The sequence below is a fragment of the Pantoea sp. App145 genome, assembly GCF_047947045.1.
Classification (GTDB): Bacteria; Pseudomonadota; Gammaproteobacteria; order Enterobacterales; family Enterobacteriaceae; genus Pantoea.
The window spans coordinates 461,191-691,876 of record NZ_CP133290.1 but is presented as its reverse complement, the minus strand read 5'-3'; the positions used below and the strand labels follow the sequence as shown (position 1 = coordinate 691,876).

The 230,686-nt window shown below is 53.8% G+C and carries 211 protein-coding genes, 2 tRNA genes, 1 other RNA gene, 1 pseudogene and 1 other annotated feature (1 of these 216 cut by a window edge); of the genes and pseudogenes, 108 read left to right on the top strand and 107 right to left on the bottom strand.

The window, feature by feature from the left end; genetic code table 11:
• A protein-coding gene (xdhA, locus tag RCF31_RS03115; RefSeq protein ID WP_416412463.1) for a xanthine dehydrogenase small subunit crosses the window boundary here: on the bottom strand, positions 1-341 show its start. The gene continues 1,102 nt to the left of window position 1, outside the view; only the first 341 of its 1,443 coding nucleotides appear in the window; it begins with the start codon at positions 339-341; its stop codon lies off the left edge, out of view.
• A complete protein-coding gene (guaD, locus tag RCF31_RS03110; RefSeq protein WP_416412462.1) occupies positions 338-1,666 on the bottom strand; it encodes a guanine deaminase in 1,329 nt (442 codons plus the stop codon). Before guaD ends, xdhA begins: the two co-directional genes overlap by 4 nt.
• A gap of 381 nt (positions 1,667-2,047) precedes the next feature.
• Here guaD and ydfG point away from each other — a divergent pair, with 381 nt between their 5' ends.
• Entirely contained in the window at positions 2,048-2,794 is a 747-nt protein-coding gene (ydfG, locus tag RCF31_RS03105) for a bifunctional NADP-dependent 3-hydroxy acid dehydrogenase/3-hydroxypropionate dehydrogenase YdfG (protein ID WP_416412461.1), read from the top strand.
• A 27-nt stretch (positions 2,795-2,821) separates the two neighbouring features.
• On the opposite strand, the gene RCF31_RS03100 is transcribed toward ydfG, so the two are convergent.
• Positions 2,822-3,151, bottom strand: a complete 330-nt coding sequence (locus tag RCF31_RS03100) for a YnfA family protein (RefSeq protein WP_313688229.1) — start codon at positions 3,149-3,151, stop codon at positions 2,822-2,824.
• Between the two features lie 133 nt (positions 3,152-3,284).
• Here RCF31_RS03100 and RCF31_RS03095 point away from each other — a divergent pair, with 133 nt between their 5' ends.
• Complete coding sequence (locus RCF31_RS03095) at positions 3,285-3,620, top strand: DUF1283 family protein (protein WP_299449254.1); 336 nt, start codon at positions 3,285-3,287, stop codon at positions 3,618-3,620.
• A 52-nt stretch (positions 3,621-3,672) separates the two neighbouring features.
• Positions 3,673-3,969, top strand: a complete 297-nt coding sequence (locus RCF31_RS03090) for a DUF1161 domain-containing protein (RefSeq protein ID WP_299449234.1) — start codon at positions 3,673-3,675, stop codon at positions 3,967-3,969.
• 33 nt (positions 3,970-4,002) lie between these two features.
• On the opposite strand, the gene RCF31_RS03085 is transcribed toward RCF31_RS03090, so the two are convergent.
• Entirely contained in the window at positions 4,003-5,463 is a 1,461-nt protein-coding gene (locus RCF31_RS03085; RefSeq protein WP_416412460.1) for an MDR family MFS transporter, read from the bottom strand.
• Between the two features lie 321 nt (positions 5,464-5,784).
• Here RCF31_RS03085 and RCF31_RS03080 point away from each other — a divergent pair, with 321 nt between their 5' ends.
• Genes RCF31_RS03080 through osmV form a run of 4 tightly spaced genes read left to right on the top strand, consistent with a single transcriptional unit; the run spans position 5,785 to position 9,237 of the window.
• Entirely contained in the window at positions 5,785-6,501 is a 717-nt protein-coding gene (locus RCF31_RS03080) for an ABC transporter permease (RefSeq protein ID WP_299453772.1), read from the top strand.
• A gap of 16 nt (positions 6,502-6,517) precedes the next feature.
• Positions 6,518-7,444, top strand: a complete 927-nt coding sequence (locus RCF31_RS03075) for a glycine betaine ABC transporter substrate-binding protein (protein ID WP_409521805.1) — start codon at positions 6,518-6,520, stop codon at positions 7,442-7,444.
• Positions 7,445-7,453: 9 nt separating this feature from the next.
• Positions 7,454-8,101 carry an osmoprotectant ABC transporter permease OsmW gene (osmW, locus tag RCF31_RS03070; RefSeq protein ID WP_416412459.1) on the top strand — a complete coding sequence of 216 codons (648 nt, stop codon included), beginning with the start codon at positions 7,454-7,456 and terminating at the stop codon, positions 8,099-8,101.
• Entirely contained in the window at positions 8,101-9,237 is a 1,137-nt protein-coding gene (osmV, locus tag RCF31_RS03065; RefSeq protein WP_084874894.1) for an osmoprotectant ABC transporter ATP-binding protein OsmV, read from the top strand. Before osmW ends, osmV begins: the two co-directional genes overlap by 1 nt.
• 92 nt (positions 9,238-9,329) lie before the next feature.
• Here osmV and RCF31_RS03060 read toward each other — a convergent pair whose 3' ends face one another.
• From RCF31_RS03060 to RCF31_RS03045, 4 genes are all read right to left on the bottom strand, one after another.
• The gene (locus RCF31_RS03060) at positions 9,330-10,703 is read right to left on the bottom strand and encodes a nucleobase:cation symporter-2 family protein (RefSeq protein WP_416412458.1); all 1,374 of its coding nucleotides are present in this window, start codon (positions 10,701-10,703) and stop codon (positions 9,330-9,332) included.
• Between the two features lie 178 nt (positions 10,704-10,881).
• A complete protein-coding gene (gene bioD / locus RCF31_RS03055; protein WP_299453762.1) occupies positions 10,882-11,598 on the bottom strand; it encodes a dethiobiotin synthase in 717 nt (238 codons plus the stop codon).
• 90 nt (positions 11,599-11,688) lie between these two features.
• Positions 11,689-12,906, bottom strand: coding sequence for an ROK family protein (locus tag RCF31_RS03050; RefSeq protein ID WP_416412457.1), 1,218 nt, complete (start codon positions 12,904-12,906; stop codon positions 11,689-11,691).
• Between the two features lie 135 nt (positions 12,907-13,041).
• Positions 13,042-13,938 carry a LysR family transcriptional regulator gene (locus RCF31_RS03045; RefSeq protein ID WP_084874902.1) on the bottom strand — a complete coding sequence of 299 codons (897 nt, stop codon included), beginning with the start codon at positions 13,936-13,938 and terminating at the stop codon, positions 13,042-13,044.
• 94 nt (positions 13,939-14,032) lie between these two features.
• Between RCF31_RS03045 and RCF31_RS03040 the strand changes: the two genes are divergently transcribed.
• The 4 genes from RCF31_RS03040 to RCF31_RS03025 all read left to right on the top strand — a co-directional run bounded on the left by RCF31_RS03040 (position 14,033) and on the right by RCF31_RS03025 (position 17,715).
• Complete coding sequence (locus RCF31_RS03040) at positions 14,033-15,289, top strand: MFS transporter (RefSeq protein WP_084874905.1); 1,257 nt, start codon at positions 14,033-14,035, stop codon at positions 15,287-15,289.
• Between the two features lie 165 nt (positions 15,290-15,454).
• Positions 15,455-15,706 (top strand): hypothetical protein, encoded by a 252-nt coding sequence (locus tag RCF31_RS03035; RefSeq protein ID WP_299453754.1) that lies wholly within the window; start codon positions 15,455-15,457, stop codon positions 15,704-15,706.
• Positions 15,707-15,818: 112 nt separating this feature from the next.
• Entirely contained in the window at positions 15,819-16,358 is a 540-nt protein-coding gene (cybB, locus tag RCF31_RS03030) for a cytochrome b561 (RefSeq protein ID WP_299453751.1), read from the top strand.
• 172 nt (positions 16,359-16,530) lie between these two features.
• A complete protein-coding gene (locus RCF31_RS03025) occupies positions 16,531-17,715 on the top strand; it encodes a sugar transporter (protein WP_416412456.1) in 1,185 nt (394 codons plus the stop codon).
• 46 nt (positions 17,716-17,761) lie between these two features.
• Here RCF31_RS03025 and bhsA read toward each other — a convergent pair whose 3' ends face one another.
• Positions 17,762-18,019, bottom strand: coding sequence for a multiple stress resistance protein BhsA (bhsA, locus tag RCF31_RS03020; RefSeq protein ID WP_021183187.1), 258 nt, complete (start codon positions 18,017-18,019; stop codon positions 17,762-17,764).
• Between the two features lie 294 nt (positions 18,020-18,313).
• Between bhsA and RCF31_RS03015 the strand changes: the two genes are divergently transcribed.
• Positions 18,314-18,964: a TetR/AcrR family transcriptional regulator gene (locus tag RCF31_RS03015; RefSeq protein WP_416412455.1), complete on the top strand. Its 651-nt coding sequence runs from the start codon at positions 18,314-18,316 to the stop codon at positions 18,962-18,964.
• 28 nt (positions 18,965-18,992) lie between these two features.
• Here RCF31_RS03015 and rhaM read toward each other — a convergent pair whose 3' ends face one another.
• From rhaM to rhaB, 4 genes are read right to left on the bottom strand one after another with little or no spacing between them, the layout of a single operon-like run.
• Positions 18,993-19,307, bottom strand: coding sequence for an L-rhamnose mutarotase (gene rhaM / locus RCF31_RS03010; protein WP_416412454.1), 315 nt, complete (start codon positions 19,305-19,307; stop codon positions 18,993-18,995).
• A complete protein-coding gene (rhaD, locus tag RCF31_RS03005; RefSeq protein WP_416412453.1) occupies positions 19,297-20,139 on the bottom strand; it encodes a rhamnulose-1-phosphate aldolase in 843 nt (280 codons plus the stop codon). The genes rhaM and rhaD overlap by 11 nt, the downstream gene beginning before the upstream one ends.
• A 10-nt stretch (positions 20,140-20,149) precedes the next feature.
• Entirely contained in the window at positions 20,150-21,406 is a 1,257-nt protein-coding gene (locus RCF31_RS03000) for an L-rhamnose isomerase (protein ID WP_416412452.1), read from the bottom strand.
• Complete coding sequence (rhaB, locus tag RCF31_RS02995) at positions 21,390-22,871, bottom strand: rhamnulokinase (protein ID WP_416412451.1); 1,482 nt, start codon at positions 22,869-22,871, stop codon at positions 21,390-21,392. Before rhaB ends, RCF31_RS03000 begins: the two co-directional genes overlap by 17 nt.
• Before the next feature lie 292 nt (positions 22,872-23,163).
• On the opposite strand from rhaB, the gene rhaS reads away from it, so the two are divergent.
• Positions 23,164-23,985, top strand: coding sequence for an HTH-type transcriptional activator RhaS (gene rhaS, locus RCF31_RS02990; RefSeq protein ID WP_299453732.1), 822 nt, complete (start codon positions 23,164-23,166; stop codon positions 23,983-23,985).
• A gap of 15 nt (positions 23,986-24,000) precedes the next feature.
• Positions 24,001-24,864 (top strand): HTH-type transcriptional activator RhaR, encoded by an 864-nt coding sequence (gene rhaR, locus RCF31_RS02985; protein WP_084874929.1) that lies wholly within the window; start codon positions 24,001-24,003, stop codon positions 24,862-24,864.
• A 37-nt stretch (positions 24,865-24,901) separates the two neighbouring features.
• Here rhaR and rhaT read toward each other — a convergent pair whose 3' ends face one another.
• Positions 24,902-25,936 (bottom strand): L-rhamnose/proton symporter RhaT, encoded by a 1,035-nt coding sequence (gene rhaT, locus RCF31_RS02980; protein ID WP_299453727.1) that lies wholly within the window; start codon positions 25,934-25,936, stop codon positions 24,902-24,904.
• A gap of 368 nt (positions 25,937-26,304) precedes the next feature.
• On the opposite strand from rhaT, the gene RCF31_RS02975 reads away from it, so the two are divergent.
• From RCF31_RS02975 to aldA, 3 genes are all read left to right on the top strand, one after another.
• Positions 26,305-26,628: a hypothetical protein gene (locus tag RCF31_RS02975; RefSeq protein ID WP_299453724.1), complete on the top strand. Its 324-nt coding sequence runs from the start codon at positions 26,305-26,307 to the stop codon at positions 26,626-26,628.
• Positions 26,629-26,652: 24 nt separating this feature from the next.
• The gene (locus tag RCF31_RS02970) at positions 26,653-26,751 is read left to right on the top strand and encodes a YoaK family small membrane protein (protein ID WP_139807978.1); all 99 of its coding nucleotides are present in this window, start codon (positions 26,653-26,655) and stop codon (positions 26,749-26,751) included.
• Positions 26,752-26,952: 201 nt separating this feature from the next.
• Complete coding sequence (gene aldA, locus RCF31_RS02965) at positions 26,953-28,389, top strand: aldehyde dehydrogenase (RefSeq protein WP_416412450.1); 1,437 nt, start codon at positions 26,953-26,955, stop codon at positions 28,387-28,389.
• A 95-nt stretch (positions 28,390-28,484) separates the two neighbouring features.
• Here the strand turns inward: aldA and RCF31_RS02960 are convergent, their stop codons facing one another.
• Together RCF31_RS02960 and RCF31_RS02955 are read right to left on the bottom strand one after the other, a co-directional pair.
• Positions 28,485-29,759, bottom strand: coding sequence for an MFS transporter (locus RCF31_RS02960; protein WP_313689578.1), 1,275 nt, complete (start codon positions 29,757-29,759; stop codon positions 28,485-28,487).
• Entirely contained in the window at positions 29,756-31,177 is a 1,422-nt protein-coding gene (locus RCF31_RS02955; RefSeq protein WP_416412449.1) for a M20 family metallopeptidase, read from the bottom strand. Before RCF31_RS02955 ends, RCF31_RS02960 begins: the two co-directional genes overlap by 4 nt.
• A gap of 150 nt (positions 31,178-31,327) precedes the next feature.
• Here RCF31_RS02955 and RCF31_RS02950 point away from each other — a divergent pair, with 150 nt between their 5' ends.
• Both RCF31_RS02950 and pepT read left to right on the top strand, forming a co-directional pair.
• Positions 31,328-32,239, top strand: a complete 912-nt coding sequence (locus RCF31_RS02950) for a LysR family transcriptional regulator (RefSeq protein ID WP_416412448.1) — start codon at positions 31,328-31,330, stop codon at positions 32,237-32,239.
• 121 nt (positions 32,240-32,360) lie between these two features.
• On the top strand, positions 32,361-33,587 hold the full coding sequence (gene pepT, locus RCF31_RS02945) for a peptidase T (protein ID WP_416412447.1): 1,227 nt from the start codon (positions 32,361-32,363) through the stop codon (positions 33,585-33,587).
• 47 nt (positions 33,588-33,634) lie between these two features.
• On the opposite strand, the gene RCF31_RS02940 is transcribed toward pepT, so the two are convergent.
• Together RCF31_RS02940 and RCF31_RS02935 are read right to left on the bottom strand one after the other, a co-directional pair.
• On the bottom strand, positions 33,635-34,414 hold the full coding sequence (locus tag RCF31_RS02940) for a transporter substrate-binding domain-containing protein (RefSeq protein WP_299453703.1): 780 nt from the start codon (positions 34,412-34,414) through the stop codon (positions 33,635-33,637).
• Positions 34,415-34,429: 15 nt separating this feature from the next.
• Entirely contained in the window at positions 34,430-35,596 is a 1,167-nt protein-coding gene (locus RCF31_RS02935) for a methionine aminotransferase (protein WP_416412446.1), read from the bottom strand.
• A 130-nt stretch (positions 35,597-35,726) separates the two neighbouring features.
• Between RCF31_RS02935 and RCF31_RS02930 the strand changes: the two genes are divergently transcribed.
• On the top strand, positions 35,727-36,608 hold the full coding sequence (locus RCF31_RS02930) for a LysR substrate-binding domain-containing protein (RefSeq protein ID WP_299453698.1): 882 nt from the start codon (positions 35,727-35,729) through the stop codon (positions 36,606-36,608).
• Here the strand turns inward: RCF31_RS02930 and RCF31_RS02925 are convergent.
• Positions 36,566-38,242, bottom strand: a complete 1,677-nt coding sequence (locus RCF31_RS02925; protein WP_416412444.1) for a methyl-accepting chemotaxis protein — start codon at positions 38,240-38,242, stop codon at positions 36,566-36,568. The genes RCF31_RS02930 and RCF31_RS02925 overlap by 43 nt on opposite strands.
• Positions 38,243-38,455: 213 nt before the next feature.
• On the bottom strand, positions 38,456-39,973 hold the full coding sequence (locus RCF31_RS02920; RefSeq protein WP_416412443.1) for a carboxylesterase/lipase family protein: 1,518 nt from the start codon (positions 39,971-39,973) through the stop codon (positions 38,456-38,458).
• Between the two features lie 192 nt (positions 39,974-40,165).
• On the opposite strand from RCF31_RS02920, the gene RCF31_RS02915 reads away from it, so the two are divergent.
• Positions 40,166-40,600 carry a DoxX family protein gene (locus RCF31_RS02915; RefSeq protein ID WP_084874956.1) on the top strand — a complete coding sequence of 145 codons (435 nt, stop codon included), beginning with the start codon at positions 40,166-40,168 and terminating at the stop codon, positions 40,598-40,600.
• A gap of 32 nt (positions 40,601-40,632) precedes the next feature.
• Here the strand turns inward: RCF31_RS02915 and RCF31_RS02910 are convergent, their stop codons facing one another.
• Both RCF31_RS02910 and RCF31_RS02905 read right to left on the bottom strand, forming a co-directional pair.
• Positions 40,633-41,970, bottom strand: a complete 1,338-nt coding sequence (locus tag RCF31_RS02910) for a VOC family protein (RefSeq protein ID WP_299453689.1) — start codon at positions 41,968-41,970, stop codon at positions 40,633-40,635.
• 90 nt (positions 41,971-42,060) lie between these two features.
• The gene (locus RCF31_RS02905) at positions 42,061-43,383 is read right to left on the bottom strand and encodes an MFS transporter (protein WP_416412440.1); all 1,323 of its coding nucleotides are present in this window, start codon (positions 43,381-43,383) and stop codon (positions 42,061-42,063) included.
• 324 nt (positions 43,384-43,707) lie between these two features.
• On the opposite strand from RCF31_RS02905, the gene RCF31_RS02900 reads away from it, so the two are divergent.
• Positions 43,708-44,628, top strand: a complete 921-nt coding sequence (locus RCF31_RS02900) for a LysR substrate-binding domain-containing protein (RefSeq protein ID WP_313686125.1) — start codon at positions 43,708-43,710, stop codon at positions 44,626-44,628.
• On the opposite strand, the gene smrA is transcribed toward RCF31_RS02900, so the two are convergent.
• Entirely contained in the window at positions 44,625-45,191 is a 567-nt protein-coding gene (gene smrA, locus RCF31_RS02895) for a DNA endonuclease SmrA (protein ID WP_299453682.1), read from the bottom strand. The two genes, RCF31_RS02900 and smrA, sit on opposite strands and share 4 nt — an antisense overlap.
• A 297-nt stretch (positions 45,192-45,488) precedes the next feature.
• On the opposite strand from smrA, the gene RCF31_RS02890 reads away from it, so the two are divergent.
• Together RCF31_RS02890 and uspE are read left to right on the top strand one after the other, a co-directional pair.
• Positions 45,489-46,241: an FNR family transcription factor gene (locus RCF31_RS02890; protein WP_084874964.1), complete on the top strand. Its 753-nt coding sequence runs from the start codon at positions 45,489-45,491 to the stop codon at positions 46,239-46,241.
• A 119-nt stretch (positions 46,242-46,360) separates the two neighbouring features.
• Positions 46,361-47,323: a universal stress protein UspE gene (gene uspE, locus RCF31_RS02885; protein ID WP_084874966.1), complete on the top strand. Its 963-nt coding sequence runs from the start codon at positions 46,361-46,363 to the stop codon at positions 47,321-47,323.
• 43 nt (positions 47,324-47,366) lie between these two features.
• Here the strand turns inward: uspE and pntB are convergent, their stop codons facing one another.
• Together pntB and pntA are read right to left on the bottom strand one after the other, a co-directional pair.
• Positions 47,367-48,755, bottom strand: coding sequence for a Re/Si-specific NAD(P)(+) transhydrogenase subunit beta (gene pntB, locus RCF31_RS02880; RefSeq protein WP_299453667.1), 1,389 nt, complete (start codon positions 48,753-48,755; stop codon positions 47,367-47,369).
• An 11-nt stretch (positions 48,756-48,766) separates the two neighbouring features.
• On the bottom strand, positions 48,767-50,299 hold the full coding sequence (pntA, locus tag RCF31_RS02875) for a Re/Si-specific NAD(P)(+) transhydrogenase subunit alpha (RefSeq protein ID WP_416412438.1): 1,533 nt from the start codon (positions 50,297-50,299) through the stop codon (positions 48,767-48,769).
• A gap of 540 nt (positions 50,300-50,839) precedes the next feature.
• Between pntA and ydgH the strand changes: the two genes are divergently transcribed.
• Both ydgH and RCF31_RS02865 read left to right on the top strand, forming a co-directional pair.
• Positions 50,840-51,793: a DUF1471 family protein YdgH gene (ydgH, locus tag RCF31_RS02870; RefSeq protein WP_208715146.1), complete on the top strand. Its 954-nt coding sequence runs from the start codon at positions 50,840-50,842 to the stop codon at positions 51,791-51,793.
• A gap of 207 nt (positions 51,794-52,000) precedes the next feature.
• Positions 52,001-53,392 carry a basic amino acid/polyamine antiporter gene (locus tag RCF31_RS02865; protein ID WP_416412435.1) on the top strand — a complete coding sequence of 464 codons (1,392 nt, stop codon included), beginning with the start codon at positions 52,001-52,003 and terminating at the stop codon, positions 53,390-53,392.
• Here RCF31_RS02865 and RCF31_RS02860 read toward each other — a convergent pair.
• Complete coding sequence (locus tag RCF31_RS02860) at positions 53,389-53,802, bottom strand: hypothetical protein (protein ID WP_084874976.1); 414 nt, start codon at positions 53,800-53,802, stop codon at positions 53,389-53,391. The two genes, RCF31_RS02865 and RCF31_RS02860, sit on opposite strands and share 4 nt — an antisense overlap.
• 177 nt (positions 53,803-53,979) lie before the next feature.
• On the opposite strand from RCF31_RS02860, the gene rstA reads away from it, so the two are divergent.
• The 5 genes from rstA to RCF31_RS02835 all read left to right on the top strand — a co-directional run bounded on the left by rstA (position 53,980) and on the right by RCF31_RS02835 (position 59,216).
• A complete protein-coding gene (rstA, locus tag RCF31_RS02855) occupies positions 53,980-54,705 on the top strand; it encodes a two-component system response regulator RstA (RefSeq protein WP_299453650.1) in 726 nt (241 codons plus the stop codon).
• Positions 54,702-56,009 carry a two-component system sensor histidine kinase RstB gene (gene rstB, locus RCF31_RS02850; RefSeq protein ID WP_313686350.1) on the top strand — a complete coding sequence of 436 codons (1,308 nt, stop codon included), beginning with the start codon at positions 54,702-54,704 and terminating at the stop codon, positions 56,007-56,009. Before rstA ends, rstB begins: the two co-directional genes overlap by 4 nt.
• Before the next feature lie 14 nt (positions 56,010-56,023).
• Positions 56,024-57,511 (top strand): carboxypeptidase M32, encoded by a 1,488-nt coding sequence (locus tag RCF31_RS02845; protein ID WP_416412433.1) that lies wholly within the window; start codon positions 56,024-56,026, stop codon positions 57,509-57,511.
• A 169-nt stretch (positions 57,512-57,680) separates the two neighbouring features.
• Complete coding sequence (gene asr / locus RCF31_RS02840) at positions 57,681-58,130, top strand: acid resistance repetitive basic protein Asr (RefSeq protein ID WP_299453641.1); 450 nt, start codon at positions 57,681-57,683, stop codon at positions 58,128-58,130.
• Between the two features lie 279 nt (positions 58,131-58,409).
• Positions 58,410-59,216, top strand: coding sequence for a trypsin-like serine peptidase (locus RCF31_RS02835; RefSeq protein WP_299453639.1), 807 nt, complete (start codon positions 58,410-58,412; stop codon positions 59,214-59,216).
• 101 nt (positions 59,217-59,317) lie between these two features.
• On the opposite strand, the gene hrpA is transcribed toward RCF31_RS02835, so the two are convergent.
• Positions 59,318-63,214, bottom strand: a complete 3,897-nt coding sequence (gene hrpA / locus RCF31_RS02830; protein ID WP_416412432.1) for an ATP-dependent RNA helicase HrpA — start codon at positions 63,212-63,214, stop codon at positions 59,318-59,320.
• 243 nt (positions 63,215-63,457) lie between these two features.
• On the opposite strand from hrpA, the gene azoR reads away from it, so the two are divergent.
• Entirely contained in the window at positions 63,458-64,057 is a 600-nt protein-coding gene (gene azoR / locus RCF31_RS02825; protein WP_299453637.1) for an FMN-dependent NADH-azoreductase, read from the top strand.
• 51 nt (positions 64,058-64,108) lie between these two features.
• Here the strand turns inward: azoR and RCF31_RS02820 are convergent, their stop codons facing one another.
• From RCF31_RS02820 to RCF31_RS02810, 3 genes are read right to left on the bottom strand one after another with little or no spacing between them, the layout of a single operon-like run.
• Complete coding sequence (locus RCF31_RS02820; RefSeq protein ID WP_416412431.1) at positions 64,109-64,429, bottom strand: YdbL family protein; 321 nt, start codon at positions 64,427-64,429, stop codon at positions 64,109-64,111.
• A gap of 11 nt (positions 64,430-64,440) precedes the next feature.
• Positions 64,441-64,629: a YnbE family lipoprotein gene (locus RCF31_RS02815; protein ID WP_013509194.1), complete on the bottom strand. Its 189-nt coding sequence runs from the start codon at positions 64,627-64,629 to the stop codon at positions 64,441-64,443.
• On the bottom strand, positions 64,626-67,247 hold the full coding sequence (locus RCF31_RS02810) for a YdbH family protein (protein WP_416412430.1): 2,622 nt from the start codon (positions 67,245-67,247) through the stop codon (positions 64,626-64,628). The genes RCF31_RS02815 and RCF31_RS02810 overlap by 4 nt, the downstream gene beginning before the upstream one ends.
• A 163-nt stretch (positions 67,248-67,410) precedes the next feature.
• Between RCF31_RS02810 and RCF31_RS02805 the strand changes: the two genes are divergently transcribed.
• Complete coding sequence (locus RCF31_RS02805) at positions 67,411-68,403, top strand: 2-hydroxyacid dehydrogenase (protein ID WP_416412429.1); 993 nt, start codon at positions 67,411-67,413, stop codon at positions 68,401-68,403.
• 15 nt (positions 68,404-68,418) lie between these two features.
• Here RCF31_RS02805 and RCF31_RS02800 read toward each other — a convergent pair whose 3' ends face one another.
• Positions 68,419-68,691, bottom strand: coding sequence for a DUF333 domain-containing protein (locus RCF31_RS02800; RefSeq protein ID WP_084874997.1), 273 nt, complete (start codon positions 68,689-68,691; stop codon positions 68,419-68,421).
• A 340-nt stretch (positions 68,692-69,031) separates the two neighbouring features.
• Between RCF31_RS02800 and nifJ the strand changes: the two genes are divergently transcribed.
• Entirely contained in the window at positions 69,032-72,562 is a 3,531-nt protein-coding gene (gene nifJ / locus RCF31_RS02795; RefSeq protein WP_416412428.1) for a pyruvate:ferredoxin (flavodoxin) oxidoreductase, read from the top strand.
• 36 nt (positions 72,563-72,598) lie between these two features.
• On the opposite strand, the gene RCF31_RS02790 is transcribed toward nifJ, so the two are convergent.
• A complete protein-coding gene (locus RCF31_RS02790) occupies positions 72,599-72,799 on the bottom strand; it encodes a DUF2767 family protein (protein ID WP_084875001.1) in 201 nt (66 codons plus the stop codon).
• A gap of 138 nt (positions 72,800-72,937) precedes the next feature.
• Positions 72,938-74,143 (bottom strand): FAD-dependent oxidoreductase, encoded by a 1,206-nt coding sequence (locus tag RCF31_RS02785; protein WP_416412426.1) that lies wholly within the window; start codon positions 74,141-74,143, stop codon positions 72,938-72,940.
• Between the two features lie 571 nt (positions 74,144-74,714).
• Here RCF31_RS02785 and RCF31_RS02780 point away from each other — a divergent pair.
• The gene (locus RCF31_RS02780) at positions 74,715-75,092 is read left to right on the top strand and encodes a hypothetical protein (protein WP_416412425.1); all 378 of its coding nucleotides are present in this window, start codon (positions 74,715-74,717) and stop codon (positions 75,090-75,092) included.
• Positions 75,093-75,282: 190 nt separating this feature from the next.
• The gene (gene ttcA / locus RCF31_RS02775) at positions 75,283-76,218 is read left to right on the top strand and encodes a tRNA 2-thiocytidine(32) synthetase TtcA (protein ID WP_299453610.1); all 936 of its coding nucleotides are present in this window, start codon (positions 75,283-75,285) and stop codon (positions 76,216-76,218) included.
• 49 nt (positions 76,219-76,267) lie between these two features.
• Here ttcA and RCF31_RS02770 read toward each other — a convergent pair whose 3' ends face one another.
• The 3 genes from RCF31_RS02770 to RCF31_RS02760 all read right to left on the bottom strand — a co-directional run bounded on the left by RCF31_RS02770 (position 76,268) and on the right by RCF31_RS02760 (position 79,438).
• Positions 76,268-76,402, bottom strand: a complete 135-nt coding sequence (locus tag RCF31_RS02770) for a hypothetical protein (protein ID WP_332664700.1) — start codon at positions 76,400-76,402, stop codon at positions 76,268-76,270.
• Positions 76,403-76,721: 319 nt separating this feature from the next.
• Positions 76,722-77,705, bottom strand: a complete 984-nt coding sequence (gene zntB / locus RCF31_RS02765; RefSeq protein ID WP_299453605.1) for a zinc transporter ZntB — start codon at positions 77,703-77,705, stop codon at positions 76,722-76,724.
• A 113-nt stretch (positions 77,706-77,818) separates the two neighbouring features.
• Positions 77,819-79,438: a peptide ABC transporter substrate-binding protein gene (locus RCF31_RS02760; protein WP_416412423.1), complete on the bottom strand. Its 1,620-nt coding sequence runs from the start codon at positions 79,436-79,438 to the stop codon at positions 77,819-77,821.
• Between the two features lie 164 nt (positions 79,439-79,602).
• On the opposite strand from RCF31_RS02760, the gene mpaA reads away from it, so the two are divergent.
• The gene (gene mpaA, locus RCF31_RS02755; RefSeq protein WP_416412422.1) at positions 79,603-80,316 is read left to right on the top strand and encodes a murein tripeptide amidase MpaA; all 714 of its coding nucleotides are present in this window, start codon (positions 79,603-79,605) and stop codon (positions 80,314-80,316) included.
• On the opposite strand, the gene ycjG is transcribed toward mpaA, so the two are convergent.
• Positions 80,285-81,271: an L-Ala-D/L-Glu epimerase gene (gene ycjG / locus RCF31_RS02750; RefSeq protein ID WP_416412420.1), complete on the bottom strand. Its 987-nt coding sequence runs from the start codon at positions 81,269-81,271 to the stop codon at positions 80,285-80,287. The genes mpaA and ycjG overlap by 32 nt on opposite strands.
• Before the next feature lie 153 nt (positions 81,272-81,424).
• Between ycjG and tpx the strand changes: the two genes are divergently transcribed.
• A complete protein-coding gene (gene tpx / locus RCF31_RS02745; protein WP_084875021.1) occupies positions 81,425-81,928 on the top strand; it encodes a thiol peroxidase in 504 nt (167 codons plus the stop codon).
• A 55-nt stretch (positions 81,929-81,983) separates the two neighbouring features.
• On the opposite strand, the gene tyrR is transcribed toward tpx, so the two are convergent.
• The 7 genes from tyrR to pspA all read right to left on the bottom strand — a co-directional run bounded on the left by tyrR (position 81,984) and on the right by pspA (position 87,753).
• The gene (tyrR, locus tag RCF31_RS02740) at positions 81,984-83,549 is read right to left on the bottom strand and encodes a transcriptional regulator TyrR (RefSeq protein ID WP_299453594.1); all 1,566 of its coding nucleotides are present in this window, start codon (positions 83,547-83,549) and stop codon (positions 81,984-81,986) included.
• Positions 83,550-83,761: 212 nt separating this feature from the next.
• A complete protein-coding gene (locus RCF31_RS02735; RefSeq protein WP_416412418.1) occupies positions 83,762-84,835 on the bottom strand; it encodes a TIGR01620 family protein in 1,074 nt (357 codons plus the stop codon).
• Positions 84,832-86,217 carry a YcjX family protein gene (locus RCF31_RS02730; protein WP_416412417.1) on the bottom strand — a complete coding sequence of 462 codons (1,386 nt, stop codon included), beginning with the start codon at positions 86,215-86,217 and terminating at the stop codon, positions 84,832-84,834. Before RCF31_RS02730 ends, RCF31_RS02735 begins: the two co-directional genes overlap by 4 nt.
• The gene (gene pspD, locus RCF31_RS02725; protein ID WP_084875032.1) at positions 86,198-86,446 is read right to left on the bottom strand and encodes a phage shock protein PspD; all 249 of its coding nucleotides are present in this window, start codon (positions 86,444-86,446) and stop codon (positions 86,198-86,200) included. The genes RCF31_RS02730 and pspD overlap by 20 nt, the downstream gene beginning before the upstream one ends.
• 15 nt (positions 86,447-86,461) lie before the next feature.
• Positions 86,462-86,821, bottom strand: a complete 360-nt coding sequence (pspC, locus tag RCF31_RS02720) for an envelope stress response membrane protein PspC (protein ID WP_416412415.1) — start codon at positions 86,819-86,821, stop codon at positions 86,462-86,464.
• Positions 86,818-87,045 (bottom strand): envelope stress response membrane protein PspB, encoded by a 228-nt coding sequence (gene pspB, locus RCF31_RS02715; RefSeq protein WP_299453582.1) that lies wholly within the window; start codon positions 87,043-87,045, stop codon positions 86,818-86,820. Before pspB ends, pspC begins: the two co-directional genes overlap by 4 nt.
• Positions 87,046-87,087: 42 nt before the next feature.
• Positions 87,088-87,753 (bottom strand): phage shock protein PspA, encoded by a 666-nt coding sequence (pspA, locus tag RCF31_RS02710; RefSeq protein WP_084875040.1) that lies wholly within the window; start codon positions 87,751-87,753, stop codon positions 87,088-87,090.
• A gap of 163 nt (positions 87,754-87,916) precedes the next feature.
• On the opposite strand from pspA, the gene pspF reads away from it, so the two are divergent.
• Entirely contained in the window at positions 87,917-88,912 is a 996-nt protein-coding gene (gene pspF / locus RCF31_RS02705; protein WP_416412413.1) for a phage shock protein operon transcriptional activator, read from the top strand.
• Between the two features lie 5 nt (positions 88,913-88,917).
• Here pspF and RCF31_RS02700 read toward each other — a convergent pair whose 3' ends face one another.
• Positions 88,918-91,833, bottom strand: a complete 2,916-nt coding sequence (locus RCF31_RS02700; RefSeq protein ID WP_416412411.1) for a hypothetical protein — start codon at positions 91,831-91,833, stop codon at positions 88,918-88,920.
• 447 nt (positions 91,834-92,280) lie between these two features.
• On the opposite strand from RCF31_RS02700, the gene sapA reads away from it, so the two are divergent.
• From sapA to RCF31_RS02665, 7 genes are all read left to right on the top strand, one after another.
• Positions 92,281-93,903 (top strand): ABC transporter substrate-binding protein SapA, encoded by a 1,623-nt coding sequence (sapA, locus tag RCF31_RS02695; RefSeq protein WP_416412409.1) that lies wholly within the window; start codon positions 92,281-92,283, stop codon positions 93,901-93,903.
• 2 nt (positions 93,904-93,905) lie between these two features.
• Positions 93,906-94,871, top strand: coding sequence for a putrescine export ABC transporter permease SapB (gene sapB, locus RCF31_RS02690; protein ID WP_416412408.1), 966 nt, complete (start codon positions 93,906-93,908; stop codon positions 94,869-94,871).
• Positions 94,858-95,748 (top strand): putrescine export ABC transporter permease SapC, encoded by an 891-nt coding sequence (gene sapC, locus RCF31_RS02685; protein WP_084875050.1) that lies wholly within the window; start codon positions 94,858-94,860, stop codon positions 95,746-95,748. The genes sapB and sapC overlap by 14 nt, the downstream gene beginning before the upstream one ends.
• Entirely contained in the window at positions 95,748-96,743 is a 996-nt protein-coding gene (sapD, locus tag RCF31_RS02680) for a putrescine export ABC transporter ATP-binding protein SapD (RefSeq protein ID WP_299453561.1), read from the top strand. Before sapC ends, sapD begins: the two co-directional genes overlap by 1 nt.
• A gap of 2 nt (positions 96,744-96,745) precedes the next feature.
• Entirely contained in the window at positions 96,746-97,549 is an 804-nt protein-coding gene (gene sapF / locus RCF31_RS02675; protein ID WP_299453558.1) for a putrescine export ABC transporter ATP-binding protein SapF, read from the top strand.
• 141 nt (positions 97,550-97,690) lie between these two features.
• Positions 97,691-98,479: an enoyl-ACP reductase FabI gene (gene fabI, locus RCF31_RS02670; protein ID WP_013509224.1), complete on the top strand. Its 789-nt coding sequence runs from the start codon at positions 97,691-97,693 to the stop codon at positions 98,477-98,479.
• A gap of 236 nt (positions 98,480-98,715) precedes the next feature.
• Positions 98,716-99,831: a CMD domain-containing protein gene (locus RCF31_RS02665; RefSeq protein WP_416412407.1), complete on the top strand. Its 1,116-nt coding sequence runs from the start codon at positions 98,716-98,718 to the stop codon at positions 99,829-99,831.
• Here RCF31_RS02665 and RCF31_RS02660 read toward each other — a convergent pair.
• From RCF31_RS02660 to RCF31_RS02650, 3 genes are all read right to left on the bottom strand, one after another.
• On the bottom strand, positions 99,828-100,724 hold the full coding sequence (locus RCF31_RS02660; RefSeq protein ID WP_299453547.1) for a LysR family transcriptional regulator: 897 nt from the start codon (positions 100,722-100,724) through the stop codon (positions 99,828-99,830). The two genes, RCF31_RS02665 and RCF31_RS02660, sit on opposite strands and share 4 nt — an antisense overlap.
• 14 nt (positions 100,725-100,738) lie before the next feature.
• A complete protein-coding gene (locus RCF31_RS02655) occupies positions 100,739-101,458 on the bottom strand; it encodes a YoaK family protein (protein WP_208715195.1) in 720 nt (239 codons plus the stop codon).
• 80 nt (positions 101,459-101,538) lie between these two features.
• Entirely contained in the window at positions 101,539-103,128 is a 1,590-nt protein-coding gene (locus RCF31_RS02650) for a PTS transporter subunit EIIC (protein WP_416412406.1), read from the bottom strand.
• Positions 103,129-103,375: 247 nt separating this feature from the next.
• Between RCF31_RS02650 and RCF31_RS02645 the strand changes: the two genes are divergently transcribed.
• The 5 genes from RCF31_RS02645 (at position 103,376) to pdeR (ending at position 112,420) form a co-directional block, all read left to right on the top strand.
• A complete protein-coding gene (locus tag RCF31_RS02645; protein WP_299453540.1) occupies positions 103,376-105,682 on the top strand; it encodes an FdhF/YdeP family oxidoreductase in 2,307 nt (768 codons plus the stop codon).
• 123 nt (positions 105,683-105,805) lie between these two features.
• A complete protein-coding gene (locus tag RCF31_RS02640) occupies positions 105,806-107,740 on the top strand; it encodes an exoribonuclease II (RefSeq protein ID WP_416412405.1) in 1,935 nt (644 codons plus the stop codon).
• A 185-nt stretch (positions 107,741-107,925) separates the two neighbouring features.
• Entirely contained in the window at positions 107,926-109,992 is a 2,067-nt protein-coding gene (locus RCF31_RS02635) for a carbon starvation CstA family protein (protein ID WP_416412404.1), read from the top strand.
• Entirely contained in the window at positions 109,985-110,281 is a 297-nt protein-coding gene (locus RCF31_RS02630; protein WP_299453534.1) for a YbdD/YjiX family protein, read from the top strand. Before RCF31_RS02635 ends, RCF31_RS02630 begins: the two co-directional genes overlap by 8 nt.
• A 156-nt stretch (positions 110,282-110,437) precedes the next feature.
• Entirely contained in the window at positions 110,438-112,420 is a 1,983-nt protein-coding gene (gene pdeR / locus RCF31_RS02625) for a cyclic di-GMP phosphodiesterase (protein ID WP_416412403.1), read from the top strand.
• A gap of 15 nt (positions 112,421-112,435) precedes the next feature.
• Here pdeR and RCF31_RS02620 read toward each other — a convergent pair whose 3' ends face one another.
• The 3 genes from RCF31_RS02620 to araD form a co-directional block, all read right to left on the bottom strand.
• Positions 112,436-113,302, bottom strand: coding sequence for a crotonase/enoyl-CoA hydratase family protein (locus RCF31_RS02620; RefSeq protein WP_208715207.1), 867 nt, complete (start codon positions 113,300-113,302; stop codon positions 112,436-112,438).
• A 140-nt stretch (positions 113,303-113,442) separates the two neighbouring features.
• A complete protein-coding gene (kdgT, locus tag RCF31_RS02615; protein ID WP_299453527.1) occupies positions 113,443-114,426 on the bottom strand; it encodes a 2-keto-3-deoxygluconate transporter in 984 nt (327 codons plus the stop codon).
• Between the two features lie 224 nt (positions 114,427-114,650).
• Positions 114,651-115,349, bottom strand: coding sequence for an L-ribulose-5-phosphate 4-epimerase (gene araD / locus RCF31_RS02610; protein ID WP_416412402.1), 699 nt, complete (start codon positions 115,347-115,349; stop codon positions 114,651-114,653).
• A 351-nt stretch (positions 115,350-115,700) separates the two neighbouring features.
• On the opposite strand from araD, the gene osmB reads away from it, so the two are divergent.
• Entirely contained in the window at positions 115,701-115,916 is a 216-nt protein-coding gene (osmB, locus tag RCF31_RS02605; RefSeq protein WP_084875083.1) for an osmotically-inducible lipoprotein OsmB, read from the top strand.
• Between the two features lie 73 nt (positions 115,917-115,989).
• Here the strand turns inward: osmB and yciH are convergent, their stop codons facing one another.
• The 5 genes from yciH to pgpB all read right to left on the bottom strand — a co-directional run bounded on the left by yciH (position 115,990) and on the right by pgpB (position 119,595).
• Positions 115,990-116,313 carry a stress response translation initiation inhibitor YciH gene (yciH, locus tag RCF31_RS02600; RefSeq protein ID WP_416412401.1) on the bottom strand — a complete coding sequence of 108 codons (324 nt, stop codon included), beginning with the start codon at positions 116,311-116,313 and terminating at the stop codon, positions 115,990-115,992.
• Entirely contained in the window at positions 116,313-117,020 is a 708-nt protein-coding gene (gene pyrF, locus RCF31_RS02595) for an orotidine-5'-phosphate decarboxylase (protein ID WP_416412400.1), read from the bottom strand. Before pyrF ends, yciH begins: the two co-directional genes overlap by 1 nt.
• 202 nt (positions 117,021-117,222) lie before the next feature.
• The gene (gene lapB, locus RCF31_RS02590) at positions 117,223-118,392 is read right to left on the bottom strand and encodes a lipopolysaccharide assembly protein LapB (protein WP_416412399.1); all 1,170 of its coding nucleotides are present in this window, start codon (positions 118,390-118,392) and stop codon (positions 117,223-117,225) included.
• A gap of 6 nt (positions 118,393-118,398) precedes the next feature.
• Complete coding sequence (locus tag RCF31_RS02585) at positions 118,399-118,704, bottom strand: LapA family protein (RefSeq protein ID WP_416412398.1); 306 nt, start codon at positions 118,702-118,704, stop codon at positions 118,399-118,401.
• A 126-nt stretch (positions 118,705-118,830) separates the two neighbouring features.
• The gene (gene pgpB, locus RCF31_RS02580; RefSeq protein ID WP_416412397.1) at positions 118,831-119,595 is read right to left on the bottom strand and encodes a phosphatidylglycerophosphatase B; all 765 of its coding nucleotides are present in this window, start codon (positions 119,593-119,595) and stop codon (positions 118,831-118,833) included.
• 227 nt (positions 119,596-119,822) lie between these two features.
• Between pgpB and ribA the strand changes: the two genes are divergently transcribed.
• Positions 119,823-120,416, top strand: a complete 594-nt coding sequence (ribA, locus tag RCF31_RS02575; protein ID WP_299453512.1) for a GTP cyclohydrolase II — start codon at positions 119,823-119,825, stop codon at positions 120,414-120,416.
• A 30-nt stretch (positions 120,417-120,446) separates the two neighbouring features.
• On the opposite strand, the gene acnA is transcribed toward ribA, so the two are convergent.
• The 5 genes from acnA to topA form a co-directional block, all read right to left on the bottom strand.
• Entirely contained in the window at positions 120,447-123,125 is a 2,679-nt protein-coding gene (gene acnA / locus RCF31_RS02570) for an aconitate hydratase AcnA (RefSeq protein ID WP_416412396.1), read from the bottom strand.
• Between the two features lie 448 nt (positions 123,126-123,573).
• Positions 123,574-123,753 (bottom strand): hypothetical protein, encoded by a 180-nt coding sequence (locus tag RCF31_RS02565; RefSeq protein WP_299453507.1) that lies wholly within the window; start codon positions 123,751-123,753, stop codon positions 123,574-123,576.
• 3 nt (positions 123,754-123,756) lie between these two features.
• Positions 123,757-123,915: a YmiA family putative membrane protein gene (locus RCF31_RS02560; RefSeq protein ID WP_013509244.1), complete on the bottom strand. Its 159-nt coding sequence runs from the start codon at positions 123,913-123,915 to the stop codon at positions 123,757-123,759.
• Positions 123,916-124,407: 492 nt separating this feature from the next.
• A complete protein-coding gene (gene cysB / locus RCF31_RS02555) occupies positions 124,408-125,382 on the bottom strand; it encodes an HTH-type transcriptional regulator CysB (protein WP_021183095.1) in 975 nt (324 codons plus the stop codon).
• Between the two features lie 191 nt (positions 125,383-125,573).
• On the bottom strand, positions 125,574-128,174 hold the full coding sequence (topA, locus tag RCF31_RS02550; RefSeq protein WP_084875105.1) for a type I DNA topoisomerase: 2,601 nt from the start codon (positions 128,172-128,174) through the stop codon (positions 125,574-125,576).
• Between the two features lie 370 nt (positions 128,175-128,544).
• Here topA and RCF31_RS02545 point away from each other — a divergent pair, with 370 nt between their 5' ends.
• Positions 128,545-128,793, top strand: a complete 249-nt coding sequence (locus tag RCF31_RS02545) for a DUF2498 family protein (RefSeq protein WP_416412395.1) — start codon at positions 128,545-128,547, stop codon at positions 128,791-128,793.
• A gap of 26 nt (positions 128,794-128,819) precedes the next feature.
• Here the strand turns inward: RCF31_RS02545 and sohB are convergent, their stop codons facing one another.
• Complete coding sequence (sohB, locus tag RCF31_RS02540) at positions 128,820-129,866, bottom strand: protease SohB (protein ID WP_299453499.1); 1,047 nt, start codon at positions 129,864-129,866, stop codon at positions 128,820-128,822.
• A 177-nt stretch (positions 129,867-130,043) separates the two neighbouring features.
• Between sohB and RCF31_RS02535 the strand changes: the two genes are divergently transcribed.
• Positions 130,044-130,808 (top strand): YciK family oxidoreductase, encoded by a 765-nt coding sequence (locus RCF31_RS02535; protein WP_416412394.1) that lies wholly within the window; start codon positions 130,044-130,046, stop codon positions 130,806-130,808.
• Positions 130,805-131,395: a cob(I)yrinic acid a,c-diamide adenosyltransferase gene (gene cobO / locus RCF31_RS02530; protein WP_299453493.1), complete on the top strand. Its 591-nt coding sequence runs from the start codon at positions 130,805-130,807 to the stop codon at positions 131,393-131,395. The genes RCF31_RS02535 and cobO overlap by 4 nt, the downstream gene beginning before the upstream one ends.
• 37 nt (positions 131,396-131,432) lie before the next feature.
• Here the strand turns inward: cobO and rluB are convergent, their stop codons facing one another.
• A complete protein-coding gene (gene rluB / locus RCF31_RS02525; protein WP_208715232.1) occupies positions 131,433-132,305 on the bottom strand; it encodes a 23S rRNA pseudouridine(2605) synthase RluB in 873 nt (290 codons plus the stop codon).
• Between the two features lie 823 nt (positions 132,306-133,128).
• On the opposite strand from rluB, the gene RCF31_RS02520 reads away from it, so the two are divergent.
• Positions 133,129-133,785 carry a serine protease gene (locus RCF31_RS02520; RefSeq protein WP_416412393.1) on the top strand — a complete coding sequence of 219 codons (657 nt, stop codon included), beginning with the start codon at positions 133,129-133,131 and terminating at the stop codon, positions 133,783-133,785.
• On the opposite strand, the gene RCF31_RS02515 is transcribed toward RCF31_RS02520, so the two are convergent.
• Positions 133,786-134,406: an L-threonylcarbamoyladenylate synthase gene (locus RCF31_RS02515; protein WP_299453484.1), complete on the bottom strand. Its 621-nt coding sequence runs from the start codon at positions 134,404-134,406 to the stop codon at positions 133,786-133,788.
• A gap of 12 nt (positions 134,407-134,418) precedes the next feature.
• Positions 134,419-135,303 (bottom strand): RNase RNM, encoded by an 885-nt coding sequence (gene rnm, locus RCF31_RS02510; protein WP_313687968.1) that lies wholly within the window; start codon positions 135,301-135,303, stop codon positions 134,419-134,421.
• Between the two features lie 154 nt (positions 135,304-135,457).
• Positions 135,458-135,562 (top strand) — a sequence feature (Trp leader region).
• Between the two features lie 23 nt (positions 135,563-135,585).
• Between rnm and RCF31_RS02505 the strand changes: the two genes are divergently transcribed.
• The 6 genes and pseudogenes from RCF31_RS02505 to RCF31_RS02480 all read left to right on the top strand — a co-directional run bounded on the left by RCF31_RS02505 (position 135,586) and on the right by RCF31_RS02480 (position 142,640).
• Positions 135,586-137,148: an anthranilate synthase component 1 gene (locus tag RCF31_RS02505; RefSeq protein ID WP_299453479.1), complete on the top strand. Its 1,563-nt coding sequence runs from the start codon at positions 135,586-135,588 to the stop codon at positions 137,146-137,148.
• Positions 137,148-138,741: pseudogene (gene trpD / locus RCF31_RS02500) on the top strand (bifunctional anthranilate synthase glutamate amidotransferase component TrpG/anthranilate phosphoribosyltransferase TrpD). Before RCF31_RS02505 ends, trpD begins: the two are co-directional and overlap by 1 nt.
• Position 138,742: 1 nt before the next feature.
• Positions 138,743-140,110, top strand: a complete 1,368-nt coding sequence (gene trpCF / locus RCF31_RS02495; protein WP_299451161.1) for a bifunctional indole-3-glycerol-phosphate synthase TrpC/phosphoribosylanthranilate isomerase TrpF — start codon at positions 138,743-138,745, stop codon at positions 140,108-140,110.
• Positions 140,111-140,155: 45 nt separating this feature from the next.
• Positions 140,156-141,346 (top strand): tryptophan synthase subunit beta, encoded by a 1,191-nt coding sequence (trpB, locus tag RCF31_RS02490; protein ID WP_084875136.1) that lies wholly within the window; start codon positions 140,156-140,158, stop codon positions 141,344-141,346.
• Positions 141,346-142,149, top strand: coding sequence for a tryptophan synthase subunit alpha (gene trpA / locus RCF31_RS02485; RefSeq protein ID WP_299451162.1), 804 nt, complete (start codon positions 141,346-141,348; stop codon positions 142,147-142,149). The genes trpB and trpA overlap by 1 nt, the downstream gene beginning before the upstream one ends.
• A 176-nt stretch (positions 142,150-142,325) precedes the next feature.
• Complete coding sequence (locus RCF31_RS02480) at positions 142,326-142,640, top strand: BON domain-containing protein (protein WP_299451163.1); 315 nt, start codon at positions 142,326-142,328, stop codon at positions 142,638-142,640.
• Positions 142,641-142,682: 42 nt separating this feature from the next.
• On the opposite strand, the gene ompW is transcribed toward RCF31_RS02480, so the two are convergent.
• Entirely contained in the window at positions 142,683-143,315 is a 633-nt protein-coding gene (ompW, locus tag RCF31_RS02475; RefSeq protein WP_299451164.1) for an outer membrane protein OmpW, read from the bottom strand.
• 248 nt (positions 143,316-143,563) lie between these two features.
• Here ompW and RCF31_RS02470 point away from each other — a divergent pair, with 248 nt between their 5' ends.
• From RCF31_RS02470 to yciA, 4 genes are all read left to right on the top strand, one after another.
• On the top strand, positions 143,564-143,980 hold the full coding sequence (locus RCF31_RS02470) for a YkgJ family cysteine cluster protein (RefSeq protein WP_299451165.1): 417 nt from the start codon (positions 143,564-143,566) through the stop codon (positions 143,978-143,980).
• A 27-nt stretch (positions 143,981-144,007) separates the two neighbouring features.
• Complete coding sequence (locus RCF31_RS02465; RefSeq protein WP_313688786.1) at positions 144,008-144,742, top strand: YciC family protein; 735 nt, start codon at positions 144,008-144,010, stop codon at positions 144,740-144,742.
• A 52-nt stretch (positions 144,743-144,794) separates the two neighbouring features.
• On the top strand, positions 144,795-145,334 hold the full coding sequence (locus RCF31_RS02460) for a septation protein A (RefSeq protein ID WP_299451169.1): 540 nt from the start codon (positions 144,795-144,797) through the stop codon (positions 145,332-145,334).
• A 68-nt stretch (positions 145,335-145,402) separates the two neighbouring features.
• Positions 145,403-145,819, top strand: coding sequence for an acyl-CoA thioester hydrolase YciA (yciA, locus tag RCF31_RS02455; protein ID WP_041525794.1), 417 nt, complete (start codon positions 145,403-145,405; stop codon positions 145,817-145,819).
• Positions 145,820-145,858: 39 nt separating this feature from the next.
• Here the strand turns inward: yciA and tonB are convergent, their stop codons facing one another.
• Positions 145,859-146,605 (bottom strand): TonB system transport protein TonB, encoded by a 747-nt coding sequence (gene tonB / locus RCF31_RS02450; protein WP_416412392.1) that lies wholly within the window; start codon positions 146,603-146,605, stop codon positions 145,859-145,861.
• 205 nt (positions 146,606-146,810) lie between these two features.
• Between tonB and RCF31_RS02445 the strand changes: the two genes are divergently transcribed.
• Positions 146,811-147,107: a YciI family protein gene (locus RCF31_RS02445; protein ID WP_208715290.1), complete on the top strand. Its 297-nt coding sequence runs from the start codon at positions 146,811-146,813 to the stop codon at positions 147,105-147,107.
• On the top strand, positions 147,108-147,278 hold the full coding sequence (locus RCF31_RS02440; RefSeq protein ID WP_310616525.1) for a hypothetical protein: 171 nt from the start codon (positions 147,108-147,110) through the stop codon (positions 147,276-147,278). It begins immediately after the preceding gene.
• Between the two features lie 15 nt (positions 147,279-147,293).
• On the opposite strand, the gene RCF31_RS02435 is transcribed toward RCF31_RS02440, so the two are convergent.
• Positions 147,294-147,467 carry a YciY family protein gene (locus tag RCF31_RS02435; protein ID WP_013509336.1) on the bottom strand — a complete coding sequence of 58 codons (174 nt, stop codon included), beginning with the start codon at positions 147,465-147,467 and terminating at the stop codon, positions 147,294-147,296.
• 162 nt (positions 147,468-147,629) lie between these two features.
• Here RCF31_RS02435 and cls point away from each other — a divergent pair, with 162 nt between their 5' ends.
• The gene (gene cls, locus RCF31_RS02430; protein ID WP_299451186.1) at positions 147,630-149,090 is read left to right on the top strand and encodes a cardiolipin synthase; all 1,461 of its coding nucleotides are present in this window, start codon (positions 147,630-147,632) and stop codon (positions 149,088-149,090) included.
• A gap of 36 nt (positions 149,091-149,126) precedes the next feature.
• Positions 149,127-149,456, top strand: a complete 330-nt coding sequence (locus RCF31_RS02425) for an HI1450 family dsDNA-mimic protein (RefSeq protein ID WP_013509338.1) — start codon at positions 149,127-149,129, stop codon at positions 149,454-149,456.
• 38 nt (positions 149,457-149,494) lie between these two features.
• On the opposite strand, the gene oppF is transcribed toward RCF31_RS02425, so the two are convergent.
• The 7 genes from oppF to RCF31_RS02390 all read right to left on the bottom strand — a co-directional run bounded on the left by oppF (position 149,495) and on the right by RCF31_RS02390 (position 158,102).
• Positions 149,495-150,496: a murein tripeptide/oligopeptide ABC transporter ATP binding protein OppF gene (oppF, locus tag RCF31_RS02420; protein WP_416412391.1), complete on the bottom strand. Its 1,002-nt coding sequence runs from the start codon at positions 150,494-150,496 to the stop codon at positions 149,495-149,497.
• A complete protein-coding gene (locus RCF31_RS02415; protein WP_416412390.1) occupies positions 150,493-151,506 on the bottom strand; it encodes an ABC transporter ATP-binding protein in 1,014 nt (337 codons plus the stop codon). The genes oppF and RCF31_RS02415 overlap by 4 nt, the downstream gene beginning before the upstream one ends.
• Before the next feature lie 11 nt (positions 151,507-151,517).
• Positions 151,518-152,426, bottom strand: coding sequence for an oligopeptide ABC transporter permease OppC (oppC, locus tag RCF31_RS02410; protein ID WP_084875167.1), 909 nt, complete (start codon positions 152,424-152,426; stop codon positions 151,518-151,520).
• A 15-nt stretch (positions 152,427-152,441) separates the two neighbouring features.
• A complete protein-coding gene (oppB, locus tag RCF31_RS02405) occupies positions 152,442-153,362 on the bottom strand; it encodes an oligopeptide ABC transporter permease OppB (RefSeq protein ID WP_084875169.1) in 921 nt (306 codons plus the stop codon).
• A gap of 79 nt (positions 153,363-153,441) precedes the next feature.
• On the bottom strand, positions 153,442-155,082 hold the full coding sequence (gene oppA, locus RCF31_RS02400) for an oligopeptide ABC transporter substrate-binding protein OppA (protein WP_299451198.1): 1,641 nt from the start codon (positions 155,080-155,082) through the stop codon (positions 153,442-153,444).
• 162 nt (positions 155,083-155,244) lie between these two features.
• On the bottom strand, positions 155,245-156,879 hold the full coding sequence (locus RCF31_RS02395) for an ABC transporter substrate-binding protein (protein WP_416412389.1): 1,635 nt from the start codon (positions 156,877-156,879) through the stop codon (positions 155,245-155,247).
• A 575-nt stretch (positions 156,880-157,454) separates the two neighbouring features.
• Positions 157,455-158,102, bottom strand: a complete 648-nt coding sequence (locus RCF31_RS02390; protein WP_084875175.1) for a YchE family NAAT transporter — start codon at positions 158,100-158,102, stop codon at positions 157,455-157,457.
• Between the two features lie 448 nt (positions 158,103-158,550).
• Here RCF31_RS02390 and adhE point away from each other — a divergent pair, with 448 nt between their 5' ends.
• A complete protein-coding gene (adhE, locus tag RCF31_RS02385; RefSeq protein ID WP_416412388.1) occupies positions 158,551-161,238 on the top strand; it encodes a bifunctional acetaldehyde-CoA/alcohol dehydrogenase in 2,688 nt (895 codons plus the stop codon).
• A gap of 580 nt (positions 161,239-161,818) precedes the next feature.
• Positions 161,819-164,671 carry an RHS repeat-associated core domain-containing protein gene (locus RCF31_RS02380; protein WP_416412387.1) on the top strand — a complete coding sequence of 951 codons (2,853 nt, stop codon included), beginning with the start codon at positions 161,819-161,821 and terminating at the stop codon, positions 164,669-164,671.
• Positions 164,672-165,002: 331 nt separating this feature from the next.
• Here the strand turns inward: RCF31_RS02380 and tdk are convergent, their stop codons facing one another.
• A complete protein-coding gene (tdk, locus tag RCF31_RS02375; RefSeq protein ID WP_416412386.1) occupies positions 165,003-165,623 on the bottom strand; it encodes a thymidine kinase in 621 nt (206 codons plus the stop codon).
• A gap of 416 nt (positions 165,624-166,039) precedes the next feature.
• On the opposite strand from tdk, the gene hns reads away from it, so the two are divergent.
• A complete protein-coding gene (hns, locus tag RCF31_RS02370; protein ID WP_084875182.1) occupies positions 166,040-166,447 on the top strand; it encodes a histone-like nucleoid-structuring protein H-NS in 408 nt (135 codons plus the stop codon).
• A 97-nt stretch (positions 166,448-166,544) separates the two neighbouring features.
• On the opposite strand, the gene RCF31_RS02365 is transcribed toward hns, so the two are convergent.
• From RCF31_RS02365 to rssA, 5 genes are all read right to left on the bottom strand, one after another.
• Positions 166,545-167,552, bottom strand: coding sequence for an NAD-dependent epimerase (locus tag RCF31_RS02365; protein ID WP_416412385.1), 1,008 nt, complete (start codon positions 167,550-167,552; stop codon positions 166,545-166,547).
• Positions 167,553-167,566: 14 nt separating this feature from the next.
• A complete protein-coding gene (locus RCF31_RS02360; protein ID WP_416412384.1) occupies positions 167,567-168,907 on the bottom strand; it encodes a UDP-glucose dehydrogenase family protein in 1,341 nt (446 codons plus the stop codon).
• A 23-nt stretch (positions 168,908-168,930) separates the two neighbouring features.
• On the bottom strand, positions 168,931-169,839 hold the full coding sequence (galU, locus tag RCF31_RS02355; RefSeq protein WP_299451211.1) for a UTP--glucose-1-phosphate uridylyltransferase GalU: 909 nt from the start codon (positions 169,837-169,839) through the stop codon (positions 168,931-168,933).
• A 193-nt stretch (positions 169,840-170,032) separates the two neighbouring features.
• Complete coding sequence (rssB, locus tag RCF31_RS02350; protein WP_084875190.1) at positions 170,033-171,049, bottom strand: two-component system response regulator RssB; 1,017 nt, start codon at positions 171,047-171,049, stop codon at positions 170,033-170,035.
• Between the two features lie 102 nt (positions 171,050-171,151).
• Positions 171,152-172,057: a patatin-like phospholipase RssA gene (rssA, locus tag RCF31_RS02345; RefSeq protein ID WP_084875193.1), complete on the bottom strand. Its 906-nt coding sequence runs from the start codon at positions 172,055-172,057 to the stop codon at positions 171,152-171,154.
• A gap of 96 nt (positions 172,058-172,153) precedes the next feature.
• On the opposite strand from rssA, the gene RCF31_RS02340 reads away from it, so the two are divergent.
• The 5 genes from RCF31_RS02340 to RCF31_RS02320 all read left to right on the top strand — a co-directional run bounded on the left by RCF31_RS02340 (position 172,154) and on the right by RCF31_RS02320 (position 174,037).
• Positions 172,154-172,609 (top strand): YchJ family protein, encoded by a 456-nt coding sequence (locus RCF31_RS02340; RefSeq protein WP_299451215.1) that lies wholly within the window; start codon positions 172,154-172,156, stop codon positions 172,607-172,609.
• Positions 172,610-172,666: 57 nt separating this feature from the next.
• Positions 172,667-173,515, top strand: a complete 849-nt coding sequence (gene purU / locus RCF31_RS02335; RefSeq protein WP_084875197.1) for a formyltetrahydrofolate deformylase — start codon at positions 172,667-172,669, stop codon at positions 173,513-173,515.
• Between the two features lie 144 nt (positions 173,516-173,659).
• Positions 173,660-173,744, top strand: a tRNA-Tyr gene (locus tag RCF31_RS02330).
• 42 nt (positions 173,745-173,786) lie between these two features.
• Positions 173,787-173,871: transfer RNA gene (locus RCF31_RS02325), tRNA-Tyr, on the top strand.
• Positions 173,872-173,908: 37 nt separating this feature from the next.
• Positions 173,909-174,037: non-coding RNA, RtT sRNA (locus tag RCF31_RS02320), on the top strand.
• Positions 174,038-174,052: 15 nt separating this feature from the next.
• Here the strand turns inward: RCF31_RS02320 and RCF31_RS02315 are convergent.
• Positions 174,053-174,946: a LysR family transcriptional regulator gene (locus RCF31_RS02315; protein WP_416412383.1), complete on the bottom strand. Its 894-nt coding sequence runs from the start codon at positions 174,944-174,946 to the stop codon at positions 174,053-174,055.
• A gap of 102 nt (positions 174,947-175,048) precedes the next feature.
• Between RCF31_RS02315 and RCF31_RS02310 the strand changes: the two genes are divergently transcribed.
• Positions 175,049-175,678, top strand: a complete 630-nt coding sequence (locus tag RCF31_RS02310) for an NADPH-dependent F420 reductase (protein WP_416412382.1) — start codon at positions 175,049-175,051, stop codon at positions 175,676-175,678.
• A gap of 138 nt (positions 175,679-175,816) precedes the next feature.
• Positions 175,817-176,623, top strand: a complete 807-nt coding sequence (gene xthA, locus RCF31_RS02305; RefSeq protein WP_416412381.1) for an exodeoxyribonuclease III — start codon at positions 175,817-175,819, stop codon at positions 176,621-176,623.
• A 33-nt stretch (positions 176,624-176,656) separates the two neighbouring features.
• On the opposite strand, the gene RCF31_RS02300 is transcribed toward xthA, so the two are convergent.
• The 4 genes from RCF31_RS02300 to RCF31_RS02285 all read right to left on the bottom strand — a co-directional run bounded on the left by RCF31_RS02300 (position 176,657) and on the right by RCF31_RS02285 (position 180,651).
• Positions 176,657-176,953, bottom strand: a complete 297-nt coding sequence (locus RCF31_RS02300) for a YnjH family protein (protein WP_332665967.1) — start codon at positions 176,951-176,953, stop codon at positions 176,657-176,659.
• The gene (locus RCF31_RS02295; protein WP_416412380.1) at positions 176,953-178,881 is read right to left on the bottom strand and encodes a DNA topoisomerase III; all 1,929 of its coding nucleotides are present in this window, start codon (positions 178,879-178,881) and stop codon (positions 176,953-176,955) included. The genes RCF31_RS02300 and RCF31_RS02295 overlap by 1 nt, the downstream gene beginning before the upstream one ends.
• Before the next feature lie 22 nt (positions 178,882-178,903).
• Complete coding sequence (gene selD / locus RCF31_RS02290) at positions 178,904-179,947, bottom strand: selenide, water dikinase SelD (RefSeq protein WP_416412379.1); 1,044 nt, start codon at positions 179,945-179,947, stop codon at positions 178,904-178,906.
• Positions 179,948-180,099: 152 nt separating this feature from the next.
• The gene (locus tag RCF31_RS02285; protein ID WP_299451227.1) at positions 180,100-180,651 is read right to left on the bottom strand and encodes an NAD(P)H nitroreductase; all 552 of its coding nucleotides are present in this window, start codon (positions 180,649-180,651) and stop codon (positions 180,100-180,102) included.
• 169 nt (positions 180,652-180,820) lie between these two features.
• On the opposite strand from RCF31_RS02285, the gene sppA reads away from it, so the two are divergent.
• From sppA to pncA, 3 genes are all read left to right on the top strand, one after another.
• The gene (sppA, locus tag RCF31_RS02280) at positions 180,821-182,686 is read left to right on the top strand and encodes a signal peptide peptidase SppA (protein ID WP_416412378.1); all 1,866 of its coding nucleotides are present in this window, start codon (positions 180,821-180,823) and stop codon (positions 182,684-182,686) included.
• A gap of 227 nt (positions 182,687-182,913) precedes the next feature.
• Positions 182,914-183,927 (top strand): asparaginase, encoded by a 1,014-nt coding sequence (gene ansA / locus RCF31_RS02275; RefSeq protein ID WP_416412377.1) that lies wholly within the window; start codon positions 182,914-182,916, stop codon positions 183,925-183,927.
• Positions 183,928-183,943: 16 nt separating this feature from the next.
• Positions 183,944-184,552: a bifunctional nicotinamidase/pyrazinamidase gene (pncA, locus tag RCF31_RS02270; protein WP_084875219.1), complete on the top strand. Its 609-nt coding sequence runs from the start codon at positions 183,944-183,946 to the stop codon at positions 184,550-184,552.
• Between the two features lie 34 nt (positions 184,553-184,586).
• Here the strand turns inward: pncA and RCF31_RS02265 are convergent, their stop codons facing one another.
• On the bottom strand, positions 184,587-184,868 hold the full coding sequence (locus RCF31_RS02265; protein WP_084875222.1) for a YeaC family protein: 282 nt from the start codon (positions 184,866-184,868) through the stop codon (positions 184,587-184,589).
• A gap of 2 nt (positions 184,869-184,870) precedes the next feature.
• Positions 184,871-185,281: a peptide-methionine (R)-S-oxide reductase MsrB gene (msrB, locus tag RCF31_RS02260; RefSeq protein ID WP_299451234.1), complete on the bottom strand. Its 411-nt coding sequence runs from the start codon at positions 185,279-185,281 to the stop codon at positions 184,871-184,873.
• 339 nt (positions 185,282-185,620) lie between these two features.
• On the opposite strand from msrB, the gene gapA reads away from it, so the two are divergent.
• Together gapA and RCF31_RS02250 are read left to right on the top strand one after the other, a co-directional pair.
• On the top strand, positions 185,621-186,619 hold the full coding sequence (gapA, locus tag RCF31_RS02255) for a glyceraldehyde-3-phosphate dehydrogenase (RefSeq protein WP_084875228.1): 999 nt from the start codon (positions 185,621-185,623) through the stop codon (positions 186,617-186,619).
• Between the two features lie 73 nt (positions 186,620-186,692).
• Entirely contained in the window at positions 186,693-187,568 is an 876-nt protein-coding gene (locus tag RCF31_RS02250; RefSeq protein WP_416412376.1) for a D-hexose-6-phosphate mutarotase, read from the top strand.
• A gap of 22 nt (positions 187,569-187,590) precedes the next feature.
• Here the strand turns inward: RCF31_RS02250 and RCF31_RS02245 are convergent, their stop codons facing one another.
• Positions 187,591-188,442: an aldo/keto reductase gene (locus RCF31_RS02245; RefSeq protein ID WP_416412375.1), complete on the bottom strand. Its 852-nt coding sequence runs from the start codon at positions 188,440-188,442 to the stop codon at positions 187,591-187,593.
• Positions 188,443-189,216: 774 nt separating this feature from the next.
• On the opposite strand from RCF31_RS02245, the gene yeaG reads away from it, so the two are divergent.
• The 6 genes from yeaG (at position 189,217) to RCF31_RS02215 (ending at position 197,951) form a co-directional block, all read left to right on the top strand.
• Positions 189,217-191,151 carry a protein kinase YeaG gene (gene yeaG / locus RCF31_RS02240; RefSeq protein ID WP_084875236.1) on the top strand — a complete coding sequence of 645 codons (1,935 nt, stop codon included), beginning with the start codon at positions 189,217-189,219 and terminating at the stop codon, positions 191,149-191,151.
• A 90-nt stretch (positions 191,152-191,241) separates the two neighbouring features.
• Positions 191,242-192,519: a YeaH/YhbH family protein gene (locus tag RCF31_RS02235; protein ID WP_299451245.1), complete on the top strand. Its 1,278-nt coding sequence runs from the start codon at positions 191,242-191,244 to the stop codon at positions 192,517-192,519.
• A 230-nt stretch (positions 192,520-192,749) separates the two neighbouring features.
• A complete protein-coding gene (locus RCF31_RS02230; protein WP_299451247.1) occupies positions 192,750-194,477 on the top strand; it encodes a potassium/proton antiporter in 1,728 nt (575 codons plus the stop codon).
• A 77-nt stretch (positions 194,478-194,554) separates the two neighbouring features.
• Positions 194,555-194,788, top strand: coding sequence for a DUF1480 family protein (locus RCF31_RS02225; RefSeq protein WP_299451249.1), 234 nt, complete (start codon positions 194,555-194,557; stop codon positions 194,786-194,788).
• Between the two features lie 381 nt (positions 194,789-195,169).
• Positions 195,170-196,636 carry an undecaprenyl-phosphate galactose phosphotransferase WbaP gene (wbaP, locus tag RCF31_RS02220; protein ID WP_416412374.1) on the top strand — a complete coding sequence of 489 codons (1,467 nt, stop codon included), beginning with the start codon at positions 195,170-195,172 and terminating at the stop codon, positions 196,634-196,636.
• Between the two features lie 121 nt (positions 196,637-196,757).
• The gene (locus RCF31_RS02215) at positions 196,758-197,951 is read left to right on the top strand and encodes a multidrug effflux MFS transporter (RefSeq protein WP_416412373.1); all 1,194 of its coding nucleotides are present in this window, start codon (positions 196,758-196,760) and stop codon (positions 197,949-197,951) included.
• On the opposite strand, the gene dadX is transcribed toward RCF31_RS02215, so the two are convergent.
• Together dadX and RCF31_RS02205 are read right to left on the bottom strand one after the other, a co-directional pair.
• On the bottom strand, positions 197,944-199,014 hold the full coding sequence (dadX, locus tag RCF31_RS02210; protein WP_416412372.1) for a catabolic alanine racemase DadX: 1,071 nt from the start codon (positions 199,012-199,014) through the stop codon (positions 197,944-197,946). The two genes, RCF31_RS02215 and dadX, sit on opposite strands and share 8 nt — an antisense overlap.
• A 21-nt stretch (positions 199,015-199,035) precedes the next feature.
• Complete coding sequence (locus tag RCF31_RS02205) at positions 199,036-200,337, bottom strand: D-amino acid dehydrogenase (RefSeq protein ID WP_084875250.1); 1,302 nt, start codon at positions 200,335-200,337, stop codon at positions 199,036-199,038.
• Between the two features lie 505 nt (positions 200,338-200,842).
• Between RCF31_RS02205 and RCF31_RS02200 the strand changes: the two genes are divergently transcribed.
• Positions 200,843-202,378, top strand: a complete 1,536-nt coding sequence (locus tag RCF31_RS02200; protein ID WP_084875252.1) for a SpoVR family protein — start codon at positions 200,843-200,845, stop codon at positions 202,376-202,378.
• 52 nt (positions 202,379-202,430) lie between these two features.
• On the opposite strand, the gene fadR is transcribed toward RCF31_RS02200, so the two are convergent.
• Positions 202,431-203,150 (bottom strand): fatty acid metabolism transcriptional regulator FadR, encoded by a 720-nt coding sequence (gene fadR, locus RCF31_RS02195; protein ID WP_084875254.1) that lies wholly within the window; start codon positions 203,148-203,150, stop codon positions 202,431-202,433.
• Between the two features lie 140 nt (positions 203,151-203,290).
• Between fadR and nhaB the strand changes: the two genes are divergently transcribed.
• A complete protein-coding gene (gene nhaB / locus RCF31_RS02190; protein WP_416412371.1) occupies positions 203,291-204,814 on the top strand; it encodes a Na(+)/H(+) antiporter NhaB in 1,524 nt (507 codons plus the stop codon).
• Between the two features lie 120 nt (positions 204,815-204,934).
• The gene (gene dsbB / locus RCF31_RS02185) at positions 204,935-205,465 is read left to right on the top strand and encodes a disulfide bond formation protein DsbB (RefSeq protein WP_208715330.1); all 531 of its coding nucleotides are present in this window, start codon (positions 204,935-204,937) and stop codon (positions 205,463-205,465) included.
• A 38-nt stretch (positions 205,466-205,503) separates the two neighbouring features.
• Here the strand turns inward: dsbB and RCF31_RS02180 are convergent, their stop codons facing one another.
• The 3 genes from RCF31_RS02180 to RCF31_RS02170 form a co-directional block, all read right to left on the bottom strand.
• On the bottom strand, positions 205,504-205,950 hold the full coding sequence (locus tag RCF31_RS02180) for a YcgN family cysteine cluster protein (RefSeq protein WP_313689217.1): 447 nt from the start codon (positions 205,948-205,950) through the stop codon (positions 205,504-205,506).
• Positions 205,951-206,015: 65 nt separating this feature from the next.
• Positions 206,016-206,675 (bottom strand): fumarylacetoacetate hydrolase family protein, encoded by a 660-nt coding sequence (locus RCF31_RS02175; RefSeq protein WP_084875262.1) that lies wholly within the window; start codon positions 206,673-206,675, stop codon positions 206,016-206,018.
• 260 nt (positions 206,676-206,935) lie between these two features.
• A complete protein-coding gene (locus RCF31_RS02170; RefSeq protein ID WP_299451282.1) occupies positions 206,936-207,211 on the bottom strand; it encodes a YcgL domain-containing protein in 276 nt (91 codons plus the stop codon).
• Between the two features lie 153 nt (positions 207,212-207,364).
• Between RCF31_RS02170 and minC the strand changes: the two genes are divergently transcribed.
• From minC to minE, 3 genes are read left to right on the top strand one after another with little or no spacing between them, the layout of a single operon-like run.
• Complete coding sequence (gene minC / locus RCF31_RS02165; RefSeq protein WP_416412370.1) at positions 207,365-208,075, top strand: septum site-determining protein MinC; 711 nt, start codon at positions 207,365-207,367, stop codon at positions 208,073-208,075.
• A 33-nt stretch (positions 208,076-208,108) separates the two neighbouring features.
• Complete coding sequence (gene minD / locus RCF31_RS02160; RefSeq protein WP_416412369.1) at positions 208,109-208,921, top strand: septum site-determining protein MinD; 813 nt, start codon at positions 208,109-208,111, stop codon at positions 208,919-208,921.
• A gap of 3 nt (positions 208,922-208,924) precedes the next feature.
• Positions 208,925-209,194 (top strand): cell division topological specificity factor MinE, encoded by a 270-nt coding sequence (gene minE, locus RCF31_RS02155; RefSeq protein ID WP_013509389.1) that lies wholly within the window; start codon positions 208,925-208,927, stop codon positions 209,192-209,194.
• A gap of 54 nt (positions 209,195-209,248) precedes the next feature.
• Here minE and rnd read toward each other — a convergent pair whose 3' ends face one another.
• From rnd to RCF31_RS02130, 5 genes are all read right to left on the bottom strand, one after another.
• Positions 209,249-210,370: a ribonuclease D gene (gene rnd / locus RCF31_RS02150; protein WP_299451288.1), complete on the bottom strand. Its 1,122-nt coding sequence runs from the start codon at positions 210,368-210,370 to the stop codon at positions 209,249-209,251.
• A 98-nt stretch (positions 210,371-210,468) separates the two neighbouring features.
• Complete coding sequence (gene fadD / locus RCF31_RS02145) at positions 210,469-212,145, bottom strand: long-chain-fatty-acid--CoA ligase FadD (protein WP_299451291.1); 1,677 nt, start codon at positions 212,143-212,145, stop codon at positions 210,469-210,471.
• A 209-nt stretch (positions 212,146-212,354) separates the two neighbouring features.
• The gene (locus RCF31_RS02140; RefSeq protein ID WP_299451293.1) at positions 212,355-212,948 is read right to left on the bottom strand and encodes a Slp family lipoprotein; all 594 of its coding nucleotides are present in this window, start codon (positions 212,946-212,948) and stop codon (positions 212,355-212,357) included.
• Positions 212,949-213,008: 60 nt separating this feature from the next.
• Positions 213,009-213,707 (bottom strand): tRNA (adenosine(37)-N6)-threonylcarbamoyltransferase complex dimerization subunit type 1 TsaB, encoded by a 699-nt coding sequence (tsaB, locus tag RCF31_RS02135; RefSeq protein WP_416412368.1) that lies wholly within the window; start codon positions 213,705-213,707, stop codon positions 213,009-213,011.
• 53 nt (positions 213,708-213,760) lie between these two features.
• Positions 213,761-215,671: an ATP-dependent DNA helicase gene (locus RCF31_RS02130; RefSeq protein WP_084875276.1), complete on the bottom strand. Its 1,911-nt coding sequence runs from the start codon at positions 215,669-215,671 to the stop codon at positions 213,761-213,763.
• 124 nt (positions 215,672-215,795) lie between these two features.
• Here RCF31_RS02130 and RCF31_RS02125 point away from each other — a divergent pair, with 124 nt between their 5' ends.
• Positions 215,796-216,140 (top strand): RidA family protein, encoded by a 345-nt coding sequence (locus RCF31_RS02125; RefSeq protein WP_021183012.1) that lies wholly within the window; start codon positions 215,796-215,798, stop codon positions 216,138-216,140.
• A 13-nt stretch (positions 216,141-216,153) separates the two neighbouring features.
• Here RCF31_RS02125 and RCF31_RS02120 read toward each other — a convergent pair whose 3' ends face one another.
• A complete protein-coding gene (locus tag RCF31_RS02120) occupies positions 216,154-216,339 on the bottom strand; it encodes a YoaH family protein (protein WP_299451302.1) in 186 nt (61 codons plus the stop codon).
• Positions 216,340-216,450: 111 nt separating this feature from the next.
• On the opposite strand from RCF31_RS02120, the gene pabB reads away from it, so the two are divergent.
• From pabB to RCF31_RS02100, 4 genes are all read left to right on the top strand, one after another.
• The gene (gene pabB / locus RCF31_RS02115; RefSeq protein ID WP_416412367.1) at positions 216,451-217,809 is read left to right on the top strand and encodes an aminodeoxychorismate synthase component 1; all 1,359 of its coding nucleotides are present in this window, start codon (positions 216,451-216,453) and stop codon (positions 217,807-217,809) included.
• A 1-nt stretch (position 217,810) separates the two neighbouring features.
• Positions 217,811-218,389, top strand: coding sequence for a CoA pyrophosphatase (locus RCF31_RS02110; protein ID WP_299451306.1), 579 nt, complete (start codon positions 217,811-217,813; stop codon positions 218,387-218,389).
• A gap of 194 nt (positions 218,390-218,583) precedes the next feature.
• On the top strand, positions 218,584-219,948 hold the full coding sequence (locus tag RCF31_RS02105) for an L-serine ammonia-lyase (protein ID WP_299451309.1): 1,365 nt from the start codon (positions 218,584-218,586) through the stop codon (positions 219,946-219,948).
• Positions 219,949-220,190: 242 nt separating this feature from the next.
• Positions 220,191-221,753 carry an EAL domain-containing protein gene (locus RCF31_RS02100; RefSeq protein ID WP_416412366.1) on the top strand — a complete coding sequence of 521 codons (1,563 nt, stop codon included), beginning with the start codon at positions 220,191-220,193 and terminating at the stop codon, positions 221,751-221,753.
• A 29-nt stretch (positions 221,754-221,782) separates the two neighbouring features.
• On the opposite strand, the gene RCF31_RS02095 is transcribed toward RCF31_RS02100, so the two are convergent.
• Entirely contained in the window at positions 221,783-223,348 is a 1,566-nt protein-coding gene (locus RCF31_RS02095; protein WP_416412365.1) for a TerC family protein, read from the bottom strand.
• Between the two features lie 510 nt (positions 223,349-223,858).
• On the opposite strand from RCF31_RS02095, the gene manX reads away from it, so the two are divergent.
• From manX to RCF31_RS02075, 4 genes are all read left to right on the top strand, one after another.
• Positions 223,859-224,821, top strand: a complete 963-nt coding sequence (gene manX, locus RCF31_RS02090) for a PTS mannose transporter subunit IIAB (RefSeq protein ID WP_299451315.1) — start codon at positions 223,859-223,861, stop codon at positions 224,819-224,821.
• 61 nt (positions 224,822-224,882) lie between these two features.
• A complete protein-coding gene (locus RCF31_RS02085) occupies positions 224,883-225,683 on the top strand; it encodes a PTS mannose/fructose/sorbose transporter subunit IIC (protein ID WP_084875295.1) in 801 nt (266 codons plus the stop codon).
• 15 nt (positions 225,684-225,698) lie between these two features.
• Positions 225,699-226,544 carry a PTS mannose transporter subunit IID gene (locus RCF31_RS02080; protein WP_013509404.1) on the top strand — a complete coding sequence of 282 codons (846 nt, stop codon included), beginning with the start codon at positions 225,699-225,701 and terminating at the stop codon, positions 226,542-226,544.
• Between the two features lie 86 nt (positions 226,545-226,630).
• The gene (locus RCF31_RS02075) at positions 226,631-227,089 is read left to right on the top strand and encodes a DUF986 family protein (protein WP_299451322.1); all 459 of its coding nucleotides are present in this window, start codon (positions 226,631-226,633) and stop codon (positions 227,087-227,089) included.
• Here RCF31_RS02075 and rlmA read toward each other — a convergent pair.
• The 5 genes from rlmA to RCF31_RS02050 form a co-directional block, all read right to left on the bottom strand.
• The gene (rlmA, locus tag RCF31_RS02070; protein WP_416412364.1) at positions 227,086-227,892 is read right to left on the bottom strand and encodes a 23S rRNA (guanine(745)-N(1))-methyltransferase; all 807 of its coding nucleotides are present in this window, start codon (positions 227,890-227,892) and stop codon (positions 227,086-227,088) included. The two genes, RCF31_RS02075 and rlmA, sit on opposite strands and share 4 nt — an antisense overlap.
• Positions 227,893-228,031: 139 nt before the next feature.
• Positions 228,032-228,241 (bottom strand): transcription antiterminator/RNA stability regulator CspE, encoded by a 210-nt coding sequence (gene cspE, locus RCF31_RS02065; RefSeq protein ID WP_001062678.1) that lies wholly within the window; start codon positions 228,239-228,241, stop codon positions 228,032-228,034.
• A gap of 78 nt (positions 228,242-228,319) precedes the next feature.
• The gene (locus RCF31_RS02060) at positions 228,320-228,400 is read right to left on the bottom strand and encodes a DUF2627 domain-containing protein (RefSeq protein ID WP_139810977.1); all 81 of its coding nucleotides are present in this window, start codon (positions 228,398-228,400) and stop codon (positions 228,320-228,322) included.
• 529 nt (positions 228,401-228,929) lie between these two features.
• The gene (locus RCF31_RS02055; RefSeq protein ID WP_416412331.1) at positions 228,930-229,940 is read right to left on the bottom strand and encodes an MBL fold metallo-hydrolase; all 1,011 of its coding nucleotides are present in this window, start codon (positions 229,938-229,940) and stop codon (positions 228,930-228,932) included.
• A gap of 18 nt (positions 229,941-229,958) precedes the next feature.
• Positions 229,959-230,228, bottom strand: coding sequence for a YebO family protein (locus RCF31_RS02050; protein ID WP_208715350.1), 270 nt, complete (start codon positions 230,226-230,228; stop codon positions 229,959-229,961).
• Positions 230,229-230,447: 219 nt separating this feature from the next.
• Between RCF31_RS02050 and RCF31_RS02045 the strand changes: the two genes are divergently transcribed.
• Positions 230,448-230,684, top strand: a complete 237-nt coding sequence (locus tag RCF31_RS02045) for a YobH family protein (protein ID WP_084875306.1) — start codon at positions 230,448-230,450, stop codon at positions 230,682-230,684.
• The last annotated feature ends 2 nt before the right edge of the window (positions 230,685-230,686 follow it).

Sequence of the window (230,686 nt, the reverse complement as noted above, 5' to 3'; positions counted from 1 at the left end):
ACAAATCCCGGCGTGCAGTAGCCGCATTGTGAGCCGTGACAATCAACCATCGCCTGCTGCACCGGGTGCAGATCGTTCCCCTGGCGCAGGTCTTCCACGGTGATCAACTGTTTTCCCTGCAAGCTGCTGACCAGCGTCAGGCAGCTGTTTACCGTTTCATAGTGCATACGACCATCCACTACCTTGCCCAGCGTCACGGTACAGGCACCACAGTCGCCTGAGGCGCAGCCTTCTTTGGTGCCACGTCGTTGCTGGTGATTACGCAGATAATTCAGCACGGTGAGATTGGGATCGAGGGCATGCTCGGTCACCAGACGGTTATTAAGCAGAAACTGAATCATGCAGCTTTCACCCCGCTGTCACGTTGCCAGACGGGCTGACCATTAACCCAGGTCTGGGCGATGTTGCGATCGTCACCCAGCGTCATCAGCACAAACAGTTTTTCCCAGATATCTTTGCTGTTGGCATAGCGCAGTTGCTGTAAAGCTGATACTGCCGGGTCAAGTACCACGAAATCCGCCTCTTTACCGGGATTGAAATTGCCGATGGCATGATCAAGATCGAGCGCATGCGCCCCACCCAGCGTTGCGTGGTAGAAGGCTTCACAGGCGCTGAGTTTGTAGCGTTGCAGCTGGCCAACTTTATAGGCTTCGCCCAGCGTCTGGAGCAGATTGAAGGTGGTACCAGCACCGACATCAGTGCCAATCCCCATACGCACCCCCTGTTGCCAGCAGCGTTTGATGTTAAATAATCCGCTGCCGAGAAACAGGTTGGAGGTTGGACAAAAGGCTATCGACGAATCGGTGTCGTGCAGGCACTGCCATTCATGGTCTTCCAGATGCAGGCAGTGGGCAAACACGCTGCGTTTCCCGGTGAGCTGGTGCTGGTGATAGACATCAAGATAGCCTTCGTGCTCCGGGAATAACTCTTTCACCCAGGCAATTTCCTGCGGATTTTCGCTCAGGTGGGTATGCAGCCAGGTATCGGGAAATTCCGCACGCAGCTGGCTCACTTTTTCCAGCAACTGAGGCGATGATGTAGGGGCAAAACGCGGTGTCAGCGCATAACTTAACCGCCCGCGATTGTGCCAGCGCTTAATCAGGTCACGGGTTTGCAGGTAGCTGGCTTGCGGCGTTTCCGTCAGATAAGCCGGCGCGTTGCGATCCATCATCACTTTTCCAGCGATCAGGCGCATATTGAGTTGCTCCGCAGCGCTAAATAAGGCATCGACCGATTGTGGATGCACCGTTCCGAACACCAGCGCGGTAGTGGTGCCATTCGCCAGCAGCTGGTGTAGAAAAAATGCCGACATCTGCGCGGCGTGGTCGGGGCAGTGATATTGGCTTTCTACCGGAAAGGTGTATTGATTCAGCCATTCCAGCAACTGCTCACCAAATGCGCCGATCATCTCGGTCTGTGGATAATGGATATGGGTGTCGATAAAACCCGGCACGATCAGTTTGCCACGCAGGTCGGTCAGGTTGGCGAGATTGATATGTGTCTGCGCAGTTTCCCAACTTTCCAGGCTGACGACTTTGCCGTCGCGCAGTGTCAGTACCCCATCTTCGAGGTAACGAGCCTGATCGGCTATGGTGTCAGGCTGACTAGCCAGGGCGGTAAAGTCAAAAAAGCTGGCCCGCAGTGTGGTTTCGGATGCAAAAGGCATAAAATGTTCCTTAATTGAGAAAGCACCCGGCTTTCTCTTTGTTATGGCAGGTGACGGCCTTTTATGCAGATTGCAAACAACATGCCAACGCAGATTTGTTATTTTTATTCTAATTTACAATGAGTTGCGTTTATTTTCGTGTTTTTGTGTTGCGAACCCCAGGCAACCGAATGCGCAACCGGTTGCCTGGGGTCGCAATCGGTTGCGATTTAACAACTGGCCTTTTTGGTGCGATTGGTGTGAGAGTGACGTGTGTCATCGTGGTGCAGGCCTGCGCCATCATTGTGCATGATAAATTCAGTCACCACTCTTCATGGGCAGAAAATCAGGGTTAATGCTAAGGTGTGGTCTGGAACCTGAAATTGTTTAAGGAACAGTGAGATGATTATTTTTGTTACCGGCGCGACCGCCGGTTTTGGTCAAAGTATCACCCGCCGCTTCATTGCTACCGGTCATAAAGTGATCGCCAGCGGACGCCGCGCTGAACGCCTGCAGGCACTGAAAGACGAGCAGGGCGACAATCTGTATACCGTTCAGCTGGACGTGCGTAACCGCGCGGCCATCGAGGAGGCTATCGCCGCCCTGCCTGCCGAATGGCGCAATATTGATGTGCTGGTTAACAATGCCGGTCTGGCGTTAGGCGTAGAGCCAGCACACAAGGCCAATATTGAAGACTGGGAAAATATGATCGACACCAATAACAAAGGTTTGGTGTATATGACGCGCGCGTTGCTGCCAGCCATGGTGGAACGCAACGTCGGTCATATTATCAATATCGGCTCAATTGCCGGTAGCTGGCCGTACTTAGGGGGCAACGTTTATGGTGCGACCAAAGCCTTCGTGCGTCAGTTCAGCCTGAATCTGCGTACCGATTTGCACGGCACCGCGCTGCGTGTGACGGATATCGAACCAGGTCTGGTAGGCGGTACCGAGTTTTCCAATGTCCGTTTTAAAGGCGACGATGGCAAAGCGGATAAAGTGTATGAAGGCACCACCGCACTGACAGCCGAAGATGTCACCGAAGCGGTGTATTGGGTCGCGACGCTGCCGAAGCACGTCAATATCAATACGCTGGAGATGATGCCGGTGACACAAACACTGGCCGGTCTGAAGGTTCATAAAGAATAAATCGTAGCGGCGCGATTTATCGCGCCGCTACGCTTCACTACCCCAGCCAGCCACAATAATCAGCATGCCACTTAAGGCTATCAGGCCCCCTGCCCAGTCCCACGGGCTGAGTTTTACCCCATCAACCACCCGCAGCCAAATCAGCGCCGTCATCACATACACACCACCGTAGGCGGCATAGACGCGCCCACTCGCCGCCGGGTGTAACGTCAGCAACCAGACAAATAGCATCAGGCTGGCCGCGGCCGGTAGCAGCAGCCATGCCGTCGCCCCCTTCTTCAGCCACAGCCACGGCAGAAAGCAGCCAACAATTTCCGCGATGGCAGTGAAAAAGAACAACAGTGCGGTTTTAACCAGCATAAAAAGTCTCTCAGAAGTCTCAACAAATGCCTCACCGCTGGTGAGTAAAGAAGCAGCGATGATATACTAGCGACCATTGTTGTTACAGCCACCATCGCGGCTGTGCTGGCGTTAACTGAAGGAAAAGATGATGAAAAAACTGTTTCCCGCACTACTGGCTGCGGTGCTGACCTCCAGCGTACTGCTGGCTGCCCCTATGGCTTCCGCGCAGACGGATAAGCTGATCATTGAAAACGGCAACAGCGCTGCCAGCAATGAGGCGGCACGTCAGAGTAAAGAACAATGGAATGACACCCGCAACCTGCGCAACAAGGTCAACACCCGCGTCGAAAAAGAGTTCGATAAAGCTGACAAAGCGTTTGATACCCGCGACTCCTGTGAAAAAAGCTATAACGTCAACGCCTACTGGGAACCTAATACCCTGCGCTGTCTGGATCGTCGCACCGGTCGCCCGGTCGCCCCATAAGCCGCTGATGCTGCTATAGTCATCAAGGGAATAAAAACCAAAGGAGTGTGTGATGAATAAACGTGTAGCCGTTGTATTGTTGTCCCTGCTGGCATTGCCGATGCTGGCACAGGCCTCCTGTGAAAGCGTAAAAGCAGATATCAGCAAAAAAATCATCAGTAACGGCGTAGCCGAGTCAGATTTCACCCTGGATATCGTCGCGAACGATCAGGCCGACCAGGCCGGTGGCCAGGTTGTGGGCCATTGCGAAAACGACAGTCAGAAAATTGTCTACAAAAAGCTGAACCACGACGCTGACAGCAACGAACCCAATGCTGCGGGCAGCTCACAGGATTCATCTTCACAGTAAACATACCCTGTAGCGGCGCGGCTTTTCACGCCGCTACTCATTCTCCGGTCGCTGATGCGGCATCAACCACGCAATCCACAGTGTCAGGCTGGCAATCAGCAGCGCCACCACAAACACCCATTGCAACGAACTGGCGATCTGGGCTATCCACTCCTGCAATGTTCCGTGTGGCAATGCCTGGCGGCTATCATGCGACATGATTTTTTGCATCGGATCGCTAGCCTGCGGCAGCCGTAGCATCAGGTTATAATTCAGCACCGCCCCCATCAGCGCCGTCCCAATCGCCGAACCCAGCATCCTGCTAAACATAATCGACGCGGTACAGATACCGCGAATCTCGTAATGCGCATGGTTTTGTACCGAAACCAGGAAGGTGGTGCTGGTCATCCCCATGCCCGTGCCGATGACAAAAGCGGTGAGTCCAGCCTGCAAAATGCTGCTGTCGGCGCGCAACAGCAGCAATAACGCACTACCGGCAATTAACAATAGCGCTCCCAACTGGGCGGTAAAGCGGTAAGAGGTCATCAGCATCAGACGCCCACTCAGGGTGCTGGCGAGTGGCCAGCCAATCGACATCATCGCCAGCGCACTGCCCGCCTGTAACGGTGTGCCACCGGTAATGCCCTGAATCCAGGTGGGCAGGAAAGCGCTGATCCCCATCATCGCTGCCCCGATAATCAGATTGCCCGCATTGCCCGCCACAATTAACCGGCTGCGCCAGATGGCCAGCGGGAACAGGGGTGCCGCCGCGCGTTGCTCATGACGTTTGAGGAAAAACGCGGCGATAAACGCCATCAGCACGAAAAACAGCAACCAGTAGCCAAGCACTTCTGCCTGCAACAGGGCGATCAGTAACGCGCTGACGCTTAGCATTAGCCAGGCGCAGCCGGTGATGTTCAATGCACAAGATTGTTGTTGTTCACGTGCGGGAAGGAATCGCGCCAGCAGCAGCATGGAAATCAACCCAATCGGCACGTTGACCCAGAAAATCACCGCCCAACTGAAGTGCTGCACCAGCCAGGCGCCGCTCAGCGGGCCGAGTATTGCCGCCACTCCCCAGACGCTGGAGAGCCAGCCCTGCACATTGGCGCGTTCGCGCGGCGAGTAGATGTCCGCGACGATGGTGGTGGTTAGCGGCATGATGGCTCCCGCCCCCAGCCCCTGAAAAGCACGGAACAGAATCAGCCATGTCATGCTGTGGGCAAAACCACACAGCACCGAACCGATCAGGAACAGCGAAACGCCAACAAAAAATAGCGTTTTTCGGCCCCACATATCTGCCAGCCGCCCGTAAAGCGGCACCGTCACCGCCTGGGTGAGCAGATAAATGGAGAAAACCCAGCCAAACTGCGAGAAGCCGCCCAGATCGGCAATGATGGTGGGCATCGCCGTCGCCACAATGGTGACCTCAATTGCCGCCATAAACATAGCCAGCATGCAGGCTACGAGGATCCAGTGGCGGTTTCCCGTTTGTATTTCTGCGCTCTCAGTCATTTTTTTACCTTCCTTTGTCTCAAGGCTAGACGAAATTTGCCGTCGTCAATTTCCTCTGCGTGCGCCCTGTTGTGACATTGTCACACAATTCGATGAATTTTTTTTATTGTCATAAATTGCCTGATTTCATGCGGGCTGAACCCATTTTTTCCCCTTTTTCTATCTGTCTGATTTTCCCCTGAAAACTGGCATGTTTCGTTTTAGGTTGCTATAGGTCTAAAACCCCTTTCCCGGTTTTCACTGGAAAAGTGACATTAAGAAGTCGTTTTATCTGCAATCTTAATTTTTTCAACGCTTTTATGATTCAGGGAGAAGCACGCTATGCAAAACGCATCGCTTGCCCGACGAGCCGGGTTGGCAGTGCTTGCCATTTTGGTGGTGGTTGGGCTGCTGGTCTGGGGACTCGGGCTGGATACGCTGCGTGCCCGTCGGGTGGATTTAATCTACCTTGGGCAACAGCATCTGTTTTTGGTGTTCTGGTCGATGTTCTTCGCGCTGCTGGTCGGCATTCCCAGCGGCATTTTGCTAAGCCGTCCGTTTGCCCGGCGCTGGGCCGAGTACGTGATGCAGATTTTCAACGTCGGCAACACGTTGCCGCCACTGGCCGTGCTGGCCCTGGCGATGGTGATTGTCGGCATCGGCGATCGCCCGGCGTTAATTGCGCTGTTCCTCGCCTCTCTGCTGCCTATCGTGCGGAATACCTTTGCTGGACTGAGCGCGGTGCCCCCTTCGCTGCTCGAAGCCGCCAACGGTATTGGCATGACCAAATTTCAGCGTTTACGCCAGGTGGAAATCCCCAATGCGCTGCCGGTGATCCTCGCCGGGGTACGGATTGCCACCGCCATCAATGTTGGCACGGCACCACTGGCGTTTTTGATTGGTGCCAGCAGCTACGGCGAGCTGATTTTTCCGGGCATCTATCTCAACGATTTCCCAACGCTGATCCTCGGTGCAGCGGCAACCGCCCTGTTCGCGCTGATTCTCGATATGCTGCTTGCCGCAGTGGGACGCATCCTCAGCCCGCACTCAGCGGCATAACCACAGGAGTCTTGTGATGGCCACTGCCAACCTGCTGGCGCGCTGGGCGAAACGCACTGCGCTGGCGCTGACCGCAACCCTGGCACTCAGCCAGGCCGCTGCGGCTGCCACTCCCATCGTGATGGCGACCAAAAGTTTTACCGAGCAGCACATCCTTTCCGCCATGACGGTGTTGTGGCTGCAAAAGAAAGGTTTTCAGGTGATCCCAAAAACCAATATCGCCACCACCATTGGTCGTAACGCGATGATCAACAAACAGATTGATATGACCTGGGAATATACCGGGACGTCGCTGATCATCTTTAACCACATCAATAAGCCGATGTCGTCGCAACAGGCCTATCAAACGGTGAAAGATCTCGACGGTAAGCTGGGGCTGATCTGGCTGGACCCGGCACCCATGAACAATACCTACGCCTTCGCCATGAAACGCGAACGTGCTGACAAGGAAGGTATCAGCACGATGTCGCAGCTGGTGGCAAAGCTGGAGCAGATTCGTAAGACCGACCCGGATCATAACTGGAAGCTGGGGCTGGACCTGGAGTTTGCCGGGCGTTCTGATGGTCTCAAGCCGTTACAGAAGGCCTATAACATGCCGCTTGACCGCCCACAGATTCGGCAGATGGACCCCGGTCTGGTGTACAACGCGGTGCTGGAAGGCTTTGTTGATGCCGGCCTGATCTATACCACTGACGGACGCGTCAAAGGCTTTGATCTCAAGGTGCTGGAAGATGATAAGCACTTCTTCCCAAGTTACAACGTCACGCCGGTGGTGCGGAAAGATGTGCTGGAGAGCCATCCCGGGCTGGCAGCGGCGCTGAATCAGTTGTCACCGTTGATCACGGACGAGGCGATCACTGAGATGAATAAACGCGTCGATATCGATCACCAGTCCCCTGAACAGGTGGCACGTGATTTCCTTCAATCCAAAAACATGCTGTAAGGAGGCGCTATGGATACCCTGCATTACATCATGGATAACTGGGACACCCTGCTGGCCCTGACCTGGCAGCATACCTGGCTGGTGCTGGTGGCGGTGGGTTTTGCCATTGTCGTTGGCGTGCCGCTCGGCATTTTGATTGTGCGCTTTAAATGGCTGGCGACGCCGGTATTGGGCGTTGCCACCATTGTGCTGACTATTCCGACCATCGCGCTGTTTGGCCTGATGATTCCGCTGTTTTCGCTGATCGGTCAGGGTATTGGTGCCCTGCCTGCCATCACCGCCGTGTTTCTTTATTCACTGCTGCCAATTGTGCGTAACACCCATACCGCGCTAGAGAATTTACCACCGGGCCTGCGGGAAGCAGGACGTGGCATTGGTATGACCTTCTGGCAGCGCCTGCGCTGGGTTGAGATCCCCATGGCATTGCCGGTGATTTTTGGTGGTATCCGCACCGCCGTGGTGATGAATGTCGGTGTGATGGCGATTGCTGCGGTGATCGGTGCGGGTGGTTTGGGCCTGCAACTGCTGGATGGCATCAGCGGCAGCGATGTGCGGATGTTGATTGCCGGTGCGTTGATGATTTGTGTGCTGGCTATTGTACTTGACTGGCTGCTGCATCGTTTGCAGTCGGCGCTGACTCCTAAGGGGATTCGATAATGATAAAACTGGAAAACCTGACGAAAACCTTTACCCAGAAAAACGGCACCCGCTTCAATGCTGTTGATAACGTCAGCCTGGAGGTTCCCGCCGGGGAAATGTGTGTGCTGCTCGGTCCTTCTGGCTGCGGCAAAACCACCACGCTGAAAATGATAAATCGACTGATTCCCGCAACCAGCGGCAGAATTTTGATCAATGGTGAAGACACCAGCATGCAGGATACCGTGACACTACGCCGCAATATCGGCTATGTGATCCAGCAGATTGGTTTGTTCCCCAATATGACGATTGAAGAGAACATTACCGTGGTGCCCCGCATGCTGGGCTGGGATAAAAAGCGTTGCCGCGAACGTGCGACCGAATTGATGAGCATGGTAGCGCTCGATCCGACAAAATTCCTGCATCGCTACCCGCGCGAGATGTCCGGTGGCCAGCAGCAGAGGATCGGCGTGATCCGCGCGCTGGCGGCGGATCCACCGGTACTGCTGATGGATGAACCTTTCGGTGCCGTTGACCCGATTAACCGCGAGGTGATCCAGAATGAGTTCCTCGACATGCAACGGCAATTAAAGAAGACGGTTATGCTGGTCAGCCACGATATCGACGAGGCATTGAAGCTCGGTGACCGCATTGCGGTGTTTGGACAGGGCAAAATTGTGCAGTGCGCCAGCCCGGATGAATTGCTGGCGAAACCGGCGAATGATTTTGTTGGATCGTTTGTCGGCCAGGACCGGACCCTGAAACGTTTGTTGCTGGTGCAGGCGGGTGACGTCACCGATCAGCAGCCGACCATTACGGTGCAGCGCAGCACCCCGCTACAGGAAGCCTTCGCCACCATGGATGATAACGATATGCGCTCGGTAACGGTGGTAGATAATGATGGTAAGCCGCTGGGCTTTGTGAAACGCCGCGAAGCACGCGGGGCCAATGGACGCTGTGAAGAAATGCTGCATACCTTTACCGTCACCGGCAAAGCCGAAGAGAACCTGCGTGTCGTCCTGTCCAAATTGTATGAGCACAATTTGGTATGGATGCCGATTGTCGATGAGGATGGCCGTTACAGCGGGGAGATTTCGCAGGATTATATTGCGGACTATCTGAGTTCGGGACGGACACGTCGGCGGTTAAATCCTTAACCGCACTGATCCGTAGCGGCGCGATTTATCGCGCAATCCCGTGCACGATGCGGGAAAAACCCGCGCGATAAATCGCGCCGCTACGTCAGTGTTTAATGGGAGTCCTCTGCCGCAGTCGTCAGTGCGGCGTTGTTCTGCTCTGATGGCAGCATCACGTTGAGCACAATCGCCAGGATGCCGCCGGTGGTCACCGCATGGCCAAACAAATTGGTGATGATCATCGGGAATTGTTTCAGCACATCCGGTACCGCTTCTACTCCCAGACCCAGACCAAATGACACCGCCACGATCAGCATTTCACGGCGTCCCAGCGGCGTCTGCGTCATCACGCGGATCCCCGCAGCGACTACGCTACCGAACATCACCAGCGTTGCTCCACCCAATACCGGCGGCGGAATTTGCTGCAACAGATTGCCAATCACCGGGAACACGCCCAGCAACACCAACATCAGACCAATCACCATGCCGACATAACGGCTGGCGACGCCGGTCATCTGAATGACACCGTTATTCTGCGCGAAGGTGGTGTTCGGGAAAGCAGAGAACATCGCGGCCAGCACGCAGCTGATGCCATCCGCCAGGATGCCGCCCTGCAAACGCCTCTGGAAGCCCTCTCCCTCAATTGGCTGGCGCGACAGCAGGCAGTTTGCGGTGAGATCCCCAACGGCTTCGATAACGCTAATCACAGAAACCAGCGCAATCGGCACAAAGATCGCCCAGTCAAAGTTGAAGCCAAAGCGGAAAAAACCCGGCATCACCAGCCAGCTGCTGGTTGCCATCGGTTTCAGTTGCAGATGGCCGGTCAGTGCGGCAGCAATACAACCTACGGCGATGCCCGCCACCACTGCAATCAGTCGTGCCCAGCGGTTACGTGAACGGTTGAGTGCCACAATCACCAACAACGTCAGTGCGCCCAGCGCCAGATTCCACGGAGCGCCGAAGTCAGCCGCGTTATGACCACCGGCCCAGTCAGTGATGCTGACTTTTATCAGGCTGATGCCAATCAGGGTGATCACTGTGCCAGTCACCACTGGCGTTAACACTTTACGTAACGGCGCGATACAGCGGCTGATCAGCATCGGGATCAGCGCAGCGATCAGGTTGCAACCAAAGATCATCGCCATGATGTCTTCCGGCGATCCGCCGCGTGCTTTCACCATCAGGCCGCCAGACAGGATCACGCCAAGGAAGGCAAAACTGGTGCCCTGTAAACAGATCATCCCAGCGCCGATGCCCATAAAACGCCGCGCCTGAATAAAGGTACCCAGACCAGAGACCAGTAACGACATACTAATCAGATAAGGAATATAAGCCTGTAATCCCAGTACCGAACCAATAATCAGCGGTGGCGTGATGATCCCCACTACGCTGGCCAACACATGTTGCAGTGCGGCAAAAAATGCGGGGGCTGGGCCTATGCGTGCTTCCAGCCCGTACAGCAAACCTTTTTCATCTGAGTGCGACATAACGGTGCTCCGGCAGTAAATTCATCAGGTCAGCTGATGCATGAATCACGCCAGAGCAATAAGTTTCAGTGATATTTTTGGCAGGATGTTGAATTTTAAGGGGATTAATTTGGCAAAAAAGGCGGCCGAATCTGCAACCTTAGATTCAGCCACTTCGCATTTGCCACTTTTCGTTTCATCAGGCTGCTGGTTTTGCACTGTCGTTGTGCGACAGACGGTTATCCAGCAGCGAAAGATCGAGGTAACCACTCAGATCTCGCTGTTCCGCACGCGGCAGATAGGGCAATTCACCCAATAACGGTGCGGCCAGCTTTTCACTCAGTACATCAATGATTTCAGCATAATGTGCCAGCCCAGGGTTGATGCGATTGGCAACCCAACCCACCAGCGGCAGACCATCCTGTGCTATGGCCTCGGCAGTCAGTAAAGCATGGCTGATGCATCCTTCTTTAATCCCGACCACCAGAATCACTGCTAACTGCTCCTGTTTTACCCAGCTTGAGAGCGGTTGCAGGTCATTCATCAGGCAGCGCCAGCCGCCCGTTCCCTCAACCACCACATGCGGGGCGCGCTCCTGCAAGGCAGCCAGCCCTCTACTGAGCAGCGGATAATCAATTTGATGGGTGGGACTGGTGCTGATTTCATCCTCTTCCAAAGTAATAGGATTGATCGCGGCATAAGGTAATGCCAGGCCAGAAGCCTGCTGCAATAACAGTGCATCCTTGTTACGCAAACCCTCAGGAGTCTGTTTTGCGCTTTTAGCAATGGGCTTATAACCCACAGCGCACTGACCTGCCTGTGCAAAGCACTGCAGCAGCGCGCGGGAAACCACGGTTTTGCCCACCGCGGTGTCGGTACCGGTGATAAAGAGTGTTTTCACCCTTCCTCCTAACATTTAGCGATGTGAACCAGAGGTGACGAAGGGGCAGTGTAAGTAAATGTCGTACCTGACAGATTGCGTTAGCGCAAACTTAGGGCGAGCTAATCAACCCTGGAGCAGTTTTACCAGTAAATGACCGGAATAAAGGGCATCTTTGATTAACGCCGCAGCCCCTAAGGTGCCGGGATCGTTAAACACGGTGGGGGCAAGCTGGATTTCATCGCTGTAAGCCGGTAATGCCTGCTGGCGAATGGTGCTGCTGACGGCAGGAAACAGGACGTCAGCGGCCTGATTGAGGGGAGAACCGATGAGAATTTGGCGTGGATTGAAGATATTAACCATCATTGCCAGCATGCGGCCAATATGATGCCCGACCCCGGCAATGACATCGGTCGCCAGACGGTCGCCCTGCTGTGCTGCCTGGCACAGGGTTTCAATCGTCAGCGGGGCCGCGTGCAGGCGGCTCTCCGGCTGGGTCGGCAGGCGCAATTTCGCCAGATTGAGCAAACTGCCAATGCTGGCGACGGTTTCCAGGCAGCCATGATTGCCGCAGTAACACTGCCGACCATAAGGATCAATTTGCGTGTGACCAATTTCCACCAATGCCCGCCCGCTCTTGTGCAGCAGCTGCCCACCGGTTATCACCCCGGCTCCCACCGTTTCATCAATCACAATCTGAATCACGTCCTGCGCCCCGCGTGATGCGCCAAATAGCGATTCAGCCAGAGTCCAGGCGGAAATATCATGCTGCACGAAAACCGGCACACCGCTGCGTTGCGACAGGGTCTCGCCCAGCGGCATATCCTCAATATCGTAACCGGGGATACGGTGCACAACACCGGATGCGGCGTTAATCAGGCCCGGCAGCGTGATGGCGATAGCCGTCAGGCGCTCCAGTTTTTTCTGATGACGGATAAAAAAGGCATCGATCAGTTCCAGCAGCTCCTGCAACAACGGCTTGTCCGGACCGACGATCAGTGGCAGACGCTCCTCCTGCAAGGCTCGGCTACTGAGGTCGCGCAATGTCAGGGTGATGTGACCAGGCTGAATACGCACCGCCAGATAGTGCCAGGCCAGGGTATCCAGCAGCAGGCCGATAGCCGGACGCCCACGGCTGCCCGCTTCCTGAAACTCGGTTTCCTGAACCAGATGCGCATCCAGCATTTCACGGACGATTTTGGTGATGCTGGCAGGCGCCAGCTGGGCGCGTTTGGAAAGTTCTATACGCGAAATCGGGCCGAAATGATCGATCAGTCGGTAAACCACGCCTGCATTGGTCTGCTTTATCTGGTCAATGTGGCCAGGTTGACTGTCCTGATTCACGCCCTGCTCCCGGTTATTTTCGCGCTTCTAAATAAATAGCAACTATGGTGCGGCAGAATGGCGGATAGCGCCAAATATTTGATTAGATATGTGATTTATCGCACATAAAGCCTGGTGTTTTTCTCACCTACTGGATTAAGTTTCAGCATTGCGCTGTAAAAGCATCATCATATTCGCCATCTGCGCACTGGGTTCGCGGGTGGCTGACCACACCAGCCATACCTCCGAAAGTGCATCGCTTTCATGCAGCGGTAGCCATACCACATCAGCCAGCCGTGCGCGGCGAAACGACGCGGGTAATATCGACACCCCCAGCCCGGTCGCTACCAGCCCGAGAATCGTCATCGCCTCACCGACTTCCTGGGTTACGAAAGGTTTGATCTGGTAACGATGCAGCAAGGCAAGAATCTCACCATATAAGGCAGTGCCGCCCTGGGGATCAAAGAAAACAAAGGGTTCATTGGCCAACGCCTGGATGGAGATGGACTCGGCATCGGCCAGCGGATGCGCCCAATGCACCACCGCACAGAGCGGCTCACGCAGCAACAATTGATGCTGCAAATCAGCAGGCAACGGTGTATTGCGCATCACACCCAGGTCGAGGCGTCCTTCATGCAACGGTGCCAGTTGCTGCCGGGTGTTGATCTCCTGCATCTGAATATGGACTTCCGGCCAGCGCTGACGGAAATGGTAGAGCGCATCAGAAACCAGCCCGGTAAAAGGCGCGGATGAGGTAAAACCGATGCGCAGCTCCCCTTCCTGACCATTATGCAACCGGACGGCACGGCTGGCGGCCTGTTCGACCTGCAGCATGATCCCGCGCGCATCCAGTAAAAACTGCTGCCCGGCGGCGGTCAGTTGCACGCTGCGATTGGTACGGGTAAACAGCTGCGCACCAATCTCCTGTTCCAGCTGCTGGATCTGCTGGCTGAGCGGCGGCTGTGAAATATTCAGGCGCTGAGCAGCACGACCAAAATGCAACTCTTCAGCCACGGCAATGAAATAGCGCAGATGACGCAGTTCGATATTCATATTTTAAACGTCTCATTCGAGATTATTAATATATTGTACAACCTATTCAACCTTTCCTACGATATCAATACCTTCATAATCTTAAGGATTTTCCGTGAGTCGCTCTTCTCAGGCTGTGACACTCGACGAGGACGAAGTGTCCGTTGTGCCTGCCTCAGTTCCCGCATCAGCAACATGGATTGAACGTGGTTCGCCGCAATTTATGCGTGTTACCCTTGCCCTGTTCTCTGCCGGTCTTGCCACCTTTGCCCTGCTCTATTGCGTCCAGCCTATTCTGCCCGTGCTTTCCCAGCAGTTTGGTGTATCGCCAGCGGCCAGTAGTATCTCGCTGTCACTTTCGACTGCCCTGATGGCACTGGGATTGCTGGTCACTGGCCCGCTGTCGGATGCTATTGGTCGCAAATCGGTGATGGTCACCGCACTGATGCTGGCGGCCATCTGTACCGTCATTTCTGCCATGATGACCAGCTGGCACGGCATCCTGCTGATGCGTGCGTTGATTGGTTTATCGCTCAGTGGTGTGGCTGCGGTCGGGATGACTTACCTGAGCGAAGAGATTCATCCACGCGTGATCGCCTTCTCGATGGGGCTGTATATCAGCGGTAACTCGATTGGCGGGATGAGCGGACGTCTGCTGACCGGGGTGCTGACCGATCTGTTTTCATGGCGCATTGCCATTGGGGTGATTGGCTGTTTTTCGCTGGCTTCCGCGTTGATGTTCTGGAAAATCCTGCCTGCTTCGCGTCATTTCCGCCCGGCTTCTCTGCGTCCACATAACCTGCTGATCAATTTCCGTCTGCACTGGCGAGATAAGGGCTTGCCGCTGTTGTTCGCCGAAGGTTTTCTGCTGATGGGCGCATTTGTCACCCTGTTCAACTACATTGGCTACCGCCTGTTAAGTGCCCCGTGGTTTCTCAGCCAGGCAGTGGTGGGATTGCTCTCTGTGGTCTATCTGACGGGCTCCTGGAGTTCGCCAAAAGCCGGTGCCATGACCAGTCGCTTTGGACGCGGTCCGGTGATGATCGCTGCCACCGCCATCATGCTGTGCGGATTATTACTGACAGCATTCAATACGTTGTGGATTATCCTGCCCGGCATGATGCTGTTTACCGCAGGTTTCTTTGCCGCTCACTCGGTTGCCAGCGGCTGGATTGGTCCGCGCGCCCGTCGTGCAAAAGGCCAGGCATCATCCCTCTATCTCTTCAGTTACTACGCGGGTTCCAGTGTCGCCGGTACATTAGGTGGCGTGTTCTGGCACAGCTTTGGCTGGAGCGGCGTTACGCTGTTTATCAGCATGCTGCTGGTGCTGGCTTTGCTGGTCGGCTGGCGTTTGCAGTGCCGTAAACTGTAGTAGCCTGCATCTTTATAACGGGGTCATTGCGCCCCGTTTTCCCACGCAAAAAACACTTCCTGATAAACCTTTAGTCCCAATCAAAACAAAATATCAATTGCTAGCTATAATTTGTTCTATTCCAACTATTGTTAGACTTTTTTTTCACAGCAACGAGGAAGTCAGATGGGACTCTATTATTATGTCGATAAGCACGCAGGTTATAATGACAATCACGTGGTTCATGCCACCGGCTGTCCCTTCCTTCCCCCCGACGCGGCACGGCGTTTTCTTGGCACTTTTTATACCGCGAACGCCGCAATTCAGCAGGCGCGAAAATTTTTCCCCAGCGCCATGGGCTGCGAACATTGCTGTCCGGTTTTGGTAAAAAAAAACCTGACGACTCAGAATAATGTGGCGCTAAAACACCTGGTGTGACTCTGATAATCCCGGCCTGGATTCCGTCGCAGCGGTGCGCCATTTTGTTAAGTTTTCCTGCGGCATTTCGCTATGTTAGAGACACTAAAACTGGCTTCAGGTTGGATCGTTGATGCGGGAAAAATTCGCGAAGTCACAAATCGCCCTGCACTGGTTAACAGTGCTGTTGATCGCCATTGCCTATACCACCATTGAACTGCGCGGTCTGGTTCCGCGTGGTTCATGGGCGCGGAATCTGATGATAATGACGCACTATAGCTGCGGTGTATCGGTATGGGTACTGATGCTGGCGCGTGGTGTGTTACGCCATCGTCACGCTTCACCCGATATCCTGCCGCCCCCGCCACGCTGGCAACAGGGTTTAGCCAACCTGATGCATCTTCTGCTGTACGCGTTGTTTCTGGTATTGCCGATTCTGGGAGTAACCTCGAAGTATCTGAATGGACGTCCCTGGCAATTATTTGGCGTGGTGATGCCCGTCAGCGCAACCCCGAATTTTGATCTCGCCGATAGCCTGATCAGCTGGCATGAGACCCTTGCTCCACTCGGTTACTGGTTAATCGGCCTGCATGCAGCCGCAGCATTACTGCACCATTACGTATTCAAAGACAACACGCTGTTGCGCATAATGCCGGCACGCAAACGCGGCTAATAACCTCAGGCTATTGACTTTAGCGTTGGCGATAAAAAATATTCAGCAATAAAACGCGCTTAGAAGGTTTCCCTCCGCGTTTTAATCCATCACAATAGGCACAAATTGTGATGGATGTCACTTTACATGGGTGTCTTTCGCCCTTCATTTGCTGCTCACTGATCTGAAATTAATGCAATCAACAACCGTCTCCCGTAAAACGGCCTGGCTACGCGTGGTGCTGCTGGCCATTGCCGCTTTTGTCTTTAATACCACCGAATTTGTGCCGGTCGGCTTGTTGTCAGATATCGCCGCCAGCTACTCGATGAAAACGGCTGATGTCGGCATCATGCTGACCATCTATGCCTGGGTAGTGGCGCTGTTATCGCTGCCGCTGATGTTGCTGACGCGCAATATTGAACGCCGCCTGCTGCTATCGATTCTGTTCGTGCTGTTTATCGCCAGCCATGTGCTTTCGTCTGTGGCCTGGGATTTCACCTCACTGGTGCTCTCCCGTATCGGTATCGCCCTCGCCCATGCGGTGTTCTGGTCGATTACCGCGTCGCTGGCGATACGCGTTGCTCCGGCGGGTAAAAAGACCCAGGCGCTGAGTATGCTGGCAACCGGCACCGCGCTGGCGATGGTCCTGGGGGTGCCAATTGGCCGCGTCGTAGGTCAGTATCTGGGCTGGCGCACCACCTTTGGCATGATTGGTTTGTCTGCCCTGGTGCTGCTGGTGTTACTGGTGCGTATTCTGCCGCGTCTGCCAAGCGAACACACCGGATCGCTCAACAGCGTACCGATGCTGTTTCGCCGACCGGCGCTGGTCAGTATGTATGTGCTGGTGACAGTGGTGGTGACCGCCCATTATACCGCCTACAGCTATATCGAACCCTTTATGCAAGTGGTAGCGAATTCCGGGGAGAACTTCACCACCTTGTTACTGCTACTGTTCGGCTCTGCGGGGATTATCGGTAGCGTGCTGTTCAGTACCCTCGGCAATAAATATCCCTCAGCCCTGCTGATTGCGGCCATCGCCGTGATTACCTTGAGCATGGGTTTGCTGATCTTTGCCGCCGTGCGTCCGGCAGCCATTGCCACGCTCTGTATCTTCTGGGGTATGGCCATGATGATGATCGGGCTGGCGATGCAGGTGCGGGTATTGTCGCTGGCACCGGACGCGACCGATGTGGCGATGTCGCTGATGTCCGGCATTTATAACATCGGCATTGGTGCCGGAGCGCTGTTGGGCAACCAGGTCAGCCTGCATTTAAGCATGGCGGATGTGGGAAATGTGGGTGGGTTAATTGGTCTGGTCGCGTTGTTCTGGTGCATCTACATCTTCCGTCGCTATCCGCAGTTGCGTTCGAACGGATAGTCGAAAAAGGGCTTCAGATACGCTGTTATCTGAAGCCAGCCCCTTCTTATTTATAGAGTTCTGCGGTGCCATGCAGGTTGTTGTTGCCAGAGGTCGAAGTGATGCGGAAAGACTTTGCTCCGGCAGCACTCGCCTTCTCCGCCAGTTGATTCTCCAGCGATGTCAAATCCGTGCTACCTGATGCGCTTACCACACCAATTTGTTGTTGATTCACTGGTGCTTCGCTCACCAGATCAGCAGCCATGGTACCAAACGCGATTGATGACAGGGCCACAGCGGCCAGGGTCAGTTTAATGCTTTTCATGATTTGTCTCTCTTTGCAGATGAAATTAGGGTCAGTCGCCATTAAATTAACAACCGTTAAGTAAATGCTAGATCCAAAGCCGTATGCGCGTCAACTATTTTATTAACGCTCGTTATTTTAATGGGAAGTAGCGTGAGTATGGGCTTTGGCGTCGATCTACACTTGACGGATCAGGCGGTTTTTCCGATCAAAAGCACAAACGGGCAAAGTGTGGACATCACTTTACCCGCTGCCCTTGCATATTAATTTAATGATCGGTAATTTAATGATATGTTTTCGCCGTTGTGAGGATGTATGAGCCAGATAAGTGAACCGGTGATCCGCAAAAGTCGTGGCAGACCCAAAGTCTTTGATCGCGATGATGCGCTGGATAAAGCGTTGATGCTGTTCTGGGCACACGGTTATGAAGGCACCTCGCTGGCGGATTTAGTGAGCGCTACAGGTGCGAAAGCCCCCACGCTCTACGCTGAGTTCGAAAACAAAGAAGGTCTGTTTAAGGCCGCCATGCAGCGTTATATCGAACGGTTTAGTGCACAACGTAATGCCGTGCTGAATGATATAGCACTGGATGTTAAGTCAGCGATAGAGGCGTATTTCCGCGCCACCGCGGCCTGCTTTACCGAGTGTGACAAACCGGCCGGTTGTTTTTTCATTTGTACTTCCAGCGCCCTTTCCGCCGGTTCTGAAGAGGTAGCACGCATGCTGGAGCAGCAGCATCATGCGCAGGAGCACGCGTTACAGCAGTTCCTGGCAACCCGTCAGCAACAGGGTGAATTGCCTGCCTGTAGCAATACCACTACGCTTGCCAGTTTTCTCGCCTGCGTGCTCCAGGGGATGTCAGTACGCGCCCGTGAAGGTGCTAGCCGGGAAGATTTAGAGCAAATCGTTGATACACAAATGGCGATTTGGCCTGCTCTGGCGGGCTATTGTTCAGTAAGGACGTGACGGCGCGGGAGTTCACGCCGCCACGGGTTTATAGCAGGAAAAACATCGGTTTTAATGCTGCGCTAACCGGGCTGTTATCGGCGTTGGACGGCATCAGATCTTTCATTGATGCCCACCAACGCTGGCAGACTTCTGTTTGTGCCACTGCTTGCCAGCGCGCTTCTGATTCAATCTCAACGCTGGCAAACAGCAAATGGCGTTCTGCATCCAGCCAGATAGCGTAATTATGCGCTCCATGCGCTTTGAGGGTCTCAGCCAGCTCCGGCCAGATGGGCGAATGACGGCGCAGGTACTCCTCATGGCAATCCGCATGGACCTGCATGACAAAGGCTCTACGTAACATTAGCCCGCTCCACCTGCAACGCCGCCTGCCAGGGGGTGACACCAAAGCGTTCACCCAGCGCGATCAGTTGTTCCGTGGTAATACTCTGGCGAATCCCTCCCATCGACAACGCTTTGACTACCACTTCCGAGGATTTTTCCGCCGTATCAATCAGACCAAAGGTCTCATCCAGCGTCGGCCCTGCGCCAAAGATGCCGTGGAAAGGCCACATTACCAAGCTATGTGTCGCCATTTCATCTGCCGTTGCCTGACCAATGCCATCGGTGCCAGGGACCATCCACGGCAGAATACCCACGCCATCCGGGAACACTACCAGACATTCGGTGCTGCCTTCCCATAACAGGCGGGTGAAGCGCGCGGAATCCAGCTCCACCACGTAACTCAGCGCCATAAAGTTGGTGGCGTGACAATGCATAATCACACGGTCAGCACCGTGACTCACCTGCTTACGCACGCTGTGCGACTGGAAATGGGCAGCCAGTTCTGAGGTCGGTAAGCCACCATTGCTCAATCCCCAGTGAATTTTGTACGACAGCCCGCGGTCATCGACCTGCAGCAGCACCAGACTGTCGGCGGGATCAAGTTGAACATTGCGGAAAAACTTGCCGGATCCGGTCACCAGGAACCAGTCATTTGCCAGTGCCGGTGCAGGTTTGCTGAGTTCAATACAACGTGGTTCAGCATAGAAATCCGCAGTATACGGCTGCACTTCTTCCGGCAACAGACGCAGGCTAACGTTACCGCCGTTGCGCTCATCCCAACCCTTCAGCCACATATCACTGGTCGCTTTAACCATTCCCTGTACAAACGCGGAAGTGAGAATACTTTGCATGGTGTGTCCCTTAACGTTGAGCCAGAATTTGTTGTTCGTAATGGCGGACATCGCTCAGCCAGCTGGCATCTGCCGGTACGTCATGGCGCAGGCACCAGGCTTCCCAGACCGCCTGCCACGGCAGTGATTTCTGTTCTTCCAGCAGCGCGAGGCGGGCGGTGTAATCCCCTTCACTTTCCAGTTTGCGCAGCTGTTCCGTCGGCTCCAGCAGCGCGCGCAGCAGCGCTTTTTTGGCATTGCGCGTACCAATCACCCAGGCGGCAATGCGGTTGATGGACGCATCAAAAAAGTCGAGGCCGATGTGGACCTTATCGAACAACTTCTGACGGGCGATTTCATTGGCGATCGCCTGAGTTTCGTCATCCAGTAGCACCACATGGTCGCTGTCCCAGCGCACCGGGCGGCTGACATGCAGCAGCAGGCGTGGCACATACAGCATGGCGGTGGAAATCTTGTCGGAGATCACTTCCGTCGGGTGGAAGTGGCCGGCATCAAGCGTCAGCGCGATCTGACGGCTACAGGCATATCCGAGACAGAACTCGTTAGAGCCGACGGTATAACTCTCAGCACCGATGCCAAACAGTTTGCTTTCAACCGCATCGATATGATGTTGTGGATTAAGTTTTTCACGGATGATCTCATCCAGCGCCGCCAGCAGTCGCTGACGCGGTGCCAGCCGATCCACCGTCAGATCTTTCATCCCGTCCGGCACCCAAATGTTCATTACCGATGCCGTACCCAGCTGTTCGCCGAACGAAGCCGAAATGCGGCGGCTGGCCTTGCAGTGGTCAATCCAGAACTGGCGGATGCTCTTATCTGCATGCGCCAGAGTAAAACCGTCGGCGCTCAGCGGGTGTGAGAAACAGGTCGGGTTGAAATCCAGCCCCAGTTTGTTGCTTTTTGCCCACGCCACCCAGTTGCTGAAATGTTCTGGTTCGATGGCATCACGCTCTACTGGCTTATCGCTTTCCAGATAGATCGCGTGCAGGTTGAGGCGTTTAGCTCCCGGAATCAGCGACATCGCTTTATCGAGATCAGCGCGCAGCTCCTCAGCATTACGCGCCTTGCCCGGGTAGTTGCCGGTGGCCTGAATACCACCGGTCAGAGCACCTTGCGGGTTCTCGAATCCGCGCACGTCATCGCCCTGCCAGCAGTGCATCGACACCGGGATACCATCCAGTTGCGTCATTACCTGTTCCACATCCACGCCGATCGCGGTGTAGCGTTGTTTCGCCAGGTCAAAGGCCTGTTCAATCAGCTTTGTCATAAGCAAGTTCCTTAGCGGGTTGGCTCAGCGCGGCAAAACGTGCCTGGCTGGCACGAAAAGCGCTGTTGTTAAGCGGTTCGAATTTTTCTAACGGGAAGTTTTGGCTGATACAGCGACGCAGGTCGGCCACATCACGCAGCTCACCGAGAGCGATCAGCTGGCAGCCGACATTGCCCAGCGTCGAGGCTTCCACCGGTCCGGCGAACACCGGCAGCTGGCAGGCATCGGCGCAAAGCTGGTTGAGCAACGGGTTCTGGCACCCCCCTCCAACCACATGCAGCTGACGCAAAGGTTCAGCACGTAGCTGGCCGAGTTCGCTGATGACCTGGCGATACAGCAGGGCCAGGCTGTCAAAAATGGTGCGGGCCAGCGCGGCAGGTGACTGAGGAACCGGCATATGTTGTTCCGCACAGGCGTTCTGAATTTCCTGCACCATACTGGCGGGATTGATAAAGCGGCTGGCGTTGGGGTTGATCAGGGCGCGGCAGGCCGGTTCATCCGCCGCCTGCTGAATCAATCCACACAGATCGCTGATTTGCAGCTCACTGCACACCCGCTGCAACAGCCACAGGCCCATGATATTTTTCAATACCCGGTAGCCCTCCGCGCCCCCTTCATTGGTGATATTGGCGTCAAGCGCGGCACGGCTCAGGCAAGGTTGCAAGCTCTCAATCCCCATCAGTGACCAGGTACCAGAGCTAAGATAAGCGGCATCATCCTGCATTAAAGGCGTTGCCAGCACGGCACTGGCGGTGTCGTGGGTGGCGACCGCAATCACCGGAATCCTGTGTCCACGGGGACTGGACCAAAAACCGACGGTGTTACCCGGTGCGGAGGGTTTGCCAAACCAGCGGGCATCCACTCCCGCCCAGGCCAGTAAATCCGGGTCCCATTCGCCACTGGTGATGTTCAGCAATTGGGTCGTCGTGGCGTTGGTGTATTCCCAGTTCATGTTGCCGGTCAATTGATAATGCAGGTAGTCCGGAATCATCAACGCATGTGCTACCTGCGCCTGCCAGTCTGGCTGTTGCAAATGCAGGGCACGCAGCTGATACAGGGTGTTAAACGGCAGAAACTGAATGCCGGTGCGCTGATAAATGGCCTGTTTGCCGAGATCGCTGATTGCCTGCGTCATCTGGCCGTCGGTACGGGCATCGCGATAGCTCACTGCCTCGCCGACCCGCTGTCCATCAGCATCCAGCAACACCAGGTCAACACCCCAGGTATCGATACCGATGCTGTCCGGCACGATACCTTCCTCATCCAGCTGTTGTAGCCCGCAACGTATCTCCTGCTCCAGATGGTCCAGATCCCAGCAGTCGTAACCGGCACGACGCACGCGCTGATTAGCAAAACGGCGCACTTCCCGCAGGGTGATGCGCTGAGACGCGGAGGTCCATTGAGCGAGCATTATGCGCCCGCTGGATGCGCCTAAATCAATGGCAACAATGTTACGCATACTCATGGCGAGTTCTTCCTGTGATGAGATGCGTACAGAGTAAAAATCCTGCCGTCTGGTCACCTTCCCCTTACTGCCAGCGCGCCAATGCTGCTGGCACCGTTACAAAGATGTTCGTGAGACAGCTCACAGAACCACACAAGCACCGGGTTGTGACCTTCGCCGCATTTTCCCGAACAACACGCGAGATCTTGAAAAATTAGCCATTTTCCTGCATTGCCCGGTTGAAAATTCAAGGTAAGGTGGCAGCCGCCTGAGTAGACTCGGTTACGGTTTTGTTAATAATGAGAGGCGAGCCATGACCGTTTTACACAGCGCAGATTTTTTCCCTGCCGGGGATTACGCCATCGCTATCGAGCCGCGCGTGCCGCAGCAGGCGTTTCCTGAACATCACCATGATTTCCACGAAATTGTGCTGGTAGAACAGGGTTCCGGCATTCATGTGTTCAATGGTCAGCCGCAGGCGCTGTGTGCCGGTTGTGTGTGTTTCGTTCGCGATCACGATCGCCATCTTTATGAGCAAACCGACAACCTGTGTCTGACCAATGTGCTGTATCGCAGTCCGGCGGCCTTCCGCTTTCTCTCTGGTCTGCAAGCTTTGCTACCGCGCGAGGAGGATGGCAATTACGCGTCACACTGGCGGATTAACCACAAGGTGATGGACCAGGCCTTGCAGATTGTTACGCAGATGAATCCGCCAGGCGTCTGGTCACTGGAGAAGCAGGCACGTCAGGAACAGTTGTTCCTGCAACTGCTGGTGTTGTTGCGCGAGGCGGGTCACAACGATGAAGCCCAGGATCAGGAAGCCCGATTGCATCGGTTGCTTGACTGGCTGAATGAGCACTACAGTGAAGAGATTGTCTGGGAGGCACTTGCTGACCAATTTTCACTGTCGCTGCGCACACTGCATCGTCAGATGAAGCAGCAAACCGGGAATACGCCGCAACGCTACCTGAACCGGTTGCGCTTGCTACAGGCGCGCCACCTGTTACGGCACAGCGATTTGCGCATTACGGATATCGCCTTTCAGTGTGGATTTGGTGACAGCAACCATTTCTCCACCTTGTTCCGGCGGGAATTTGGCTGTGCACCCAGAGCGGAGCGCCAGCAGATGTTGTGATTAGGAGTGGCCCTCATGTCGCTAATATTGTCGCGCGAAGACTATTTCCCGGCACCCTCTTTGCCGATTGCGGTAGCTGAACGCCTGCCGCAGCCTTCCTTCCCGCCGCATCGTCATGAGTTCAGTGAAATTGTGATTGTCTGGCGCGGCAACGGCTTGCATGTGCTCAACGATCGACCGTGGCTGATTACCTGTGGCGATGTGTTTTATATCCGTGATAACGACTGCCACAGCTATGACAGCGTCAACGATCTGGTGCTGGACAATATTCTCTACTGTCGTGACCGCTTTCATCTTGGGCTGGACTGGAGCCAGCTGCTGCCGCCCGACGATGCGGAATCGCCCGGTTGCTGGCGCTTAACCACGCGTGGCATGGCGCTGGCACGCGGGGTGATCACCCAGTTGGAGCGGGAAAGCCGCAAAAGCGATCCTCTCTCAATTCAGCTTTCTGAAGCGCTTTTTCTGCAGCTGGCGCTGATACTACGCCGCCACGGTTATGCGGCGGATCGTCCCTGGGTGTTGCCGGAGGGGGAACAGCTGGACCTGCTGATGTCTGCCTTGCAGGGCGCGATTGACCGCCCTTTCGACCTCGCCATGTTTTGTCAGCAAAATCAGTTGAGTGAACGGGCGCTAAAACAATTATTTCGCCAGCAGACCGGCATGACCATCGGCCATTATCTGCGTCAGTTACAGCTATGCCAGGCGAAATACTTGCTGCGTACTCAGGATTGGCTAATCAGTGAAGTGGCTGCTCGTTGCGGCTTTGATGACAGCAATTATTTTTCGGTGGTATTTACGCGTGAAACCGGCCTGACGCCGAGTGCGTGGCGGCAACGTTTTTTGCCAAACCGCCCGATAATGGTGAATGAAACACATTAAATCATTGCGGCGCGATAATTCGCGCCGCAATGATTAATCAGGATGCCATGCCCAGCCCGACTATATTCGCCGCAATGATGATCACCACACAGCCAAGCGACAGTACACGTACCGGACGTTGCCCAACAGCTTTCCATTCCTTCATGACCAGCCCAACCAGGCCACCGCACAGCACATACAGGCTCATATGCAGCATCCAGCTGACGAAGTCATACTGTGCCGGGATTTTGGCGTGTCCCCAGGCATAGAAGAAGAATTGCAGATACCACATGGTGCCGCCCAGCACGGCGAAGGCGATGTTAGCAATTAGCATCGGCTTCGCAATTGAGAAATCGGCCCGTACAGAGAGATCCGACTTCACCGCCAGACGGATAAAGCAGTAGGCCAGGTTAACCAGCGCCCCGCCCCCCATGATCACCACATAACTGGGCAATGCCACATACAGCGGGTTAATGCCAAGATTCGCCGCGGCCTCGTGCATCGGTTTCGCAGCGTCCATGGCAAAAGACATCCCGGCTGAGAAGATGCCGCAAATCACCGCCAGCACCAGCCCCTTCTTCAAATTGAACTCTTCCGCATTGATGCCCAGGGCGCGTTCTTTTAACAATCCAGCGCGTGAGACGATGGCGACGCCAATCAACGCCACAAACACGCCGAGCAACGTTAATCGCCCACCTTCCGAGCTGAATAACTCGACAAAGCGGCCCTGGAGCAGCGGCGTCATCAGCGTACCTACCACCAGGGTAATCCCTATGGCGATACCGATGCCCATCGACATACCGAGATAACGCATCGTCAGCCCGTAGTTGATGTTGCCAATACCCCACATGGCCCCAAACAAAAACACCGGCAGCAACTGCGAAAAGCTGAAGCTACCGTAGTAGGCCCAGAAGTTCGGTAACAGCACCGCACTGACCACCCAGGGCAAAATCAGCCATGACATCACGCCACCGACCGACCACATGGTTTCCCATGACCACTTTTTCACCTGTTTAAACGGAGCATAAAAGCATGCGGCACTGGCGGCACCCACCAGATGCCAGAAAATACCTGCAATGATGGCACTGTTCATTGTTATTCCTTCGTAAGGTTGAGGCCAACAGGAAACCGACGGTCTCCCGATTACCCGAGAGTCTACGGCGGTCAGCTTTTACTCAGCCTTTGGATGGTTGCCGGGGAACGGGCGGAGTTGGCAATATCCGGTGGGTATTCAACATTCGGATCACAAATCCGCATTTGCAGGCAGTCACACAGATAAAATAGATAACTCATTTATTATTATCGATTTTTTCCGGGAATGTTGTGTTGATCAGCACAGTTTTAACCTGATTGCCAGACTTCCTCTTAACATGGCAATCACACAAAGCACGGATCATGCCTTCCCCCGGCCGCAATTAATCCGTATAACGTTGAGGAAAATCATCAGGACGAAGGATTGGGATGAACACCAAATGGTTGACGCTGATGCTCTCAAGGCCGGTGAGCCGCGTGATGCTGGATGATATCCGCGCGATTGTGCCGCCTGAGTCACTCAACATCTTCATTAATGGACTGGAAGAGACCCGCTATGCCCGTGTTGAATGCGTGCAAAGCGAGGATAACTGCGCCCTGCTGGCGTCGGCTATCGTGGTCTGGCGGCAACTTGGGCATATTCATAGTATTCAGTATCAAAAAGGTGAACATCTGCGTGAAGTTGACGATGCCACGCAGTTTCAGCTGTTCAGTATGATGAAAACGCATCGTGCCCTGGTTCAGCTGGGCTGAACCCGCATTAACTTTAGGATAATCATGAAAATCGGACTGCTTTTTCCTATCGCCATTATTGTTGCCGGTGTCAGCTTTCTGGCCTGGTTCATTGCCAGCGGCGCGATGATGCCAGGTTCCTGAGGTTTTCAGACTCTGCCGACCCACATAGTAACCTGCTGAATACGCAGCATTTCGCCAGTTATGCTGCGTTTATCATGTTGTTCTTCCCGTCTTTGCCATCCACACGCCCGCCCTGGCAGCCATAAAAAGGTGCTACACCTTGATCTGTTTCACTCTGCATTTCACACAAATTTAACGAAACCGATCGCGGAGACCCTACAGATGACAACGCACCATCAACATTTCATTAATGGCGAGTTTGTTGCAAACCAGAATGATAAATGGATTGAAGTGATTAACCCGGCCACCGAAGCGCTGCTGTCACGCGTGCCGGAAGGCACAAAGCAGGACGCCAGCCAGGCCATTGCAGCGGCAGAAGCGGCGCAACCCGGCTGGGAGGCGTTACCGGCGATTGAGCGCGGCAACTGGCTGCGTAAAATCGCCGCCGGTATTCGTCAACATGAGACGGAATTGACCGCTACCATCGTTGCCGAAGGCGGGAAAACCCAGGGGCTGGCGCAAACCGAAGTGCTGTTTACCGCCGATTATCTTGAATATATGGCGGAATGGGCGCGACGCTACGAAGGGGAAATTGTTAACAGCGACCGCCCCAACGAAAACATTTTTGTTTTTAAAAAGGCGATTGGCGTCACCACCGGCATTCTGCCGTGGAATTTCCCTTTCTTCCTGATTGCGCGTAAAGCGGCACCGGCGCTGGTCACCGGCAATACCATCGTGATCAAACCAAGTGAACTAACCCCCAACAACGCGGCGATCTTCGCCCGTATTCTGCATGACATCAGCCTGCCTAAAGGGGTGATTAACTTTGTTTACGGTTACGGCCCGGAAGTCGGCCAGGAGCTGGCGGCAAACCCGAAAGTCGGGCTGGTAAGCCTGACAGGCAGCGTCAATGCCGGTATCGCCACCATGGAAGCCGCAGCGAAGAACGTCACTAAAGTGTCACTGGAACTGGGTGGCAAAGCCCCGGCTATCGTGATGGATGATGCCGATCTCGATCTGGCGGTGAAAGCGATTGTCAGTTCACGGGTGATCAATACCGGGCAGGTGTGTAACTGTGCCGAGCGCGTTTATGTGCAGGAAGGCATCTACGATCGCTTTATCAACACGCTGACCGAAGCCTTTAAGCAGGTGAAATTCGGCAATCCTGCGGAACTGACTGACATCGATATGGGGCCGCTGATCACCGCTGCGGCACTGGGGCGCGTCGAACAAAAAGTGGCGAAGGCGGTTGAGCAAGGCGGCAAAGTACTGCTGGGCGGGAAACGTGCTGGCGATAAAGGTTTCTACTTTGAACCCACCATCATCACCGGCGTACGTCAGGAGATGGAGATCATGCGTGAAGAGATCTTTGGACCGGTGCTGCCAGTCATGACGTTTAAAACGCTGGATGAAGCGATCACGCTGGCAAATGACTGTGAATATGGGCTAACGTCGTCGATCTATACGCAAAACCTCAATACCGCAATGATCGCCCTGCGTCAGCTGAAGTTTGGTGAGACCTATATCAATCGCGAGAATTTCGAAGCGATGCAGGGTTTCCATGCGGGCTGGCGTAAATCGGGCGTCGGCGGTGCCGATGGCCGTCACGGGCTGGAAGAGTATCTGCAAACCCATGTGGCGTATTTGCAGTTTTCGTAAAAAAGACTTGCGCGATAAATCGCGCCGCTACGGAACAGTACGTTTCTTGACCGGGTCGGCATCAATGCCGACCCGGTTACGGTTATTGCAGTGGGTTAACTCAGGCGCTGCTTACTGCGCACCAGCGCGATACCACTCAGCAATGCCACTGCCATCAGATAATAGCTCGGTGCCAGGCTGGTGCCGGTCGCGCTAATCAGCAAAGTACAAATCAGCGGCGCAAAACCACCAAACACCGTCACCGCGATGTTATAGCTGATAGCCATGCCACTGGCGCGGGTACCCACCGGAAACAGGTCAGCCATCACCGAAGGTACCGTCGAGAAATACACCGACTTCAGCAGCGCCATCCAGCCCACCAGCAGAATCAGCGTCGTCGGGGTGGTGTGGTTCACCACCATCTTAAACGCCGGATAGATGGTCACCAGCAGCAGAATCAGCGATCCCCACATCAACGGCACACGCCCGACTTTCTCAGCCCACAGCCCCATCAGCGGCGTAACCACGGTCAGAATCACCCCGGCCAGCAGCGTGGCAGTGAAGGCCGCCGACCCCGGCAGATGCAGCGTTTTGGTGGCATAGGTCGGCACATAGTTGAGCATGTAGTTGACCGCAGTGGAGATCACCATCAACCCGATTGCCAGCAGCATCAGCTCTTTCTGGCGGCCGAACAGGCGCTTCAGCGGTGCCGCTTCCGGCTGTTGTGCAGCGAAGCTGGCCGGTTCATGCACATGGCGACGGATATAAATACCCAGCGGACCGATCAGCAAACCAAACGCGAACGGAATACGCCAGCCCCACTCCTGAATCTGGCTCTCGGTGAGGATCTGCGTCAGACCCAGACCAAACGCCGACGCCATCAGGGTGCTCGCCCCTTGGGTGGCGAACTGCCAGCTGGCGATAAAGGCTTTGCGCTCTGGAAAATGCTCAACCAGGAACGCCGTCGAGCTACCGAACTCGCCACCGGCGGAGAATCCCTGAATCAGGCGCGCCAGCAGAATCAGTACCGGGGCAATCAGGCCAATCGAGGCGTAACCCGGCATAAAGGTAATAATCGCTCCGCCCAGCATCATCAGGTTGATCGACAGCAGCAGCGCCTTTTTACGGCCATGACGATCGGCGTAGTTGCCCAGCACAATCGCCCCCAGCGGACGAATCAGGAAAGAAACGCCGAAGCTGCCAAAGGTCAGCAGCAGCGATACCGAGGGATCGCTGGTCGGGAAGAAAGCATGGGCGATATAACTGGCGAAGAAGCCATATACCGCAATGTCGAACCACTCCAGTGCATTGCCGATACAGGTGGCAAACAGCGTTTTATGCAGGCTGGGTTTGACCACGCTGGCCGGTGCGCTTTGGCTAAGGCTGCTCATTTGGCACCTCCGGCATGGGCTCGGTGACGGGCTATCAGTTCCTCGCCCTGCTCACCCAAATCCCACAGCAGGCGCGTCATGATTTGCAGACCCTCACGCGCAATGGATTTCAGCATATGCTCGTTGACGCCATGCTGACCGCAGGCCGGATACGAGTGCGGCACCCACAACGTCGGCAGGCCGAGGATATCGGAGAACACTTCGTTCGGCAGCGAGCCACCGAGATTCGGCAACAGCGCCGGTTTTTTCCCGCTGATCTCCGCCATGCTTGCCAGCACCCAGTGCACCAGCGGATCGGTGGGATCAAGGCGCGTGGCAGGTGATCCGCGCATAAACTCCACTTTTACCTGATCAAAGCCATGTTGTTGCAGATGCGCCTCGATGTGCTGCACCAGGTTTTGCCAGTCAGTCCCGACGACAAAACGCAGCTGACAAACTGCGCTGGCCTCACCAGGAATGGCGTTCATTGGCCGTGCCGGATTGCCGGTGAGAAACGCCAGCACTTCCAGCGTGTTCCAGCCATACAGACGTTCGGTTGGCGTCAGTCCGGGCTCACCCCAGTTAACCTCAATCTGCGGGTCACCTGGCATGCCCCCTACTTCGATATCACTCAGAATGGCACGCACTTCATCCGTCAGTGAGGTCGGTTTCAGCGCCGCCACCTGCAATACGCCATTGGCGTTCACCAGCGAGGCAATCGCATTCGCCAGCTGAGTACCGGGGTTGGTCAGCAGACCGCCCCAGTTGCCGGAGTGGTAGGCATTGTCGCGTGCGTTAATGGTAAGACGAAAGTTGACGCAGCCGCGCGAACCAAGGAACAGCGTCGGGCGTACCGCATTGAGGCGCGGGCCGTCAGAGGCGATAAACAGGTCCGCTTGCAGCAGTTCACCGTGTTCCTGGCACAGCTGCGCCAGCCCCGGCGAGCTGATCTCTTCGCCCATTTCAAACAGCATTTTACAGTTAAAGCCAAGCCGTCCGCCGCGCGCCTTGAAGACCTGTTCCAGCGCCGCCAGATTGACGCAGTGCTGACCTTTATTATCAGCGCTGCCGCGACCGTACCAGCGATCGCCCTCTTCGGTCAGCTGCCACGGCGATAATCCGTCACGCCAGTTTTCATCATCGCCAAATACCACATCGCCGTGACCGTAACTCAGCAGCGTTGGCAGAGCCGGATCCTCCATACGTACCGCAACCAGGAACGGACGCTGGGCGGTGACCGGGTTGTCGATAAAGTGCAGCGTAAACCCGAGTGCCGCCAGTTGCGGCCCGATTTCCTGATGCAGGTAGTGATGCAGTTCGTCATCGCGATCCGCACGCTGGCTTTCAGTCACCAGCGCCACGCGGCGCGCCAGTAATTGCTGGAATTCCCCGCTGTCAAAATAGTCGCTGGCCTGATTAACGACCTGTTGTACCGTCATGTTTGCCCTGTCTTTTGTTGGTTTTATCATCATCCTTATCTTTGCGGAAAGGCTGATTTGCCACAATTATCAATTTATCGAGTAAGATTTGCTTTTAAAGCAAAGGTCAGCTGCCCGATTACGAGGCATGCACCATCAGGAGGCAGGTCAGTGCTCAGCAGTGAAATTCGTTATTTTATGGCGGTTGCCAATGCCGGATCGCTCAGCGCGGCCAGCGAGCAGTTGTTTGTCGCCATTTCGGCGATCAGCCGCCAGATTCAGCGGCTGGAAGCTGAAGTCGGTGTGCCGCTGTTTGACCGCCACGCCCGTGGCATGGTGCTAAACGAAGCCGGAGAAATCTTTGCCCATCATGTGCGGAAAAACATGCTGGATATGGAATATGCCCTGGCGGAAATTAAGGGACTCACCGCCGTGCGCCGTGCGCAGATTCGTGTGGCCTGCACCGATGGCATGGCGTTTACCCTGCTGCCGCGTCTGTTTGCCGATTTTCGCGCCAGTAACCCAGGCGTGCTGTTCAGCCTGAAAGTGGCCAGCACCCAGGGCGTGGCTGAGTTAATTCGTAACGGCGAGTGTGATCTGGCGTTGCAGTTCAGCCTGTATGCCGAGCGTGGCGTTGAAGTCATCGGTTCCTGGCCCGCGCCAGTGCAGCTGGTGATGCATCATAACCATCCACTGGCGCAGGCTGATGAGGTGACGCTGGCGGACCTGGGCCAATATCCGCTGGCGTTACCGGAGCAAAACACCACGGTGCGCCAGTTGTTTGATCTTTCCTGCCATATGAGTGGCTATGTTATCGAACCGGTGCTGACCTGCGATAACTTCTCCACCCTGTTCCATTTTCTGCTGCGAACACCGCTGGCGGTCACCATTTGTAGCCCGTTTACCGTGTTGTATGAGGCGCAAACTCACGGGTTGCTATTGCGCTCGGTGCGCATTGATCAGTTGAACCAGCGAACGCTGCAATTGCAGACATTATCAGGACGGCCGCGTAGTGCCGCCCTGAATTTGTTCCTCGATTTTCTGCACCAGCAGCTGAACACACTGGAACAATCGAGCGGTTAAAATCCGATTTCTCGCGATTAGTTGACTTCGATGAGTCTGCATCGTTATACAAGGCATTAATTAATAATTTGATTTAGTCGTTCTGCGAACGAACGCCCCGTTAAATTGATAAGGACTCCCGATGACAGATCAACTCGCCCGCCAGCTGACTCAGCGGTTTTACCGTTATCTGGCCATTTCCAGCCAGAGCGATGCCAAATCCACTACGCTTCCGAGTACCCCCTCACAACATGCCATGGCTGAGCTGCTGGCAGCAGAGCTGCGCGAGCTGGGGCTGGAAGAGATCGTCATCGACCAACATGCCACAGTAACGGCAATCAAGCGCGGTAATCGCCCTGAAGCCCCCCGCATCGGGTTTATCACCCATATCGATACTGTTGATGTCGGGTTGTCAGCTGATATCCACCCACAAACCTTAACCTTTACCGGTGGCGACCTGTGCCTGAATGCCGTGCAGGATATCTGGCTGCGCGTGGCTGAGCATCCTGAAATCGTACCCTACCTCGGCCAGCAAATTATCTTTAGCGACGGTACCAGCGTACTCGGCGCAGACAACAAAGCAGCGGTAACGGTGGTGATGACGCTGATGGAGAATTTACAGGGTGATCATGGCGATATCGTGGTGGCCTTTGTACCCGACGAGGAAATTGGCCTGCGTGGTGCCAAAGCGCTCGATCTGGAACAACGTTTTGACGTCGATTTTGCCTGGACCATCGACTGCTGCGAGCTGGGCGAAGTGGTCTACGAAAACTTCAATGCCGCCGCTGCTGAGATTATTTTTACTGGCGTTCCGGCACATCCGATGTCCGGCAAAGGCGTGCTGGTGAATCCGCTGCTGATGGCGCATGACTTTATCCAGCGGTTCGATCGCCAGGCGACGCCGGAGCACACCGAAGGACGCGAAGGCTATATCTGGTTTAACGATATGCAGGCCAATGCCAGCCGTGCGGTGCTGAAAGCATCGATTCGTGATTTTGATCTCAATGGCTTCGATGCGAAGAAGCAGCAACTGGTGGAAATCGCCGATGAGATTGCCGCACAGTATCCCACCGGACAGGTGGCGCTGAGCATCAATGATGTCTACAGCAATATCAGCAATGCTATCGGTGAAGATCGACGAGCGATTGATTTGATATTTGCCGCGCTGGCGCAGCTGGGGATTGAACCGAAGGTGATTCCGATGCGAGGGGGTACTGATGGGGCAGCGCTATCGGCTAAAGGCTTGCTGACACCGAATTTCTTTACCGGTGCACACAACTTTCATTCGCGTTTTGAATTCCTGCCGGTGCCGTCGTTTGTGAAGTCGTATCAGGTTGCGGAAGCCTTGTGTTATCTGGCAGCCAGATAAACTCGCGCAATACGGTGTGCATCATTATTGATGCACACCGTAATAGGTTATTTCGCCACGCTAACGTCGATACCCGGGAAGAATTTCGCCGCCAGTTTGGTTACGGTGCCATCAGTCTGCACTTTGGTGATCGCCGCATCCAGCTCCTGTTTCAGCCTGGCGTCACCCTTACGCAGGCCAAAACCGATGCCTGAGCCGAGGATAGTATCGTCTTCCACTGGCTTGCCAACGAAAGCAAAACCTTTGCCCTGCGGCTTATCAAGGAAACCGGACTGACCCGCGGCTGACATCACCAGCGTGCCATCCAGACGCCCGGCGACCATGTCGTTATACACCTGGTTTTGATCCTGATAGGACGTTACGGTCACGCCCTCCGGCTCCCAATGCTTTTTGGCATAGGTTTCCTGGATGGAACCCTGCAATACGCCGATGTTTTTCCCTTTCAGCGATTCTGCGGTCGGCAGCAGGCCCTGGCCCTCTTTCGCCACCAGCATGGTCGGAATACGGTAAATCGGTTTGGTGAAGTCGATGCTTTTCGCGCGTGCTTCGGTGATGTTCATCGCTGAGTTGATGGCATCAAATTTCTTGGCCTGCAACGCCGGGATCAGGGCATCAAAGCTGCTTTCGACCCAGCTGCATTTGAAGTTGCCGCTCTGGCAAATAGCTTTACCCAGCTCAATATCGAAGCCTTCCAGCTCGCCCTGGGCGTTGCGACTTTCAAACGGTGGGTACTGTGATTCCAGACCATAGCGTAAGGTCTCCTGGGCGAATGCATGCACAGAGGTCATCATGCCCAGCGCCACAAAAAGTACGTTTAATTTTTTCATTGTTATACCCCTAAGTTACCCTTTGACCCGGCAGAGTGCTTCTGCTCCGGCCTGTAATGTCGCGTCGTCTTTGGCAAACGACAGACGGATTAATTTATTGTCTGTGCCATCCATATAAAACGCCGACAACGGAATGGTCGCCACACCGCTCTCGACGATGAGACGTTTTACCATTTCGCTATCACTTTCGTCACTGAAATGTCCGTAACTGGCTAAAACAAAGAAGGAACCGGCGCACGGTAGCAGTTTAAACGGCGAATCCGCCATCAATGACATCAGACGATCGCGCTTCTGCTGATAGAACGGCGACAGTTGCAGATAATTTTCCGGATGTTGCAGGTAATGGGCGAAACCCACCTGCATCGGGGTATCGGCGGCATACATCATAAACTGATGTACCTTGACGATTTCCGTCATCAACGCGGCCGGTGCCAGCGCATAACCGACACGCCAGCCGGTGACGTGGAAGGTTTTGCCAAAGGAGGAGACAATCACGCTGCGCTGCGCCAGCTCCGGATGCGTTGCCATACCGCAATGCGGACGACCATCAAACACGATGTGTTCGTACACTTCGTCGGACAACACCACGATATCGGTATTACGCGTCAGTGCTGCCAGCTGATCCAGATCCGCCGGGGTTAACACCTGCGCACTCGGGTTGTGTGGCGTGTTGATGATGATCATGCGGGTACGTGGCGTAATGGTGGCTCGCAGTTCGTCCCAGTTGATGGCAAAATCCGGCACCTGCAATTTCAGGCCAATCGGCTTACCACCCTGCAAACAGACCACCGGCGCATAGCTGTCGAAGGCCGGTTCGAAGAAAATCACTTCATCACCTGGATGCACCAGCGCGGAAATCGCCATATAGATACCCTGGCTGGCGCTGCCGGTGATCAGCACTTCACTGCCGACATCGTACTGCTGGCCATACAAAGTGTGCACTTTCTGCGCCAGCGCTTCTTTCAGTGCAGGCAGGCCCGTCAGCGGCGCGTACTGGTTATGACCCTCGCGCATCGCTTTGCTGACCAGCTCGACCAACTGTGGATCGCAGGGGAAATTCGGTGCACCCTGTGACAGGTTGATGGCTTTATGCTGCGCCGAAAGCTGACCAATCACACTGAAAATAGTGGTGCCAACATCGGGTAATTTTGAAGAGGTCTGAACACTTGATTGAAGAGACATCGTAACTCCGCCAGATAGGTTGCATAACCACGTAATAAAATCAGATTTCTATTCAACGGCCTGCTGCTTGAGTCCACAAGCGAATTGTTGTCATAATAGCCATGACTTAAAATCATAGCTTGAGGCTGTTATGTCCCGCTCTGCTCTGCCGCTCAACGCCATTCACGCCTTTCTGGTCACGGCGCGTCACCTTAATCTGACGCGTGCCGCCAGTGAGCTTTGCATTACGCAGGGCGCGGTCAGCCGCAAAATTGCCGCACTGGAGAGCTGGCTGGGGTTCGCGTTATTCGAACGTCACGCGCGTGGGCTGCATCTGACCTCGCAGGGGGCGGCGCTGCTGCCTGAGCTGCAACAGGGATTCGCCATGCTGGTCAATGCCACAGAAAAAGCCAGCCGCAGCAATGTCTCGATACGCCTGAAAGCTCCCACCTGTGCCATGCGCTGGCTGGTGCCGCGTCTGGTGGCGCTGGAGCAACAGCGACCGGACATCCATGTGGCGCTCACCACCACCCTCGATCATGCCTCGCAACTGGATAACTTCGATGCGGCGATTGTCTACGGCATTGCCCCCGCCGAGGCCATCCATTTATTCGATGAGCGTCTGACCCCGGTGCTGGCCAGCAGCGTCACGCCGCCCGCCAGCGTGGCTGCCCTGTCCCGCTTCACCTTTTTACATCCCACCAATGACACCCGCGACTGGCAATTGTGGCTGCATGCACAGCAGGCCAGTGTTCCGATGGCGCGCAACCAGCATTTTGCCACCATGGATCTGGCGATCAGTGCGGCGATTCAGGGGTTTGGTGTGACGGTGGCGGATGTGTCGCTGGTGCAGAATGATCTGGTAAATGGTCGGTTGATCGCCCCGTTTGACCACTGCGTCTCTACCGGGGCGAGTTATAGCTTATTACAGCGAGCGGAACGTGATGCGCCACCCTTCCTGCAGGAACTGGTGGCGTGGTTGTGTCAGCCTCAGAATGAAACCCATTCGTCGGTGCTGGCGGATTTGGATTGAGCTACCGGCGGCGTGTTGAGCGCCGGACGGCGTAACACAGGCCCAGCCGGTGGTTTGGCCGTGACCGTAACCGGGGTGCTTGGCGCAAGGCGGAATTTCGCCACTGACGCCTGCAACTCTTCGGTCTGACGTTCCAGCGCGCTGGCCGCCGCAGAAACCTCTTCAACCAGTGACGCGTTCTGCTGTGTCACGCTGTCCATCTCCGTCACTGCCGTGCCCACCTGCGAAATCCCTTTGCTTTGTTCTTCCGAGGCAGCGGCGATGTGCTTCATGATCTCATTCACATCCTGAACCGATTTCAAGATGTCATTCATGGTATGACCGGCATTGTTCACCAGCTCTGAGCCTTTACCGACGCGCTGTACCGAATCTTCAATCAGGGTAGCAATCTCTTTCGCCGCATTGGCGCTGCGCTGGGCGAGGTTACGCACTTCGCTGGCAACGACGGCAAAACCACGTCCCTGTTCACCGGCACGCGCAGCTTCCACCGCCGCATTGAGTGCCAGAATATTGGTCTGGAAGGCAATGCTATTGATGACGTTGGTGATTTCAGCGATTTTCTTCGAACTGCCGGAAATCCCTTCCATAGTGGTCACCACTTCACCCACCAGACGGCCCCCCTGCTGTGCGGTCCCGGTGGCGGTTTCCGCCAGTGAACTGGCCTGACGCGCGTTGTCGGCGTTAAATTTCACCGTGGCGGTCAACTGCTCCATGCTGGCAGCGGTTTGCTCCAGCGCGGCGGCCTGCTCTTCGGTGCGGGAAGAGAGATCGTTGTTGCCTGCGGAAATTTCCGCCGCACCACGGTAAATGTTTTCCGTACCGCTGCGAATGGCGCTCACCGCTTCACGCAGGCTGTCCTGCATCGCGCGCAGTAACGGCACCAGTTTGCCCACACAGTTGCGGCCAAACTCCTGCACCGGCTGGCTGAGATCGCCCTGAGCGATAATGGCGAAGTGATCGCGAATCTTATCCAGCGGCTTAACCAGCATGGTGACGAGGTAGCGATCGGTAAACAGCAGGATCAACAGCCCCACCACTACCGCCGCCAGAATAATGACCTTCGTCACGTTAGTCAGTTTATCGACGTTGACACGCGTTTCATCCAGCTTGATAGCCGCCGCCTGATTAAAACTTTCGGCGCTGGCACCAAACGCACGGCTCAACGCCGGTGTGACATTATTGGCCTGCGCACGGTAAGCCTCCAGCGTGCCCTGCTGCGCCAGCGCGACCTGCGGCGCAATCCCTTCATCCAACAGTTTTTGCCAGTTGGCGATCACGCTATTGGCAGTGTCCGCATCCATCGGCCCGGGTGCCATCGCTTTAAACTGTTCCAGCTGCTGCTTCATGCTGTCCAGTGCCTGCTGTACCGGCCCGAATGCATCGGCCGGAGGTGTGGCACCTGAGGCACGGATTTCCATCACGCGCGACATGCGTGTGACCACACGAAAATATTGATCGTTGCCTTTGCTCAGCACTGTCATCTGATTGACCAACTGACGATCAACCTCGTTGCCGTCACCCAGAGCGTTTAGCGAGTGCACGCTAAACAGGCCGACGACGCACCACAGCAGGCAGAACAGCCCAAGAATGGTTAGCATGACGGCACGAATAGTAAAATTTTTTAAGATACCCATACGAAATCCCTTGATGTGAAACGCAATGGAGGCCCGATAAAATCGGGCATATTGCGTTTATCGGCAGTCGATTCAGAAAATGTACTGGTTTAGTAAGCTAATTAATTGCTGGATCGGCCACAGATACAAAAGGATTGTCTGAGCTAAATCAGAGGGATGCGGAAAAATTTGCCTTAAAAAAACGTTTGCGGAATTTAATCATTAGCAGGTTAATTAAAGTTTCACCATGCTGCGCATCATCAGGCGGAACAAGCGCAGTCGCCCACGCATAAAACGAGGCTGTAACCGCAGGGGATTCTCTTTATCCTGGCCAAACACCAGCGTCACATCTTCACTGGCACGCCAGGCTGGCCAGGCAACGTCACCCTGCAACTGATGGCTGAACTCATTGGCGTCCCGGGCAAACGTCACCCAAAAGGCGCTGACTTTGGCGGCAAAGGCATGGTCGGCTGCGGTATAAGTGCGCCCTTCTGGCGGAGGCAGCGACTGCAGCGTATTAAAGACATAGGGGATTTCATTGCCGTGCCAGGCGCCGTGAGGATAGAGATCGCGTGATTGTTCGGAAACATAATCGAACCAGTAACGCCAGCCAGGCATACCAATATTATGTTGCGCTTTAACGATCAACAACGGCATCACCGAAAAGGCCATATCACGCGCCACGGCACGTCCCAGCAGGGCGTCATCATGAAGATCGTACAGCCACTTAATCACTCGATAGCTGAAGCGATTTTTACGCCGCAGCTGCTGAAGCACCAGGGTGGCATCGACACCAAAATACTCAAGCACGCTGGCTTCATCGCTATTGCTGCCAATCATCAAGGGCACCCGGTGCTGTTTGCCCGCCAGAAAAGTGGCCAGCATCGGCCGGGGCAACACCGTATCGCCACTGATCGGCACTGGCCCCAGCGCCAGCGGGCGTTGCAACGGCCAGAACGCCTCCGCAGGCAACTCGCGTAACTCGGAGGCAGAAGCGTCCTCCGTCAGCCCGAAATGCGCCACCACCTTTTTGCCCGCCTGCTGCGCTTCCGCACGCGGAATATCCGGCAGGCTATAGGCGCTCTGCACAATGCCTTTGTGGAACAATCCCTCGGCCAGCGGGGAACAACATAAAGACAATACGCTACGCGCCCCCGATGACTCACCAAACAAGGTGATATTGTGGCGATCGCCGCCAAATGCCGGGATATTGCGCTGCACCCATTGCAATGCCGCAATCTGATCGAGCAACGCGAAGTTATTCACCATGCCGCCATCGGGATATTCCGCATCCAGTGCCGGGTGGGAAAAAAAACCGAAATGCCCGAGGCGATAATTGAGAGTGACCACCACCACGCCCTGCGCGGCCAGCGCTTTGCCACGATAAGGATCGAGGCTGCCCGCGCCAATAGCAAATCCGCCGCCATGCAGCCACACCATAACCGGCAGCGGTCTGGAGGGTTCGATATCAGGCGTCCAGATATTCAGATAAAGGCAATCTTCACTAAAACGCCCCGGATCACCGCCACCTGCCGCGACGCAGTAGTCCCGATTTTGCCAGCTGGCATCGCCCCATGCTGTGGCATCATGCACCCCCTGCCAGGGTTGCAGCGGCTGTGGTGGCCGCCAGCGCAAGGCGCCAACCGGAGGGGCGGCATAGGGTATCCCCTTGAAGACAAAAAGATCATCATCCATTGTGCCTCTGAGTTCACCTTCCGCTGTCACGATCCTCAGACGTCGTTCGTTTTTCATCTCGGCTTCCCTGATCATGGATTCCTCCATTATTTGCAGGCCCGGCGTGATTGTCCATGTTGCTGAGGAATTTGCAGATTAAGCCGAAAACCCGCACGCGAGATTCAACATCCCATTCTGATTTTTTGTCGGGTTGCCATTTACCGATTAGATTTAATGTTACAGGTTGACCTGGCGAAATGGAGAAGCGCAATGTTCGGTGGCATTAATCAGCTGTTTACCCGGATGTGTGATCATCCGGACTTCGCTAAATTGTTGCTCCGCCTGACGTTTGGCGGATTACTGTTGTTTCATGGTGAATTTAAAGTCGTTCACGGTGTGGCATGGATTGAGCATCTGCTCACCGTCAGAGGTATGCCTGGCTTCATCGCATACGGTGCTTATATCGGGGAAATTCTGGCACCCGTGATGATGATCATTGGTTTCATGACACGCCCCGCGGCGTTCATTATCGTGATCAACATGATTGTCGCGACGTTGCTGGTCAAAATGGGCGTGGTCTGGCACCTGACGGATGTGGGTGCATGGTCGCTGGAGACGGAAGCCCTTTACACACTTGGCGCACTCGCCATTATGTTTCTGGGGGCCGGGAAATACTCGCTGGTACGGACTCCGCGCCTGCAATAATGATACCAAGCCGGTCCGCAGACCGGCTCTTTTTATGCCAGTCCGCAGCGTACCAGACTGCGCTGCTGCATCTGCTGATACAACACCATTTCATCCTGCACCGCTGCACCCAGCGCGTTTTCAAATGCTTCGCGGCTGGCATAGCCCGCACTGCGTACCTGGGCTTCATCCCCCAGATTAGACTGGAAAATCCCCGCTGCGCTTACCGGTAAAAAGTCTTCATAAGTGATGGGTTCTGCCAGCAATCGACCTTCTTTCATCAGCTGCTCCATACTCTCTTCCGCACGCGGAGGAGACTGGACACCCTTTTCCGTTAGTCGATAGCGGAACCACGCCAGCTGCTGTTCCCGCAGGCTGGTTTCATCATCAGGGAAGTCACTGAACACCGCAGCCAGATGTTGCTGATGGTGCTGATTATCAGGACCGGTTCCCGCTTCGGCCAGCAACTTATCATACAGCGCGCGGCCTTTCGGCGTCAGCGCCACGCCACGCTGCTCGATTTCGCCGAACCGGGCGGTGTGCGTCCCCTGAAAGCCATCCTGAAAATGAACCGGCTCTTCCAGCGCCTTGAAGCTGGTCTGGCGCAACAGAATCGGCACCTGACGTTGCGGTGGGCCTTCGATCAGCGTTTTAGGATCGATACCGCGTGACGGCATCAGCGCCTGCACACGGTCAATGTCCAGCGTGCGCGGGGTCAGGTGGTTGATATGACAACCGCGGAAACACACCACATCGGCGATCAAACGATGTTGCTGGCTCAGCGCACGATAGGTGGCGCTGTCTACCGTGGTATGCGCATGCCAGCGGAAGGTTTCCAGCGCTTCTTTGACAAATAACGCAGCATCGGCAGCGGTAAGCCCCCCCTGCTGCTGGTGTTTCGCAATCAGCGCCCGGCAGCCTGGGGTAAAAATATCGCGTGCCGCGAGGATAGCGGCAGCTTTGGCACGCAGCGCCTCATCGTTAATCAACTCCAGCCGCAACAGTGAGGTAAAAACGCGGAAGGGATTGCGCCGCAGCGCACTATCGCTGACCGGGCGAAACGCAGTGGAGTGCACCGGCACGCCAGCCTGTGACAGATCGTAGTACCCCACCGGATACATCCCCATGACGGCAAACATCTGCCGCAACAGGCTTAACTCCGCAGCCGTACCCACACGGATGGCACCATGACGCTCCACGCTTAAGCGGCTAAGTTCATCGGCAGCCGCCAGACGATTTTTCAGGGCGGGATTGGCTTCCAGCGTCCGTTCGTTAACGGCGCTGACCAGTTGCGTCAGGGTGCCATATTGCGGCACCTCTTGCTGGTACATCGCCGACATGGCCTGAGAAAATAGCGTGCGAATGGCATCACTGGCGAGAAAGTTGTCCATGATTATCACCTCGGGCTAAAGGGTTGTTGCTACTGTAGATCAACCGTTTAACACCGGGTAACAATTTCGTGGAACTGTGATCTCGCCTGCTTACTCTGGATCGCCAAAGCGAAATTTCAGGACCAGCATCACCGTGGTTAACGCCGCCGGGAATGCCAGCATCAGAAAGATATGACTGAATGACCAGCCGAGCGACAGCAATTCCGCGCCAACAAAGGCGCTCAGGATGGCACCGACGCGTCCTACGCCATGCATCCAGCTGGAACCGGTCGCACGCGCATGGGTGGGATAATAACTGGCAGCAAGCGCGTTCATGCCGGTATTGGCACCGTTAAAACAAAAGCCGCTGCAAAAGGCGATGCCACTCATCAATCCGACCTCGGCCGGGGAGAAGCCGAGGACGATAATCGCGATACCGCCACAAAAATAGATCACTGCCAGCGCCAGGTTGGCATTGACGCGGTCCATCAGCCAGCCAGCGAACAGTGAACCCAGGGTGCCGCCAGCCTGGTACATCGCGGTGATAATTGCGGCTTCGGTAACCGACATCCCCAGCGTATTCACCAGTGACGGCAACCAGCTGCCAATCAAATAAACCAGGAACAGCCCCATAAAATAACCGCCCCACAGCATCAGGCTGCCAAACAGGTAACGGCGGGACACTACGGTGGCTATCGCGCCATGACGTGCTGCGGGTGGCTCGGCACTGTGAAAATGGCTATTGGCTTGCACTGCGCCCGGCATCATACGATCGAGAATGGCATGTATCCGCGCCGCAGGTGCCCGACGACTGATAAGAAAACGCACCGATTCCGGTAAACCGTGTAGCAAGAAAGGCAGTACCACCAGCGGCAGCACACCGCCGAGCAACATCACCGCATGCCAGTTATACCGCGGCAGCAGCCAGGAGGCGGCAAAACCACCCGAGGCGGCACCGAAGGTGAAACCGCAAAATACCACGGTGATAATGAAGGAGCGACGGCGTTCAGGGGCGTATTCCGCCACCAGCGTACCCACGTTGGGCATGGCCGCGCCAAGGCCTAATCCGGTCAGGAAACGGAACAACATCATCTGTTCGATGTTTTGTGCCATCGCAGTGGCCAGCGTCCATATGCCGAAGAACAGTACGCTTTGCAGAATCAGCAGGCGGCGACCAAAACGGTCGGCCAGTGGCCCCGCCACCACAGCACCCAGTGCCAGCCCCACCAATGCGGCGCTGATGACCATGCCGAGTTGATGATTGCTGACTCCCCAGGCGGCTTTGAGCGTCGGTGCGATAAAGCCCATCAGTGCGATATCCATACCGTCCAGCGCCACGACAATGAAGCAGAGCCCAATCAGGCGCTTTTGCCAGCTACTTAATGCGCTCTGATTAATGAGCTGGCGGACATCTACTGCTTCAACGCTGGTCACGTCAGAACCCCTGCTTCGGCTTACCGATTTAAACATCAGTTTTGGTAAAAAAAACGGCGCTTATGATAGCTCATCGTTAACAATAGCGGGCAGTAATTTTGAATGTAATTGAGAATTATTCAGGATTTGTGATCTTAACCCTCTGATATTACAGGCGGTGATAATGTATCAGGCAGCTTAATATGCGGTATTTTCCATGATTACAGCGACTTATGCGTTTAGCGCAATACAATCTAAAATTGTTAATATAATTTTGCAGCCAGGTTAACAAAATTTCAGTTTGCCAGTTGCCTGCACGCTGGAAATCTCATTAAGTGTGAGGTTATGGACAAAAATATCCTTTTCAATCAGCGCATTCGCTTGCGCCACTTACATACCTTTGTTGCGGTAGCGCAGCAGGGCACCCTTGGCCGGGCAGCAGAGACTCTCAGCCTGAGCCAGCCTGCGCTATCGAAAACCCTCAACGAGCTGGAGGAACTGGCAGGTGCCCGTTTATTTGAACGTGGCAGACTCGGTGCGCAACTCACCACCCTGGGGGAACAATTTCTTACCCATGCGGTCAAGGTGCTGGATGCATTGAATCATGCCGGGCAGAGCTTCAACGCCCCGCTGCCAGGACGCCCAATGGTGATTCGTCTTGGCGCGCTGACGACGGCAGCGATGGGCATGCTGCCGCAAATTCTCGATCGTTTTCATCAGCAGCAACCCAACACCACGGTTCAGGTGGCCACCCTGCATAACAACGTACTGCTGGCGGGTTTACGGGCCGGGGAATTTGATATCGGTATTGGTCGCATGGCCGACAGCGAAATGATGGCTGGCCTGACTTATGAGTTGCTGTTTCTGGAGTCGCTAAAGCTGGTAGTGCGCCCGGAACATCCGTTATTAGGTGACAACGTCACACTATCACGCGCCATGCAATGGCCGGTGGTGATCTCCCCGGAGGGCACAGCTCCACGCCGTATCGCCCAGCAGATGTTGGATGATCAGGACTGCTCCCTGCCCGCCAACTGCGTTGAAACCTCTTCCACCTCACTGGCGCGTCAGCTGGCGCTGCGTTACGACTATGTGTGGTTTGTGCCGTCCGGAGCCATTAAAGAAGATTTGAGCCATAACGCGCTCTGCGCCCTGCCCATCAGTTCCGTTGGACCTGGCGAGCCGGTGGGTATTATCACCCGCACCGGTAATACCTTAAGCCTGAGCGCAGAAGTCTTAATGGCGACGATCCGTAAGTTCCACAGCTAGCGGCTGCGCTTGGCATGCCGTTCGCGGTTATCCAGGCGCGCCTTATCAGTTTTACGTAATCCAACGTAGAGCGCTCCCGCGCCGCCGTGCTGCGGTTGTGCCACGCAAAAGGTTTGCACTTCATCAAACTGTTGCAGCCAGCGAGCGAGGTAACTGCGCACGATATTGGCGTGCGATTCATCCTCCCGCCCCTTACCGTGAATGATCAGCAGATTGCGTAACCCCTGCTTGCGCGCCTGCATCATAAAACTGAACAACGACTGACGGCAGGTTTCTACCGGCTGACGCAGCAGATTGAGACTGGCATCCAGTGGGTATTTGCCCAGCCGCAGCTTATCCAGAACCCCTTGCTGGATACCGTCGGCTTTGTATTCCAGCGGCGTCCCCAGGGAAATAATCTCCAGAAAGCCACGCGTGAGAAAGTTTTCCTGTTCATCATTGCGTTGTGGCACCCGCGGCGCTTTGGTGGACGGTGTGCGCAGCCACTGGGTATTGGCGCAATCTTTCAACGGTGTTACATCACCCATGGCATCCCGGAAAAGGTCATCATCATCAAGGTTCATGGTTTATTCCCACATAACAATTCAGCGAAGAAAGAGTAGCAAAAGCTTTCTGGCATCACATCTGTCACTTTTTGTACAAAAATCCAGCAACAGGTGGTGCAAAAAAAGTGTCAACAAATCGTTCCAGATCAAAAAACACCCTTGCGGAATTTATAGGCAAATAGCGGAATTAGCGCTGATCAACTATTTTTGCGTCACCCCCACTTTTTTTGAGGATTATTACTGCTCGGATGAGTGCCCTTTGCACGGAAAAATGTTAAAATTGACCACAGTCAATAATCATCGAGCGTAGACATTATGATCCCGGAAAAACGCAGCATTCGACGTATTCAGTCTGGCGGTTGTGCCATCCATTGTCAGGATTGCAGTATCAGCCAGTTGTGTATTCCCTTCACGCTGAACGAGCACGAACTGGATCAGCTGGATAATATCATCGAACGCAAAAAGCCGATTCAGAAAGGCCAGACATTGTTCAAAGCCGGTGATGAACTGAAATCTTTATACGCTATTCGCTCTGGCACCATCAAAAGTTACACCATCACTGAACAGGGTGACGAGCAGATTACCGGCTTCCATCTGGCAGGTGATTTGGTAGGTTTTGACGCCATTGTCAGCGCCCATCACCCCAGCTTTGCCCAGGCACTGGAAACCGCGATGGTGTGCGAGATCCCATTTGAGACTCTCGACGATTTGTCCGGCAAAATGCCTGCCCTGCGTCAGCAGATGATGCGCCTGATGAGTGGCGAGATTAAGGGCGATCAGGACATGATTCTGTTGCTGTCGAAAAAGAACGCTGAAGAACGCCTGGCAGCCTTTATCTGGAACCTGTCACGCCGCTTCGGTCAGCGCGGTTTTTCCCAGCGCGAGTTCCGGTTGACCATGACGCGTGGCGATATTGGTAACTATCTGGGACTAACCGTAGAAACCATCAGCCGTTTACTCGGTCGTTTCCAGAAAAGTGGCATGCTGGCGGTAAAAGGCAAATATATCACTATTGAAAACCATGCTTTGCTGGCAGAACTTGCTGGTCAGACTGAGCAGGCTGCCTGACACTCAGCCGGATCGATAAATGTTATTTTATTGATCCGGCAACAACTTTTTCCCTTCTGCACTGTCCTAACTTAGGCTATCTTTATCCCAACTTGCTTTGGTTTTGAGGAGATTGCCTTATGTCCCGGTACCAAAATATTCTGGTCGCGATTGATGCACAGCAGGACGATCAACCCGCGCTGCGGCGTGCGGTTTATCTCAATCAACGCATCGGCGGAAAAATCAAAGCTTTCCTGCCTATCTATGATTTTTCATACGAAATGACCACGCTGCTGTCGCCAGATGAGCGTGGCAATATGCGCAAAGGCGTGATAAGCCAGCGTACCGAGTGGATCCGTGAACAAGCCCACGCCTATTTAGAGGCGGGGGTCGATATTGAAATCAAGGTGATCTGGCATAACCGCCCCTTTGAAGCGATTATTCACGAGGTCATGACCCATCAGCACGACCTGGTGCTGAAGATGGCGCACCAGCACGATCGGCTGGAAGCGGTGATCTTCACCCCCACCGACTGGCATCTGCTGCGTAAATGCCCTTGCCCGGTGTGGATGGTTAAAGACCAGCCGTGGCCGGAAGGCGGCAAAGCGCTGGTGGCAGTGAACCTCGCCAGCGAAGAACCTCATCATGATGCCCTCAACCAAAAGTTGATTCAGGAAACCACGGTGTTGGCGGAAATGGTTAACCATACCGAAGTGCATCTGGTGGGTGCCTACCCGATTACCCCGATAAACATCGCTATCGAACTGCCGGACTTCGATCCCAGCGTTTACAACGATGCGATTCGCGGCCAGCATCTGGTGGCGATGAAAGCGCTGCGGCAGAAGTTTTCCATCAGTGAAGAGTTCACCCATGTGGCAAAAGGTTTGCCGGAAGAAGTGATCCCCGATATCGCAGCCCATCTGGGCGCGGGAATTGTGGTGCTGGGCACCATTGGCCGTACCGGATTATCTGCGGCGTTCCTCGGTAATACCGCTGAACAGGTGATCGACCATCTTCGTTGCGATTTGCTGGCGATTAAGCCGGATGACTTTAAATCACCCATCGAACTCGATGATGATGACGAAGAAGACGACGACGAATAAAAATGATAAGGGCGACCAACCGGTCGCCCTTATTTTTTGATGATTACAACGCGCGCAGGATGCCTTCTACGCTGGCCTTCGCATCACCAAACAACATCTGGGTGTTGTCTTTGAAGAACAGCGGGTTCTGCACACCGGCATAGCCGGTATTCATGGAACGTTTGAAGACAATAACGTTCTGCGCTTTCCAGACTTCCAGCACTGGCATACCCGCGATAGGACTGCGTGGATCTTCCTGCGCTGCCGGGTTCACAGTGTCGTTCGCACCGATAACCAGTACGGTGTCGGTATCGCTGAAATCATCGTTGATCTCATCCATCTCCAGCACGACGTCATACGGCACTTTGGCTTCCGCCAGCAGCACGTTCATATGACCAGGCAGACGACCGGCCACCGGGTGAATACCAAAACGCACTTTGATACCGCGTGCGCGCAATTTCTCGGTGATTTCCGCCACCGGATACTGCGCCTGCGCCACCGCCATGCCGTAGCCGGGGGTGATGATCACCGAGGTTGAAGATTTCAGCAGCTCTGCGGTTTCTTCGACGTTGATCTCACGGTGTTCACCGGCTTCTTCGCTTTCACCACCGACGCTGGTATCCGTACCAAAGCCACCGGCAATCACGCTGATAAACGAACGGTTCATCGCCTTACACATAATGTAAGACAGGATGGCACCGCTCGAACCCACCAGCGCACCGGTGACGATCAACAGGTCGTTGCTCAGCATGAAACCGGCCGCCGCCGCTGCCCAACCTGAATAGGAGTTCAGCATAGAGACCACTACCGGCATGTCAGCACCGCCGATAGAGGCCACCAGGTGCCAGCCAAATGCCAGCGCGATCACCGTCATCAGCAACAGCGCAAACACCTGTGCACCGGTACTTTCCGTGCGGACAAACCATACCAGCAGCGCAAATGAAACCACCAGCGCCAGCAGATTCAGCTTGTGGCGATGCGGCAGCATCAGCGGACGCGATGAAATTTTACCGCGCAATTTGCCAAAGGCGACGATTGAACCGGTGAAGGTGACCGCACCAATAAAGATGCCGAGGAACACTTCGGTCAGATGGATGTTTTCCATCACCGCCGACAGGCCCGGTGCGTGGTCGAGGTAGCTGTTAAAACCTACCAGCACCGCCGCCAGACCAACGAAGCTGTGCAGAATAGCAACCAGTTCCGGCATTTCGGTCATTTCGACTTTCTTTGCCAGACGGACACCAATTGCACCGCCGATCACCATCGCCAGCAGGATCCAGGCAACGTGACCGCTGTTGGGACCAAAGATGGTTGCGAGTAGCGCGAGAGCCATCCCGCTCATGCCAAAAATGTTACCCTGCTTTGAAGTCTCATGTTTAGAGAGACCGGCAAGGCTGAAAATAAACAGAATTGCGGCAACAATGTATGCTGCAGTGACTAATCCGCCAGACATGTTGTTACCCCTTAATTCTTACGAAACATTTTCAGCATGCGCTGGGTGACAGTAAAGCCACCAAAGATGTTGATACTGGCGATCAACACCGCGATAAATGCCAGCAGCGTAACCCAACCGCCGTGCCCCATCTGCAACACTGCGCCAACCACGATAATGCCGGAAATGGCGTTGGTCACGGACATCAGCGGGGTATGCAGCGCGTGGCTGACGTTCCACACCACGTAGTAACCCACCACGCAGGAGAGCGCAAACACGGTAAAGTGCGACAGGAATTCCGGCGGCGCGACGTTTGCCAGGCAGGCGAACAGCACCACGGCCAACGCCAGCAGCACAAATTTACGCCACGGCGATGCCGGCTTTTCTTCGACTTTTTGTTTCGGGGCCACAGCAGGCTGCGCGGCTTTCGGTGCAGCGGAAACCTGAATCGGCGGGGCCGGCCAGGTCACTTCGCCGTCACGGATGACCGTTACACCACGAATCACCACGTCTTCGAAATCGACAGTGATTTGACCGTCTTTCTCTTTACACAGCAGTTTCAGCAGGTTCACCAGGTTGGTGCCATACAGCTGAGAAGACTGGGTCGGCAGACGGCTTGGCAGATCGGTGTAACCAATGATCTTCACGCCGTTGCTGGTCAGCGTGACCTGATCGGCGACGGTCAGCTCACAGTTACCGCCGGTTTGCGCCGCCAGATCGACAATCACGCTTCCCGGTTTCATGCTGGCAACCATCTCTTTGGTAATCAGCTTCGGTGCCGGGCGGCCCGGAATCAGCGCCGTGGTGACGATGATATCCACGTCTTTTGCCTGTGCAGCAAACAGTTCCATCTCCGCCTTAATAAAGGCTTCTGACATTACTTTGGCGTAGCCGTCGCCGCTGCCCGCTTCTTCCTCGAAATCCAGCTCAAGGAACTCGGCACCCATACTCTGTACCTGTTCCTTCACTTCCGGACGGGTATCGAATGCACGCACGATAGCGCCCAGACTACCCGCCGCACCAATCGCAGCCAGACCAGCCACCCCCGCACCAATCACCATCACTTTGGCGGGAGGCACTTTACCTGCCGCCGTGATTTGTCCGGTAAAGAAACGACCAAATTCATGCGCGGCTTCAACAATGGCACGATAACCGGCAATATTCGCCATCGAGCTAAGTGCATCCAGCGCCTGGGCGCGGGAAATACGTGGCACGGAGTCCATCGCCATCACGGTGACGTTACGTGCCGCCAGTTTTTCCAGCAGCGCCGGATTCTGTGCCGGCCAGATAAAGCTGACCAGGGTGCTACCTGCTCGCGTCAACGCAATTTCGTCATCGTCGGGCGCATTCACTTTCAGCACGATATCTGACTGCCACACCTCAGCGGTATTGCTGATGGTGGCACCTGCAGCAACAAAACTTTCATCATCAAAACTGGCACGAATACCTGCGCCCTGCTCGATGGTGACGCTGAATCCCAGCTTGATCAGTTGCTCAACGGTTTTCGGCGTGGCAGCCACGCGCGATTCATTGGCTAACCGCTCTTTGGGTATCCCAATTAACATACTGTTTCCTTTCATCGGTTAAAGGATGAGGGTCTGTAAGCGGCACAGGCTCAGGTAACTGAAACAATGTTTCAGCTACTTATGAGCGAAATGCGCAATGTAACAAAGTCTTTATAACCTACTGAAAATATGAATAGCGATCCACAGTGATAATGCATACTTATGACATTCACACAAATATTCAGAAGCAAAGATTGAATGCCACGTTTTGCCACTGCGTTTTGGTCATATTAAAAAATTATATGCTGTGCAAAATCGTGTCACGGCGAATTTAGTGTTATTAAAAACCTTTATTTAACAATACTTTAACTATTACGGCACTAAGTGTTACCAGATTTAGTGGTAACGCGCACAAAAAAACGCCATAGCAGATACTGATGACAGTCCAATGAATAATCCGGGTAGATTGTCAATCTGTGTCGGATAAATTGGCTGAGACAGGCTGATTATTACATGTAATAATCAGCGGCTAATCTGTTATACATCAAGAGTCCAGCACGTTTTCGTACTCATTTTTGCGTAAGGCGAAGGATCATTTTTATGAAGCTTAAGAACACTATTCTGGCGTCCACCTTGTTATCACTGCTGGCAGCCAATGCGTTTGCTGCGCAGGAACTGACGCCGGAAAAAGCGGCCGCGTTGAAGCCATTCCAACGTATTAATATCACCGGCCGTTTCAACGCGATTGGCGACGCTGCAGACGCCGTATCAAAACGTGCTGATGAACTGGGCGCAGCCTCTTACTACATTCAGGGCATCAACGACAGTAACGGCAACAGCGGTAACTGGCGTGTCACCGCTGATCTGTACCACGCGGATGCACCTGAAGCATCAAAGCAGACTGAATACCTCAGCTACAATGGCGTAAAAGCGCTGCCAAAAGCAGAAGCTTACCGTCTGGAGCCGTTCGATACCGTTTCCGTCAGCGGCTTTTTCCCCAGCCAGCCGGATGTAAACGACGCTATTTCTAAAGCAGCGAAAGAGAAAGGCGCGGCCTCTTTCTTTATTGTTCGTCAGATCGATGCCAACAATGGCGGTAACCAGTACGTCACCGCTTATGTCTACAAAGCCGATGCCAAAGAACGCAAAGTTCAGAGCCCGAACCTGATCCCTGCTGATTCTGAAGCGGGTAAAGCCGCACTGGCCGCAGGTGGTGCTGCTGCGAAAAACGTTGAGATCCCGGGCGTTGCCTCTTCAGAAACCCCAACCACTAAAGTGGGTCGTTTCTTCGAAACCCAGACCTCCACCGGTGAGCGTTACACAGTAACCTTAGCCGACGGTAAGAAAATTCAGGAAGTGAACGCGATTACCGCGGCACAGATGCAGCCGTTTGATACCGTGACCTTTACCGGCCACTTCGGTTCACCGACTGAAGTTTCTGAAGAAGTGGCGAAACGTGCCGGAGATAAAGGGGCGAAGTATTACCACGTCACCCGTCAATGGCAGAACCAGAGCGGCGGCAACCTGACCGTCACCGCAGACCTGTTCAAGTAATCTTCAGGCAGGGCGGCACTCGTCGCCCTGCTGTTTGCATAAAAGCTAACCATCTCTGCATCATCATTCATTGCCTTCCCGCTACGCACTCCGTAAAATCTGCCGCCTGATTTTCAGGGCATTCCGTTTCAAAGCCGACGATTTGTCGCGTTATTATCCAACGGAATCGTTTTTACCCAGCATACTCTGCTGCTCAGGAATGGCGTTTTGGATAAAAAATTAGGTCTTAGTGCACTCACCGCGCTGGTACTCAGTTCAATGCTGGGAGCGGGTGTTTTTAGCCTGCCACAAAATATGGCCGCAGTCGCTGGTCCGGCGGCGTTGCTGATTGGCTGGTTAATTACCGGTGTGGGAATTCTGTTTCTTTCCCTGGCGATGCTCTTGCTGACACGCCTCAAACCCGAGCTGGATGGCGGTATCTTTACCTATGCCCGTGCCGGGTTTGGCGAGCTGATGGGTTTCTGTTCGGCGTGGGGATACTGGCTTTGCGCGGTCATTGCTAACGTTTCCTATCTGGTGATTGTGTTTTCTGCGCTGAGCTTTTTTACCGATACACCCGATCACGTGGTGTTTGGGGATGGTAATACCTGGCAGGCGATGCTCGGTGCATCGGTGTTGCTGTGGCTGGTCCATGCACTGGTGCTGCGCGGCGTGCAGACGGCAGCCAGCATCAATGTGCTGGCGACACTGGGCAAACTGGTTCCGCTACTGCTGTTTGTGGTGCTGGCGGTAATGGCATTTAACTACGATCGTTTTCGCCTCGATTTTAGCGGTGTGGCGCTCGGTAAACCGCTGTGGGAGCAGGTGAAGCAAACCATGCTGATCACCCTTTGGGTGTTTATCGGTGTTGAAGGTGCGGTGGTGGTCTCAGCCCGCGCGCGCCATAAGCAAGATGTGGGTCGCGCGACAATGCTGGCGGTGCTGGCCGCGCTGCTGGTTTATCTGCTGGTGACGCTGCTGTCGCTGGGTGTGGTACCACGCGCGGAGCTGGCGCAAATGCGTAATCCCTCGATGGCCGGATTGATGCAACATCTGATCGGCCACTGGGGTGACGCAGTCATCGCCATCGGCTTAATCATCTCGGTGTGCGGTGCCTATCTGAGCTGGACCATTATGGCCGCTGAAGTCCCGTTTCTCGCCGCGCAATTGGGGGCTTTTCCACGCAGCATTGCCCGGCAGAACCGCCATAACTCCCCCGCTGCCTCGCTATGGCTGACCAATGGCAGCGTGCAGGTGTGTCTGATTCTGATTGCCGTTACTGGCGCGGATTACAATACTCTGCTCACCGTCGCCTCGGAGATGATTCTCGTGCCTTACCTGCTGGTCGGTTTGTATCTGATCAAGGTGGTTCGCGGGCAGCAAAAGCCCCTGGCGATGCTCACGGGCATCGGTGCCAGCCTGTACGGTATCTGGCTGTTGTACGCGTCAGGTCCGTTGCATCTGCTGCTGTCCGTGGTGCTGTATGCGCCGGGTGTGCTGTTGTTTCTGTATGCGCGCCGTGGCGGCCGTGCCAGTCAGACGCTGTCACAGCTGGAACGTATCGCTATCGTTTTGTTAATCGCCGCATCACTGCCCGCCGTGTGGCAGCTGACAAATTAATGCGGCTGTCCGGGGATGGTCACGCACAGCAGGTCACCCTGCTGTGTCAGGTTGAGCGGCTTACGATATTCCTGATGGATGGCGTCAAGCTGCTCCGCTGACAGCGGATAAGGTAACTGGATATCGAAACGGCTGATGTGCTGCTGTTCAGCCAGGGTGATCAGGCGCGCAATGTTGATCTCATCACTGACCTGAGTTGAAATGATTTGTAATGCTAATTCTTTCAGATGATCGTCGCTGGCCTGTAGACTGTGCGCTGATTTACGGGTGACCATGCCAAAAATGGGCAACACACCATAAATGGCGTCAACGAAGCTCCAGCGTTTTTTGCACGAGGCGGAAAGGAAATCACTGTAATTGAAGCAGATGCGGTCACTGTATCCGGCTGAAGCCAGCTCTTTATCAGACACCCTCGCACTCCTCCTGTTTTTCATTACGGTTCCGAACCTTGCGCCACAACGCGCTGCTAATAATGGCACATTTCACGGCCCGGATACCAGAGAGCAAAGGATATTTCGTGCTGTAGCATAGAGCTCGACAGCTGAAAACGCTATGCTGCTGTCCATACTCACCAGTCATAGTGGATTATGAACAAGATTGTATATGTGGAAGATGAACCGGAAGTCGGTGAGCTGATCGCTGCCTACCTCGGACGTCATGACATTGAAGTAATTGTGGAAACGCGCGGTGACCGCGCTGAAGCCACCATTGCCGCCGCCGATCCCGATTTAGTGATGCTGGATATCATGCTGCCGGGCAAAGACGGCATGACCTTATGTCGCGACTTACGTGCCAGCTGGCAGGGCCCCATTGTGTTGCTGACATCGCTCGACAGCGATATGAACCACATTCTGGCGCTGGAAATGGGTGCCAACGATTATATTCTGAAAACCACCCCACCTGCGGTGCTGCTGGCGCGCCTGCGTCTGCATTTGCGGCAGGCGCATATCGGCCAGCCGGAAGTTACCCCGGCGGTACAAAGTTCGCAGAAGGTACTGCGCTTTGGCTCGCTGACTATCGATGCGCTGAATCGTCAGGTCACGTTGTTTGAGGAAAACATCACCCTTTCGACCGCTGACTTTGACCTGCTGTGGGAACTGGCCAACCACGCCGGGCAGATTCTCAACCGTGATGCGTTATTACAAACCCTGCGTGGCGTCAGCTATGACGGGATGGATCGCAGCATTGATGTGGCAATTTCGCGCCTGCGCAAGAAACTGTATGACAGCGCCACCGAGCCGTTCCGCATCAAAACCATCCGCAACAAAGGCTACCTGTTCGCGCCGCAGGCCTGGGATACCCGTTCCGCATGAGAAAGCTCTTTATCCAGTTCTATCTGTTACTTTTCGTCTGCTTTCTGGTGATGACCTTGCTGGTAGGGCTGGTGTACAAATTCACCGCCGAACGCGCCGGACGCCAGTCGATGAATGATTTAATGGCCAGTTCGCTGTTTTTGATGCGCAGCGAGTTGCGTGAGATCCCGCCGCGTGACTGGAACAAAACCATCCGCAGCCTCGATCTCGATTTATCCTTTAATCTGCACATCGAGCCGATGAGTAAGTATGAACTGGACGAGCCGGATATGAAGCGGTTACGTGCAGGCGAAATCGTGGCGCTTGACGATCAATACACCTTCCTGCAACACATTCCGCGCAGCCATTACGTGTTATCCGTTGGCCCGATTCCTTACCTGTTTTATCTGCATCAGATGCGTCTGCTGGATATCGCGCTGCTGGCTTTTATCGGCATGTCGCTGGCGTTGCCCGTGTTTATCTGGATGCGTCCCCACTGGAAAGAAATGCTGCGGCTGGAAAAGGCAGCACAGCGCTTTGGTCGCGGTGAACTGGATGTGCGTACCCATTTTGACAGCACCTCCAGCCTGTTCCGTCTCGGCGTCGCCTTCAACCAGATGGCCGATAACATCAACACGCTGGTTGCCAGTAAAAAACAGTTGATCGACGGTATCGCCCATGAATTACGCACCCCACTGGTACGTCTGCGCTACCGGCTGGAGATGAGTGAAAACCTGAGCGAAAATGAATCTGCAGCGCTGAACCGGGATATCGGCCAGCTGGAAAGCTTAATCGAGGAGCTGCTGACTTATGCGCGCCTCGACCGTCCGCGCGTCGATCTCACCCTGAAATCTTTTGATCTCGCCGAATGGCTGCGCCTGCATATTGAAGATGTGCAGGCGGTGAATCCGCAGGCGCAAATCGATCTCGACATTCCGCAACGTGAAAACGTTGGCGTCGCTGATACCCGTCTGATGGAGCGCGTGCTGGATAACCTGGTCAATAACGCGCTGCGCTACGCACAACAACGGCTGCGCGTCAGCCTGTGGTTTGATGGCAGTATCGGGTGTTTGCAGGTGGAAGATGACGGCCCGGGCATTCCACAGGAAGAGCGTGAACGCGTGTTTGAGCCTTTTGTGCGCCTCGATCCGAGCCGCGATCGTGCCACCGGCGGCTGTGGCCTCGGTCTGGCGATCGTCCACTCCATCGCCCTTGCGTTGCAGGGCAATGTCACCATTGAGAGCAGCCCGCTGGGCGGTGCCAGCGTTCGCTTTTGCTGGCCGGTTGATCTACCCTTGCGGGAAATCCCGTCGCGCTTAACCTAACAAGGAGTTTCCCCGTGTCCTCAGCTTATCAGGAACTTAGCCGCACTTTTCTGCGTCTGTCTCGCTTCGGCCATTTAGGCGCTATCGCCGGTGTGGATATGCAAACCACCATGCCTGCCGGTGGCAGCCGCGCCCGTGGTGAAGCCATGGCCGAGCTGAGCGTATTTATGCACGAAATCCTGACCGATAAACGCCTCGGTGGCTTGTTTGATGCCGCGCAGCAGGAATCTCTCAACGATGTGGAGCAGGCAAACCTGACGGAAATGCGCCGCGCCTGGCAACAGGCTACCCTTCTCCCGGCCTCATTAGTTGAAGCAAAATCGCTGGCGGGTTCCCGTTGTGAACACGCCTGGCGTCAGCAGCGCCCGGCGAATGACTGGCAGGGATTCGCCGCCAATCTGAAAGATGTGGTGAAACTGAGCCGCGAAGAAGCACAGCTGCGTGCTGAGGCGTTGGGCGTCTCCCGCTACGATGCACTGCTTGACGTGTTCGAACCGGGTATGACCAGTGCTCAGCTTGACCAGACCTTTGGCGAGTTAAAAAGCTGGCTGCCGGAACTGCTGCAAAAAGTGGTGGCAAAACAACTGCAGCATCCCGTCACCACGCCGGTCGGTCCGTTTGCTATCGAATCACAAAAGCAACTCGGGTTGAGCCTGATGGGCACCCTCGGCTTCGATTTCAATCATGGCCGTCTCGACGTCAGTGCCCACCCTTTCTGCGGCGGTGTGCCGGAAGATGTCCGCATCACCACCCGTTACAATGAGAACGCATTTCTCAGCGCGATGATGGGGGTGATCCACGAAACCGGTCACGCCCGTTATGAACAGAATCTGCCCCAGCAGTGGCGCGGGCAGCCGGTTGCGCATGCGCGTTCCACCGCGATGCACGAATCGCAAAGTCTGTTTATGGAAATGCAGCTGGGACGCAGCCGCGAGTTTCTGCAACGAATCCAGCCGCAGGTGATTGCGCTGATGGGCGATCAGCCCGCCCTCGCCAGTGATAATTTTATCCGTCTGACGCAACGTGTGAGACCGGGCCTGATCCGTGTTGATGCCGACGAACTCAGCTATCCGGCACACGTGATTTTACGTTACGAGATTGAACGTGCGTTGATTGAGGGCGAGATCGAGGTAGACGATATTCCTGCGCTGTGGGATGAAAAGATGCAGGATGCACTCGGCATGGATACACGAGGCAATTATCGTGATGGCTGTATGCAGGATATCCACTGGACGGATGGAGCCTTTGGTTACTTCCCGACCTACACCCTCGGAGCCATGTATGCGGCACAGCTGTTCCAGGCGGTGAAGCGCGCCATTCCACAGGTCAGCGAGCTGATTCTGCAGGGGGATTTACAACCGGTGTTTGACTGGCTGCAACAGAATATCTGGCAGCACGGCAGCCGTTTCCCGACCGGGCAATTGCTGGTCAACGCCACCGGAGAAAGCTTAAATCCGCACTATTTCCGCCAGCATCTTGAACAACGTTATCTGGCTGATTAAACTGCGCGGCGGCCTTGCTGGCCGCCTTTTCCATTCCTTTACCTTCCTTTGTACATTCCGTTACACGCCGATACCAATCCCTCACGGAAAGAATTCCTGCAATTTCATATAGTCATTTCACCGGCCCCGCAGTGGGCTACACATGAAAAAATAGTTCGAGGAATTTGCAATGAAAAAATTATTTGCGCTGGTGATCGCCGCTGCTATGGGTCTGTCTTCTGTAGCTTTCGCAGCTGAAACCACTGCTACCCCGGCTCCGGCTGCTGCTGCAACCACTACCGCTGCACCGGTTAAACACAAAGCGACTACTCATAAACACAAGAAAGCCGCTGCACAGAAAGCTCAGGCTGCCAAGAAACACAAAAAAGCAGCAAAGAAAAAAGCAGCACCAGCCGCACAAAAAGCTCAGGCTGCCAAAAAGCACCACAAAAAAGTAACCAAACCTGCTGCACAGAAAGCTCAGGCTGCTAAAAAGCACCACAAAAAAGCAACCAAACCGGCTGCACAGAAAGCCCAGGCTGCTAAAAAGCACCACAAAAAAGTAACTAAACCTGCTGCACAGAAAGCTCAGGCTGCTAAAAAGCACCACAAAAAAGCGACCAAAAAAGCCGCTAAATAAGGTTGCCTCTGCGCGCCCGACCTTGCATTAATGATTAAAACACCCGGTTCTGCCGGGTGTTTGTTTACTGGAGTAGCGGAACATGGTGCGTCGCTATCGCTTCGAAATCATTCTGATTGTGGTGATCCTGTGCGGCATTGTCGCAGCCAGCTTCTTTATTTAGTCGTTGTAGCGTGCTGATTATCCCAATATTTCTCCCTATTTTACCGCTTACCGACTATAGTTATCGCTCAAGCGTGATGACCAAAACCTCTACTTATTCTCGCCATTGAGAGAACTATGCGCCTGGCTATCCTGTTATTTGTTGGTATTTTCAGTTTTAACCTTGCAGCACATGCCGATGACGAAGACGGGCCAAGCCCGGACGAGATTAAAACGCTGTTCTTTGGCAAGGATCACCGCAAAGCCATTACCGATGTCAGCGCTGCGCCCTGGGATGCCATTGGTCAACTGGAGACCGAAAGCGGCAACCTCTGCACTGCTACGCTGATTTCTGCCCATCTGGCATTAACCGCAGGTCACTGTTTACTGACCCCACCAGGCAAATTCGATAAACCCGTAGCGCTGCGTTTTATGGCTGGCAAAAAAGGCTGGCGCTATGAAATTCATGATATCGATGCTCGCGTGGAACCCTCACTGGCACGCAAGCTGAAAGCCGATGGTGAAGGCTGGATTGTTCCGCCTGACGCCGCACCTTTTGATTACGGTTTGATTATCCTGCACAACCCGCCCTCCGCTATCACGCCGATTCCGCTGTTTGACGGTTCGCGTGGCGATCTGACGGACGCGCTGAAAGCCACAGGACGTCAGGTAACTCAGGCTGGTTACCCGGCAGATCATCTGGATACGCTGTATTCGCACAGCGATTGTCTGATTACCGGCTGGGCACAGCGCGCGGTGTTGTCGCACCAATGCGATACCCTGCCCGGCGACAGCGGTTCACCGCTGCTGCTGAAGAAAGATGACGGCTGGCAATTAATTGCGGTGCAAAGCTCCGCCCCTGCGCCTGCCGATCGTTACCGTGCGGATAACCGCGCCATTGCGGTCACCTCGTTCCGCGACAAGCTGGAGGAGTTAGCGCAATAACATTGCGCTAACCCGATGTCGCAGCGCGATTTATCGCGCGTTTTTTTAACCCCGAAGGTCAAAAGAGCGCGATAAATCGCGCCGCTACGATGAACGTGCGATTAATTCATCTGCTCCATGGTCTGCAAAATACGCTTATCCGAAATCGGGTAAGGCGTCCCCAGTTGCTGGGCAAAGTAGCTGATACGCAACTCTTCCAGCATCCAGCGAATCGCCAGCACTTCCGCATCATCCTGACGCTGCGGCGGCAGCTTGTTACGCCAGCTTTGCCACGCCTGCTCCACAGCCTGTACTTTCAGCATGCGGGCGCGATCGCTATGTGGATCGACCGGCAATTTCTCCAGACGACGCTCAATGCCCTGCAAATAACGCAAGGTATCTGCCAGACGCTGCCAGCCGTTGCCGGTCACGAAACCACGATACACCAGCCCGCTCATCTGATTCTTAATATCCGCCAGTGCCAGCGCCAGTGACATATCCAGCCGACCTTTCAGGCGTTTGTTGATATTGAAAACGCAGGTCAGGATCTGCTCCACCTGTTTCGCAATGGTGACAACCGTCTCGTTCAGTTCGGCACGGACTTTGTCGCGCAGCTGTTCAAAGTTTTCCTGTTGCCACGCCGGCCCCCCTGCTTCGCTCATCAGCTTATCCACACCGCAGGCGATGCAGTCGTCAATCAGCTCCAGCACTTTGCCATACGGGTTAAAGTACAATCCGAGTTTGGCCTTATTGGGCAGCTTCTCGTGCAGATACTTGATCGGCGATGGAATGTTCAGCAGCAATAAGCGACGCTGACCGCGCCACATCATTTTTTGTTGCTCCTGCTCGCTGTCGAACAGGCGAATCGCAACGCTATCTTTCTCATCCACCAGCGCAGGCCAGGCTTTAACCTGATAGCTACCGCGTTTCTGCTCATAGCTTTGCGGTAAATCGCCGAAACTCCAGATATGCAGACCGCTCTGCTCCAGCCCGTCATCCGCCACTTTAGACAGCGTTTCCTGCACTTTCCCTTTCAGCGCCAACTTCAGCTGATGCAGATCTTTGCCTTCCTGTAACTTGCGGTTATGTTCATCCACCACGCGGAAGGTCATTTTCAGGTGATCGGGCACCTGATCCCATTGCCAGGCTTCGCGGTCAATGGTGACCCCCGTCATCCGGCGGAACTCGCGTTCCAGCGCATCCAGCAACGGCAATTCCTGCGCGGTTACACGACCGAGGAAGGCTTCAGCATAGTTCGGGGCGGGCACCAGATTGCGTCGTACCGGTTTCGGTAACGATTTAATCAGGGCAATCACCAGTTCGCGGCGCACGCCGGGGATTTGCCACTCGAACCCGGTCTCATCAACCTGATTAAGCAGCGGCAGCGGGATATGTACCGTTACCCCATCGGCATCGGCACCCGGTTCAAACTGATAACTGAGTTTCAGCTTCAGGTTGCCCTGATGCCAGAAATTCGGGTAATCAAGCTGGCTGACCTTTTCCGCCCCATCCTTAATCAGCATCTGCTTATCGAAGCTGAGCAGGTCAGGATTATCTTTGCTGGCTTTTTTCCACCAGTTGTCAAAATGACGTGCCGAAACGACGTCACTGCCGATACGCCGATCGTAAAAGGCAAACAGCGTCTCATCATCCACCAGGATATCGCGGCGACGTGATTTATGTTCCAGATCTTCGACTTCGCTACGCAGCTTCTGATTATTGCGGAAAAAGGCGTGACGCGTCTGCCAGTCACCTTCCACCAGCGCATGGCGGATAAACAATTCACGGCTCAGTGGCGCGTCGATTTGGCTGTAATTCACCTTACGTGCCTGCACAATCGGCAAACCGTACAGTGTGACCTTTTCAGTCGCCATCACTGCGCCCTGCGCTTTCTCCCAGTGCGGCTCGCTGTAGCTGCGCTTGATCAGATGCTGCGCCAGCGGCTCGATCCACTCCGGATCGATGCGGGCGGCGATACGACCCCACAGACGGCTGGTTTCTACCAGTTCCGCCACCATGGTCCATTTCGGCGGTTTTTTAAACAGACCGGAACCGGGGAAGATGGAGAAGCGGGCATTGCGTGCGCCAGTAAACTCCTGTTTATCGGCATCTTTCTGGCCAATATGCGATAGCAGCCCGCTCAGTAAAGCGCAGTGAACTTCACGATAGGGTGCCGGTTCGCTGTTGACCGGCATCCCCTGCTCACGCACCACCTGGCGCAGCTGGGTGTAAATATCCTGCCATTCACGTACGCGCAGATAGTTGAGGTAGTCGCTTTTACACTGGCGACGGAACTGATTCCCCGACAGCGCTTTTTGCTGTTCCTGCAGGTAGTTCCACAAATTCACGAACGTGAGAAAGTCGGACTCTTTATCTGCAAATCGCCGGTGTTTCTCGTCCGATGCCTGCTGTTTCTCCACCGGACGTTCACGCGGATCCTGAATCGAGAGCGCCGCGGTGATGATCATCGCTTCACGCACACAACCAAATTTCTGCGCTTCCAGCACCATACGCGCCAGGCGCGGGTCCACCGGCAGCAATGCCAGCTGCCGCCCGGACGCGGTCAGTTTGTAGTGCCCGTCTTCATTGACGGTGATCGCCCCCAGTTCCTCCAGCAACCTGACCCCATCCTGGATATTACGTTTATCCGGGGCTTCAACAAACGGGAACGCGCCAATATCGCCGAGGCCGAGCGCGGTCATCTGCAAAATAACCGACGCCAGGTTGGTACGCAGAATCTCCGGGTCGGTAAATTCCGGGCGGCTCAGGAAATCGTCTTCTGAGTACAGCCGGATACAGATGCCTTCCGAGACACGGCCGCAACGGCCTTTACGCTGATTCGCCGAGGCCTGGGACACCGGCTCAATCGGCAGGCGCTGCACTTTGGTGCGGTAGCTATAGCGACTGATACGCGCAGTGCCGGGGTCAATAACGTATTTAATGCCTGGTACAGTGAGCGAGGTTTCCGCCACGTTGGTGGCCAGCACGATGCGTCGCCCGCTGTGAGACTGGAATACCCGGTTCTGTTCCGCATTCGACAGACGCGCATACAGCGGCAAAATTTCGGTGTGGGGCAGATCACGCTTCATCAGCGCATCGGCGGTGTCGCGGATTTCACGCTCACCGCTCATAAAAATCAGGATATCACCACGGCTTTCCCGGCCCAGTTCATCCACCGCATCAAAGATGGCCTGTAACTGGTCACGATCGGTGTCGTCCGCTTCTTCAACGATGGGACGATAACGCACTTCCACCGGGAAGGTGCGGCCAGACACTTCAATCACCGGCGCGTTGTTAAAGTGACGCGAAAAGCGCTGCGGATCGATGGTAGCGGAGGTGATGATCACCTTCAGATCCGGACGACGCGGCAGCAACTCGCGCAGATAGCCCAACAGAAAATCGATATTCAGGCTGCGTTCATGCGCTTCATCGATGATGATGGTGTCGTACTGCAACAACATGCGGTCCTGCTGAATCTCGGCCAGCAGAATACCGTCGGTCATCAACTTCACCTGGGTGGTGTCGCTGACCTGATCGTTAAAACGGACCTTATAACCAATGCAGCCACCGAGCGATGTCTCCAGCTCGTCGGCAATACGGTTAGCGACGGTACGCGCAGCCAAACGGCGCGGCTGGGTATGACCAATCAACCCTTTCACACCCCGACCCAGCGTCAGACAGATTTTCGGCAGCTGTGTCGTTTTGCCCGAACCGGTTTCACCCGCCACGATGACCACCTGATGGTCGCGAATGGCTTCGGCAATTGCCTGCTGTTTCTGGCTGACGGGCAGATTTTCCGGGAAAGTGATGCGGGGTGTCGCGGCCATACGCTGGGCGACGCGCTGCTCCGCCTGGCTGAATTCGGCCTCCAGCTCGGCAGCAATCCCCTCTTGTGCGGCGGAATTTTTCACTTTGGTTGCGCCATGTAGCCGACGCTGCAGGCGCTGGCGATCGCGCAACATCAGGTTTTCGAGTCGCGTCCAGAATGGGGCCAAAGGAGAAGTAGCGGATGATGACATAGTGATGAGTTACCTGTTGTGGCAATGCTCAGGCACTGCCGGCCGGAAATACCGGCGGATTCAATCAATTAATGAGCGGCATCATAGCATAATTTGCCTCTGCTGCCCTGACCGTGCGTGCTGCCTTATTCAATAAATTCGAACATAGGTCTCGAAATATTGCGCTTTTACCCGGCCCTGAATCTTCGTAGAGTGTAACGCATTGAGCGGTAAGCCTTCCGCGTAGACAAACAGGAAAACACCATGAGCAAAGTATTAGTTCTGAAATCCAGCATCCTTGCAGGTTACTCTCAGTCCAGCCAACTGGCTGATTTCTATGTTGAGCAGGCAAAGAGCAATGGTGATGAAGTCACCGTTCGTGACCTGGCCGCTGACCCGATTCCGGTTCTGGACGGTGAGCTGGTTGGCGCGCTGCGTCCTTCTGACGCTCCGCTGTCACCGCGTCAGCAGGAAGCACTGGCTCTGTCAGACGCCCTGATTGCTGAGCTGCAGGCTCATGATGTGGTCGTTATCGCGGCGCCGATGTACAACTTCAACATCCCGACTCAGCTGAAAAACTACTTCGACCTGATTGCCCGTGCTGGCGTCACTTTCCGTTACACCGAAGCAGGCCCGGAAGGTCTGGTGAAAGGTAAACGTGCGGTGATCCTGTCCAGCCGTGGCGGCATCCACAAAGACACCCCGACCGACCTGCTGACCCCATACGTTAAGCTGTTCCTCGGTTTCATCGGCATCACTGACGTGAACTTCGTGTTCGCAGAAGGTATTGCTTACGGTCCGGAAGTGGCGACCAAAGCAACCAGCGATGCTAAAGACGCGATCAAAGAGATTGCTGCTGCGTAAGCAAAACTGTGTCATCTTTTAGCCGGGCCTGAGCGCCCGGCTTTTTTTTGCCTATTTTTGCAACCATTGTCCGTTAATTCCCTGCACATACTCGCCAGATCCGGCACGATTCACCAGTTTTTCTCCAGCGATGCGCGCCACTTCACCGGTGGTCAAATTGTTCTGCTGCGCCACGCGCTGATATTGCTGGTTACGCCCGTCATTGATGCGTTTGACCAGCGCCAGCGTTTCGCTGTCCTGCTGACGTGCGGCAATGTAGCCACTCAGCGTTTCACCGACCCGCCCCTGCTGGCGGGCCTGGTCGAGTGTCAGCGCCCAGGCAGAAGGCGCCAGTAACAGCGCCAATAGCAGAACCATCCCTTTACGCTTCATCGCCCCCCTCCTCAAAATAAACCGCTCTGATTCTTCAGCAGGGCTTCCACATCTTTATCCACCTTGATGTGAATTTCATGCTCGATTTTTACATTCATATTGATGGTGATCGGCTCTTTCGGTGCCGCGACTTCAATACGCGGCACGCAGCCAATCAGCGGCAGCCCGGCTGCCAGCACCAGTAATGCCCTCAGGCTCATGGTTGGGGGTCCTTTTTGGATGGCAGGGTGGCGTTTTGCTCCACCCAGGATTGCAAATTATCGCCAAAGCGCAGGCTGCGCCACAGCTGGAACAGATTTTCCTGATGACGGTAATTAAGGTTGACCGATTGTCGGCGATTGCTGAACTGGCTGGTGCCCTTCACCTCAGATTGCATGGTCAGATTGCCGAAGTTATCCAGATCCAGCGTGGCCCATGAACGGGAAATTTCCATATAACGTAGCCAGTCCATCGCCGCCCCGGCGGCAAAATTGTTGCTGGTGATGGCATCCGCCATGTCTTTGTCCATGCGAAAGGTCAGCGGGCCGCTGTTGGCGATCCAACCTTTCTCAACCAGCCAGCGTGGATTATTCACCCACAACGGCAATTCGCCATTGACCTTGCCGGACATGGCGAACTGTTTCGGTTTAATCGCGGTAATCAGGCGGCTCAGGTCGATATCTCGTAGCGAAATACGCGCGGGGTCATGCTGCGGCAGACGCAGCTCCGGCAGGCTGACGTGGCCGCCTAGCAGGTCGAGGTTGACATTGGAGAGCGTCAGCGGCTGCCGTTCCTGCCACGGATAATGGCCCTGCAAATCGGCGGTGATATTCTGCAAAGCAAACTGATTTTTCACTTCCGCGATGCGCAGGGATACCGGCCCACGTCGGCCAAGCTGCCATTGATGATCTTTCAGGCGGAACGGCAGCGAGAAATCGATACCATTGATTTCGCTATCTGGCATCCAGACGCTGCCGTTTTTTACCACCCAGTGTCCCCCCGCCTCGAATCCCTGATCGCTGGTGGCAGAAAACGCCACCTGCGCCTGAAGATCGCCCGACTGAATGCGCATCTTCAGATCGCTGCTGAGTAAAGGCTGAAACACCGCCAGCGATTGTTTTGGCCACCAGGCTTCACCACGTAATCGCTCGCCATCCCAGCGCCCATGCACCCGCAGCGGACCGATATCGCCTGCCCTGAGCTGACCACGCCAGATAAACTGGCTCGGGTCGCTGCCTTTCGCTTCAAAATCGAGTTCCGAAGGCGGCAACCAGCCACCATAGCTGAAGCGGGTCTGGCCCGACTTGAGAACAAAACCGCCGTTAAAAGCGGGTTGTTGTACATCGCGCTGCCAGCGCACCGGCGCGGTGAGGGTAAGACGTGGTTTGCTCACCTCTACCATGCCGTAAGCCAGCTGATCAAAACCGGTGTCCAGCGTATCGAGACTGATGAGCTGGTCTTGCCAGCTACCGGTGCCTTTCACATCCCATTTGGCATTCAGCGGCTCCATCACCCCATCGCCCCAGTAACGCCAGTTCCAGCGTCCCCGGTCGGGCCAGAATTGTGTCGCACGTCCATCAAGATGCAGTCTGAAGCGGCCAAAGCTGGGATCGTGTGCCTGCAGGATCGCCTGCAAGCGCCCGTTGATCCCTGCTGTGCTCAATGTCACCCCGGCCAGCGGCCAGCGAGCCTCATCCACTTGCAGTGTGGAAAGCAGACGGCCACGCAGGCGCAGCAAGGCACCGGGCCTCAGCGCCAGTTGCGGATCGGTCAGCATCCCCTGCAATACGCCCGGAATAGCACCGTATAATTGCAGCTCAGAAAATTTGCTTTCGCCGGTTAACTGGAACGGTAAATGGCTGTTTTGCAGGCTGAGGGAACCGGGTCCGACGCTCAGCACCAGGTTGCCTTTGCCGCCCTTGCCTTGCGTCAGCAAATTGAAGCGCCCCTCGACCTGCGTGTTTTCCAGCCCCTGCTGCCAGTGAGTCAGCGTCAGAGCCAGACCACCCGCCAGCGGCTGTCCCTGCTGCGGCCAGCGCCATTGTCCCTGGGTAATACGGATGTGTTGATCGTCGATCTGCCACGGCAGTTGCAGCAAGGGCTGTTCATCATCCTGCTGACGTACCGTCAGCTTACCCTGCTGCTGTTGCCAGTTGAGCGCCAGGCTGAGCGGCTGTGGCCACTGCGTCAGGCTGATATCACCACTGAGTTCACCGGCCACCGGCAGACCATCGGCAAAAGTGGGTAATGTCAGGGTGCCATGCACATCCAGCGGTTTGGGCAGTAACGGGTGGGTTAATTGCAGCTGCGTGAGTTGCAACTGCTGGCCTTGCAGGCGTGCGTCAACGATCAGGTTATTGCCCTGATAACGTAAGAACTGTGCGTCTTTGTCGAGAGTCAGGTCAAACTGACCGGCATATTGCTGCCACGGTAAAAGAACCAGTTGATCGAGATGGATATCTGCACCCGGCAGCATCGCCTGCCACTGCGCCAGAGTACGCGGGGCATCGCTGGGAGCGCGGCTTTGCGGCAACGATTGCAGGCAGTCACTGTTGAGTTGTAGCTGGCGGGCGGCGAGTTGCCAGCGATGCTGATGCCAGCCGAGCCGGGCATCGCTGACTTTGGCAAGTTCACAATCCCCGGCCAGGTAGCGGACTTCTGGAATAAACAGACCGCCCTGTTGCCAGCCGGGCGCAGCGTTCAGTTCCACGCGGGTATTGTCCGGCAGCCAGATACCGACCAGACGGGGCAACCATTGCGTCACCGTCAGTAACAATCCCAATAGCAACAATGTCAGCGCCAGCAGCGCAGCAAGTAATCGGCGTAGGCCCCGCGTCATGGCAGCTCACTTTCCTGTTCTTAACACAATCCTGACGAAGATGATGGCATGTTATGCCGGGTTAATGAAGGCTTAAACCCTGCTTCGGGTATTCACCAGCAAAGTTATGCAGAAACCGTTATCCTGTGAACATACCTGCATTCCATTTTTCAGGAGCGAAACAATGAAAGTTGCGGTTTACAGCACCAAACAGTATGACCAGAAATACCTCGAACACGTCAACGCCAGCTACGGTTTTGAACTGGAGTTCTTTGACTTTCTGCTGACAGAAGCCACCGCCAAAAACGCCGTCGGCTGTGATGCCGTCTGTATTTTCGTTAATGATGATGGTGGCAAAGTGGTGCTGGAGGAACTGGCTGCACTGGGGGTGAAATATATCGCGCTGCGCTGTGCCGGATTCAATAACGTCGATTTGACCGCCGCTGCAGCGCTCGGTTTACAGGTAGTGCGCGTACCCGCCTATTCGCCGGAAGCCGTAGCGGAACATGCGGTGGGCCTGATGATGACGCTGAACCGCCGCATCCATCGCGCTTATCAGCGTACCCGTGACGCTAACTTCTCGCTCGATGGCTTAACCGGTTTCAATATGCACAATAAAACCGCAGGCGTGGTCGGCACCGGTAAAATTGGTGTGGCTGCCATGCGTATCCTGAAGGGCTTTGGGATGCGCCTGCTGGCGTTTGATCCTTATCCCAGCCAGCAGGCGCTGGAGCTTGGTGCAGAATATGTGGATTTGAAAACCTTATTTGCCGAGTCCGATGTCATCACGCTGCACTGCCCGTTGACGCCGGAAAATCATCATCTGCTGAATGCCCATGCTTTCAGCCAGATGAAAGATGGGGTGATGATCATCAACACCAGTCGTGGTAGCTTAATTGATTCTCAGGCCGCAATTGACGCGCTGAAGCAGCAGAAAATTGGCGCGCTGGGGATGGATGTGTACGAGAACGAGCGGGATCTGTTCTTTGAAGATAAATCGAATGATGTGATTCAGGATGACGTGTTTCGTCGCCTCTCGGCATGCCACAACGTATTATTCACCGGCCATCAGGCTTTCCTGACGGCGGAAGCCTTAACCGCCATCTCCGAAACCACGCTGGGTAATCTGGGACAGCTGGAACGGGGAGAAGAGTGTCCCAACCTGGTAAAAGCCTGACTGTGTGCGCCTGCGTTAGCGGGCGCATCTCCCACCCATCAGTGCCTGCTCATCACAACGACGACCATTTGCCAACTGGCACATCCCGATACGGGAACCATCGAGCTGACGTGAAAACGCCAGTGTACCCCCGGCATTCGAGCAATTCGATTCCGCCAGCGACGACATCACCACCTGCGGTTGTATATGTGCGGCAGTCGCCTGTTGCGGCGGTTCATTATCACTATTGCTGCTGCAGGCAGAAAGTAACAGTGCAGCACCGGCCAGCAGGAAGGAAGCGGCTTTCATCGTTCAGGCTCCGGGCGGATGGGGAAAAATTCGAACCAGCATATGTCAGGCGCAGCAAGGGGTCGAGAGGCGACACAGCTTTTTACAAAATTTTCTTTCCGGCTTTGCAACCAGAATTATCCTGATTGACGTTTTTTTACCACTTAGCGGCGAAAAGTGCCCACCTTTCAGACCCACAGCAACCTGGCATATGTGGCGTAAAAAGCGGCAAAGTTAGATTTCGGTGCGCAGGATTCAGCACACCACACAGATAAGAACGTGACGACAGGTCGCTTTGCTAGACTGAGATGATTAACCCCGGCAATTTTACGGGCATTCTCAGCTTAGCAAAGGACGATCTATGATTACCGTCGACGGCAACGGTGCTGTGGCTTCCGTCGCCTTCCGTACCAGTGAAGTTATCGCCATCTACCCCATCACGCCCAGCTCAACCATGGCAGAGTTGGCGGATAGCTGGGCAGGCGTTGGCCGCCGCAATATCTGGGGCGACGTCCCGCGTGTGGTGGAGATGCAATCCGAGGGCGGTGCGATTGCCACCGTTCACGGTGCACTGCAAACCGGCGCACTTTCCACGTCGTTCACCTCATCGCAGGGCCTGCTGCTGATGATCCCGACACTCTACAAACTGGCCGGGCAACTGATGCCGTTTGTCCTGCATGTGGCGGCACGTACCATTGCTACCCATGCCTTATCGATTTTCGGCGATCATTCTGACGTGATGGCGGTACGTCAAACCGGTTGTGCGCAACTTTGTGCCTCCAGCGTGCAGGAAGCACAGGATTTCGCCCTGATTGCGCAAATGGCATCGCTTAATAGCCGCATTCCGTTTATCCATTTTTTTGACGGTTTTCGTACTTCGCACGAGATCAATAAAATCGTCCCGATCAGTGACGAGACGCTGCTGGCACTGATGCCACAGGAAGCGATTGCGCAACATCGCGCCCGCGCCCTCACCCCGGATCACCCGACAGTGCGCGGCACCTCAGCCAATCCGGATACGTATTTTCAGTCACGCGAAGCCACTAACCTGTGGTACGACGCCTGCACCGGGCATGTGATTAACGCCATGGAGGCGTTTGCCGGGCAAACCGGCCGCCGTTATCAGCCGTTCGAATTTTACGGCCATCCGCAGGCGGAGCGGGTGATTATGATGATGGGGTCCGGCTGTGGCACCGCCGAAGAAGCCATTGACGCGTTATTGCAGCGTGGCGAAAAAGTCGGTCTGGTCAAAGTCCGCCTCTATCGTCCGTTCTCCGCCAGCCATCTGTTGACCGTACTGCCTGAATCTGTACAGCGTGTCGCGGTGCTGGATCGCACCAAAGAGCCGGGCGCGCTCGGTGAACCGCTGTTTCTGGATGTGATGACCGCGCTGGCAGAAGCCTACAGTCACGGCGAGCGCAGTACGTTGCCGCGGATTAGCGGTGGACGCTACGGTTTATCATCGAAAGAATTCGCACCCGATGCGGTACTGGCGGTGTTCCGCGCCCTGCAACGTCCTGAACCACCGGCCCGCTTTACCGTCGGCATTTATGACGATGTCACTCATCTGTCGCTGCCGCCGGAAACCAATATTGTCCCCAATCGCGCCCACCTCGAAGCCTTGTTCTACGGGCTGGGCAGCGATGGTAGCGTCAGTGCCACCAAAAATAACCTGAAGATTATCGGCAATGCCACGCCCTGGCAGGTGCAGGGTTATTTTGTCTATGACTCGAAAAAAGCCGGCGGGCTGACGGTTTCGCATTTGCGTGTCAGCCAGCAACCTATCCAGTCGGCCTATCTGATTCAGCAGGCCGATTTTATCGGCTGTCACCAGCTACAGTTCATCGACAAATATTCGATGCTGGACCAACTCAAACCCGGCGGCATTTTTCTGCTGAATACCCCCTACGCGGCCGATGAAGTGTGGTCTCGTCTGCCACAGGAAGTGCAGACGCAGCTTAACGACAAACAGGCGCATTTTTACGTGATCAACGCCGCCCGCATTGCGCGCGAATGCCAGTTAGGGGCACGCATCAATACCGTGATGCAAATGGCTTTCTTCCAGCTGACGCAAATTTTGCCGGGGGACAGCGCCCTGACAGAACTGCAAAACGCCATCGCCCGCAGCTATCGCAGCAAAGGTGAGGAACTGGTGCAGCGCAACTGGCAGGCGCTGGCGATGGCACAACAGGCGCTGGAGGCGGTGCCGTTGCAACCGGTCGATACTCGCAGCCCGCATCGCCCACCGGTTGTTGCTGATAATGCACCTGATTTTGTCAAAACCGTGACGGCAGCGATGCTGGCCGGTCTGGGTGACAAATTGCCGGTATCCGCCTTACCCCCCGATGGCAGCTGGCCGACCGGCACCACCCAATGGGAAAAACGCAACATTGCCGAGGCTGTACCAATCTGGCAGCCCGATCTCTGTACCCAGTGCAACCACTGCGTGGCGGCCTGCCCCCATTCCGCCATTCGCGCCAAAGTCGTGCCGCCGGAAGCGCTGGCGGGGGCACCCGCTACCCTGGCCTCACTGGATGTTAAATCGCGCGATATGCGCGGACAAAAATACGTGTTACAGGTCGCCCCCGAGGATTGCACCGGCTGCAACCTGTGCGTTGAAGTGTGCCCGGCCAGCGATCGTGAACATCCGGAAATCAAAGCCATCAACATGAAATCGCGTCTGGAGCATGTTGAAACGGAAAAAATCAATTACGACGCCTTTCTTGCCCTGCCGGAGATCACCGCCGAGCAACTGGAACGTATCGATATCCGTACCTCACAGTTGATCACCCCGCTGTTTGAATATTCCGGTGCCTGCTCCGGCTGCGGCGAAACGCCTTATATTAAGTTGCTGACTCAGCTCTATGGCGACCGGCTGTTGATCGCCAATGCAACCGGCTGTTCCTCCATCTATGGTGGCAATCTGCCGTCTACGCCTTATACCACCAACGCGGAAGGACGCGGTCCAGCCTGGGCCAACTCCCTGTTTGAAGATAACGCCGAGTTTGGCCTGGGGTTCCGGCTGAGCGTTGATCAGCAACGTCAGCGAGCACTGCGTCTGCTGGAACAGTGCGCCGCGCAATTACCAGAGAACCTGGTCGCCGATCTCAGAAGTGACAATGTCACACCGTCATTGCGCCGTGAGCAGATCGCGCAACTGCGCAACCTGCTGCAAAGCTCGACACTGCAGGATGCTCAGGCGCTAATGATCGCAGCCGATGCGCTGGTGGATAAATCGGTGTGGCTGATTGGCGGCGATGGCTGGGCCTATGACATCGGTTATGGCGGGCTGGACCATGTGATGAGCCTGAGTGAAAACGTTAATGTGCTGGTGCTTGATACCCAATGCTATTCCAATACCGGCGGACAGGCTTCGAAAGCCACTCCACTGGGGGCCGTCACCAAGTTTGGCGAACAGGGAAAACGTAAGGCGCGTAAAGACCTCGGCATGGCAACCCTGCTGTACGGGCATGTTTATGTGGCGCAGATTTCGCTCGGTGCCCAGCTCAACCAAACGGTGAAAGCGATTCAGGAAGCCGAAGCCTGGCCGGGGCCGTCGTTGATCATCGCCTACAGCCCCTGCGAGGAGCACGGCTATGACCTGGCCTATAGCCATGAACAAATGCGCCTGCTGACCACCAGTGGATTCTGGCCGCTCTATCGCTTCGATCCACGTCGTGCGGAACAGGGCAAAGCCGCGTTGTCACTCGATTCACGCCCGCCCAGCTCTGAGCTGGAGCAGGCATTGATGAATGAGCAGCGCTTCCGGCAGCTGCAAACCAGCGAACCGGAAGCCGCTGCCCGGTTGTGGCGTGATGCCAGTGACGCTGCTAATCAACGTTATCAGCGGCTGGCAGAACTGGCAGGGAAAGCAGAGAAAAACGAGTCATAAACAAAGCCCGGCACAAATGGCCGGGCTGCAAGTTTATCAACAGGGCTTGAGTTGCGTAATTGCCATCTCCACTGCCCGGTTCGGGGATCCGGTTAATTCGCGATAACGGAGTTGCAGATTTTGTAGCTCCGTTGCCAGCACATCTTTTTCTGTCGCCGCGCCACGCTGCGCCAGTTCCAGGTAACATTGCCCCACCAGGCGGCACGCTTCTTCAAATACCATGTCGTACGTTTGCATCTGCCTCTCCTCACCTTTAGAAACTAAAGTAACTTATGCTTCCATCCTGTCAGTGCAGACAAAGCAAAATCTTCGCGCAGATCAATAAATGCACAAATAATTCAGGCAAAGAATGCTGATCCGGTTCCAGTGGCTGACTTAGCCAGAAAAACGTGGTTTCTCCATGCGGAATCCCAGTCCGATCAGGCGACCAAATACAAAACGCAGAAAGGGAAAGCGGCGGATAAGACCAGGCATCGGGCTTTTACTGCCGGGCTTACGTTTATTGCTGCTCATTTTAATTTGCAGAAATTGTGTTGCCACCGTCGGAAACTGACGGCGTTTCTGTACCTTCGCCAAATCGCGCACACTGACTTCACCCCGGCGCAGCGGTTCCGTCAGATAATTGGCGGCTGCGACCGCATCCTGAATCGCCAGATTGACGCCAACCCCACCAATCGGCGACATCGCGTGCGCCGCATCGCCGATGCAAAGTACGCCGGGCTTCATCCAGCTATCGAGCCGGTCGATACGGATCGACAGTAACTTAAATTGCTGCCACTCCTCCAGCATTGACATCCGTTCCACGCTAAAGGGTGCAACGGCAGCGATAGCCTGTTTAAACTGATCCAGGCCCGCCACCTTTAATTCCTCAAACTGGCCTTTCGCAATGGTGTAGCCGCATTGCCAGTAGGTGCCGCGATCGATAACGATAAAGTTTTGCCGAGGCCCCTTATGTCCCATTCCCCAGGTCGGATCGCCCGACTGTTTATCCAGCCGAAACCACACCACATCCTTTGATGCGCCAAACGCCCGGCTGGTCAATCCGGCGGCGAGACGGACCGCTGAATTGCGGCCATCAGCCCCCACGACCAGCGGGGCCTGAATTTCCACCGGACCCTGTTCGGTGTTCGCCCGAATACCCCGCACGGTATCATGCTGGTAGAGAAAGCGGTCAAAAGTGGTGGATTGCAGCAGGGTGAAACCGGCAAACTGCGCGCTTTTCTGCGCCAGAAAGTTGAGAAAGTCCCATTGCGGCATAAACGCGATAAAACGGCATTGCACGGGCAGTCGGGTGAAATCGGCCATGGTGACTTCCTCACCGGCCAATTCAGCCTGTAACTTTTCTGCACGCTGGTGTGGCAATAGCAAAAGTTCGTCCAGTAAACCGAGCTGATGCATGATTTCGAGTGTAGAGGGATGAATGGTATCTCCGCGGAAATCGCGCAGGAAGTCGGCGTGTTTCTCTATCACCACCACGCGTAACCCCGCACGTACCAGCAGATACCCCAGCATCAACCCCGCCGGGCCTCCGCCAACGATACAGCAATCGGTTTTCAGGATGTCATTCGCTTCGGGCTTCATAACCACTCCTTTGTTAGCACCCGATCAGTTTATGATAATAATTATCATTTGTGTATAGATGATAATTCTGCGCTTATGATGATCATACCCATCTTTTTCCCGTGCCTCGTACCTGATAAAATATAACATCAGCAGGGTTCTAATACTCATCAGGTACGCAAGGTAGAAAAACAATGGCACGGACTTGCACAGCTTTTTTTTATTATTTTCCTGTATGCATTTTCTTATTTAAAGCTAAAAGGAATTTCCCACTATTCAGATGATGTCGTGTTTTCGCAAGAAGCACATACCCCAGATATTTTCCAATGGCTTATTACACGCTATCAATCATGGTCCTCTCGTACCGCCATTGAATTCGCATTATTAAAAATAATAAACCATAAACAAACATGGGCATTTTTAAATTCATTCTTCTTGCTGTAACCATATATTCATTACCATGGATAGTGGCGAAAAATAAAAAAGACGCCATTTTAGCTAGCCTGTTCTTTGTACTGGTCATACTTTCCACTATTAAAAAAGGGTTTATCAAGGAGGGCATCCTGTGGATGACTGGCACAGTTAACTATTTGTGGCCGTTTACCCTTTCCATATCTTGTCACTGATTGAACGCAGAGTTTTTGCCACATCAAATTTTGATGCCATCTATAAGTTCAGTTCAGAAAATATAACCAGCACTTTCGCCATTGCCAGAGCCGCTACAGTTATCATCTTTACTCTCGCCACCACCCTGCTGTTGTTCCTGGCGCAACAGGAGAGGAAAACGGCATGGCTCATCGCGATAGCCTATATCGTCACGTATTCAGGAACGGTGATGCCCGGCCTGTCACCTACCATCTATGCTTCAGAGCAACGAGTGCTGATGGTATCAGGAATGATGGTGTCTGCGCTGGCAGCGTATCTGGCTCTTCAGGCGTGTGCAATGAGTCGGAGCAAGCTGCTCCGGTGATTATCGCGGCAGAATGCAGGCACTTTATCTGAAGAATCTCAGTAGCCGTATAACCAGGATAACTGCAAAATGCGCTGGCGTTCAGCGCTGCAATCCGTACCATACGCACTCATGTCAGAGGGGTTTTCAGTCGCGGGATGCGTTCTGCGATGCTTCACACCTCAAGCCGTCATTGTAAAGCGTGAAAAAAATGTCAGAAAATCAAGAAGTCACAAAAAAAGAGCAGTACAACCTCAACAAATTACAAAAGCGTCTGCGTCGTAACGTGGGCGAAGCCATTGCTGATTTCAATATGATTGAAGAAGGCGATCGCATCATGGTGTGTCTGTCGGGCGGCAAAGACAGCTATACCATGCTGGAAATCTTACGTAATCTGCAACAAAGCGCGCCGGTTAACTTTTCACTGGTGGCGGTGAATCTTGATCAGAAGCAGCCTGGCTTCCCGGAACACATACTGCCCGCGTATCTCGATAACCTCGGCGTTGAGTATAAGATTGTTAACGAAGATACTTACTCCATCGTTAAAGAGAAGATTCCGGAAGGCAAAACCACCTGTTCATTATGCTCGCGTCTGCGTCGCGGCATTCTCTATCGCACCGCGACTGAGCTGGGTTGTACCAAAATTGCCCTTGGCCATCATCGCGACGATATTCTGCAAACGCTGTTCCTGAATATGTTCTACGGCGGCAAGATGAAGGGTATGCCACCAAAGCTGATGAGCGATGATGGCAAGCATATCGTGATCCGCCCGCTGGCCTACTGCCGCGAAAAAGACATCATCCGTTTCTCTGAAGCTCGCCAGTTCCCGATTATCCCGTGTAATCTGTGCGGCTCCCAGCCTAACCTGCAACGTCAGGTGGTGGCCGATATGCTACGCGACTGGGATAAACGCTACCCGGGCCGTATCGAAACCATGTTTAGCGCGATGCAGAACATCGTGCCGTCACATATGGCCGACATTAACCTGTTTGACTTCAAAGGCATTCAGCATGGCGATGCGGTGATTGATGGCGGCGATCTGGCATTCGATCGTGAATCGCTGCCCGTACAACCCGCTGGCTGGCAACCGGAAGAGGAAGATGCTGCCGATTTAAGCGTCCGTCTGGATGTATTGCAGATAAAGTAATTCGCCCCGACAGAAAAAGGCGCGTCGCTTCGGCTACGCGCCTTTTTTATTAGCGATGCGGTGGCGGATCGATAATCGGTGGAAACTCAGGATCGTACGGCGGAATAGGCTGAGGATGCGGAATCGGTTCCGGAATCGGTGGTGGATCGGTTGGAATGGGATCGGTGGCGCGGATAACTGACATGCCATTCTCCTTGTCGCTGAATGTCTTATAAGCATAGGAAAAGATAAGCGGCACTGGCAAACGGGCAAAAAAAAGCCGGCGGATTAGCCGGCGTTGTACGAATCAAATGTGCTATGCAGTAATTCAAAAAAGGAAGTAAGACAATATGGAGCGCAACGCCCATCGCTTGACGTTGCATTCACCTGCGAGAGAGAGTTTGCTCCTGTTGCCTGATGTGGATATTGACGTCGATCAGTTTTTTTACGCTTTTTTACCCTCGCATCCTTAATTTACAGCGGGTTACCTTCTGCTAACCCGCCATTAACATCATCAGTAGCGCTTATAGCCATTTTCGTTGTCTTAGCCACCAGGCCAGTCCCACTACCATGATTAATAACAGCAGGCAGAACACGCCAAAACCCATATGCCAGCTATTGCCCGGGATACCCCCGAGGTTGACACCAAACAGGCCGGTTAAAAAGGTGGTCGGCAGGAAAATCATCGCCAGCAATGACATGGTGTAGGTACGCCGGTTCATCGCTTCCGCCAGCACTGCGGCGATTTCATCGGTCAGCACTGCCGTTCGTGCCACCCCCGCATCCAGATCGTCCAGCCCGCGGCCAAGTCGATCGGCAATATCCTGCATGCGACGACGGTTATCGTCGTCCATCCACGCCAGTTTTTCACTGGCCAGTCGTGCGTAGACATCCCGCTGCGGGGCCATATAACGACGCATCACAATCAGTTGCTTGCGCAGCAACGCCAGTTCACCACGGGCCGGGACCTGCTGATCCATCAGGGCATCTTCAAGCTCGATAATCTTGTCATGCATCTCTTCAATAAATTCACTGGCATGATCGGTAAGCGCATCACACACATCCACCAGCCAGCTGCCGCCGTCTACCGGGCCATTGCCGTTTTGCAGATCGGTCAGCACTTCATCGACGGCGTAGACTTTACGACGACGCGTCGAAACAATCAGTTTGTCATTAATAAATACCCGCATCGCCACCAGTTGATCCGGTCGTGAATCACTGTTGTGGTTAACGCTGCGCAGCACAATCATAAAACCATCACCAAGGCGTGACACGCGTGGCCGCATGCTATCGCCAGCCAGCGCATCACGCACGGCATCGGGGATGAGTGGGGTTTTTTGCAGCCATTCAGCGCTCTGCTCCTGGGTGTAATTCAGGTGTAGCCAGCAAGGACGTTCACAATTGATGACCTCAGTCTCATCAATAGCGATCACCCCACCTTTGCCGTCGAGCTGACAAGCCACAATGGCATCTGAAACCTTCAATTCTTTACCTTCAATGACGTTCACGAACTCGCCTCTCCATCAAAATCAATATGATACAGTCTAGCGTGGCGACGACGAGTTGCAATCTTCAGGCTGTGAGCAAACATGACAGGCGGCCAGAGCGACCGCCGGGGAGATTAGTGTTTTTCAATCCACATTTCGCGGCTGTAGGCCACGTCTTCCGGATTGGTAATCGGGTAGCCTTTCACCCAGGGTTTAATCAGACGTCCATTGGTGTACTGATAAATCGGCGCAATCGGTGCCTGTTCAGCCAGAATTTGCTCGGCACGGTTGTAGTCCTGATTTCGTGCCTGCGCGCTGGTTTCGTTACTGGCTTTTGCCAGCACGGCATCGTAATCGGCATTATGAAAACGCGCGATATTGCCGCTATGGCTGGAAGTCAGCAGACTGAGGAAGGTAGAGGGCTCGTTATAATCTCCCACCCACGAGGCACGAATAACGTCAAAGTTGCCGCTGTTGCGGCTATCGATATACGTCTTCCATTCCTGATTTTGCAGCGTGACATCCACGCCCAGATTCTTTTTCCACATCGATGCCACCGCAATTGCGATCTTCTGATGGCTTTCTGAGGTGTTGTACAGCAACGTCAGATGCAGCGGTTTAGCCGGTCCATAGCCCGCAGCCGTCAGCAGCGATTTTGCCTGCGCATTGAGTTCCTGCTGGCTATGCTGCTGCATATAACTTTTCTGCGGCGTGAAACCTGCTGTTACATCCGGCGTGAAGCGCCAGGCGGGCTTCTCACCGGTGCCCAGCACTTTTTCGGCGATGATGCGGCGATCGATGGTCCATGTCAGCGCCTTACGCACGCGGATATCGGCAGTCGGGCCTTTTTCGGTGTTAAAGGCGTAGTAATAGGTGCCAAGCTGGTCCGGAGTATAGACCTGGCCTGGCAGCTCTTTTTTCAGCAGCGCGTACATGTTTTTCGGAAAGGATTCAGTGATATCGATATCGCCAGCACGATACCGTTTGGTGGCGCTGGATTCCTCATTGATTGGAATGAAGGTGACTTTAGTCAGTACCGAGTGCGCATCATTCCAATAATGGCTGTTACGGATCAGCACAATTTTTTCATTCACGACACGATCCTGGAGCTGATAAGCGCCGTTGCCGACCAGCTTACCGGGGGCCGTCCAGCCATCACCCTCTTGTACAATGACTTTTTCCGGCACCGGAAACAGCGCCGCATTGGCTACCATGCTGGGAAACCACGGCACCGGGCGTGACAATGTCACCTTAAGACGATTACCATCCAGTACGCTGACACCCAACTTGTCGGGGCTCATCTGCCCTTTGGTAATGGCTTCAGCGTTCTCGATGCCGCTCAACGTCGCAAACCAGGCTGAAGGCGAGCTATTTTTCGGATCAACCAGCCGTTGCCAGCTGTAAACAAAATCCTGGGCGCTGACCGGGTCGCCATTGGACCAGCGGGCATCTTTGCGCAGGTTAAAAATCCAGGTCTTGTTATCGTTACTGCTCCAGCTTTGCGCCACGCCCGGCACGATATGGCCCTGCGCATCCTGATTGGTCAACCCTTCGAACAAATCACGCATGACCTGAATTTCCGGCAGGCCGACGGCTTTCATCGGATCAAGCGATGCAGGTTCATCTTTAATATGGCGCACGATTTCCTGTACCGGTGCCAGTTGTGCGCCCGGCGGCACATTGGCGGCGAATACCGGCGAAGTTGCACCGATAACCATTAAGGCAGCAAGCGTCTTGCGAAAAGTTATTTTCATCACCACTCCTTTACCCAAAAAAAGGCGGCCGCCAAAAAAAATGCGCCACCAGCGACTTTCGGCACTTTATCGCAAATTGCTGATTGATAAATAGCTATTTTCCCGCGCGCTGTTTACCGTTATGTTGAGGCTGGATCCCCGGTCACAATTTGAGGAAGTTGGTTATGTCGTCACTACACCCGCGCCCACTGCGCGGCAAGCTGGATGCTGTCTGGCAACAATATGGGCAATCGGTGCTGGGTGCGCCGTTGCTATGGTTTCCTGCTCAGGCTGCCGATGCCGAGAGCGGTCTGATTATCGCGGGGACTCACGGTGACGAGAATGCCGCAGTGGCGACGCTATCGGGCGCTATGCGTACTTTGCCGGAGTCACTGCGACGTCATCACGTTATCCTGGCAGTCAATCCTGATGGCTGTCAGCTCGGTCTGCGCGCCAATGCCAATGGTGTCGATCTCAACCGTAATTTTCCGGCGGCTAACTGGCAAAGTGGTGACACCGTATATCGCTGGAACAGTGTGGCAGACCAGCGCGACGTGGTGCTGTCTACCGGGGAACGTCCCTCATCAGAGCCAGAAACCAGCGCACTGTGTCAGCTGATTCATCACATCAAGCCGCGCTGGGTGGTGACCTGGCATGAGCCTCTGGCTTGCATTGACGATCCGCACAATAGCGAACTGGCGCAGTGGTTGTCGCAGCAGACGCAACTGCCGGTCGTCAGCAGTGTCGGGTATGCTACCCCCGGCTCGTTTGGCAGCTGGTGCAGTGATCTTGGCCTGCTGTGCATCACCGCCGAGATGCCACCGATTTCGGTGGACGAAGCCACCGAGGTGTATCTGGAAACCATGATTAATCTGCTGCGCTGGCAGCCGCAGGGATAAGCACCCCGTTAGCAAAATGCAGCGACGGTTCCACATCCGCAGCCAGCCAGGTGGGACCGTCGAGATCGGCAAACTGCGCCAGCGGCGTCAGCGGAAGCGCCGCACGGATGGCACGCGAAGTGCAGAGCATGCAGCCCAGCATGATGCCGAATCCCTGCTGCCGCGCACTGACGGCCAGCGCCAGTGCCTCCGTCAACCCACCGGTTTTATCCAGCTTAATGTTAACCATTTCATAGCGTCCTTGCAGGGCAGCCAGGCTTTCGCGGGTATGGCAGCTTTCATCGGCGCAGATCGGCAGCGGGTGAATAAAATTCGCCAGCGCCGCATCCTGGGCAGCAGGGAGTGGCTGTTCCAGCATCGCCACCTGAAGGTCGGCCAGCAGCTGACAACGTGCCGCCAGCCCTTCTGCCTGCCAGGCCTCGTTGGCATCAACAATCAGCGTGGCTTCCGGCACGGCGCTGCGAATCGCCACCAGACGCTCGCTGATGAAGTTATTGTCCAGCTTAATTTTTAACAGCTTTGCACCGTGCTGCCATAGCGCCAGCGCGCTGCTGGCCATAGCATCAGGTGTGTCGATGCTGACGGTATGCGCGGTGACGATACGGCTGGCGAGGCTGACACCACATAGCTCCGCCAGGCTTTGCTGTTGTTGCTGGCGCTCCAGGTCCCACAATGCACAATCAACGGCATTACGCGCAGCCCCCGGCGGCAGTGCCTGTTGTAAGGCTACCCGTGTCATACCCGCCTGCAACTGCGGTAGCACGCTGGCAATTTGTGCCAGCACTGAGGCTTCGCTTTCCCCATAGCGCGCGTAAGGTGTTGCCTCGCCCACGCCGCGAATCCCTTCATCTTCAATTTCCACCACCACCACTTGCGCTTCAGTGCGGCTGCCACGCGAAATGACAAACGGTGAATGCAACGGCCAGGCTTCCGGATAACTCTTTACTGTTCTCATTATTTCTCCTTTAATCCGTCACTTAAATGCGAGGCAGCTCAGTAATCGCTACGATTTGCTCTCGTAAACCCTTAAAAAATATGTCATAAACAACGGCTATACCTGTACTGACGTGTTAAAAGTCAGCTATTTTCATCGTTAAAAGGAAATCGTATGTCTCAGAATGTTCACTTCCAGGGCAACCCGGTGCCAGTTGCAGGCCAGTTCCCGCAGGCAGGCACCCAGGCTAAACCGTTTTCTCTGGTAGCTAAAGATCTCGCTGATGTGACTCTTTCTCAGTATGCAGGCAAACGCAAAGTCCTGAACATTTTCCCGAGCATTGATACCGGCGTCTGTGCCGCTTCTGTGCGCAAGTTCAACGAACTGGCGGGTAAAGCCAACAATACCGTGGTGCTGTGCATCTCCGCTGACCTGCCGTTTGCGCAGTCGCGTTTCTGCGGTGCAGAGAGCCTGAACAATGTGGTGACACTGTCTACCCTGCGTGGTGCTGAGTTCAAAGAAGAATACGGTGTGGCGATTGCCGAAGGCGCGCTGAAAGGCCTGACCGCGCGTGCGGTGGTGGTGATCGACGAAAACGATAAAGTCATTTATAGCGAACTGGTGAACGAAATCACCAGCGAGCCAAACTACGATGCGGCGCTGGCTGCGCTCAACTAAGTCGTAAGATAAAAAAAACCGTCTTCAGCAATGAAGACGGTTTTTTTATGCCGAATTATTCGCTTTCGTTGCGTTTCTGGCTTAACCCATATTCGCGCAACTTATTGGCAATGGCAGTGTGTGACACGCCCAGTCGCTTCGCCAGCTTACGCGTGCTGGGATAAGAGAGATACAGGCGCGTCAGGATCGAACGTTCAAAACGACTGGTGATCTCATCCAGCGTACCTTCCATCGCCTCTTCTCCCATCGATACATCCAGCGCCTGCTCCGGCAACACGATATCCTGCGGACGGAGTTCATAGCCTTCCAGCTGCGTCAGGGCTCGGTACAGGGCATTTTTCAGCTGTCGCACATTGCCCGGCCAGCTGTAACGCGTGAGAAAGGCTGTCAGCTGCGGAGAAAGGCGCGGGCGTGGCAACCCCTGTTCATCAGCAAAACGGGCGACAAACATTTCAGTGAGCGGCAGGATATCCTGCGGACGTTCACGCAGCGGCGGCAGGTTCAGCGTCAGTACATTCAGACGATAGAACAAATCTTCACGGAATTCGCCACGTTGTACCAGCTCAATCAGGTTCTTTTGCGTGGCACAAATCACTCGCACATCAACGTGTACCTCGTGCTCCTCGCCGACGCGACGGAAGGTGCCATCGTTCAGGAAGCGCAACAGCTTGGTCTGCATACGCGGTGACATCTCACCAATTTCGTCCAGCAGCACCGAACCGCCATTCGCTTGCTCGAAGAACCCTTTTTTCCCTTCCAGCGCATTAGGATAGGCACCCGCCGCATGACCAAATAACTCACTTTCTGCCACATCATCGGGCAACGAGGCGCAGTTCAGCGCCAGGAAAGGTTTCTTGCCGCGCGCGCTGCGCAAATGACAGGCGCGCGCCAGCATATCTTTACCGGTGCCGGTATCACCGACAATCAGCAGCGGTGCATCGTGCATCGCCAGCTTACGAGCCTGGTCCAGCACCTGACGCATTTTTGGCGTGACCGCTACGATATGGTCGAATTCCGACTCATCGGTTACCGTCAGATTCTGCAACTGACGGCCCATCCGCGCGGTGGATTTCAGGGTAATCATCGCACCCACCGGCTGATCGCTCTGGCCTTCTTCTTCAGCGAGGTAAATCGGGCGCGCTTCCAGCAGGAAATCACGTCCCTGAATCACCACGTGCTGCACCTCAGCATCAACCCGATCATTCTCAATCCAGCGCTGGAAATTAAAGCCGCTGATCAGCGTCCCCGCGTTCTGGTTGCGGATTTTTTGTTCGTCGAGATTAAACAGATTTTGTGCCGCCGGATTCGCCAGTTCCACTTTGCATTTGAGATCGATGGACAATACCGGTTCCGGCATCGCCACCAGTAACGCGCTCAGCGCCCGGTGCTCACGTTCTGATGGCATGTAAGCCACGGTGCGTACATCTGTCACGCCAGGTGTACGGCGAATTTCCGCCATCAGTGAGCTGAATTGTTCAAATTCCAATGCGGAAAAGTTGAGGTAGATGCGCCCGAGTGGCGCAATTTCAATGCCGCGCAGGTCGATATTGCGGGCAACCAGCAGGTCGAGCAGCTCGCGCGCCAGCCCGATACGGTCCTGGCAGAAAACTTCCAAACGCATTGCGATGGCCTTATTCAGGTTTTGATTTTAGTGATAATACGCTAACTTGCGACGCCTCAGAAGGGGCCTGTCAGGAAAAGTTGACAGTATGAAGCCGACGATTGACAAAAGTGTAACGGAACAACCAATAATAATCCCGCCAAAAATCACAATTAACAAAGAAAATCTCACCTTTCACACCCTTTTCAGTGCGAAAGGTGAGCGGGTACTGATTATTTAGCACTCTGCCCTGCTTTAGCCTCGCTTTTGCTGAGGGTTTCTTTCAACTGGCCAATCAGTTCACGGCGGAAATCACCCAGCCGCGGTTTATCATCTTCCAGCCATGGCAGAGGTCGACACAGCTCCATCGCCTTAATACCCAGGCGTGCCGTGAGCAGTCCGGCACCAATCCCCTGGGCTGCGCGGGCAGAAAGCCTTGCAGCAATATCCTGCGATATCCAATCCATGCCCACTTCACGTACCAGTTCTGAGGCTCCGGCAAAGGCCATATTCAGCAGCACCAGACGGAACAGACGCAGACGGCTGAAGTAGCCCAGCTCAATGCCGTAAAGGGTGGCGATACGGTTCACCAGGCGTAAGTTACGCCAGGCGATAAAAGCCATATCCACCAGTGCCAGCGGGCTGACGGCAATCATCAGGGTCGCTTCCGCCGCATGACGGCTGATTTCACGCCGGGCCTGACGATCCAGCACCGGCTGCACCAGCTGCGCATACAACGTGACTATCTCACGATCGTTATGCGTTTCATGCAAGGCAGCATGCCAGCGCTGCAATGCAGGATGCGCCTGATCCAGCTGCGCCTGCTGTGCCAGTTTTTCACAAAATGCACGCCCTTTACCGATACCATGGCTATGGAGTAACTCACGCCCTACATCACGCTCCTCAGCGCGCTGCCGCAATCGATATAACCGACGCCACTCGCTAATCAGCGCACCCGCCCCGGCGGCGATGATCAAGCCACCGGCAACGCCGCTGCCTAGTGCAAACCAGTCACGTGTCAGCCAGGCATCGTGCATCCATTGCACTCCCTGAGCCACCACGCTGACGCCAAAAATGCCCAGGCCAGCACCCACCATTTTGCGCCACAGGCTGCGTTTCGGACGCAGTGCCGCTTCAACCACTTTTTCACCCGCGCCCTCTTCCAGCGGCTCCTCCTCACGGGTGGCGAGAAACGCCACGTCAGTGTCGGCGCTGAAGGTTTGCGCCGCACGCAGCGGTTTATCTGCTTCGCGATCCAGAGGCCGGGCAAAGTCGATGCGCGGTTTCAACGGTGTTTCATCGTTCATCGCAACTTATCTCCCAATAAAAACTCCAGCGCCGCATCCATACGAATGTGTGGCAGTGGACGGTCAACGTCGAGCTGCTGCGGGCGGAATTGTTCAAACTGAAATCCCTGCTGTTGCCAGAAGGTGTGGCCAGGCAGGCGTGACGGCACTTCGCCGGGATAGAAAGTCAGCGCTTCACCATCGTCCAGACGGTTACCGCGCAGCGCGGGGAGCTTCTCGCCACGATGATCAACCAGCCCGCTTTCGGTCGCCTGCACCGAGGCCAGACCGAGACAATCCATGGTGATGCCTTCGAATGCGGCGTTCTGCCACGCATCCTGCACCAGCTGCTGCAATAACGACACCATATTGGCGTGCTGATCGGCGGTGATATGATCCGCTTTGGTGGCAGCAAACAGCAACTTGTCGATAACCGGCGAAAACAAACGGCGAAATAAGGTGCGCTGGCCGTAATGAAAGCTCTGCATCAGTTGTGTCAACGCCAGACGCATATCGTTAAACGCCTGCGGTCCGCTGTTCAGCGGTTGCAGGCAGTCAACCAATACAATCTGCCGATCAAAGCGCAGGAAATAATTTTTATAGAAACCTTTCACCACATGCTGGCAGTAGTAGTTAAAACGCTGCTGCAGCATCGCGAAATTACTGCCCGCCGGTGCCTGCCGCTGGATATCGTCCTCCTGAGGCCAGGGAAAAAACTGTAATGCAGGCGCACCAGCCATATCTCCCGGCAACACAAAACGTCCCGGCTGAATAAAATGCAGCCCCTCGGCTTTGCATTGATGCAGATAATCGGTCCAGGCGGCGGCGATGGCGGCCAGACGGTTTTCATCGGCCTGAGCATAAGGATCGAGATCGGCACACAGACTGCGCCAGCGCTGCGCCCATATGGCGCGATCGCCCTGCAACAATCCCAGCATCTGCCGTGACCAGCCAGCATAATCCTGCGCCAGCATCGGTAAATCGAGCAGCCATTCGCCAGGATAATCGACAATTTCCAGATACAACGTGGCCGTATCTTTGAAGTGGCGCAGCAGCGATTCATCCGGGCGATAGCGTAGTGCCAGACGCATTTCACTGACGCCTCGTGTCGGCGTGGGCCAGCAGGGCGGCACGCCATACAGTTGGGCCAGACCTTCGTCATAAGTAAAACGTGGCGTACCCAGTTCGCGTTGCGGCACACGTTTGACCCCGAGCAGACGCTCCTCGCGCACCACAGAAAACAGCGGCAAACGAGCGCCGCTGTGGACATTCAGGAGCTGATTAACCAATGAGGTGATAAAGGCCGTTTTGCCACTGCGGCTCAGGCCCGTCACGGCAAGGCGCAGGTGACGGTCAACTCCCCGATTCACCAGCGCCATCAATTCATTTTGCAGTCTTTTCATCGTTTTCCCTGATGAAGCGTGCTGACAGACGACTAAACACCTTCGTCAGCAACGGTTCCAGCGCAAACGCCAGTAACAACTTTAACGGACGCCGCGCCACCGATTTCACTGCCCAGCCAGCGAGGCCGCCAGGGGCATATGTGACTGCACTGATGATGATAAATTTTCCCGCCGACTTCAACGCAGGTGCTGCGCGGCGACGCAGAGTTGTAAAACGTTGGGCGGACAAGGCAACCTCCGGCAATTAAATTTGACGAAAACGGCTACGCACACTGAAGGTTTCCGAGGTGACGTAACGCTCAATATCCCGTACATGGCGCTCATCGTGCTTCAGCGCCTCATCCAGCTCGTCCAGCAACTCGCTGGCGCTGGGTTTATGTACGTCCGGCGCATCATCCGGTTTTACATCCAGCACGAAGCCGAGAATAAAATAGGCGATCAGGACAAAGCCGAATAGCCCAAAAAACATCGACAGCACCAGAATCACCCGCAGCAGCGTGACGGGGACATCAAGATATTCCGCCAGGCCAGCACAGACCCCGCGCACTTTACCTTGCTGGGGAATACGCCATAGCTTCCGCCCTTTCAGGCTTCCGCTGCTCATGGCTGCCTCCAGTTCGGGTGTTCGGCATCAAGAATTGCTTCCAGCGCTTCGACGCGCTCGCGCATCCGGCGAGCATCCTGGGTCATCTGTTGCAGACGTTGCATGTCGCTCGATGAAAGCTCCGCACCGCCGTTGCGTTTGTTGCTGTAATGAAGCCATAACCAAATCGGTGCGACAAACAGCACGAAGATGGTCAGCGGTATGGCCAGAAAAAGTGCGCTCATTGACTCTCCTTAATCATTTAACCCGTGACTGGTTCAGCACCATTACTCGCTGCGATTCATTTTGGCTTTCAGGGCCGCCAGCTGCTGGCTGATTTCATCATCGGCTTTCAGCTCGGTGAACTCCTGATCGAGGCTTTTCGGTTTACCAAAACGCTGGCTTTCCGCTTCTGCTTCCATGTGATCGATACGGCGTTCAAACGATTCGAAACGTGCCATCGCGTCATTCAGTTTATTGCTGTCGAGTTGACGACGCACATCGCGCGATGAAGAGGCGGCCTGGTGACGCAACGTCAACGCCTGCTGACGGGCACGGGTTTCGCTGAGTTTTTTCTCCAGCTCACCAATTTCCCCCTTCATACGTTCCAGCGTCTCTTCGACTTGTGAAACTTCCTGTTGCAGCGCAGCGATCAAATCGGTCAGTTTCTGTTTTTCAATCAGTGCCGCGCGCGCCAGATCATCTTTATCTTTGCGCAGAGCCAGCTCGGCTTTTTCCTGCCATTCGGCCTGCTGAATATCGGCCTGCTCAATACGGCGCAGCAGTTGTTTCTTTTCGGCCAGGGCACGGGCCGAGGTGGAGCGCACTTCCACCAGTGTGTCTTCCATTTCCTGAATCATCAGACGTACCAGTTTCTGCGGATCTTCGGCGCGCTCCAGCAGAGAGTTGATATTAGCGTTCACGATGTCGGCAAAACGAGAAAAAATACCCATAATGATGTTCCTCAGAGTGTAATGTGGTTGCGTAAGACGCTCATCACTAATACAAAAGGCGTGCCAGTTTTTAACTGTATGAATTTATTGATCTTGATTGTTTTACATCCCACCAGCATTCGCATAAGGTAGTGAAATTGATTAACTGATGGTGAAATTCATCATGGCAAATGGTAATGACAACCTGCTGGGCGAATCCAACAACTTTCTTGAAGTGCTGGAACAGGTTTCGCGGCTCGCCCCGCTGGAAAAACCGGTGCTGGTGATTGGCGAACGCGGTACCGGTAAGGAGTTGATTGCCAGCCGTTTACATTATTTATCCGATCGCTGGCAGGGTCCTTTCATCTCCCTTAACTGCGCCGCATTGAATGAAAATCTGCTCGATTCTGAACTGTTCGGCCATGAAGCCGGTGCCTTTACCGGTGCGCAGAAACGCCATCTCGGTCGTTTTGAACGCGCCGATGGCGGCACGCTGTTTCTCGATGAACTGGCGACAGCGCCGATGCTGGTGCAGGAAAAATTGCTGCGCGTCATTGAATATGGGCAGCTGGAGCGCGTCGGCGGCAACCAGTCACTACAGGTCAATGTCCGTCTGGTGTGCGCCACCAATGAAGATCTGCCCGCGCTGGCAGCGGAAGGCAAATTCCGCGCGGACCTGCTCGATCGTCTGGCCTTTGACGTCGTCCAGCTGCCACCGCTGCGCGAGCGCCGCAGTGATATCCTGGTAATGGCAGAACATTTTGCCATTCAGATGTGCCGCGAACTGGGTCTGCCGCTGTTCCCCGGCTTCAGTGAACAGGCGCAACAGGCGCTGTTGCACTACAACTGGCCGGGTAATGTGCGCGAACTGAAAAACGTAGTAGAACGTTCGGTATACCGCCATCACAGCATTGAGGAGCCGCTGGATAACATCATTATTAACCCGTTTGCCCCGCGCAGCGCGCCGGTTTCGGTTGCTGCCAGCACCGAAAATAACCAGCCAGCCCTGCCACTCGATCTGCGTCAGTGGCAGAACCAGCAGGAACGCCAGCTGGTGGAACGTAGCCTGGCGGAGGCGAAATATAACCAGCGCCGGGCGGCGGATTTACTGGGCGTGACCTACCACCAGTTGCGGGCGATGATGAAGAAGCATGGTATTCAGCTGCGGGATGAAGGATAAAACCGTTAACGTTTCGCCTCCGCAAACTCGGCAATTTCCAGCACCATATCGGATACGGTATCGGGGTTGTAGAGGATAAATTCACGCCTTAACTTACTGTTATTGATAAATGTGGTTATCGCCTCGTCATAAGTGCTGGCCTGCATTGCGGCGATAAACCCTTCACGTTGTTTATCTGAGAACTGAAGATAATGCTTCGCTCTGCTGCTGGCGATAGAGCGGTGCCATTGTCTCCGTATTTCAATTTTGTCTTCCAGCGGAATCGTCTTAACGATGAAATTACAATTAGAATTACAAAAATCCTTTTCTGTTACGGGTGCGCCAACGTAATAATTATCCGGCAACGGTTCCGTGCCTGTACCCTCTCCCTTAGTAACTTTAGCATGTACCGACTCATGGATAAGTATCTGCGCCTGTTCCCATATGTTTTTTGACCAGAACAATTCAGGAAGGCCGATTTTATTTAGTAAGGGATAATAGACGGCATTGGCTTTTATTCCCCCCAGGTACTCTAACTCCAGCACGCTCTTGTCTTCATCAGCCAGCCATTTTTGTGCTTCTCTCAGTTCTGATACGATTTTAGTTACTTCAGCGAAGATAGCATCACTGACTCCATTTGGTTGAATACCAAGATATTCAGAAATGACCTCTCTGACTCTGATATCTTTAGCGGCAAGCAAAGGTTCTGCTCTGTCGAGAGTCATTTCAAAATTTCTAATCGCCTGTATTATCGCAATTTTATGCGCAATATTATTTCTCCCGATGCTATTCTTTCCTTCAGCCACCACTCTGTTTCTTTTTATCACATCGTCTGTGACATCATCCCTGCCCCATATAATTTCACCTTCTAAATTTTCCGGGATACTGGACATGCCCGCCCCGCCACCCATGATCCTTTCATCAAGCTTCCATTGCCCCTTTTCACCATCGAAAGTATACGCCAGTGGTGATGCACCTTCAGGTCGGGTGTAAGTGGATGGCAATTTTATTTGCACCCGTTTATTTTCTAATATATCGACCGCAACATAAGAATCCCTGCCATTAGTATTTCCCGTTCTGAGATAACTTTTTCCGTCATTTGTTTCATAAATTTCTGGCAATCCAGTGACTGGCGTTAAATTAAGCTCACGGGATAATTTCAGCTTTAGTTCTTTCGGTATGGTATGATCAAAAACTGGCGAGGTTACTTCGCTTCTTTTCCATTGTTTCATTTTTTCATTATAGATAAACTTCGTCTGACTTAACCCACCTTTCTTAAACGAATTCACATCATTAAAATGCCGTTTTGGCGTCGTAAAACCCTGACCGTCCACGACAACCTCTATATACTCAGCCTGTCCCTCTTTTTGCCCAATGCGCAAGAAGTACTGACTGGTTTTTTCCTGAAAATAAACTCCTGGATAACCCTGAATACGACTGATATCCCCGATACCAGAAAGTTTACTGGCGATTTCAGGAAGATTATTTAAACTTCGGAAGGCTTTTTTGTCGTAAACCCAACCTGCATCCTTATCAAAAAAATAGCTTTTCTGCTGTGAGCCATATATGGGATGATTACTCTTCTCCTTCACGGTAAGGAAATCACCTTCAAAAAAAACATTCACATATTTATACGTATTATCCGATTCTTTAATCCGCAGATATAAATCCTCATTCTCATCGCGCCACAGGATCATTCCTTCCCCATAATCATAAGATTTGAGGGTTTTCTCCGGCCATGAAAATGTTTTCATTTCTGGTAAAAGCAGGACATGTTCCGTTTGCCAGCCAACATCCCCGCGCTTATATTCAGCGGTTTCCTGGAGACCTGCGGTGAACCTGACATTCAAAAGATCCATCAGCGCAGACTCCAGTTCGTTTCGGTCAACCGCCCTTCCCGCCAGATGATCATTTATCAATGAAAAGATAGATCCCAGAGAACTCCTGATGAGTCCGGCCGGATGCAGTGAGCTGGCGAGGGATTCTATTTTGCCAAGCTGGATAGCCAATGATTTCAAAGCCTGTTCAGTTTTTGTTTCTAAAAGCCTGGTGGAAGCATATTGATAGAGTTCAATTGCCGCGCTAATAAATGATTCAACCGGTCGTTTAAAGGCTTCCGTCAAAATACCGGTAATATCCAGGAGGGTATATTGGGTTTTAATTCCTTCATCCAGTCTCCTGATAATAATGACATCGACAGGATTAAAAGGGGCTGGTGTCGTTTGCATCTGTCTGACAGGAAGTGACCGGACATTTCTTATCTGATTATCGTGTGGTAATAAACGCCAGTCTGCTGTGTCACCCAATCCACGCCTGGTTTTATCATCCCGTTGTTGCTGCCGATTGCGTGTCCGGGTGCGTTCAACGTCTTTATCGTTCCTGATGAGTCTGTGTTTTTCTTCATGCGGACGATTCAAAACATGAATTGCTGTCTGGGCAGGATTATCAGAACGGACATTGATCGCTGGCGCATCACGCGCCCGGGATTTTACAGGATGGTGCTTAGCCGGGTTGATGGCCGAAATAACCTGGTAATGGTGCCTGACAACAGCTTTTCTCAAGGGAAGAGGTTTCTGACTTTTATTATGATACCCGGAAACCGGGGCCGGTTGTGATATTACCTTTACCGGTGGCGCATGTATGGTAACGCCGGACGTTCGGGCTGCGATTTGCTGTGGCCTGCCCGATGGTGAATATAACGGTGTGCTACACATCGCCGTGGCGATGGCCCCCGTTGTTAGCACGCCAGTAAAAAAATAGCGTCCGGGTTTGAAATAATGTTTACGAACCGATGCTGGTTTTGCTGCGGGGATGTTTTCGAAGCTGACCTTGCAGGCTTTGCCGTTTAACAGGATGGTCGTTGAATCCTTAACTTTCGAGCCTCTGCGCGAACCGGCAGCTGGCCTCGGTATCCCTACAGCTGTTGATGATATCCTCGTCATAAACGCCTCCATGATAATAACGTTCACTATGAGAGTTTACTGCACAGGTTTTCGAAATAGTTTGCGCTGTAGCAAGGCGGCAAGGGAGCAAGTCCCTGGGAGCATACATAAGTATGTGGCCAGGAGGGCGAGCGAGTGCAGCCAACACAGCTACAGCGCAAAATATGAAGAAAAAAAAGCCCGCTATAAGCGGGCAACAAATACTGGAAGCAATGTGAGCAATGTCGTGCTCTTCTTCGGTAGAGCCACCGTCGAAGCGCAGAAGAATAATAATCATTCTTATTATCATCTGTAAACCCCTAATTGAGAATTTTTCTCATCTCCACACTAACGTTGTGATTACCCCACCCTCGGTTTGCTGAAAAAGACACCAGAACTGTCCTTAATTTGGGGAGTACCCAGCGTTTGCGATACACTCTCGCTATTGCCTCAGAATCGTTGAGTTCTATGCCAAAATTATTCCCCACGCTGTTGCTCGGCCTCAGCGTATTGAGTGCGTCTGCATGGGCGCTGCCTGCGAACGATATTCGCCATACCGGCTTCGTTTATTGCGTCAACGGCACGGTGAATACCTTCAACCCGCAGCTGGCCAGCAGCGGGTTAGTGGTCGATACCCTTGCCGCGCAGCTTTACGATCGCCTGCTTGATGTCGATCCCTATACCTATCGGCTGATACCCGACCTGGCACAAAGCTGGGAAGTGCGTGATAACGGCGCAACGTATCGCTTCCACCTGCGTAAAGATGTTGCCTTTCAACACACCAACTGGTTTACGCCGACACGAAAAATGAATGCCGACGATGTGGTGTTCAGCTTTGCCCGTATGTTTGATCGTCAGCATCCATGGCATAACGTTAACGGCGGCAGCTACCCTTATTTTGATAGCCTGCAATTTGCGGACTCGGTGCAGAGCGTGAAAAAACTCGATGACGATACCGTCGAGATTCGCCTGAACAGTCCGGATGCCTCGTTCTTGTGGCATCTCGCCACCCATTACGCGCCAGTGCTCTCCAAAGAGTATGCCGATCAACTGACGGCCAAAGGGCAGCAGGAGAAACTGGATCGTGAACCCGTTGGCACAGGCCCATTCCAGCTCAGCGAATACCGTACCGGGCAATATCTGCGTCTGGCGCGCAACCCGCAATACTGGCGCGGAGTGCCACGTCTCCAGCAGGTGGTGATCGATCTCGGCGTCGGTGGCACCGGTCGCCTGTCGAAATTGCTGACCGGTGAATGTGACGTGCTGGCCTATCCAGCTGCCAGCCAGCTCAGTATTCTGCGCGACGACCCACGTTTACGTATGACGCTGCGTCCCGGCATGAATATCGCTTATCTGGCCTTTAACACCCGTAAACCGCCGCTGGATCGACCTGAAGTGCGGCACGCGCTGGCGCTGGCGATCAACAATGAACGTTTGATGGAGTCGATTTATTACGGCACCGCTGAAACCGCCGCATCAATTCTGCCGCGCGCCTCGTGGGCGTATGATAATAACGCGCGTGTTACCGAATATAACCCGGCCAAAGCGCGGGAAACCCTGAAGGCGCTGGGTGTGGAGGATCTGCATTTGCGCCTGGTGGTGCCCACTGCATCGCAGTCGTGGAACCCCAGCCCGCTGAAAACCGCTGAGTTGTTACAGGCCGATCTGGCGCAGGTCGGGGTGCGCGTCACCATCGTCCCGGTGGAGGGCCGTTTTCAGGAAGCTCAGCTGATGTCCATGAACCATGATATTACCCTCACCGGCTGGGCCACCGACAGTAACGACCCCGACAGCTTCTTCCGTCCGCTCCTGAGCTGCGCGGCGATTCGCTCGCAAACCAATTACGCGCACTGGTGCTCACCCGCCTTTGATGAGGTACTGCAACAGGCCCTGCTGTCACAACAGCTCGCGGCGCGCATTGAAAGTTACGATAAAGCACAGCAGATGCTGGCGCAGGAGCTGCCGGTGCTGCCACTGGCATCGTCACTACGTTTGCAGGCCTATCGCCATGATATTAAAGGCCTGGTGCTGAGTCCGTTTGGTAACGCCTCATTCGCAGGCGTTTATCGTGATGAAAGCAGCGAGGAATAAGCATGATCATCTATATATTGCGTCGCCTGCTGCTGTTGATTATCACGCTGTTTTTGCTGTCGCTGGTCAGCTTCAGCCTAAGCTATTTCACCCCCAATGCCCCGCTGGAAGGCGCGTCCTTGTTTGATGCCTGGTGGTTCTGGTTTAAGGGGCTGCTGCAGTTTGATTTTGGGGTGTCCAGTACCAATGGCCAGTCGATTGATATCCAGCTACGCGAGGTGTTTCCCGCCACGCTGGAGCTGTGCATTCTGGCCTTTATGCTGGCGCTGATGGTCGGGATTCCGCTCGGGATCTGTGCCGGGGTGATGCGGAATAAATGGCAGGACAAGGCGATTAGCGCGCTGGCACTGCTTGGTTTCTCCATGCCGGTGTTCTGGCTGGCATTACTCTTCACGATGTTTTTCTCGTTAACCCTCGGCTGGTTGCCGGTATCTGGCCGGTTTGATTTGCTCTATCCGGTACAGAACATCACGGGTTTCGCGCTGATTGATGCCTGGCTGAGTCATTCACCGTGGCGACATGAGATGCTGATCAGCACCCTGACCCATATGATCCTGCCGGTGGTGGTGTTGGCCGTTGCCCCGACCACCGAAGTGATTCGCCTGTTGCGTAGCAGCACCAGCGAGGTGATGGATAAAAACTACGTTAAAGCGGCGGCGACGCGTGGGCTGTCACGTTTTACCATTATCCGCCGCCATGTGCTGCATAACGCACTGCCCCCGGTGATCCCCCGACTGGGTTTGCAGTTCTCCACCATGCTGACGCTGGCAATGATTACAGAAGTGGTATTCAACTGGCCAGGTCTGGGGCGCTGGCTGATCAATGCTATCCGCCAGCAGGATTATGCCGCGATTTCTGCCGGCGTGATGGTGGTCGGCAGCCTGGTGATCGTAGTTAACGTGCTGTCAGATATTGTTGGCGCGGCGCTTAACCCGTTGAAACATAAGGAATGGTATGCCCTACGATAATATCTACGCCGAAAAACGGCAGCCCGGCACCTTCCGACTCAGCTGGCAGCGCTTCTATCACGACACCAGCGCGATGATCGGCTTATATGGTTTCGGTGCCATCCTGTTTCTGTGTCTGTTTGGCGGCCTGCTGGCGCCATATGGTATCGATCAGCAGTTCCTTGGCTACCAGTTACTGCCGCCCTCATGGTCACGCTATGGCGATGTCTCGTTCTTCCTCGGCACTGACGATTTGGGCCGCGATGTCCTTAGCCGATTGCTGAGCGGCGTGACGCCAACCGTGGGTTCGGCGATTCTGGTTACGCTGCTGGCGGCGATCTGCGCGCTGGTGCTCGGTGTGCTGGCTGGCATTACCCACGGTCTGCGTTCGGCGGTGATGAACCACGTATTGGATACACTGCTGTCGATCCCCTCGTTGCTGCTGGCGATCATTGTGGTGGCGTTTCTTGGCCCACGGCTGGAGCACGCCATGCTGGCCGTGTGGCTGGCGCTGATCCCGCGTCTGGTGCGCGAAATCTACACCGCCGTGCACGATGAGATGGAAAAAGAGTATGTGGTGGCACTGCGTCTGGATGGGGCGCGTAACTTCAATATCCTGTGGAGTGCGGTACTGCCTAACGTCCTTCCGCTGCTGGTCAGTGAATTTACGCGTTCGCTATCGATGGCGATTCTCGATATCGCCGCGCTCGGTTTTCTCGATCTTGGCGCACAGCTGCCCTCGCCCGAATGGGGCGCGATGCTGGGTGACTCGCTGGAACTGATTTATGTTGCCCCCTGGACGGTCATGTTACCCGGGGCTGCGCTGATGGTGAGTGTATTGATTGTTAACCTGCTGGGCGACGGCATCCGTCGCGCCGTAGAAGCGGGAGCTGAATAATGCCGTTACTCGATATCCGCAATCTGACCATCGAATTTATGACCGCAGAAGGCCCGGTCAAGGCGGTCGATCGTATCAATCTGACCCTCACCGAAGGCGAAGTGCGCGGTCTGGTGGGCGAATCCGGCTCCGGCAAGAGCCTGGTCGCCAAAGCCATCTGTGGCGTCACTAAAGATAACTGGCGCGTCACCGCCGACCGTATGCGCTTCGACGATATCGATCTGCTGCGCCTGTCCCCGCGCGAACGCCGTCGCATTGTCGGCCACAACGTCTCAATGATCTTTCAGGAGCCGCAGTCCTGTCTTGACCCCTCGGAAAGCATTGGTCGCCAGCTGATGCAGGCGATACCCGGCTGGACATTTAAAGGCCACTGGTATCAGCGGTTGTGGTTCTGGCGCAAAGCGCGTGCCATTGAGTTGCTACATCGCGTCGGTATCAAAGATCATAAAGACATCATGCGCAGCTTTCCTTACGAGCTGACCGAGGGTGAATGCCAGAAAGTGATGATTGCTATCGCCCTGGCGAACCAGCCACGATTGTTGATTGCCGATGAGCCGACCAACGCCATGGAACCCACCACCCAGGCGCAGATTTTCCGCCTGCTCAGCCGCCTCAATCAGAACAACAACACCACCATTTTGCTGATCAGCCATGACCTGCGCACCATGAGTCAATGGGCCGATCGCATCAACGTGATGTATTGTGGCCAGACGGTGGAAACCGCGCAGAGTGATGACCTGATGGGGACACCGCATCACCCTTATACTCAGGCGCTAATCCGCGCGATGCCGGATTTTGGTAGCGCTTTGCCGCACAAAAGCCGCCTGAATACCTTGTCCGGCGCCATCCCATCGCTGGAGCATTTACCGATTGGCTGCCGTCTTGGCCCACGCTGCCCCTATGCGCAACGTAAATGCATCGAAACACCGCGTCTTAGCGGCAACAAAGCGCATCTGTTTGCCTGCCACTTCCCGCTGAATATGGAGGGTCAGTAAACATGGAAACGCTGCTGGAAGTGCGCAATCTGAGCAAAACCTTCCGTTACCGTACCGGTTTGTTTCGCCGCCAGCATGTCGAGGCGGTGAAGGAGGTCAGTTTTACCCTGCGCGAAAAACAGACGCTGGCGATTATCGGGGAAAATGGTTCCGGTAAATCAACGCTGGCGAAGATGCTGAGCGGCATGGTTCCCCCCACAGATGGACAAATCCTGATTGACGATCATCAGTTGGAGTATGGCGATTATGGTTATCGTAGCCAGCGCATCCGCATGATTTTTCAGGACCCGACAACGTCGCTGAACCCGCGCCAGCGCGTCAGCCAGATCCTCGATTTCCCGCTGCGCCTGAATACCGATTTGGATGACGACGCGCGGGAAAAACGCATCATTGCCACGCTGCGCCAGGTGGGCTTATTACGCGATCATGCTGGTTATTACCCCCATATGCTGGCTCCCGGGCAGAAGCAACGTCTGGCGCTGGCGCGTGCGTTGATTCTGCAACCTAAAGTGATTGTGGCAGATGAAGCGCTGGCCTCGCTGGATATGACCATGCGTTCACAACTGGTGAACCTGATGCTGGAGCTCCAGGAGAAGCACGGTATCTCCTATATTTATGTCACCCAGCATATCGGCATGATGAAGCACATCAGCGACCAGGTACTGGTGATGCATCAGGGCGAAGTGGTGGAGCGTGGCGGTACCGCCGATGTGCTGGCCTCCCCGCTGCATGAACTGACCAAACGGTTGATCGCCAGCCATTTTGGCGAAGCCCTGACCGCCGAAGCCTGGCGGCGTGAGCGTTGATTGTTCACTGCGTCGCGGAAAACGCGGCGCGATTTACCGCATTTGACAGAGACGTGCTAGAATCCGCACGTCGATTAACGTCGGTCGCGCACTTTTTAACCATTGCGGCCGCCAACAACAATGACCATAAGGATTACAGCTATGGGTTTTCTTTCCGGTAAGCGCATTCTGATTACTGGCGTTGCCAGTAAACTTTCCATTGCCTACGGTATTGCGCAGGCGATGCACAAACAGGGCGCAGAGCTGGCTTTCACCTACCAAAACGACAAACTGAAAGGTCGTGTGGAAGAGTTTGCTAAAGACCTGGGTTCAGACATTGTTCTGCCGTGCGATGTGGCAGAAGACGAGAGCATCACTGCGCTGTTCACCGAGCTGGCAAAAACCTGGCCAAAATTTGACGGTTTCGTTCACTCCATCGGTTTCGCCCCGGGCGACCAGCTGGATGGCGACTATGTAAACGCCGTTACCCGTGAAGGCTTCAAAATCGCTCACGACATCAGCGCCTACAGCTTTGTTGCTATGGCGAAAGAGTGCCGTGCGATGCTGAACCCGAATTCAGCGCTGCTGACCCTGTCTTACCTGGGTGCTGAGCGCGCCATCCCGAACTACAACGTGATGGGCCTGGCTAAAGCGTCTCTGGAAGCCAACGTGCGCTACATGGCGAACGCGATGGGTCCGGAAGGTGTGCGTGTTAACGCCGTGTCTGCGGGTCCGATCCGTACGCTGGCGGCCTCTGGCATCAAAGATTTCCGTAAGATGCTGGCACATTGCGAAGCCGTTACCCCGATTCGCCGTACTGTAACCATTGAAGACGTAGGTAACTCTGCGGCCTTCCTGTGTTCTGACCTGGCGGGTGGTATCACGGGCGAAGTGGTACACGTTGATGGCGGCTTCAGCATTGCCGCGATGAACGAGCTGGAACTGAAATAAGTTCCTGAGGGCGAGCCTGGCTCGCCCTTTTCATTTATGTCGTCCGCAATCCTCTGCATCAAAAATGCGCGATAAATCGCGCCGCTACGTCCTTATACATTCTTGCTATTAATTATCACCGATCATTCTTTTGCCCCGGACAGCCCTTCGGCGACGATAAGCTAGCCCTTCGGTGCGCGCCCGTTTTCGGATTGCGGCCACCGCTACCGAGTCCGTTTTTTGCAAAAGGAATGACCATGGAACAACGCCGTTCTCCAGGCCATGACCAGTGGTTTTATGAAAGTCAGACCCGTCCGCAACATAGCGCTGCGGCACCGCTGGTCCCTGAAGCTGCCCATATTGAGGATCGTTTTCTGCTCGGTTTACAGCAGGAAGCTACCGCCTTACAGCCGTTGTTTATTCGTTTTCAACCCGCCCTGCTGGCGGCGCGCGATCTCAGCCAGATTCTGTTTCCCGACACCTTAACCCCCACCCTGACGCATACTCTGACGCTGTATGATCGTCTCAGCACCGCGCTGACCGTGGCACAGGTGGCAGGCGTCCAACGCTTATGCAATCACTATGCTGCGCGACTGAACCCGCTGCCGGGTCCGGACTCCTCCAGAGAAAGTAATAACCGGCTAACGCAGATCACCCAGTACGCGCGCCAGCTGGCGATGCAACCGGCGCTGATTGCTGGCAGCAGTATCAGCGCGCTGGATGCCGTCGGCCTGACGGAACCGGATATCGTCACCCTTAATCAACTGGTGGGTTTTGTCAGCTATCAGGCGCGTGTGGTTGCCGGGTTACAGGCGATGATCGGCCTGCCCGTTCGCTGGATTCCCGGCGTATCACCACCACCCGATGCCGACGCCGCATTATTTCAGCAACCCTCCCACTGGCAGCACGCGCTGAAACCGGTTGAGCTGCGTTATGCCACGGCGGAACAACTGGCGGCCATCACCTTTTGTCAGGGAATCGATGGGCTGGATGACGCGGTGTGGTTGCTGGTACATGATGCCCAGGCCTTGTACGGCTGGGCGACATTGCATCAACGTTTAAGCGAGCATTTTGACGCGGATGAGGCTCAGGTACAGGCGGTGAGCGCACGGATTCTCGGCTGCCAGCGCCAGTTTGATCGCCATGCCAGAGAGAAGCGCGACATGCTGGTTAATGGGATTGCCGGTGACGACGAGCCACTCACCGCGTTGAGCGCACAACTTACCCGGCTTCCTGAGCGTTTCAGCGCTGCCCATCTGCAACCGCTGCTCAATGCCGGTTGGGGAACAGAAAAGATCTTTACCCTGCTACAGGCGGTGGCGCTGGCAAACTGGCAGGACCGCCTGCTGATGGCGCTGGGCGAGACACGTTAATCGGGCAAATGCCCACGCGCTTCATCGAAAAAATGCTGAGCCAGCGGCGTTGCCCGGCCTGGTTCAGCAATCACCAGAGCCGCCTGGCGTCCCATCGGCGCAATCTCAATCGGTCGACGTTGCAGATTTTGCAGCATTTCCGGCAGCAGATGCCCACAAGGCGAGACCATCACTCCTAACCCCACCTGCGCGCTTTGCAGCAACTGCATAATGGATGCGCTCTCGACAATCACCCGCGGCTGGAGCCCAGCCGCGCGCAGCTGGCTATCGAGATAACGGCGGAAATAACGTGTCGGTTCAGCGAGACACAGCGGCTGGGTAGCAAGCAGTGCCAGATCAAGCGTCTGATGCTCCAGCAGCGCCGGGAAAACCCCGGGATTGAACACCGCCTCGACACCGCGATCTTTCAATAGCGCCGTCTGGAAATGCAATTCGCGCAGCGCATTGAGTTCAAAAAAACCGATACCACCATCTACCGTATGGCTGTTCAGCGCATCCAGCAACTGATCGGCGCTCATCGCCGACACGCGATAATCCAGCTGCGGATAGCGTGCCTCAACCGCCTTCAGCAGCGCCGGTAGCGCCACGCTGCACTGCGGCATCACCCCGAGACGCAGGGTGCCATTCACGCCGTGTTTCAGCGATTCCACTTCCAGTTTAAGCCCCTGATACACCGAGACAATTTCCCGCGCCCAGGCCAGTACCCGTTCACCTTCCGGGGTAAAGCCATCAAAGTTGTTGCTGCGGTTAATCAGCGACAGACCCAGCTCGCGTTCAAGATTTTTCAGGCGCATCGATAGCGTAGGCTGGCTGACAAAGCTGGCCTCCGCTGCCCGGCCAAAGTGACGTTCGCGTTCCAGATTGCAGAGATAAATTAACTGTTTGATATCCATGTATTTTCACAAAGTTACAGCGACACCTGGCGTGCGCGTCTGAGGGCGGTCAAAGACATCATCGTCAACATCAGGCCGATCATTAATAACAATTTAAAACTGATGGCCTTCAGCAGCACGATACCCACCACCCCGCCGCCGAGGAACGCCAGCACCGTATACAGATGCAGCTTCAGCCGCTCAATATATAACGGCGCATCTTTAGGCGATTCCTTGCGCCGTAGCACATCAAATAACATCGCCAGCTCGATACCGATATCGGTCGAAGTGCCGGAAACATGGGTGGTTCTGACGCGCGCGTTGGAAATCCGCGTCACTACCGCATTTTGTAGCCCGAGGAGAAAACTCAGGCTGAGGATCAGCTGCACCCCGGAATCACCGTTAGGAAACCAGCTCTCCAGCACACCCAACACCAGCAACGCGATGCCTTCGATAAAGATATTGATGGCGTAAATGCCACGAATTTCACGCCGCCGTCCGGCGTTGATAATCAGAGTTGAGACCGAGGATCCCGCAATAAATAGCAGGATAATCAGCAGAAAAAACAGGCCGATATGCAGGTCAACTTTTGCCAGATGATCTGATAACAGCGAGACGTTACCGGTCATATTGGCGGAGAAAAAACCCACGGTTTCAAACGCTGCCGTGTTCAGTGCGCCGGCCACTGCCGCAAGGGTACAGGCCAGACTACGGTCGGTATTATAGGTTCTGGAACTCTCAGTGCTTACCAGCATGGCATTTCCCTGACGACCATCAACCCGGCTATCATCCTGCCAGCGCTGAATATTCTCAAGCGCTTCGCTTCTTTTTCCCGTCAGGCCACTCCCAGCGCACTTTTCACTTCACTGGCAATCTTCTCCACCTGTGGGCCATAAATCACCTGCACATCGTGCTCACTGACCCGATTCACGCCATTCGCCCCGGTGGTCATCAGCGTTTGATCGACGACTTCATTCATCTGCTTAACGCGCACCCGAAGGCGGGTAAAACAGCAATCGACATCCTCTATATTGGCCTCCCCACCCAGCCCACTGATGATCACTTTGGTGCGTTCATCCGCTGCCACCTGCTCCGGTTTCTGCTCATCCTCAGATTCGCGTCCCGGGGTTTCAACCCCCATCCGCGTGATGACAAAGCGGAAACCGTAGTAGTAAATCGGCGCATAGACGATACCGAGCACCAGAGTCCACCACCAGTGCGTTTTGCTCCCCCCCAGAATGCCAAACACCACCAGATCGATGGCACCGCCCTGCACGTTGCCAATCATTAAATGCAGCATCGACATCAGCATAAACGACAGGCCCATCAATAGCGCATGCAGGAAATACAGCACCGGTGACACAAAGATAAAGCAGAACTCCAGTGGCTCGGTGATACCGGTGGTAAAGGAGGTGAGCGCACCCGCCAGCATTAGCGCTTTGACACGTTGCTTATGTTCCGGGCGTGCGGTGTGGTAGATCGCCAGCGCCGCAGCAGGCAGACCAAACATCATTACCGGAATTTTGCCCTGCGCGAGGAATTGGGTGGCGGTACGGACCGTGTCATCCGGGATCGCCCCTGGATTGGTCAGCGAGGTGTTGAAAATATTCAAGGCTCCAACGATGGTCTGTCCATCCACCGTCGCCATGCCGCCAATCGGTGTGAAACGCACGGTTTCATTGAGGATATGATGTAAACCAGTAGGGATTAGCAGGCGTTCGCAAGCCCCCAGCAGGAATGCACCATATTGACCGCTTTTACCGATCATTTGCCCCACCCAGGCGATGCCAGCACCGATGGTTGGCCAGATCAACGCCAGCACGATCCCCACCAGCGGCAGCAGCACCACGGTGACAATCGGCACAAAACGCCGCCCACCAAAGAAGCTGATAGCCGTGGGTAACTGCTGGGTATAAAAACGATTATGCAACGTCACCGTGATCAGCCCGGCAATCACCCCACCGAGTACGCTCATGTTGTAGGTAAAAATACCCAGCATCTCGATATATTCCGCCGAGGTCATCATCGCCGTGGTCTGGTCCATCCCCGATTGCTGCAAGGCTTGTGCGGTGGTGGTGGCCGCCGTCAGTCCTTTCGCCGCCAGCGTGGCGCTGATACCCACATTCATGACGATATAACCAATTACAGCAGCAAAGGCAGCGGTGGGTTTCTCAGCTTTTGCCAGACCTATCGCACTGGCAACAGCAAAGAACACCGGCAGATTAGCGAACAACGCCCCGGCGACTTTACGAATAAAACCAATAACTAATTGCGGCACCTGCATCTGCGTGAAGGCATCCCCGGTGATCGCCGGGTTTTGCATCGCCGCGGCCAGACCGAGGAATATCCCGGCAGCGGCAATCACCGAGATGGGCATCATTAAGGCTTTACCGAAGGCGTGAATTTGGCTGGCCAGATTCTTCATGGTTCAGACCCTTGCAATAATTGAAAGTACAATTATTAGCCAGTTATCCGGGTGGCACGTACCCTCACGCCCTGAGCGGCCAGTAAAGTTTGAACTGGCTCACGCTTCTGTCCGATTTACGCGATAAACGCCAGCTATCGCACCATTAAGTCAATCAATTAGACAACTTTTGCTGTCAGTCGCACACTTTGCGTCAACAGTCGTCATATCCTGATAACAACTCCTAAACAATAAGCCTGCAATTACTATGAAATTTAAACGTAAGATTCAGCCCTACCGTGCTGCTGCCGGTGGATGGGGCTCTTTGGAAGCGACCACCCGTTTCGTCTTTGACAGTAAAGCTGCACTGAAAAACATGCGTAACCTGCTGCGTATGAACAAAGCACGCGGCTTTGACTGTCCGGGCTGTGCCTGGGGCGATGACAACAAAAGCACCTTTAGTTTCTGTGAGAACGGTGCCAAAGCGGTGACCTGGGAAGCCACCCGCCGCGTGGTTGAACCGGCGTTCTTCGCCCAGCACAGCGTCAGCACGCTGTATCAGCAAAGTGATTATTTCCTCGAATATCAGGGCCGTCTGACCCACCCGCTGCGCTACAACCGCGATACGGACCATTACGAGCCGATCAGCTGGGATGATGCCTTCGCGCTGATTGCCAGCCATTTACAGGCGATGGACCACCCTGACCAGATGGAGCTGTATACCTCTGGTCGCGCCAGCAACGAAGCCTCCTGGCTGTATCAATTGTTTGGCCGCGTGATGGGCACCAACAATTTCCCTGACTGTTCCAATATGTGCCATGAAGCCAGTGGCTCCGGTTTGAAACGCAGCATTGGCGTGGGCAAAGGTACCATCCGTCTCGACGATTTTGACCATGCCGATGCGATTTTTGTCTTCGGTCAGAATCCCGGCACCAACCACCCGCGTATGCTGCACAGCCTGCGTCACGCCGCCGATCACGGCGCGCGTATCGTCACTTTCAATACCCTGCGTGAGCGTGGTCTGGAGCGTTTTGCCGATCCGCAAAAACCGCTGGAAGTGGTGACGTCGATGGCGGGCACCATCAGTTCCGCCTATTATCAGCCTAATCTGGGCGGTGATATGGCGGCCATCCGTGGCATGGTAAAAACGCTGCTGGAAACCCATCGCGCGCTGATCGCGGCCGGTGAAAAAGGTCTGTTTGACGAAACCTTTATCAACGCCGCCACCCAGGGCGTGGAAGCCTATCTGACCGCAGTGGATAACACCCGCTGGGATGACATTGTGCGTCAGTCCGGGCTGAGCGAAGCGCAGATTCGTGAGGCAGCTGCCATCTATCAAAGCGCCGACCGGGTGATCTGTACCTGGGCGATGGGGATCACCCAACATAAACACTCTGTCGATACCGTGCGTGAAATCGTCAACCTGCAACTGCTGTTTGGTCAGCTGGGCAAGAAAGGCGCAGGCCTTTGCCCGGTGCGTGGTCACAGTAACGTGCAGGGCAACCGCACCATGGGTATCGATGAAAAACCCAGCAAGGCTTTCCTCGATGCACTGGGCAAACATTTTGACTTTGAACCCCCGCGCGAACACGGTCACAACACCGTGGAAGCCCTCAACGCCATGCTGCGTGACGAAGTGAAAGTGCTGATCGCGCTGGGTGGCAACCTGGCGGCAGCGGCACCTGACTCGCCGCTGACCGAAGAGGCACTGCAACGTTGCGGTCTGACCGTGCACATCAGCACCAAACTGAACCGTAGCCATCTGGTACCCGGTCACGAAGGTTTGATTCTGCCGACCCTCGGTCGTACTGAGCGTGACCGTCAGGCAACGGGTAACCAGTTCATCACCGTGGAAGATTCATTCAGCATGGTGCACGCCTCTGAAGGCGTCGGTATTCCGCTGGCGGACACCCAGCGTTCAGAAACTGCGATTGTCGCCGGTATCGCCTATGCCACCCTCGGCAAAGAGAAAATTGACTGGCTGGCGCTGGCCGATGATTACAATCTGATCCGTAATCACATTGCCGCCACCATCCCAGGCTTTAGCGATTTCAACACCAAATGTGATCTCCCGGGTGGGTTCTACCTCGGTAACGCCGCCGCAGAACTGCGTTTCAATACCCCGTCACAGAAAGCAGAGTTCAGCAATGCTGCCCTGCCCACTTCGCTGTTTCCACAGCTGGGCGATGTCGAGGTGCCGTTTACGCTGCAAACTCTGCGTTCTCATGACCAGTACAACACCACCATTTACGGCCTCGATGACCGTTATCGCGGTGTGTACGGCCAGCGTGAAGTGGTGTTTATTCACCCGGACGATTTACAGGCGCTCGGTTTCAGTGAAGGCGAACTGGTGGATATCGAAACCCTGTGGAACGACGGTATCACCCGCCGGGTGAGCGGTTTCAAGCTGGTGCCGTATAATATTCCTCGTGGCAATCTGGCCGCTTACTACCCGGAAACCAACCCGCTGGTGCCCCTTTCCAGCTTCGGTGACGGTAGCGGCACCCCGACTTCGAAGTCAGTGCCGGTGAAGCTGGCCTTAACAGCCGCTGTACCAACCCAACGTATTGCCTGACGCCGGGTTATCAGAAGGTAAAAAGCCGCGTAAAGCGGCTTTTTAGCCTGTTTTGGCCTTGCCGCGCGGGCATGATTCGCGTAAAACTGTCAGCCGCTCTTAGGCCACGAAACTAAAAAAATTATGTTCCAGGATAACCCGCTGCTCGCGCAGCTGAAAGAGAAGCTCCACGCGCAGACCCCGCGCGCCGAAGGCGTGGTGAAAGGTACGGAAAAAGGATTTGGCTTTCTGGAGGTTGATGCTCAGAAAAGCTACTTCATTCCACCGCCGCAGATGAAAAAAGTGATGCACGGTGACCGCGTGGTTGCTGTGATTCACACCGACAAAGATCGCGAGAGCGCCGAGCCGGAAAGCCTGGTTGAGCCGTTCCTGACGCGTTTTGTCGGCCGCGTACAGAAAAAAGATGATCGTCTGTCCATCGTGCCCGATCATCCGCTGCTGAAAGATGCCATCCAATGCCGCGCAGCCCGTGATGTCAGCCATGACTTCCAGGCCGGTGACTGGGCTGTGGCCGAAATGCGTCGCCATCCGCTGAAAGGCGACCGTGGTTTTTATGCTGAACTGACCGAATTTATCACCACCGCTGACGACCATCTGGCGCCGTGGTGGGTGACGCTGTCGCGCCACAATCTGGAGCGCGAAGCACCGGAAGTCGGTTTTGGTGAAATGATTGACGAGCATCTGCAACGTGAAGATCTCACTGCGCTGGATTTCGTCACCATCGATAGCGCCAGCACCGAAGATATGGACGATGCGCTGTACGCAGAAGAGACTGCCGAAGGCAACCTGCTGCTGACCATCGCCATTGCCGATCCTACCGCTTATGTCCCTGAAGGCAGCGCGCTGGATAAACTGGCCGCGAAACGCGCCTTTACCAACTATCTGCCGGGCTTCAACATCCCGATGCTGCCGCGCGAGCTGTCTGACGATGTGTGCTCACTGCGTCCGAACGTGCGTCGTCCGGCGTTGGCCTGCCGCGTCACCGTACTGAAAGACGGCAGCCTGGCTGATGACGTTCACTTCTTCGCCGCATGGATCGAATCCAAAGCCAAGCTGGTGTATGACGAGGTTTCTGACTGGCTGGAAAACAGCGGTAGCTGGCAGCCATCCAGCGACGCTATCGCCCAGCAGATACGCCTGCTGCATCGCCTGTGCCTGGCGCGCAGCGACTGGCGTCAGACGCACGCGCTGGTGTTCAAAGATCGTCCGGATTACCGCTTCGTGCTGGGCGAAAAAGGTGAAGTGCTGGATATCATTGCCGAGCCACGCCGCATCGCTAACCGTATCGTCGAAGAAGCGATGATCCTGGCTAACGTCTGTGCTGCCAAAGTGCTGCAACAGAAACTGGGCTTCGGTATCTACAACGTGCACACCGGTTTTGACCTCGCTAACGCGGAACAGGCAGCTGGCGTGCTGGCCGGCCACGGTATCACCGTGGATCCACAGGCCATCACCACGCTGGACGGTTTCCGTCAGCTGCGTCGTGAGCTGGATGCCCAGCCGACACAGTACCTCGACAGCCGTATCCGCCGTTTCCAGGCCTTTGCCGAGATCAGCACCGAGCCAGGCCCGCACTTTGGCCTCGGTCTTGAAGCGTACGCAACCTGGACCTCACCGATTCGTAAATCTGGCGATATGATCAACCATCGCCTGCTGAAAGCCATTATTCGTGGTGAATCGATCGCGCGTCCGCAGGATGAGCTGACCGTGACCATGGGTGAACGTCGTCGCCTGAACCGCATGGCCGAGCGCGATGTGGGTGACTGGCTGTACGCACGCTTCCTCGCACCGTTTGCCGGTGGCGATCGCAAGTTCAGCGCCGAGATCATCGACGTTTCCCGTGGCGGTATGCGCGTACGTCTGCTGGAAAATGGCGCGGTTGCCTTTATCCCTGCTCCGTTTATCCACGCCGTGCGTGATGAGCTGGTGTGTTCGCAGGAAAACGGCACCGTACAGATCAAAGGTGAAGTCGCTTACCGTGTAACTGACGTGATCGACGTGACCATCGCCGAAGTGCGTATGGAAACACGCAGCGTGGTGGCTCGCCCCGCCGCCTGAGCATGAAATTGTGCGGGATAACAGTCGTTATCCCGCATTTTTCCCCACCTGTTTAAACAATTGTTAAATTTGTATTCCGCTTCACACTTCTTCATCTAATCACTGTCGCTTACATTCCATTACATTATTTTTAACTTGTTGTATTCGATCGTTTATTTTTCCCGGTCCCTACAAGGAGTTAACTCATGAACAACGTCAGAACCGGATTGATCTGGTTAGCGGTGGCGTTAATTGGTGCCGCATCGTTTGCCATGCTGGCGCTTAGTCGTGGCGAACACGTTAACGCGGTCTGGCTGGTGATTGCTGCCGTGGCCTGTTACAGCATTGCTTATCGCTTCTATAGCCTGTTTATTGCCCGCCGCATTTTCGAGCTGGATGATCGTCGCCGGACCCCGGCGGAACGTTTCAATGATGGTCTGGATTATGTGCCGACCAATAAGTGGGTGCTGTTCGGCCATCACTTTGCCGCCATCGCCGGTGCCGGTCCGCTGGTCGGCCCAATCCTCGCCGCTCAAATGGGTTTTCTGCCTGGCACTATCTGGATCCTGGTCGGCGTGATGCTGGCCGGTGCGGTTCAGGATTTCCTGGTGTTGTTTATCTCCACCCGTCGTGATGGCCGCTCGTTGGGCGAAATGGCGCGGCAGGAGCTGGGTGCTTTTGCCGGGGTGATTACCATGCTCGGCGCGTTCGGCGTAATGATCATTATTCTCTCAGCCCTCGCGCTGGTGGTGGTCAAAGCGCTGGCAAACAGCCCGTGGGGATTATTCACCATTGCGGCCACTATCCCGATCGCCTTGTTTATGGGCGTGTATATGCGTTTTCTGCGTCCGGGAAAAATCGCTGAAATCTCAATTATCGGCTTTGTGCTGATGATGGCGGCGATCATTTTTGGCGGCGATATTGCGCAACATCCCTTCTGGGGACCATTCTTTACCCTGAAAGGCACCGAACTGACCTGGGTGCTGGTAATTTACGGTTTTGTCGCCTCGTCACTGCCGGTGTGGCTGCTGCTGGCCCCGCGTGATTACCTCTCTACCTTCCTGAAAATTGGCGTTATTCTTGGTCTTGCGGTGGGCATTTTGTTTGCCATGCCTGAACTGAAAATGCCCGCCGTCACTAAATTTATCGATGGCACCGGCCCGGTGTTCTCCGGTGCGATGTTCCCGTTCCTGTTTATCACCATTGCCTGTGGTGCGATTTCCGGCTTCCATGCACTGGTGGCCAGCGGCACCACGCCGAAACTGGTAGAGCGTGAGAGCCATATCCGCTTTATCGGCTACGGTGCGATGTTGATGGAGTCTTTTGTCGCCATCATGGCGCTGATTTGCGCCTCAGTGCTTGATCCGGGCGTCTACTTCGCCATGAACGCACCAGCCGCGCTGATCGGCACCACGGTCGAAAATGCTGCACAGGTGATTAATGGCTGGGGCTTTGTGGTGACGCCGGAAATGCTGACCTCCATCGCCGGTGAAGTGGGTGAACAAACCATTTTGTCGCGTGCTGGTGGCGCGCCGACCTTTGCGGTGGGCATGGCACACATCATCACCGAGGTGTTTAACAGCCGCGCGATGATGGCGTTCTGGTATCACTTCGCTATCCTGTTTGAAGCGCTGTTTATCCTGACTGCCGTGGATGCCGGTACGCGCGCCTGTCGTTTTATGGTGCAGGATCTGGTGGGCACGGTAGTCCCATCACTGGCGAACAACCGTTCATGGCTGGGCAATATGGCCGGGACGACCGTGGCAGTCGCAGGCTGGGGATTCTTCGTCTATCAGGGCGTGGTGGACCCACTCGGGGGCATCAATACCCTGTGGCCACTGTTCGGCATCGGTAACCAGATGCTGGCCTCGATGGCGCTGATCCTCGGCACAGTGGTGCTGTTCAAAATGAAGAAGCAGCGTTACGCCTGGGTGACCATTTTGCCTACCGTCTGGCTGTTTATTACCTCGATGACCGCGGGCTGGCAGAAGATTTTTCACGAAAAACCCTCAATTGGTTTCCTCGCTCAGGCCAGCAAATTCCGTAAAGGCCTCGACGAAGGCGTGATTATCGCACCGGCCAAAACCGTGGCGGATATGCAAACCATTGTCTTCAGTAACCAGATAAACGCCTTGCTGTGCGGCTTCTTTATGCTGGTGGCGGTCACCATGCTGATCGCCGCGTTCTTCGTCATTCGTCGTGCATTACGCAGTGAAGTGCCGACCGTGCATGAGTCGGTGGTGTCACTGCGTAAGGAGGTGCGTAATGTCTGATGCTATTCATCACCCACGAAAACCGGCAGGAACCTGGCAAATCCGCCAGTGCCTGCCACTGGCAAGTGTGGCGAGGGATGCGCCACGCACGCGCTGGCAACGATTGTGGCGAGGTCTACAGCAAAGCTTCCGCTTAATGGTCGGTGTCCATGATTATCAAAATTATCTGCAGCATATGCGTCTGCATCATCCTGACCAGACGCCGATGAATGAGCGTGATTTTTATCGCTACTGTCTCAATGCCCGCTTTCCCAGTGAGCCAGGAAAACTGGGCAAATGCCCTTGTTAATGCTGCATAGCCCCAAATTTTTGGGGCTTTTTCGTGCCATTCATTTCTCTAAACAAAAATATATGCGGATTGCATCTTGTGCTTACGCAAGAGGATGAATACTGTTGCTAAAATAATGAGATACCGCCTGCAGAGCATTCCCCGGAGGAAGTTTCCATGACCGATGAACAAGGGCAAACGTTGCTATACACCTTGTTTGGCACCACCAGCCCTCATTGGCGTCTGACAGCGGACAGCGATGCATTGCACTTTGCTGAAGAAGAACATGCCCACACCAATCTGGCCGTTCCTCTTACCCCTGCGCAGGCGAGTTTGCTGCGCGCAATGACCGTTATAACTTCCAGCATTAACCTGACGTTATCGCTGCACGGCACGCCTGTGCCAATGCATTTTGTCGGCCGCAAAGTGAATCAGGCCACCTGGGCCGGTACCGCTTCTGCATGGGGCGATACCTCATCTGTCGCACGCGATTTGACCCTCGGACTTTCCTTTGCGGAACAAGTAGTTTCTGAAGCCAATTCGGTAATTGTCATCCTTGATCAGCGAGGAAATATTCAACGTTTCAATCGGTTAAGTGAAGAATACACTGGCCTTAAAGAACACGAAGTGATTGGCCGTAACGTATTCCAGCTGTTTATGACCAAACAGGAGGCCCAGGCCTCACGTCGCAACATCGCCGGATTCTTTCGTGATGGCAGTTCTTACGAAGTTGAACGCTGGGTGAAGACCAAAAAAGGTCAACGACTGTTTCTGTTTCGTAATAAGTTCGTCCACAGTGGCAGCGGCAAAAATGAAATATTTCTCATCTGTTCAGGAACGGATATAACCGAGGAGCGCCGCGCCCAGGAGCGTCTGCGCGTACTTGCCAATACCGATACCGTCACCGGTTTACCCAATCGCAACGCCATCCATCAGCAAATTAGTCTGGCTCTGGAGATGGCGAAAGGCACGCAAACCGGCGTGGTTTACCTCGATTTGGATAATTTCAAGAAGGTGAATGACGCCTACGGCCATATGTTTGGCGACCAGTTACTCCAGGCCGTATCGCTGGCCATCCTCAGTTGTCTCGGAAAAGATCAGACTCTGGCACGGCTGGGTGGTGACGAGTTTGTGGTGCTGGCAGAAAACACCAGCCAGGCCGCACTGGAAGCCATGGCCTCACGCATTCTGGAACGGCTGCGTCAGCCATTCCGCATCGGCCTGATAGAGGTGTACAGCGGCTGCTCAATCGGCATCGCCCTCGCCCCGCTGCATGGCGAGGATCGTGAAAGCCTGATTCGCAATGCAGACACCGCGATGTATCACGCGAAAGAAAATGGTCGCGGTAAGTTTTGCGTCTTTGCCAGTGAGATGAATCAACGCGTGTTTGAATACCTGTGGCTCGACACCAATCTGCGCAAAGCGCTGGAGCAGGATCATCTGGTGGTCTATTACCAACCGAAAATCGATCGCGATGGCGAGGTGCGCACCGCAGAAGCGCTGGTGCGCTGGAATTCCCCGGAACGCGGTCTGGTGCCACCAGGGGATTTTATCGCTTACGCGGAAGAATCCGGCCTGATTGTGCCGCTTGGCCGCTGGGTGATGCTCAACGTGCTGCAACAAGTCATCGCCTGGCGTGAGGAAGGTATCTGGTTACGGATAGCCGTGAATGTTTCGGCGAAGCAATTGATTGATCAGAGCATTTATAGCGACCTGAAACAGGCGCTGGCAGAAAGCGGCCTGACGGATTGTCCGATTGATATCGAACTAACCGAAAGTTGTCTGATCGAGAACGAAGCCGATGCACTGAAGCTGATGAAGCAGTTTCAGGAGTTGGGGGCGCAGGTCCATCTCGACGATTTCGGCACCGGTTATTCCTCATTGTCTCAGCTGGCGCGCGTACCGATTGACGCAATCAAGCTGGATCAGAGTTTTATTCGTAATATCAATAAGCAACCGGTGGCGCAGTCACTGGTGCGTGCCATTATGGCGGTGGCTAAAGCCCTTGATTTGCAGGTGATTGCCGAAGGTATTGAAACCAAAGCCGAAGAAAAATTTGTTATGGCTAACGGCGTCGATGGGCGTCAGGGTTATTATTATGCGAAACCAATGCCCGCAGACCAGCTCGGGCATTGGCTTAAGCATCCTGCCCGCGTTTAACGCTGGTCTGCGAGATTATCCGGCTTTGCGCAGGGATGCGCTATGACGGTTCTGCAGTTGCACCAGACGTTCCATATATGCAATGTCTTTTGGTTCCAGCGTGAAAGCATAATCAACCCAATCCTCCGTAATATCCATTAGCTCCGCCCTGGAGAGTTGCAATACACGCTGACGCGCTTTCAGCATTGCCCGTACGCCATTCAATTTCGGACGCAGGGTATCGATGAAGGTGCGCGTGGCGCGATAGCTATCGCCAGGCTGGAACACTTTATCCACCAGACCGCGGGTTTCATACCATTCCGCGCTGTGTGACTCCCCTTCACAAATTAATTCTTCAGCCAGCTTCATGCCAGCCCGCCGTGCAACTAACGAATAGCCGCCCATGCCCGGGAACAGATTGAAGGCAATTTCCGGGAATCCAAGACGTGCGCTGTTCTGCGCCAGAATGAAGTGGTGCGCCAGGGCGGCTTCAAAACCACCGCCAAGTGCACTGCCCTCAATCATGGCCAGCGTTACCGCTCCGGTGTCGAAACCCTTCGCAGCTGAATGGATGCAGTCCACACAGGCACGGGCATAAGCACGCAGTGCTTCCCGCCGGTTGTTACGAATGCACTCGACAAAGAACCGCAAATCGCCCCCGGCGTTAAACATTTGTGGTACCAGCGATCCCGTCACCCAAAAATCGATCGGCAGACCGGAACGCTGCGCAGCGTAGCTCAGGTTCATGATCTCCTCGATTAATTCGTGGTTGAAGCTGGGACGCGGTTGCGCCCGCAGCATCATCCACATGGTGTGCCGCCCTTCCTCATAATAGGCAGCCAGCTGCGTGGTTTGTCCGACTTCGGTGAACAATCTGCATGTAGGTTGGTTAATCACTGTCATAGTCTCATCCTCTGTTTATATGATGCGTTGAACGCAATATCAGCGTAATCCAGAGTGAGGCCAGACCAAATGAGAGATTGATTTATATAGCAAATTCCAGAGATTTCCCCGACACAGGGGTCGGGGAAAGATTAGCAGGATTACTTGATGGCCGCGCGTTGCCCTGCCGCAACATGAAAACGCTTAACGCGCCGTGAATAAAGCGCCGTAATGATGGGGACCAATACTGAAGTAACAATGACCGATGTCGCCACCAGTGCGGTAGCCGCAGGAGCAACCGGTTTAAACTGTGGCAACATTTCGGCAATCAAGACCGGCGTTGCCACCGCGGCACCCGCGGTGCTGGAAGCAGCAATGCCTGCGGTACCGTCGCCACCGCCAATCAGACGATCGGCAAGGATTAACGGAATGCCGGTGATGATGATCACCGCGACGCCCAGCAACACACCGAGTAAACCGGTTTGCGCAATAACCGCTAAATCAATGGTATTGCCGAGCGCAAAGGCGAAAAACGGAATCAGGGTATGCACCGCTTTGCCGAAGAAATCCCGCAACTCCGGGTCGAGGTTGCCGAGGGCAAAACCAACGAGGAATGGCAGCACCGCGCCGACAAACACATGAGGTTCAAACGAGGCGATGCCCGCTGTTCCCAGAATCACCATGGTCATCAGTGGTCCTGATTCCAGTGACATCAGCACAAACGCACCCGCTTCTTCTTTGGAGCCATATTGCTGCATGATCGAGGCATATAAACCGCCGTTGGTCATATCCATCGCTGCCACTAACGCCAGGGTGGAAAGGCCAGCAAACATGCCAACTTCCACCCCGTTTTCCGGCATCACGCGTGAGGCTATGGCTGCCACCACCCAGGCCACCGCGATTTTGGTTAGCACCAGCGTACCGGATTTGCGTAAAACGGTGCCGGTCGCGCTGAGTTTAATGGATGCGCCCATGCAGAAGAACCATACCGCAAGGATGGGTACAGTACCGCTCATGAGTCCATTGGTGAACGAACCGAAGTATTTGCCCGCGCCGGGCGAAAAGGTGTGGCACAGTGCGCCAAAGAACAACGGGATCAACATCATACCGCCAGGGATTTTATCGATTGCACGTTTGATATGCATATTAGTGTCACCTTGACTTCGCCAGAGGGAGGTGCGTTAAAATTTGCCAACAGGCATGGCAGGCAAGATAACGGCTCAAAGCTGGCAAAAAAGTGATCGCCAATGTATTTATGAAACGTTGTTTTATTTTTATTGGTTTATCATTTTATTTTTTGATCATGCTCGCCATACCAGTTAGCTTTTGGCAATAAAAAAGGCACCTTCTGGTGCCCTGGCGGTGTTTATTACTTCTGCCCATACCAGGCATTTTTCCCATGCTTTCTTAGGTAGTGCAGGTCAAGCAGCGTTTGTGATATAGAGGGCAGATCCTGACGTAACTGTTCCGTATGCAACGCCATATAGGCGACTTCCTCCAAAACCACGGCGCTGTGAACCGCGGCATCCGCATCTTTACCCCAGGCAAAGGGACCATGAGAATTGACTAATGCCGCAGGAATGGCCGTCGGGGCAATTTCGCGTTTGGCGAACGTCTCGATAATCACCTGCCCGGTATTCCACTCATATTCCTGCTCAATCTCTTCACGCTCCATCGCGCGGGTGCAGGGAATGGTACCGTAGAAATCGTCGGCATGAGTGGTTCCCCACGCCGTGATATCCAGCCCGGACTGGGCCCAGATGGTGGCATGACGCGAATGGGTGTGTACGATGCCACCAATCTCCGGCCAGGCAAGATACAGCGCACGATGCGTTGCGGTGTCTGAGGATGGCCGCATTTTCCCCTCCACCACCTTGCCGCTTTCCAGTTCCACCACCACCATGTCATCGCGCTGCATGTTGGCGTATTTCACCCCGGAAGGTTTGATCACCAATAAGCCGCTGGCACGGTCGATAGCACTGACATTACCCCAGGTAAAGGTCACCAGGTTATAGCGTGGTAAATCCAGATTGGCTTCCAGTACCTGTTGTTTCAACGCTTCCAGCATGTTTTTTCTCCCGCAAGATGTGATGGAGAAATTGTGCAAAGCCTGCGGCAAAAACGTTATGGAGGGAATGGCTGTAAAAGCAGCGGAAAGTGGCTGAGGGCGTAAAAATGTGGCGTGAATTAGGAGTTTTCTATCTTCGGAAAAATTCCGTAATGATTAGACTTGTCTCCAGCCAACCGTGGAGCGTTTTTTGCTCCCACACGGCAGGGTTAACACGCTGTTTTCGCATTCGGGCTGCGGATTGCAGGCTTAAGGATGAGGACCGTGATGACATAACGGTGTGAAACAGTTTCAGGGAGCAACGCCTATACTTAAAGAGTTGCCTCTGTATGTACAATCAAGGAGAAGTTTATGACAACAACAATGAAACGTCTGACCGCGGCCGTGCTGGCGACCACTTTAGTTATCGCCCTGAGCGGTTGTTCAAACTGGTCCAAACGCGATCGTAATACCGCCATTGGTGCGGGTGCTGGCGCGATTGGCGGTTCGGTTCTGACTAACGGCAGTGCATTGGGTACCATTGGTGGTGCCGCAGTGGGTGGCATTATCGGCCATCAGGTCCACTAAAGGACCTTACATAATATAAGGCTACGCAGCGCATCTACAGTACAGGGCCACTCATTGAGTGGCCCTTCTTTATTTAGCCGCCAGCGAGTTTAACCTTCATCCCTTTGGCTTCCAGCAACGATTTCAGCAGGTCACGCTTGTCGCCCTGGATTTCAATCACGCCATCTTTCACTGCGCCACCACAGCCACACTTTTTCTTCAGTTCGGCAGCCAGTTTCGCTAACGCATCATCATCCAAATCGACACCGGTGATCAGACACACGCCCTTACCTTTGCGGCCACTGGTCTGACGCTGGATGCGCACCACGCCATCACCCTTAGGACGTGGTACTTTTTCTTCGATGGGCGCAATACGCCCACTTTCGGTGGAGTAAACCAGCGGATTGTCCTGAGCCATTAGCCCTCCTGTAAACTGCGCAGAATTTGCTGCAATGTTGCCGCAGGCTCGGCTGATTGGGTGATCGGACGCCCAATCACCATATAATCAACCCCTGCCTGCTGCGCCTGCTGCGGTGTCATAATGCGGCGCTGATCGCCCGCATCACTGCCAGCCGGACGAATACCGGGCGTGACCAGCGCGAAATCCTTGCCAATAACCTGTTTAAAATGTGCCGCTTCATGTGCGGAGCACACCACACCATCCAGCCCGCAATCGTGCGTCAGGCGCGCCAGACGTTCTGCCTGGGCTGCCGGTGACAGAGTAATGCCCAGCCCTTTGAGATCCTCTGCATCCATGCTGGTCAGTACCGTGACGGCAATCAATAACGGAGCATCATTACCATATGATACCAGCGCCTCACGCGCCGCATTCATCATGCGCGCCCCGCCACTGGCATGCACGTTCACCATCCACACCCCCAGGTCTGCTGCTGCCGCAACCGCATGTGCCGTGGTGTTAGGGATATCGTGAAATTTCAGGTCGAGGAAAATCTCGAAACCACGCGCCTGTAATGTTTTGACCAGCGAGGGGCCAAATAGCGTGAACATCTCTTTGCCGACTTTCAGACGGCATTGGCTGGGATCGATCCGATCGACAAATTGCAGTGCGCTGTCGAGATTATGATAGTCGAGTGCCACCAGGATAGGTGAAGTAGTAACAGGCATAACGTTTCCTCAGTTACAGGCACCCGCAGGCGCGTTAGACAAACGGCAAGCATTCTACCTGCGTGTCCTGGTGACGACAATCTCAGTGCTACGATTAACCGGCTGATTGAACGCAGGCTGCACAAGGCCTGGGGTTATTGAGTTTTCTTATCCTATAGTATGTTGTAACTATAATGGTGTTTTTTTTTTAAACTGACGACCATTACTGGCCGTCAAGTCCGCGAATAGGTTTCACCGATGACCAGGTGCGGCATGAAGGACAATGCCAGTACAGCGCATGTGCGGTGAAGCCACATTTCTGGCAACGATAGCGCGGTTTGGTGCGAATTTGCTCGCCAACCATATCTCGCAGTACCATCAGGCTTTCTTTTGCACGGCCATCTTCCGCTTCATGCAGGTGAAAATCCATCAGGCGATGGAACACACGCATGGTCGGATGACGTTGCAGCTGGCGGTTGATATAGAGCTGTGCCGCTTCCGGGCCTTGCTGCTGCTCAAGGATATCGGCGAGATACAGTTCTGCTGCCGCCCCGGTGTTCTCCTCCACACAACGTTGCAGGAATTGCGCCCATTGGTCCGGCTCTTCCATCCGTTGATAGCAGGTTTCCAGCATCGGCAGGGTTTCGCTGACCAGCTCTTTATCCTGCTCCAGCACACGTTGCAGACGTTCCACCGCTTTCGCGTATTCACCCTGCTCCATCAGGATGCGTCCGGTCATAATGGAGACACGCGCACTCTGACGATCGGCTGCCTCGCCTTTTTTCAGCAGCGACATCGCACGATCGAGATCATCACTGCTGAGCGCCTGCAGCGCCAGTTCACAATAAAAGTGTGCAATTTCACCTTTCTGCTTATCCTTGCCCAACTTGACCAACTTTTCCGCCACCTCAATCGCCTGCTGCCAGTCACTGGTTGCCTGATGGATTAACAGCAACTGTTGCAACGCGCCGATGCGGAAATCGGTCTCATCGACCAACTGGCTAAACATATCTTCTGCACGGTCATACAGGCCAGCCGCCATATAATCGCGGCCCAACTGTTGTATCGCCAGCAAACGCTGTTCATAGCTGAGTGAGGCACTTTCCATTAATGACTGGTGAATGCGGATGGCACGGTCAACTTCACCGCGGGAACGAAACAGGTTACCCAGTGTAAGGTGGGCTTCAACCGTACCACTGTCCTCTTTCAACATGTCGAGAAAGAGGTCAACAGCCTTGTCCTGTTGGTTAGATAGCAGAAAGTTAACCCCCGCAACGTATTCACGTGACAGGCGGTTGGCTTCCTGTTGCTTATCCTGTTGTGCACTGCGTCGGCCCATATACCAGCCATACGCTGCAGCGACAGGAAGAAGCAAAAACAACAATTCAAGCATCGAAGCTTAATCCCGACGACTGGCGGAAGGTGAGGTTGTCACCGCGGTCGATTGTTCATTTTGCGCCTGTATACGTTTCAGTTTGCGCTGCGCGTGTGCCAGCGATACCCGTAACCGTAACCAGAACAGCCCACAAATTGCCCATCCCAGCAGAAATCCGGCACCAAACAGACCAGCCAGCAATGTTGAAATACGAAATTGGCCCTGCGCCAGCAGATAGTTAAAAGTGATGATTTGGTCGTTATGCGCCCCGAGCGTAACGGAGACGATAAAAATGACCAATACCACGAGAAAAATCAGCAAATATTTCACAATGCATCCTGTCTGAGGTTATCCAGTAGAAGTATGCCAAAAAAGCGACGCCGATGCTGCTAATCACCACATCAAACGGCCTGATTTACGCAAGTGCAATCAATAATATGGGGCTGGATAGGAAAATTACAATCCGTCGTCCCGCTGTGCAATCTCTTTTGCCTCCGGCGGCGGGACACTAAGGGGACCACAAAACCGCTGTGCCAGCCATGTTGCTATCATCACCAGCAACCAGGAAATCAGCGTTGCCATTACCAAATCACGCGGCCAGTGCATCCCCAGCATCAGGCGGCTGCCCATCACCAGACTCGCCCAGACAAACACCACTACGATGGTCAGGGTGTGACGTCGCGGCCACAGCAAACCGATGACCAGTAACGCCCAGCTGGCGGCAAACAGGGTATGACCAGAAGGAAAAGCAAAACCCGTTTCAAATGCCCAGTGTTTTTTTAACCAGCCAGGCAGCGTCGCATCATTCGCCAACAGTTGTTCTACCACCTGGCTGCGCTGCTTACGTTTTAGCTCGTAAAACTGGTGTTCATCGAGACCATGGCTTTTTGCCAGCCACATTACGTAGGGGCGAGGCTCCTGGACCTGATCTTTAATAAAGGATTTGGTGTACTGCCCGGTGAGAATAGCGCCATTCATGATGATGAGCAGCAAAATCGCGGGCCTGAGACGGAAGCGCAGGCACCATAATACCCAGGCACTGAGAAGCAGGCTGGTAAGCGTTCCCCATGGGCTGGTAACGGTTTCCGTCATCCAGAACAGGAATTTCAACAGTGCTCCATGAGATCCAGGCTGCCACTGCCAGCCAGAAAGCCAGACGCTCAACGGCATTATCAGCAATAAAAACGCCCCGATCGTCGTGCGTTGTACAATCTTTAACATCCACTTTCCCTTACAACCGCGTAAAACACTGTGCCATGCATAACTTTAGCTGAAAAAAGAATAACATAACCATTGCGGCTTAGATAATTGTGCTTTATCACTACAATAACTCTGACTGATTAACTGCCTGATGTCAGGTTGTGGCACAATATTGTCAGTTTTGGGGCCACACAGGCCCATGCGTTATCATGATGATAGCGCATCCTATGAAGGTTCTGGAGAGTCACATGCAGCTTAAACGGGTAGCAGAAGCCAAACTGCCCACGCCATGGGGAGATTTCCTGATGGTTGGTTTTGAAGAACTGGCAACCGGTCACGACCACGTCGCGCTGGTTTATGGTGATGTTAGCGATCACACTGCGGTGCTGGCGCGCGTTCATTCTGAATGTCTGACCGGTGACGCTTTATTCAGCCTGCGCTGTGATTGCGGGTTCCAGCTTGAAGCAGCGCTGACGGCGATTGCTGAAGAAGGCCGCGGCGTGCTGCTTTATCATCGTCAGGAAGGTCGCAATATCGGCCTGTTAAACAAGATTCGTGCCTATGCACTGCAGGATAAAGGCTTTGACACCGTAGAAGCCAATCATCAGTTGGGCTTTGCCGCAGATGAACGTGATTTCACGTTATGCGCTGATATGTTCAAACTGCTGGGTGTCAATGAAGTGCGCTTGCTGACCAATAACCCGCGCAAAGTGGAAATCCTCAGCGAAGCTGGCATTAATATTGTTGAGCGCGTACCGTTAATCGTTGGCCGCAATCCAAAGAATGCCCATTACCTCGATACCAAAGCGGAAAAGATGGGGCATCTGTTGCCGAAGTCGTAATAAAAAAGCCGGGATACTCCCGGCTTTTCTTTAGTTCAGCATGTTACGAATCACGTAGTGCAGAATGCCATCGTTCTGGTAATAGGTCAGTTCATTCCCCGTATCAATTCGACAGCGCGTCTCCAGCGTCTCGCGGCTGCCATCGGCGCGAGTCAGGGTCACGTTGACGGTACACCCCGGTTTGAGCTGTGCCAGGTTTGCCACATCAATATGCTCCTCACCGGTCAGTTGCAGCGTTTTACGCGTGACCCCCTGAGGAAACTCCAGCGGCAGAATCCCCATACCAATCAGGTTTGAACGATGGATACGCTCAAACGACTCGGCAATCACCACGCGCACGCCTTGTAAGCGCGGGCCTTTGGCTGCCCAGTCGCGACTTGAGCCGGAGCCGTACTCTTTGCCCGCAATCACCGCCAGCGGTATCCCCTCCTGCTGATACTTCATGGCAGCATCGTAAATCGCCAGTTGCTCATTGCTGGGGAAATGTCTGGTATAGCCTCCTTCCACGCCAGGGACCATCTCATTACGAATACGAATATTGGCAAAGGTGCCGCGCATCATCACTTCGTGGTTACCACGACGCGATCCATAGGAGTTGAAGTCGTTACGCTCCACACCATGCGCCAGCAAATAACGCCCCGCCGGACTTTCTGCCTTGATACTGCCAGCCGGTGAAATGTGGTCGGTGGTGACTGAATCACCGAGCATCGCCAGAATGCGCGCACCGGTGATGTCCTGCACCGGTTTTGGTGTTTTTTCCATATCGTCAAAAAACGGTGACAACCGAATATAAGTTGAACCTTCATCCCAGTCATAGGTGGCTGCTTCACTCACTTTGATTTGTTGCCATTCCGGTGTGCCATCAAATACTTCGGCATACTCTTTATGGAACATATCACTGGTCACCTTTTGTACTGCCTCGGCAATTTCTTCCGGTGACGGCCAGATTTCTTTCAGATAAACATCATGGCCGCGTTGATCCTGGCCGATCGGCTCGCTCTGCAAATTAACCTTCATATTACCCGCGAGAGCATAAGCCACCACCAACGGTGGCGAAGCCAGCCAGTTGGTTTTTACCAGGGGATGGATGCGGCCCTCGAAGTTACGGTTACCGGAAAGCACTGCGCCGACGGTCAAATCGCCCTCTTTGATCGCGCTCTCGATACTATCCGGTAGCGGTCCCGAGTTACCGATACAGGTAGTACAACCGTAGCCGACCAGATTGAATCCCAGTTCGTCGAGGTAAGGAGTCAGTTGCGCGACAGCCAGATAATCAGAAACCACTTTAGAACCTGGTGCCAGCGATGCCTTCACCCAGGGTTTGCGCATTAGCCCTTTTTCCACGGCTTTTTTCGCCAGTAATCCCGCCGCCATCAGTACGCTGGGATTTGAGGTATTGGTGCAGGAGGTAATCGCCGAGATCACCACCGCCCCATCATCCAGTTGATAGCTGTCACCGGTTTCGCTGTCGCGATAACTGACGCTTTTATGCGGTTTCTGTGCCTGGTTGAGTTCCAGTTCATTACTGGCGGCGAAAGCCGCAGGGACATCACCCAGCGAAACACGGTCCTGTGGACGTTTTGGACCGGCGAGGCTGGATTCAACATCATTCATATCCAGCGCCAGGGTGCTGGTAAATACGGGCTCATCACCGGGGTTACGCCACATACCCTGCGCTTTAGCGTAGGCCTCCACCAATTGCACCTGCACACTATCGCGGCCAGTCAACGTCATATAACTCAGGGTGACATCATCAATCGGGAAGAAACCACAGGTTGCACCGTATTCCGGTGACATATTCGCTATGGTGGCGCGGTCAGCCAGCGGCAGATCCGCCAATCCATCACCATAAAATTCGACGAATTTACCTACCACGCCATGCTTACGCAGCATCTGCGTGACGGTTAAGACCAGGTCAGTTGCGGTGATGCCAGGACGTAATTTCCCGGTAAGTTTAAAGCCCACTACATCCGGGATCAGCATTGAAACTGGCTGTCCGAGCATGGCCGCCTCTGCTTCGATACCCCCTACCCCCCAGCCCAGCACACCGAGTGCATTAATCATAGTGGTGTGTGAATCGGTGCCGACCAGCGTGTCGGGGTAGGCCACCTCCGTACCGTCCACGTTTTCATGCCAGATGGATTGACCGAGATACTCAAGATTCACCTGATGGCAAATACCGGTGCCGGGTGGCACAACGCGAAACCGATTAAAGGCTTTTTGCCCCCAGCGCAGGAAAACGTAACGCTCATGGTTACGTTCCATCTCTAACCGGACGTTTTCCTCAAAAGCCTCATCGTCACCAAAGTGGTCAACCGTGACCGAGTGGTCAATCACCAGATCGACCGGCGACAGCGGGTTCACCTTTGCAACATCGCCGCCGAGACGTTTTACTGCTTCACGCATTGCCGCTAAATCGACCACTGCCGGTACGCCGGTAAAGTCCTGCATCAGTACCCGCGCCGGGCGATAAGCTATCTCACGATCGGCATGTGCATCTTTTTGCCATGCCACCAGCGCCTGAATGTCTTCTGCCGTTACTGAGTCTTCATCCTGCCAGCGCAGCAGATTTTCCAGCAGAACTTTCATAGATTTGGGTAGACGATCGATATTGCCTAACTGGTGGGATGCTTTTTGCAGGCTGTAATATTGCCAGGTATTCTTACCAACTTTCAGCGTCTCCTGACTCTGCTCGCGTAACGTCGACATAGCTCCTCCTTAATAATGACACTCTTAACCTCAGTAACCACAAGGTTTAGCTTAAAGATAGACCACATTCTCGTTAACGTTTTGATAACAACACGAATTGACACATTCTGCTATGTATTTAACGACAAACAAAAATGCCCCGACGATGGGTCGAGGCATTTAAAATGAGAAACAATTTGAGTTATTGGATTACATTATCATCCACACAGCAGCGGCCCAAAAAAGGAATGAAAAGGCATATATGCTGAACCATGACATTGTTGTTGTTGCATTCATAGAGTCACTCCCTCCCGGATTCCGGGTAAAAAGGGATAACGTCCTCAGCCAGAGCTGATGACACCATTTTTATATGCTGAGTGTTAAAAGAGGGGCTTTAAAGTTGCCCGCCGGATAACCCGGAAAAGAAGGACTGCTCGTTGATATAAAAAGAGCAGAACGCAGATCTGCGTTATTTGGACTTCGGATCCATGAATGATTCAATAAAGTGACGCTGCTTTTCACTCAGTTCCCACGATGAAGGGATCGCCACTTCCTGTTCCGTGCTGGCAGCATCTTTTGCTTTACACACAGGTGTGTTGGGCTGACGTGCAGAAACTGAAGATTTACTGCTGAGTGTATTTGCCCACATGGCTTAACCCCACATACGCCAAATCATTAGTGCCACCACTACCCAGAACAAGGCTGATGCAGCGAAGACAGTCAACCAGGCTTTGCGACGGATGTTACCTGAACGCTCAACCTTAGTGCTTTTAGCCCGGAAATCCGGTTGTACTGTTAATCTCGTAGCCATAGTTTTTGATAATCACTCTCAATAAAACGATTGATGACATCGATTAAGATTTAGGACGAATCCTAAACGCGTTAAGACCAAAAATCCAGTTATTTTTATTGAGCACAACGATTAATGCTATTTATCAAAATGTCAGAAACTGATGAGATAAATTTAATAACTAAGCAAACTATTAATTAAATAGTTACATTGTAAATTTGGGTTAAATCAAAATTAGATCCAATCTTAATTCAACCTTAATTTACCGGGCCAGCTAAAAAGCCCTTCCCCATCAACTCTTAACTGGAGTATGGGAATATTCCTGGGATCTCGCAAAGCGGTAAAGTAAAAAATGTGTACTAATTCGCATTTAAGAACTAACAATGAAAAAACATGTGACCGATGTTTCATTTACAAAAAAATAATGAAAATTTTTGAGCTACGGCTGGCGCTAAGTAAGGAAAAAACTGAGGGTACCAGTCAGGCACCCCGAAAAAATAATGACTTAGCGGATCACTTAAAAGGTAACTTGATATCACGGAACATGGCTTCAATATCTTCATTGGAGCGCAAGGCGACTGCGGTATCCACTACATCGCGGGTCAGATGCGGAGCAAAACGCTGAATAAAATCATACATATAACTACGCAGGAAGGTACTGCGTCTGAAACCAATCTTCGTGGTGCTATTGGTAAATATCTCTGATGCTTCAATGCGGACTAAATCCGGGTCGGAAACCGGGTCCACCGCCATGCTGGCAATCACTCCCACCCCTAATCCTAAACGGACATAGGTCTTGATGACATCCGCATCGGTGGCGGTAAAGACAATACGTGGCGTCAGTCCCGCACGATTAAACGCGGTATCCAGCTCAGAGCGTCCGGTAAAGCCGAAGGTGTAAGTCACCAAAGGGAACTCGGCCAGTTCCTCAATCGTCACCTGCGCTTTCCCGGCCAGCGGATGGTCCGGCGTCACCACTATTGCGCGGTTCCAGTGATAGCACGGCAGCATAATCAGGTCGTCGTAGAGATGCAGCGCTTCGGTGGCAATAGCAAAGTCAGCATTGCCTTTAGAAACCGCTTCAGCAATCTGGGTAGGTGAGCCCTGATGCATATGCAGGGACACACGTGGATAGCGTTCGATAAAGCCTTTAATGACTCCCGGCAGCGCATAACGGGCCTGAGTATGGGTCGTCGCGACATACAGTGAACCTTTATCTGGCCAGGTATGCTCACCGGCAACCGATTTGATCGCATCGACTTTGGATAGCACTTCACGGGCAATGCGAATGATTTCCTCACCCGCTGGGGTAACCTGCGTCAGATGTTTACCGCTGCGGGCAAAAATCTGCACGCCCAGTTCATCTTCCAGCATTCTGACCTGTTTACTGATGCCTGGCTGCGAAGTGTATAAGCCTTCTGCGGTGGAAGAGACATTGAGGTTGTGATTGACCACTTCAACGATGTAACGCAACTGCTGCAATTTCATAGTTATATCTTCCCGGTAGGCGACAGAGTAGCAATCCCCCATGAGCGTGTTTCCGCCCTGGTTGAGGTATTTCAGGGAATGCACGTCAGCGAAACGTAAAATCTATAACCACTATATCAGTTAAAGAAAGAATGTAGAACGATTAGCTATAAGGATGGGAAAAAGGCCAGCAAATGCTGGCCTTGGGGAGATTACTTTTTCGCTTCCTGCCATTTGCCGTCGATATAGAAGGCAGACCAACCGGTCGCTTTGCCCTCTTTTTCTGAGGCAACATATTGCTGCTTAGTCTTGCGACTAAAGCGCACCATGGTTTTGTTGCCTTCCGGATCGGCGGCCGGTGCTTCTGCCAGATATTTCAGTTTTTCCGGCAGGCGGTCAGCGAAACGCTGTAACTCTTCCACCAGCGGCGCACGGGTCTCGCGCGATTTCGGGAAGGTATTGGCGGCCAGGAATACACCGGCTGCGCCATCACGCAGGACGAAATATGCATCCGATTTCTCGCACGGCAGTTCCGGCAACGGTACCGGATCTTCCTTCGGCGGCGCGACTTCACCGTTACGCAGGATTTTGCGGGTATTTTTACACTCGTCGTTGGTACAGGCCATGTACTTACCGAAACGTCCCATTTTCAGGTGCATTTCAGAACCACATTTTTCGCATTCAACGATCGGGCCGTCATAACCTTTGATACGGAACTCGCCCTGCTCGATTTCGTAGCCATCACATTCCGGGTTGTTACCACAGACATGCAACTTGCGCTGATTATCAATCAGGTAGCTGTCCATCGCAGTGCCGCACTTCTGGCAACGGCGGCGGGCGCGTAATGCGTTGGTTTCCGCATCGTCGCCTTCCAGCACGTTCAGCACTTCGTTTTCCGGGATCAGGTTGATGGTCTGCTTACAACGCTCTTTCGGCGGCAGCGCATAACCGGAACAACCGAGGAACACGCCGGTGCTGGCGGTGCGAATGCCCATCTTACGTCCACAGGTGGGGCAATCGATGGAGGTCAGCACCATCTGGTTCGGCTGCATGCCGCCTTCTTCCGGCTCTTTTTCGGCCTGATCCAGCTGCTGGCTGAAATCGCTAAAGAAAGAGTCCAGCACACCTTTCCACTCGGCCTGGTTGTTTGCCACCTGATCGAGGCTGTCTTCCATGTGCGCGGTGAAGTCGTAGTTCATCAGCTCACGGAAGTTCTCTTCCAGACGATCGGTGACAATCTCACCCATTTTTTCCGCGTAGAAGCGACGGTTCTCGACCCGCACATAACCACGGTCCTGAATCGTCGAGATGATGGAAGCATAGGTAGAAGGACGACCAATACCGCGCTTTTCCAGCTCACGCACCAGCGAAGCTTCACTGAAACGGGCTGGCGGCTTGGTAAAGTGCTGGCTTGGCAGCAATTCTTTCAGATCCAGCACATCGCCAACATTCACCGGCGGCAACGTCAGATCTTCATCATTCTTGCGCAGCGCAGGCATCACGCGAGTCCAGCCATCAAAACGCAAAGTGCGTCCTTTGGCTTTCAGTTTGAAGTCAGCTGCGCCCACGGTCAGCGTGGTGGAGTCATACTGCGCTGGCACCATCTGGCAGGCAACGAACTGACGCCAAATCAGCTGATAAAGCTTCTGCGCGTCCGCTTCCATATCCTTCAGCTTATCCGCCACGATCTCCACGTCAGAAGGACGAATCGCTTCGTGCGCTTCCTGCGAATTGTCTTTGCTGGCGTAAGTGTTAGGCGCCTCTGGCAGATATTTCTTACCAAAATTCTGGTCGATATAACCGCGTGCCATAGCAATGGCATCCTGACTCAGGTTGGTGGAGTCAGTACGCATATACGTGATGTGGCCCGCTTCGTACAGACGCTGTGCCATCATCATGGTTTTCTTCACGCCGAAGCCAAGGCGCGTACTGGCCGCCTGCTGCAGGGTAGAAGTAATGAAAGGCGCAGAAGGCTTGCTGCTGGTCGGTTTATCTTCACGATCCAGCACGTCATAACGGGCTTTCTGCAGCAGCGCAACCGCCGCATGGGTCTGTTCACGGTTAACCGGACGGAAGGCTTTATCACCCTGATGCGTCACCTGCATCGCCAGCGCATCGCCTTTGGGCGTAACGAAGTCAGCATCGATTTCCCAGTATTCTTCCGGGACGAAGGCTTTGATTTCGCGCTCGCGCTCCACCACCAGACGCACCGCCACTGACTGCACACGACCGGCAGACAGGCCACGGGCGATTTTCTTCCACAGCAGCGGAGAAACCATATAACCCACCACGCGGTCCATAAAACGGCGCGCCTGCTGAGCATTAACACGTTCGATATTCAGCTCGCCCGGCTTATCAAACGCCTGACGAATCGCATTTTTGGTGATTTCGTTAAACACCACGCGGCTAAAACGCTTGTCATCGCCACCAATAACCTCGCGCAGATGCCAGGCAATGGCTTCCCCTTCGCGGTCAAGGTCGGTTGCGAGATAGATGTGATCAGCATCGGCCGCAAGGCTTTTCAATTCTGAAACCACCTTTTCTTTACCCGGCAGAATCTGATAATCCGCCTGCCAGCCATGCCAGGGATCCACGCCCATGCGGTTCACCAGCGCGGCTTTTTCATCTTTCTTTACCTTCTTACCGGCGGGTTTCGCTTTTTCCCCGTCGGCACTTTTACGGGTCGTTGAACCACTGGTCGGCAAATCACGGATATGACCGACGCTGGATTTCACCACGTAGTCATTACCGAGGTATTTATTGATTGTTTTGGCCTTTGCCGGGGATTCAACGATGACGAGTGCTTTACCCATATGTACCTTTACCTAATTGAAACGTCCTGATAAACGGGAGAGGATTGGAGACCCTGAAACCCAATGGGTTCAATATTGCTGCCACTTTTTCACTTTTCAAGGCAACCGGGACAATCTCAGGTCAGATTGCATCGACTTATGCAACTTTATGATTAGGAGCGAGTTTTCCATCTGACAGTATCACACATCCCGGTGTGATCTCCCTGAAATCTGAATCGCCCACACTCTACCTGATAAAATCCGTTACGCAACTTAATTAGCACTCTGTTTAATTTTGCGCCAGTTTTGTCTGTTGCCACTGATTTGCACCTCCCGCTCACTGGCAAGTAATATAGAAGGAGAAAAGTGACTGTCAAAAAAGGAGTGAATAATGTCAGCATTGACGGAATCCATTTCACGCCAGGTGTTACTGGAAAAAGCCAATCAGCTCATCAAAGAACACGATGATTATTTCGCCGGTATGGAAGCCAATGAGGTCATCCAGCAAGGGGACGTGTTAGTGTTTCGCGGCCCCTTCTTTCTTGATGAACAAGGTTTACCCACTGTCAAAACCACTGCCGTATTTAACGTGTTCAAATACCTGGCGCTGACCTTTTCTTCCCACTATCACCTGGAATAAAAAAACCCGGCCGGAGCCGGGTGGTTTTACAGTAGCGGCTTATTACCACGCTGCCACATTTTCAGAATTACCCGCTCCGCTGCCAGGCTGGCGCTATGGGTCACGCGATCGATCATTTTGCGTTTGCGGGCATAGTGCACGCCGAGCACGGTAAAGCGGTCCATCTGATGGATAATCAGCGCATCGCTGGTGCCAATTTCGTCAACCAGCCCCAGGTCCAGCGCCTGGCGACCATACCAATGCTCGCCGGTCGCCACCTTCTCCAGGTCGAGCGTCGGGCGCATCTGATGGACAAAATCTTTAAACAACTGATGCGTTTCGTTCAGATCTTCGCGAAACTTTTCCCGGCCTTCGTCGGTATTTTCGCCAAACAGCGTCAGGGTACGTTTGTACTGACCCGCGGTATGCAGCTCGACATCGATATCGTTACGTTTCAGCAGACGGTTAAAGTTGGGGATTTGTGCCACGACCCCGATCGAACCAACGATCGAGAACGGTGCCGCGACAATGCGATCGGCTACACACGCCATCATATAACCGCCACTGGCGGCCACCTTATCCACCGCCGCCGTCAGCGTCAGACCCGCATCGCGGAGCCGTTGCAGCTGCGACGCCGCCAGGCCATAACCGTGCACCACCCCGCCGGGGCTTTCCAACTTCAGCAGCACTTCATCGCCCGGTGTGGCTACCGCCAGCACCGCAGAGATCTCTTCACGCAGTGAGCTGACTTCTCCGGCGTCCATACTGCCTTTAAATTCCAGCACATACAGCGTCGGCTTTTCCGCTTCCGCTACACCGGCTTTGGCATTACGTTTGGCGGTTTTTGCTTTCTGCTTCTCTTCTTTTTTATGCTGTTTCAGCCAGACTTTTTGCATCTGAGGCTTCATTTTCGCCAGCTGCAAATCTTCTTTCATCTGGCGGTAGTCTTCATCCAGATGGGTTAAACGCAGCTGACCGCCGCTGTGACGTTTACGCAGCGCCGCATTGAGCACAATCAGAACAATAGCTGCGATCGTCACCACTACGGTGACGGCCTTGGCCAGAAATAATCCATAGCTGGAGAGTAAATCCATTCTGCCGCCTTATTAAACAGTGAATTACAGACAAAGGCTGAGTTTACCCGCTTTACCCGCGTTCGTCGCCTGAATTGCCCGCAGGCGGCACAGAATGCACGGTAGAGCGATTGCACCGAACGCCAATTTGAGGCATAAAACCAAAAAAACCCTCTGACCTGTGCAAAGGACATCGCTGTGCATTATCAACCGAAAAGCGATCTGCTTGAAAATCGTATTATCCTGGTCACCGGCGCCTCTGACGGCATTGGCCGCGAAGCTGCATTAACCTATGCGCGCTATGGTGCGCAGGTGATCCTGTTAGGCCGTAATCCCGATACGCTGCAACAAACGGAACACGCAATCAATCGACTCAACAAAAAGCCCGCGTCATCATTGCTACTGGATTTCTCCCATGCCACGCCAGAAAGTTGCCAGCAACTGGCACAACAGCTGGCCCAGCAGGTACCGCGTCTGGATGGCGTGCTGCATAACGCCGGCATTCTCGGTGAAATTGTACCGCTTGCCGAACTGGAGCCGCATATCTGGCGTCAGGTAATGCAAATTAACCTCGATGCCACCTTTTTTCTCACCCAAGCCCTGCTGCCATTGCTGCTGAAATCCGATGCCGGCTCTCTGATCTTCACCACCTCAAGCGTAGGCCGGGTGGGCCGTGCGGGTTGGGGCGCTTATGCCGTGTCAAAATTTGCCACCGAAGGCATGATGCAGGTATTGGCTGATGAATATAAAAATCGCCATTTACGGGTAAATTGCATTAATCCGGGCGGTACTCGCACCAAAATGCGCGCCAGCGCCTTCCCGGATGAAGATGCCAGCCTACTGAAGACTCCGACTGATTTGATGCCGCTCTATCTTTATTTAATGGGTGATGACAGCAGACGGAAAACCGGCATCAGTTTTGACGCACAGCCAGGACGCAAACCCGGACCAGCCAGCGCATGAGTGAACAACGTCATCAGCAACGCCAGCAGCGTTTAAAAGAACAGGTAGATGCACGTATCGCGGCAGCCAGTGAAACCCGTGGCATTCTGATTGTGTTTACCGGCAATGGTAAAGGCAAAACCACCGCGGCATTTGGCACCGCATTGCGCGCTTGTGGCCATGGCAAAAAAGTGGCGGCGATTCAGTTTATTAAAGGTGAATGGCCCAACGGCGAACGTAATCTGCTGGAGCAGCATGGGGTGGAATTTCAGGTGATGGCAACGGGCTTTACCTGGGAAACGCAGAACCGGGCAACCGATACCACCGCCTGCCAGCAGGTGTGGCAACACGCGCGACGCATGCTGGCTGATCCGCAGTTGGATCTGGTGATTCTTGATGAGATCACCTACATGGTCAGCATGGATTATCTGGATCTGGATGAATTGGTGACGGCTTTAATCGAGCGGCCGCTGGAGCAAACGGTAATCATTACTGGCCGCGGTTGTCACCGTACATTACTGGAGATGGCCGATACCGTGACGGAAATGCGCCCGGTAAAACACGCGTTTGATGCCGGCATTCAGGCTCAGCAAGGTATTGACTGGTAAAAACAATTGACGCCGCAAAGGCGGCGTCAATGATAACTCAGGAACCGCGCTTACTGCTGCGACGGGGCGAGTTACTGACCTGGCTGTGACGTTTCACTGCACGGCGAATCTGGTTCGCTTTAGTGCGACGACGATCTTTCTCCACCGCCACTTTGGTCACCGTCTCTTCCGGCATCTCAACCAGGGTACGCAGATAGTTTACCGCCGGTAATTCCAGCTCCATCCAGCCACCACGCGGCAGGCCTTTAGGCAGTTGAATATCACCATAACGCACACGCATCAGACGGCTCACCTGCACGCCAACCGCTTCCCATAAACGACGGACTTCACGGTTACGGCCTTCGGTCAGCGTCACGTTGTACCATTGGTTGATACCTTCGCCACCCGCGAAACGCAGCGTTTTGAATGCCGCCGGGCCGTCTTCCAGCTGCACGCCTTTGCTCAGCTGGCGAATTTTATCATCGCCAACTTCACCGAACACGCGTACCGCGTATTCACGTTCAACTTCACGGCTCGGGTGCATCAGGCGATTCGCCAGTTCACCATCGGTGGTAAACAGCAACAGGCCACAGGTATTCACATCCAGGCGACCAACGGCAATCCAGCGCGATCCACGCAGGCGAGGCAGGCGGTCAAACACCGTCGGACGCCCTTCCGGATCGTTACGGGTGCAGAGTTCACCTTCGGGTTTGTAATACGCCAGCACCCGACACACTTCCGTGGTGGATTCAGCGATGGAAACCACATGGCCATCAATACGGATTTTCAGGGATTTATCATTTTCGATGCGATCGCCCAGCGTCGCCAGTTTGCCATCAACGCTGACGCGTCCGGCAGAAATCATTGTTTCGATTTCGCGGCGCGAACCATGACCGGCACGCGCTAATACTTTCTGTAGTTTTTCGCTCATTGAGCTGCCTCGTTGTCGCCTTCCCAGGCGTCGTGGTAAGAAGGTACAGATACAGGGATTACCAGTTCCCGTATCGGAATCTGTATCACCCACGCGACATCAGCTGTCAGGTCGGCAGGCGGCCCGCGATTTTACACTAAGCATAGCAGCGTTAACACCTTTTCCTTTGCTGCCGATAATAATGGCCGCAGCTATGCCTGTCTGTTTTATCAGCAAACCCCATACATTCGTCTTACTGATAGATCGCACCCACCATACCTTCCCTGCCGCAACTCAAGCCCCTGAATTTTTGTTATTTTAAAATGCGTTATTTCTGCTACAACTCAGCGGTACTTAAACAACCTGATACATTAGCCGCTTTCAAGACTGATCCGATAGCAGAGGCATCCAGACTTATAGATAATCACCACTACATAGACTGAAATGCATAAACAAAACAGCATAAAAAACTAACCAAGTGAGTTAATTAAGACTTATCAGATCACCGAATAAAAAATTATCAGCTTATTAATATTTCACGTTGGATTAAGTCTCTATTTTCTGAATTATTTTCCATGAATTAAAATTGATGAATTGTTCTGAATAAAAAACTGTGTAAAATTTGAACCTGAAATCCGATGTATCGTGATAATAAAAACATTGCCATGATAATTTAGATTCTATTTCCTAACATTTTGTTAACGATCATCGTGCAATTTCATTGATAATATAAACCGGCGCGCGCGGGAGTTGTTGCGTTAATTCATTCAGGTACGAATTAAACTTGCATGCCAAAAATCTTCACCAGGGATTTTACCAGCATGCCTGAATAAAGATCACTATCATGAGAACTTCTCTGCTTTGGCCTGCGCTCGCGTCGCTGGCACTGAGCGGTTGTTCCGTGGGCCATACTGAGTATAGTCGTGCGGCGCTGCAACACGTTGATATGAGCGTGACCGGCATCCCGACTGTACTGGGTTTAGGTGTCCTCGGCACAACCATCCCTTTAACGCCAGAATACAGCCTGACGGCAGCTCACGTGGCCACCACTGCCGTGCAGCGTGTAAAGGCGTATCATCCCTATTGTGATGTTGCCATTATTTATCACAAGAACGATCCTAAGACGTTGGTTAAATTCCGCAAAAGTGCCATTGGCGAGCCGATTAAGATGTACGGTTACAGCTTTATTTCTGCCATGCCCGTTGAATCAAATGGTGTGAATTTAGCGCGTACCGCAATCAATAATCACTGGAATAAAAAACCCTGCGTGGCGATGGCGACAAATGCTGGCGTGGTTCAGGGAATGTCAGGAGGTGCGGTATATAATGCAGACCAGACTATGGCTGGCGTTATTGTCGGATATAGCCATGAAATCGATAATGTGCGCAGTGGTAAAACGGTCCTGAAAGATGTGTCGCTCTATATTCCGTATGGCGAATTCAGAACCTGGCTGGAAACCAATATTGGCCAGACGCCGGAGACGACACCTGGCCACGTATAATTACAGGAAAGGGCGAATATCGCCGACGCCTTCACGCACAATGACTGGAGCATCGCTGGTGAGATCGACCACCGTGGTCGGCTGTTGTCCCAGCGTACCGCCATCGATGATCAGATCGACCAGTTTACCGATGTTGTGCTGGATCTCTTCCGGGTCGGATTCGGTAAAGTCATTACCCGGCAGCATCAGCGAGGTCGACATCATCGGCTCATTGAGTGCCTCCAGCAGCGCCAGCGCCACCGGGTTTGAAGGCACACGCAAACCAATGGTCTTACGTTTATCGTTCATCAAGCGACGTGGCACTTCTTTGGTGGCTTTCAAAATAAAGGTGTAATTACCGGGCGTATTATTTTTGATGATACGAAACGCCGAGTTATCCACCTGCGAATACGTCGAGAGTTCTGACAGATCACGGCACATCAGGGTGAAATTGTGGTGCCCATCCAGCTGTCGGATACGGCAGATGCGCTCCATGGCATTTTTCTCTTCGAGACGGCAACCCAGCGCATAACCGGAATCGGTCGGATAAACAATAACCCCGCCTTTATTCAGATAGTCAACCGCCTGGTTGACCAGACGTGGCTGCGGATTATCCGGATGAATATGGAACAGTTGACTCATAAAAACCTCATATCACCTGTCTGCTGGGACCAGATCAGGCGCAAGTGCAGGAAAACGTTCCCAGATCGGTTCGACACCGCCGGGTAACCACAACTTACGCCCCAACTCGATCCACGGACAGGGTTGGTGAAAATCAGATCCCTGCGACGCCGCCAGTTGATGATCGCGGGCATAGGTTGCCAGCTGACTGCGTTCATTAGGTGCCTGCTGGCATTGCGCCACTTCCATCGCGTCACCGCCCACCTCTGCGAAATGGGCGATCAGTCGTCTCAGCCATTTGCCGGATAGACCATAACGCCCCGGGTGAGCCAGCACGGCATAGCCACCGGAATCATGAATTGCATCAATGGCTTGTTTAATTGTACACCATTGTGGCGGCACATAACCGGTTTTACCGCGTGCCAGATAATTCTTAAACACCTGGGCCAGGTTGTCCGCTTTACCGATTTCCACTAAATAGCGGGCAAAATGACCACGGGTAATCACCCCACCCTGCGCCAGTCGTTGCGCTCCTGCCAGTGCGTCAGGAATGCGTGCACGCTCCAGACGCTCGGCAATCAGCAGCGCCCGTTCAACCCTGCATTGATGTTGTTGCGCCAGAAATTGCGTCAGCTGCGGATGCTGGCAATCCACATGGAGCCCAACGATGTGGATTTCATGATTCTCCCACAATGTTGAAGCTTCCAGTCCGGCCACCACCTTAAGCGGTAGCGCCTGCTCCAGCACCGTCGATTGTGCTTCCGCCACGCCAGCAACGGTGTCGTGATCGGTAATGGCGAGCACACCGACACGCATTTCAGCCGCGCGCTGCACCAGCGCCGCCGGGGTGAGCACGCCATCGGAAGCCAGGGTATGGCTGTGTAAATCGTAAAGGGGAAAACGGGGGATGTCCGTCAAGATAACTCCAGCAACTGCATGAACCGGCAGGCATGATAACGATTTTGCCCTGAACTGAAAAAGGGTATTGACTTTTTTCAGCCGAACCAGTTAACTAGTACACAAGTTCACACGTAACGGGTATTTAATCATGGCTGTTGTTCATACGCATTCAAATGGTTGGTGGCGCGATGTTCCCGAACACGGGCGACGTCGTCGTGCACAACTTGCGTAAACGCTGTGCAGATACCTGAGCCCGCCACCGAGCGGGCTTTTTTTTGAGCTAAATTCAGAGAAATCATCATGCCAAATGCGAAACCTACATTGAAGTTGATTACCGGCACCGCGCCCTACCGCGAAGATCCGGCCGCAGTGTTTCATCAATTATGCGGCGCACGTCCGGCAACCTTGCTGCTCGAATCCGCTGATATCGACAGTAAACGTAACCTGAAAAGCCTGTTAATCGTTGATAGCGCTCTGCGTATTAGCGCACTGGGCAACGTGGTCACTATTCAGGCACTGTCGGAAAATGGCCGGGCGCTGCTGGCGCTGCTGGATGAAGCGCTGCCACAGACGGTGCGGATTGCGGTGCGCCCGGATGGCCGCGAGCTGCACTTCCCACAGCCGCGAGATTTGCAGGATGAAGATTCCCGCCTGAAAGCGTTGTCGGTGTTTGATGCGCTACGCCTGATCCCCCAGCTGGTGCAAAGCCCGGTGGAAGAACGTGAAGCCATGTTCCTCGGTGGTCTGTTTGCTTACGACCTGGTGGCAGGATTTGAAGATCTGCCTGAATTGCAGAATGACCAGCGCTGCCCCGACTATTGCTTCTATCTGGCTGAGACCCTGCTGGTGATTGACCATCAGGAACGCAGCGCCCGTCTGCAGGCCAGCCTGTTCTGTCCGTCCACCAGTGAGTTCCAGCGTCTGCAGAGCCGTATCGAACAATTACGCGGGCAGATGACGCAGGCCGCCCCTGCTCTGCCGGTGCAGACAGTGGAACATATGGTGTTAAGCACCAACCAAAGCGACGAGGTTTACTGCAACGTCGTCAGAGAGATGCAGGAAGCCATTCGCATTGGCGAAATTTTCCAGGTGGTGCCATCACGCCGTTTCTCACTGCCGTGCCCGTCACCGCTGGCCGCTTATGACACACTGAAGAACAGCAACCCCAGCCCGTATATGTTCTTTATGCAGGACCAGGATTTCGCGCTGTTCGGTGCCTCGCCGGAAAGCTCGCTGAAATACGACGCCACCAGCCGCCAGATTGAAATCTATCCGATTGCGGGTACCCGTCCGCGCGGCCGTCATGCTGATGGCTCGCTGGATCGCGATCTGGATAGCCGTATCGAGCTGGAAATGCGTACCGACCATAAAGAGCTGGCCGAGCATTTGATGCTGGTGGATCTGGCGCGTAACGATCTGGCGCGCATCTGCGTACCTGGCAGCCGTTATGTGGCCGATCTGACCAGCGTTGACCGCTACACCTTTGTGATGCACCTGGTCTCACGCGTAGTCGGTACGCTGCGTCATGATCTTGACGTGCTGCACGCTTATCGCGCCGTGATGAATATGGGCACCCTGAGCGGCGCACCCAAAGTGCGCGCCATGCAACTGATTGCCAATGCCGAAGGCACCCGCCGCGGCAGCTACGGCGGTGCAGTGGGTTACTTCACCGCGCATGGCGATCTCGACACCTGCATCGTTATCCGTTCGGCATGGGTAGAGGATGGTGTTGCCACCGTGCAGGCCGGAGCCGGTGTGGTGCTGGATTCGCAACCCCAGGCGGAAGCCGACGAAAGCCGTAATAAAGCCCGCGCCGTGTTGCGCGCCATTGCCACCGCCCATCATTGCAAGGAGATTTTCTGATGGCCGACATCCTGCTGCTCGATAATATCGACTCCTTTACTTACAACCTCGTTGATCAGCTGCGGACCTTCGGCCACAACGTGGTGATCTACCGTAACAATCTGCCCGCCGAACTGCTGATTGAGCGTTTGCAACAGATGGAAAACCCGGTGCTGATGTTATCTCCTGGCCCGGGCGCACCGAAAGATGCTGGTTGTATGCCTGAACTGTTGCAGACATTACGTGGCCGCCTGCCGATTATCGGCATTTGCCTCGGACATCAGGCGATTGTTGAGGCCTACGGCGGTCATGTCGGCCAGGCGGGTGAGATTCTGCACGGGAAAGCCTCGTCAATTACCCATGATGGCATCGGCATGTTTGCCGGCCTGAGCAATCCGCTGCCGGTCGCGCGTTATCACTCGCTGGTTGGCAGCAATACCCCCGCTGAACTGACGGTAAATGCCAGCTATAACGGCATGGTGATGGCTGTGCGCCACGATGCCGACCGCGTGTGCGGTTTCCAGTTCCATCCTGAATCTATTCTGACCACCCAGGGCGCACGTTTGTTAGAACAAACGCTGGCCTGGGCGCTGGCGAAGTAATAGGGAGATAATGATGCAAGCTATTCTGGAAAAACTTTATCAGGCCCAGACACTGACCCAGGCCGAGAGCCATCAGCTGTTTAGCGCCATTATTACCGGCCAGCTGGAACCGACCCAGCTGGCCGCCGCGCTAATCGCCATGAAAGTACGTGGCGAGCGCCCGGAAGAGATCGCCGGTGCCGCCTCCGCGCTGCTGGAAGATGCCAAACCCTTCCCGCGTCCGGATTACACCTTTGCTGATATCGTTGGCACCGGTGGCGATGGCAGCAACAGTATCAATATTTCCACTGCCAGTGCTTTTGTCGCGGCCACCTGTGGGCTGAAAGTGGCGAAACATGGCAACCGCAGCGTGTCGAGCAAGTCCGGTTCGTCCGACCTGCTGGCAGCGTTCGGCATCAATCTGGATATGCCCGCAGAACAGGCGCGGCGTGCGCTGGATGATCTGAATGTGTGTTTCCTGTTTGCCCCGCAGTATCACAGCGGTTTCCGCCATGCGATGCCGGTGCGTCAGCAGCTAAAAACCCGCACGCTGTTTAACGTGCTCGGCCCATTGATCAATCCGGCGCGTCCACCGCTGGCGGTGATTGGTGTCTACAGTCCGGAGCTGGTGCTGCCCATCGCCCAGACGCTGAAAGTGCTTGGCTATCAGCGTGCAGCTGTGGTGCATGGCGGCGGTATGGATGAGGTTGCGCTGCACAGTCCGACCCAGGTGGCGGAACTGCGTGACGGTGAAATCACCGGTTATCAGCTAACCCCGGAAGACTTTGGTTTCCGTTATCACGACAAAGAAGCCCTGGCGGGCGGCACCCCGGAAGAAAACCGTGACATTCTGACGCGTTTACTCCAGGGTAAAGGCCAGCAAGCCCACGAGGAAGCCGTGGCGGTCAACGTGGCGATGTTGCTGAAAGTATTTGGTAATGAAGATTTGCGTGACAATGCGCAGCGTGCCCTTACCGCGATTCGCAGCGGCCAGGCATACGAACGCGTTGTCGCCCTGGCAGCGAGAGGATGAGATGAGCATTAAGGGAACCGTGTTAGAAAAAATTGTGCTGGATAAAGCCGTATGGGTGGAAGCGCGCAAAACACAGCAACCACTGACGACCTTCCAGAACAGCCTGCAACCGGCCGAACGCCATTTTTACGATGCGCTGCGCGGCACGCGTACCGCTTTTATTCTGGAATGTAAGAAAGCGTCCCCGTCGAAGGGTTTGATTCGCGACGACTTTGATCCCGCCACCATCGCTGGCGTCTATCGTCATTATGCTTCTGCGGTATCAGTGCTGACCGATGAGAAATACTTCCAGGGCAACTTCGAATTTCTGCCCATCGTCAGTGCAGCGATTACCCAGCCGGTACTGTGCAAAGATTTTATCATCGACCCTTACCAGATTTACCTGGCACGTCATTATCAGGCCGATGCCATCCTGCTGATGCTGTCAGTGCTGGATGATGATCAGTATCGCCAGCTGGCTGCCGTGGCCCATAGCCTGAAAATGGGCATTCTGACTGAAGTCAGCAATGAAGAAGAGCTGGAGCGCGCCATTGCACTGGAAGCGAAGGTGGTCGGCATCAATAACCGCGATCTGCGCGATCTGTCGATTGACCTGAATCGTACGCGCCAGCTGGCCCCCCGTCTCGGCCATGGCGTGACGGTGATTAGCGAGTCCGGCATTCATAACTATGCTCAGGTACGTGAGCTGAGCCATTTCGCTAACGGTTTCCTGATCGGTTCCGCTCTGATGGAAGAAGACGATCTCAATGCTGCGGTACGTCGCGTGCTGATGGGTGCGAATAAAGTATGTGGTCTGACTCGAGCGGAAGATGCCCGCGTCGCGCATGAAGCCGGTGCTATCTACGGCGGCGTGATTTTTGCGGCGGGTTCACCGCGCCAGGTCAGCACTGAACAGGCCCAGGCGGTGATTGCCGCGGCACCGTTGAAATACGTCGGCGTGTTCCGTAACAACAGTATCAGTGACGTTGTCACGCAGGCGACGGCACTCAACCTGTTTGCGGTTCAGCTGCACGGCGATGAAGACCCGACGTTTGTTGCCGAATTACGCCAGACCCTGCCTGCTAATGTGCAGATCTGGAAAGCGCTGAGCATCAAAGACGCGTTACCCGCACGCGACTGGCCGCACGTCGATCGTTATGTCTTTGATAATGGCCAGGGCGGTACCGGCCAGCGTTTTGACTGGTCACTGTTGCAAGGCCAGAAGCTGGACAACGTGCTGCTAGCCGGTGGATTAAGCGCCGACAACTGCGTCGAAGCCGCACAGCTCGGTTGTGCGGGTCTGGATTTCAACTCTGGTGTGGAATCGGCCCCTGGTATTAAAGATGCCAGCAAGATCGCCGCAGTATTCCGCACGTTACGCGCCTATTAATTTCTCTTGCCCGCCGGGAGCGGGTTGGATAAGGAAGATGAGAAGATGACGTTACTGAATCCCTATTTTGGCGAATTTGGCGGCCAGTATGTGCCGCAAATCCTGATGCCGGCTTTGCGTCAGCTGGAGGCCGCGTTTGTCGAGGCTCAGCGCGATCCGGAATTTCAGGCGGAATTTACTGACCTGCTGAAGAACTATGCGGGTCGCCCTACCGCACTGACATTGTGCCGCAACCTGACTAAAGGCAGTAAAACCCGCCTGTATCTGAAGCGGGAAGACCTGCTGCACGGTGGCGCGCATAAAACCAACCAGGTGCTGGGCCAGGCATTACTGGCAAAGCGCATGGGTAAAAACGAAATCATCGCAGAAACCGGAGCCGGTCAGCACGGCGTTGCCTCGGCGCTGGCATGTGCGTTACTCGGGATGAAGTGCCGCATTTATATGGGTGCGAAGGACGTCGAACGTCAGTCACCAAACGTGTTCCGTATGCGTCTGATGGGGGCCGAAGTTATTCCGGTACACAGTGGCTCGGCGACGCTGAAAGACGCCTGTAACGAGGCCCTGCGCGACTGGTCTGGCAGCTATGAAACGGCCCACTACATGCTCGGTACCGCTGCTGGTCCACACCCGTTCCCAACCATCGTTCGCGAATTCCAGCGTATGATCGGCGAAGAGACCAAAGCGCAGATTCTGGAAAAAGAAGGACGCCTGCCGGATGCGGTGCTGGCTTGTGTCGGTGGTGGCTCGAACGCTATCGGTATGTTTGCTGATTTTATCGATGAAACCAGCGTTGGCCTGATCGGCGTGGAACCGGCAGGTCACGGTATCGAAACCGGCGAACACGGTGCGCCGCTAAAACACGGCCGCGTAGGTATCTACTTCGGTATGAAAGCGCCGATGATGCAGACTGAAGAGGGACAGATTGAAGAATCCTACTCCATCTCTGCCGGTCTCGACTTCCCGTCTGTCGGACCGCAACATGCCCATCTCAACAGCATCGGTCGTGCTGAATATGTGTCGATTACCGATGACGAAGCGCTGGATGCCTTTAAGCAGCTGTCGCGTTCAGAAGGTATTATCCCGGCACTGGAGTCATCTCATGCGCTGGCCCATGCGCTGAAGATGATCCGCGAGAATCCGGAAAAAGAGCAATTGCTGGTGGTTAACCTGTCCGGCCGCGGTGATAAAGATATTTTCACCGTTCACGATATTCTGAAAGCGAAGGGAGAGATCTGATGGAACGTTATAATCAGCTATTTAAACGTCTGTCGGCGAACAAAGAAGGTGCGTTCGTTCCTTTCGTTACCCTCGGCGATCCCTCGCCGGAGATGTCGCTGAAAATTATTGATGCATTGGTTGCCGGTGGTGCCGATGCGCTGGAGTTAGGCATTCCCTTCTCCGATCCACTTGCGGATGGACCGACTATCCAGAACGCCACGCTGCGAGCTTTTGCTGCCGGTACCACTACCGCGCAATGCTTCGAAATTCTCGCCAGCGTGCGCCAGAAATATCCCGACCTGCCGATTGGTCTGCTGATGTACGCAAATCTGGTGTTCAGTAAAGGGATCGATAATTTTTACGCGCAATGTGAAGCTGTGGGTGTGGATTCCGTGCTGGTGGCAGATGTCCCGGTGGAAGAATCAGCCCCGTTCCGCCAGGCAGCGATGCGTCACAACGTCGCACCAATCTTTATCTGCCCGCCGAATGCCGATGATGACCTGCTGCGCGAGATCGCTTCACATGGCCGTGGCTACACTTATTTTCTGTCACGCGCCGGGGTAACCGGTTCAGAAAACCGCGCTCACGTGCCGCTGCAGCATCTGATCGACAAACTGCATGAATACCATGCTGCGCCGCCATTGCAGGGGTTCGGTATCTCAGAACCCGGTCAGGTGAAAGAAGCGGTAGCGGCCGGTGCGGCCGGTGCGATTTCGGGATCGGCGATTGTGAAGATCATCGAACGTAACCTTAACCAACCTGATGTGATGCTGAACGAGCTGCAAACCTTTGTCAGCAATCTGAAAGCCGCCACCCGTTAGTGCCCTGCCCGCCTTATCCGCTCACGCTGCGGGTAAGGTGGTTTTCCTTTCTCCCGTCATTATGATCATTTCGCGTTTTTTCGCTGTGCTGATTTGACCATTTCCCGTTGCCACACCACACTTTAAGCGCACCGTCACATCGCGGTGAAACATCATGTATGACAGGGAGATAACCGATGAAACTGTTCAAAATCGTTGCGGGATTGCTGATGGCTGCGGTGATGGCGCTGACGCTCAGCGCTTGTGCACCTACATCGACACAGGAAGGGACCGGTGGTTATATCGATGACACCGTGATCACGACGAAAGTGAAAACTGAATTGCTGAAGGATGACTCGCTGAAATCAACCGAGATCAATGTAGAAACCTTCAAAGGTCGGGTGCAGTTAAGTGGTTTTGTCAGTTCACCCCAGATGGCGAACCGTGCGGTGGCCGTTACGCGCAGCGTCGCAGGTGTGAAATCCGTGGTTAATAATATGCAAATCAAATAAGCAATCGGGCGGCCAACAGGTCGCCCGAGTTTTTTGTCCCGATCAGAAACGGTAACCAACACCAAAGAAGAAAACAAAGGGATTAATATTGGTATGGATATTCTGCTGTTCACCAGCCGCTTTAAATTTCACATTGGTATCAATATCCATGTACCACAGTGATGCGTTCAGCATCCAGTCCCGGTTGATTTGATAATCAACACCAACCTGTCCCGCCACCCCCCATGAATTTTTCATTTTGAGATCGCTCAGCCCGGCATCTTGCCCGGTTTGGTTGAAACTTTTATCAAAGAACATCGTGTAGTTAATACCCGCACCCACATAAGGCCGGAATTTACTGTTACTGTCTAAGAAATAGTATTGCGCCATCAGCGTTGGCGGTAGCTGATGGACGGTGGCAATATTACCGGTCGCATTCAGGCCGACTTTGTGTCTGAAAGGCGTAGCCGCCAGCAATTCAATACCAATGTTATCGGTTGCCATGTAGGTGAAGGTCAGACCCATCTGGGTGTCATTGCTGACGTTAAATCCCCCCAATCCCAACACATTTTGCGAGCTTTCTGTGGGACGTACCGTTGCGGTACCCACACGCATAAAGAAATCACCTGCTTCGTGAGCCAGTGCCAGTTGTGGAATTGCCAGTGCCACCAGCAGCGCGCATTTTGCCAGTTTCATATTCACTCCTTTGCCCATTTGTTATTGATGTAGTGACGAAGTTTGTGGCAAGAGATCTATCGCGTTTCTTGACAAATTGCATCTGAATCATTTCAGATAAATCACTTATAAAACAATGAATTGATTCAGATCAATTTTGGCGTTACAGCAGGAAATAAAAATCTGCTTGCGAAAATTTCGCGCCGTGATTACTTTGCTGAACTCTGCCGTTGATTTTGGTTCGATGCTTAGGAGAAGCGGGCGATCAAATGAGCGATTCATCCAACCCTTGTATGACCTGTGGCGCCTGCTGCGCCCATTTCCGTGTGTCTTTCTATTGGGCCGAAGCTGACGATGCTGGCGGTGCGGTACCGGTGGAATTAACTGAGCCTTTAAGTCTGCTGATGCGCAATATGCGCGGCACTAACGCGCGTACGCCGCGCTGTGTGGCGTTGCAGGGCGAAATTGGTGGTTGTGTCTCATGTGGCATCTATCAACAGCGCCCGTCACCCTGTCGTGAGTTTGCGATGTCAGGCGAGCACGGTGTACTGAACGAAGCCTGCGATCGGGCCAGGGCGCGCTATGGTTTGCCCGCACTTTTTTGCCCATCTTTACCAGACATGACAGAAAGTTATCCTAATGCGGGTGCCAGCATGCCCGCAGAACATGTACAATCGCCGGGTTAATTAACCCGGTTCCTTCAAGGAGTGTACATGTCTATCACGGCAAGCTCGTTATACCGTGACACAGGAAATTTTCTGCGCCATCAGCTGATTACCGTTGTGCTGATGGCGTTGCTTACCTCGTTTATTACCGTGATTATCGGCCATGCCCTGACCCCCGGTGCCGACCAGTTGTCACTGCTGAGTCAGAGTGATGACAGCGCATCCTCGCTGTTTGAGCTGGTACAGAATATGTCGCCGGATCAACAACGCATTTTGCTGCGCGCTTCCGCTGCCGGTACCTTTGCGGCGCTGGTGGGCAACACCCTGCTGCTGGGCGGCATGCTATGCCTGATCCCGATGGTATCGGCGGGTCAACGTGTCAGCGCCCTGCGTGCTATTGGTGCTTCCGCACCATTGCTGCCAAAATTGCTGCTGCAAACCTTTTTAATCACTTTACTGGTTCAGCTTGGCTTTATGGTGCTGATGGTGCCTGGCGTTCTTTTGGCGATCCTGTTCTCGCTGGCACCGGTGATGCTGGTCAGTGAAAAGATGGGGGTGATGCGCGCCATGCGCGCCAGCATGCGTATGGCCTGGAAAAACGTCAAACTGATCGCCCCGGCCATCATTGTCTGGTTGCTGGCTAAAATCGCGCTGATGTTCTTCTTTTCTTCGCTGACGGTGCTGCCCGCCAATGTGGCTTCTGTGGTACTGAACGCACTGGGGAACCTGGTTTCCGCCATTCTGATTATCTATTTGTACCGGCTCTATATGCTGTTACGTTAAGGATTATGGCGCTCATCGAGCGCCTTAATTGCCGCCCCTGACTGGATATCCTATGAAGCAGTTACTCGATTTTCTTCCACTGGTCGTGTTCTTCATTTTCTACAAGCTCTACGACATTTTTGTCGCATCCGGCGCACTGGTGGTTGCCACCGGCATTGCGCTGATCGTCAGCTGGGTGCTGTACCGCAAGCTGGAGAAAATGACCATCTTCACTTTCGTGCTGGTGGCAGTGTTCGGCACTCTGACGTTGGTGTTCCATAACGATGAATTCATCAAGTGGAAAGTGACGGTGATCTATTCCCTGTTTGCGCTGGCATTGCTGTATAGCCAATGGTTTATGAAACAACCGCTGATTCAGAGCATGCTGGGGAAAGAGTTGCAGTTACCGGATGGTGTCTGGCGACGTCTGAATGTGGCCTGGGCCATTTTCTTCCTCGCCTGCGGTCTGGCAAATATTTATGTTGCATTTTGGTTATCACAAGAATTTTGGGTTAACTTTAAGGTGTTTGGTCTGACCGGTCTTACCCTGCTGTTTACCCTGTTAAGTGGCGTGTATATCTGGCGACACATGCCGCAACAAGAAGAAAAATAATGAATGATGCCCGGCAATTGCCGGGTTTTTTGGCGCCTGCCGCCATCACCTGCATAAGAACTGAAGCAATGGACGAAAAACACAAATTGCCGCAAGGCGAAATGGTGCTGCGCACGCTGGCAATGCCAGCTGATACCAACGCCAATGGTGATATCTTTGGCGGCTGGCTGATGTCGCAGATGGATATGGGCGGTGCGATTCTGGCGAAAGAGATTGCCGAAGGTCGCGTGGCAACCGTGCGCGTGGATGGTATGAGTTTCCTCAAACCCGTTGCGGTGGGTGATGTGGTGAGCTGCTATTGCCGCTGTATCCGTACTGGCAACAGCTCCATGACCATCAATGTCGAAGTGTGGATCAAAAAAGTGTCTTCAGAGCCGATTGGCCAGACCTACTGTGCCACCGAGGCGGTATTTATCTATGTCGCCATCGACAACACAGGTAAGTCACGCCCGTTGCCACCGGGTAAAGCCAACCTCAGCGATTAACCGCGATAAAAAAAGCGGTCCTCTGACCGCTTTCTCATCTTATTCGATATTCGCGCCACCGTTGATACGGAACACAATATTCATCGTCAGGTTAGTGCCTGGACGTCCCGGCTGATAGCGCCATTTTTTCATCGCTTGCTTCACTTCGCGTTCGAACATGTTGCGTGGTTCAGCCGAGAGAATCTGAATATTATCAACGCGACCATCACTATCAACATCAAACTGCACCCGCACCCGACCTTCCACACGCAGCGCAAACGCGCGTGCCGGATAAGCGGGCTTGCTGACGTTCATCGCTTTCGGACCGTCTGAAACTGATGGCGTTGAGGTCGGATTGGTTTTCGGTGCCGTTGTCGGCCGTGTCTGCGTGGTCGGCGCGTCGGTTTTTACCGGAGCCTGCGGCTTCGTTTCCTCACGCGGTTTTACCTCACGTTTCGGTTCGTGCTTTTTCTCTACCTTCGGCTTAGGTTTCGGCTTCGGCTCAGGTTTTGGAATCGGAATCGGGACCGGCTCAGCTTTAGGGGGTTCCGGGGCAACGTCAGGAACCGGCTCCGGTGTAGGTTCGGGTTCCGGCGGTGGCGGTGGCGTCTGCACTGTCGGCGCAGGTTCTGGCTGTACTTCCGGTGCCACCATGCTTACGCTAATCGGTTGTGATGCTTTAGGAACCTCAATGACCTGATGAAACGATGCATAGAGAATGCCAGCAATTACTGTGCCGTGAAGTACCACGGACAACAGCAGAGAAACGGGGGTACGTTTTGGGAAAGGCGTAGTCAGCGTCGTCATAACAGTCATGTTCATTGAGTGAAGCGCAGATTTTAAATGCAAATAGCAATCAGTTTCAATAAGCAGTGTTAAGTGCGTACCAGTAAATGCCTTTTTTAGCCCCATTTGCGCAGAATGGCGCGGGAAATATCTTTCGTTTGCACTCTGTTTACCGATCACTTAACGTGTTTCGCAAATCTGACCAGTATAACGGGAGTTCCCAATCGTGCTTTATGTCATTTATGCGGAAGACAATGCTGATTCACTGGAAAAACGTACTTCTGTACGCCCTGCCCACCTGGCGCGTCTGCAACTATTGCAGGATGAAGGTCGTCTGATTGTGGCAGGTCCGATGCCTGCGGTTGATAGCAATGATCCCGGTGCCGCCGGTTTTACCGGTTCAACCGTGATTGCCGAGTTCCCATCGCTGGAAGCGGCACAATCCTGGGCCAATGATGACCCCTATATTGCAGCCGGGGTGTATAAGCAGGTTGCGGTCAAGCCATTCAAACGTGTTTTCTAGATGTGGCGCGCACTTGCTCTGTTGATCATTGTCTTCGCATTGCTTGGCAGAGCACTCTGGATATGGCGTCGGCAGGGCTTTCGCAGCGCCCGTCAGCACATCGTGATGTTGATTGTGCTGGCCGCCGCGCTACAGATGGTAAACCTGACCTTAGTGTTACGCGGCGTTTAACGCCGCGCTTTCCCATCAGGTATTTTGGGTGATGAACAGGATAGAGCGACGGTGTTGCTGCGCAACCTGGTGACGAATGGCGTGAATACGTTTATAGCGCCGGGATTGCCCTTCCAGCCAGCGCGCACGACGGCGCTGCACCTGACGTAACATTCTCCAGCGAGCCACTTCATTTCTGCTTCGTCTCATCACATCCTCTCTGACTGGCTAATCACCGGCACGCATTATAGTGATCTGCCATAAAATGCCAATTCGAATCGCTTATCGATAACCCGTTATGATTAAAGGTTTCGCTACCGTTCATCAGCACGTAAACTTTGCTCATCAAAGCGCGAACGGGACGTCCACTTAATGACCACATTTTATACTCTGATCAGTTGGTTGCTACTGTTTGGCTACTGGTTACTCATTGCGGGTGTGACACTGCGAATTCTGATGAAACGCCGTGCTGTGACCTCTGCCATGGCCTGGTTGCTCATCATCTATATTCTGCCGCTGGTGGGTATTATTGCGTATTTGTCATTTGGTGAACTGCATCTGGGCAAACGCCGTGCGGAGCGTGCGCGCACCATGTGGCCGTCAACGGCCAAATGGCTCAACGACCTGAAACAATGCCGCCATATCTTCGCCACTGAACACAGCGACGTAGCGCTATCGTTGTTTCAGCTGTGCCACCATCGTCAGGGTATTGCCGGAGTAAAAGGCAACCAGCTCCAGTTGCTGACCAACTCCGATGATGTCATGCATGCCTTAATCCGCGATATTCAGCTGGCTCGCCACAATATCGAGATGGTGTTCTATATCTGGCAACCCGGCGGGCTGGCAGACGAAGTGGCTGAATCGCTGATGGCGGCATCACGGCGTGGTGTGCACTGCCGCCTGATGCTCGACTCCGCCGGCAGCGTGGCCTTTTTCCGCAGTCCGTGGCCCGGCATGATGCGTAATGCGGGTATCGATGTGGTAGAGGCGTTACAGGTCAGCCTGCTGCGTGTGTTCCTGCGCCGTATGGATTTGCGCCAGCATCGCAAGGTGGTGCTGATTGATAACTACATTGCCTACACCGGCAGCATGAATCTGGTTGATCCACGCTTCTTCAAGCAGGACGCAGGTGTGGGTCAATGGATTGATATGATGGCCCGTATGGAAGGCCCGGTAGCCACCACCATGGGCATTGTCTACTCATGCGACTGGGAGATTGAAACCGGCAAGCGCATCCTGCCACCCGCCCCAGATGCCAATATCATGCCGTTCGAACAGGAGAGTGGTCACACCATTCAGGTGATTGCTTCCGGTCCCGGCTTCCCGGAGGACATGATCCATCAGGCGTTGTTAACAGCAGTCTATTCCGCACGTCACCAGTTGATTATGACGACCCCCTACTTCGTGCCCAGCGATGATTTGCTGCATGCCATTTGTACTGCGGCGCTGCGTGGGGTGGAAGTCAGCATTATTGTGCCACGTCATAACGATTCTCTGCTGGTGGGCTGGGCCAGCCGCGCCTTCTTCACCGAGCTGCTGGAAGCCGGGGTGAAAATTTATCAGTTCGAGGATGGGCTGTTACATACCAAGAGCGTGCTGGTCGATGGTCAGCTCAGCCTGGTGGGCACCGTGAATCTGGATATGCGCAGCCTGTGGCTCAATTTTGAGATTACCCTGGTGGTGGATGATGCCGGGTTTGGCAGCGATCTTGCTTGTGTCCAGGATGACTATATCGCCCGCTCACGCCTGCTGGATGGCACCCGCTGGGCAAAACGTGCCTGGTGGCAGCGCATCGTCGAACGACTGTTTTACTTCTTCAGTCCTTTACTGTAAAACGAGCGGAAATATTTACCGCCGCAGGGCACGCAAATGACCATGGATTTAAATAATCGCCTGACTGAAGATGAAACGCTGGAGCAGGCTTACGATATTTTTCTGGAACTGGCAGGTGACAACCTCGATCCGGCCGATATCATTCTGTTCAATCTGCAGTTTGAGGAACGTGGTGGCGCTGAGCTGTTCGATCCTTCGGAAGACTGGCAGGAACATGTCGATTTTGACCTGAATCCTGACTTTTTCTCTGAAGTGGTGATTGGACTCGGTGAAGCGGACGGTGAGCCGATTACTGATGTCTTTGCGCGCATTCTGCTGTGTCGCGAGAAAGACCACAAACTGTGCCATATTCTCTGGCGCGAATAGGGTCACAAAAGAACGCCGGGCAATCGCCCGGCGTTTTTTTACATCGGGTCCACCTTGAGGCAGGACACCGCATGGCGGAAGCTGCCTTCGAGTAATGGTCGTGTTTTCGCGCACTCTGGCCCGGCAATCGGGCAGCGGGTACGGAAGACGCAACCTGATGGTGGATTGATCGGCGACGGCAGTTCTCCTTCCAGTAACTGGATCTGTTTATTCTTTTCCAGATCCGGATCGGGAATCGGCACCGCCGACATCAGCGCACGGGTGTAAGGATGCTGCGGGTTGTTGTACACCGCATCATACGTCCCCAGTTCCACCGCATGGCCCAGGTACATCACCAGCACACGGTCGGAGATGTGCTTCACCACGGCCAGATCGTGAGCAATGAAGATCAGCGATAACCCCATCTCACGTTGCAGCTGCTGCAACAGGTTCACCACCTGCGCCTGAATTGACACATCAAGTGCCGATACTGGCTCATCACAAATGATCAGTTTCGGTTCCAGAATCAACGCGCGGGCGATACCAATACGCTGGCACTGACCACCGGAGAACTCGTGAGGATAACGGTTGATAAGGTTTGGCAGCAGGCCAACCTTCATCATCATGTTTTTAACCTTATCCTTCACTTCCTGACGTGACATCTTGGGATGATAGGTACGCAGCGGTTCCGCGATAATATCGCCGATGGTCATACGCGGATTGAGCGACGCTAACGGGTCCTGGAAGATCATCTGGATATCACTGCGCGCTTTGCGCCACTCTTCCTGGCTCTGTCCCAGCAGATCCCGCCCCAGCCAGGCAACACGCCCTTCTGTGGCCTTTACCAGCCCGATGATGGCACGCGCCAGCGTCGATTTACCACAGCCGGACTCCCCCACCACGCCGAGGGTCTCCCCTTCATATAAGCGCAGGCTGACGCCATCGACCGCTTTCAGGGTTTTGGCTGGCTGCCAGAACCACTGCTTGCCATCTTTGATATCGAAATGCACCTTCAGATCGGCGATTTCCAGTAACACTTTCTTTTCCGCTACGGTGTTCATACTAATTCCTCCACCGGCTTAAAGCAGGCACGCAGGCGTCCGTCACCAAAAGGCTCCAGCGCCGGGGCTGTGGCACAGATATCCATCGCATGCGGGCAGCGAGGCTGGAATGGACAACCCTGCGGCAGACGCAACAGGTTAGGTGGATTGCCTGGAATGGTCATCAACGACTCGCCTTCAGCATCCAGACGCGGCACCGCGCTCAGCAAACCAATGGAGTACGGGTGCGCCGGTTGATAGAACACATCGCGCGCCCGGCCATATTCCATGGTACGTCCGGCATACATCACCAGTACCTTGTCACAGATCCCCGCTACCACGCCCAGATCGTGGGTAATCATGATGATCGCGGTGTTGAACTCGCGTTTGAGTTCGTTCAGCAACGTCATAATCTGCGCCTGCACTGTCACGTCCAGCGCGGTGGTTGGCTCATCGGCGATCAGTAATTTAGGACGGCATAGCAATGCCATAGCAATCATCACGCGCTGACGCATCCCGCCGGAGAACTCGTGCGGGAACATTTTCATGCGTTTGCGCGCTTCCGGCATTTTCACCGCATCCAGCATACGCACCGACTCTTCAAACGCCTGCGCATTGCTCATCCCTTTATGCAGCTTCAGTACTTCCATCAGCTGTTCACCGACGCGCATATACGGGTTCAGCGAAGTCATCGGATCCTGGAAAATCATCGCGATCTGCTCGGCGCGCAGCTTGTTAAGTTGATTTTCCGGCAGGTTGAGAATCTCCTGACCGCTAAACTTTGCCGACCCGCCAATACGACCGTTTTTTGCCAGCAGCCCCATCAGGGCAAAGGCTGTCTGCGATTTACCCGAGCCGGACTCCCCTACGATCCCGAGGGTTTCACCGGCACGCAGGGAAAAGTTGAGGTCGTTGACGGCGGTGACGTCACCATCGTGCGTGCCAAAGGTCACGCGCAGATCTTTAACGTCTAACAACAGGTTGCTTCCCGCACGGGCCGCCATTGCTGGCTGAAATTCATGAATGGTCATCGGGAAACTCCTCAACGATCTTTCGGGTCGAGGGCATCACGCAGGCCATCGCCGATAAAGTTAAAACAGAACAGCGTGACCACCAGGAATCCTGCCGGAAACAGCAGCAACCAGGGTGAAACTTCCATGGAGTTGGCACCATCGCTGAGCAGCGCGCCCCAGCTACTCAGCGGCTCCTGGGTACCCAGTCCGAGGAAACTCAGGAAGGATTCAAACAGGATCATGCTGGGTACCAGCAGCGAGGCATACACCACGACCACACCCAACACGTTAGGCACGATATGGCGCAGCACGATATTGGTGGTGGATACCCCACCGACCTGGGCCGCTTCAATAAACTCTTTGCGTTTCAGGCCCAGCGTCTGGCCACGTACGATACGCGCCATATCCAGCCACGACACCATGCCGATGGCGACAAAAATCAGCAGGATGTTCCGGCCAAAGAAGGTCACCAGCAGAATGACGAAGAACATAAACGGGAAGGAGTTGAGGATTTCCAGGATACGCATCATCACCGAATCGGTTTTACCGCCGAGATAACCGGCAGCCGAGCCATACAGGGTACCCACCAGCACGGCAATCAACGCCGAGGCAATCCCCACCATCAGTGAGATACGGCCACCGATGGCCACGCGCACCAGCAGATCGCGACCTGAGGAGTCCGTGCCGAACCAGTGCCCGGAGGTGGTGTCCGGCGGCGCGGACATCATGCCCCAGTCGGTGTCGTCATAGCGGAACTGCGACAGCATCGGGGCGAACACCACGAACAGCGCGATCAGCACCAGCACCAGCAAACTCAGCAGCGCAGCACGGTTATGGATAAAGCGACGGCGCGCATCCTGCCACAGGCTGCGGCCCTCAACTTCCAGCTTTTCACTGAAGGCATCCAGAGCTTCGCTGTTTTTCTTACTTAACATCATGGGCGAACTCCAGCATCAGTAACGAATCTTCGGATCGATCACGGCATACAGCACGTCAACGACCGCGTTAAACACAATGGTCAGTACACCGACCAGGATAGTCAGGCTCATTACCAGCGAGTAGTCGCGGTTAAGCGCGCCATTCACGAACAGCTGACCAATGCCCGGCAGGCCATAGATTGACTCAATAACCATTGAACCGGTGATGATGCCGACGAATGCCGGACCCATGTAGGAGATGACCGGCAACAGCGCCGGTTTCAGCGCATGACGCAGCACGATACGACGCAGCGGCAGCCCTTTGGCCCGCGCGGTACGGATAAAGTTGGAGTGCATCACTTCAATCATCGAACCACGCGTAATACGCGCGATGCTGGCGATATACGCCAGAGACAGCGCCACCATCGGCAGCAGCATGTATTGCACTTGCCCGCCATTCCAGCCACCACCAGGCAGCCAGCGCAGGGTGATGGCGAACACCAGGACCAGCAAGGGTGCGACCACAAAACTCGGTATCACCACGCCGGTCATGGCTACCCCCATCACCGCATAATCCCACAAACTGTTCTGTTTCAGGGCGGCTATTACGCCCGCGGTTATCCCCAACACCATCGCCAGCACAAAGGCCGCCAGACCAAGTTTGGCTGACACCGGGAACGCATGTCCTACCAGATAGTTAACGCTATAGTCCTTGTACTTAAAGGAGGGGCCGAAATCGCCATGCGCCAGCTGAATCAGGTAATCAACATATTGTTTGCCGATGGGATCGTTGAGATGGTATTTGGCTTCGATATTCGCCATCACTTCGGGCGATAAGGTGCGTTCGCCGGTAAACGGGCTACCGGGTGCCAGTCGCATCATGAAGAAGGAGATGGTAATCAAAACGAAGAGCGTCGGAATCGCTTCCAGAATCCGTCGCAGGATGAATTTTAACATTGCCGTACCTACCAGGCTGTTGCTTCACAAAGTAATTGGCGGTGCCGCAGCACCGCCACTGTCGATAGCCTGTGTGCTATTAGTGTTTAATTATATAAAAGTTCTTATCAAGGGTTTTATCCAGCGGATCTTTGCCGGTGTAACCGCCGACATAAGGTTTCACCAGACGTGCGTTCACGTAGTAGTAAACCGGCACGATGGTGCTGTCTTTATCGAGGATCTGTTCTGCTTTTTGATAATCAGCGGCACGACCTTTGGCGTCAGGTGCTTTGATGGCATCTTTGATCACCTGATCATACTCAGCGCTCTTATAGTGCGAGGTGTTACTGCTGCTGTCCGATAGCATGATGTTCAGGAACGACGTCGGTTCGTTGTAGTCCGCACACCAGGCCGCACGTGAAACGTCAAAGTTGCCCTGATGACGGGTATCCAGGAAGGTTTTCCACTCCTGGTTTTCCAGCTTGATGTTCACGCCAATGTTTTTCTTCCAGATCGATGCAGCGGCGATGGCCAGCTTTTTATGCAGGTCGGAAGTGTTGTAAAGCAGGTTGAAGGTCAACGGTTTATCCGCGGTATAACCGGCTTCAGCCAACAATTTCTTCGCTTCAGCGTTACGTTTTTCCTGTGACCATTTGAACCAGTCCGGCGGCAGAATTTCCATGCCATCGGTGGCCGGTGGGGTGAAGCTGTAGGCAGGCATCTGGCCCTGTGCCAGCACTTTGTTCACCATGATGTCGCGATCCAGACCCAGTTTCAGCGCTGCACGTACGCGCGGATCGGTGAATGGTGCTTTCTGGTTGTTGATTTCGTAGTAGTAAGTACACAGGTACGGGTCAACATGCAGCTCTTTGCCGTTATCACGCTGCAGCTTCTTGAACAGCTCAATCGGCATGTTGTTATAGGTCATGTCGCTGCCGTTCTCAGAGAAGTAACGGTTAACATCGCTCACTTCAGAGCTGATCGGCAGGAAGGTGACTTTGTTCAGCACGGTGTGGGCGTTATCCCAATATTCCGGGTTACGCACCAGCGTAATACGCTCGTTGATCACATGATCCTGCAGTTTAAAGGCACCGTTACCGACCCAGTTTTGCGGCTGAGTCCACTGCTCACCAAATTTCTCAATCGCCGGTTTGTAAACCGGTGACATCACGGAGTTAATCAGCAGTTTGTCGAAATACGGCACTGGCTCACTCAGGGTGACTTCCAGCGTGTGATCGTCCAGCGCTTTCACGCCCAGATCGGTAATGGGTTTTTTACCAGCGATGATGTCATCGACGTTAGCAATATGACCATACTGCGGATAGCTGGCATACGGGGACGCCGTTTTCGGGTCAACCAGACGCTCCCAGCTATATACGAAATCCTGTGCCGTTACCGGCGCACCATTCGACCATTTGGCATTTTTACGCAGATGGAAAGTCCAGACTTTGTAGTCTTTGTTTTCCCAGCTTTCCGCCACGCCCGGCACCGGTTTGCCGTCGCTGTCGCTCACCAGCAGACCTTCATACAGGTCACGCGCCACGTTATCTTCTGGCACGCCTTCGATTTTATGCGGATCCAGTGACTGTACTTCGTCACCATTGCCGCGCACCAGCTCCTGCTTTGCTGCCAATTGAACGCCTGCTGGCACTGTCGCTGCCAGCGCGGCATTCCCTGCCAGCGCGCCAATCGCCGCAACTACACCTAAGGCGATCAGGCTTTTCTTCGTGATGTTGTTCATTATTACGCTCCAGTTTTATTATCGTCACCGGGTCGGTCTGAGCCGCCCGGCGTACCCCGTATCCGGGAATCTCCGCCCTGTCTGGTCAGAGATTGCAATCCCCCTTGCAAGGGTTGCCACGGTAACGTGCCGCCCGACTGTAGCGCCGGATCAGCCCGTTACTCAATGTTTCTTTATGTAATAGTATTTCAGATTAATCAGATCCTGCGGATCCTGCCCGGTAAAACCGCCCACCCAGGGCTTCACCAGTCGTACGCTGACGCGGTAATACACCGGGATAATCGCTGAATCTTTATCCTGCTGATGTTCTGCCTGTTGATAGAGCGCGGCGCGTGTCGCTTCGTCCGGTGCCGTCAGCGTTTGCGCCATCAGCCGATCGAATGCCGGGCTGCTGTAGAAAGCGGTATTGATGGAAGCGCCGCTCAGCAGAATATTCAGGAAGGTGGACGGTTCGTTGTAGTCTGCACACCAGGTGGCGCGCACCACATCGTATTGCGCCTGATGGCGTGTCTCCAGCAGCGTTTTCCATTCCTGATTTTCCAGGGTCACCACTGCGCCGAGGTTTTTCTGCCACATTGAGGCAGCGGCAATGGCCTGCTTTTTGTTTTGCTCGGAGGTGTTGTACAGCAGCGAGAAGCGCAGCGGATGCTGGTCGTTAAAACCGGCATCAGCCAGCAGTTTTTTCGCGCTGGCATTGCGTTCTGCCTGGGTTTGATTGAACCAGGCGGGTGGGGAAAGCTTCACGCCGTCAGTAAAGGGTGGGGTCAGGCTGTAGGCCGGGATTTGTCCCTGTCCCATCACTTTTTGCGCGATGATGTCACGGTCCAGTGTCAGCTTCAGCGCAGTACGCACCCGGGCATCATCAAAAGGCGCTTTTTTGTTGTTGATTTCATAATAGAAGGTGCACAGCAGCGGGCTGACTTTGACCTGGTCGCCAAGGTCCTGACGCAATTTATGGTACATATCAGGCGGTACCACGCTGTTGGTCATATCCGTGCCACCACTGCGATAACGGTTAATATCGCTGTTTTCCGACGATAGCGGCAGATAGACGCCCTCTTCAATCACGGTATGGGCATTGTCCCAGTAAAGCGGATTGCGCTTCACCACGATTTTTTCATTCACAACCCACTGGCTGAGAGTGTAAGGACCATTGCTGACGTAATGTTCAGGCTGCGTCCACTGCTCGCCCCACTTCTCCACCGCTGGAGGATGAACCGGCTTCATTGCGGTATTTGCCACCATGGAGAGGAAATAAGGAACGGGTTCTGTCAGTGTTACCTGAAAATGACGAGCGTCCAGTGCTTTGACACCCAGCTCAGCAGGTTTGGCTTTACCCGCCATGATCGCATCAACATTGGCAACATGCGCCGCCTGCAAATAACTGGCGTACGGAGAGGCCGTTCTCGGATCGGCAAGGCGTTGCCAGCTGTAAACAAAATCAGCTGCCGTGACAGGCTCACCATTACTCCAGCGGGCATTTTCTCGCAGGGTAAAAGTCCAGACGCGCCCCTGATCGTTTTGCCAGCTTTCAGCCACACCGGGGACAATTTTCCCGTTGTTGTCGGTGTTAACCAGACCATCGAGCAGGCTTTGAATCACATTGGATTCCGGTACGCCCTCAATTTTCTGCGGATCAAGGGACGCCACTTCGCTGCCGTTATTAATCACAATACGCTGTGTGGCGGATAATTGTGTCCCTGCCGGGATATCAGCCGCCTGACTCTGGCTCAAAATACCCCACAGGCAGAGGGCAAGAGGTGAAAACGCCGGGGCCTTCGCTACCATCCATTTCATCAAAAGAAATCAACCTTCAACATAAACCTGATAGCGAGTAAGCAAGAACCGTACACATTTTTGACTATCAGATAAAAAAATTGCGATGTTCCGAAAATTATCAGAACAAATGCCCATGCGCCAAAGCTAAACCACAGAAATGTTATCTAATTCTCTTTTATCACGTCTTATTGCTAAGGAAAAGTGTTAATTCTTAACCAAAATTATCACTTAATTTATTGATTTATATCTATTTTATAATGAATTTGCTGTCATTATGTGCAGAGTTAAATGCAGAATGGATAAAATGTGTTTTATGTCACTGAATAGTATAATCATGGGATATATGAATAGGAAAAACCCCGGTGTAGCGAGATTTATTTATATATTACCCTGATAATCAGAACATGATGCTGTGATAATTATCACAGTAAAATACAGAGAATAGCTAAACGCGGATTAATACAGTAGCAAAATTGATAACCCACCAGTGATGTTAAGCATGATGAATATCAGCACCAATATGGTGCGGAATTACCCTTTATCGCACCATATTGGATCATGAAAAGATGACGTGTAGAAAATTAAGGCGATTTTTAACTTAATAAACCAGGGAAAATGGCTTTTAGTCCGGTGACCACAAACTCAATACCCAACGCCATCAGCAGTAAGCCCATAATACGCGTAATCACGTTAATTCCCGTCTGCCCTAGCACTCGGACCATCAGCGGAGCTGCGCGGAACAGCAACCAGCAGCAGAAAGCAAAAATGGCAATCGCCAGGGTGAAACCCAGCAGGTTTTGCCAGTTATGGTAGCGCGTACTCCAGACTATGGTGGAACTGATCGCACCGGGGCCAGCCATCAGCGGTAATGCCAGCGGCACGACGCCAATGCTTTCACGGATCGCGGTTTCTGATTTTTCCTGTTTGTTCTGCTTATCTTCCCCCAGCTTACCGCTGATCATCGACATGGCGATGGTCACCACCAGGATGCCACCGGCAATACGGAACGAATCAATGGAGATACCGAACAGGTGCAGAATCGCGTCGCCAAGGAACAACGAGGTCCACAATATAATGGCCACAGCCAGATTTGCCGTCAGGTTGGTTTTATTGCGTTCTACCGCCCCCTGATAGCTGGTCATGCTGATAAAGACCGGAATGATGCCGACTGGGTTCACCAGGGCGAACAAACCGACAAAAAACTTAATATAGCCGGATAGATCAAGTAGCACGGGGGTCACAGTCAGCTCCACAATGGGTCACAGTAAAAATCGCGCATAATGTAGTGCAAATCACTGGCTAAAAACCAGCGCTTTCAGCAGAAATCTATGCTGCCTCCGAGGCAAAAAACCAGTGCATTTATCTGCCGTTAACGTTGGGTTACTGCTTTGCTACTGTTCGGTCCTTATTGTGTGGCAGGCTGCGATTACTTTAATTGCAAAAGTGGGTGCTGAATGGTGTCAGCTTAGGACAAAATTGATCTGCGTCATAATTCTTATACCTCATCAGGGGTAACCTTACCCCATCGAAACACTATCCTGAGGCACCAGCATCCAGAACAGTAAACCTTTTTAGTAAGCAACCGCGAGTTCACTCGCCTTCCTGACCAAACAGCGTTCTATAGCGCGACTATACTTCTGGATCCAGGCTTGTTTACTAAAAAAGTTTAACTTCCTTCAGGAGAGCACCATGGCCGTAACTAATGTCGCCGAACTTAATGCACTGGTAGAACGTGTTAAAAAGGCACAGCGCGAATACGCCAATTTTAGTCAGGAACAAGTTGATACCATCTTCCGCGCCGCCGCCCTCGCCGCCGCTGATGCACGAATCCCGCTCGCTAAGATGGCCGTTGCCGAATCCGGCATGGGCATCGTCGAAGATAAAGTGATCAAAAACCACTTTGCTTCCGAATATATCTACAACGCTTATAAAGATGAAAAAACCTGTGGTGTGCTCGACACGGATGACACCTTTGGCACTATCACTATTGCCGAACCTATTGGCCTGATTTGCGGTATCGTACCGACCACTAACCCGACTTCTACTGCAATTTTTAAAGCTCTGATCAGTCTGAAAACCCGTAACGGCATTATCTTCTCACCACATCCGCGAGCCAAAGATGCGACCAACAAAGCCGCTGATATCGTACTGCAGGCTGCCATCGCCGCGGGTGCACCAAAAGATATTATCGGCTGGATTGATGCCCCGTCAGTGGAACTGTCAAATCAGTTAATGCATCACCCGGATATCAACCTGATCCTGGCGACGGGTGGCCCGGGCATGGTGAAAGCCGCCTACAGCTCCGGTAAACCAGCGATTGGTGTGGGTGCCGGTAATACCCCAGTAGTGGTGGATGAAACGGCCGATATCAAACGCGCTGTGGCTTCAATTCTGATGTCAAAAACCTTCGATAACGGCGTGATTTGTGCTTCTGAGCAGTCCGTTATTGTCGTTGACTCCGTCTATGACGCGGTACGTGAACGTTTCGCCACCCACGGCGGTTATATGCTGCAGGGCAAAGAGCTGAAAGCCGTGCAGGATATCATCCTGAAAAATGGCGCACTCAACGCTGCGATTGTCGGTCAGCCAGCGCCGAAAATTGCTGAAATGGCCGGTATTACCGTCCCGGCAAACACCAAGATTTTGATTGGCGAAGTGAAGCTGGTTGATGAGTCAGAACCTTTTGCTCATGAGAAATTATCGCCGACACTGGCGATGTATCGTGCCAAAGATTTCCAGGACGCGGTTGATAAAGCAGAAAAACTGGTGGCAATGGGCGGTATCGGTCACACCTCCTGCCTCTACACCGATCAGGATAACCAGAATGAACGCGTGCACTACTTCGGCGACAAGATGAAAACCGCACGTATTCTGATTAACACCCCGGCTTCACAGGGTGGTATCGGTGACCTGTATAACTTCAAACTGGCTCCGTCACTGACACTGGGTTGTGGTTCATGGGGCGGCAACTCCATTTCTGAAAACGTGGGACCGAAACATCTTATCAACAAGAAAACCGTGGCCAAGCGAGCTGAAAATATGTTGTGGCATAAACTTCCGAAGTCTATCTACTTCCGTCGTGGTTCTCTGCCAATTGCGCTTGAAGAAGTGGCGACTGACGGGGCCAAACGTGCTTTCATCGTCACCGACCGTTTCCTGTTCAACAATGGCTATGCTGACCAGGTCACCCGCGTGCTGAAATCACACGGTATCGAGACTGAAGTATTCTTCGAAGTAGAAGCTGACCCGACGCTGAGCATCGTGCGTAAAGGCGCAGAGCAGATGAACAGCTTTAAACCCGACGTCATTATCGCTCTCGGTGGTGGTTCACCGATGGATGCCGCCAAAATCATGTGGGTGATGTACGAACATCCGGAAACCCATTTTGAAGAACTGGCGCTGCGCTTTATGGATATCCGTAAACGTATCTACAAATTCCCGAAAATGGGTGTGAAAGCGCGCATGATAGCTATCACCACCACTTCCGGTACCGGTTCTGAAGTGACACCGTTCGCCGTCGTCACCGATGACGCGACGGGTCAGAAATATCCGCTGGCTGACTATGCACTGACCCCGGATATGGCGATTGTCGATGCTAACCTGGTGATGGATATGCCGCGTTCACTCTGCGCATTTGGCGGTCTGGATGCGGTGACCCACTCACTGGAAGCCTACGTTTCCGTGCTTGCCAATGAATATTCCGATGGTCAGGCTTTGCAGGCATTGAAATTGCTGAAAGAAAACCTGCCAGCCAGTTATAAAGAAGGGGCGAAAAATCCGGTAGCGCGTGAGCGTGTGCACAATGCCGCCACCATCGCAGGTATCGCGTTTGCTAACGCCTTCCTCGGGGTATGTCACTCCATGGCACATAAATTGGGTTCAGAATTCCATATTCCCCATGGACTGGCGAACGCCCTGCTGATTTGTAACGTCATTCGCTACAACGCCAATGACAACCCGACTAAGCAGACCGCTTTCAGTCAGTATGACCGCCCGCAGGCACGTCGCCGTTATGCCGAAGTGGCTGACCATCTGGGCCTGAGTGCTGAGGGTGACCGTACTGCGCAGAAAATTGAAAAACTGCTGGCATGGCTGGAAGAGATGAAAACCCAGTTGGGCATCCCGACTTCAATTCGTGAAGCAGGAGTGCAGGAAGCTGACTTCCTCGCCAAAGTGGATAAGCTGGCTGATGATGCCTTCGATGATCAGTGTACCGGTGCTAACCCGCGCTATCCGCTGATTGCTGAACTGAAACAAATCATGCTGGATACCTTCTACGGTCGCGAATTTGTCGAAACCACCGCTGAAGTGACAGAAGCAGTTGATCTGCAGCCGGTAAAGTCAGTAAAGACTGAGAAGAAAACTAAAAAGGCGTAAGCCCTGATAACAAAAAAACCCGCTTCGGCGCTGAGTTAGCCCCACAGAATCAGAAACATATGGCGGTAGGTTTTGGCGAGGTGGTTAAGAACAGCATCCAGCGTCGTTGCTTTGAAATTAGCGGAGAGTGTCACAGGACATTCTCCGCTAACGTGAGATAAAAAAAGCCCTGGGCAGCTTTTTGTCCAGATAACATGATCGGCATAATAAGTATCTTCAGCTCTCCCCCGACTCCCCAGAAAGTCAGGTTCTCAGCCAGCAACGCTCACCTTCTGAGTCTGTGTTCATCTTTCTTATCGAACCCTTTCTTTATATTGTCCTTTAACCCAACCGATAAAATCTTACCCCAGCGACTTAATATGCCGGGCCTCGAAGATATGGCTGATACCTCGATTATTAGATTCAGGGATAAATGTTGATGTGCTTATAGACTCTTCTTAAGCTCAAACGGGAGGGCAGGCTTATCTACAGGCATGAATTAACTCCAACAATATTACGTGACTCCAGTTAGCAGGCAAATGGTAACTGCGCAACAGGCCGGTTGCTATCCAGGTTTTACTGATACCCACAGGAGAAAATTATGAACACATCCCTGTTCAGCCATACCCCGACGGTTAAGGTCCACAGTAACCGCGGCCTGGACGTCCGCCATATCACGTACTACCGTCATCCGGACACGCCGGACGCCACCAATGAGCGCGTCATCCGCCATCAGTACAATGCGTGTGGTTTTCTGACGCAGAGTGCCGACCCGCGCCTGCACGACGCCGGTCTGGTGAACTTTACCTGGCTGACAGATCTGGCAGGCATTGTACTGCGCACGCAGAGCGTCGATACCGGTACTACCGTGGCCCTGAATGATGCAGCCGATCGGCCGGTCATTGTGGTCAGCGACATCAGTACCTCCGATACAGGGACAGAGGACAAACGGCAGGCGGTGACGCGCACCAGACAGTATGAAGATGCAGAGCTACCCGGTCGTCCACTGAGCGTGACGGAGCAGGTAGCCGGTGGAGCGGTACATATTACCGAGCGTTTCGTTTATGCCGGTAACACGGAACAGGAGAAAGCCCGGAATCTCGCCGGTCATTGGGTCAGCTACTACGACACGGCAGGTCTGACGCAGATGGATAGTCTCTCCCTCACCGACGTACCGCTTTCTGTCACCCGGCACCTGCTGAAGAATGCGGATACGCCGGATACCCGGGCTGACTGGCAGGGGAAGGATACATCAGTATGGAACACACAGCTTGATGATGAGCCCTATATCACCCTGAGCACCTTAAACGCCACCGGTGCGGTGCTGACCACCACCGATGCAAAAGGCAACGTGCAACATGTGGCATATGATGTGGCAGGTCTGCTCTCAGGTAGCTGGCTGACGCTGAAAAACGGGACCGGGCAGGTTATCGTGAAGTCCCTGACGTATTCCGCCGCCGGACAGAAACTGCGCGAAGAACACGGTAACGGTGTGGTCACGACATACATCTACGAACCTGAGACACAGCGTCTGGCCGGGATTAAAACGGAACGCCCGTCCGGTCACCCTGCGGGTACGAAGGTGCTGCAGGACCTGCGCTACGAATACGACCCGGTGGGCAACCTGCTCATTATTGGCAGCGACGCTGAAGAGAGCCGCTTTTATCGCAACCAGAAAGTGGTTCCTGAAAATACGTACACTTACGACAGCCTCTACCAGCTGGTTAGCGCCACCGGGCGCGAGATGGCTAATGCCGGTCAGCAAGACAGCCACCTTCCCTCCACCATCGTTCCCGTTCCAGCAGACAGCGCCGCCTGGACAAATTACACCCGAACGTACACCTATGACTGTGGCGGAAACCTGACGCAGATGCGCCACAGCGCGCCCGCCACCAACAACAGGTATACCACCCGCATTACCGTGAGTGACCGCAGCAACCGGGGGGTGCTGAGTTCGCTGACCACCCGTCCTTCAGAAGTGGATGCATTGTTCACGGTGGGGGGGCAGCAGACGCAGCTGCAGCCGGGACAACCGCTCAGCTGGACGCCCTGCAACGAACTGTTGCAGGTGGTTCTGGTCGCGCGTGACGGCGGAACAGATGACCGGGAAAGCTACCGCTATGACGCGAACAGGCGGCGTATTCTGAAAGTCAGCACGCAGAAAACCGGTAACAGCACGCAGACACAGCGGGTGGTATACCTGCCGGGGCTGGAGCTTCGTACCACAAAAAGTGGTGATACGGAAAGTGAGAGCCTGCATGTTATCTGCGTGGGTGAGGCTGGCCGGGCGCAGGTAAGAGTTCTGGAGTGGGAGAGCGGAAAACCGGCCGATATAACCAATGACATGGTGCGTTACAGTTACGATAATCTGACCGGCAGCAGCGGATTTGAACTGGATAGCAATGGCAACGTAATCAGCACAGAGGAATATTATCCGTACGGGGGCACCGCGGTATGGGCCGCGCGCTGCGCGGTGGAGGCGAGCTACAAAACCATCCGTTACTCAGGCAAAGAGCGGGATGCAACGGGGCTATACTACTATGGTTTTCGCTATTACCAGCCGTGGGCGGGGCGTTGGCTGAGTACGGACCCGGCGGGTACGGTGGACGGACTGAACCTGTACCGTATGGTCAGGAATAATCCCGTTACCCTCATCGATAATGACGGTCTGGTTCCTCTCAAACCTGAAGGATTCAAATGGGTAACGAGTATTCAGGAAGGGAAAGCATACCCCTTTGCTGGTATGTCTCTCTTGTCCATTCAGGATAATTTACCGGATCGTGTCGAATTTCTAAAGAATGCGAAGATAGCAAGCGTGATTTCTTTAGAGAATGAGGAGTTTGCACGAACAAAAAAAACGGTAACAAAAGGCGGATTAGTCTCTGTAGAATTTTTTATTAAAGACTGGCATGCACCTTCTGCAGATCATCTTTACTATTACAATACTATGGTAGATGCCCTCAGCGTGGGCGATAGAAGAGTAGTAACGCATTGCTGGGGCGGTTTCGGTCGAACAGGTGTATTTTTAGCGTCCCGTCTTATTTATAAAGGCATTGTGACCAATGCCCAGGATGCATTAAAGATGGTTCGGGAAAATTATAATAAGCATGCTGTAGAGATGAAAGCGCAGTATAACGCTCTGGCGCGGTTTGCTGACAAGCAGGGTCTTGCACCATCAATGCACGTCGATAAACTCCCTCAAGCGTTAAATCATTGGGACGCATCACATGGCGAAGACGGAATGGCATTTGATCCAGGGCATGCAGGGGATAAAAGAAAGAAAATATATAAGGATAAAAAAGGAAAAATCATTAATCACCAGATCATGCTTAGCAGCACCGGTCCGGTCCTTGAAATCCCAAAATCAGTGATCCACAAACCGGTGAATCTTGCTGCAAAAGCAAAAACAGGACAGCAAGTGATGAAAAAAAACATAATTATCGATAATAAATAGACTCCTTAACGGGTTATGACCACCCGGACTCCGTACTGAAATGGGTGCCACTCCCCTTAACTATCAACTAGTTATAGTCAAAGAGGAGTGCACAACTAATTCGTCTACTCGCGAATATCCCAGGCGGCTAACAATATACGAAATCGCTACTAAAACGAGGAAAAGCGAACAATGTTCAGTGGCTCATATTACCGATGTCAGAAGCACAGAAGTGAATCCACAGGTATATCTTATTGAACTAATTGCATCATCAATCAGGCCATGAGACTCTGTACCTGACACTTTCCCCGGTAATTCCTTACACTACGATGCGTTTTTATATCAGCTATTTTTACAGATCAGGCTGATTCGAGCCATAAATGGCTTTTAATGAACCTTCATCAATTGCCTGTTTATAATGCTTACGGCAAACGGATATATAACGTTCATTACCGCCGATCACCACCTGCTCACCTTCACTAAAGGGTTTTCCGTTAGCATCCAGACGTAAAACCATGCTGGCTTTACGTCCGCAATGGCAGATAGTTTTCAGTTCCACTAACTTATCCGCCCATGCCAGTAAGTATTGGCTGCCGACAAACAACTCACCGCGAAAGTCGGTGCGCAGTCCATAACACAACACCGGAATATCCATATTGTCGACCACATCAGACAACGCTTTTACCTGTTCGCGGGTCAGAAACTGACTTTCGTCCACCAGCACGCAATGTACCGGTTGTCGGGTATGTTCAGCCGCTATTGCTGCATCCAGTTGGGTTTGCGCATTATATAAAAACGCCGGTGAAGAGAGACCAATACGCGAACTAACCTTACCGGCACCGAAGCGATCATCAATTTCGGCGGTATACACCAGGGTACGCATGCCTCGTTCCTGGTAATTATAGGAGGATTGTAGCAAGGCCGTTGATTTGCCCGCATTCATCGCCGAGTAATAAAAATAGAGTTGCGCCATTGGAAAATCTCATCAGAACCTGAATCAGTTGCGTGCAAGTCTACCATAAAGACAGCATGGCTGTAGCGATGGCTTAATTTTTATCATTTGCTCAAATTACCTACGCCAGACCACTTCGTTTATTGGCCAGGAGGTACCAATACAGCACGAAATGACAAAGTGCCAATGTTTGTTTTTTATTCACACTTATTCTCCTGCCAGCGTAGTTACCTTGCAACCGCTGGTTATAAACCACAAAATTTAAGGGTTAAGGAATACAAAAGAGAGAGTTAAATAGTGTCTGGAGGTCGCTAAAAAAGTCTCATCAGTTTTAATTTACGTTTTACTTTATAATTTTACTATTGCAGTTATTTTTACCCACCACTATTATGAGCGGGCAGAACAACTCCCATTAAATATATTTTGAGATTAGGACAATGAGCGAAGCACTTAAAATTCTTAATAATATCCGTACATTGCGCGCGCAGGCTCGGGAATGCTCTCTTGAAACACTGGAAGAGATGCTGGAAAAACTTGAGGTTGTGGTGAATGAACGTCGTGAAGAAGAGTCGCATGCAGAGGCAGAAAATGCTGAGCGTAACCGCAAGCTGGAACAATATCGTGAAATGCTGATTGCTGACGGTATCGATCCCAACGAGTTACTGAATGCGTTATCTGAAACCAAAACTGCAGCTAAAACCAAGCGTGCAGCTCGCCCGGCTAAATATCAATACGTTGATGAAAATGGTGAAAACCGTACCTGGACAGGTCAGGGTCGTACACCAGCCGTGATTAAAAAAGCCATTGAAGAACAAGGCAAACAACTGGACGATTTTCTGCTGTAAATCCCCCAGTGCTTCGAAATGATTGTGACTACACACCCGTTTGGTGAATTCACCAGGTAAGAAAAAGGAAGCCGCTGGCTTCCTTTTTTATGCATCATTATTGCTGGTAAAACTCACGGTACCAGTTAACAAATTGCTGCACGCCCTCTTGCACGCTGGTCTGCGGGCGGAAATTGATCGCTTTCTTCAGGGCTTCAGTATCTGCGCTGGTTTCCAGCACATCACCGGGCTGCAGCGGCATCATGTTTTTCTTCGCTTCCATGCCCAGTGCACTTTCCAGCGCTTCGATATACGCCATCAATGTCACCGGCTGACTGTTGCCGATATTGTAGACATGATACGGCGCAGAGCTGGTGGCTGCCGACCCGGTTTCTACGGTCCATTGATCGTCTGGCTGCGGAATCACATCCTGTAAACGCACAATCGCCTCAGCAATATCATCAATGTAGGTGAAATCACGCATCATCTGCCCATTGTTGTACACATCAATAGGTTCCCCTGCCAGCATCGCGCGGGTGAACTTGAACAGCGCCATATCGGGCCGTCCCCACGGACCGTACACGGTGAAAAAACGTAAACCGGTGGTGGGCAATTGATAGAGATGCGAATACGTATGGGCCATTAACTCATTGGCTTTTTTGGTCGCGGCGTACAGCGAAACCGGATGATCAACCGAGTCGTCGGTTGAAAAAGGCATTTTACGGTTCAGACCATAGACTGAACTGGAGGAAGCATAAAGAAGATGGCCGACCTTATGATGGCGGCAACCTTCAAGAATATTGAGATGGCCGATGAGATTGGATTCGGCGTAGATATGCGGATTCTGGATAGAATAACGCACCCCGGCTTGTGCCCCTAAATGAATGACACGATCAAAGCCATGATGTTCAAACAAAGAAGAAATGGCCTGGCGATCTGCCAGGTCCATTTTACTGAAACTGAATGCGGGATGAGAGGCTATCCGATCAAGGCGGGCTTGCTTCAGGGTGACATCATAATAATCATTCAGGTTGTCGATGCCGACAACCTGGTGACCGGCAGCCAGCAGACGCTGACAAACATGAAATCCAATAAAACCTGCCGCGCCGGTAACCAGAAACTTCATACATCCCTCATTTATTACGCAATTTGAATAGAAGCTCCGCGGCCGATTGCATAATAAACGAAGCCGCGTTTGCTGATGCGTTCCGGATCATACAGGTTACGACCATCAAAAATCACGGGTTGTTTTAATGCCGTTTTAATGACATCAAAATCAGGTGCGCGGAAATTCTGCCATTCGGTACAGATGACCAGGCCATCTGCGCCCTGCAGCGCCGCTTCTTTGGTGCCCATGAGTTTCAGATCGCTACGGTGTCCGTAGATACGTTGCGCTTCATCCATCGCTTCCGGATCGAATGCCTGAATAGTCGCACCCGCTTCCCACAGCGTTTCCATCAAAACGCGGCTGGAAGCTTCACGCATATCGTCGGTGTTCGGTTTAAATGCCAGGCCCCACAGCGCAAAGGTCTTACCACGCAAATCATCGCCAAAGTGACGTTTGATAAAGGTGGGCAGTTTGCTTTTCTGTGAGTCGTTAACATCTTCAACCGCCTGCAGCAGACGCGGTTTATAACCGATAGACTCAGCAGTACGAATCAGCGCCTGAACATCTTTCGGGAAGCAGGAACCGCCGTAACCGCAACCCGGATAGATAAAGTGGTAGCCAATACGGGAATCAGAACCGATACCCTGACGCACTTTCTCAATGTCCGCACCAAGGCGTTCAGCCAGGTTGGAGATCTCATTCATAAAGCTGATTTTGGTTGCCAGCATGCAGTTTGCTGCGTACTTCGTCAGCTCTGCGCTGCGGATATCCATTAAAATCATACGATCATGGTTGCGGTTGAACGGCTCATAAAGCTCGCGCAACAGCTCAACCACTTCATCGTTATCAGTACCGACCACGATACGCTCAGGACGCATGCAGTCACTTACCGCTGCACCTTCCTTGAGGAATTCCGGGTTAGAAACCACATCAAACGCGATATTGGCATCACGGTTTTTCAGGGTTTCCGTCATCACCGAGCGCACTTTATCTGCTGTGCCAACCGGTACTGTTGATTTATCGATAACCACTTTGTGGCCATTCATGTGCTGCGCAATGGTACGAGCTACTGCAGTCACATATTTCAGATCGGCTGAACCGTCTTCATCTGGCGGTGTACCCACTGCGATAAACTGCATCACACCGTGGTTTACGCCTTCTTCCGCATCGGTACTGAATTTCAGGCGCCCTGACTCATAGTTCGCCATCACCAGAGGAGTGAGTCCCGGCTCAAAAATCGGGATGATGCCTTTTTTCAGGTTTTCGACTTTATTCGCGTCGACATCAATACAGAGAACGTCATGTCCGACTTCGGCCAACACCGCAGCCTGAACCAGACCGACATAGCCGATACCAAATACAGTGACTTTCATTGAATTATCCTGTGCTTAATGAGTTACTTTTTATTTCCTACTTCGCCTTCAAGCCACTGCGCAAAATCTTTGCCCAGGACCGGGTGGCGAACACCGTACTCAACAAAAGCCTGCATATAACCGAGCTTGTTACCGCAGTCATGGCTCACACCCTTCAGGTGATAAGCTTCAACAGTTTCTTTTTCCATCAGCATCGCAATGGAGTCAGTCAGCTGTACTTCACCGCCAGCACCCGGAGGGGTTTTCGCCAGCAACGGCCAAATATCCGCAGACAGCACATAACGGCCAACCACTGCCAGGTTTGATGGCGCTTCAGACGCTTTCGGTTTCTCAACGACACCCACCATCGGCGCACTTTCGCCCGGGCTGAGATCCGCACCTTTGCAGTCCACCACACCGTATGCGGTCACATCGGCAACCGGCTCAACCATGATCTGGCTACGGCCACTTTCTTCGTAACGCGACAGCATTTCTGCCAGGTTGTCTTTGGTCGGATCAGATTCGTACTCATCGATGATCACATCCGGCAGAATGACGGCAACCGGTTCATCACCGACCAGCGGGTGTGCACACATTACAGCGTGACCCAGACCTTTGGCGATGCCCTGACGCACCTGCATGATGGTAACGTGTGGCGGGCAAATTGATTGGATTTCGTCCAGCAGCTGACGCTTAACACGTTTTTCCAGCATTGATTCCAGCTCAAAACTGGTATCAAAATGGTTTTCGATCGCGTTTTTAGACGAATGGGTAACCAGCACAATTTCGTTAATGCCAGCAGCAATACACTCATTCACGACATACTGGATCAACGGCTTATCGACCAGCGGTAGCATCTCTTTGGGAATCGCTTTCGTGGCAGGGAGCATACGCGTACCCAGACCAGCAACAGGGATTACCGCTTTTTTTACTTTAGACTTAAAGGCAGACATCAAGATACCTCTCTTATAGGCCGCTCAAGTTAATACTTGATATGTCGGTTTAAAAAACGAAATGAGTATATCAGCTACTCACTGACGGATTTATCCTGGATGGAGTTAATCCGCGGAATTTAAGACTATTACCCAAGTGTAAAGCTTACCCCTGGCCCTGTCTCCAGCCCGCAGAAAATATAAATCTAATCGCTTATTCTTCAGCCGATAACATCAGACGCAGCCTGCCACCAGAGCCCCAGACGTGGCATTGCCAGGACTCTGCACGCTGACTAATTTGATTGAGATGGGTACTGCCCATAGTGCCAAGCGGAACCCCATTACTGAGTTGAATTTGATGGGTGTTAATGTGCAGTGTGGCGTTAAGACCTGCCGACACCAAAATAAGATTTTTAAGTTGCCGATGATAATAACCGACCAGCAATGGAAATTGCCCATTCAGGTTTGCCTGACGCAACAACATATTCACCTGACGCAGCAAGCCATTTAACTCCGGCAGGCGCTGTTTCTGCCCGGAAAGTTGCTCCTGCAGCAAGCCGTTAAACAACGCGCGCAACAACAATGCGGCCAACACCCCATTATCCCCGGCACGGGTTACATCAAGACAATAAAACGCCAGGTCTTTATCGGATAACGCGGCAATATCCAGTACCAATCCCGGCTGTTCTGCCATGGTGAGCTGGCGATAATTAATCCGGCAGTTAGCAATAGTTTGCTGCACCGGGGGTTGCAGTTGCTTCAGAAGCTTGGAAGCCGCCAGCGGATCACGCACCAACGCATCCCAATCCTGGAAGAGCTGTTCATCTTCCTCAACCTTGGAGGTAAACATGGAAGGATAAAGGCACTCATACACCGCTTCACGAAAGCGTTCGAGGTTCTTCAAAGGCTTGAGCAGCACATCCTGCACACCAAGGCGTAAGACATGGGCAATATCGGCCATATTTTGTGTTGCTGAGATGATCAGAATTGGCACGCTGTTGCCGCGACTGCGAATTCGCTCGACAAACTGAATGCCTCCCATGCGCGGCATTTCCAAATCGCAAATCACCAGATCAACCGGTTGTGCGGTGAGTAACGTCAGGCCATCGAGGCCATCGCCCGCCTGCATCGTCTGAGCGCCGAGACTGACTAATAAGTTATCCAGCATCGAACGGAAAACGACCTCATCTTCGACAATGAGTATCTTTTTGCCGATTAGTGGTTTTTCCATTCTCTCCCCCTGCGTACCAGATATTTCAATAGTGGTTCATAAAACGCAGTTGCGCCTTTCAGAATTAACTGAAGTAACAACATCTGTGAATGAACAACCTGACTATCTGCTACGAACCAGTGGCAATAGTTCATCCATTTTCTTCTCAACGGCGGCCTTGCCTGCCGCAATGGCTTCTTCAGCACGGTGAAAGTCCAGCGTAGAAATTTGTGGACAGAATGGCTGAATCAGCACATCCGGCGGATCGCCTGCCATACGGTTACGCTTCAGGCGATTTTCCAGTACCTGGATGGAGGTAGACATAATTTCCATCGCACCAGGTGTTTGATTAGCGCGGCGCTGGGCTAATCCCAGCAACCGCTGGCGCAGTTTTTTGCCCCAGCTAAGTGCTTCTGCCGCCGCTTGTTCTTCACCACTTTGCGGCGTAACCGACAGCAAATCTTGTTGCATCAGGTGCGCGTCATGCTGCAAATCAACCGCAATAACGATATCCGCGCCCAGCGCCCGGGTGAGCGAAATCGGCACCGGATTGACCACCGCACCATCCACCAGCCAGTAACCATTGTAGCCAACGGGTGGTAATAAGCCTGGCATACTACAGGAAGCACGTACCGCCTGATGCAGGTCACCCTCGGTTAACCACAACTCACGGCCGGTACTAAGATTGGTGGCGACCACGCCAAAAGGTTTGTCACACTGCTCAATAAAATCATTCGGGATCAGTTGCCGGACGTGACTGAACACCCGATCTCCCCGCAACAGGCCACCGCGCTGCCATGACAGGTCCATCAACCGGATCACATCCCAGTAACGAAAGGCGCTCACCCAGCGTTCCATCATACCCAGACGGCCATTAACGTAAGCTGAACCGACCAGCGCACCCACGGAACATCCGGCGACTACATCGACCTCGATACCGGCCCGCTCCAGCGCGTTAATCACGCCAATATGTGACCAGCCTTTGGCGGCACCTGAACCCAGGGCCAGCCCGATCCTCACCTTTCTCATCTTACCTCGGGTTTTGCCTGGTACGTAGCATCGCGCCTGACACTCGGCTACCATAGCGCGCGCAATCTTTAACTTTAATCACCCTCTGGAGATGACGTGTACGAAAAGTGCCCCTGCTGCAGCGGAAAGCAGTATAGCCTATGTTGCCAACCCTTTCTGACCGGGCAGAGTTCCCCCGCCAGTGCTGAGCAACTGATGCGCTCACGCTACTGCGCTTACGTGGAGAAAAACGCTGCCTGGCTGGTCGCCACCTGGCACCCCAGCCAGCGGGTGGCCGAACTTGAGACGTTATTATCTGAAAGTTTTTCCGGCACCGAATGGCTGGGCCTGAATGTAACCCGTTGTAATCAGGGAAGCCATGAGAACGAAGCATTCGTGACTTTTTTTGCGCGATTCATCGAAAAAGGACGCACTTCGGCCATCTATGAATGTTCACGCTTTCTTCGTGAGGATCAACGCTGGTACTATGTTGACGGAACAACGCCTGAACTGGGGCGTAACGATCGCTGTCCTTGTGGCTCCGATAAAAAATACAAAAAATGTTGTGGCTGATTTGGACATTCACCCAACGGCTTTACCATTCATCGCTTTGACAGGACTCTGATCGAGATGCAAGCGCAAACCATGCAACGAAAAGTATTACGTACCATTTGCCCCGATGCGAAAGGTCTGATCGCCAAAATCACCAATATTTGTTACAAGCACGAACTCAACATCGTGCAGAACAACGAATTTGTCGATCACCGTACCGGGCGCTTTTTTATGCGCACAGAGCTGGAAGGCATTTTCAACGACAACACCCTGCTCGCGGATCTCGACAGTGCCTTACCGGTTGGATCGGTCCGTGAGCTGAACAGTGCCGGACGCCGTCGTGTGGTGATTCTGGTGACCAAAGAAGCGCATTGCCTTGGCGACCTGCTGATGAAAAGTGCGTTTGGTGGTCTTGATATGGAAATTGCTGCGGTTATCGGCAATCACGAAACGTTGCGCTCGCTGGTCGAACGCTTCGATATTCCATTTGCGCTGGTCAGCCATGAAGGATTGACGCGTGAAGAGCACGATAACCGCATGGTCGAAGAGATTGATCGTTATCAGCCGGATTACGTGGTGCTGGCTAAATATATGCGCGTACTAACTCCGGCGTTTGTGCAGCGCTACCCGAACCAGATCATCAATATTCACCACTCCTTCCTGCCCGCCTTTATTGGCGCGCGTCCTTATCATCAGGCCTACGAGCGTGGCGTGAAAATCATTGGTGCCACCGCGCATTATGTAAATGACAACCTCGATGAAGGTCCGATCATTATGCAGGATGTCATCAACGTGGATCACAGCTACACCGCAGAAGAAATGATGCGCGCGGGTCGTGACGTTGAGAAGAATGTACTGAGCCGTGCACTGTACAAAGTGCTGGGCCAGCGTGTGTTTGTTTACGGCAATCGTACGATCATTCTTTAATCACCCAGACGCTGAACTGTGCAAGGCTTCAGCGTCACGGGCAAAAAGTGGGCAATCGATTCATAAATTTAGCGTGGGCGCTTTACAGACTGAGCGCATTTGGTATTATGCGCCCCGCTTTCAGGCGTAATGATTCAGGCCAGTGGTGGGATTCCCGAGCGGCCAAAGGGAGCAGACTGTAAATCTGCCGTCACAGACTTCGAAGGTTCGAATCCTTCTCCCACCACCATCTGAATCGCCGCGACCTGTAGCCACAATATGTATCATCCCTGGTGGGATTCCCGAGCGGCCAAAGGGAGCAGACTGTAAATCTGCCGTCACAGACTTCGAAGGTTCGAATCCTTCTCCCACCACCATCCAGATTTCTCCTCTGTTGATTCCACGCCAGAACATCCATATTGCTGATGGAGAAGGATGAGAAGCTTCGACCGAAGGTTCGGGTCGAGCCACGCGAGACAACGCGCTTTAGCGCGGCCCGAAGGGTGAGGCGCAACGCGCCGAATAATCCTTCTCCCACCACCATCCAGAAATTCCCCCTCAGTTATTTGCAAACTCATTTCTGAGTGCCTCGACAAAACAGCGTATTTTTGCCGTTTGTTTACGTGCCGAGGGAACCAGAACATGCATTGGGCGTGACGGACCCTCGTAATCCGGCAACACCCTGACCAGATGTCCTTTATTGATTTCCTCTTTCAGCACATCTTCTGGTCCCAGCGTGACGCCATAGCCTTCCAGCGCCGCATGCATCAGCGCCTTCCAGTCATTGGATCTTAACCGCCCTTCAGGTCTCACTTCTTCCGTTTTCCCCTCTTTGCGGAACATCCAGCGACAGGGCATAGCGGCCGACCACAGTCCATACACCAGACAAGCATGGTGCTGCAAATCTGATGGTGTCAGCGGTAAGCCATACTGTTGAATATAGGAGGGAGCAGCACAGGCAATCAGCCGGTAAGGTGACAGCGGCCATGCCACCATCGAGCTGTCGGCCAGTTCGCCAATGCGGATAATCACCTCGGCCTCTTCTTCGCCAGGATTGATGACTCGGTCACTCAACGTCAGTTCAACCTGCACCTCTGGCCAGGTCGCCAGATAGCGGGTGATAAAAGGAGCAAGTGCGTAAGAGCCAAACGTCACCGGGGCATTCACCCGAATGATGCCGGAAGGCGTCGCCTGCATATTCAGCACTACGGCATCCGCCTCCTCCACTTCCGACAATACCACCCGACAGCGTTCGTAATAGCTGCGCCCGATATCGGTCAAATGCTGACGGCGTGTAGTGCGGTTGATAAGCGCCGTACCTAAGCGTAATTCAAGCGCGGCGATGTGTTTCGCCACCATCTGTGGTGACATTTCCAGCGCATCAGCCACCGCTGCAAAAGAGCCCAGTTCTGCGGCTTTAACGAATACTTTCATTCCCGTCAGCCTGTCCATGATTAACCCCTTCTAGTTGTTTTTAAAACAACAATAGACCGATTTATCTTCTTTTATGAGAGAATCATAGTAGACCACAGGTCAAGCCCCTGTGGAGGAATAATGAAAATTGGAATTATTGGTGCCGGATTCGTGGGCCGTGCGGTCGCTAAACTGGCAATTCAGGCCGGACATCAGGTCATGCTCAGCAATTCACGTAGTCCTCAGACGTTGTTCAGTCTGCGTCCGATGATCGGTTGTGAAATAGGTACGGCAAGCGAAGCCGCCAGATTTGGCGATATCGTCCTGATAGCCGTACCGCTCACCGCTATCGGTGCGCTACCCGTGGCGGAACTCAGCGGCAAACACTTGCTTGATGCCGTTAACTACTATCCTGAGCGTGACGGTGACATTGATGTACTGACAACGCGACAGACCACCACCAGTGAACTGCTGGCAAGTTACTTACCCAACAGCCAGATTACTAAAGCCTTTAACGCTATCCCCATGACCCAGCTGGAGAGTGATGGATTACCGGCGGCAACAGCCGGACGCCGCGCACTGCCGCTGGCAGGCGACGATAAAGAGGGCAAAGCTGTCGCTGCCGCGCTTTACGAAGCTTTTGGCTTTGATACCGTCGATGCCGGTCCACTGGCTGAAGGTTGGCGTTTCGAGCGCGGAATGCCCTCCTACTGCGTGCGGATGACCAGACAGGAGTTAGCAACGGCACTGGCCCAGGCCAGAAAGGACTGATTTACCACCTGCCGCCCGGCAGCACGCGGGCGGCAAGTAAACCCCACGCCTTACCTTTTCTGTCGATTCTGCCCATGACATTTATGACAAAACTCGCTACCATCCCGCCATACTTATCACGGATAAAATGGCTGCCTCATGAAATTTGTCTCATTTAACATCAATGGCTTGCGGGCGCGTCCTCATCAACTCGAAGCGCTGGTTGAGCAACATCAGCCAGACGTGATTGGCCTGCAGGAAACCAAGGTCCATGACGATATGTTCCCACTCGAGGAAGTGAGCAAGCTCGGTTACAACGTGTTTTATCATGGACAAAAAGGCCACTACGGCGTCGCTCTGTTGACAAAAGCACAACCGGTGGTGGTCCATCGTGGTTTCCCGGATGAGGGTGAAGATGCCCAGCGCCGTCTGATCATGGCAGAAATTCCCAGCCCGATTGGTGATATCACGGTTATCAATGGCTATTTCCCGCAGGGAGAAAGCCGTGACCATCCGATCAAGTTCCCGGCGAAAGAGAAGTTTTATCAGGATCTGCAAAACTACCTGCAAAATCAGCTGGCCGCCGATAAGCCGGTGCTGATTATGGGTGATATGAATATCAGCAGCACCGATCTCGATATTGGCATCGGGGAAGAGAACCGCAAGCGCTGGCTGCGTACCGGCAAATGCTCGTTCCTGCCGGAGGAGCGTGAGTGGATGGATCGCCTGATGAACTGGGGACTGGTGGATACCTGGCGTGCTAAATACCCGGAAACAGCAGACCGTTTCTCGTGGTTTGATTACCGCTCCAAAGGTTTTGATGATAACCGTGGCCTGCGTATTGATCTGCTGCTTGCCAGCCAGCCGCTGGCCTCACGCTGCATCGCAAGCGGTATCGACTATGACATCCGCAGTATGGAAAAACCGTCCGATCACGCCCCTGTGTGGTCAACGTTCGGTTTTTGATGATGCCGGGTGGCCTGCAACAGGCCACCCGGATTATTTGATGATCTTCCAGATTAACGGATTGGTACCCATCACTTTCTCATCGCGTGAGCATTGCAGCAGCACGCCTTCCGCTTTGACCACCGCCCCTTCAGAATAACTGCGATTCTCATAGGTGCAGCACTGCAGGCAATTGCTTTGCTGGTTATTTTGTCCCTGCGTCCAGACTTCAGGTGGCAGATCAACCACCACATCGGTATTGCCGGTGCGTCCCACCTCCGGGGTGCGATTGGCCTGCGCAGCGCTGCTAAACAGCAGTACACCACTCAGCAGCACCATCAAATAACGCATCACTCGGTCTCCTTCATTTTGCGCCGGGCGGGTTTGCGTGATCGTTTTTTCTCACTCGCTGTGCCGCTCGCGGCAATGCCACGAAATGCCTGCAACGACGGCTGCTGACGCGCCTGACCAATCAAACCGATTAAGGTGCTGACCAGCGGCTGCATAAACTCATCGTAACGACAGGCTTTTTCACTGATACGGGTAAGCGTCGATTCCCAGTGCGCCGTCATATCAGGTCGTGCCGCCATTTCGGGTAGCGCGTGAATCAATGCTCTGCCCGCTTCTGTGGAGTGAATATAACGGCCCTTCTTCACCAGGAATGTTCGCCGGAACAATAATTCAATAATTCCGGCGCGCGTCGCTTCCGTTCCTAAACCATCGGTCGCTCGCAGCACTTTCTTTAGATCTTTATCCTGAACAAAACGCGCGATACCGGTCATCGCGGAGAGTAAAGTCGCATCGGTAAAGGGACGCGGAGGCTGAGTCTGTTTCGCCAGTACCTCCCCGCGTTCGCATAACAGCTCATCCCCTTTGCTGACCACCGGCAACGGGGTGCCATCGTTCTCTTCATCTCGCTCTTTACTGCCCAGTAATGCCCGCCAGCCCGCTTCAGCCAGAAACCGGGCTTTCGCGACAAATTTGCCACCGGCAATGTCGAGATCGATCACGCACTTGCGGAACACCGCATCAGGGCAGAACTGCATCAGATACTGGCGTGCGATCAGCCCATAAATATTGGCTTCGTTTTCGCTCAGGTTAACCTTGCTGGAGCGCGCGGTTGGAATGATGGCGTGGTGCGCATCCACTTTTTTATCGTCCCAGCAACGATTGCGCTGATCGACATTGAAATCCGCCGGCGGCGTCATATCCGGCTGGTGTGCCTGGATGGCGTTCAGTACCGCATGCCGACCCGCAAAATGCTCTTCGGGCAGATAACGACAATCCGAGCGCGGATAGGTAATCAGTTTGTGGGTTTCATACAGGCGCTGGCAGCAATCCAGTACATTTTGCGCACTCAGGCCAAAGCGCCTTGCCGCTTCGATTTGCAGACTCGACAGTGAGAACGGCAACGGAGCGATTTCTGATTCCCGTTTATCATTATACCCGGTGACCAGCGCGGGCTTGCCGTTGATGCGTTCCAGCACATGATCCGCCAGCGAACGGTTTAGTAAGCGACCTTCTTCATCCTGCCAGGGTTCACAGGCGTCACTTGGCACCCAGCTGGCGACAAAGCGTTCGTCTTTTGGCGTCACAATGTGCGCTTTGACTTCGAAATAGTCCTTTGGAATAAAGTTTTTGATTTCTTCATCGCGGCGGACCACCAGGCCAAGCACCGGGGTTTGCACCCGGCCAACCGAGAGTACGCCGTCGTAGCCAGCGTTGCGTCCCAGCAGCGTCCAGGCACGGGTCATATTGATGCCATACAACCAATCCGCACGCGCACGCGCCAGCGCCGAGACACACAGCGGAATAAACTCACGGTTTTCACGTAAACGACCTACCGCACGCTCCACCGCCTGCGGATTGAGATCGTTAATTAAACAACGCTGCACCTTTTGACGTTTTTCCGGCGGCAGCTGGAGATAATCGATCACCTCATCCACCAGCAACTGACCTTCACGGTCCGGGTCACCCGCGTGCACCACCTCGGTGGCCTGCGCCAGCAATCCTTCAATAACCTTCAGCTGTTTTGCCACCGATGGCCGTGGCTGGAGCCGCCACTTTTCGGGGATGATCGGCAGATCGGCAAGGTTCCAGCGGGCGTATCGACTGTCATAGCTGTCTGGCTGAGCCTGCTCCAGCAAATGCCCGACACACCAGGTCACCACCTGGTCATTGCCGCAGGCAATATACCCATCGCCGCGTCGGTGCGGTTTTGGCAACACGTCAGCGATGGCGCGTCCCAGACTGGGTTTTTCTGCAATAAACAAACGCATGAATGGCGTCGTTCCTTAAACGTCAGTTAACTACGGTAATCAGCGGCAGATGGGGTTCTGCCACAAAAAGCTCGCCAATGGCGGTTGCAGTGACACCCGCCAGCATGGCACAACGTTGAAACTCCTCGATGGCCGAGGGTTGTACCGCCACCAGCAGGCCGCCAGACGTTTGCGGATCACATAACAACGCGCGCGTCGCATCATCCATCGGCGACACATGTCGGCCATAGCTGGCAAAGTTGCGGCCCGTCCCACCGGGGACAGCACCGGCAGCGATATAGGCATCGACCCCGGACAGACGCGGCACCTGCGCGACAATCACCTCAGCACGCAAGCCCGATCCCTGACAGATTTCACTCAGATGGCCCAGCAAGCCAAATCCGGTGACATCGGTCATGGCGGTGACCCCCGCCAGTTGCGCAAACTCTGCACCGGCTTTATTCAGCTGGCACATCACTTCCGCCGCCAGCGTCTGATGCTCAGGACGCAGCAATCCTTTCTTTTCTGCCGTAGTCAGAATGCCAATGCCGAGCGGCTTGGTCAGGAACAGTTGACACCCGGCCTGCGCCGCGCTGTTTTTCTTCACGCGCGCCACATCAACGATACCGGTCACAGCAAGGCCGAAAATCGGTTCGGGGGCGTCAATGGAATGGCCGCCCGCCAGCGCAATACCCGCCGCCTGACACGCCGCGCGACCGCCCTCCACCACCTGCTGCGCCACTTCCGGGCTAAGCACATTGACCGGCCAGCCCAGAATCGCGATAGCCATAATGGGTTTACCGCCCATGGCGTAGATGTCACTGATGGCGTTGGTCGCGGCAATACGGCCAAAGGTGTGGGGATCGTCAACGATCGGCATAAAAAAGTCGGTGGTACTGACCACCGCGCTGCCGTTACCTAAATCGTAAACCGCAGCATCATCACGCGTTTCATTCCCCACCAGCAGATGGGGATCATGGAAGGCGGTCAGTTCGCTATGCAGGATGGTTTCCAGCACCTGGGGAGATATTTTACAGCCACAGCCAGCACCGTGGCTGTACTGGGTCAGGCGAAGAGGTTCACTCATGGCGGTTCCTTATGCGCTGGCAGATAGCGCTATGTTAGCCTGGCTGCCAGCATGTGGTAAGTGTTACGCGGTTACAGTTCGATCAATCGCACACGCGATGTGCAATCCCTGCAACGTCACTCAGCCTGCCGCACCAGCCCGCCATTTGTCTGTCAGAAATAACTGACAAATTCCGCCGTGTCGGGCGGGAGTACGGTGGTGCTGGATTTCAGCTGTGGCGTCCCCAGATAAAGGAAGCCGACAATCGCATCCTGCTCACGGCAACCAAAGGCTTCGCGTACCTGAGGATGGTCCGTCCAGGGTCCACTGCGCCAGATGCCATTGAAGCCCTGCGCGGCGGCGGCCATTTGCATCGCCATCACCGCACAACCAGCGGAAATCAGTTGTTCCCAGCGCGGCACCTTCGGGTGATCTTCGCATCGCGCCACCACGGTGATAATCATCGGTGCGCGGAACGGTGACGAACTGGCTTTCTCTATCGCCTTATCATCCATCGCGCTGGCACGGGCAGCCTGCTCCAGCAGCTGGCTCAGACGGTCGCGCCCTTCTTTCTCAACAATAATGAAGCGCCACGGCTGTAATGTGCCGTGATCCGGTGCGCGCATACCCGCGCGCAGAATGTTCTCCAGCACCTCACCCGCCGGTGCAGGATCGGCCAGACGTGAAGCCGAGCGACGATTAACTAACAAATCAAGTGCATCCATTATCTTCTCCCTTGTGTAAAAGCGTTGCCTAATCCTGGCATACGACGATCTTTTGTAACAGTCTGGCGCGATTTCCTGCTGACATTTAGCACGCTGCTCTTTAGGATGAGGGCGACATCGGGGCTGCCAGCGTGCTGGCTGTCTTCGGCTACGTGAATATGGAGAGTCTATGCGCACACTGTGGCGAATTATTGCAGGCCTGTTCCGCTGGGGCTGGCGGGTGCTGAATTTTATCCGGGAATTTATCCTTAATTTATTTCTTATTGTTTTGATCCTTGCAGGTGTTGGGATCTGGTTGCAGGTGAGCGGTTCCAGCAGTAGCGAACCGGTGCAACAAGGTGCGCTGAAAGTAGACCTCACCGGTGTACTGGTGGACAAACCTTCGGTCAGCAATCGTCTGAGCCGTATTGGCCGTCAATTGCTCGGCAGCAACAGCGACCGCTTGCAGGAAAATTCCCTGTTTGATGTCGTCGATGCCATCCGTCAGGCAAAAGGTGACAAAAACATCACCGGGATTGTGCTCGACCTGCGTGATTTTGGCGGTGGCGATCAGCCTTCGCTGCAATATGTCGGGAAAGCGTTGCGCGAGTTCCGTGACAGCGGCAAACCGGTGTATGCCATTGGCGATAACTACAGCCAGGCGCAATATTATCTCGCCAGCTATGCCAACAAGATTTACCTGTCACCGCAAGGTACCGTGGATTTACATGGTTTCGCCACCAACGGGCTGTACTACAAAACGCTGCTGGATAAGCTGAAAGTTAATTCACATGTGTTCCGCGTTGGCACTTACAAATCGGCAGTGGAACCTTTCCTGCGTGACGATATGTCGCCGGAAGCACGCGATGCTGATAGCCGCTGGATTGGTCAGCTTTGGCAGAACTACCTGAACACCGTCTCGGCAAACCGCCAGATCACGCCGGAACAGCTGTTCCCAGGCGCCGCAGGCATCATCAGCGGATTACAGGCTGTGCAGGGCGATACCGCTAAATATGCGTTGAACAGTAAGCTGGTGGATGCACTGGAGAGCCGTGCTGTTGCCGATCAGGAGATGATCAAGACTTTTGGCTGGGATAAGCAAAACAACGATTATCGCAACGTCAGCATTTACGATTACACCGTTAAACAACCACCGACGCAGCAGGATGGCAATATCGCTGTGGTAATGGCAAGTGGTGCGATCATGGACGGTGAAGAGACCGCCGGGAATGTCGGTGGTGACACCACAGCCGCGCAGATCCGCGATGCGCGTCTCGATCCGAAAATTAAGGCGATCATTCTGCGCGTGAACAGCCCTGGTGGCAGCGTCACCGCCTCAGAAGCGATCCGTGAAGAACTGGCGGCTGCCCATGCAGCGGGTAAACCGGTAGTAGTATCGATGGGTGGCATGGCGGCATCAGGCGGTTACTGGATCTCCACGCCAGCTGATTATATTGTGGCGAACCCCAGCACCCTGACCGGTTCCATCGGAATCTTTGGTGTGATTAATACCGTCGAAAACAGCCTGAGTACCATTGGCGTGCACACCGATGGCGTTGCCACTTCACCGCTGGCAGATGTCGCGACCACCAAAGCGCTGCCACCTGAAGTGCAGCAGTTGATGCAGCTGACCATTGAAAACGGCTATCGTAACTTTGTTGGTTTGGTTGCCGCGTCACGCCATAAAACGCCAGAGCAGATCAATGATATTGCTCAGGGCCATGTCTGGACAGGTAGCGATGCCAAAGCCAATGGGCTGGTGGATGCCCTGGGTGACTTTGATGATGCCGTCAAAAAAGCCGCCGAGCTGGCAAAAATCACCACACCACAGTTGAGCTGGTATCAGGATGATCCGGGCATGCTGGATCTGCTGCTGAATCAGATGAGTGCTTCGGCTAGCGCTATCATGCCACAGGCACTGAAAGTGTGGCTGCCGGCACCGATGCTGGATGTGATGAGCGCCATGAAGCAACAGCCTGGCCTGTTCGATAACCTCAACGATCCACAAAATCGTTACGCTTTCTGCCTCAACTGCGGCAACGTAAACCCTAAATAATTCGCGTCCCCTGGAGGGGCCTACTTTTGGTGCAGGAGGGCGGCAAGCGAGTGAATCCTCAGGAGCTTACTCAGGTAAGTGACTGGGGCGAATGAGCGCAGTCAACGCACCTGCAGCGCGAAGTATGACGGGTGTGAGATAATCTTTACAGTCCGGCCTCTGGCCGGGCTGCTTTTCCCCGGTAATCCCCTTATACTGCGCGTTTTACGGCAAGTCTGAGTTCATTCATGCAAAAGAAAAATATCTACGTCGCTTACACTGGCGGGACCATTGGTATGCAGCGTTCCGCCCAGGGCTACATTCCGGTGTCAGGTCACCTGCAACAGCAGCTGGCCAATATGCCTGAGTTCCACCGTCCGGAAATGCCAGATTTCACCATTCACGAATATCACCCGCTGATGGATTCCTCCGACATGACGCCGGAGGACTGGCAGGCTATCGCCAATGATATCAAACAGAATTACGACCAGTACGACGGCTTTGTGATTCTGCATGGTACCGATACCATGGCATTCACCGCGTCGGCACTCTCCTTTATGCTGGAGAACCTTGACAAGCCGGTGATCGTCACCGGATCACAGATCCCACTGGCAGAATTGCGCTCAGACGGCCAACAGAACCTGCTTAACTCGTTGTATGTGGCGGCTAACTATCCGATCAACGAAGTGACGCTATTCTTTAATAACACCTTGTTCCGGGGTAACCGCACCACCAAAGCGCACGCTGATGGCTTCAACGCGTTTGCCTCGCCAAACCTGCCACCGTTACTGGAAGCGGGTATTCATATTCGCCGCCTGAATACCCCACCGGCACCGCCAGGCAAGGGTGCACTGATTGTCCATCCGATCACCCCACAACCGATTGGTGTGGTGACCATTTACCCGGGAATATCTGCGGAAGTGGTACGTAATTTCCTGCGTCAACCGGTGAAAGCCCTGATTCTGCGCTCCTATGGCGTAGGCAATGCGCCGCAAAACGCGGAGTTCCTGGCCGAGCTGCAACAGGCGAGTGAGCGTGGCATTGTGGTGGTCAACCTGACGCAGTGCATGTCTGGCAAAGTGAATATGGGGGGATACGCCACCGGTAACGCGCTAGAGCATGCTGGCGTGATCAGCGGTTTTGATCTCACTGTTGAAGCAACATTAACAAAACTTCACTTTTTACTGAGTCAAAACCTCACCAGCGGAGAAATTCGTGCCAGAATGCAGCAGAATTTACGTGGCGAACTGACAGAAGATTGATACGGAGCGAGATGTAATGAAGCGGGCATTGATAATCATCGATATACAAAACGATTTTTGCCCCGGTGGCCCAATGGCAGTGCGTGAAGGTGACCTGACGGTTGCTGTTGCCAATCGCTACGCACGTGAATTTCGGGCCAGGGGCGAGTGCGTGGTGGCATTGCAGGACTGGCACCCGAAAAACCATGGCAGCTTTGCCTCTGTATCCGGCGAGCCGGTGTATACCTTAGGGGAACTGAACGGACTGGCGCAGATTTGGTGGCCAGACCACGGCATTCAGGGTTCTGCAGGGGCCGATTTCCATCCGGAGCTGGATCGTTCGCTGATTGATGCGGTGTTCCATAAAGGACAGGATGTGGATGTCGACAGTTATAGCGCCTTTTTCGACAACGGCCACCGCCGTAAAACCGAGCTGGACAGCTGGCTGCGCGAACGTGATATCAGCCATTTAGTGGTATTGGGGCTGGCAACCGATTACTGCGTCAAATACAGCGTACTGGATGCGCTGGAGCTGGGTTATCAGGTTGAAGTGGTGGAAGAAGGCTGCCGCGGTGTCAACCTCAACCCCGACGATAGCGCCATTGCCATAGAGCAGATGCGTAATCAGGGTGCGGTAATTATCTGAAAATCAGGGCTGGTGGTCACCAGCCCTTCAGCAATCAGTGCAGGTTGATACGGGTCACATCGGTTTCGATGCCGAACTCTTCTTTCAGCTCTTTCTTCGACTTCATCACCATCTCACCATCTTTGCCAATGGTCATATGCTGCGGTGCATCGTTGTGACGCGCCTGCCACAACATCACCAGCTGCAGGCAGTTTTCACGCTGCTCCGGGGTCAGCGCTACCCCATCCGGCCACTTCCCCGTCTCCACCGCGGTGGCAAGACGCTGGTAAACTTCTGGCGTCATCGCCGCCAGCATCGCTTCCAGTTCCTGTTTCATGCTTACCCCTGCTGTTGCTTGCCCTGCTCATCAGTGAAGCTGAGCGAAGCGGAGTTGACGCAATAGCGTTCACCGGTCGGCTGTGGTCCATCCGGGAACACATGCCCCAGATGCGCATCACAGTTTCCGCAGCGGATTTCGACGCGGTGCATGCCGTGGCTATCATCTTCGAGGTAACGAATCGCGTCGTCGCTGACGGGCTGGTAGAAGCTTGGCCAGCCACAGCCAGAATCATATTTGCTCTCGGAAAGGAACAGCGGCGCGTTACACACCAGGCAGTGGTAGATGCCCTCCTGCTTATTATGCAAAAGGGCGCCGGTAAAAGGAGGTTCCGTTCCGCGATGCTGGGTTACATAGCGCTGCATTTCGGACAGCTGCGCGATTTTTTCCGCAGGTGCGGTGTCTTTAGCCATTTTAGGATTCCGGGATGTCATTCTGAAAAAATCGACTAGTATTCTAACAAACGAATAACATCATCCGGGTCTTTTTTCGTGCGAACGCATTCGTCTCGCAGAGCACAGCACGAATTTGTGATGCCGATCACCCTTTACAATACACATCCCTTTATAGTCGGCGATCGGCAGATCTGGCTCTGGAATAATCGCCGTTGCGCAAGCGATTGCGCAACGAATAATTCCTGTCAGTGGAATTGACCTGTCGCAACAATTGACACGATTCCGCTTGACGCCTGGTAAGGTTTTTGTAATTTTACAGCCAACCTTTTATTCACTAACAAATAGCTGGTGGAATATATGACTATCAAAGTAGGTATCAACGGTTTTGGCCGTATCGGTCGCATCGTTTTCCGTGCTGCGCAGCAGCGTTCTGACATCGAAATCGTCGCGATCAACGACCTGCTGGACGCCGATTACATGGCTTATATGCTGAAGTATGACTCTACGCATGGTCGTTTCGACGGCACCGTAGAAGTTAAAGACGGCGCGCTGATTGTTAACGGTAAAAAAATCCGTGTTACCGCTGAGAAAGACCCGGCTAACCTGAAATGGGACGAAGTGGGTGTTGACGTGGTTGCAGAAGCAACCGGTATCTTCCTGACCGACGAAACTGCACGTAAACACATTGCAGCTGGCGCGAAGAAAGTGGTTCTGACTGGCCCGTCTAAAGATGACACCCCGATGTTTGTTCGCGGTGCTAACTTCGACAAATATGCTGGCCAGGACATCGTTTCTAACGCATCCTGCACCACCAACTGCCTGGCTCCGCTGGCAAAAGTCATCAACGACAAATTCGGTATCGTTGAAGGTCTGATGACCACTGTTCACGCGACCACCGCTACCCAGAAAACCGTTGACGGCCCGTCTCACAAAGACTGGCGCGGCGGCCGTGGTGCTTCTCAGAACATCATCCCGTCTTCTACCGGTGCGGCTAAAGCCGTAGGTAAAGTTCTGCCAGAACTGAACGGCAAACTGACCGGTATGGCGTTCCGCGTTCCGACCCCGAACGTCTCTGTTGTTGACCTGACCGTTCGTCTGGAAAAATCAGCCTCGTACAAAGAAATTTGTGCAGCCATCAAAGCCGCTGCTGAAGGCGAAATGAAAGACGTGCTGGGTTATGTTGAAGACGACGTGGTTTCAACTGACTTCAACGGCGAAGTGCTGACTTCAGTATTCGATGCTAAAGCCGGTATCGCGCTGAATGACAACTTTGTGAAACTGGTTTCCTGGTACGATAACGAAACTGGTTACTCCAACAAGGTTCTCGACCTGATTGCTCTGGTTGCTGCTAAGTAAGATAACCAGTGAAATGGACAAGGGGCGACTTAGGTCGCCCTTTTTTTTGGCTAGCTAAAGAGAAGGTCTTTGTATGCAAGAGTCGCTTTTTTCGCTACCCGTGGTGGCACAGATCACGCCATATCTGTCACAACGTCAGATTGGTGATTTGCCCGTCATCGTCGTCAACCATCCCCGCGTCCGCGCAGCCATTACTTTGCAGGGTGCTCATTTGCTTGCCTGGCAACCGAGCGGCCAGCAGCCGGTGTTATGGCTGAGTGACAAAACACCGTTTGCTGCCGGTAAAGCTATTCGCGGCGGCGTACCGATTTGCTGGCCATGGTTTGGTCCGGCGGGTGAACCAGCACACGGCTTTGCCCGTAACCTGCCCTGGACGTTGTCAGCCCATGATGAGAATGAAGAAGGCGTCATTCTGACCTTCGCGCTGGAAAGCAACGCGCAAACCAAAAAGCTCTGGCCACACGATTTCACCCTGTTTGCCCGCTTCCGTATCGAATCCCATTGCGAGATCGAACTGGAAGCACACGGTGATTTTTCAGCCACCGCAGCGCTCCACAGCTATTTCCAGATAGCCGATATCGCCCAGACCGAGGTGAGCGGCCTGGGTAACGCGTTTATCGATAAAGTGGACAGCAGCGCGTCCGGTGAATCAAATGGCCGCCAGACTTACCCCGGCCGTATTGATCGCGTGTTTACCGCACCAGATGACTGCAGCGTGATCCATGATAAAGGTGGCAACCGGCTTATCGAGGTTTACCATCATTATCAAAGTGACGTTGTCACCTGGAACCCAGGACCCGAATTGTCATGCAGCATGGCCGATATGACCAATGACGGTTATAAAACCATGGTATGCGTGGAAACCGCGCGCATTAATCAGCCGTTAGTGAGCGCTGGTGAATCCCCTGCCCGCCTCGCCACCACCTTCCGGTTGCGCAGTAAAGCCTGATACAAGCGGCGCTGATGCGCCGCTAGACCACATCCAGCGGCAGCTTATCCTGCGGCGGTGGAAAAGCCTGGTTCAGCAACGCCAGTTCTTCCCCGCTTAACACCACGTCAAGCGCTGCCGCATTTTCCCGCACATGAGCCACACTGCTGGCTTTCGGAATGGCGATCACCCCGTCTTTACGAATCACCCATGCCAGCAGTAATTGCGCTACGCTAATGCCCTGCTGTTGTGCAACCTGTTGCACGCGCGCATCACTGAACAGTGACTGCCGCAGCCGCCCCGCCTGGGCTAACGGGCAGTAAGCCATAATCGGGACATCACGCTGCTGACATTCCGGCAGCAAATCATATTCAATACCCCGCGAGGCAAGATGGTAGAGCACCTGATTGGTCAGACAGGCGCTACCGCCGTCTTCTCCCCACAGCTCCTGCATATCGTCAGTATCGAAATTCGATACTCCCCAGTGCCGGATTTTCCCCTGCTGTTGCAGGGTTTCCATCGCGAGGATGGTCTCTTCCAGAGGGATGTTGCCACGCCAGTGCAACAAATAAAGGTCGAGATAATCAGTCTGTAAACGGCGCAGACTGCGCTCACAGGCATCAATAGCATCGACTGCACCGGCGTTCCACGGGTAGACCTTTGACACCAGCCAGGCCTGATCGCGTCGTCCTTTTAATGCCTCACCCACGACAATTTCCGCCCCACCCTCAGCATACATTTCGGCGGTGTCAATCAACCGCAGTCCGCAGTCCAGCCCGGCCTGGATCGCTGCTACTTCCTGCTGGTGTGTCGCCGGGTTTTCCCCCATATACCAGGTCCCCTGGCCGATCGCCGGCAACAGTGATTCTCCCTGAAACTGAATTGTTCTGGTCACAAAGCCCCCAAATGCACCATAAATGAGCCCATAAATGGTGCAATGCAGAAAAAGAGCACCATTTCGGTGCGCGGATTCAAAACCAACAAAAAATAGCGCCATGCAGCGTGCTCTGACACTGCGGCTGTCAGGTTACAGAAGGTGTTCCCGCGTACGAAACACACATTGCTGATATGAACCAGGAGCAACGTTTACCCTGTCATCATCACCCAGCAGCACCGGCTAAAAACGGTCCTGCACATCACGATAAGATGATTCGTCATAAATAACAAAGGCACCATGAGATAAGGGAACTGCACAGGTGCTGCAAGCCGCAAAATATCAGGATCCCTGCACAGTAAGCACTTTAAGTTTGAAATGGTTCACAATTTATTCGGTCTATTAATATAACAATCACACACAGAGTCTAACCAAATTCTGCCAATGGTTTAACTTTTAATGAGGGTGCTTCTCAATCGCAGCAGAATTGTCTCAAATCGACGATACCGGCCCGAAATGAGGTCCTGACTTTCCATAGCTTATGAGACTTTGTTATTGATATATCGCTAAATAAGGAGAAAAGACGGAGGAAATTTCTTAAATGCCTTCTACAGTTAAAAGTAAGACGAGACTTTTTGTACGAGCAGAGTAACCATAAGAATTGTGTATCCCGATAAAAAAACGTCAGGTTGGCATAAGGGTTGCTGTACTCAATAGAGAATATCTTCCGGGAGCTGCAAGAGCATCTTATTACGCTCCTTTACCTGTGCTAAAAACGAAAGGACGGGCATCGCTATGAATATATTCGATCACTATCGTCAGCGTTATGAAGCTGCCAAGGACGAAGAGTTCACACTGCAGGAATTCCTCGCAATCTGTAAGCAGGATCGCAGTGCATACGCCAACGCTGCAGAGCGACTGTTGATGGCCATTGGTGAGCCAGTGATGGTTGACACTGCTCAGGAGCCACGCCTTTCCAGAATATTCTCGAATCGCGTCATGGGACGCTACCCTGCGTTTGAAGAGTTCTACGGCATGGAAGAAGCGATTGAACAGATCGTCTCTTACCTGAAACATGCTGCGCAGGGGCTGGAGGAGAAGAAACAGATCCTTTACCTGTTGGGTCCTGTGGGTGGCGGTAAATCTTCCCTGGCCGAACGCCTTAAATCACTGATGCAGCGCGTACCGATTTACGTGCTCAGTGCCGATGGCGAACGCAGCCCGGTGAATGATCATCCGCTGTGCCTGTTCAACCCGCAGGAAGACGCCAACATCCTCGAAAAAGAGTATGGCGTACCGCGGCGTTACCTCGGCACCATCATGTCTCCGTGGGCAGCGAAACGCCTGCACGATTTTGGCGGCGATATTACCCGCTTTAAAGTGGTCAAAGTCTGGCCGTCTATTCTGGAACAGCTGGCGATTGCCAAAACTGAACCGGGTGATGAAAACAACCAGGACATCTCCGCGCTGGTGGGTAAAGTGGATATCCGTAAACTGGAGAACCACGCCCAGAACGATCCCGATGCTTACGGCTACTCCGGCGCACTGTGCCGTGCCAACCAGGGCATCATGGAATTCGTTGAGATGTTCAAAGCACCGATTAAAGTGCTGCATCCCCTGCTGACTGCAACACAGGAAGGGAACTACAACGGTACTGAAGGGATCTCCGCACTGCCGTTTAACGGCATCATTCTGGCGCACTCCAACGAATCAGAATGGGTCACCTTCCGTAACAACAAAAACAATGAAGCGTTCCTTGACCGTGTGTACATTGTCAAAGTGCCTTACTGCCTGCGTGTTTCCGAAGAGATTAAAATCTACGAGAAACTGCTGAACCACAGTGAGCTGGCCACCGCTCCTTGCGCGCCGGGTACACTGGAAACCTTAGCGCGTTTCTCCATCCTTTCGCGCCTGAAAGATCCGGAAAATTCCAGTATCTACTCCAAAATGCGCGTCTACGATGGTGAGACACTGAAAGATACCGACCCGAAAGCCAAGTCATGGCAGGAGTACCACGATTACGCTGGCGTGGATGAAGGGATGAACGGTCTTTCTACCCGTTTCGCCTTTAAAATCCTGTCTCGCGTGTTCAACTTCGACCATGCCGAAGTGGCGGCTAACCCGGTGCACCTGTTCTATGTGCTGGAACAGCAAATTGAACGCGAGCAGTTCCCGCAAGAGCAGGCTGAGAAATATCTGGAGCACCTGAAAGGTTACCTGATTCCGAAGTACGCCGAGTTTATTGGCAAAGAGATTCAGACGGCTTACCTCGAATCTTACTCGGAATATGGTCAGAACATTTTTGATCGCTATGTCACCTACGCCGATTTTTGGATTCAGGACCAGGAGTACCGCGATCCAGATACCGGACAATTGTTTGATCGTGAATCACTGAACGCCGAGCTGGAAAAAATCGAGAAACCTGCCGGGATCAGCAACCCGAAAGATTTCCGTAACGAGATTGTCAACTTTGTGCTGCGCGCCCGTGCGCAGAACAGCGGACGCAATCCGAACTGGACCAGCTACGAAAAACTGCGCACGGTTATCGAGAAGAAAATGTTCTCGAACACCGAAGAGTTGCTGCCGGTGATTTCGTTCAATACGAAAACCTCAACGGACGAACAGAAAAAACATGATGATTTTGTCGATCGCATGATGGAGAAAGGCTATACCCGCAAACAGGTGCGCCTGCTGTGCGAATGGTATCTGCGTGTGCGTAAATCGTCATAATTCGGTCTGTAAGCTAAACGGCGCCGGTGCGCCGGAAGAGGAAGGTCGGGTTCGCCCGACCTGGCTTGCACTGTAGTTTGGGGGAACTTTATGGCCTATTTCATCGATCGGCGTCTGAACGGCAAGAATAAAAGCGCAGTCAATCGGCAGCGCTTTCTGCGCCGCTACAAGTCGCAAATCAAGCAGTCGATCTCCGAGGCCATCAACAAGCGTTCGGTTACCGACGTGGAAAGCGGCGAGTCCGTCTCCATTCCAATTGACGACATCAACGAACCGATTTTCCATCAGGGCCGAGGCGGCAGCCGCCATCGCGTCCATCCCGGTAACGATCATTTTGTCCAGAATGACCGCGTCGAGCGCCCGCAGGGCGGCGGTGGCGGTGGTGGAGCCGGTCAGGGCAATGCCAGTCAGGATGGTGAAGGCCAGGATGAGTTCGTCTTCCAGATTTCGAAAGATGAATATCTTGACTTACTGTTTGAAGATCTTGCGCTACCTAACCTGCGTAAGAATCAGCATCGCCAGTTGAACGAATACAAAACCCACCGGGCAGGTTTCACTTCCAATGGGGTTCCGGCCAATATTAGCGTGGTGCGTTCGTTGCAGAATTCTCTGGCACGTCGTACTGCCATGACGGCGGGTAAACGCCGGATGCTGCATGAGCTGGAAGCCACACTCAGCGAGGTGGAAAAAACCGAGCCTGCGCAGCTGCTGGAAGAGGAGCGACTGCGCAAAGAGATCGCGGAGTTACGCGCGCGCATCGAACGCGTGCCGTTTATTGACACCTTCGATCTGCGTTACAAAAATTTCGAGAAACGTCCTGAGCCTTCCAGCCAGGCGGTCATGTTCTGTCTGATGGACGTTTCTGGCTCCATGGATCAGGCCACCAAAGACATGGCGAAGCGTTTTTACATTCTGCTCTATCTGTTCCTGAGCCGAACCTATAAAAACGTCGATGTGGTATACATCCGCCATCACACCCAGGCAAAAGAAGTGGATGAACAGGAGTTTTTCTACTCGCAGGAGACCGGCGGTACTATCGTATCCAGCGCCCTGAAGTTGATGGACGAGGTAGTGAAAGAACGTTACGACCCGGCGCAATGGAATATCTATGCCGCGCAGGCCTCGGATGGCGATAACTGGGCCGATGACTCCCCGTTGTGCCACGAGATTCTGGCGAAGAACATTCTGCCGGTGGTGCGTTATTACAGTTACATCGAGATCACCCGCCGCGCTCATCAAACCTTGTGGCGTGAGTATGAGCATTTGCAGGCAATGTTCGATAACTTCGCGATTCAGCACATCCGCGAGCCGGAAGATATTTACCCGGTATTTAGAGAACTTTTCCACAAGCAGGTGGCAGAAGCCTGATAAGCATAGCCGGTCGCTGACCGGCTTTTTCTTTCCCGCAACCGCTACATTCCCGCCAGACGATGCTGATTTTGCCGACAAATTTAACTACAGATGCCCCAACACCTGCCGATATTAAAAAATGTGTAATTTTGCGCTGACAAGCTATTGATAAGGCATTATCTTTTGTCTTCATCCGTGTGAAACTTACACACTACATCTGATTTGCCACCCGCCGCAGGAGAATGCCGTTGAATGCCAGCATGGTTTACAGTTTGTTCATTATTGGTTCAGTGCTGGTAGCGGCAAGTATTCTGCTTAGCTCCTTCTCATCACGCCTTGGTATCCCGATTCTGGTGATCTTCCTCGCGCTGGGGATGCTGACCGGGGTTGATGGTATCGGCGGTATCGCTTTTGATAACTATCCAGTCGCTTATCTGGTTTCCAACCTGGCGCTGGCGATCATCCTGCTCGACGGTGGAATGCGTACCAAAGCCAGCTCGTTTAAGGTCGCGCTGGGCCCGGCGCTGTCGCTGGCAACGGTGGGAGTGATGATCACCGCCGGTCTGACCGGACTGGCCGCCGCCTGGCTATTCCATCTCGATTTGATGCAGGGCTTTCTGATAGGTGCCATTATCGGCTCCACCGACGCCGCAGCGGTCTTTTCCCTGCTGGGCGATAAGGGCCTGAACGAACGCGTCAGCGCCACACTGGAGATTGAATCAGGCAGCAATGACCCGATGGCGGTGTTTCTGACCATCACCCTGATCGACATGATTCAGCAGGGACAAAGCGGCCTGAGCTGGATGTTTGTGGTGCATCTGGTGCAGCAGTTTGGTCTGGGAATTGTGCTCGGACTGGGTGGTGGCTGGGCGCTGCAACAGCTGATCAACCGCATCAACCTGGCACAGGGGCTGTATCCGCTGCTGGCGCTGAGTGGCGGGATCATTGTGTTCGCACTGACCACGGTGATGGAAGGCAGTGGGATTCTGGCGGTTTATCTGTGTGGCTTCCTGCTGGGTAATAGCCCGATTCGCAACCGGCATGGCATTCTGCAAACTTTCGATGGTATGGCGTGGCTGAGCCAGATTGGCATGTTTATCGTGTTGGGCCTGCTTGTCACCCCTTCGGATCTCTGGCATATCGCCATTCCGGCGATGCTGCTGTCATTGTGGCTGATTCTGGTGGCACGCCCGCTGTCTATTCTGGTGGGATTATTGCCGTTTAAAGGTTTTACCGGCCGCGAACGCATCTTTATCAGTTGGGTCGGGCTGCGTGGCGCGGTTCCCATCATCCTCGCGGTATTTCCGATGATGGCCGGGCTGGAGAATTCCTCGCTTTACTTCAACATCGCCTTCTTTGTGGTGCTGGTGTCACTGATGCTGCAGGGCACCTCTCTGGGCTTTGCCGCGCGGAAAGCCAAAGTGGTGGTCCCGCCGACCGCCTCCCCGATTAGCCGTGTCGGTCTGGATATTCATCCGGAAAACCCGTGGGAACAATTTGTCTATCAACTCAGCGCCGACAAATGGTGTATCGGTGCCGCGCTACGTGATTTGCAGATGCCGCGTGAAACCCGTATCGCCGCGCTGTTTCGTGACAATGTGCTGATGCATCCTAATGGCAGTACACGGCTCAAAGAGGGAGACGTGCTGTGCGTGATTGGTCGCGAGCGCGATCTGCCCGCCCTCGGCAAGATGTTCAGTCAGTCGCCACCGGTGGCGCTCGACCAGCGCTTCTTTGGTGACTTTATCCTGGATGCCGATGCACGGCTGCGTGATGTCGCGCAGATTTACGGGCTGGATCTTGATGAAGAGACTAACGATCAGCAATCCCTCGGCCAGCTGGTGATGTCCCTGCTGGGCAGCACGCCAGTGGTTGGTGACCAGGTTGAATGGAACCAGCTGACCTGGACGGTGGCGGAGAAAGAAGACAATCACATTCTGAAGATTGGGGTACGTCCGGCGGAAGAGAAGGAATAATCCGAGGCCAGACCACTCGTAAACCGAGCCAGAACGACTATGATCACAGTTCCACCCAGTGCAAACGGGAGATTCCTATGGGACATGTGGTTAAGATTGGTCGTTACGAGATCATTGATGCGGAACTGAACGCCGAGAAACCCGACACCGTCAGTATCCCCTGCCTGACTAACCCCGGCCTGAGCTATCAGCTCGACGGCTGGGATCATGAAACCAGTGTACCGGCCTGGATCGATGGCGAACCCGTCGATCTGGAAATTGGCCACTACGATAAGCAACAAGACCGCTGGGTACTAAAGAAACCCGCCTGAGTCATTTTATTTACCGCCATCCGCTGCGAATGGCGGTTATTCCTAAAAACAGTCTTAAAATAAGGCGTTATATAGGATAATTTTTAGATTTTATTACATACATTCATCAGGTTATATCACTTCCGCACCAGGCATTTCTTTCCTTTTCAGACTATTTCCATATTAACTCCGTCAGATAACTCCTGCATAATCTTTAACACCGCTACAGAATATTGTGACAATAATCACGTTTTTAGCGGTCTTTTAAAGCGCAACGCTAATGGCAGCACCGACTCACATTTCGCTGAGAAATCATATCTTTCCCTATTCAGCGATTCACACCTGAACGCGTACTTGATTCTGGTCAGGCCATCTTTTACTGAAGAAAAGAGAGCAGGTTTTATGGCAAGTACATTGGTATTGAACAATGCAGCCCGCTCATGGAGCGGCTTGCGAAAAAATCTTATTGCGAAGGTTGCCCTAAGTATTTCTGATTTAATTGCATTAAATCTGGCACTTTTTTTGTCTGCCGCCACCGTCCAGGGTATTTGGGGAGAACTGGACAGCTTTATTCCTCCACAACAGATTGAATATCGTTTTATTGCCCAATTGGGTCTGTCACTTCTTTGCACGCTGTGGTTTTGGGTGCGCTTACGTCATTACACTTATCGCAAGCCTTTCTGGTTTGAGCTGAAAGAGATCGTCAAAACGCTGTTTGTGTTCTCATTGCTCGACCTGGCGTTGATCGCCTTCTCGAAATGGGACTTCTCACGCATGGTGTGGGTGTTCAGCTGGAGCTATGCCCTGCTGCTGCTGCCACTGATGCGTGCCGGGGTCAAACGCGCCATCAACCGCGCTGGACAATGGCAAAAAGAGACCATCATCATTGGTTCCGGTAAAAATGCCATGGAAGCCTACGCGGCCCTGCAAAGTGAAGAAATTCTTGGCTACAACGTGCAGGCGTTTATTGCACTTGAGGATGATAAACGCCCGGAAAATGTCAATGGCGTTCCGGTCATCACCTGGGAAGATATTAACTGGCAAACCATGGACCGCGATAACACCCAATTTATCGTCGCCACCGAGTTTGAGCAGCAGGTGGTGCGTGATAAATGGCTGAAGTTCCTGTCAAAAATGCAGTGTCGTTCGGTATCCGTCATTCCGACGCTGCGCGGCGTGCCGCTGTATGGCACCGACATGTCATTTATCTTCAGCCATGAAGTGATGATTCTGCGCGTCAGCAACAATCTGGCTAAACGATCTTCGCGCTTCCTGAAACGGACCTTTGATATCGTGGTGGCTTCGCTGCTGCTGCTGTTCCTGGCCCCGGTTTTCGGCCTGCTGTGCTGGATGGTGAAACGTGATGGCGGGAATGCCATCTACGGTCATGAGCGCGTCGGTTTTGAAGGCAAAAAGTTTAAATGCCTGAAATTCCGATCGATGGTAACCAACTCACAGGAAGTGCTGCAAAACCTACTCGCCACCAGCGAGGAAGCCCGGGCTGAATGGGATCGGGATTTCAAACTGAAGAATGATCCACGCATCACCAAAATTGGTGGCTTCCTGCGTAAAACCAGTCTTGATGAGCTGCCGCAGTTGTGGAACGTGATTCGCGGTGAAATGAGTCTGGTGGGGCCACGCCCGGTGATTGAGGCTGAGCTGGAACGCTATGCGGGGGATGTGGATTACTACCTGATGGCTAAACCGGGTATGACCGGGCTGTGGCAGGTCAGTGGCCGTAACGATATCGATTACGACACCCGCGTCTATTTCGACTCCTGGTACGTGAAGAACTGGGCGCTGTGGACGGACATCGCCATTTTGTTCAAAACCGCAGGCGTCGTGCTGCGTCGCGACGGCGCATACTAATACCCTCGACGCGATGTCTGTTGCAGTCTGGCAGACATCGCCTTTTCTCTTTTACCCCTTTCTTTTTTTCCGCTTAATCATTACCCTTCCCGCTCGATTAACAGGACGTTTCTGGTTCGTAATGCAAAAATTTACCCTACTGCTCTTAAGCCTGGTGCTGCTGGCACCGCTCGGCATTGATCTTTATCTTCCGACGTTACCGCAAATTGCTGAAGGGCTGGACAGCCCGGTCAGCCTGATTCAAACCACCATTCCGCTGTTCCTGCTGGTGATGGGGTTGGGTCAGTTGATCACCGGCCCGCTGGTGGATAACTTTGGCCGTAAACCTATCGCCCTGATTGGCCTGGCGCTGTACATCATCGGCAGTGCGGTCGCTGCGACCGCGACCGTCTGGCCGATGTTCATGCTGGCGCGATTGATTCAGGGCTGTGCGGTGTGTTGCACGGCAGTGGTGGCTTTCAGCGGTGTGCGCGATCGCCTCAGCGGTGAAGCCGCCGCACGCGCTTACGGTTTCCTGAATGGCGCGCTGAATATTGTCCCGGCGCTGGCCCCATTGCTGGGGGGATTGCTGGCGGATGCCTTTGGCTGGCGCGCGCCTTTCTGGTTCCTGTGCATTTACGCCGTTGTGATTACGTTGGTCGTGCTGCTGTGGCTGCCTGAGACTCGTCCGGCAAATACTTTGCGCGTTGCCGGATTGCCGCTGGCGCAATATCTCGCCATCGCGCGTGAACCGCGTTTTCTTGCTTTTGCCTTTGCCAATGCCGGAGCACTCGGCATGGTGCTGACCTATGTCTCGCTGGCACCGCATGTACTGATGACGGAAGGAGGGCTTACGCCGCTCCAGTTCTCCTTTGCCTTTGGTGCCAATGGTTTCTGGATCATGCTGGTCAGTGCTTTTGTCAACAAAACCATTCGCAAAGCCGGACGCCCTTTCTGCCTGGCGATGGGTTTTGTGGCGATGCTGGTCGGCGCGCTGCTGCTGACAGCAGGCATGGTGTTGTTGCCGGCTAGCTGGCAAACCCACTGGTCGCTGTACATGATACCGGTGGCGATCTCGGTGGCTGGCCTGGCGTTCACCGTTGGACCGGCCACCAGCTATGCGCTGGAACCGTATCAACAGCAGGCTGGTGTCGCCTCTGCGTTACAGGGATTTATTCAGATGGCATGCGGTGCGGGTGGCAGCCTGCTGGTGGTTGCCTTCCCGCTGGCAGAAAAATCTGCGCTGGCATTGATGATGCTGATTGGTGCAGCGCTGGCGCTCATCGCCTGGCGCTGCAGTAAAGGAATGCACGGTTCTCTGACTGTGGTTAAATGATTTCCACCGGAACGCGTGGTGCCAGGGCACACATCAACTCGTAGCCCACCGTTCCGGCTGCTTTGGCCACGTCGTCGATTTTCACCTGCTCGCCCCACAGCTCCACTTTCGAACCAATGCCAGCCTGCGGGCAGGGCTCCAAATCAATCATCATCATATCCATGGAGATGGCACCGAGGGTGCGGGTTCTCACGCCATCGACCGACACCGGCGTACCGGTTGGCGCATGACGCGGATAGCCATCAGCATAGCCACAGGCCACTACCCCAATACGCTGTGCAGCTGACGCATGGTAGCGATAGCCGTATCCCACACCATCACCCGCCTGCAACTGCTGAACACCGATGATTTCACTGGTCAGTGTCATCACCGGTTGCAGCCCGGTACTGGCGATATCCTGCCAGTTGCCACTTGGTGAGGCGCCGTACAGCACGATACCCGGACGAACCCAGTCAAAATGCGCTTTCGGATGCCACAATGTCGCTGCCGAGTTCGACAACGACCGCGGGCATTGCAGCCCTTCTGCCGCCTGCTCGATGCGTTTCATCGGTTCGATCAGTCCCTGCGGGTTTTCCGCATCGGCAAAATGTGCCATCAGCGTCATCTCAGCCACATTCGGCAGTGCGCGCAGAGCCTGCCACACTGCGTTAACCTGCTCCGGGCGGAAACCCAGACGGTTCATGCCGCTGTTCACTTTGACGTAGATATCAACCGGGGCTGATAGCTGCGCCTGCGTCAGCGCCTGGATTTGCCAGTTACTGTGTACGCTGGTGGTCAGACGATAGCGGTCAATCAGTTGCAGATCCTCGGGATGGAAGAAACCTTCCAGCAGCAAAATCGGTTTTTTCCAGCCCTGTTCGCGTAACAGGATGGCCTCTTCCATATTCAGTAACGCGAAACCATCGGTCTCGGCCAGGCTCTGCCAGACGCGACGGATACCATGCCCGTAAGCATTAGCCTTTACCACCGACCAGACGCGTGACGATGGCGCCGCCTGACGAACGACGGCCAGATTATGTCGCAGCGCCTGTTGATTAACGGTGGCGACAATAGGACGTGACATACTCTTGCTCTCCCTGAATGCTCAGCGCGCTACGTTAGCATTACGCAGCGGCGAAGTGTTTGGCTCAAAACCCGGCAAATAACGCAATACAGACAAATCGTCAAAGGCGATAGCCGGTTTCTGGCCGGAAATCAGATCGGCCAGCAGCTGACCGGAACCACAGGCCATGGTCCATCCCAGCGTACCGTGACCGGTGTTGAGATAGAGGTTGGAGAGCGGCGTACGTCCAACAATCGGTGTACCGTCCGGCGTCATCGGGCGCAATCCGCTCCAGAAAGTGGCCTGTTCAACATAACCGCCTTCAGGATAGAGATCGCTGACCACCATCTCCAGCGTTTCACGTCGTGCCGGTAACAGTTTGGTGTTAAAACCAACAATTTCCGCCATACCACCCACCCGGATGCGATCATCAAACCGCGTCACGGCGACTTTATAGGTTTCATCAAGAATGGTGGAAACCGGTGCGGCGTCCGGATTTTTAATCGGGATAGTCAGGGAGTAGCCTTTCAGGGGATAAACCGGGATAGAGACAATATCTTTCAACAGCGCGGTGGAGTATGAACCAAACGCCACCACGTAAGCATCGGCTTTGATCACTTCATCGCCGCACTTCACGCCGTAAATACGGTTGCCTTCACGCAGCAGGTGATCAACCGGGGTATCGAAGCGGAAGGTGACACCCGCCGCTTTAGCCATCTCAGCCAGACGCTGGGTAAACAGCTGGCAATCACCGGTTTCATCATTCGGCAGACGTAAACCGCCTGTCAGCTTATGCGCTGTCGCCGCCAGCGCAGGCTCTGCACTCGCCAGCTGATGTGACTCCAGCAATTCATAAGGCACGCCTGCTTCTTTTAGCACGGCGATATCTTTGCTGGCACTGTCGAACTGCTGTCGGGTACGAAACAGCTGCAACGTACCGCCCTGACGCCCTTCGTAAGCAATGCCGGTTGACTCCCGCAACGCTTTCAGACAATCACGGCTGTATTCGGCGATACGCACCATGCGGCTTTTGTTTTCCTGATAATGACGCATATCGCAGTTACGCAACATGTTCCACATCCACTCCAACTGGAAGCGGCTGCCGTCAAGGCGGACAGCTAACGGCGCGTGACGCTGGAACATCCATTTAACCGCTTTTAGCGGCACACCGGGAGCAGCCCAGGGGGCAGCATAGCCGGGTGAAATCTGTCCGGCGTTACCTGCACTGGTTTCCAGTGCCGCACCCGGCTGACGATCAATGACGGTAACCTCATGTCCGGCCTGCGCCAGATACCAGGCGCTTGCGACGCCGACCACCCCACTTCCCAGAATCACTACGCGCATAAGACCCCCGCCACCCCAACAAAAGCATAATTGACCACATAATTCGCCCGGCACAGCATAACCAGGCACCTGATAAAACCTCTCATCTGACCATGACATTTCACATGTTTTTTACCATTCTGGTAACTAAAATCATGCCGACACGGCAAAATCAGGATTTTTTATGCTAAAAAATCATTAACCAGCAATTTATGATGCGCCATCCAGTGATTTTCTCTTTTTTCAGGAGAAAGCGCCGCAGCCATATAATGCACTTATAAACAGAGTTTTATTCTGATAATTGGAGCGTTATTGATATTTGGGTTTACGAAATCATCTGCGGGGTTTAATTGAATGATTTTGTGCCAAAAGAATTCGTTTGAGTTCCGGTTTCGGATAAGCGACAGTGGACTATCATTGATGTGTTCGCTCAGTTTTTTTGGGCTGTCTTTCTCAGGATGAAGCCTTAAACGTTCGTGACAGGTGACATTCCGTTACCTGCCACTCTGCAAAACAGAGGTGCGCTATGACGACAATCTTTGACGAGCCAACCAGGAACAGTAAACGACTCAGTGACGGACCTGACTGGACATTCGAACTGCTCGATGTCTATCTGGCGGAAATTGACCGCGTAGCCAAACTCTACGGGCTGGATACTTACCCGCACCAAATCGAAGTCATTACCTCTGAGCAGATGATGGATGCTTACTCCAGCGTGGGTATGCCGATCAATTACGCCCACTGGTCCTTCGGCAAGAAATTCATTGAGACTGAGCAACGATATAAGCACGGCCAGCAGGGTCTGGCTTATGAGATCGTGATTAACTCTAACCCCTGTATCGCCTATCTGATGGAAGAAAACACCATGACGATGCAGGCGCTGGTGATGGCGCACGCCTGTTACGGTCATAACTCCTTCTTCAAAAATAATTACCTGTTCCGCAGCTGGACCGATGCCAGTTCAATTGTCGATTACCTGCTATTTGCCCGTAATTACATTACCGACTGCGAAGAACGCTACGGCGTTGAAGAGGTGGAACGCCTGCTGGACTCCTGCCATGCGTTGATGAATTACGGTGTCGATCGTTATAAACGTCCGCAAAAAATCTCGCTGCAGGAGGAGAAAGCACGGCAGAAAAGCCGTGAAGAGTACCTGCAAAGCCAGGTGAATACCTTGTGGCGCACTCTGCCGCGTAAAGAGAAGGAGTCGGTGCATATTGAAGCGGCCCGCTATCCTTCTGAGCCACAGGAAAACCTGCTGTATTTTATGGAGAAAAATGCGCCGTTGCTGGAATCGTGGCAGCGTGAAGTGTTGCGTATTGTGCGCAAAGTCAGCCAGTATTTTTATCCGCAGAAACAAACTCAGGTGATGAACGAAGGCTGGGCCACGTTCTGGCATTACACCATCCTCAATCATCTTTATGACGAAGGGAAAGTGTCGGAACGTTTTATGATGGAGTTCCTGCACAGCCACACCAACGTGGTGTTCCAGCCGCCTTACAATAGTCCGTGGTACAACGGCATCAACCCTTACGCACTGGGATTCGCCATGTTCCAGGACATCAAGCGTATTTGTCAGTCACCGACCGAAGAGGATCGCTACTGGTTCCCGGACATCGCCGGATCCGACTGGCTGAAAACACTGCATTTCGCCATGCGTGAGTTTAAAGACGAGAGCTTTATCAGTCAGTTCCTGTCGCCGAAGGTGATGCGCGATTTCCGCCTGTTTACCGTGCTGGATGATGATCGCAACAATTATCTGGAGATTGCCGCCATCCATGATGAAGCAGGTTATCGTGCCATTCGTCAGCAGCTGTCTGCGCAATACAACCTGAGCAATCTTGAACCTAATATCCAGGTTTACAATGTTGACCTGCGCGGCGATCGTTCGCTGACGCTGCGCTATGTCCCGCAGCAGCGTGCACCGCTGGATAAAAGCCGTCGCGAAGTGCTGAAACATGTACATCGGCTGTGGGGCTTTGACGTGATTCTTGAACAACAGAATGAAGATGGCAGCGTTGAGCTGCTGGATCGCAGTCCGGCACGCGGCCCGGCACTGTGAGATAACGAAAAACGCCATCAATCCGATGGCGTTTTTTTAACTGAAGCATGGGTTAGCGCTTGCTGCCCAAATCCTCCGGCATACTTTTCTGCATGCCATGCCAGATTTCACCACTACGACGACCATAATCACGCACGCAATCCACAATCTGTTCCTGCGTCGGCACCACGCCGCACAGGTTAGCCAGCTGCTGATAAAAGCTGCGGGCCAATTCGCGTGCTTCCGGGTTAGAGAAGTAATGACGACCCACGCGGGTATACAAACCTTTCAGACCATTAAGGATCAGACCATAGATCGGGTTACCAGAAGCAAAAGCCAGACCACGGAACACCCGATAATCCAGCTCGGTGTACGCCTCGGCCTGGTCATCGGAACTGAGCGCCGTCTCCAGCACGTCACGCGCCTTGTCCGGGTGATGACGCAGGGCACGGCTGATAAAGATCGATGCGATGTTGGTGCGCACTGACAGCAGATTATCAATCAACTGTGGCACGCTGTCGTGGTCGAGACGCGCCAGCGTTTCCAGAATATTTAAACCTGAGGTTTCCCAGAAATCATTCACACGCGTCGGTTTACCGTGCTGGATAGTTAACCAGCCATCACGAGCCAGCCGCTGCAATACCTCGCGCAGCGTGGTACGGGTTACGCCGATCAGTTCAGAAAGCTCACGTTCGGCAGGCAGAATTGATCCCGGCGGAAAACGACTGTTCCAGATGCTTTCAATAATGTACTCTTCAGCAAATCCTGCAGGGCTTTGCGCCTTAATCACCATAGCATTTATTTCTCGTTGCTTTCTTTGTCGTAATTGGACTCATCATACCAGAGGGGCTATAGCGGATATAGCCTGGCAACAGATTAAAAGCGCGCGCTGCCGCAAATTTCAACATCAAAGATTTACCTCAGGGAGAGTCGATGGAACTCAGCTATGCGCAGGCATTCAGGCGCAATTTTCTTGGGCAGTCGCCCGAATGGTACAAACTTACCCTCATTGCTTTTCTGGTGATCAATCCGCTGATTTTCCTGTTTATCAGCCCGTTTTTTGCAGGCTGGTTACTGGTGGCGGAATTTATTTTTACCCTTGGCATGGCGTTAAAATGCCATCCGCTGTTACCCGGTGGCTTGCTGGCCATTGAAGCGATTGCCATCGGTATGACCACAGCCGATCAGGTGAAAGCCGAGCTGGCCGGGAATATTGAAGTGTTACTGCTGCTGATTTTTATGGTGGCAGGCATCTTCTTTATGAAACAACTGCTGCTGTTCGTTTTCACCCGAATATTGCTGTCGATACGTAGCAAGGTGCTACTCGGGTTGACCTTCTGTCTCGCCGCCGCATTTCTCTCAGCCTTTCTCGATGCGCTGACTGTGCTGGCTGTGGTCATCAGCGTGGCGATGGGTTTTTACGAGATTTATCACCGTGTAGCGTCCGCTAATCCTGGGCAGCATGATGAAGCGCGCGCAACGCTGGAAAAATTCCGTGCTTTTCTGCGCGGCCTGATGATGCAGGCAGGTGTGGGGACCGCCCTCGGTGGGGTGATGACGATGGTAGGTGAGCCACAGAATCTGATCATTGCCCACGCAGCAGGCTGGAACTTCAGCGAGTTCTTCCTGCGTATGGCACCGGTCACCGTTCCCGTGCTGCTGTGCGGTATTGCCACCAGCATGCTGGTGGAGCGTTTCCGCTTATTTGGCTACGGAGAAACGTTGCCGGATGCGGTTCGTACCATTTTGCTGGACAGCGATCGCCAGGCCAGTGCACAGCGCACCCGACAGGAAACCCTGAAACTCGGGGTACAGGCGCTGATTGGCGTATGGCTGATTATCGCGCTGGCTTTTCATCTGGCGGAAGTGGGACTTATCGGCCTTTCGGTGATTATCCTTGCCACGTCACTCTGTGGCGTCACCGATGAACACGCGTTGGGTCAGGCGTTTACCGAAGCCCTGCCCTTTACTGCGTTGCTGGCGGTTTTCTTTGCCATTGTGGCCGTGATCATTGAACAACAGCTGTTCCAGCCATTGATCCATTTTGTATTACAGGCCGACCCGGCATCCCAGCTCAGTTGGTTTTATGTGTTTAATGGCCTGCTGTCGTCGATTTCCGATAACGTTTTCGTCGGTTCTGTGTATATCAATGAAGCGAAACATGCCTTCCAGAGCGGCGTCATTGACCTGCGTCAGTTTGAATTACTGGCTGTCGCGACTAACACCGGAACGAATCTGCCTTCTGTGGCGACGCCTAACGGGCAGGCGGCATTTCTGTTTCTGCTCACCTCGGCTCTTGCTCCACTGATCCGCCTTTCCTATGGTCGCATGGTGTGGATGGCTTTACCCTTTACCCTGGTGCTGTCACTGGTTGGTTTTTTCTGCATTAATGAGTGGCTGGTGCCTGTGACAGATTATTTCATGCAACAGGGTTGGCTTAGCGCCGCACAACTCTGAGGTTTTTTGGCCTGGATCAGGATAAGTCATTTTTCTACATGATTTTTTCCCGCGTCCAGGCTGGCACGCACGCGCTTTTGGTTTACACTGCGATGCATTAACGACTACAGGAACAGCACTATGTTGCGATATTTGAACCAATGTTCGCGGGGACGCGGAGCCTGGTTATTGTTGGCACTGACGGCACTGGCTCTTGAACTGACTGCACTCTTTTTCCAGCACGTGATGGGGCTACAACCCTGCGTCATGTGCATTTATGAACGTTGCGCGCTGTTTGGCGTGATGGGCGCGGGTATAGTCGGTGCCATCGCACCGAAAACGCCGCTGCGCTGGGTGGCGTTGCTGATCTGGCTTTACAGTGCGATTGAGGGGTTAAGACTCTCCTGGGAGCACACCATGATCCAGCTGCACCCGAATCCGTTTGTCACCTGTGATTTTGCCGCACGTTTCCCGAGCTGGCTGCCACTGGATAAATGGTTACCGGCGGTATTTGTGGCGCATGGTGACTGTTCTGAGCTGGGCTGGACTTTCCTCACCTGGAGTATGCCGCAGTGGCTGATCGTGACTTTCGGTGCCTATCTGCTGGTTGCCGTGCTGGTGCTGATTGCTCAGCCGTTTAAAGCCAAACGCCGCGATTTGTTTGGTCGCTAATCAACATAAAACAGGCAGCTTGCGCTGCCTGTTTTTTCTCAGCCATGGCGATCAGGCCGATCAATAATATGTTCTTCCCAGTCTCTCACTTCGCTCTCACGCACCGCGATAAACCGCACTGAAATGCGCTGCGCATGCATCGCTTTCTTCGAACCCGCAATCAGCGGATGCCAGGCTGGCAAGGTTTTCCCTTCCCCCAGTAACCGATACGCACAGGTACGCGGCAGCCAGTTGAAGGTGGTGAGATTTTCCCGCGTCAGCTTGATACAGTCTTCTTCATACTCGAACCGCCGTTCGTAGTTACGGCACTGGCAGGTTTTGATATTGAGCTGATTACAGGCCACGTTAGTGAAGTAGATTTCATCGGTGTCCGCATCCTGCAGTTTATTCAGGCAGCACTGACCACAGCCGTCGCACAGCGATTCCCACTCAGCGTCGTTCATTTGGTCAAGGCGTTTTGTCTGCCAGAAAGGCTGTTCGGTCATGGTGGCGGTCCGGATTAACGTAAAGACCGCACCTTATACAAGGTTCAGGTGCGGCGATGCAAGTTTTACAGTACGCGAGTGGTAATACCGTGGCCAGCGAGGGAGATTTCCAGCTTATCGCCGGAACGCATTGGTCCCACCCCTTCCGGGGTACCGGTGAGCACCACGTCGCCTGCACGCAGGGTAAAATACTGGCTCATGTAGGCAATCAGCGGCAGAATTTTGTGGATCATGTCAGCGGTGGTGCCATGCTGGCGCACTTCACCGTTCACCACCAGCTTTAACTCCGTGTTCTGCGGATCGCCACTGAATTCAGAGACCGGAATAAAACCAGACAGCGGACAGGAGTTGTCAAAACCTTTGGATTTCTCCCACGGACGGCCTGTTTTCTTCAGACCGGCCTGCACATCACGCAGCGTCAGGTCCAGTGCCACACCATAACCGGCAATAGCTTTCGCCACATGTTCTTCGCTCGCCTGCTTCAGCGTCGCGCCGATCAGCACGGCCAGTTCAACCTCATGATGCACTTCACCAAAATTGCCCGGAATGGACAGCGGCTGACGCAGATCGCACAGTGCGGTTTCCGGTTTGATAAACACCACCGGCTCGTCAGGCGTTGCACTTCCCATCTCCTTGATATGATTAGCATAGTTGCTGCCAACACAGACCACTTTGCTGGCCGGATAATCCAACAGAGCGCCCTGCCAGTTACGATGCTGATACATGCTATTCCCCTGCTTTGATTTGAGTATAACGCCAGTTGAGCTGGCGCGTTGTGTCTGCTTCAGTGCCGGAACGCGGCAGGCTGAGGGTCAATATATTAAGCTGCTTTGTGGCTAAGGAGTGTGCGTAAATTGTCAAAAGACGTTAATCGATATCGCCATGGGTAGTTGATATTGCCTGCAATTAAGGGTTAGCCACAGGCAAATAAATAAAGCGACCACGCTGATGATTAAATCTGGATATATTTACAGATGAATCCGAATTAATCTTTTTTGTTTTGCTGAAGATGTATGTTCAACAGACTTTCCGGCGGCGGTGGCAATTGTAAATAATAGCCCTGATCGCTCAATGCCTGCTTAACTTTATTGATATCTGCACCCGCCAGTTTGTCGCGCTTTTCCAGCGACAGCACCATAGATAACTGGGGTTTGCCGAAGCCACGGAGCAATTCTTCTGGCACACGAGAAAAATCGTCTTTTTTTTCAACATAAAGATAAGTCTGGTCACGCTGCGGGCTTCTGTAGATCACACAAAACATATTTTTTACTCGAATTAACTGATGGCGTCACTTGCCTGAATATAGCAGTAACTATAACATGCTTGCTGAACTTCGAATATTGACCGCAGGGTGTTAATGACGATTTTATCGGCGTTCATCTAACGGTAGTGAAAACAGGACGAGTCAGGACAGATGTCGCAAACGCCAATCGAATTCAAGGGAAGCAGTTTTACCCTATCAGTCGTTCATCTGCACCATTCGCAACCTGAGGTGATTCGTCAGGCGTTGCAGGACAAAATCGACCAGGCGCCCGGCTTTCTGAAAAATGCACCGGTAGTGCTGAATGTGTCGGCATTGAACGGCGACATCAACTGGAAGCAGATGCAGCAAGCCATCAGTGCAACCGGGCTGCGCATCGTTGGCGTCAGCGGTTGTAAAGACGATGCGCTGAAAAAGATGATTGCGCGTGCCGGATTGCCGGTGCTGTCTGAGGGGAGCGATCGCAAAAAGCGCAATGATGCGCCAGCGGTTGTTCCCGAGCCAGCCCCCATCCCCGTGGTGGCGGAGACCGTCAATAAAACCCGCATCATTAATACGCCAGTCCGTTCTGGCCAGCAAATCTACGCCCGCAATGCTGATTTGATTGTCACCAGCAGCGTTAGCGCCGGTGCCGAGCTGGTTGCCGATGGCAACATCCATATTTACGGCATGATGCGCGGTCGCGCCCTGGCAGGTGCCAGCGGCGATCGTGACTGCCAGATTTTTTGCACCAACCTCGCCGCAGAGTTGGTCTCCATTGCCGGGGAGTACTGGATCATGGATCAGATTCCGGCTGAGTTTTTTGGTAAAGCTGCGCGTTTATGCCTCAAAGAGGGCGCGCTCACCATTCAGACACTTAATTAGGCCCCTTTTCTTTCGTTAAGGAAATCAACATTTATGGCACGCATCATTGTAGTTACATCCGGTAAAGGGGGCGTTGGCAAGACCACGTCAAGCGCGGCCATCGCCACTGGACTCGCGCAAAAAGGCAAAAAAACCGTGGTGATCGATTTTGATATCGGTCTGCGTAACCTCGACCTGATCATGGGCTGTGAACGTCGTGTTGTTTACGACTTCGTCAATGTTATTCAGGGCGATGCCACATTGAACCAGGCGCTGATTAAAGATAAGCGCACTGAGCAACTGTATATTCTGCCAGCGTCACAAACCCGCGACAAAGACGCCCTGACCCGTGAAGGCGTTGAAAAAGTGCTTAACGACCTGGCGACGATGGAATTCGATTTCATCGTCTGCGACTCACCTGCCGGTATCGAAACAGGTGCGTTGATGGCGCTGTATTTTGCAGATGAAGCCATCATCACCACCAACCCGGAAGTGTCCTCGGTACGTGACTCTGACCGTATTCTCGGCATCATTTCGTCCAAATCCCGTCGTGCGGAAAATAGCCAGGAAGCGGTGAAAGAACACCTGCTGCTGACCCGTTACAATCCGGGCCGCGTGAGCCGTGGTGATATGCTGAGCATGGAAGACGTGCTGGACATCCTGCGTATCCCGCTGGTCGGTGTGATCCCTGAAGATCAATCGGTATTACGCGCTTCCAACCAGGGCGAACCCGTGATCCTCGATACCACCTCAGATGCCGGTAAAGCCTATGCTGATACCGTAGACCGCCTGCTTGGCGAAGAACGCCCCTTCCGCTTTATTGAAGAAGAGAAGAAGGGTTTCCTGAAACGCCTGTTCGGGGGATAACCAATGGCATTACTCGATTTCTTTTTATCCCGTAAGAAGAACACAGCCAACATAGCCAAGGAAAGGCTGCAGATTATTGTTGCTGAACGCAGAAGGGGCGACAGTGAGCCCCACTATCTGCCGCAGCTCAAGCGCGACATTCTGGAAGTGATTTGCAAATATGTGAAAATTGATCCGGATATGGTAACCGTTCAGCTGGATCAGAAAGGGGATGATATCTCGATTCTGGAGCTGAACGTTACGCTACCGGAGACGGAAGAAGTCACCAAATGACGCCAGCGGTTTCCTGATTTTCCCCTGCGCAGTTTGCAGGGGAAAAAATCGCGCTTACAGGGTTTGCAGAATCTCATCGATGCGCGCTTTCAGCAAATCGCCGCGCCAACCTGTGAGCAATTCCGGGGTACGCGATGCGGTTTTCAATCCCCAGTACACACTCAGCACCTGATTGATCTGGCGGCGTGAAGCCAGCAATTCCTGACTAAACCCGGTTTCCTCGCTTACCTGCTGCACCAGCGCTTTAATCGCTTTGAATGTCTGTTTGTATTGCGGATGGTCGATCAGATTGCCCAGCGGTTGCGGCAGTGTGGCCTCATCCTGCGCCTGTGCTTCGGCGACCAGCGCCACCATCGCTTTACCGTGGAAGCGAATCTCATGACCGTTCAGGCCGAGATGGTCCAGCTCACCCAGGCTGCCCGGCATAAAACGTGCCACTTTCCACAGATTCTCTTCGCGCACCACAAAGTTAACCGCCATATCTTTCTGACGTGCGGTGTTAAGACGCCAGGCGGCCAGACGCTGCAATGCCGCCAGCTGACGCGGGCGCAGCTGCCAGGCATTGGTGATATCACGCCACGCCTCATTGGGAGCCTGCACATCAAGGCGCCGCTGGCACAGGTTTTCGCATTCGCTACGAGCCGCCGCCATGTTGCCCGCCGCTTCAGTTTGCGCCAGCAACTGATGGGCGATGGGCAGCAAATAGGCTACATCGGCTGCCGCATATTCACACTGCCGCTCCGTCAGCGGGCGAGCGAGCCAGTCAGTACGCGCCTCACTTTTATCCAGCTCGATTTGGTCGAAATGCATCACCATCGCCGCAAAACCCCATGACAACGGCTGACCGGCAAATGCCGCCAGAATCTGGGTATCAATCATCGGGTCCGGCAGGCAGTCAAAACGGTGCAGGAACACTTCCAGGTCTTCACCACCCGCGTGCAGGAATTTCGTGACCCGGGTATCACGCAGCAGGTCGATAAACGGCGTCCAGTCACTGATGTTGAGGGGATCGATCAGGACCAATTGCTCGCTATCAAACAGCTGGATCAGGCCCAGCTGCGGATAGTAAGTACGGGTGCGGACAAATTCGGTATCCAGCGCCACGGCAGCATGCTGGCGTGCTTTGTCGCACACCGCAGCCAGTTGGTCATTTTGGTCGATCAGGGAATAATTCACGTTATGTTTTCGCCGCGACTAACTGCGCGCAGCGCTCCATGTTAAAAGCAATAAAAACGCCGGACATTGCCGGCGTTAACCATTGAGCGAGGTACGCACTACTGCCCTTCCCGCTTCACCTCATCACGCAATTCGCGACGTAAGATCTTGCCCACATTGGTTTTAGGCAGCTCGTCACGAAACTCGATAATCTTCGGCACCTTGTAGCCGGTAAGCTGACGCCGACAGTGATCCAACACTTCTTCTTTGGTCAGGCTGGGATCTTTCTTCACGATGCAGACTTTCACCGCTTCACCGGAAAGATCGCTCGGCACACCAATCGCTGCAGCCTCGCGCACCTTCGCGTGCTGCATCAGTACATCTTCGATTTCGTTAGGATACACATTAAATCCCGACACCAGAATCATGTCTTTTTTACGATCAACGATGCGGATAAAGCCTTCGCTGTCCACGGTAACAATATCACCGGTATGCAGCCAGCCATTTTTCAGCACTTCTTCCGTGGCTTCCGGACGTTGCCAGTAGCCGATCATCACCTGCGGACCGCGAATGCAAAGTTCGCCGGGTTCGCCAGGTGCCACATCATTATCCTGTTCATCCACGATGCGCACATCGGTGGAGGGTACCGGTAAACCGATGCTACCGGTGTGGCAGGTAATGTCATACGGATTGACCGACACCAGCGGCGAGCATTCCGTCAGACCATAACCTTCCAGCAAATAGTGACCGGTCAGTTTTTCCCAGCGTTCAGCCACCGCCTTCTGCACCGCCATTCCCCCACCCGCAGACATACGCAGGGTAGAGAAATCCAGCTTATTAAAGTTGGCATCGTTCAGCAGCGCATTGAACAACGTATTCACGCCGGTAATCGCGGTAAACGGGAACTTCGCCAGCTCTCTGACAAAGCCCGGAATATCTCGCGGATTGGTAATCAGCAGGTTCTGCCCACCCAGGTCGAGGAACAGCAGGCAATTCACCGTCAAAGCAAAGATATGATACAGCGGCAGTGCTGTGACGACGCATTCCTGCCCCGGACGCAGCAGTTTGCCATACGTCGCCTTAGCCTGTTCGAGGTTGGCCTGCATGTTGCCGTGTGTCAGCATCGCGCCTTTCGCCACCCCGGTGGTCCCACCGGTATATTGCAAAAACGCCAGATCATCATTGGTGACATCGGGACGCTGGTAACTCAGCTGTTCACCCTGCTGTAACGCCTGACGAAACGGCACCGCGCCCGGCAGATGGTATTTCGGCACCAGTTTTTTCACGTAGCGGACGATAAAGTTGACCAGTGTGCCTTTGATCGGGGCCAGTTGATCGCCCATGCGCGTCAGCATCACATGTTTAACCTGCGTCTCTGCGACCACTTTTTCCAGCGTGTGGGCAAAGTTCGATACGATAACAATCGCGCAGGCACCGCTGTCATTAAGCTGATGCTTCAACTCGCGCGGCGTATACAGCGGGTTAACATTGACCACCACCATCCCGGCGCGTAACACACCAAACAGCGCCACCGGATATTGCAGCAGGTTCGGCATCATCAGGGCCACCCGATCGCCGGCTTTCAGCTTCAATCCATGTTGCAACCAGGCGGCAAAGGCGCGGCTTTGCTGCTCCAGCTGGCGATAGGTCATGGGCTGCCCCATGTTAACGAAAGCGACCTGATCGGCATATTGCGTTGCCGCATGCTCAAAAAGATCGATTAACGATGTATAGCGGTCAGCAGTAATTTCCGCTGGTACATCTGGCGGATAGCGTTTCAGCCAAACCTTAGTCAAAGATTCACCCCGAGATTCTTGTTGCTTAGCCATCGCCGCCTCTGCCATCAGTGTTATTAACAATATTTTAACTGATTGTACCAGTTTGCCGGGTTCGACCTGTTCAGGTTGCGAGGCTCATCACTAAATTTCGCGCTTCGGTTGCGTGCGCAATAAAAAAGCCCGCTCGCGAGCGCCGCGATCGGGCCGTAAATAACTGAAACAAAATATTATTCAGTCAGAATGGTTTGTACCTGTGCCGGACCGCTACTGTACATGCCCCAGTAAGGGTTAGGTCCCCAGTATCCTGGGTGATGGCGCGTCGGTCCGTAAAATATCCAGGGATCGATGGGCTGTGGTGGCGTCATCACTTGCTGGGTTAAATGCCAGCGCTGATAGCCTTTCACATCAATCACCACAAAATTATAGCTGGCCTGGCCTACGGTGCCTTTTTCGCTACCTTTGATGTTGCCCAGCACCGTGACGTACTGATTATTCACATCCGTCGGATCGACAAATCCGTGGATGTCGGCAAAAATACGGCCAACCGATGCCGAGCCAAGACGTGGACGCCCGCTGTCATCCAGCGGCTGAGTGGCGATTTCCAGACGCGTCAGACCATTCAGATTGGTGACGTTCACCACTTTACCGCCAAAGCGTGATTCCTGGCCAACGTAAAGCTGCGGCGCATTCATCACCCGTAATAAATCTTGCTGTGGAAGAGGAGAACTCCCTTTAATGGAATCCGGCACCGAAACACAACCGCTGAGCAACAGCGCGCAGGCTAACAGAGCGCCAGACATCCCTTTACGACTGATTGGCATAAAAGCCTCCTGTTATTTCTCAGATTAGACTGAAAGCGCAGCGATAAGTTGCGTGTTGGCTTAACGTCCCGGCAACTTTTTCCAGGCCACTTCATTACGCAGATAGACCGGCTCGGCGTGTTCCACGGCGACCGCTTCACCCCGTTGCCAGGCCGCGGCTGCCAGCGGCAACATATCCTCGGCTGCTGGCAGGGTTATCTCGCTGGTCACCAGCTGTGCACCCGCTGTGGTGAGCAGGTGCGGATAAGTCTGCCAGCCGGTACCGACAGTAGTCCATTCGCCGCTCAGGCTTTGGATACGTGCCTGGGCCGCTTCTGGCGACAACACCGCTTCGGTCTCTGCACCCTGCCATTCGCCATTGGCATCACGCTGATACTCTGCCCAGTAGACTTCGCCCATACGCGCATCAATCGCCGCCAGTACGCGCGTCGCGCCATTTTTACGCCATGCGCCCTGCGCCATCGTGGCTAAGGAGGAAACGCCAATCATCGGCAGATTCGCCCCCAGCGCCAGTCCCTGAGCAATGCCAATGCCAATACGTACGCCGGTAAAGCTGCCTGGTCCACGCCCAAAGGCCAGCGCGTCAAGCGCGGTCAGTTCCAGCTGCTGCGCCTGCAACAGCTCCTGCACCAGCGGCAGAATGCGCTGCGTGTGGTCACGCGGGGCGATTTCGAAACGGGCATCGATGTGCTGTTGATTCAGCAGCGCGGCAGAACAGGCTTCTGTCGCCGTGTCCAGGGCTAAAATTCGGGCGGACATAACAACCTCGGGAGATTCAAAATGGCGCGCATCTTACCACAGCCTGGCACAAATTAGTGACTCTCCTGCTCGCGGGCGAAGCGGATGGCGCGGTCAAGATCGCGGGTACGTGGCGTGGGAGGCAAACTATTGAGGAACAGCGCACCATAAGGGCGCGACACCAGACGCTGGTCGCAAATCACCAGCACGCCGCGGTCGTCGGTATCACGGATTAAACGTCCCACCCCTTGCTTCAGGGTGATGACCGCATCCGGCAGCTGGACATCGTTAAACGGATCGCCGCCGCGGATACGGCAATCTTCCATGCGCGCCTTGAGCAGCGGGTCTTCCGGCGAGGTAAACGGCAGCTTATCAATGATCACCAATGACAGCGCGTCCCCCCGCACATCCACCCCTTCCCAGAAACTACTGGTGGCCACCAGCAAGGCATTGCCCGCTTCAATAAACTGCTTCAGCAGCTGGCCTTTGCTGGTTTCGCCCTGCAACAGCACCGGTAGCGTCATGGAGGCGCGAAATTCTGCTGCCAGCTCACGCATCATCATGTGTGAGGTACAGAGGAAAAAACAACGTCCCTTGTTGGCGTCGATCAGCGGTTTCATCATGCGCGCCAGCTGACGGGCACCTCCAGGGCGGTTCGGCTCCGGTAAGTTGCGCGGCACGCACAACAACGCCTGACGGGCATAATCGAACGGGCTGTTGAGGATCAGCGTTTTCGCTTTATCGACCCCCAGCCGGCTGGAGAAATGGCTCATCTGTTCATTGACCGCCAGCGTAGCTGAGGTGAACACCCAGGCGGCTTTCCGATTATCCATCACTTCCCGGAAGCGTTCCGCCACAGAAAGCGGCGTCAGCGCCAGGGTGAAATGTCGGCTGGAGCATTCATACCAATAACTGAACCCCGGTTCGTCGATGGCACGCAGACGTTTCAGGCGTGTTCGATAGAGGGCGGCACGCTCAAAGGCAGCATCCAGCAACGCGGAGCGTCCCAGCGACAATTTGATCACGTCATAACAAAGCTCCAGCGCATCATCCAGCAGAGTCAGCATGCGCATCACGTTGTTATCGTTCAGCAGATCGCGCAGATTGCCACGGAAGCCCGGGTCCCCGAGCGTCAGGCGGAAATCCTGAGTGCATTGCGCCAGCCGATCGGCGGATTTCTGTAGCTGCTGCACATCACGCACTTCGGTACGGTAGGCAATGATGATGTCTTTGACTAAGTCGAGTAGCTGACGACTGGAGAGTTGCTGGCCAAAATACTGGCTGGCGATATCTGGCAGCTGGTGCGCTTCGTCAAAAATCATCACTTCCGCTTCCGGGATCAATTCCGCAAAGCCGCTCTCCTTGACCACTAAATCGGCGAGGAAAAGATGATGGTTGACCACCACCACGTCCGCATCCATGGCCCGTTTACGCGCTTTCACCACAAAGCAATCTTTATACAGCGGGCAATCACTGCCAAGGCAGTTGTCGTTGGTGCTGGTGACGTAAGGCCACACCGGACTGTCTTCGGCGACACCGATACAGCTGCTGATATCACCGTCAACGGTTTCTGATGACCAGCCGCGCAGGGTAATCAGATCGCCCAGCGCCTGGACGCTAAGGTCGCCACCGGTTTGCGTTTGTTGCTCCATCCGCTCAAGACAAAGATAGTTGGATCGGCCTTTCAGCAGCGCGGTTTTGCCTTTAAATTTCAGGGCACGGGCAATGGTGGGCAGATCGCGGTTATACAGCTGATCCTGCAGGGCTTTCGAGCCAGTGGAGATAATCACTTTTTTGTCAGCGCGCAGCGCGGGGGCGAGATAAGCGTAGGTTTTCCCGGTACCGGTGCCGGCTTCGACCACTAACTCCCCACCGGTTTTCACCGCCTCAGCGACCGCCTGCGCCATCTCGCGCTGCGCTTCACGCGGTTTAAAGCCAGGGATCGCCAGCGCCAGCGCGCCGTCAGCTGCAAAATCGTCTGCCACACATCCTCACCGATAACTCAAAAAGTACTGTAATTATGTCAGGATTCCACTCATGCGACCACAACAGATGACAGCACACCAGCCGATGTGTCAGGCTAGCAGCGCGAAAATTAAGGAGAAAATCATGACTATTACGCGTATCGATCCGGAACACCGCATGTCCGAAGCCGTTATTCATAACCAGACCGTGTATTACACCAGCGTACCGGAAAACCTTGATGAGGATGCGGAAGCGCAGACGGCCAATGCGCTGGCGGTGATTGACGCGATTCTGACCCGCGTCGGTTCCGACAAAAGCAAAATCCTCGACGCCACCATTTTCCTCGTCGACAAAGCCGACTTCCCGGCGATGAACCGTGCCTGGGATGCCTGGGTGTCACCGGGCAACGCACCGGTGCGCTGCACCGTACAGGCTGGTCTGATGAACCCGAAATATAAAGTCGAAATCAAGATCATCGCCGCGTTATAACGCGTTTCGGGCGTCAGGCGTCGTCTTCGTCGTCTTCAAAACGCGCCCGAATCTGCTCACCCTGGTGGCTCTGGCGAATTTCATGCGCCACCTGGGCAATCGCCTGACCACTGGCCATACCGCCCGCCATCAGTTCCTGAATACGCTCGACAGCCTGTTGTTGCTGTTCGTGAGATAATGCCGGAAGACCTGAAAACATAACTCGCTCCTGGGAAAAAGGGGACGCATTATTCCATGCGGAACAAACAGGTGCCAGCAGCAAAAAAATATGCCAGGCTAACGCCCTTGTTGCTGTTATCTGATTTGTCTCATGATCGTAAAAACCCTCGCTCTGAATTATACGCCGGATACGCTGCCGCAGCTTTTTTCCTCCCTTGCTCATCAGCCATGGGCGATGTTGCTGACTTCAGGTCATGCCGATCATGCGGATAACCGTTTCGATATCATGACCGCCGATCCGCGCGTAACCCTGGTGACCCGCGGCCCAGCGACAGAAATTACCCAGCAGGATACCACGCTCAGTTCAACCGACGATCCGCTCACGCTGGTACAACGCTACTGTGATGCCCTCGGTGTTCAGCCCGCTTTTACGGCGGACTTGCCGTTCCAGGGCGGTGCGATCGGTTTATTCGGTTACGATCTGGGTCGCCGTTTCGAATACCTGCCACAGCTGGCGCAACAGGATCTCAACACGCCGGATATGGCGGTGGGCATTTATGACTGGGCGTTGATTGCCGATCATCATCAGCAAAAACTGACACTGGTCGCGCTTGGTGATCCTGAGGCACGCTGGCAGTGGTTACAGGCACAAACCGCCCCTGCGGTTCAGCCCTTTGCCCTCACCAGTGAATGGCAATCCAACCTGAGTTTTGACGAGTATGCTCAGCGCTTTGCTGCCGTGCAGGCATATATACAGGCAGGTGACTGCTACCAGGTGAATCTGGCCCAGCGTTTTCAGGCCAGTTATCGCGGCGATGAATGGCAGGCGTTTCAGCGCCTGAATGAAACGAATCGCGCGCCGTTCAGCGCCTTTTTGCGCCTGCCGAAAAGTGCCATTCTCAGCCTGTCCCCGGAGCGTTTTCTTTCTCTTCAACAACGGGTGATTGAGACCCGGCCGATCAAAGGGACCCGCCCGCGTATGGCCGACCCGCAGGCCGATCGTCTACAGGCGCAGGAACTGGCCAGCGCAGAGAAAGATCGCGCCGAAAACCTGATGATTGTTGACCTGCTGCGTAATGATATTGGCCGTGTCGCCGAACCGGGCAGCGTCAGCGTGCCGGAACTGTTTGTGGTGGAGCCTTTCCCCGCCGTGCATCATTTGGTCAGCACGGTACGCGCGCAGTTACCGGCGACGCTTGCCGCCACCGACCTGTTACGCGCCTGTTTTCCGGGCGGTTCCATCACCGGCGCACCGAAAATCCGTGCGATGGAGATCATTGAAGAACTCGAACCTCACCGCCGCAATGCCTGGTGTGGCAGTATTGGTTACCTCAGCCTGTGTGGCCGTATGGATACCAGCATCACCATTCGCACGCTGATTGCCGAAAATCAGCAGTTATATTGTGCAGCGGGCGGTGGCCTGGTGGCTGATAGTGTCGTCGCGGCGGAGTATCAGGAAACGCTGCACAAAGTGAATCGTATTCTGCCCAGCCTGCAGGAGCCATTTTAAGATGAACGGAGCACTGACCCTCGATCAATTTCTGAGCCGTTTTGTGCTGCAACCCCCGGTTGCTGCGCCAAAAAGTGTGATCAACGGCCGACGCGCTGCGGTGCTGGTCCCGTTGATTGACGCTGCCGAGCCGGGGTTGTTGCTGACACGTCGATCCACACATCTGCGTAAACATGCCGGTCAGGTGGCTTTCCCCGGCGGCATGCAGGATGCCAGCGATGATTCACTGATCCACACCGCCCTGCGTGAGGCGCAGGAAGAGGTGGGGATTCAACCTGACCAGGTGCAGGTGGTCGGCGTTTTGCCTGCCGTCACCAGCAGCACCGGGTTCGCGGTGACGCCAGTGGTGGGCATTATTCCCGCCGGGCTGCCGCTCATCATCAATGCCGACGAAGTCGAAAGTGCCTTTGCCATGCCGCTGGCCGAGGCTTTGCGCCTCAGTCGCTACAGCGACCTGACACTGCGCCGGGGCCACCGGCAGCATCAGGTGTGGCTCTCCTGGTACGAAGATTATTTTATCTGGGGCATGACCGCTGGCATTATTCGCGCACTCGGTCAGCAAATCGCCCTTCCCGTCTGATTTTCCTCTCTGGCATGGCAGCTTGCCATCCTGTCATTTGCTGTTTTTTTCGCCGACAACGGATAACTATTTCTGTGCTGTATAATTAGTTTATTTCATGCGAAAAGCTGATCCTGTTGCAGCACCTGCGATTACTATTAGCCGCATAAAACGGCCTGCGCCGTACTAAATAAGATTTGTGAGGAGTGTCACCGGTGATTAGTGTTTTTGACATGTTCAAAGTGGGCATCGGCCCATCCAGTTCGCATACCGTCGGCCCGATGAAAGCGGGTAAACAATTTGTCGATCTGCTGGCCGAACAGGGTAAGTTGCAGGATGTCACGCGCGTTGCGGTCGATGTCTATGGTTCCCTGTCACTCACCGGTAAAGGTCACCATACCGATATCGCCATCATTATGGGTCTGGCCGGTGCTGAACCCGCTACTGTGGATATCGATGGCATTCCGGCATTTATTCAGGATGTCGAACAGCGTGAGCGTCTGCTGCTGGCGAACGGCGCACAAGAGGTTGATTTCCCACGTGAAGGTGGCATGGTGTTTCGTAGCGAAAATCTTTCTTTGCACGAAAATGGCCTGACGCTGTATGCCTTTGCCGGCGACCTGCTGATTCTCAGCAAAACCTATTATTCCATCGGCGGTGGTTTTATCGTCGATGAAGAACATTTTGGCCAACCGGTGCTGGATCAGGTTTCGGTTCCCTGGCCGTTTCACTCCGCCAAAGAGTTACTGAGCCACTGCCGCGAGAGTGGTTTGTCTCTGTCTGGCCTGGTGATGAAAAATGAGCTGGCGCTGCACAGCCGTGAGGAAATCTACAGCTACTTTGCTAACGTCTGGCAAACCATGCAGGCATGTATCGATCGTGGTCTGAATACCGAAGGCGTGCTGCCGGGTCCGTTGCGGGTGCCGCGTCGTGCGGCATCACTGCGCCGTCTGCTGGTCTCCTCGACCAAACATTCCAATGACCCAATGAATGTTATCGACTGGGTCAATATGTTTGCGCTAGCGGTAAATGAAGAGAATGCCGCTGGTGGCCGCGTCGTTACCGCCCCCACCAACGGTGCCTGCGGCATCGTGCCTGCGGTGCTGGCCTACTACGATCATTTTATTGAAAACGTCACGCCGGATATTTATATCCGCTACTTCCTTGCCTCCGGTGCCATCGGCATACTGTATAAAATGAATGCGTCGATTTCCGGTGCCGAGGTGGGTTGTCAGGGGGAAGTGGGCGTGGCCTGCTCGATGGCTGCAGCCGGTCTGGCGGAGCTGCTGGGGGCCAGCCCAGAGCAGGTCTGCGTCGCTGCCGAAATCGGCATGGAGCATAACCTGGGTCTGACCTGTGACCCGGTAGCGGGCCAGGTTCAGGTGCCCTGCATTGAGCGTAATGCCATTGCCTCAGTCAAAGCCATCAACTCCGCCCGTATGGCGCTGCGTCGTACCAGCGAACCGCGCGTTTCGCTCGATAAGGTGATCGAAACCATGTACGAGACCGGCAAAGATATGAACGCCAAATATCGTGAAACCTCACGCGGCGGCCTCGCCATTAAGGTGCAATGCGACTGATTCCTCTCTGACATGGCAGCTTGCTTCGGTGCGCAAAAAAACACCGATTGAACTTTTTTATGCATCTGCTGCTACCTCCGCCTGGTTAAACCAGATAGAGTGATTTACGCGCGGCCCTCGTTGGCCGCGCTGCTTTTTCAGTACCGCTTTTTTTCCTGAGCCGTGCTAAACCTGGCCGCCGCTATGCCGATAACTTATACGTTACTTTGGCTTTAATCCTGGTCCTTGCAAGGTGGTTACTGATGCTCATAGCCCAGCAATTTGTTGGTCAATTTCGCCGTAAGCGTTTGCTTATTGCGTTAGTGATCGCCGCGCTGGTATTAATTCTTACGCTGACTTTTCGTTATATCGAAGAGAAGTCACGTATTGAGCAGCAGTCACTGGATTTTGCGTCACGCGCCATCGAACGTTTTGATCGCATGTTTTCACCGCTGGATGTCTCCGCCAATAACACCCTGGGATTGGTTGGCGTACCCTGTCCGGAAGTACGTTTCCCACTGATTGAAAAAATCGCCGCGCTACAAACGGTGCGTTCAATACAGCTGGTGCAGAACGACACCCTGTACTGTTCCAGCATTTATGGTCCGAGTAATATTTCTTTCAGCCAGACTTACCCCGAACTGGCGATTAATAATCAGCGCATGATGTTAACCACCGATGATTACCTGTTAAAAGGTTCTCCGGTGCTGTTGCTGTGGACACCTAAATCGCTGGATAACCGCGAAGGTCTGCTTCAGGTGATTAATATCGAGCTGATGACCAATTATCTGCTGGAACCACAGTTGCCATGGGTGGAACGCGCCATTTTCAACGTTGGCGGCCAAAGCCTGGAGTATGGCAATCCGCTGATCGAACCGACTGTCCCCTCTGATGATGAAGTAGCCTACGATCAGGCATCCCTGCGTTATCCCTATACCATCACCCTGTATGGCCCCTCGCCCGCCCGTCTGGCGCTGAGTACCATGCCCTCGCAGTTACCGCTGGCGGTGCTGCTGAGCCTGTTGATGGGTTATATTGTCTGGCTGGCGACCGCTAACCGCATGAGTCTTAGCTGGCAAATTAGCTATGGCATCACGGCCAATGAATTTATGGTCTACTGTCAGCCGCTGATTAATGCCAAAAGCGGCGAATGCGATGGTATCGAATTGCTGCTGCGCTGGCATAATCCGCGCCAGGGCTGGATCGCGCCCGATGTATTTATTCCACTCGCTGAACGACAAAATTTAATTGCCCCGCTAACGCGTTTTGTCATCGCTAAAGTGGTGGATGAACTCCCGAACCTGCCACGTTGCCCCTCCTTCCATATTGCGATTAACGTCGCCGCCAGCCATTTCCACGATCGGGCGATCGTCGAGGATTTGCAGCGCATCTGGTGGCCGGCCAATCCACTGCCAGGCCTGGTGGTGGAATTGACCGAGCGCGATGCTTTACCCATCATTGATCAGTCGGTGGTGGCCCAATTGCATGAGATTGGTGTCAGGCTGGCGATTGATGATTTCGGCACCGGACACAGCTCGCTGGCCTATCTGAAAGACCTGAAGCCGGATGTGCTGAAGATCGATAAGATCTTTACCGCAGCCATCGGCACTGACGCAATCAACGCCACCGTGACTGATATGGTGATTTCACTGGCACAGCGTCTGAATATCGCCCTGGTGGCGGAGGGCGTGGAGACGGCGGAACAGGCGCATTATCTGCGCGAACGTGGTGTGGATCATTTGCAGGGATATTTCTATGCCCGTCCAATGCCGATTGAAGATTTCCCCGACTGGCTGGAACAACATCAGGCGCAATTGAATGCATAAAAAACGGCACCCGCGGGTGCCGTTTAGCATTATGCTTCTTCTTCTTCCTCATCGTGCGGTCGATCGCGGGTCACACGAACCAGGTCCACCCGATAATCTGTCGCTTCGATAATCTGGAAATGCAACGGAGGGAGATCAATCACTTCACCCGGCACCGGCAGTTGGCCTTTCTGATCGATCAACAGACCCGCCAGTGACGCGTGGTCATCTTCTGCTTTCACCAGCTCATGATAATCCAGCAGCTGTTGCAGGGAGTGCAAATCGGTGCCCCCTTTCACCAGCCAGCCATCACCATCGACGATAATGTCCGGAGTTTCATCTTCGTCAGGGAATTCACCGGCAATCGCTTCCAGCACGTCAAGCGGGGTAATCAAACCCTGCACCACGCCGAATTCGTTAGTGACGATCACGAAGCTGCCTTTGGCACGACGCAGCACGCCTAACAGGTTGATCGGGTCCAGCGTTTCCGGCACCACAATCGGTGGCGTATTGGCGGCGAAAGTCGCCACATCCATGCCGTGCTCCAGCGCGACCAGCAACTCTTTGGCGCGTACTACACCGATGATCTCATCCAGCTCACCACGGCATACCGGGAACAGGCTGTGCGGCGTATCCAGCAATTGAATGCGGATCTCATCCAGCGGACGCTCCACATCTACCCACGAGATTTCACCGCGTGGCGTCATGATGCTGCGAATCGAACGCTGTGCCAGCGTCAGCACGCCGTTGATCATATAACGCTCTTCATCTTTAAAGGCTTCCTGCGGCAATGCCTCCACCAGCGCTGACTCTTCCGTGTTGACGGCTTGCTTACGCTGACGTCCACCCATCAGACGCAAAATCGCTTCTGCGGTACGTTCACGCATCGGACGATGCGCCTGATGACGAATAAAGTTACGACGCGCAATCTGGTTAAACAGCTCGATCAGAATCGAGAAGCCAATCGCGGCATACAGGTAACCTTTCGGAATATGGAAACCAAAACCTTCAGCCATCAGCGACAGACCGATCATCAACAGGAAGCTGAGACACAGCACCACCACGGTGGGATGCGCGTTAACAAAACGCGTCAACGGTTTCGAGGCCAAAAGCATGACACCCATGGCGATCACTACCGCCGTCATCATCACCGGCAGATGGTTCACCATCCCCACAGCAGTGATCACCGCATCCAGTGAGAACACCGCGTCAAGCACCACAATCTGCGTCACCACCGCCCAGAAGCTGGCATAGCTGCGGTTGCCCTGATGCTCCAGATGGCGGTTTTCCAGTCGTTCGTGTAGTTCCATCGTGGCCTTGAACAACAGGAAGATACCACCGGCCAGCAGAATTAAATCGCGCCCGGAAAAGCTGAAATCGCCTACGCTGAATAGGGGTCGCGTCAATGTCACCATCCAGGAGATGAGTGACAGCAGGCCAAGTCGCATAACCAGAGCCAGCGACAGACCGATCAGACGCGCTTTATCGCGCTGCTTTGGCGGCAGTTTGTCCGCCAGAATGGCGATAAAAACCAGGTTATCGATGCCGAGAACAATCTCCAGCACGATGAGCGTCAGCAAACCCGCCCAGATTGAGGGGTCGAAGAGAAATTCCATCAATGACTCCTTACCAGGGGAATGCGTACACGTGAGCCGGTCTGCGCAATAAAGCGAGACAGCAGATCGTTAACGGTTTGGATAACGCCGGAAGGCGTGAAAGCATGCGCCAGCGGGCGCGGAGAAAGTGTGAAGCGACGTCGGTGACGGTCCATAAAGGTGAGCTAAAGCCCGGTACTCCTGAGGAATAAACAGAACGTTAATGTATCAGTTACATTTCTGGCGTCAAAAAATTTTCTTACATTTACAAACAGTAACAGCCTGAAAGGAGGAGAGATAAAAGCACAAATAAACCCCGTTACGCTCTCAATAACTGACAAACATCACATAAATTATTTTTTCACTCACTAAAATAAATCGCGACCTTATCGCTGTGCAGCGGAAAGTTTTGGCTTATTAATTGATGCTTTTCTTCATCTTAGCCCGAAACGATCCACATGAATCAACAACGGTAATTTTCATCGATTCCCGGCGAAGCCAGAGAATCTCTCATGCGAACGGAGGTAGCAAGTGACCATTGCTATTGTAATTGGTACACATGGCTGGGCGGCAGAACAACTGCTAAAAACAGCAGAAATGCTGTTGGGTGAGCAGGAAAATGTCGGATGGATTGATTTCGTTCCCGGCGAAAATGCAGAAACGCTAATAGAAAAGTATCAGGCGCGACTGGCCAATATGGACACCTCAAAAGGTGTACTGTTCCTGGTCGACACCTGGGGTGGCAGTCCCTTCAACGCGGCAAGCCGCATCGTGGTTGATAAACCGGATCATGATGTCATCGCCGGGGTCAACATTCCGATGCTGGTGGAAACCCTGATGGGACGAGATGACAATCCCTCACTGGAGGAATTAATTCACATCGCGGTCGAAGCCGGCCGTGAAGGCGTGAAGGCGCTAAAAACCGAAACGGCAGAACCCGCTCCTGCTGCACCGGCTGCCAAAGCCGCTCCGCAGCCGCAGAAACCGCTGGCTCCTGGCGAGCACATGAAGATTGGTCTGGCGCGTATTGATGACCGTCTGATTCATGGCCAGGTCGCCACCCGCTGGACCAAAGAAACCAACGTCACACGCATCATTGTCGTCAGCGATGAAGTTGCCAACGACCATGTGCGTAAAACACTGCTCACCCAGGTCGCCCCTCCCGGTGTCACCGCGCATGTGGTGGATGTCGACAAAATGATTCGTGTCTGGAACAACCCGAAATATGGCCGCGATCGCGTCATGCTGTTGTTCACCAACCCTACCGATGTCGAACGTATTGTTGAACAGGGCGTGGATATCAAATCGGTCAATATCGGCGGGATGGCGTTCCGTCAGGGCAAAACTCAGGTTAACAACGCGGTCTCTGTCGATGAAAAGGATATTGCCGCCTTCCGTAAACTCAATGACCGGGGTATTGAACTGGAAGTACGCAAAGTTTCTAACGACCCGAAACTGAAAATGATGGACCTGATTGCGAAGGTAAATCCGTAATTCGCCATCTGCGCCTGCGTACGTGGGCGAAAATTCGTGACCTTTGCTTAGGAGAAATGCAATGGAGATAACCTCGCTACAAATCGTTTTGATATTTATTGTGGCCTGTATCGCCGGGATGGGTTCGATTCTTGATGAGTTCCAGTTCCACCGTCCGTTGGTGGCCTGTACCTTGATTGGTGCGGTGCTCGGCGATATGAAAACCGGCATCATTATCGGTGGTACGCTGGAAATGATTGCACTCGGCTGGATGAACATCGGTGCCGCCGTGGCCCCCGATGCCGCCCTCGCCTCCATCATCTCAACCATTCTGGTTATTGCCGGAGGTCAGAGCGTCGGTGCAGGTATCGCGCTGGCGATTCCGCTGGCGGCAGCTGGCCAGGTGCTGACCATTATCGTTCGTACTATCACCGTAGCCTTCCAGCACGCTGCCGATAAAGCGGCCGAGAAAGGTAACTTGTCGGCGATTTCTTGGATTCACGTTTCCGCTCTGCTGTTGCAGGCAATGCGTATCGCGATTCCAGCGTTAATCGTCGCCATTTCCGTCGGCACCAGTGCGGTACACACCTTGCTGAGTTCGATTCCGGAAGTGGTAACCAATGGCCTCAACATCGCCGGTGGCATGATTGTGGTGGTTGGTTATGCGATGGTGATCAACATGATGCGCGCTGGCTACCTGATGCCGTTCTTCTACCTCGGCTTCGTTACTGCCGCCTTCACCAACTTCAACCTGGTAGCACTGGGCGTGATTGGTGTGGTAATGGCAGTGCTGTATATCCAGCTGGCACCGAAATATAACCGTGTTGCCGGTGCTGCTGCGGCCGGTCCTGCGCAAAACGACCTCGACAACGAACTCGATTAAGGAACAGGTGACATCATGGTTGATACAACTCAGTCTCAAAAGAAACTCACCCCCGGCGATGTCCGTGGTGTGTTCCTGCGCTCCAACCTGTTTCAGGGTTCGTGGAACTTTGAACGTATGCAGGCGCTGGGCTTCTGCTTCTCAATGGTGCCGGTAATTCGTCGTCTTTATCCGGAAAACAATGATGACCGTAAACAGGCCATCAAGCGCCACCTGGAGTTCTTCAATACCCACCCGTTTGTGGCCGCACCGGTACTCGGTGTCACCATGGCGATGGAAGAGCAACGTGCCAATGGTGCAGCGATTGATGATGGTGCGATAAACGGTATTAAAGTTGGCCTGATGGGCCCGCTGGCCGGTGTTGGTGACCCGATTTTCTGGGGTACGGTACGTCCGGTATTTGCGGCGTTAGGTGCCGGGATCGCCATGAGCGGTAGCCTGCTTGGCCCACTGTTGTTTTTCCTCTTGTTCAATATCGCGCGTCTGCTTACCCGTTATTACGGTGTGGCTTACGGTTATCGTAAAGGGGTGGATATCGTTAGCGATATGGGCGGCGGCTTCCTGCAAAAACTGACGGAAGGGGCGTCCATCCTCGGCCTGTTTGTCATGGGAGCGTTGGTAAACAAGTGGACACATGTCAATGTGCCGCTGGTGGTATCACGCATCACTGACCAGACCGGTAAAACCACCGTTACTACGGTTCAGTCGATTCTTGATCAGCTGATGCCGGGCCTGATCCCACTGCTGTTAACCTTTGGTTGTATGTGGCTGCTGCGCCGTAAAGTTAACGCCCTGTGGATTATCGTCGGCTTCTTTGCGATTGGTATTTTCGGGTACTGGATCGGTTTGCTCGGCCTGTAAAAGACTTAGCCGGGAGCATGTCTCCCGGCTGCTTATTGACGTTACCTGAGCGCCAACGTTCAGGTAACTTCTGTTAAGGAATCATCATGTCACTGACTGACGCCCTGATTGTCCTGTTGGTTGCGGGCCTGCTGTTGTTCGCCATCTACGATGAAGCCATTCTGCCGCGCCGTAATGGCCCAACCAAATTGCGGGTGGCGCTGCGCCGCCGCCATAAAATCGATAGCGCTATCTTTATCGTGCTGCTAATGATTCTGCTGTGGAATAACGTCAGCCATCAGGGGCCGCAACTGACCACCACCCTGCTGATGGTGTTGAGCTTTATGGCAGTCTGGCTGTTCTGGCTGCGCAGTCCGAAACTGCTGATGAAAAACGACGGTCTGTTCTTCGCCGGCGTATGGATTGATTATCGCCGCATCCAAAGTATGAACCTGTCCGAAGATGGCATCCTGGTGATGCAGCTGGAGCAGCGGCGTCTGCTGATTGCGGTGAAACAACTCGACGATTTAGAACGTATCTACAACACGCTGGTGGAAGCGCGTTAATCGCGCTGCCAGAGCGTCAGGGTGAAATCTGCGTCACAACTGAACTCAGTCGCCTCTGCCAGGGTTTGCCACACGTCTTCACGTGCACGCCAGGCGAAAGGTGTCATTTGCAGCAAGGTGGTTGCCGCTTTGCCGCTCAATGTCATGGTATAAGCCAGGTTTTGCTGTTCAACCTGATGAAAACCGGCATACGCCTTCTCTTCCGCCACATGCAGCTGCACTTCGCGATAAATTAACGCTTTAAATTGCTGCAAATGATGCGGACCAGGGGTCACCGTCAGCAGATACCCCCCCTGTTTTACCACCCGGCTTAGTTCATCTTCATTACAGGGGGCATAGATGCGCACAACCGCATCCAGTGAAGCATCGGCGAATGGCAGGCGCTGGCTTGAAGCCACGCAAAACTTTACTGAGCGATAACGCTTCGCCGCCATGCGAATGGCTGCCTTCGCCACGTCAAGACCACAGACCTGCGCTGACGGCAGCGCAGCAGCGATTGCTGCGGTGTAATAGCCCTCACCACAGCCAATATCCAGCAGTTGCGCTGAGGCACCCTGCAGACGCTGCGCCAGCCATGAGGCAAGATGATCGCGCAGTGGCTGATAATATCCGGCATCGAGAAACTCGCGTCTTGCCAGCAACATTTCCGGGCTGTCTCCCGGCTGACGGGAGCCTTTATGCTGAACCGGTAACAGATTGACGTACCCTTCTTTGGCCTGATCGAACTGATGTCCGGCATCACAGCGGTAGCTGGTGGCCTGCAACAGAAGTGGCTGGTGACAAAGCGGGCAAATCAAAGACATAGATAACTCCGGGTTAGCGATTCGCGGCGCAGTGTAACCTGGTCATCTGGTAACAGAAAGAATAAAGAAAAGCCCCGGTCAGTGACCGGGGCTTTAAGATTCGTTTCAGCGGTGCATGGCACCCAGCCTGGCGACGAAATCAGATAGCAGTGACGTTAACTGCTGCAGGGCCTTTCTGGCCATCCTGGATTTCGAATTCAACGTTTTGGCCTTCGGCCAGAGTTTTAAAACCATTACCCTGGATTGCAGAGAAGTGTACGAACACATCTTTGCTACCGTCAGCAGGGGTGATAAAACCAAAACCTTTAGACTCGTTGAACCACTTAACCTGACCTTTAATTTTTGCCATTTTTGCAAATTCCTTAGAGTGTTTATATTGCCCGGAGGCAGACTTACAGAGAAACCAGAGACGTTACTGCATGAGGCACTAATTTAAGGTTTCGGCAAGGAAGCGGTATTCAACGTCAACGTCTTTACTCGTAACTTCTTTACTGAAGATGCCATACATAAACAGAACTGTACCTCGTTTAACCCACGAATCGTTATCACATATCCGCAAATTAATGGCAAGCCATTTTTAAAAGGTCATCGACTTGCCGCACATAATTGCTAGCCAGGGCACACGCTTTGCCTGTTTCGCTTCCGCCGTCGTTTGCCGATACTGCACAAAAAAAGGTTATTGATCAGTATCATTACAACCAAAAATTGTTATAGTCGAATTAGGGGGAACTGTCCAATTCACCACTATTTAAACAGATAAACATACGCAAAAAATATTGCAAAAATATGGCATGGATAATGTAATCCACCAAAATGTTAACGTCTGACGCAACATATGTGCATAGTTCAAATCCTGTACAATAGTTTTTATTCAGTACAGCTTATTAATAGTTTTGCACCAAAATCAGGAAAATATAAACGTGCCTGCCCCAAATATATGCACAAATTTGATTTGGCATTTATCTCATTTTTTTCTAACGTCACAACAATTAAATGTTAAAAAAACGCACCAGCTGGCGGAATTTAACAAAATGAGCTTAGGACAAATCTGAATCGATATTCGGCAAACTGCGGCTCTCACCTATTCTCCACGGCGAAAAATCGGTTCCCGTCTCTCCTGCAGTGCGCAGTGCCTGTACCAGCACCGCGGGGGGTTCATCCAGCGATTCATCTGCCAGTTCAAACACTCCCCAGTGAATGGGGATGGTTACCGGCCTGCCGATTTGCTGCCACAATTGCACCGCCTGGTCCGGGTCCATATGCTGACCGCGCATGAACCATTTTGGTGCGTAAGCGCCGATCGGCAAGGCGGCAAGGTTAAATGGCCCCAGCTTCTGGGCGATGGTCGTGAGATTTTCACTGTAACCACTGTCACCCGAAAACCAGAAATTTAACGTGGTATTCCTGACCACCCAGCCACACCACAGGGAACGGTTACGGTCAAAGAAAGAACGCATACTCCAGTGACGTGCAGGTACCGCAGTAAAGTGGATACCGGCCAGCTCAATGCTCTGCCACCAGTCCAGCTGAGTCACGTGACGCACTCCCCGACGACGACACCAATCTTCCATACCGAGCGGTACTAGAAAATGCGCCTGCGGAAATTGTCGCGCGATACGCTTCACCGTCGGGCGATCCAGATGATCATAATGATTGTGCGAGATCAGCACGTAGTCGAGATGGGGTAACTGAGCAACGCTAAGCGGTGCCGGGGTTTTACGTTGTGGACCTACAAACGGCAGCGGTGACGCGCGTTGCGACAGGGCCGGGTCAATCAGCAGGTAACGTTGATTAACACGCAGCAGTAAAGCGGCATGGCCCAGCCACCAGATGCGATCATCATCACCACTTAAATCAGCCGGCTGGCACCAGTCACTGATAAATGCCGGATAGCCCGCCTGCGGTGGCAGAGGTAGCCCCTGCTCTTTGCGCTCACGCCGCCAGCGTTGCAAATCCCCGGGATGCCGTAACTCCTCTTCCGGGTTACGGAAGCCCTGCGGCGTGTGGTGCATTTTTGCCGCATCGTACCAGGGATTTTGCCAGGCCATTACCTCTCCACTCGATGATCAACGTTCCGGGATTAAGCGAATAAAATCGCGCTTTTCACTTTCTTCTTCGCTTTTTGTTGCAGTGTCTGGCTGTGCGTCGGCCAGACGGCGCAGTAGCGCATTTTGTTTCTTTTGTTCTTCCAGTAGCGCTTCCAGCAATTGAATCTGTTCGCTGGCCCGCACGCTGGCCCGGTTAACAAAGAACCAGGCGATGAAGGCCACAACGATAATGATGGCCAGTACGCCATAGCTAAACAACGGACTGGAATTTGCGGCTAACTCATTCATAACTGCCTCAGATTACTGATTAATGTCAAATACTCACTCAGCTGCTGATTCTACGCCTTGCGGCGGCAAAAGATAATGGGCACGAACGGAAAGCAGAATTTCCTGTGCGCCATCTTTCAGTTATCTCTGATCGATCTGGCGAGGAAAGCGAGGCATGCTGCTACTATAGAGATGGCAGCAACATCTGGACAGCTGCGTTATGTATCACATGGAGACAAAATGAAACTATTCATCCGGGCGATAGTGGTCATCGCCGTTATCTGGTTGGCAATGTTATTTACGGGTTATGGCGTGTTAACCGGCAGCAATAAAAACGCGGCCGGACTCGGCCTGCAATGCAGCTACCTGACTGCACGTGGCATGATCACTGCACAGTATCTGCATACCGATAGCGGTATTGTCGGCGTGACAGACTGCCCGCTGCTGAAAAAGAGCGGTGAAGTGGTCGATAACTGACC

Bases quoted from the DNA above. Each gene is read 5' to 3' on its own strand.
- guaD (WP_416412462.1), bottom strand. From the start codon at position 1,666: ATGCCTTTTGCATCCGAAACCACACTGCGGGCCAGCTTTTTTGACTTT.
- ydfG (WP_416412461.1), top strand. From the start codon at position 2,048: ATGATTATTTTTGTTACCGGCGCGACCGCCGGTTTTGGTCAAAGTATC.
- RCF31_RS03095 (WP_299449254.1), top strand. From the start codon at position 3,285: ATGAAAAAACTGTTTCCCGCACTACTGGCTGCGGTGCTGACCTCCAGC.
- RCF31_RS03090 (WP_299449234.1), top strand. From the start codon at position 3,673: ATGAATAAACGTGTAGCCGTTGTATTGTTGTCCCTGCTGGCATTGCCG.
- RCF31_RS03085 (WP_416412460.1), bottom strand. From the start codon at position 5,463: ATGACTGAGAGCGCAGAAATACAAACGGGAAACCGCCACTGGATCCTC.
- RCF31_RS03080 (WP_299453772.1), top strand. From the start codon at position 5,785: ATGCAAAACGCATCGCTTGCCCGACGAGCCGGGTTGGCAGTGCTTGCC.
- RCF31_RS03075 (WP_409521805.1), top strand. From the start codon at position 6,518: ATGGCCACTGCCAACCTGCTGGCGCGCTGGGCGAAACGCACTGCGCTG.
- osmW (WP_416412459.1), top strand. From the start codon at position 7,454: ATGGATACCCTGCATTACATCATGGATAACTGGGACACCCTGCTGGCC.
- osmV (WP_084874894.1), top strand. From the start codon at position 8,101: ATGATAAAACTGGAAAACCTGACGAAAACCTTTACCCAGAAAAACGGC.
- RCF31_RS03060 (WP_416412458.1), bottom strand. From the start codon at position 10,703: ATGTCGCACTCAGATGAAAAAGGTTTGCTGTACGGGCTGGAAGCACGC.
- bioD (WP_299453762.1), bottom strand. From the start codon at position 11,598: ATGTTAGGAGGAAGGGTGAAAACACTCTTTATCACCGGTACCGACACC.
- RCF31_RS03045 (WP_084874902.1), bottom strand. From the start codon at position 13,938: ATGAATATCGAACTGCGTCATCTGCGCTATTTCATTGCCGTGGCTGAA.
- RCF31_RS03035 (WP_299453754.1), top strand. From the start codon at position 15,455: ATGGGACTCTATTATTATGTCGATAAGCACGCAGGTTATAATGACAAT.
- cybB (WP_299453751.1), top strand. From the start codon at position 15,819: ATGCGGGAAAAATTCGCGAAGTCACAAATCGCCCTGCACTGGTTAACA.
- RCF31_RS03025 (WP_416412456.1), top strand. From the start codon at position 16,531: ATGCAATCAACAACCGTCTCCCGTAAAACGGCCTGGCTACGCGTGGTG.
- bhsA (WP_021183187.1), bottom strand. From the start codon at position 18,019: ATGAAAAGCATTAAACTGACCCTGGCCGCTGTGGCCCTGTCATCAATC.
- RCF31_RS03015 (WP_416412455.1), top strand. From the start codon at position 18,314: ATGAGCCAGATAAGTGAACCGGTGATCCGCAAAAGTCGTGGCAGACCC.
- rhaM (WP_416412454.1), bottom strand. From the start codon at position 19,307: ATGTTACGTAGAGCCTTTGTCATGCAGGTCCATGCGGATTGCCATGAG.
- rhaD (WP_416412453.1), bottom strand. From the start codon at position 20,139: ATGCAAAGTATTCTCACTTCCGCGTTTGTACAGGGAATGGTTAAAGCG.
- RCF31_RS03000 (WP_416412452.1), bottom strand. From the start codon at position 21,406: ATGACAAAGCTGATTGAACAGGCCTTTGACCTGGCGAAACAACGCTAC.
- rhaB (WP_416412451.1), bottom strand. From the start codon at position 22,871: ATGAGTATGCGTAACATTGTTGCCATTGATTTAGGCGCATCCAGCGGG.
- rhaS (WP_299453732.1), top strand. From the start codon at position 23,164: ATGACCGTTTTACACAGCGCAGATTTTTTCCCTGCCGGGGATTACGCC.
- rhaR (WP_084874929.1), top strand. From the start codon at position 24,001: ATGTCGCTAATATTGTCGCGCGAAGACTATTTCCCGGCACCCTCTTTG.
- rhaT (WP_299453727.1), bottom strand. From the start codon at position 25,936: ATGAACAGTGCCATCATTGCAGGTATTTTCTGGCATCTGGTGGGTGCC.
- RCF31_RS02975 (WP_299453724.1), top strand. From the start codon at position 26,305: ATGAACACCAAATGGTTGACGCTGATGCTCTCAAGGCCGGTGAGCCGC.
- RCF31_RS02970 (WP_139807978.1), top strand. From the start codon at position 26,653: ATGAAAATCGGACTGCTTTTTCCTATCGCCATTATTGTTGCCGGTGTC.
- aldA (WP_416412450.1), top strand. From the start codon at position 26,953: ATGACAACGCACCATCAACATTTCATTAATGGCGAGTTTGTTGCAAAC.
- RCF31_RS02960 (WP_313689578.1), bottom strand. From the start codon at position 29,759: ATGAGCAGCCTTAGCCAAAGCGCACCGGCCAGCGTGGTCAAACCCAGC.
- RCF31_RS02955 (WP_416412449.1), bottom strand. From the start codon at position 31,177: ATGACGGTACAACAGGTCGTTAATCAGGCCAGCGACTATTTTGACAGC.
- pepT (WP_416412447.1), top strand. From the start codon at position 32,361: ATGACAGATCAACTCGCCCGCCAGCTGACTCAGCGGTTTTACCGTTAT.
- RCF31_RS02940 (WP_299453703.1), bottom strand. From the start codon at position 34,414: ATGAAAAAATTAAACGTACTTTTTGTGGCGCTGGGCATGATGACCTCT.
- RCF31_RS02935 (WP_416412446.1), bottom strand. From the start codon at position 35,596: ATGTCTCTTCAATCAAGTGTTCAGACCTCTTCAAAATTACCCGATGTT.
- RCF31_RS02930 (WP_299453698.1), top strand. From the start codon at position 35,727: ATGTCCCGCTCTGCTCTGCCGCTCAACGCCATTCACGCCTTTCTGGTC.
- RCF31_RS02925 (WP_416412444.1), bottom strand. From the start codon at position 38,242: ATGGGTATCTTAAAAAATTTTACTATTCGTGCCGTCATGCTAACCATT.
- RCF31_RS02920 (WP_416412443.1), bottom strand. From the start codon at position 39,973: ATGAAAAACGAACGACGTCTGAGGATCGTGACAGCGGAAGGTGAACTC.
- RCF31_RS02915 (WP_084874956.1), top strand. From the start codon at position 40,166: ATGTTCGGTGGCATTAATCAGCTGTTTACCCGGATGTGTGATCATCCG.
- RCF31_RS02910 (WP_299453689.1), bottom strand. From the start codon at position 41,970: ATGGACAACTTTCTCGCCAGTGATGCCATTCGCACGCTATTTTCTCAG.
- RCF31_RS02900 (WP_313686125.1), top strand. From the start codon at position 43,708: ATGGACAAAAATATCCTTTTCAATCAGCGCATTCGCTTGCGCCACTTA.
- smrA (WP_299453682.1), bottom strand. From the start codon at position 45,191: ATGAACCTTGATGATGATGACCTTTTCCGGGATGCCATGGGTGATGTA.
- RCF31_RS02890 (WP_084874964.1), top strand. From the start codon at position 45,489: ATGATCCCGGAAAAACGCAGCATTCGACGTATTCAGTCTGGCGGTTGT.
- uspE (WP_084874966.1), top strand. From the start codon at position 46,361: ATGTCCCGGTACCAAAATATTCTGGTCGCGATTGATGCACAGCAGGAC.
- pntB (WP_299453667.1), bottom strand. From the start codon at position 48,755: ATGTCTGGCGGATTAGTCACTGCAGCATACATTGTTGCCGCAATTCTG.
- pntA (WP_416412438.1), bottom strand. From the start codon at position 50,299: ATGTTAATTGGGATACCCAAAGAGCGGTTAGCCAATGAATCGCGCGTG.
- ydgH (WP_208715146.1), top strand. From the start codon at position 50,840: ATGAAGCTTAAGAACACTATTCTGGCGTCCACCTTGTTATCACTGCTG.
- rstA (WP_299453650.1), top strand. From the start codon at position 53,980: ATGAACAAGATTGTATATGTGGAAGATGAACCGGAAGTCGGTGAGCTG.
- rstB (WP_313686350.1), top strand. From the start codon at position 54,702: ATGAGAAAGCTCTTTATCCAGTTCTATCTGTTACTTTTCGTCTGCTTT.
- asr (WP_299453641.1), top strand. From the start codon at position 57,681: ATGAAAAAATTATTTGCGCTGGTGATCGCCGCTGCTATGGGTCTGTCT.
- RCF31_RS02835 (WP_299453639.1), top strand. From the start codon at position 58,410: ATGCGCCTGGCTATCCTGTTATTTGTTGGTATTTTCAGTTTTAACCTT.
- hrpA (WP_416412432.1), bottom strand. From the start codon at position 63,214: ATGTCATCATCCGCTACTTCTCCTTTGGCCCCATTCTGGACGCGACTC.
- azoR (WP_299453637.1), top strand. From the start codon at position 63,458: ATGAGCAAAGTATTAGTTCTGAAATCCAGCATCCTTGCAGGTTACTCT.
- RCF31_RS02820 (WP_416412431.1), bottom strand. From the start codon at position 64,429: ATGAAGCGTAAAGGGATGGTTCTGCTATTGGCGCTGTTACTGGCGCCT.
- RCF31_RS02815 (WP_013509194.1), bottom strand. From the start codon at position 64,629: ATGAGCCTGAGGGCATTACTGGTGCTGGCAGCCGGGCTGCCGCTGATT.
- RCF31_RS02810 (WP_416412430.1), bottom strand. From the start codon at position 67,247: ATGACGCGGGGCCTACGCCGATTACTTGCTGCGCTGCTGGCGCTGACA.
- RCF31_RS02805 (WP_416412429.1), top strand. From the start codon at position 67,411: ATGAAAGTTGCGGTTTACAGCACCAAACAGTATGACCAGAAATACCTC.
- RCF31_RS02800 (WP_084874997.1), bottom strand. From the start codon at position 68,691: ATGAAAGCCGCTTCCTTCCTGCTGGCCGGTGCTGCACTGTTACTTTCT.
- nifJ (WP_416412428.1), top strand. From the start codon at position 69,032: ATGATTACCGTCGACGGCAACGGTGCTGTGGCTTCCGTCGCCTTCCGT.
- RCF31_RS02790 (WP_084875001.1), bottom strand. From the start codon at position 72,799: ATGCAAACGTACGACATGGTATTTGAAGAAGCGTGCCGCCTGGTGGGG.
- RCF31_RS02785 (WP_416412426.1), bottom strand. From the start codon at position 74,143: ATGAAGCCCGAAGCGAATGACATCCTGAAAACCGATTGCTGTATCGTT.
- ttcA (WP_299453610.1), top strand. From the start codon at position 75,283: ATGTCAGAAAATCAAGAAGTCACAAAAAAAGAGCAGTACAACCTCAAC.
- RCF31_RS02770 (WP_332664700.1), bottom strand. From the start codon at position 76,402: ATGTCAGTTATCCGCGCCACCGATCCCATTCCAACCGATCCACCACCG.
- RCF31_RS02760 (WP_416412423.1), bottom strand. From the start codon at position 79,438: ATGAAAATAACTTTTCGCAAGACGCTTGCTGCCTTAATGGTTATCGGT.
- mpaA (WP_416412422.1), top strand. From the start codon at position 79,603: ATGTCGTCACTACACCCGCGCCCACTGCGCGGCAAGCTGGATGCTGTC.
- ycjG (WP_416412420.1), bottom strand. From the start codon at position 81,271: ATGAGAACAGTAAAGAGTTATCCGGAAGCCTGGCCGTTGCATTCACCG.
- tpx (WP_084875021.1), top strand. From the start codon at position 81,425: ATGTCTCAGAATGTTCACTTCCAGGGCAACCCGGTGCCAGTTGCAGGC.
- tyrR (WP_299453594.1), bottom strand. From the start codon at position 83,549: ATGCGTTTGGAAGTTTTCTGCCAGGACCGTATCGGGCTGGCGCGCGAG.
- RCF31_RS02735 (WP_416412418.1), bottom strand. From the start codon at position 84,835: ATGAACGATGAAACACCGTTGAAACCGCGCATCGACTTTGCCCGGCCT.
- RCF31_RS02730 (WP_416412417.1), bottom strand. From the start codon at position 86,217: ATGAAAAGACTGCAAAATGAATTGATGGCGCTGGTGAATCGGGGAGTT.
- pspC (WP_416412415.1), bottom strand. From the start codon at position 86,821: ATGAGCAGCGGAAGCCTGAAAGGGCGGAAGCTATGGCGTATTCCCCAG.
- pspB (WP_299453582.1), bottom strand. From the start codon at position 87,045: ATGAGCGCACTTTTTCTGGCCATACCGCTGACCATCTTCGTGCTGTTT.
- pspA (WP_084875040.1), bottom strand. From the start codon at position 87,753: ATGGGTATTTTTTCTCGTTTTGCCGACATCGTGAACGCTAATATCAAC.
- pspF (WP_416412413.1), top strand. From the start codon at position 87,917: ATGGCAAATGGTAATGACAACCTGCTGGGCGAATCCAACAACTTTCTT.
- RCF31_RS02700 (WP_416412411.1), bottom strand. From the start codon at position 91,833: ATGACGAGGATATCATCAACAGCTGTAGGGATACCGAGGCCAGCTGCC.
- sapA (WP_416412409.1), top strand. From the start codon at position 92,281: ATGCCAAAATTATTCCCCACGCTGTTGCTCGGCCTCAGCGTATTGAGT.
- sapB (WP_416412408.1), top strand. From the start codon at position 93,906: ATGATCATCTATATATTGCGTCGCCTGCTGCTGTTGATTATCACGCTG.
- sapC (WP_084875050.1), top strand. From the start codon at position 94,858: ATGCCCTACGATAATATCTACGCCGAAAAACGGCAGCCCGGCACCTTC.
- sapD (WP_299453561.1), top strand. From the start codon at position 95,748: ATGCCGTTACTCGATATCCGCAATCTGACCATCGAATTTATGACCGCA.
- sapF (WP_299453558.1), top strand. From the start codon at position 96,746: ATGGAAACGCTGCTGGAAGTGCGCAATCTGAGCAAAACCTTCCGTTAC.
- fabI (WP_013509224.1), top strand. From the start codon at position 97,691: ATGGGTTTTCTTTCCGGTAAGCGCATTCTGATTACTGGCGTTGCCAGT.
- RCF31_RS02665 (WP_416412407.1), top strand. From the start codon at position 98,716: ATGGAACAACGCCGTTCTCCAGGCCATGACCAGTGGTTTTATGAAAGT.
- RCF31_RS02660 (WP_299453547.1), bottom strand. From the start codon at position 100,724: ATGGATATCAAACAGTTAATTTATCTCTGCAATCTGGAACGCGAACGT.
- RCF31_RS02655 (WP_208715195.1), bottom strand. From the start codon at position 101,458: ATGCTGGTAAGCACTGAGAGTTCCAGAACCTATAATACCGACCGTAGT.
- RCF31_RS02650 (WP_416412406.1), bottom strand. From the start codon at position 103,128: ATGAAGAATCTGGCCAGCCAAATTCACGCCTTCGGTAAAGCCTTAATG.
- RCF31_RS02645 (WP_299453540.1), top strand. From the start codon at position 103,376: ATGAAATTTAAACGTAAGATTCAGCCCTACCGTGCTGCTGCCGGTGGA.
- RCF31_RS02640 (WP_416412405.1), top strand. From the start codon at position 105,806: ATGTTCCAGGATAACCCGCTGCTCGCGCAGCTGAAAGAGAAGCTCCAC.
- RCF31_RS02635 (WP_416412404.1), top strand. From the start codon at position 107,926: ATGAACAACGTCAGAACCGGATTGATCTGGTTAGCGGTGGCGTTAATT.
- RCF31_RS02630 (WP_299453534.1), top strand. From the start codon at position 109,985: ATGTCTGATGCTATTCATCACCCACGAAAACCGGCAGGAACCTGGCAA.
- pdeR (WP_416412403.1), top strand. From the start codon at position 110,438: ATGACCGATGAACAAGGGCAAACGTTGCTATACACCTTGTTTGGCACC.
- RCF31_RS02620 (WP_208715207.1), bottom strand. From the start codon at position 113,302: ATGACAGTGATTAACCAACCTACATGCAGATTGTTCACCGAAGTCGGA.
- kdgT (WP_299453527.1), bottom strand. From the start codon at position 114,426: ATGCATATCAAACGTGCAATCGATAAAATCCCTGGCGGTATGATGTTG.
- araD (WP_416412402.1), bottom strand. From the start codon at position 115,349: ATGCTGGAAGCGTTGAAACAACAGGTACTGGAAGCCAATCTGGATTTA.
- osmB (WP_084875083.1), top strand. From the start codon at position 115,701: ATGACAACAACAATGAAACGTCTGACCGCGGCCGTGCTGGCGACCACT.
- yciH (WP_416412401.1), bottom strand. From the start codon at position 116,313: ATGGCTCAGGACAATCCGCTGGTTTACTCCACCGAAAGTGGGCGTATT.
- pyrF (WP_416412400.1), bottom strand. From the start codon at position 117,020: ATGCCTGTTACTACTTCACCTATCCTGGTGGCACTCGACTATCATAAT.
- lapB (WP_416412399.1), bottom strand. From the start codon at position 118,392: ATGCTTGAATTGTTGTTTTTGCTTCTTCCTGTCGCTGCAGCGTATGGC.
- pgpB (WP_416412397.1), bottom strand. From the start codon at position 119,595: ATGTTAAAGATTGTACAACGCACGACGATCGGGGCGTTTTTATTGCTG.
- ribA (WP_299453512.1), top strand. From the start codon at position 119,823: ATGCAGCTTAAACGGGTAGCAGAAGCCAAACTGCCCACGCCATGGGGA.
- acnA (WP_416412396.1), bottom strand. From the start codon at position 123,125: ATGTCGACGTTACGCGAGCAGAGTCAGGAGACGCTGAAAGTTGGTAAG.
- RCF31_RS02565 (WP_299453507.1), bottom strand. From the start codon at position 123,753: ATGTGGGCAAATACACTCAGCAGTAAATCTTCAGTTTCTGCACGTCAG.
- RCF31_RS02560 (WP_013509244.1), bottom strand. From the start codon at position 123,915: ATGGCTACGAGATTAACAGTACAACCGGATTTCCGGGCTAAAAGCACT.
- cysB (WP_021183095.1), bottom strand. From the start codon at position 125,382: ATGAAATTGCAGCAGTTGCGTTACATCGTTGAAGTGGTCAATCACAAC.
- topA (WP_084875105.1), bottom strand. From the start codon at position 128,174: ATGGGTAAAGCACTCGTCATCGTTGAATCCCCGGCAAAGGCCAAAACA.
- RCF31_RS02545 (WP_416412395.1), top strand. From the start codon at position 128,545: ATGTCAGCATTGACGGAATCCATTTCACGCCAGGTGTTACTGGAAAAA.
- sohB (WP_299453499.1), bottom strand. From the start codon at position 129,866: ATGGATTTACTCTCCAGCTATGGATTATTTCTGGCCAAGGCCGTCACC.
- cobO (WP_299453493.1), top strand. From the start codon at position 130,805: ATGAGTGAACAACGTCATCAGCAACGCCAGCAGCGTTTAAAAGAACAG.
- rluB (WP_208715232.1), bottom strand. From the start codon at position 132,305: ATGAGCGAAAAACTACAGAAAGTATTAGCGCGTGCCGGTCATGGTTCG.
- RCF31_RS02520 (WP_416412393.1), top strand. From the start codon at position 133,129: ATGAGAACTTCTCTGCTTTGGCCTGCGCTCGCGTCGCTGGCACTGAGC.
- RCF31_RS02515 (WP_299453484.1), bottom strand. From the start codon at position 134,406: ATGAGTCAACTGTTCCATATTCATCCGGATAATCCGCAGCCACGTCTG.
- RCF31_RS02505 (WP_299453479.1), top strand. From the start codon at position 135,586: ATGCCAAATGCGAAACCTACATTGAAGTTGATTACCGGCACCGCGCCC.
- trpCF (WP_299451161.1), top strand. From the start codon at position 138,743: ATGAGCATTAAGGGAACCGTGTTAGAAAAAATTGTGCTGGATAAAGCC.
- trpB (WP_084875136.1), top strand. From the start codon at position 140,156: ATGACGTTACTGAATCCCTATTTTGGCGAATTTGGCGGCCAGTATGTG.
- trpA (WP_299451162.1), top strand. From the start codon at position 141,346: ATGGAACGTTATAATCAGCTATTTAAACGTCTGTCGGCGAACAAAGAA.
- RCF31_RS02480 (WP_299451163.1), top strand. From the start codon at position 142,326: ATGAAACTGTTCAAAATCGTTGCGGGATTGCTGATGGCTGCGGTGATG.
- ompW (WP_299451164.1), bottom strand. From the start codon at position 143,315: ATGAAACTGGCAAAATGCGCGCTGCTGGTGGCACTGGCAATTCCACAA.
- RCF31_RS02470 (WP_299451165.1), top strand. From the start codon at position 143,564: ATGAGCGATTCATCCAACCCTTGTATGACCTGTGGCGCCTGCTGCGCC.
- RCF31_RS02465 (WP_313688786.1), top strand. From the start codon at position 144,008: ATGTCTATCACGGCAAGCTCGTTATACCGTGACACAGGAAATTTTCTG.
- RCF31_RS02460 (WP_299451169.1), top strand. From the start codon at position 144,795: ATGAAGCAGTTACTCGATTTTCTTCCACTGGTCGTGTTCTTCATTTTC.
- yciA (WP_041525794.1), top strand. From the start codon at position 145,403: ATGGACGAAAAACACAAATTGCCGCAAGGCGAAATGGTGCTGCGCACG.
- tonB (WP_416412392.1), bottom strand. From the start codon at position 146,605: ATGACGACGCTGACTACGCCTTTCCCAAAACGTACCCCCGTTTCTCTG.
- RCF31_RS02440 (WP_310616525.1), top strand. From the start codon at position 147,108: ATGTGGCGCGCACTTGCTCTGTTGATCATTGTCTTCGCATTGCTTGGC.
- RCF31_RS02435 (WP_013509336.1), bottom strand. From the start codon at position 147,467: ATGAGACGAAGCAGAAATGAAGTGGCTCGCTGGAGAATGTTACGTCAG.
- cls (WP_299451186.1), top strand. From the start codon at position 147,630: ATGACCACATTTTATACTCTGATCAGTTGGTTGCTACTGTTTGGCTAC.
- RCF31_RS02425 (WP_013509338.1), top strand. From the start codon at position 149,127: ATGACCATGGATTTAAATAATCGCCTGACTGAAGATGAAACGCTGGAG.
- oppF (WP_416412391.1), bottom strand. From the start codon at position 150,496: ATGAACACCGTAGCGGAAAAGAAAGTGTTACTGGAAATCGCCGATCTG.
- RCF31_RS02415 (WP_416412390.1), bottom strand. From the start codon at position 151,506: ATGACCATTCATGAATTTCAGCCAGCAATGGCGGCCCGTGCGGGAAGC.
- oppC (WP_084875167.1), bottom strand. From the start codon at position 152,426: ATGATGTTAAGTAAGAAAAACAGCGAAGCTCTGGATGCCTTCAGTGAA.
- oppB (WP_084875169.1), bottom strand. From the start codon at position 153,362: ATGTTAAAATTCATCCTGCGACGGATTCTGGAAGCGATTCCGACGCTC.
- oppA (WP_299451198.1), bottom strand. From the start codon at position 155,082: ATGAACAACATCACGAAGAAAAGCCTGATCGCCTTAGGTGTAGTTGCG.
- RCF31_RS02395 (WP_416412389.1), bottom strand. From the start codon at position 156,879: ATGAAATGGATGGTAGCGAAGGCCCCGGCGTTTTCACCTCTTGCCCTC.
- adhE (WP_416412388.1), top strand. From the start codon at position 158,551: ATGGCCGTAACTAATGTCGCCGAACTTAATGCACTGGTAGAACGTGTT.
- RCF31_RS02380 (WP_416412387.1), top strand. From the start codon at position 161,819: ATGAACACATCCCTGTTCAGCCATACCCCGACGGTTAAGGTCCACAGT.
- tdk (WP_416412386.1), bottom strand. From the start codon at position 165,623: ATGGCGCAACTCTATTTTTATTACTCGGCGATGAATGCGGGCAAATCA.
- hns (WP_084875182.1), top strand. From the start codon at position 166,040: ATGAGCGAAGCACTTAAAATTCTTAATAATATCCGTACATTGCGCGCG.
- RCF31_RS02365 (WP_416412385.1), bottom strand. From the start codon at position 167,552: ATGAAGTTTCTGGTTACCGGCGCGGCAGGTTTTATTGGATTTCATGTT.
- RCF31_RS02360 (WP_416412384.1), bottom strand. From the start codon at position 168,907: ATGAAAGTCACTGTATTTGGTATCGGCTATGTCGGTCTGGTTCAGGCT.
- galU (WP_299451211.1), bottom strand. From the start codon at position 169,839: ATGTCTGCCTTTAAGTCTAAAGTAAAAAAAGCGGTAATCCCTGTTGCT.
- rssB (WP_084875190.1), bottom strand. From the start codon at position 171,049: ATGGAAAAACCACTAATCGGCAAAAAGATACTCATTGTCGAAGATGAG.
- rssA (WP_084875193.1), bottom strand. From the start codon at position 172,057: ATGAGAAAGGTGAGGATCGGGCTGGCCCTGGGTTCAGGTGCCGCCAAA.
- purU (WP_084875197.1), top strand. From the start codon at position 172,667: ATGCAAGCGCAAACCATGCAACGAAAAGTATTACGTACCATTTGCCCC.
- RCF31_RS02315 (WP_416412383.1), bottom strand. From the start codon at position 174,946: ATGGACAGGCTGACGGGAATGAAAGTATTCGTTAAAGCCGCAGAACTG.
- RCF31_RS02310 (WP_416412382.1), top strand. From the start codon at position 175,049: ATGAAAATTGGAATTATTGGTGCCGGATTCGTGGGCCGTGCGGTCGCT.
- xthA (WP_416412381.1), top strand. From the start codon at position 175,817: ATGAAATTTGTCTCATTTAACATCAATGGCTTGCGGGCGCGTCCTCAT.
- RCF31_RS02300 (WP_332665967.1), bottom strand. From the start codon at position 176,953: ATGCGTTATTTGATGGTGCTGCTGAGTGGTGTACTGCTGTTTAGCAGC.
- RCF31_RS02295 (WP_416412380.1), bottom strand. From the start codon at position 178,881: ATGCGTTTGTTTATTGCAGAAAAACCCAGTCTGGGACGCGCCATCGCT.
- selD (WP_416412379.1), bottom strand. From the start codon at position 179,947: ATGAGTGAACCTCTTCGCCTGACCCAGTACAGCCACGGTGCTGGCTGT.
- RCF31_RS02285 (WP_299451227.1), bottom strand. From the start codon at position 180,651: ATGGATGCACTTGATTTGTTAGTTAATCGTCGCTCGGCTTCACGTCTG.
- sppA (WP_416412378.1), top strand. From the start codon at position 180,821: ATGCGCACACTGTGGCGAATTATTGCAGGCCTGTTCCGCTGGGGCTGG.
- ansA (WP_416412377.1), top strand. From the start codon at position 182,914: ATGCAAAAGAAAAATATCTACGTCGCTTACACTGGCGGGACCATTGGT.
- pncA (WP_084875219.1), top strand. From the start codon at position 183,944: ATGAAGCGGGCATTGATAATCATCGATATACAAAACGATTTTTGCCCC.
- RCF31_RS02265 (WP_084875222.1), bottom strand. From the start codon at position 184,868: ATGAAACAGGAACTGGAAGCGATGCTGGCGGCGATGACGCCAGAAGTT.
- msrB (WP_299451234.1), bottom strand. From the start codon at position 185,281: ATGGCTAAAGACACCGCACCTGCGGAAAAAATCGCGCAGCTGTCCGAA.
- gapA (WP_084875228.1), top strand. From the start codon at position 185,621: ATGACTATCAAAGTAGGTATCAACGGTTTTGGCCGTATCGGTCGCATC.
- RCF31_RS02250 (WP_416412376.1), top strand. From the start codon at position 186,693: ATGCAAGAGTCGCTTTTTTCGCTACCCGTGGTGGCACAGATCACGCCA.
- yeaG (WP_084875236.1), top strand. From the start codon at position 189,217: ATGAATATATTCGATCACTATCGTCAGCGTTATGAAGCTGCCAAGGAC.
- RCF31_RS02235 (WP_299451245.1), top strand. From the start codon at position 191,242: ATGGCCTATTTCATCGATCGGCGTCTGAACGGCAAGAATAAAAGCGCA.
- RCF31_RS02225 (WP_299451249.1), top strand. From the start codon at position 194,555: ATGGGACATGTGGTTAAGATTGGTCGTTACGAGATCATTGATGCGGAA.
- wbaP (WP_416412374.1), top strand. From the start codon at position 195,170: ATGGCAAGTACATTGGTATTGAACAATGCAGCCCGCTCATGGAGCGGC.
- RCF31_RS02215 (WP_416412373.1), top strand. From the start codon at position 196,758: ATGCAAAAATTTACCCTACTGCTCTTAAGCCTGGTGCTGCTGGCACCG.
- dadX (WP_416412372.1), bottom strand. From the start codon at position 199,014: ATGTCACGTCCTATTGTCGCCACCGTTAATCAACAGGCGCTGCGACAT.
- RCF31_RS02205 (WP_084875250.1), bottom strand. From the start codon at position 200,337: ATGCGCGTAGTGATTCTGGGAAGTGGGGTGGTCGGCGTCGCAAGCGCC.
- RCF31_RS02200 (WP_084875252.1), top strand. From the start codon at position 200,843: ATGACGACAATCTTTGACGAGCCAACCAGGAACAGTAAACGACTCAGT.
- fadR (WP_084875254.1), bottom strand. From the start codon at position 203,150: ATGGTGATTAAGGCGCAAAGCCCTGCAGGATTTGCTGAAGAGTACATT.
- nhaB (WP_416412371.1), top strand. From the start codon at position 203,291: ATGGAACTCAGCTATGCGCAGGCATTCAGGCGCAATTTTCTTGGGCAG.
- dsbB (WP_208715330.1), top strand. From the start codon at position 204,935: ATGTTGCGATATTTGAACCAATGTTCGCGGGGACGCGGAGCCTGGTTA.
- RCF31_RS02180 (WP_313689217.1), bottom strand. From the start codon at position 205,950: ATGACCGAACAGCCTTTCTGGCAGACAAAACGCCTTGACCAAATGAAC.
- RCF31_RS02175 (WP_084875262.1), bottom strand. From the start codon at position 206,675: ATGTATCAGCATCGTAACTGGCAGGGCGCTCTGTTGGATTATCCGGCC.
- RCF31_RS02170 (WP_299451282.1), bottom strand. From the start codon at position 207,211: ATGTTTTGTGTGATCTACAGAAGCCCGCAGCGTGACCAGACTTATCTT.
- minC (WP_416412370.1), top strand. From the start codon at position 207,365: ATGTCGCAAACGCCAATCGAATTCAAGGGAAGCAGTTTTACCCTATCA.
- minD (WP_416412369.1), top strand. From the start codon at position 208,109: ATGGCACGCATCATTGTAGTTACATCCGGTAAAGGGGGCGTTGGCAAG.
- minE (WP_013509389.1), top strand. From the start codon at position 208,925: ATGGCATTACTCGATTTCTTTTTATCCCGTAAGAAGAACACAGCCAAC.
- RCF31_RS02140 (WP_299451293.1), bottom strand. From the start codon at position 212,948: ATGCCAATCAGTCGTAAAGGGATGTCTGGCGCTCTGTTAGCCTGCGCG.
- tsaB (WP_416412368.1), bottom strand. From the start codon at position 213,707: ATGTCCGCCCGAATTTTAGCCCTGGACACGGCGACAGAAGCCTGTTCT.
- RCF31_RS02125 (WP_021183012.1), top strand. From the start codon at position 215,796: ATGACTATTACGCGTATCGATCCGGAACACCGCATGTCCGAAGCCGTT.
- RCF31_RS02120 (WP_299451302.1), bottom strand. From the start codon at position 216,339: ATGTTTTCAGGTCTTCCGGCATTATCTCACGAACAGCAACAACAGGCT.
- pabB (WP_416412367.1), top strand. From the start codon at position 216,451: ATGATCGTAAAAACCCTCGCTCTGAATTATACGCCGGATACGCTGCCG.
- RCF31_RS02110 (WP_299451306.1), top strand. From the start codon at position 217,811: ATGAACGGAGCACTGACCCTCGATCAATTTCTGAGCCGTTTTGTGCTG.
- RCF31_RS02100 (WP_416412366.1), top strand. From the start codon at position 220,191: ATGCTCATAGCCCAGCAATTTGTTGGTCAATTTCGCCGTAAGCGTTTG.
- RCF31_RS02095 (WP_416412365.1), bottom strand. From the start codon at position 223,348: ATGGAATTTCTCTTCGACCCCTCAATCTGGGCGGGTTTGCTGACGCTC.
- RCF31_RS02085 (WP_084875295.1), top strand. From the start codon at position 224,883: ATGGAGATAACCTCGCTACAAATCGTTTTGATATTTATTGTGGCCTGT.
- RCF31_RS02080 (WP_013509404.1), top strand. From the start codon at position 225,699: ATGGTTGATACAACTCAGTCTCAAAAGAAACTCACCCCCGGCGATGTC.
- RCF31_RS02075 (WP_299451322.1), top strand. From the start codon at position 226,631: ATGTCACTGACTGACGCCCTGATTGTCCTGTTGGTTGCGGGCCTGCTG.
- rlmA (WP_416412364.1), bottom strand. From the start codon at position 227,892: ATGTCTTTGATTTGCCCGCTTTGTCACCAGCCACTTCTGTTGCAGGCC.
- cspE (WP_001062678.1), bottom strand. From the start codon at position 228,241: ATGGCAAAAATTAAAGGTCAGGTTAAGTGGTTCAACGAGTCTAAAGGT.
- RCF31_RS02060 (WP_139810977.1), bottom strand. From the start codon at position 228,400: ATGTATGGCATCTTCAGTAAAGAAGTTACGAGTAAAGACGTTGACGTT.
- RCF31_RS02055 (WP_416412331.1), bottom strand. From the start codon at position 229,940: ATGGCCTGGCAAAATCCCTGGTACGATGCGGCAAAAATGCACCACACG.
- RCF31_RS02050 (WP_208715350.1), bottom strand. From the start codon at position 230,228: ATGAATGAGTTAGCCGCAAATTCCAGTCCGTTGTTTAGCTATGGCGTA.
- RCF31_RS02045 (WP_084875306.1), top strand. From the start codon at position 230,448: ATGAAACTATTCATCCGGGCGATAGTGGTCATCGCCGTTATCTGGTTG.